Raw genomic sequence first — 226769 nt, 5'->3', positions numbered from 1 at the left:
CTGGTGCGCGACGTCGATGTGTTCCTCTTCGACGAGCCCTTGTCCAATCTCGACGCCAAGCTGCGCTCGGAACTGCGCGTTGAGATCAAGCGACTGCACCAGAAGCTCGCCAATACGATGATCTATGTCACGCACGACCAGATCGAGGCGCTGACGCTGGCAGACCGGATCGCGGTGATGAAGGGCGGGCTGATCCAGCAACTTGATGACCCGCTGACGATCTATAACCGCCCGCGCAACCTGTTCGTCGCGAGCTTCATCGGTTCGCCAGCCATGAATTTCCTGAAAGGCCAGATTGGCGGCAACAGTGCTGGTCCCGTTTTCAAGGCCAATGGTCTCGATATCTCCCTCGCCTCCTACGCCGCGCAACAGCCCCTGCCCTTTGGCCGCGCAGCCATCTTCGGCTTCCGGCCTGAGCATATCGCCATAGGCGACGCACCCGGTCCGACCGGGCGGTCATCTCCCGCGACCGTCGATCTCGACGAGCCGATGGGCGCCGATAGTCTCGTCTGGCTCAAGGTCGCAGGCAAGCCGATTTCGGTCCGCGTCGATTCGGGCCGCCGCTATCAACCCGGAGAGAAGGTGTTCCTGACCTTCAATCCCAACCTCGCTTCCGTCTTCGACGCCGAAAGCGAAATCCGCATCTAGTCCCCGCATGAATCCTGGAGAACCGCAGTGACCGATTTTTCATATCAGCTCTATAGCTCGCGCAGCTTCCCGCCGCTTGAAAAGACCTTTTCCATGCTCAAACGCCATGGTTATGCGCAGGTCGAAGGCTTCGGCGCCGTCTATGCCGATCCGAAAGCAACGCGAGCGGCCCTCGACGCCAACGGCCTTGCCATGCCAACGGGTCACTTCAGTATCGACCTTCTGGAGAACGAGCCGCAGAAGGTGCTCGACATTGCCGGTACGCTGGGCATGAAGGCGATTTTTTGCCCCCACCTTGCGCCGGACCTGCGGCCCGCGGACCGGGAAGGCTGGCTTGCTTTCGGCGAGCGGCTCGAACGCGCCCACGCAACCTACAGCAAAGCAGGCTACGTTTTCGGCTGGCACAACCACGATTTTGAATTCAAGGCGCTCGCCGACGGCAGCTTGCCGCAAGATGCCATCTTCGCGGCCGCGCCAAGTATCGCATGGGAAGCCGACATTGCCTGGATTATCCGTGCCGGCGCCGATCCCGTGCAGTGGATCAAGGATCACGGCGATCGAATTGTCGCGGTTCACGTCAAGGATATTGCGGGGCCGGGCGAAAATGCGAACGAGGACGGCTGGGCCGATGTCGGCCACGGCGCTGTCGACTGGAAAGGATTGATGGGAACCCTGCGCGAGACGCCCGCGCAATACTTCATCATGGAGCACGACAATCCGTCGGATGACGAGAGGTTTGCCCGCCGTTCCATTGCCACCGTCAAGTCGTACTGAGGAAAGCAGCATCATGGCCAGGTCACTTGGTATCGGGATTATCGGCGCCGGCAATATTTCATCGACCTATCTCAATCTCGCACCGCTCTTCAAAGGCATCAAAGTGCAGGCTATCGCCGATATCAATGCGACAGCCGCGCGGCATCGCGCCGGCGAACATGGCATTGAGGCCCGTTCGATGGACGCGCTGCTTGCCAGCGACGACGTCGACATCGTTGTCAATCTCACGGTTCCCGATGCGCATTTTGACGTATCCAAACAAATTCTGAGCGCGGGCAAACACCTTTATTCGGAAAAGCCCCTGACGTTGTCGCTGAAAGACGGACTTGAGCTTCAAAAGCTTGCGGAGAAGAAAAAGCTCAAGGCGGGTTGCGCGCCCGATACTTTCCTCGGCGGAGCGCACCAGTTGGCCCGCAAGCTGGTCGATGATGGCGAGGTCGGTACCATTACCTCAGGCACGGCTCATGTCCTCAGCCATGGCATGGAACATTGGCATCCAAATCCTAATTTCTTCTTCCGACCCGGCGGTGGTCCAATCCTCGATCTCGGTCCCTACTACATCGCCAATCTCGTCAACCTGATTGGACCGGTCAGGCGCGTTGCAGCGCTCACCTCGATGGCTTCGACGACGCGGACGATTTCGAGCCTTCCCCGCAAGGGTGAAGTCATCGACGTGACGACACCGACGACAATCCAGGCTCTGCTGGAATTCGCGAGCGGTGCAACCGTCACCCTGTCTGCAAGCTGGGACGTCTGGGCGCACCATCACCCTAACATGGAGCTCTACGGCACTGATGGGTCGATCTTCCTTCCCGATCCGAATTTCTTTGGCGGCGAGGTCAAGCTGGCGAAGCCGGGCAAGAAGGTCAAACCTGTGAAGGCATGGTCGCATCCGTTCGGTATCGCCAACCAGAAACACGCGGCCGGCATGATGGCCAATTACCGGACTGCTGGTCTCGCTGACATGGCAGCGGCCATCATCGAGGGCCGGGACATCCGGTGCTCGCTCGAACGCGCGCTCCACGGGGTGGATGTGATGGTGTCGATCCTTCGCTCCGGCGAAGAAAAGAAGTTCATCGACATCAGGACAAGCTGCTCGCGGCCGGAGGCACTCGGCATAAAGGACGCCAAATCGCTGTTGAAAAAGCCCTGACGCTAGGCGTCTCGCGCATTGCGGTCATGATCGGGCAGTCCTATTGTCGCCGCCCGATCATAAGTTATGGAAATGCCCCGTGACCGCAAATAGTGCCAACACCGCCCGTATTGCCCGCGTCATCGCAGCCGAGATCAATGCGAGGCCCGAACAGGCAAATGCGGCGATCGAGTTGCTGGATGGCGGCGCTACGGTTCCCTTCATTGCGCGCTATCGCAAGGAGGTAACGGGCGGGCTCGACGACACGCAATTGCGTACGCTCGACGAGCGGCTGCTCTACCTGCGCGAACTTGATGCCCGCCGCGATACGATCATCGAGTCGATCCGAAGCCAGGGCAAGCTCAACGACGAACTCGAAGGCAAGATCGCGGCAGCCGCGACGAAGGCAGAGCTTGAGGACATCTATCTGCCTTACAAACCAAAACGGCGCACACGGGCCGAGATCGCTCGCGAGCGTGGCCTCGGGCCCTTGGCGGAAGCGATCCTCTCCGATCGAGCCTCGGTTCCGCAGCAACTTGCAACGAACTTCATCAATGACGATGTGCCGGATGTGAAGGCAGCGCTCGAGGGAGCGCGCGACATATTGGTCGAGACTTTTTCGGAAAATGCCGATCTGATCGGCCGCCTGCGCAACTACATGCAGGACCGTGCGGTATTGCGCGCCAAGGTAGTCGACGGCAAAGCCGACACGGGTGCGAAATTCGCGGACTATTTCAATCACTTCGAGCGTTGGTCGGCGGTCCCTAGCCACCGGGCGCTCGCCATGCTGCGTGGCCGCAATGAAGAGGTTCTGTCGCTCGAGATCGAAGTGGACGCCGAGGATACGGCTCCGGTCAAGCCGGTTGAACGGATGATCGCAAATGCCTATGCGATCTCCGACAAGGGTGGCGCTGCCGATATCTGGCTGATGGACGTGGTGCGCTGGGCATGGAGAATCCGCTTCTCGCTCAACCTCTCGATCGACCTCATGACGACAATGCGCGAACGGGCCGAAGAGGAGGCTATCCGCGTATTTGCGCGTAACCTGAAGGATCTGCTGCTGGCGGCCCCTGCCGGATCGCGTTCGACAATGGGGCTCGACCCAGGCATCCGCACCGGCGTGAAAGTGGCGGTTGTCGACGGCACCGGGAAACTTCTCGAGACGACGACTGTCTATCCTTTCCCGCCACGCAACGACGTGCGCGGCACCCAGGCCGAGCTTGCGCGATTGATCGTCAGCCACAAGGTGGAACTCGTTGCCATCGGCAACGGAACGGGAAGCCGCGAAACGGAGCGGCTCGTGGCCGACATGCTCGCGGCGATGCCGTCGCCGAAGCCCATGAAGGTCATCGTCAGCGAGGCGGGTGCGTCCGTCTATTCAGCCTCCGCGACCGCCGCGGCCGAATTCCCCGGCCTCGATGTTTCGCTGCGCGGCGCGGTGTCGATTGCTCGCCGCCTGCAGGATCCGCTGGCCGAACTCGTCAAGATCGAACCGAAATCGATCGGCGTTGGCCAATATCAGCACGATGTCGACCAGTACCGTCTTGCGCGTTCGCTCGAGGGTGTCGTCGAAGACGCGGTCAATGCAGTCGGCGTCGACCTCAACACGGCATCGGCGTCGTTGCTCGCTCGCATTTCCGGACTCGGCAACGCGCTTGCCGAAGCGATTATTGCCTATCGCAACGAGGTCGGACCGTTCAAAACGCGGCGTGATCTCCTGAAAGTGGCTCGCCTCGGGCCGCGCGCCTTCGAGCAATGCGCCGGGTTCCTGCGTATCCCGGATGGTACCGAACCTCTCGATGCCTCGGCCGTGCATCCGGAAGCCTATGGAGTCGCCAAGAAAATCGTCAGCGCCTGCGGCCGTGATGTGCGCGCCTTGATGAATGACGGCGCTGCGTTGCGGGCCCTCGATCCGCGCGTTTTCGTCGACGACCGCTTTGGTCTGCCGACCGTGCGCGATATCATTGCCGAACTGGAAAAGCCGGGGCGCGACCCTCGGCCGGAGTTCAAGACGGCATCCTTTGCCGACGGCATCGATGACATCAAGGACCTGAAGCCCGGCATGCTGCTCGAGGGGACCGTAACCAACGTCGCGGCCTTCGGCGCCTTCGTCGATATCGGCGTGCACCAGGACGGCCTTGTCCACCTGTCGCAGCTCGCGGACCGTTTCGTCAAGGACGCGCACGAGGTGGTCAAGGCTGGTGATGTCGTCAAGGTTAGGGTGGTCGATGTTGACGTCAAGCGCAGCCGTATCGGACTGACGATGCGCAAGGATGGCGGTGCGCCGGCGCCGCGCGGGCCAAGACCCAGCGACGCGCCATCGTATAAACCCCGCTCAAACGCGCCTGCGCCAAAGCCGCAGTCCGCGCCGCAGGGCGCATTCGGTGCAGCGCTTGCCGATGCCCTGCGCAAGAAATAGCGTAACGATCATCAATGGTTCGGGAGGACGTCTTGGATATCCGCAAAATTGGCAATACATCGCTCGCCGTCACCGAGTTCGGATTTGGCGGCGCGGCGATTGGCGGTCTCTACCGCGAGTGCACCCGTGAAGCTGCCATGGAAACGTTGCAGGCTGCCTGGGATGCGGGCCTGCGTTATTTCGATACCGCGCCATTCTATGGGTTCGGCCTGTCCGAGCGGCGGACCGGCGATTTCCTGCGCGACAAGCCGCGCGAAGATTACGTGCTCTCGACCAAGGTTGGGCGCCTGCTTCGTCCGGTTCCAGAGGATCAGGTGCCGGATTATTCCTATGTGAATCCCCTGCCCTTCACGGTCGACTACGACTACAGCTATGACGGGATCATGCGCTCGTTCGAGTTCAGCTATGCCCGTCTCGGGTTGAACAGGATAGACATTCTCTACGTTCACGATATTGGCGCGTATACGCATGGCGCCGAGAAGAATGCCGTCTACTTGCGCCAGCTTCTCGATAGCGGCATGCGGGCGCTGGAAGAACTCAAGGCGTCGGGAGCCATTTCCGCTTACGGCCTCGGCGTCAACGAGGTCGGTGTCTGTCTTGACGTGATCGCCCGCAGTCCAATCGACTGCATTTTGCTTGCTGGGCGCTATTCGTTACTCGACCGCTCGGCGGAAGGCGGTCTTCTGGATGCCTGCCGCAAGCAGAACATTTCGTTGGTCATCGGCGGTGTGTTCAACTCCGGCATATTGGCGACCGGTCCGGTTCCGGGCGCAAATTTCGATTATGGCCCGGCATCCGACGACGTGCTGAGCCGGGTTCGTGCAATGCAGGATATTGCGAAAGCCAACGCGATTCCGCTCGCTGCCGCGGCCATTCAATTTCCATTGCGCGAACCCGTTGTCGCCAACGTCCTCATCGGAACGGCGAAACCCTCAAGCCTCACGCGAAATATCGAGCTCCTGTCGGTCAAGGTGCCTGACGCGGCCTATGCCGCATCCGAGCCCTTCACCATACGTTGAGGCATCAGGCGGCAAGCCGCCGATCGTTAACGAGGGCGGCAAGCTTGTTGGCGAGCGCAAGGCTCTCCGCCTGTTCAGCCTTGAACCTGTCTTCAGTGATTTCGAGGATGAGCATCGTATCGGGCAGGAAGGTCAGTTCTGCAAAGATCTCCTCCCACGGAATGTCGCCCCAGCCGATCGGCAGATGCAGATCACCGATGCCGAGTGCTGTCGCCTCCGCCGGATGATAAAACTTCGTCATGGTGTAGGGGCATGCACGTGCAGGTGGCCGGTGACGGGCGCCATGGCCTTGATCTCCGCGCGCCAGTCGAGGCCGAGGCGCGTGCATTCGATATAGGCGTGGCTGAAATCGATAAGCGCACAGACATGCGGGCTGTCAACGGACCTGACCGTTTCTCCAACTTGCGAAGGCGTCTGGCGATATTCGTTGTCGCTTAGGGCGAAGATGTTTTCGAGCGCGATGCGCACGCCATAGTGGCCGGCGACTTCCGCCATCTCGGCGAGCGCGTCGCGCTCCATCGCATCGAGCGCACGGTTGCGGGTGGCCGCTTGCATCTTCGCCTGGCCGGAATGTTGAACCAGCACGCCCGCCTCGATGCGGTTGCATAGTTCAAGCATGGCGCGGACGACGGCTTTCTGCTCGGCGAGGTGCTCCCTGTCCATGAAGTTGGATACGATCTGGCCGTGGACGCTGTAATGCAGATCGAACTGCTTGGTGATTTGCACCAGGCGCTCGGCGCGGCTTGGGATAATACGACCGCCGGCGACGATTTCCTCACCGTAAAGCGAGAGCTCGGCAGCGGTGGCGCCGAGGTCGGCGATTGTACGGATCGACCCTTCAAGCGTGCTGAAATCGCCCCCCTCGCTCGTATAAGTGCAGAAGCCGACGGATGAAATTATGGGGAGGCTCATTTTCAGTTCTCGCGGTTGTAGGGTACTTGCGATGATAGGGCCGCTGCTTGACCGTTTCACGACAATGCTGGCCGCAAAAGCTTTTGCTCGCCGATCAGTGAAGTCAATTGCATTCTCGCAAGGCTCAAAGGAATTGCTGCCATAATCGCATGCTTGGCTTGCGACTCGGAACGATAGCGGAGGCAGGAGGTGAGCATGGCGTATGAGCTTTATTATTGGGATGGTCTGCAGGGACGCGGCGAGTTCATTCGTCTCGCTCTCGAGGAAGCCGCCGCTGACTACATCGATGTGGCACGCCAGTCTGATGGCATGGCGGCCATGATGCGATTTCTCAAAAGCCGGACCGAGCCGCATATCCCTTTCGCGCCGCCATTCCTGAAAGACGGTGACTTGATTGTCTCGCACGTTGCCAACATCCTTCTCTATCTCGGGCCAAAGCTCGGTCTTGCGCCGCAAGATGAATCGTTGCGCTTTGTGGCAAACGGGATGCAACTTACCATCACAGATTTCGTCGCCGAGGTGCATGACACGCACCATCCGCTCTCGACCAACGCGTATTACGAGGACCAGAAGGAGGCGGCCAAGCATCGCTCCGCTGATTTCATCGAGCATCGGATACCCAAGTTCCTCGGCTATTTCGAACGCGTGCTGAAGCAAAATCCAGCCGGAAGTGGGCACGCGGTGGGCGGCAGTCTCACTTATGTCGACCTTTCGCTGTTCCAGGTTTTCGAGGGCCTGCGTTACGCTTTCCCGCGCGCGACGCGAAAGCTTGCCAAAGACTACCCTGCCGTTGCCGCCGTGCACGACATGGTGCAGAAGCGCCCCAACATCAGCCGATATCTTGAATCGGACCGTCGCCTCGATTTCAATGAATCCGGCATATTTCGCCACTATCCCGAACTTGATCAGGACGCATAAGCAGGAAGTACTATACTTTTGCTGGACACGTCGCTCGGGCTGCCTCCATTATCTCTCCTCTTGTCACGATCTTTGGGAGGAATGATCATGGACTATCGCTTAACGATGGCGAGCGCTCTCACGCTCAGCGGGGTACTGGCAGCTGCGGGGACGACCGGCGCCTCGGCCGCTTCGCCCGAGCCCGTGAAGGCCGAGCACGGCATGGTCGTAACCGCACAACATCTCGCTTCCGACGTCGGAGTGGAAGTGCTGAAGAACGGCGGCAATGCCGTCGATGCGGCGGTCGCGGTCGGCTATGCGCTGGCGGTGGTCTATCCGACCGCAGGCAATATTGGCGGTGGTGGCTTCATGACCATCCGTATGAAGGACGGCAAGACGGCATTCCTCGATTTTCGCGAACGCGCACCACTCGCTGCGAAGCGCACGATGTATCTCGATGACAAGGGGAATATTGTGAAAGGGGCAAGCACCGATGGCTATCTCGCCATCGGCGTGCCCGGCTCGGTGATGGGCTTCGAAACGGCCCGTGCCAAATACGGCACCAAGCCGCGTGAAGAATTGATCGGTCCCGCGATTCGCTTTGCCCGTGACGGCTTCGAACTCGATCAGGGTGACGTCGCGTCGCTGCAGGACGGTGCCGAGACCCTTGCCAAGGACAAGACGGCGGCCGCTGTCTTCCTGAAGCCCGACGGAAAGACCTATTCCATCGGCGAAACACTGATCCAGTCTGATCTCGCTGCTACGCTCTCCGCCATTTCCGAAAAGGGCCCTGACGCGTTCTACAAGGGAGCAACCGCGGATGCCATCGTCAAAGCGAGCGAGGCGGGTGGCGGTGTTCTGGCGAAAGCCGATTTCGAGCAGTACAGCGTGCGAGAACTCGAGCCGGTCAAATGCAACTATCGCGGCTATGACATCGTATCCTCGCCTCCGCCAAGCTCGGGCGGGGTAATCATCTGCGAGATACTCAATATTCTCGAAGGATATCCGCTCGGCTATCTCGGCTATGGTTCGGCGGAAACCGTGCATACTATGGTCGAGGCCATGCGCTATGCCTATGTCGACCGCAATACGACACTTGGCGATCCCGACTTTGTCGACAACCCTGTCAGCAAACTGCTGGACAAGAAATATGCCGAGGAAATCCGCGATAAGATCAGCCCGTTCAAGGCCGGTGTCTCGCAGAAGTTGATGCCGAAAGGCTTCGGCGAAAGCAAGGAAACCACGCACTACTCCATCGTCGATGACGAAGGCAATGCCGTTGCCGTCACCTATACGCTCAACGGCTCTTTCGGTGCCGGGGTGATGGCGCCGGGTACGGGTGTTCTGCTCAACAACGAGATGGATGATTTTACCTCGAAGCCGGGTTCGCCCAACCTTTACGGGCTCGTACAAGGCGAAGCCAATGCAATCGAACCGAAGAAGACGCCGCTTTCCTCGATGAGCCCGACCATCGTCTCTAAGGACGGCAAGCCATTCATGGTGATCGGCAGTCCAGGGGGCGCCCGCATCATCACGATCACGCTGGAGGCAATTGTCAACGTCATCGACCACGGCATGAATATTCAGGAGGCGATCGACGCCCCGCGTATCCACCACCAATGGCTGCCGGATCGCGTCTACATGGAGCCTTATGCCCTCTCGTCGGATACGCGCAAGTTGCTGGTGGAGATGGGTCACGATGTCAATATCGACAAGGACTGGACCATCTGGGGTGAGGCCGCCGGTATCCTCGTCGGCGGCGCCAGTCTTTCGCAAATCGAAGAAGGCGGCGGAGCGCGGTATAACGGCGCCATGGATAGCCGCGCTGCTTCCGGAGCGGCTAAGGGTTACTAGGCATCAGCGACGGTTTGCAGGTGCGTCAGATGTTGAAGCCATGCATTCTGCCGTGCAACTGGCCGATCGTCGCCGCATTGGCATTGGCAAAGGCGAAGCGCAGGAATTGATCCTGCCCTTCGCCGAAATACTGTCCGGGAATAGCAAGGATGCCGACCCGCTTTGCGAGATGCTCGGCGACTTCGGTTGATGATCTGCCTTGGAATGGATGGCGCACGAAGGCAAAGTAAGCGCCGATCGCCTCAAGCTTCCACTCGTCGAGCCCGGCCATGACATCGCGCAAGGCCTGCGAGCGCACTTCGATTTCGTGGCGATTGCCGGCCCGCCATTCCGCAAGTGCCGGCAATGCCTGTGCGACCGCACCCTGCGCCGCCCGCGGCGCGCAGATTTGCAGATTGTCCATGATCTTGGCGATTTCCTCGACGACGCGCGGGCTTGCCGTAACGGCGCCAAGACGGTGGCCAGGGATGCAGAACGATTTTGAAAAACTGTAGAGCTGGATCAGGTGGTCCGGCCAATGCTCTTCGCGAAGGAGCGCATGCGGTGCGCCATAGTGCTCCGGAAGAAAGTCGCGGTAGGTTTCGTCGAGGATGAGCCAGATGCCGTTGCGCTTGCACGCGTCGAAGAGGGATTTTAGCCGGTCGGGCGGATAGATCGCGCCGGTCGGGTTGTTTGGGGTCACCAGCGCGAGTGCGCGGACGCCGGGTACGATTGCGTCGATGAGGGCTTCGACCGTCGGCACGAAGCCTTCGCTCGCATGGCACGCGACAAGTTCCGTTTTGATGCCGAGCATCGCCAGCGTCGTCTCGTGATTGAAGTAATAGGGGTTGCTCACCAAAATGGTGTCGCCCGCCGCGGCCACCGCCAAGGCAGCGCACATGAAGGCCTGATTGCAGCCGGAGGTGATATGAATATTCTCGGCCCCAATTCTGGCGCCATAAAGCTCTGCCACATGCGCGGCGTAAGCGTCACGGAGCGCAGGCTCGCCTTCGATCGCGCCGTAATTGGTATAAGCAAGGGATGCGGCTGCCTCGCCGAGCCATTGCAGCATGGCAGGGTGCGGCGGATAGCCGGGAACCGCCTGCGAGAGATCGATCAGCGGCCCAAGGGCGCCGTCATAGGACTTGCCCCAGGACTGCACGGCTGGAATTGGCGGGGGCGAGAGACGCGTTATGAGCAGGTTGAGTGGGGCAACTGGCATGGTCGTTCCTATCGTGTATCAAGTTTGGCCCGCCGCTTCTGCGAGCGCTCGGGGCGTCGCGGGCGGGTTGCCGGAATGGGTAATTCGACCAGTCGCTCCGGCGCGCTCACCTTGCCGCTGCGGCGGCGGATAATCCGGCGGGCTGATGTTTGCGGTTCGGTGATGGTATCTTGCTCCAGCGAAGCGAAGAGCCAATCGATAAACACCTTGACGATCGGGGCGTTGCGAACCTCGTTGCGACAGGCGACATAAAAAGCGTTGTTGGCCGGAACTGTGAGGTCGAAAGGCACGATGAGTTCGCCCTTGGCAATGAGCGTGCTTGCGGTGATCGTATCGCCGAGCGCCACCCCCTGCCCGTAGACCGCGGCCTCGGTCGACAGGCGCGCATCGCTCATGAAATGCTGCGCGCCCCGCGCATGCTCGGTGGCGTCGGCAGCAGCAAGCCAGGTATTCCACTCGCGCCCGTCATCGCCATGCAGGAGAACATGATTGCGCAGATCACGCACGGATCGGAGCGGACGCATGTTGAGGAGTGTCGGGCTCGCTACGGGAAAAAGTTTGAGCGTAGTCCACAGGCGGGACCAGCAGTCGGTCCAGCTCCCATGGCCATAGAGCACGCAGACATCCACGTCCGACGAAAACAGATGATCGGAATCGTTCGACGCGATCAGCGTCAGTCTTATGTCTGGATACTGCTCCGTGAACTGGTTCATACGCGGTATCAACCACAGCGAGAGCAATGCGGGAACGCAGGTCACTGTCAGTTCGCCGCTTGTGGTCGGCCGCTTGATCAGCGCCGTCGTCGCGGCAATATCTTCGAAAGCCTTCGAGACCGTCGGCAAAAGCAGTGCGCCTTGCGAGGTCAATTTCAGCCGCTGCGCACCGCGCTCGAACAACTGGACGTCGAGCATTGTCTCCAATGCTTTGATCTGGTGGCTGATCGCGCCGTGGGTAACGTTCAACTCCCGCGCTGCCGCCGTAACAGACCCATGCCGCGCCGCCGCCTCGAAGGCGCGCAGTGGGTTGAGCGGGGGCAGGCGACCAGGCGTCATAGAACTCCATTAGCGCTCTACCGCAGGAAAGTCATGTGAGATATTTTCACAGGCCATGCTATAACAATGTCAATTGCTTTTCCATCTGGTTTAGATCGATAATGCATTGAAAGAGGCAAAATGCCCGGGGAACACAGACCAGCGGATATCCTGAAATCGACAAAGCGAATCCGCGCCGATCGCCCCGAGCATGAAGACTATGGGACACGATCATGGCATCATGGGACAAGGACAAACTCGACGAACTGCGGGCCAAATATGGTGAAAGCCACGGCGGCGAGCTGTTCGACGCAAAATTCCGCAAAGTCGCGGACAAGATTTTCTCCAAGAGCGGTACGCGTCTTGCACCCTATGCGGGCGTTCCGACCTTTCTGGCCGCGCCGCACATGCCGGTCGACGCAGCAAATCCCGATTTCGGCAATTTGCAGGTGGCCATGGTAGGCGTACCGATGGATCTCGGTGTTACCAACCGCACCGGATCGCGCTTTGGTCCCCGCGCTTTGCGAACAATCGAGCGCATCGGTCCCTATAATCATGTGCTCGAATGCTCGCCGGTCTTTGATCTGCGCGTGGCCGATATCGGCGACGTGCCATTTGCCAGCCGCTACCGCCTCGAACAGAGCCATGTCGATATCGAGCGGCGGATCAACCAGATTGTTGATGCCGGCGTGGTTCCGCTTTCCATCGGCGGCGACCATTCGATTACCCATCCGATCCTTAAGGCAGTCGGCAAGGACCGCCCGGTTGGAATGATCCACATCGATGCCCATTGCGATACGGGTGGCGCCTTCGACCAGACCAAGTTCCATCACGGCGGCCCCTTCCGCAACGCGGTTCTCGATGGTGTGCTCGATCCGAGCCGAACCATCCAGATCGGCATTCGCGGTTCGGCCGAATATCTGTGGGAGTTTTCGTACGAATCCGGCATGACTGTCATTCATGCCGAAGAGGTAAGCGGTCTCGGCATCCAGGCGATTATCGAAAAGGCAAAGGCAATCGTCGGCGATGGACCGACCTACCTGTCCTTCGATGTGGACAGCCTCGATCCAAGTTTCGCGCCGGGAACCGGCACGCCGGAAGTCGGTGGCCTGACGACCCGCGAAGTTCTCGAACTCCTGCGCGGGCTAAAAGGGCTCAACCTTGTCGGCGGCGATGTCGTCGAGGTGGCTCCCCAATACGATGCGACAACCAACACCGCGCATGCCGGCGCACAGGTACTTTTCGAGATCCTGTCGCTCATGGTGTTCAGCCCGTTCGTCCAAGGAAAGCGCTGACGACGACAGTATCGAGAACGAGGCGCCGAGTGGCGCCTCGGCGATTTTGGAAGACCACAACAACAACAATGAAGGGGAATACGATGACAATTCACACCAAGCTGCGATCATCATTTGCGGCGCTGCTGCTCATCGGCAGTGCCGGTTTCGGCCTTGCCACACAAGCGGCCAAGGCTGATGCAGTCGACGACATCACCAAGGCGGGCGTCGTCAACATCGGCGTCTTCGCCGACTTCCCGCCCTTTTCGTCGGCGAGCGCGGACATGTCGCTCAAGGGCTATGACATGGACGTCGCGCAGGCGATTGCAGATGCGCTCAAAGTGAAGCTCAATGCGGTCGCGGTGACTGGACAGAACCGCATTCCCTATCTCACCGAACACCGTGTCGATCTGTTGATGAGCGTCGGCTACAGCAAGGAGCGCGAACAAGTCATTGATTTTGCCGCCGCCTATGCTCCCTACTACATCGCCGTCATCGGTCCGAAGGCGGTCGAGGTGAAAGACAAGGATGGACTTGCCGGCAAGACCATTGCCGTCAACCGCGGCACGCTCGAAGATACGTCGCTGACCGAAGCGGCTCCTGCCTCGGCCGACATCAAGCGCTTCGACAATTACAATGCCGTCATTCAGGCCTTCATCTCGGGCCAGACCGAACTCATGGTTGTCGGCAACGATGTGGGCGCGCAGGTTCTCGCCCGCCAGGAAGCACTGGCACCTGAGCAAAAGTTCCAGCTTTTGACCTCTCCCTCGCACATCGCGCTCAACAAGAAGGAAGATCGCCTGAAGCAGACGATCAATGACACGGTCGCCAAGATGCTCTCGGACGGCAGCCTCAACAAGAGCTCGGAAGCCTGGCTCAAAACGCCGCTCAATCCCGAAAACCTCAAGGATTGACGGTGGGCTACGCGCTCGATTTCGGCTGGCTCTATGGCGCCATTGGCATGATTGCCAGTGGCGCCGCCATGACGATCTTTCTGATCGTCGTGACGTCTGTGGCAGGCGTAACCTTGAGCATCTTCGGGGCGGCCGCCAAGCGCAGCCGTCATGCGATATTGCGCAAGGCAATTGCCGCTTACGTCGAAATCGTGCGCAACACGCCCTTTCTCGTGCAGTTGTTCTTCATCTTCTTTGGCTTGCCGCGGCTCGGCATCCGGCTTGACCCGGTCGTTTCGGCCATGCTCGCCATGACTTTGAACATGACGGCCTATACGACGGAGATCGTCGGCGCGGGCCTTGACGCCGTTCCAAAAGGGCAGCGGGAAGCGGCGGCGGCGCTCGGCCTCCAGCCATGGCTGGTTTTTGTCAAGATCGTCCTGCCGCAGGCGCTGAAAGTCATCTTCCCGGCACTGACCAGCCAGATCATCATCATGATGCTGGAATCCGCTGTGGTGTCGCAGATTGCTGTACGTGAATTGACCTACGAGGCCGACATGCTGCAGGCACGCACTTTCCGCGCGTTCGAAACCTATTTCGTGGTGACGCTGGTTTACCTCGCGATGAGCATCGGTCTGCGCAGACTGCTCTTTGCTGCCGGAAGGCGCGCGATTGCGGGGGGTATGGCATGATCGAGTTCACCTTCTGGGACATATTGCGCAACCTGCTTCTCGCTGCCCGCTGGACCATTCTCCTGTCAGTTGTCGCCTTTATCGGCGGCTCGATTGCGGGCTTAGCTATCTTGCTGCTGCGCATTTCGAAGCGGCGCTGGCTGCGGCGCGCCGCGGAATATTACATCGGCCTCTTCCAGGGAACGCCGCTGCTGATGCAGCTTTTCCTGCTGTTTTTCGGGCTGCCGCTGCTTGGCCTGCGCATCGAGGCATGGACAGCCGCGGTTCTGGGACTGACGCTTTGCGCGAGCGCCTTTCTTGCCGAGATCTGGCGCGGCGGTGTCCAGTCGCTACCGACAGGCCAATGGGACGCGGGTAGCAGTCTCGGCCTGCATTATGTGGCCCAGCTGCGACTGATCATTCTGCCGCAAGCATTCGCCATCACGCGTGCGCCGACTGTCGGGTTTCTCGTGCAGTTGATCAAGAGCACGGCACTGACGTCGATCATCGGGTTCGAGGAACTGGTGCGCACCTCCAATGCGATCAACAACGCGACGTTCGAACCCTTCACCGTCTATGGCCTGGTCGCGCTGATCTATTTTGTTCTGTGCTATCCGCTGACGCGCTATACAAAGACATTGGAGCTTCGCGCTGCTCGCCAACACTGAATGGCAAGCTGCGCATCTAGATAAGAAGAGTGGGAAATCGCCAGTACTGGCTGCAAAAATAAGGAGAATGATGATGAGCAATATTCTGCAAAAAGGTGTCAGTCGCCGCGTGGTGCTCGCCACCGGCGCAATGGCGGCGGGTACCTTGGCGATGCCGTCGATCTTGCGGGCGCAAGACAAGTCGCTGAAGGTCGGCGTCTATGGCGGCTACTTCAAGGACTCGTTCGACAAGAACATTTTTCCCGAGTTCACCAAGGCGACCGGTATCGCCGTTGAGTCTGTTGCCGAGCCGACTGGCGAGGCCTGGCTCGTGCAACTTGAACAGGCGGCGAAGGCCGGCGCGGCACCCGCCGACGTTTCGATGATGTCGCAGGTCGCGATGCTCAAGGGGCAGACCACGAAGCTCTGGACCCCACTCGACATGGCGAAGATCCCGAATTCGAAGAATCTGCTCGACCGTTTCATCAACAAATATCCGGATGGCGGCGTTGCCGGCATCGGCGCGGTTTCCTGGTACATCACGCTCGTGACCAACACGGACGTCTATAAGGAAGCGCCGACGACCTGGGCCGCGTTCTGGGACAAGGCGAACGCGGACAAGCTCGGACTTCTCGCCCTCGTCTCCAACTCGTTCCTGCTGGAAATCACAGCAAAGACGTACTTCGGTGGCACAAACGCGCTCGACACTGAGGAAGGGCTTTTGAAAGCCTTCGACAAGCTCGCCGAAGTTAAACCGAATGTGCGCCTGTGGTACCGCGACGAGGCCCAGTTCGAGCAGTCGCTGAAGTCGGGCGAAATTCCGATGGGCCAGTACTATCACGACGTCACCGGACTTGCTGCGTCCGAAGGACACCCGGTTCGCTCGACCTTCCCCAAGGAAGGCGGCGTTCAGGACTCCGGCTGCTGGGCGCTGTCGCGCGCCTCGAAGAAGGTGGATGAAGCCCATGCCTTCATCGACTATATGAGCCAGCCGGCGATCCAGGCGACCCTTTCACGAAAGGTCGGCACATCCCCGACCGTCAAGCGGGAATTGCTCGATCTCAACGAGAAGGAGTTTGCCGCTGTTTCGTCCGATATCGAGCCGATCATCCCCCGTTACGATCTGTACACCACCAAGTCGGATTGGCTGAACCAGAAGTGGACCGAACTCATCGTCGGCTGAATAGACAAAGGCACCACCCTTCGCCAGAAGGGTGGTGCTTAACAATCGAGATAATGAGGGGCAGATGTCCGGATTGGTATTGAACGATGTCACCAAGCGGTTTGGGACATTCGCCGCGGTCGAGAACGTGCGTCTTTCGGTTCCGCATGGCACGTTCGTGTGCCTGCTCGGGCCTTCAGGTTGCGGCAAGACGACCTTGCTGCGCATGATTGCCGGCCTTGAGGACCCGACCAATGGCGCCATTCTCCTCGACGGGGCCGACATCACGAACGTTCCAACCCATAAGCGCAATCTCGGGATGGTGTTTCAATCGCTCGCGCTTTTCCCGCATCTGACTGTCGGGGAAAACATTGCCTATCCGCTTCGCATCCGCGGCAAGCCGCGCGAGGAACAGACGAAGCGCGTCGATGAATTGCTGTCTCTCATCCATCTGCCTGGTTATGGAGACCGTCCCGTCTCGAAGCTCTCGGGTGGCCAGCGCCAGCGCGTCGCGATCGCACGGGCGCTCGCGCTGTCGCCGCGCCTGTTCCTGCTCGACGAGCCGCTGTCGGCGCTCGACGCCAAGCTGCGTGAGGCGATGCAGGTGGAGCTGCGCCAGTTGCAGCAGAAACTTGGCATCACCACCATTGTCGTTACCCACGACCAGCGCGAAGCCATGACCATGGCCGATACGGTCGTCGTCATGAACGGCGGACACATCAGGCAGGCCGCCTCCCCCGTCGAGATCTATCGCAAACCTGCCGATACGTTCGTCGCCGATTTCATCGGATCAACCAATCTGATCGAGACCGCCGCCGATAGTTCGGGAGCGGCTACGATCTTCGGACACCGTGTGCAAGGTCTGGCCCTGCCGGCGGGCACGCAGCGTGCAACGATATCGGTGCGTCCTGAAGACGTGCATCTGACAGCTCCCGGCAGCGGAGCGATCGACGGTACGGTGACCTTCGTTCGCGATCTCGGCGGCACGATCGAAACCTTCGTCGACGCGGGCGGACAGCAGATCATCGCCGTCTCCACGCCGCGCGAACGGCCCGACGTCGCCGCCGGCCAGAAGGTGGGCATAACGCTTTCGCCGGATGTATGCGTGGTGCTCAAGCAATGAAGCGGGAACGGCCCCAATCCATCGCCGATTACGGCCCGCTATTCTTTCCGGCGGGCATGCTACTCATTTTCTTCGTCGTTCCGTTCGGCACCATGATCACGGTCAGCTTCTTCCAGCGTCAGGAGGGCGGCTTCTATACGCCGGCGTTCGTGCTTTCCAATTATGAGCGGTTCCTGACGCCTTTCTTCGGCGGGGTCCTCAGCTTCTCCCTGATGCTCGCCGTTACCGTCGCCATCTGTTGCGTCGTTCTGGCCCTGCCGTTCACTTATCTGCTCTCGCGGCTTTCGCGTCGTCTACAGGTCTTTTGGCTGGTCGCGCTGCTTTCGATACTGTCTCTTTCAGAGGTCATCATCGGTTTTGCGTGGTCGACGCTCCTGTCGCGGACGGGTGGGCTCAGCAATCTCCTCGTCGCAGTTGGCTTGCTCAACCAGCCTGTCGCCTTGTTCCCGAGTTTCGGCGCCGTGCTCACCGGAATGATCTACCAGGCCTTGCCCTATACGATCCTCGTTCTCTATCCGGCGATCGTGCGCCTTGATCCCACCTTGATGGAAGCAGCACGAACGCTTGGGTCTTCGCCGGTGCGCGCCTTCTTCAATGTGCTTGTGCCTGCGCTGCGCAATACAATCATGGCAACGCTGATCATGGTATTCATCTTTGCGCTTGGCTCCTACCTGCTGCCGCAGATCCTGGGTCGTCCGCAGCACTGGACCCTTTCGGTCCTTATTACCGACCAGGCGATCTACCAGTCGAACATGCCCTTTGCGGCGGCAATGGCCGTGTTCCTCGTTCTCGTGACGCTTGGGCTCGTCGCGCTCACCCTGCTCGTTGGCCGTAAGGGAGAAAAGGCATGACCAGCGCGCTGCGCCGCCTCTATTTCGTGCTGATAGGCCTCTTTCTGGCGATGCCGCTCATCGTTGTTGCCGGAGTATCCGTCAATGCCAAGCAGACGCTTGCATTCCCGCCGCAAGGATTTTCGCTGAGCTGGTATGGCCAGATATTCATCAATCCTGAGTGGCGCAGCGCGCTCGTGGCCTCGGTTATTCTTGCGACCACCTCGGCAGCCCTTGCGGTGCTGATCGCCCTCCCCCTCTCATGGTTCCTGTGGCGGCGCATCGCGCCGTGGGCGAATATTTTCCAGGTTCTTGGAATAGCGCCCTTCACGCTGCCCCCTGTCATTACCGCGCTCGGTTTCCTGACGTTCTGGGCAACCACCGGCTTCTACGGTCAGGCGTGGACCGCGGTCATCGGCCATGCGATCTTCTTCGTCACGCTGCCGCTTGTGACCCTCTCGCTCGGCTTTTCCGCTATCGACCGGTCACTCGTCGAGGCGGCCGCCACGATGGGCGCCGACGACCGGACGATATTCCGCACAGTCGTCCTGCCCCTGATCCGCCCCTACCTGGTATCCGGCTATGCATTCGCGTTCGTCCTGTCGCTGAACGAATATATCGTTGCCTATATGACGGTTGGTTTTACCCTCGAAACGTTGCCGATCAAAATCTTCAACGCCTTGCGCTATGGCTATACGCCGACCATGGCTTCGGTGACGATCCTGTTCGTCGCGACAGCGGCAGTGATTTTCTCGCTGGTGGCCAAATTCGGCGACTTGCCGAAACTGCTGGGCGCCATGGCTTCGGAGGAGAAATGATGCGGATCGCGGCATTGCAGATGCAGTCGGCTCCCGGTGACGTGGACACCAATCTTGCCCGGATCGAACAAGCCGCGCAGGAGGCCGGGCAAGGCGGTGCCGACCTGCTGGTCACACCTGAATTGTGCGTCACCGGCTATGGCGCTGGGGATATAATCAAGAGCCTCGCGGAACCGGCAACCGGCAGCCAGGTCAAAAGGCTTCAGAAGATTTCCACGGAAAGCGGAGTGGCCATTATCGCTGGATTTGCCGAACGCGATGGTGCTCACGTCTTCAACAGCGCGGCATTCGTCAATGGGGATGGCAAGCCCGCCATCTATCGCAAATCGCATCTTTACGGACCCTATGAGCGCAGCCTGTTTAAACCCGGAAACCCCGACAATTGTATCGTCGAGTTGGGACGTCTCAAGTTGGGACTGCTCATCTGCTACGATGTCGAGTTTCCGGAAAATGTCCGCAGGTTGGCGCTCGCCGGCGCAGATGCGGTGCTCGTGCCGACAGCGCTCCCGAGGGGACCGTCGGGCACGTTCATCACCGACCACATGATCCAGGTGCGCGCTTTCGAGAACCAGATTTTCGTCGCCTACGTCAATCATTTTGGGAATGATGGCCGCTTCACATTTGCCGGCCGCTCGCGTATCGCTGCGCCCGATGGCGGTCTGCTTGCGGAAGGCCCGGAGGACGCGGAAAGCATGATGTTTGCGGATATTGACCGCGGCGCGTTTTCAGCATCCATAGCCGACAATACCTACCTTGAAGATTTGGGATCAGCATGACCGACACAATCAAAACTGATGTTCTTGTCATTGGCGCGGGGATCGCCGGTATTGGCGTTGCCGCTGCCCTGGCTTCGACGCATCGCGTAACCGTGATCGAGCGTGAGGATCAACCGGGCTATCATTCCACCGGCCGGTCGGCGGCAATCTTTCTACCCAACTATGGCAATGACGTTATCCGGGGCCTTAATAAGGTGAGTGCCCCGCTGTTCGAAAATCGCGACACGAGCCTCTTCCCGCAGCCGTTGCTTACGCCGCGCGGTTGCCTGACCGTGGCCGATGCGGCGAGCATTGCCGATCTTGAAAACTTTGCGCGCACCAGTGTCGGTGTCGAGATCATTTCTGTCGATCGTGCCGTTGAAATGGTGCCGATACTCAACGCAGACCATATTGCTGCAGCGTGCTATCAGGCCGATGCCTGGGATATCGACGTCAATGCACTGCATCAGGGCTGGTTGCGCAAGGCTGCATCTCTCGGAGTTGAAATCCATACCAGGTCCGAGGTCACCGGGGCGGAGCGCATCGGCGACGAATGGCACGTTCAAGCCGGCGGCAAGACGTTCGTGGCGCAAACGATCGTCAATGCCTCGGGCGCATGGGCAGATCTGACGGCTGCGCTTTTTGGTGCAAGGCCGCTTGGCCTGACGCCGTTGCGCCGCAGCATCGCAGTGCTGCCCGCACCCGAAAACCACGACACCCGCGGTTGGCCCCTGGTGGATGACGTGAACGAAGCCTGGTATATGAAGCCGGACGGCGGACGGATGTTCGTTTCGCCCTGCGATGAAACACCAGTTGATCCGCACGACGCTTTTGCCGATGACATGGTGCTCGCGGAAGGTCTCTACCGTTTCGAACAGGCGGTGACCGTTCCAGTCACGCGCGTCGAGCATAGTTGGGCGGGTTTGCGGACTTTCGCGCCCGACCGCACGCCCGTCGCCGGCTTTGACGCTGACGTCGAAGGTTTTTTCTGGCTTGCCGGACAAGGGGGCTATGGAATTCAGACGTCCCCTGCCCTGTCGGCTTTGGCGGCAGCGCTCATTCGCGGTGACGCGCCCGAAGCCGAACTTGAACCGCTCCTGCCGAAATTGTCGCCGGCGCGGTTTTCCTGATCAGCCGAGAAGCCGCTCCCCGGCAAAAACGCTGGATTGCGTTTTCACCTCGGACTTTATGAAATCGCCCAAGGCGCGGATGCGGGGCGTGCTGACGATATCCTCGTGGCAGATCATCCAATAGTCCCGGTTGAGGTGCAGGTCTTTTGGCAGGACCGGCACCAGCTCGGGATATTTGCATGCGATGAAGTATGGCAGGATGCAGAGCCCGAAGCCCGAACGGGTGGCGCTGAGTTGCGCAAAAATACTCGAGCTTTGATAGGCTGGATGGAGACCAGGCAGGATCTCGCGCATGTAATCGAGGCCCGGCGTGAAGATCATGTCCTCGATATAACCGATAAAGCGATGGTTGGAGAGGTCCGATTGCTCGCCGATTGGCGAATGGCGCGCTAGATAATCGCGCGATCCATAAATGAACAGTCGATAAGGCGTCAGCTTTTCCTGGAAATATGGCCCGGTTCGTGTCGCATGAAGCGTGATCGACAGGTCTGCATCGCGGCGCGACAGCGACACGATCTGCTGGATGGTTACCATTTCAATGGAAAGTCCAGGATAGGACTGCGCCATGCGCGGCATGCGATCGGCCAGGAAGAAGTTGGCAAACCCTTCCAGGATGCTGAGGCGGACAACCCCGGTCAGCGAAACCGTCCCCTCCGAGGCTTCGTTTTGAAAGCGGTCGGCTTCCCGTTCCATGATCTCGGCCGACTCGACAAGTTTTTCTCCGAGCGCCGTCAGCACATAGCCGCGAGGATTGCGTTCGAATAATCGCGCAGACAGCGATTCCTCTAGCCTGTCGATCCGCCGCGAAACCGTCACATGATTGGTGCGCAGACGGCGCGCGGCCGTCGTCAATTGACCGGTGCGGGCGACGGCAAGGAAATATTGGAGATCGTCCCAAGTGAACTGGCGCAAAAACGGCCCTTTATGGTCTGTACATTTTCGTACTTATTCTGTGCAAAAATAGGTGTTTGTGTACCTATTTGTCAATGTTACAGTTTTTTCAAACGCGTGGTTGCCGGTCGGGAGAAACAAGGCAATCATAAGACGAATTTTGTCCGCCCCAACGGGCGGATTGAGGAGGAACCAGAACCAAGGAACGCGGAACAATCCGCGCGTATTCCCTGGGCATTTTCATTGAACCATTCGGCGCGCAGCAGTCCATCACCCGATGATCCTGTGAGCGTACAATCTTTGGGAGGAGTTACGAATGAGACTTTTGGCAATTGCAACAGCAGCTCTGATGGCCGCAACAGTCATTCCCGCGGCTAGCGCCGAGATATCGGACGGCAAGGTCAAGATCGGTATCCTTAACGACCAGTCGGGCGTTTACGCTGATTTTGGCGGCAAGTGGTCGTTCGAGGCCGCAAAGATGGCGGCCGAAGATTTTGGCGGCAAGGTGCTCGACGTACCGATCGAAGTCATTTCCGCAGACCATCAAAACAAGCCTGACATTGCCTCCAATATCGCGCGCCAATGGTATGACACCGAGCAGGTCGATACGATCATGGAGCTGACCACCTCCTCGGTGGCGCTGGCCGTGCAGGGCATCTCCAAGGAAAAGAAGAAAATCGATCTCGTAACCGGGGCAGCGACTGCGGAACTCACAGGCAAGCAATGCTCGCCTTATGGATTCCATTGGGCCTATGATACGCACGCGCTTGCTGTCGGTACTGGTGGCGCCCTCGTGGCGCAGGGCGGCGATACCTGGTTCTTTCTCACCGCCGACTATGCCTTTGGCTATTCGCTGGAAGAACAGACGAGCAAGTTCGTAACGTCAAAGGGCGGCAAGATTGTCGGCTCTGTGCGCCACCCCTTGGCGACGACCGATTACTCGTCCTTCCTTTTGCAGGCACAATCCTCGGGCGCAAAGGTCATCGGTCTTGCCAATGCCGGTCTTGATACGGCCAATGCCATTAAGCAGGCGGCTGAATTCGGCATCGTTTCCGGAGGTCAGCGCCTAGCGGCGCTTCTCTTCACCCTTGCCGAAGTACACGGTCTCGGTCTTGAAGCCGCACAGGGGCTGACGCTGACGGAGAGCTTCTATTGGGACCGCGACGATCAATCGCGTGAGTTCGGCCAGAAATTCTTCAAGCGGACCGGCCGTATGCCAAACATGATCCAGGCCGCGACCTATTCGGGCGTAACGCAATATTTGAAGGCTATTCAGAAGGCTGGCACAGACGACACGGAAAAGGTGGCGGCCGCGATGCATGAAATGCCGGTTGATGACGTCTTTGGCCGAGGCGCAAAGGTCGGACCGAACGGGCGCCTCTTCAGCGACGTCTACCTGATGGAGGTCAAGAAGCCGGATGAGAGCAAGGCGCCCTGGGACTACTACAAGGTACTTGCAACCGTTCCGGGAGCCGAAGCATACATCAAGCCGGAAGAGAGCGGCTGCCCGCTGGTCAAATAACGCATGACCGCAACCCAGACCAATACGGCGGGCGGGAGAGGAACCTCCTCTCCCCTCGCTGACCAACGACAAGGACCGTCGGTTGTCCTGTCGGCGCGTGGCCTGCGTCGCGACTTTGGCGGCTTCATCGCCGTAAACAATGTCGATCTCGACGTTCACCATGCGCGCGTGCACGCGCTGATTGGGCCGAATGGCGCGGGCAAGACGACGGTTTTCAACCTTCTCACCAAATTCTTGCAACCATCGAGCGGGACGATCACGCTGCTTGGCAACGACATAACAAAGACCAACCCTGCCAAGGTCGCGCGCATGGGGCTCGTGCGCTCGTTTCAAATCTCCGCCGTTTTTCCGCATCTGACCGTGCTTGATAATGTCCGCGTCGCGCTGCAACGGCCCAGCGGCCTGTCGACGCAATTCTGGCTGCCGATGACATCGCTCAACCGACTGAACGATAGAGCGCTGGAATTGATAGAGGCCGTCGGCCTTACGGACGCCCGCAACAGCCTGGCAGCGGATCTCTCCTATGGCCGCAAGCGCGTGCTCGAAATTGCCACGACGCTAGCGCTTGACCCCAAGGTCCTCCTGCTCGACGAGCCGATGGCCGGCATGGGGCACGAAGATGTTCATACAGTTTCGGACATTATTCGCGAGGTGGCCAAGGATCGCGCCATCCTAATGGTCGAACATAATCTCAAGGTGGTCGCCGACCTTTGTCATCAGGTAACCGTTCTACAGCGAGGCGAGATTCTGACGTCCGGTGATTATCGCACCGTCAGTCAAGACGAGCGTGTCCGCGTGGCCTATATGGGGACCGAACATGACTAAGCCGCTTCTGGCCGTGCGCGATCTCAATGCCTGGTATGGCGAAGGCCATGCTCTCCATGGCGTCGATCTCGATATCAACGAAGGCGAAACGGTCACGTTGCTTGGGCGCAACGGCGTCGGCAAGACAACGACGCTCCGCTCCATCATGGGTATCATTCGCAAGCGCACCGGCACCATCACGTTCGATGGCAAGGATATGATGCGCGTGCCGCTGCATCGCACCGCCCATGCCGGCATTGGCTTCGTACCGGAAGAGCGCGGCATCTTTGCCACGCTTTCCGTCGAAGAGAATCTGAACCTTCCGCCTGTGGTTGCCAAGGGCGGGATGTCGATCAACGAGATCTATGAACTCTTCCCCAACCTCAAGGAGCGGCGCAACAGCCCCGGCACTAAACTTTCCGGCGGCGAACAGCAAATGCTGGCGATTGCCCGCATCCTGCGGACCGGCGTCAAACTGTTGCTCCTGGACGAGCCGACAGAAGGCCTCGCGCCGGTCATCGTACAGCGCATCGGAGAGGTTCTGGTAACGCTCAAGCAGCGCGGCATGACGATCCTTCTTGTGGAGCAGAATTTTCGTTTTGCCAGCAAGGTGGCCGACCGATTCTACGTGGTCGACCATGGCAGGATCATCGACAACTTCCATGTCAGCGAACTTACCGGCCGTATGTCGATGCTCAACGAAGCTTTGGGAGTCTGACGATGACCATGATATTCGGCGTTCCTCTCCAGGCGTTCCTCGGGCAATTGCTGATCGGACTAATCAATGGCTCTTTTTATGCCATGTTGAGCCTCGGCCTTGCGATCATTTTCGGGCTGCTTCGCGTCATCAATTTCGCTCATGGCGCCCAATATATGCTGGGTGCTTTCATCGGCTACCTGCTCCTGGCCAAGCTTGGCATCGGCTACTGGCCGGCGTTGATCCTTGCGCCCCTGGCCGTCGGCCTCGCGGGGGCCTTCATCGAGCGGGTTGCCCTGTCGCGCCTATATAATCTCGACCATCTCTATGGCCTGTTGTTCACGTTCGGCCTCGCGCTCGTGATCGAAGGCACCTTCCGCTATTATTTTGGTGCCGCCGGACAGCCTTATGCGGTGCCGAATGCCCTGGCTGGCGGCGTCAACCTCGGCTTCATGTTCCTGCCGAAATATCGTGCGTGGGTGGTCATCGCATCGCTCGTCGTCTGTCTCGGCACCTGGCTCCTGATCGAGAAGACCCGCCTTGGCGCGTACTTGCGCGCAGCGACGGAGAATCCGACGCTTGTCCGGGCCTTTGGCATCAATGTGCCTTTGCTGCTCACGTTTACTTATGGCCTTGGGGCCGCACTCGCCGGGCTCGCGGGAATCCTCGCGGCGCCGATCTATCAGGTCAGCCCGCTGATGGGATCGAACATCATCATCATCGTTTTCGCGGTGGTGGTGGTCGGGGGCATGGGGTCGATACTCGGGGCGATCGTGACCGGTTATATGCTTGGCATTTTTGAAGGGTTGACGAAGGTCTTCTATCCCGAAGCATCGAGCATCGTCATCTTCGTCATCATGGCAATCGTGCTGCTTGTGCGCCCTGCGGGGCTGTTCGGTAAGGAAGCGTGAGATGAGCGAAGCTGCCCTATCCGCACCGAAGGCGCGCCTCAACCGGGAAACGGTCCTGATACTGATCGGCGTGGCTCTTTTGGTATTTGCGCCGTTTCATGTCTACCCCGTGTTCCTGATGAAGGTCCTCTGTTTCGCGCTCTTCGCCTGTGCATTCAATTTGCTCCTCGGCTATACCGGCATCCTTTCCTTTGGCCACGCAGCATTTTTTGGCGGCGCGGCCTATTTTACCGCCCACGCGGTCAAGGAATGGGGCTTTTCACCGGAGCTCGGCATTCTCACCGGTGTCGCCGGTGCGACCGCCCTCGGCCTCGTCATCGGCTTTCTTGCAATCCGCCGCCAGGGCATCTACTCGACGATGATTACACTCGCGATGGCGCAGATGTTTGCCTTCTTCTGTTTGCAGGCGTCGTTCACCCACGGCGAAGACGGCATTCAGGGAGTGCCACGAGGGTATCTCTTCGGGTTCATCGATCTCGAACAACCGCTCAACATGTATTTCTTCGTGCTTGGCGTGTTTCTGATTGGGATGTTGATCATCTGGCGCATCATCAATTCGCCCTTCGGCATGATCCTCAAATCCGTCCGCGAAAATGAAAACCGCGCCATATCGCTCGGCTATTCGGTCTCGCGCTACAAGCTCGCCGCCTTTGTTATGTCCGCGGCGTTGACAGGCCTTGCCGGTGGTCTCAAGGCTATTGTCTTCCAGTTCGCAACACTGACGGATGTAAGCTGGCAAATGTCTGGTGAAGTTGTGCTTATGACATTGCTGGGTGGCATTGGTACTCTCGTCGGGCCTATCTTCGGCGCCGCACTCATCGCGACGCTGGAGAACTACCTTGCGACCTCCGAGTTTCCGGTGACGGTCATCACCGGCATCATCTTCATGGTTTGCGTCCTCGTTTTCCGCCGCGGCATCATTGGCGAACTCTATGCCTCGCGCCTCGGCAGGATGCTTGCGAGCAAACCCGAGAACTGATCAGAATGTACGGAACCTATGATTACATCATCGTCGGTGCGGGAACGGCGGGTTGTACGCTCGCCAATCGCCTGTCGGCAGATCGCAACGTTTCGGTTCTACTCCTCGAGGCCGGCGGTAAGGACAATTACCCCTGGATACATATTCCGGTTGGCTACCTTTACTGCATTTCCAACCCCCGGACGGATTGGTGTTTCTCAACTGAAGCAGAACCGGGCCTTAATGGACGGATATTGAACTATCCGCGCGGAAAGGTCCTTGGCGGCTGCTCCTCGATCAACGGCATGATCTACATGCGCGGACAGGCGCGCGATTACGATCTTTGGCGGCAGGACGGGTGCACCGGCTGGGGCTGGGACGACGTGCTGCCCTATTTCAAGAAGTCGGAAGACTATTATCGGGGCGCTGATGAATTCCATGGTGCCGGAGGCGAGTGGCGGGTCGAGGAAGCGCGCCTCCATTGGGATATTCTCGATGCGTTTCGCGACGCCGCTGAGGCGGCGGGCATTCCGCGCACCGACGATTTTAATCGAGGCAACAATGAAGGGTCATCCTATTTCAAGGTGAACCAGAAACGCGGTATCCGGTGGAATACCGCGAAGGCATTTTTGCGCCCTGCCCTCAAGCGGCCGAACCTTACCGTGGCGACCGGCGCGCATGTGCGCAGACTGGTTCTCGATGGGCTCAAAGTCAAAGGCGTCGAGTTCGATCAGGAGGGCGCGGCCAGGGTCGTGGATTGCCGCCGCGAAGTCATTCTCGCCGCGGGCGCGGTAGGCTCCCCGCATATTCTGGAGCTTTCCGGCATCGGACGGGGCGAAACCCTTCAGGCGGCTGGTATCGAGACGGTGCTCAATCGGCGTAGCGTGGGCGAAAACCTGCAGGATCATTTGCAGTTGCGCTGCGCCTACAAGGTGACGGGGATTCCGACACTCAACGAGAAAGCCAACCGCTTGCTCGGCAAAGCTTCGATTGCGCTGGAATATCTGCTGAGACAGTCAGGCCCCATGTCCATGGCGCCAAGCCAGCTTGGCGTGTTCACGCGTTCGGATCCGTCTTTTGACACGCCCAACTTGCAATATCACGTGCAGCCCCTTTCGTTGGAGAAGTTCGGTGAGAACGTACACGCATTTCCGGCTTTCACCGCAAGTGTATGCAATCTCCGCCCCGAAAGCCGAGGGACCGTGCACGTGAAGTCGCCGGACCACCGGATGCAGCCCGCCATTCGGCCCAACTACCTGATGACGCCGGGCGATCGCCATGTGGCTGCCGATTCGATCCGCATCACCCGTAACATCGTGGCGCAGAAACCGTTGCAGCGGTTTCAGCCGGAGGAATTCAAGCCCGGACCCTCCTATCAGACGGAAAACGAATTGATTGACGCTGCCGGTGCGGTCGGCACGACAATCTTCCACCCGGTCGGGACGTGCCGGATGGGCGCGGATGAAGCCTCGGTGGTCGATCCGCAATTGCGGGTCCGTGGCATCAAGGGGCTGCGAGTGGTGGACGCATCGATCATGCCGACAATCACCTCAGGCAATACCAATTCGCCGACAATCATGATTGCGGAAAAGGCTGCGGAAATGATCGTGCGCGGTTAGCGGATCAGAAACGGTACGGTGAAGCTTTGGCGCGATACTGTGACATCGGCGGGAGCGGATGGTACTGGTGATGCCCGGCGTACGGCATCGAGAACGCCCTGGTCGAGCGTCGGATTGCCAGAACTGCCAACGATGCGGGCGGAAACAATATCGCCGTCCCGCGTGACGGTAAAGCTGACGCGAACCGTTCCCTCGCCTGATGTGCGGGCGCTGCGGGTGCGGCGGATAAGGTAAGCTTGGACCCGTGAGCTCCACTTTTCCGCCTGCCGCGCCGACGTTGCGCTCGAAGCTGCTGGCTGCGGCTGCTGCACTGCCTGACGGGGCGTTTCAGCCTCTGTCCTTGCAACCGCCGTCTTCGGTTCCGGCCTGCGGACGGCCTTCTCCTTCTTTGGCGTGTCAGGCTTTTCCGGCTCTGGGCGGACGACGGGTAAAGGCACGTCGACATTGGGAAGTTCCACGACTTCCTCGGCCTTTTCCTGCACCGGTTCGGGCGTCACCTCCTCTACGGGCTCTGCCTTTTCAACCGGCGTTACCTGCTCTTCCGGTTCCGGCTGGACTTCGGGTAGAGCTTCGGGTGATACAGCCTCCTGCTCGACCGCCTCGGGCTCTGTTGGCTCGGGGTCGATTGGTTGCGCGTCCGGTGCAACCGGCTCAGGCACGATCGGCGCAGGCAGTGGCTCCATGTCGATGATGATGGCGTTCGCGATATCGCCTGCGGGTTCAACACTTTGCCGGCTTTGCAAATACCAGGCTCCGCCCGCGTGCAGCGCGACAACGACCAGTCCGGCTGCCGACCAGAGACCAACTTCGCGCCAATCGAGACGCGAGCCCCCTCCCCCGGCGGTGGCAGGACCGTTGGACATCACTGTGCGCTTTCACCTTTGGGAGCCAGAGGTGCGCTTTCAAGTCCCACCAACGCAATCTTGAGGTAACCATGGTCCCGCAGCGCGTTCATCAGGTCCATGAGTGAACCGTAGTCGACCGCCTTATCGGCGCGCAGGAAGATTCGAGTCTCCTTGTTGCCTGTCGTCTTCTGGTCGAGGAACTGGCCGAGGGAGTCACGCGTCATCGTGTCGTTGCCGATGGCTATGGATTTATCGTCCTTCAAAGTCAGATAGACCGGCTGGTCTGGACGAGGCGCCGGCGTCGCCGTCGAGGCCGGCAGGTCGACATTGATGTCTACTGTCGCGAGCGGCGCCGCGACCATGAAGATGATCAGGAGCACCAGCATGACGTCGATGAATGGCGTCACGTTGATTTCGTGGTTTTCCTGAAGTTCGTCGTCGGAGACGTTGTGCCGGATGCCGCCTGCCATGGTCGTGCCGCCTATTCTGCCGCTGCGGCGCGCTTTGATGCTTGTGGGACAAGCGCATAATCGGCGTCGCGGCTGACGAGACGTTCGACGCCGGCCGATGCATCGGCAATCAATTGGCGGTAACCGGTAATCGATCGCGCAAACACGTTATAGATCACAACCGCCGGAATTGCGGCGACAAGGCCGATCGCAGTTGCCAGCAGCGCTTCAGCAATGCCCGGAGCAACGATCGCAAGGTTGGTTGTCTGCGATTCCGAGATGCCGATGAAAGAATTCATGATGCCCCAGACCGTCCCAAACAGGCCGACGAAGGGCGCAGTCGAACCGATCGTGGCGAGAACGCCAGTGCCACGGCTCATGCGCCGGCCGGCCTGCACCTCGATACGGGCAAGGCGCGAGGCAACGCGTTCCTTCAGACCGTCGGCGCCAGCATGTTCTCTCGCATCTGCAGACAGGCGGACTTCCTGGCGAGCGGCATTGACGAGTGCAGCCCCGGGCCCTCCCCTCCCCTCAAGCTCTTTTTCCGCGTCGCTCAATGTAGCTGCGTTGTTGATGATCTGGAGTGCGCGGTGAGCGCGAAGACGCGCGCCTGCAAGTTCGAGTGTCTTGGCGAGCCATACTGTCCAGGTGACAAGTGAAGCAAAGCCAAGTCCGATCATCACACCTTTGACGACCCAGTCGGCCGCCATGAACATGCCCCATGGTGAGAGATTGTGCGGCAAATTCCGCAGCGTGGCCTGCGGGGTTGGAGCCGGCGCATCCATCGGCAGAACCGCGCCTGAAGGCGCAGGTGATATGGTTGGTAGAGGCGTGGTTGGAGCAGGGTTTGTTGTTTCCGGGGCGGGCGCCGATTGCTGCGCTAAGTTGGGCGCGGGAGGGGTTACCGTTTCCTGTCCGTGTGCCGTTCCGCAAACGGTAGCCGCGAATACGAGCGTGGCAAACAATGGACCAACCGGCAACCATTTCAAAAAACATGCCTTCGAGACTTTTTCGGCCTGTGTCTGCTTCATCAGCCGTTCCTTCAACTGTAAGTAGAGAGCGGCTTATTATTTATGAGAAAAATAATCAACTATATTCTGGGGAATATTCGCGCGCTAGATGAGTCCCCATGCGCGGTAGCGCCCGCGGCCGGTCATCTCGCGCACGCCAAGTTCCGCGATGAGATTGAGGGCGCCGCGCTGGGACAGCTTGAGTTCCTTGGCAATCAAAGCCGTCGAAACCATAGGGAGTGAAAGTACAAGATCGATCATCCCCGGGAGGCTGGAGGTGGAGCGGCGGTCTTTCAGTTTGCGCTCCATCTGCATGCGGGCAAGTCCAAGCCGTTCGACATCCTTGAGACCGGTCGTTGAGGAGGTCTGGACTGCCTCCAGAAACGCGAGCAGGCGCGTTGTGCGGTCGCGCGAGCGGCGCCGCTCGCGCGGGACGGAACGCAGACCCGCATTCAAGGCGGCCGTGTGCGATTTTGTCTTGCCGCGCTCGCGCAACATGGCGGCAACGAGCATGGGACCAAGCCAATGCTGGTGCTGTAACGGCTCGATCTGTTCCCACGCATCCCAGGCCACAGCAGCCGCAAGCAGCGGCGGCAGGCCATGCGAACGTTCATACACCTTGAGCCAACGATCCAGTCGCGCATCTTCATCCCAATCGGGATCATAAACGAGTGGGTCGCCGTCCGGGGTCACCGCCGAGGGAGGCGGTTCTGTCCCCTGCCTGGAGGGAGGATTCGGAAAAGCGGAATTTCCGGGCTCTGCGAGAAGCCGCGTCGTGCGGTCCAGCAATGTATCGAGGCGGGCCAGACCGTCCTCGAATTCATTCTCGGCTTCGGTTTTTGCAAGGTCTGTAACCGGCTCCGGGCGATGAACTGGAACGGGCGTGAGCGGGGCCTCGCTAAGTGTGCGTCCACGCAGCGCGGCAATGCCTTTTGCGCTAAGGGCCCAGCCTGGGGCGTTACCCGCGACCTGACGCCGGGAACGCAGAATCGCATGTGCCTTCGTCAGTTCGTGGGTAGGGGTGCGAATATCCATCCGGGCATCGTGAAGCACGAGGTCCTCGGTGTGGACGAGTTCACCAGCGAGCCATAAGGCATTGCATGCTTCGATAAAGTGAGAGCGGGTTATCCAGCCCTCGTTTTCCCGCAGCAGCCCTTCCCGCGTGCGGCGGCCACCACTGGGCTCGCCAAGGTCCCCTTTTCGGCCGAGCCGGTCGTCGAGGCGAGCGAGAGCGTCCTCTGCGGCAACGAGCGGAGCAAGTAAATCCCAGGGTGAAAAATCAGCCGAATCGTAAACCATTGAAAACATGGTAAACGAAAGGTTAAGCGGAAGCTATATGCGCATTCGCTTCCAGCCGCGCGTTGCCGGTTCGCCAATGTTGAAGAGCGTGAATCAACGAGCTGGCGTAAGGCCTAGTCTAGACGCTTTGGCGACGTTAGCCAACCACGACCGTCGCTTTTCCAGGGACACGATTATAAAGATCGATGATGTCCTGGTTGATAAGGCGGACACAGCCAGAGGACATCGACTGTCCAATGGACCACCATTCCGGCGAGCCGTGGATGCGGTATCCGGTATCGACGCCATCCTTGTAGATGTAGAGTGCGCGGGCGCCCAGCGGATTCTGCGGACCGGGCTCCATGCCATTTTCGTATTTCGCAAGTTCGGGTTTGCGGCCGATCATTTCGCGTGGCGGTGTCCACCGCGGCCACATCTTCTTGTATTGAATGTTGGCGCGACCGCTCCACAAGAAGCCGGCCTTGCCAATGCCGACTCCGTAGCGGATGGCGTCACCACCTGGCTGAACCAGATAAAGGTAGCGCTCCTGCAGCCGGACGACGATCGTGCCGGGTTGCTCGCCTGTCGGGTCGACAACAATCTGGCGACGAAACTGCGCCGGAATTTTCTGATAGGGAACAGCCGGAAGTGAGTAAGGTCCTTCCTGCACCGCCGCATACATGACGTCGGGTGCGGTCACGGATTTGTCGACGCTGATTTGCGGGCGGATACCGCTCGTGGGGAGCGGGTCGATATTCATTTCGGGCAGCTCAAAAGTCGTTTGGGTGCAGCCCCCTACACCCGCCAATGCAAGTGAGCCGACGCCAATCAGAATTTGGCGCCTGGAAACAGAGTGCGGTTTAATCTCGGTTGTGAATGCGTCGTTGCTCTGGGACACTGCAGTACTCGCTTACAAGCCGGTGCATATAAGCTCTGACTGTATGGAAATGTGGTTTACAAATAGTGAAGTCGATAGGGTCACTCAACGTGAGCGTCAGTTGACAGCTGTCAACATGATGTCACCGAGGAACGGCGTTGACAGCTGTCAACCCAGTACGTTCCGGTATAGATCTAAGGTCGAATTTTGAAATTTGCTCGGCTGATTTAAGGTTCGCACAATCACTCGTTTTACTTAATTCAATTTCAACATACGGTTGCAGTTTCCCCAACTGCAAATTTCAACACTCAATAAGAGTTATCAAGAATGATGGATGACACGGCCCTGCTCTTTGGTTCCGCGCCCTCCCATTCAGGCCAAATGGATGAACCAACGCCTACGAGCGCAAGCGCGGTCCCGGCCAAAAGTCCTGCGCAGCAGTTCGCTGCCGCGGAGGACTTCATTCGCAACAACCTTCTTCAGCCTATCAATCTGTCCGATATCGCCAGCGCGGCCGGGGTGAACACCCGGTCATTGCAACGCCTGTTTCGCAAGCTGAAGGGGGTAACGCCCATAAAGGTGCTGCTGGATTGCCGTATCGAGGCAGCTCGAAAGATCATCGAGAATGGCGACGCAATGTCGGTCAGGGAGCTCGCCGCCCGCTTTCACTTTGCCAACCCAGGCCGGTTCTCGAAGCTTTACCGCGAGACATTTGATTGCACACCTTCGCAGGATATTCGCCTGTATCGCCCCGTTGATGCGGCTGAGGCGGATTGAACAAGTTAGGGCGCCACCCGGCGCTCGAGCAAGATAGTACCGTGCATGGAAAACACGGGGAGCGCCGCTGGCGGGCAAAGATGCCAGCGGCGCCCTCGGGGTCACAAGGTCGGGAGGTGGACTCTGCCTTGCACAGCCTGATGGTACAGATCCACCTCCAATCAACAATCACCCCGGCGGGGGAAGTGGATAACGGGGAGATCGACAATAAGCGCTTGGCGTCAGAGACCACGCTTGCTGAGATGTCCCTAAGTTGGAGCTAGTCACGTACCGCTCGCGTTCAACGCAGGTTGCGATACCGACTTCGCGTCGTGTGTGGTGACGGAAGTTCTGATGAGCTAGACTATCCCGTAACCGCGCGACGGGCTGCAACAGGGTGGCCAGCCGCACGAGCCAAACTTGGACACGATCCATCCAATTTCCAACCGACTTCCGGAATGTCTATTGCAGTCGTCGGCATGATGGGACACGGAAGGCGGGGAGGGCGTGCGAGATTCCGTTTCTCATGCCTGATGAAGGGTGCGAGGTGGCGCGCTTGGGGAACAAGCGCGGAACCTTCGGGTTTCCGCTTCAACTATCTCCTGATGATCCGGCATCCGGAAGGCCTGGATTCTAATACGAAATCAGGCTGGACGGGCAAATGGCATCAAGGTCGACCGGAAGCTAAATACAAATAAGCTTCAATATCATTTATATAAGTGAACGAATCCGCGCACAAAGCAGCGACATTCCTTATCGCGTCAACCTGCCAGCTGTCGCGGTATCATGCCTATGTCGTCCACGTTGAAAGGCGTGGTTTGATAGATGTCATTGATCCAATTGCCGAAAAGGAGATGGGCAGCGCTGCGCCACCGGTTCGCCGGCCTACATGACGAATCGTCATCGGGAAAGTAATTGCGAGGCAGCGGCATTGAAGGTGCGTTTGCGAGATCGCGGAAATACTCGTCGCCAAGTGAGTTCGTGTCATATTCGAGGTGGTTGAACATGTGGAGCGACCGGCATGAAGGATCATCGACCAGACCTAGCCCCGTCTCCTCCCCCTCAAGCAGCACCTTGAGGCCGCGCCCCTGTGGGATGTCGTCGCGCCGAACCTCCGTCCATCGCGATACCGGCATAAGCACGTCATCGGCGAACCCGCGCAAATATGGCGAAGCGGGCGCGAGGTTGCCGTGGTTGAAGATGCCGAAAGCCTTTGCCGACAGGTCGTGCTTCGGGATGCCGTGAAAATGCCAAAGCGCAGCTTGGGCTGCCCAGCAGATAGTCAGGCAGTGATGGACATGTGACTGCGTCCAATCGAGAATGTGGCGGAGTTCATCCCAATATTGCACGTCTTCGAAGGCTAGATGCTCGACCGGCGCGCCGGTAATTATAAATCCGTCAAACCGCTCGGCACGGACTTGCTCCCAGGCACGGTAGAATGATGCCATGTGCGTCACCGGCGTGTTGCGCGCCACGTAATTGGTTATCCTAACGAGGGTGAGTTCGATCTGCAGCGGCGTTGCGCCGACCAGCCTTGCGATCTGCGTTTCCGTGCTGATCTTGTTGGGCATCAGATTGAGCAATCCGATCCGCAGCGGCCTTATATCCTGACGCACCGCGTCCCGTTCGCGCATGATATTGACGCCTTCGGCTTCGAGCTGGCGGCGTGCGGGCAAATCGTCGGGGATCTTTATCGGCATTATCGCGCGTTCCTGTTGGTTCGCTGGACAGACGCCGGTAGCTAAATCCGTATAATTGCCGGTTCGGCCACATCCTCCCTGACGGAAGTACCACCTTGCCCGGAGCGCAGGTTGGCGTTGGGCGTCAACCCAACTCTTGATGTCGAACCACTTCTAAGCAGACGATCGCAACTTCGCAAGTCTCTTTTGCTACGGCATCCGGCGTTTGCGCAGGTTCTGCCGCCGCCTTTTCAACCGACTCAGCCAGGTAGTGGCTATGCTGTTGGAAAGTCATGTAAATGAAAAGATTCCGAGCGCCAACGAGTATCAATCTGAGCCGCAGCAACAGAATTCAAACAACGACTGTTCATCTGATATTGAACTCGCTTCAAAAACAGCCAAGGGGCAAAATCTCGACCCAACCAACCAAGGGCAGAGAATGCGACAAGGACCTATCCGTTAGGCCTGGTGATGAAGGCCCGTCCGGAGATCGCCGACTATGCGCCAAGCGGTATTGGTACCTGGCGGGAGCCGATAGCGACGGCCGCAGAGGTGCGGGGCTACCTTGGTATTTTGCCCTCGGCTTATGAGGAGTGTGTTTGGCCAGGAAAACACCGCCATTGTCATTGCCTGCATCATCCTTGAGCGGGCACAAGCCATCAACTCAGCTGGGGGCTATCTGCACGTCCTGACCGAAAAGGCGAGGGCAGGGGAGTTTACCGTAGGACCGATGCTGATAGCAGCCCTCAAAGCCAACGGCGTGCGCCCGCAACTGGTGGCGGCGACGTGAAGGATGAGCGCATGAAGACCACTATACGCGGACGAGCCCGAGCTTTCGCGCCCGGTCAGCAGGTGCTTGACCGAGGAGGCGGCCCAGCGCGACGAAACGCGTGACGTGCCTCGTGCATACCTTCGAGCTGTGCGGCGATGTCGCGAAGTGTCAGGTCGGGGTTGGCATTGGCAATGCCTGTGATCAGCATCATAAGCCGGTCTTCCGGTAAGCGGCGAGGGGAGGGGAAGGATCGTGGATCAGCCAGTCCTTCGCTGACCAACCGCCTTACCGACCGGCGCAGGCGATCGATCGACCAATTCTGGCCGTTTTCACGGTTGAGGCTGCGCGTTACGTCTTCCCATGGACTCCGGCCGCATTCGTTACGCGATGGGCAACCAGGATGCCATGGTAGTGGTGAGATCCGCTAGATAAGTTCGCTGTCGCGCTCTCGACACCTTCGCAATGGCTTCCGGCAGTCGCGCACGCAAGCCAGATTGCCGGGGACCTTGCCGCGGGCCTTTGCCGCTTCGATGCCCGCCTTGGTGCGCTCGGAAATCAGGGCACGCTTGAGCTGGGCAACGGCACCCAAGACATGAAGCGAAAACATGCCCTGCGGCGTGGAGGTGTCGATCGGATCGTGCAACGAGCGGAAATGCGCGCCCTTGGCTTCCAGCTGTTCGATAACTTGCAGCAGATGGCTGACGGATCGCGCCAGGCGATCAAGACGTACCACTACCAGCACCTCTCCGGCTATACAGCCGCCAACCGGATCACCGCGCGCAACTTTGCGGACATCCGATCGCCCTTTGTTAGTCTCCAAGGCCGCAAGCTAAATCTGAGCAGACATCGACTATCTGCTCCCGAACCCACATATGCACAGGATCATTGTCGAATGTTTGAGGCCATGCCACCGCACATCAAACGCCCCAAAGTTGAAGGGGCGCGGCGCTATTTGGAATCCATTGAAGAATGGGAGACTATGAACAGTTCGCGATTGCATTGTGAGTATCGCGTCACTCTTCTCCAAGTAAACCGGCCCCAGAAACAATTGATTGATCGTCGCGATCATCCGCCGCTCAGCCCAGTGCGCGGACCTAGGCGAAATCGCGGACGGTACCGTTGACGATGGCGGCGGCCGCGCCCCGGGTTTTCGCTCCGGTGCTCATCAATTCGCCTGGGCAAATGTTCCTGTTTGTGGTCCTTGAAATCGCACAAGCTCGGCCGAGCGCGAATCGCGCGGCCATTCTTGAGGGCGGCAAGTTGCAAGAACTCTTCCGCAGAAATCGCGAACCGGTGCGTCACACGCTCAAACCAGGTGAGTGGCTATTTCGGTTGCTATCGTGTGTGCCAAGCGAGCGGCCAACGTGATGGCGCTTAAAGTCGGATTAGCTTGCCCGGAAGTGGGGAATACGGCGCTGCTGGCAAGAAACAGATTCCTGACCCCGAATACGCGACAATTACGATCGACGATGCCGGCCTTTGGGCTTAGTGCCATTCGGGCGGTTCCAATCTGATGGACGCCATCACCGGCCTGATCCATGACACTCGGTTGACGTTCTTCCGGTGGGCCATGCCAGATCAGTTCTCCTAGTCCGGTTGATTTCATCCAACGGTCAAGGTGATTATGAGTGTCGACAACGGCTTCGGCGTCTTTCGACTGAAAACGCAGGTCAAGAATCACCTTCCTTAAACCGAGCGCATCGCGTTCATTAACAAGGCGAATGCGCGAATCTACGTTGGGAAGATGCTCGGCGTGATAATGCAAAGGGTAACGCCGAGCACCGTTGAGCAGATGCAGACCAGGGAGCCTTCGGCTGGAAAGCGACCTCCCGTATATGAAGCGTGGGAGAAATTTCGCGATCGCCGGCAAGCCGCGAGCGACATTGAGTGCGTGCGCCGCTTTATGCCCACCGTCGCCCACATTAATGCGGCGCAGCGACTCGCTTACCAAAACACGTCCCACCGGTGGTACGGATAGAGTGAGATAGGCTAGCGACAAGACTGCATCTCGATGGCTTGCATCGGCCATGGCGGGAAGCTTTGGCCAGAACGAAATATTGGTCAGGTTTTCCTTTGCCTGAAACTCACCGCTGCCGGTAATCCGCCGGCGCCCGAAAGCACCGTCCGGCCCGCGGAAGAAATCCAATGCTTTGTCGAGTCCAGCATGAGAAAAATGTATATCGGCAACATCGCCGGAAAGATGTCCCATATAGAATCTGCCGAGCGGACCCTCTTCTCCCCCAAAACGTTTTGGTGCTTCCGCTTGTGCAGCCAGTAGGAGACGGGTCGTTTCGACCCCACCGCAAGCAAAGATGTAAGCCTTGGCTTTAAGTAACCCCATCGAGCCATCGCGGCTCCTGACTTTGATTGCTTCTATACCGTCATCATGCGCGAAGCACATATCGGTCACTGTCGCACCGAGGCATGCCGTGATCAAAGGCGATCGCTCGATTTCCTTACGATAGGCCACGCCGAAGCTGACAGGCTGAGCATAGCGCATCAGATTGCCGGTAGAAAAGTTATTGTCCACGAGCTCCAGTCCGCGAACAGGCTGCTGGAATGACTCGCCGCAATTGGCATAACGGCAGGCAATCTTCAGATAATCGGCAAACTCACTGTAGGCTATTGGCCATATCGCGTCTGCAGTAATTGGGCGGTAGGCAAAGTCGATCGGATCAAGTGGAACGCAGCCCGCTCCCCAAAGATTTGATGTCCCGCCAAAACTTCTTTGAACTGAAAGCGTCATGTCGCTGTTGCGTCGGATGTCCGCGCGTTCTGCATCCGACAGCGCCTGTGCGGCGGAATCAGGCTTGAACAGGCCGGACTCGATGAGCGTTATCGATTGCCCGAGCCGCGCAAGTTCCAATGCTGTTACGATTCCTACCGGTCCTGAACCGACCACACAAATATTGTGTACCTTCGACAGAAGGTTGGTTATATCACCGACGAACATGAAATCCCCCAGTTCTGTTCTCGGTCTTCAGTGCGCATTTGAGCCTGAAGGCTCGCTGAGTATAGTTGAACGCGACACCATTGGGCAAATCATCCATTTGGGCAGGTGTGCTAGTCGTGGATTGGCAGAATGCGCCAGGGCTGAACGGTGGCGGCGTCGCCTTATCAAGCACGTTCTTGGTGCAATTCATCGCTGCTGATAACGACACGTTTCCAGGTATCCGCGTTTTCAGATGGAAACACCACTGGCTGATCGCATCACAGCTGATTTGGGAAGCCTCGCCCTAGCAGGATATGGCAGTTACCTTTCGGCGAACCACCGAGGAAGCTCGGTTGACATCAGGATGGGAACCCAAAGCGACGTTGGGTGGCCCGCCGTGGCGGGCCACCCCACATTCAAACTGGCCAGACCGACTGCAACTTTTCTCCCGCAAGAATACGGTTTCGCGCGGCCGCCTCGTTTTTGCCGAGTGCATCGGCGGCATCAGCAACGTCGCGGAGGCGTTCTTTCGGTATTGCAACAACACCATCGATATCGCCAAATATGATATCGCCGGGGCTCACGGTCACCCTTCCGATTTTGACCGGCACCTGAGATTTTTTCGGTTCTTTCTTGCCGGTCACGCCCACGGGGCTCGGCGACGTACCGAACAATGGATAGCCCAGTGCGCGGACCTGGGCGAGATCGCGGACGGTACCGTTGACGATGGTGGCGGCCGCGCCCCGGGTTTTCGCTCCGGTGCTCATCAATTCTCCCGAACAGGATCCATCGGCACAAGAGGCGTCACAGACCAAAATTCCGCCCTTGGGCGTATTGTCAATCGCGTTATGGTAGACGTCCTGGGGCTCTCCCTTGCGATCAGAAGGTTCGAATAGAACGGTTACCGCGGGACCGCACACGACTTCTCCCGAGCCAAGGGCCCCAAGAAGCGAGATCCCGTCGAGGTATCCCCATAGGCCAAGATGCTCCATGCTGTCGTGGACGTCGCCGGAGTACCATTTCTTAAGGCGCTCTATCGAGTCCCAATCCGTGTCCGAATAGTTGAAATCAGGCATTTTCATTTTTCCTTAGCGTTGGCATTTTCGATCGCGACCCGCAGATAAGCTGCACTGTTGTCGATTTGGGCGCGCATTAGCGTTTTCGCACCAGCCTCATCACGGTTGCGGATCATTTCGAAGATATCCGCGTGCTCCGCATAGGCGGCCGCGAGTGATTTGCTTGGTACACGGCTGGTGACGCGGATGACTTCGGTGATGAGGCCGTAGAGATTGTCGTAGAAGACAGACAGGATCGCATTTCCTGTCGAGTGGACGAGAGCCAGATGAAAGGCTGCGTCCGCCTGCGTAAATCCTGCAAAATCCTCCTTGTCGCGAGCGACGCGCATCGCTTCAAGGGCCGCCTCTACCTCGGCATTCACCGGCTGTGCCTTGGCTGTCAGCAGGCCCACCACCTCGGTTTCGATCATGCGGCGTACGACCATCAACTGTAGGAGATATTCCGAGTCGCTGGCGAAGCGTTGCCGAACCGTAACGGCGAGCGTCCCCAGAAACTCAGCGACATCATCCCGGACGACGATGGTGCGTTCACCGTGTCGACGTCTGACGAGTCCCTTGGTCTCAAGGATTTGCATCGCTTCTCGCACAGACCGCGTGGATACACCAAAGTCACGGGCAATTTCACTTTCCGATGGAAGCCGCTCCCCAATCGGCAAGGCGCCCGAAATGATCTGGTCCTCGAGCGCACTCGCGACCGAGGAATGAAGCCTGCTTCGCGGCCTCGCGTCAGGCGGCGCCTGTTCGGTGGATCTCATTTTCGCCCTCTCTTTCAGTCCCACGACCGCAACTGCAATCCACAGGTGGCCGTCGCTCTTCATCACAATCATGTGCTGCAATTTATTCAGCGAACGTGCTTGACTCATACTTATGTCATAAGTCATATGTCAAGAGTTAGTTCAGGGCACGCACGGCAAGTGGCAGTCGCTCTGCAGGTCGCCCGGACGTCAGGGCGGTGTCAAGCAAACGGTACGCCACGATTAGTGCGAGCCGTAACGAACGAGGGAGGAGAATAAAATGATCAAACGTTTGCGACATTTGGTCGGCGGCATCATTGCCCTGGCGGCCGTTTTGGCTGCATCTGCAACAGGTGCAAGCGCACAGACGACGGCGGATATCGCCAAGAAGGGCAGCGTCACCATCGGTGTTCTAACCGGCATCCCGCCTTATGATACGGTAGATGCCAACGGCAACACCGACGGGTTCATCGTCGACCTTGCCAAGGAGGCCGCAGCTGCCCTTGGTGTAAAGCTCGAGATTGTACCGGTGAACAACGCTTCACGGGCTGCAGCGCTTGAGTCCGGCCGCGTGGATTTCCTCATCGCGCAAATGACCGCGACACCGGAACGGGCCAAGACGTTCCTTATGACCAATCCCTACGGCGCCTATGAGATGCGCTTTGTTGCGGCCAAGGATATGAAGCTGACTTCGCTCGACGATCTCAAAGGTAAGCGAGTTTCTGTACCTAAAGGCAGTACACAGGACGTTGCAGTCAGCGGTTACGGTGTCGAAGGTCTTGAAGTCGTTCGATTCGACGACGATGCGCTTGCGATGCAGGCGCTGATCTCCGGTCAGGTCGATGCAACAGCTGCTGTTGCCGCGGTCGCCAACGACATCATTACCAAGCGTAATCTCAGCAATCTCGAAGTGAAGAAAGACGTTCCGCTCTTCACCCTCTATTGGTCGATGGCCACGCGCAAAGATGCGACTGAACTCCACCAGTGGCTGAACAACTTCATCTACTACATCGAAGTGACCGGCAAGCTTGATCAACTGCACAGGAAGTGGATCGGCATTCCTGTCCCCGGTGGCAAGCTTCCGACCTTCTAACACAACGTCGACTTGTGCATGCCCTGTCCCGAGCCGGATCGTCAAGATCCCCGGCTCGGGCACAGCAGGAGACCGTCATGGCATACGAGATGAATTTCACGCCCGTTTTGGCGCGAACGCCGGAATTGATCAGCGGCACCATCGACACTCTAATACTGTCGAGTCAGTCCATCGGCATCGGGCTAACGATCGGACTCGCAGCCGCGTTGCTACGCGTGGATGGCCCGAAGTGGGGCGCCGTTGTCAGCGCCACCTACGTTGAAGCCTTTCGCAATACGCCGCTGCTCGTGCAGCTGTTCCTTCTGTTTTTCGGGTTGCCCTATATGGGAATCCGACTGACTGCCAATGAGGCGGCAATCTTCGCAATTTCCCTTAACCTTGGAGCCTATTCGGCCGAAATCTTTCGAGCAGGCCTGCTCGCCATTCCGAAGACGCAAATCGAGGCGGGTCTCGCGCTGGGCCTCTCGCGCCTTCAGGTCATGCGTTATGTCGTCATTATTCCGGCACTGCGTATTATCTATCCCTCTCTGACCGGACAGCTCACGCTGACTCTGCTTGGCACGTCCATCGCGTCCGCCATCTCGGCGACCGAATTGACCCTGGCAGGCGCAAAGATCGAATCACAGACCTTCCGCAGTCTCGAAACCTTTCTGGTTTTGGCGGCAATCTACATCACCATGACCTTCGTTTTCCGCTTTCTCTATTGGCTGGTCGGGCTGTGGCTGTTCCGTCGCCGCGTCCCCAAGACGGGGTCTGCAGCCGCAACACTCACCCTCCCCCGCGAGGTCGAATCATGATCCAGTCCTTCGGTTGGCAGAGCGTACAATTCCTTTTCCACGGTCTTGTGTGGACCGTGGGCCTCTCCCTGTGCACATTCGTCGGCGGCGGGATCTTCGGCCTGCTCTTTGCTATTGCGCGTTCCCTCGGCCCAAATTGGCTGCGGGCGCTGGTGGCGGGATATATCCAGCTCGTTCAGGCAACTCCGCTGCTGATTGTCGTCTTCCTCTCCTATTACGGATTGAGCTTTCTTGGCTTCTATTTCCCGCCGTTGGCCGCGGCAGCGATCTCGCTGACGATTTACGCCACTGCATTCCTTGCCGATATCTGGCGCGGCTGTATCGAGGCCATTCCACGCACGCAATGGGAAGCAGCCGACGCACTCGCACTCAGCCCGTTCCAACGCCTGCGCTATGTGATCCTGCCACAGGCATTTCAAATCTCGCTCGGTCCCACAGTCGGGTTCATGGTGCAGATCGTGAAGAATACGTCCGTGACCGCTCTGATTGGCTTCGTCGAACTGACACGGGCCGGCCAGCTCCTCAACAACATGACGTTCCAGCCCTTCCACGTCTTCCTGACGGTCGCCGCGATGTACTTCGTCGTTTGCTATCCCCTGTCGTGGTGGAGCGAGAAACTCAAGGAAAGAAAACATGCCGGCACTGCGCATTGAGAATCTCAAAAAATCCTACGGCAACGTTCCTGTCCTCAAAGGCATAAATCTTGCGGTGGAAAACGGCGATGTCGTCGCGGTAATAGGCCGCTCGGGCTCTGGCAAGAGCACCATGCTCCGCTGCATCAACGGGCTTGAGCCGTTCCAGGAAGGCACGATCGAAGTTGTAGGCCACAAGCTCGACCAATCCCGCGCCAACCTGCGTGAATTGCGCAAGGAGGTCGGCATGGTGTTTCAAAGCTATAACCTCTTCCCGCACCTTTCCGTCGCCGAAAACATCACGCTTGCGCCACGGGTCGTCAAAGGGCTGCCACGTGATGAAGGTTCAGCGCTGGTGCGGGAGGTCCTGAGCCGTGTCGGATTGGCAGAGAAGGCAGATGCTTATCCGGACGAATTATCGGGCGGTCAGCAACAGCGCGTTGCCATAGCGCGATCCTTGGCAATGAAGCCAAAGGTAATGCTATTCGACGAGGTGACGTCGGCGCTCGATCCCGAACTGACAGGCGAGGTTCTCAAGACGATCGCTCAGCTCGCTGAAGCCGGCATGACCATGGTTCTGGTCACGCACGAGATGGGGTTCGCCCGCCGCGTCGCCACCCGCACCGTCTTCATGCACCAGGGCACGGTCTGGGAAGAGGGTAAATCGGAAGAAATCTTCACCCATCCAAAAACGCCGGAACTAAAAAACTTCATCGCGCCCGATCTCAAGTGAGCGGCCAAGCCATTACCACCAAGGAGACTGAGAAATTGCCCGGACCAGAGAACACCAAACTAGCCAGCAAGTTGAAAAACGGCGAGCCGACGTTCGGCGCCACTTTTTACACGGGATCGACGGCTGCCATCGAGGCCGCCGGAAACTGGGGGCTCGACTTCGCCTTCATCGACGCCGAACACACGCCGGTCAACGTCGATGCACACATGGAAAAACTGGTGCTTGTCGCGCTGCTCGCGGGAATCGCGCCTCTCGTGCGGGTTCGCGGCACCAATGAATGGGACATTCGCAAGTCGCTCGAATTCGGGGCGACGGGGGTTATCGTGCCGCAAGTTGGAACGGCCGAACAGGCGCGCGCCATCGTGAGGGCCGCTAAATTCCCGCCCTTTGGCCGCCGTGGCGGTGATGCCAGTTGTCGTGCCGCTGGCTTTGCCGGGCCCGGTTTCCAGTGGTCGGCATATATGGAGCACGAGAACGCAACCCGTCTCGTCATTCCAATGGCCGAGAGCTACGAGTTCTTCGACAATATCGACGAGATCCTCGACGTCGAAGGTATCGACGTCATCAACTTCGGACCGGCGGACTATTCGATTTCGCGGCGCATCTCCATCGACTATTCGATGTCGCATCCTGAAATCGAGGAGAAGCTCGCCGAGCTCATCGAAAAATGCCATGCGCGCGGCATCAAGGTGATGGCACCATGCATTCCGCCTGTTGCCGAGAACGTCTCCGCGCTCAAGAAGAAGGGCGTCGACATGATCATCATGGGAAATGACGTCCTGTTCCTCAATGAGGGACTGCGCCGCGCGCGCGAAGCGGTTGATACATCCGCTAAGTCCGCTTGACTACCGAACATTTAAGGACACCAGGAAAAACACCATGAGTGATGCATTTGATATCAGTGGCCGCGTCGCGGTCGTCACGGGCGGTCTCGGTCAGCTAGGCACGCAATTCTCCAAGTCGCTTGCGGAAGCCGGCGCAAAGGTAGCAATCTTCAGCAGACGCCCTTTCAGCGCCGAGAAGCTTGCCGAAAAGTTCCCGGACCTCACAGACCGCATTCGCGTCTACGAAGCAAGCGTGACCGACAAGGCCGCCCTCGAAAAGGCGACCGAACAACTGATCGACGATTGGGGTGTCCCGCACATCCTCGTCAACAATGCCGGAATCGACTCCAAGCCAGATGGCTCGGCGGAGCAGAATGCGCCCTTCGAGGTCTACCCGCAGAAATATTGGGATGAAATTATCGATACCAACCTTACGGGCGTCATGCTGACCAGCCAGGTCGTCGGCAGCAAGATGGCTGAGGTCGGGCGCGGTTCGATCATCAATGTCGGCTCGATTTACGGCATCGTCTCGCCGAACCAAGCTCTCTATGCTTATCGCGAAGAGCGCGACGGCATTCCATTCGTCAAGGCGATCTCCTACGCCGCGTCGAAGTCGGGCCTGGTCAACCTGACGCGCTATCTCGGCACTTATTGGGGAACGAAGAACGTTCGCGTCAACCTCATCTCCTTCGGCGGCGTAAAGACGGCAAGCTTCGATAAGGAATTTGTCGAAGCCTTCCTCGACCGCGTGCCCATGCGCCGGCAGGCCGAGATCAATGAGTACAACGGAGTGATCCGCTTCCTTGCCTCCGATGCCTCGTCCTACATGACCGGCTCGAATGTGGTCGTGGATGGCGGCTTTACTGCCTGGTAGTCGGTGCGGGAACGACACGGGAAAATCGCATGAAAGCATTTTTGGGAATTGACGTCGGGACGGGCAGTGCCCGCGCCGGCGTCTTCGATGCCCGGGGCACGCTGCTCGGAACAGGTATTGCCGCGATCGAAACGCTTCGCCCGCGCCCGAACTTCGCCCAGCAGAGCTCAGCCGGCGTCTGGCGCGCAGTTTGTATGGCGGTGGTTGCGGCGACGGAACGCGCCGGAATCGCCCCTGCCAGCATCGTCGGTATCGGCTTCGACGCCACCTGCTCGCTCGTCGTTGTCGGTGAGACTGGAAAACCGGTAAGCGTCTGCCCCAATTCGACACCGGATAGTGACATCATCCTTTGGATGGACCACCGGGCAATTGGCGATGCCGATGAAATCAATGCAATTGGCGGCGAGGTTCTTGACTATGTCGGCGGACGTATATCTCCGGAAATGCAGATGCCAAAACTTCGGTGGCTCAAGCGCGAACTGCCGGAGAGCTGGAAGATTGCCGCTACGTTTTGGGACCTTCCCGACTGGCTCGTCCACAGGGCAACAGGCACCAGCACCCGGTCCGTCTGCTCGGCTGTGTGCAAGTGGACCTATCTCGGGCACAAGGGGTTCAATGGCGAAGGATGGGATCAAGAATTCTTCACCGCAATTGGCCTTGGCGATCTCGGGGACAGTGATCACCTGGCGATCGGCAACCAATTTGCGCCGGCGGGAACCGCCATTGGACAATTGAGCGAGACTGCAGCGGGGGAACTCGGCCTGCGACCTGGTATCGCCGTTTCGAGCGGCATGATCGACGCCTATGCAGGCGCGCTTGGAACGTTGGGAGTCAGCGCTGCTCGCGGCGCAAGCCTTGCGCTTATTGGCGGCACATCATCATGTCACATTGTAACTTCCGAAGAACCTATCTTCGTCGGCGGCGTATGGGGACCCTATTATTCCGTGCTGCTTCCAGGAGTATGGGCCAGTGAAGGCGGGCAATCCGCCGCCGGCGCGCTGATCGATGCTGTGATCGCTCGCCACGCCGCCAGCGCCACGCTTGGCGACAATAGTAGGCCCGCCGAACAATTGCATCGGCACCTGGCCGCTATGGCGGACGAGACCGCCTTCTTGACGGCGGATAGGCACGTCAACCCCGATTTTCACGGAAACCGTTCGCCCTTGGCGCAAGCGTGGCGAAAAGGCGCGGTGAGCGGGCTCACCCTTGATTCCGATGTTGACGACCTTGCACTCGACTATCTCGCGACCATCCAAGCTCTCGCCTATGGCACACGCCATATCATTGAAGAGATGCAACGCAAGGGGATCGAGGTGTCGAGCCTCGTAGTCAGTGGCGGGCTCGCAAAGAATATACTTTATCTTCGGGAGCATGCCGACGCCACGGGGTGCCGTGTGGTGGTGCCGGCGCAGTCGGAACCAGTGCTGTTGGGTTCTGCCATTCTCGGCGCCGTAGCGGCCGGCGCATTCAATGACATTGCTTCCGCGATGTCAGCCATGAGCGGAGACGGAACGGTTGTCGAACCACGATCCGGAAAGATTCGGCGGTATCACCAGGCAAAATACAAAGTGTTCCGCAGGATGCAGGAAGACTTTGCCGCTTACGCGCAAATCATGTCGGCCGAGCCGCTGAATTAAGAGGAACGATTATGACCAGGATAATGCTTGTCGCCAGCGGTGACCTGCGGGAGAGTGCGAATGTCAAGTGCTGGCCGGCCCAGGCGGCGATGGAGCGGAAACTCACCGAGGTATTGGCCAGTCTAGGCCACGACCTCGTGCGCGCCCATCCGTTCCGAAATGAAAAGGGCCACGGGTTTATCGCCTCACAGCGCGAAGGCATGGACATTTTTGCCACGATCGACCCCGCGGTGCCGCTTATTGTCGCCGAGGCGGTCTGGCAATATTCGCATCACGTGCTCGCCGGCCTCGTCAACCACAGCGGACCAATCTTGACTGTTGCCAACTGGGCCGGGGAATGGCCCGGGCTCGTCGGACTTCTCAATCTGAACGGTTCCCTCACCAAAGCCGGCGTCGCCTACTCGACACTATGGAGCGAGACATTCGACGACACCTTCTTTCGCTCTGGACTAAAGAAGTGGCTCGTAACTGGTAGAATCGAGCATGACACGTCGCATGCCATCGCACTGGACAAGGCCCGCCTGCCCGCCGAGGCAGCGAGGCTTGGCCGGGAGCTTGCAAAATCCATCCGGCGCGACAAGGTCATCCTTGGCGTTTTTGATGAAGGCTGCATGGGTATGTACAATGCAATCATCCCCGACGAGCTCCTGATGCCGCTGGGCTTCTGGAAGGAACGGCTGTCCCAATCGGCGCTCTACCACGCAACGATGCAAGTATCAGAGACCGAAGCGCGTCAAGTGTACAATTGGATGGTCGCAAAGGGCATGACATTCCACCTCGGTGACGATCCGAAAATTGAGCTTACCGAAGCGCAGGTTATCGACCAATGCCGCATGTACATCGCCGTGGTGCGAATAGCCGACGCCTTCGGCTGCGAGGCGGTTGGAATTCAGTATCAGCAGGGGCTGAAGGACCTTCTTCCAGCCTCTGATCTCGTCGAGGGAATGCTCAATAATGATGACCGCCCCGACGTCATCGGCCGCGATGGCAAGCCGATCAAGCCGGGCGAAGCGATCGTCCATTTCAACGAAGTCGATGAGTGCGCAGCACTCGATGGAGTCATGACCAATCGCGTTCATCGCGCGCTTGGCCAGCCGGTGGAAAATACGCTGCACGATATTCGCTGGGGCGACATCGACCGCTCGGGTGGCCGCGATGATTTCATCTGGGTCTTCGAGATTTCGGGAGCGGCGCCTCCGGCACACCACGAGGGCGGCTGGGCAGGATCGGAAAGCTTCCGCCAACCAGCAATGTTCTTTCCTGCCGGAGGCGGCACTCTGCGCGGCGTCGCTAAAGCCGGTGAACTCGTGTGGAGCCGAATCTTTGTGGCAGACGGCACGCTTCATATGGATATTGGTCGCGGCCAGGCCGTAGCGTTGTCAGAAGCTGAGACGGAGCGACGGTCGCGGGCCACCAATCCCGAATGGCCTATCATGCACGCCGTCCTGACAGGCGTTGATCGCGACGCCATGATGGCGCGGCATCAGGCGAACCATGTTCAAGTTGCCTATGGCACCACCGCCGAGGCGGCGGACGCAGCCATGTGGACCAAAGCAGCGCTGGCGGCCGAGTTGGGTATCTCCGTCAATATCTGCGGGTTGAATTAAAGCGCATGCAATCTCGGCGGTCGATGAATCCTTCCTTTCGCTGCGCATTTGTTCCGTTTGAGACACCGTAATGGCGCCGGCATTGCCATGTTCAGAGTAAAAGTCGGCCACTCAAGTTTGTCATAAGGACAGCCGACAATGGGTTTTCCATCCGTCGGTGATGCCACGGCTTCATCCTACCACTGCCCTCGATACTTTGTTATTTGCAACAGAGGGGAGGCGCATGGCTACTAGTACAGTTAAGTGGTTCACTTCTCAGAAGGGCTTCGGCTTCATTCAGCCAGATAGCGGGAGTACAGACGTGATCGTACATATTTCCGGTCGAGCGAGCTCCCACCGGGAGTGCCAATCAATCCCTGTCTGATAGCGTCGCCCCGGACTGGTAGAGCAAGACCGGGCGGATTTCATAGACGGCGGTCGGGTTGGCACGGCGCAAGTCGCGGGCAATGGCGATCGCCCCCTCAATTGCAGGGCACTCAACAACATAGAAGCCAAGCAATTGCTCCTTTGTTTCTGTAAACGGCCCGTCAGTGACGATACCGGCTCCCTTGCCGCGCAATGTGACCGCGCGCCGGGTCGGCCCAAGGCGGGCCGCTGGGCCCAGGCTCTTTTCCTTTACAAGGCGGTCGCCGATTTCCAGAAGTTCGGCCATCAACGATGCGTCCTCCTCTTTCGACCATGATTCGACAATCTCTTCCTCGTGATAGGCCAAGATGGCGTAGAACATGAACTGCGTCCCTCTGTTCAGTCGATGATGACAGGAAAAATCGCGGCGATAATCCCGATTGCTATTTCTGGCGCACGGCGGATCCGACAAGCCACACGATGAGGGATAGCAGTCCGGCTCCGACCGCTGCTCCTCCGAGAAGCTCAACAAGATATCCTGTTGCGGGAACGCTTCGCGCCCTGCCTGTATAGAGTATCCATATGGCCATCAGCAGGCATCCAAGTATAGCGCCCCACATAGCAGATCTCGTTAAACTGAGTTTCCTCATCTTTTCTCCGGAAGGCGTTAGAGGAAGCGGACGTTCGCCTTGGCTATGCTGGACGATCAAACAAGGCATGCCAAATGAGTGGTACGCCAAAATAGATTATCGCGGCCGCAATGAAAACCAAAGCAAAGATAAACCAGGCTCTGACACTGCTCTTCATATGGATTCCCCCGACGTGGTGCATGTTGCCAAGCGGCCGTCAAAATAATGCTACACCATCGCGAGACCAAATCTTTATTCGCTGGGTCCCAATTCTTGGCAATCGATCCAAAATGTATAAATGCAAATTGACCGGCGCGGAACTAAATTTCAGGCAATTGATTCGAAATGAATGACACAAAGGCTGGAAACCTGCGCCTGCTTTTGCGGGCAAGTCACCGCCGAGGCCGAGGGCGAACCGTTCTGGATCTGCTACGATCACGACGATGATTGTCGCCGCGCGATCGGATCACCGCTGACGATCTGGGTGGGTTACAAAACGGCACAATTTCGCTTTACAAATGAGCCACCAAAGACCTTCTCAAGAACGAGTGGGGTAGTGCGCAGCTTCTGCGGTACCTGTGGCACCTCAATCGGGTATGAGGATGAGGGCATAGCCGGCGAGATATATTTGACGATCGGCTTCTTCGATCATCCTGAACATTTCGCCCCCACTGCGCATGCTTATTGGCAGCTGAAGCTTCCCTGGATTGCCTTCGATGATACCTTGCCAAGAATAGATCAGTACTCGCGACCGCGCGACGCGGCCTATGGCACGCCGCGTGATCGGAAGTGAGAGAACACACTCTAGGAAGCGAGTGGGTAGGGCAGGGGGGCTTTTTAGTGGGGGCTGCAAATCAGCGAGTGGCTTACTCCGCGGGACAAAGCTTTTTGATGGCCTGAGGCCTCTTGTTAAGCTTGGCAGATTGCCTGCGCTTCATCATATCGAATGCGATTATGGCGCCCAATACGACGGGGCCGCCTAGAACGATGAAATACCATAGGTATAGCGTCATCGGTTTCCTTCATTTGTGACAGGAGATGGATTTCAGTCGAAAGAAATGTCTTGCCTGTAAGGCCATAGGATTGTGCCCTTTTAGCGTGAGCAAAAGGGGCTCGAAAAAAATGTGGCTAACGGCGACTCTTTCGCGCGTTGACCGAAGCATTGATTCGCTCGCAATCACCGTTGAATTTGATGATCAACTGTTCGGCATCATCCCTGTTGAGGTTAAACGCTTCCATGAGGTGATCGACAGTGTAGGTTTCTCCGATTTTGCCCTGAGGGCGGTTCTTCCATGTAGAAGTCGTCTTATCGTTGGTCATCTGTTTTCCTCGCATGTGAATGGCTGTCTCTTACAAGCGGAATGCCATCTCCGCCTTGAGCATCGCGCCTGGCGTCGGTCAGCATGGCCTCTCTCTCGCTGCGCGATCGGTGGCGCATCGATTTGATCGATTTATTTGAAATCCGAAACTGTCCGCAGGTCGGGCAAAAGAATTCAACGAAATCGCCGTCTCGGGGTAGCACTTCATGAACAGGTTCATCGGAAATAGGGCAATTATAATAGGTTTTTAGCATATATCCTCCGTTGACCAGTATACACCCTCCATCAGCATTCACCTAAGAAACCGCGCCCCTTCGAAAATTACGTGTGATGTTGAATATCCGGCTTTTTCCACCCTTCAAGACGGAAGGAAGTAAACGCTCGCGCCCAGGAACACGATCAGGATCAGGGCAAAAGCGGCAATCCGGAGATACCAGGCTCTATTATTGTTCATGCCGATCGATCATCTCATATGCTGTCGTAAAATGAAAAACAGCCACACTCCGACAATGAGAGCCATCGCAGTCAGGGCATAGAAGAGCGAGCCGCCTGAAAACATATCTGCCGCAATCGTCGTCATTAGACCCGTAAATGATTAATGGTTCAGTGATGGAACGCGGGCCAAACCTGTCTGTTCCATGAGACGCAGGCGATAGAGACAAATGCTGCGGTATCGCCACATTTGCAAGTAATGCATCGTTCGGAAAGAGGTGGCGTATGAGGATGTCACTAGTGAGCGGCAGCGAATACGGGACTATCAACAGCAAATACGATAGTGTTGCACTACGGAATACCCGCGTCGGCCACCAAATGGGAGGCTTCGTACACAGGATAGACCCATAGAATGAGGAATTCGAACGATGCGCAATGCAGTTACAAATTCAAACGACACGTTTTCTAAGAAACTTTCCCGAAGCCGTATCCTGCTGATCGTGGTTCCGCTGATGGTGCTCGCGTCGTGTGCTTCTTCCGAAAAAAAGTGGGTCCATAGCGAGGCTCCGGCGACTCCGGCAGACAATGATATGGTGCAGTGCAAATATCAGGCCGCGAGTGCAACGGCTTCTTTGGCTTCCGATAGTTCTGCCAGACGGAAGGAAGAAGCCAATCTGATCAATAGCTGCATGCAAGCAAAGGGATACAAACAGTAATCAACAATCGGTGTGCAGCTGTTGCCTGGCGCCAAGACCTGCCTTCCGGACTGACATTCATGAAATCAAACATGGCGGGGCGGTCGTGGGTCTATCGGCGTCGGTGGATGAAGGTCCAAAAGGAGTTCCAGTGCTCGGGCGGCAGCAAGTACCTGTCCCTCGGCGCGGGTGCGGCCGACGATTTGTAGTCCGACCGGACGTCCATCTTTGGTGAACCCGCAAGGCAGGCTGAGCGCCGGCGACGCTGTCAGGGAAATTGCGTAGGCTATTGCCAGCCATTCGAAATAATTCGGAAAGGTGTAGCCGGCACATTCCTTCACGTATCTGTCGCTGGCAGGATACGCGGCAACGATCGTGGCCGGACAAAGAAGGAGGTCATAAGTCTCGAAAAAGGCATGCATCCTTCGGTAAATCGCCGCGCGATTGTTTTCCGCTCGTACGATATCTGCCATCGAATAGCTGAGCCCCTTTTCAATATTCCATACGACTTCCGGCTTCATTTTGTCCCGATGCGGTTCCAGAAGCGCGCCGTAACTTATGGCAAAGGCCATGCCGCGCAGGACGCTGAACGTGTCATGGGCCTCCGAGAGATCGGGATGCGCCTCTTCAACATGCGTGCCAATTGCCGCCAAGCTTGCAGCTGCTGCGCGACAGATCGAGGCGACCTCCGGGTCAACGGGCGTAATGCCAAGATCGGCGGAAAAGGCCACCCGCGCCGGCCGCCAGCCGGAGCGCGCTGCGGCAAGGAAACTCTCGGTCCGCGGTAACGACAGAGGGTCAGCAGGGCTATCGCCGGTCATCGCATCCAGCAAAAGCGCTGTGTCTTCGACGTTACGAGCCATAGGACCGTTGACGCTCAGCAGGTCATCGATCTTGAATCGTGCACTGCGAGGAACGCGGCCCGGGCTTGGGCGCAGGCCCACTACGCCGCAGAAGCTTGCGGGATTGCGCAAGCTGCCTCCAAGGTCGGAGCCTTGCGCGACCCAGGCCATGCCAGTGGCAAGAGCAACGGCGGCTCCACCCGAGGAGCCTGCAGCGGACAGGTCGGTATTCCAGGGATTCAATGTTGTCCCGAAGACGTCGTTGAATGTATTGCCACCAGCACCAAATTCTGGGGTGTTCGACTTGGCGTAAACAACACCGCCCTCGGCCTCCAGCCTCTCGACAAGAATGTCGGATTGTTCGGGAACATGGTCTGCAAATATTGTCGAGCCATAGGTGCTGCGAACGCCGGAAACGTCTGTCAGGTCCTTGATCGGCACAGGCAATCCCGCCAAACGACCGCGGCGCCCGAGAGGCTGTTGGAGCAGGCGACGGGCTCGATCGCGGGCGCGATCGAGACAAAGAATAGGAAGTGCGTTGACGACGTTCTCGACGGCGGCAATGCGAACCACAAGTGCATCGAGACAATCGAGCGGCGTTACCTCACCGCCATTTAACAGATCGACCACCTCGCAGGCAGACATGCCCGTTAGACCAATATCGCCTGCCACGACGCTATTCTCCGATGGAACGTGTCCAAGCGAAAACACTATACCAATGTTCGGCGTGATGTGTCTCAAAAATAGGCATGCCGGGATGTCCTGTAGCGGGTCTGGCAGCTTTGCAGCAGGTCGCTTCAATGCGGCGAAGCCCCCGAGTTGAGCATTGTTTCATGGTTGTCGGGGCGTGCCCCGGTGCATTACTGGTTCATCCCACTTGACTCGCTCCGGCAATTTGTTCTCTTTTCGTTCTCATGACAAGGACAATCAAGAATCTGGGGCAGGCGGCCCGCTACGGCATGTTCGTGCGGGTTGGTTGCCGAAAATGTGATAAGGTCGCGACCTTCACGGCGACTGACCTGGCCGCTGTTCTCGGCCATGGCCGCACACTTCCAAGCCTCACCTTCCGGTGTCGGGACTGCAATTCCATAGACTGCGAAGTTATGCCCTACGAAGACGACCGCGATCGCGTCAACAAGAAGCGCGTCATCTGGCGACCGGTGAAGGAATGAAGAATGACACATAAGTTGGGAAGCCATGTAGCCCTACCCATATTGCCCTCAGTTCACGAACTCGACCGGCTATTTCGTCAAACTTGTCTCAGTCGGGTAATTGGCATCCTGCCAGGCTGCAATGCCATCAGCGAAATAAGAAACTCTGGGATATCCCCAAGCCAGGGCTTTGGCCGATGCGAAGGCCGCGTCGACGCAATATTTGGCCTGGCAAGTGAAGATGATGGCATTGCTTGCACCAACCTTTTCGGAAAGTGTCGCCTTTGAAAGGACGTTGGTCGCCGGCAGATTGATGGAACCCGGGATATGCGCATGACTGAATGGCCTTGGACTGCGCACATCAATCAGTTGCGCCCCTTCATCAATTAGCCGCTTGACTGCGGCGGCACCGAGCTTGGGCGCACCGCTGACGGAGTACTCGCCATTCACCCTGTTGACAGCCTTGGCGTAGGTCTCATAGGCAATGTCGGTTCCAGCGCCTTCCGGCACCCCGGCCTTGCGCAATCCTTCGAGCAACCTGTCACGATAGGCAGGATAATAATCGGACATATCGACATACCACTGCCAGGCAATTGCCTGAACAGTTAGCGGTCCGCGGCCGAAAGGTATGGTGATCCCGTTGTATTTGGCCATGTTGAGCTGAACACCACCCAAATTTCCCAAGTGGCCCAGGCCGGACGTCAAGGTAGCGTAGTCATCGGCCACATCCCATTGCAGGGTTATCAGGTATTTCAAGGCATCGACGGCATCCTCATATTTCTCCTGATGGAACAGCGAGATAGCCAAGGCCCTGAGATACTCCGGCGGATATTTCGGATCGAGCCGCATGGCAAGCCGCGCTTCCACTTCCGCTTCGGGCGCCCGACCTGCAGCATTGAGATATCGTGCTTTGCGGATGTGATGTTCGGGGTCGTTGGCGTCGAGCTGAATCGCGCGGTTGATTGCGATGACGGCCTGATCATAGCCGCCATGCGCAGCCAGCACCTCCGATGAAATGGCATAGGCGAGCGCGTTCTGGTAAAGCATCGCCATCGGCAGGCTTTGATCGACGCTGCTCATGGCCTTCCGAAACGCAGAATTACCCGAGTTCCAGCAGGCGACCGCTATCTCCCAATTCGCAGCGGCGACTGCAGCGTGAGCACGACTGTAATAAGGATCGAGGCTGAGGGACTCGTTAAAAAGCGCGATCGATTTGAGCAACTCGACGTCGGTGCCGATACGCAAATGGCCCAAGCCTTCGAGCAACCGATCATATGCTTCGGGGGTGGTTTCCGCCTGTGCCGTTTCAGCAGAAGGCGGGACGTTCACTTGAAGCGATAAGCCAATCTCGCCGACAAGCTTGTTCTGAAGCGCAGAAACCTGCGATATCCTGCCCTCGTAGTGCTTATCCCACACGCGCTGATCGTTTAGCGCGTCTGTGAGCTGTGCTTCAATCCGCACGAAGTCGCCATCACGCCTCAAGTTGCCTTCGAGCACATAGCGTACCCCCATTGTTTCCGCGATATCTTGAAGCTTTGTTGGCCGGCCCTTGTACGTAAAGGACGAGTGCCGAGCGATGACGAAGAGGCCGGGCAATTCTGACAGCTCGGTAATCAGATCCTCCGTTATCCCATCCGCGAAATAGGCCTGCGAGGCCCCGGGGCTGAGATCGTCGAGCGGCATGACAACGATAGAAGGTTCTTTCGGAAGCGGATATTTCATGCGGGCCATCATGGCCGACTCAGCAACCGGTTGGCGCGGCCACAGCCAAAGTGTTGAACCGGCCAAGGAAACCGCGACCAAGACGACTGCCGCTACAATTGCCCACCGGTGCAAGCGCCCTGCTATCGTTGCTTTGGCAATGTCCGTCCCCCGAAGCCTGACGCGATAGGTTCGCACCGGGCGGGCGATGTTTTTCATGTGGCGCTCACCCACAAACTCCACAGGCAGCTCAAGCCTGCCCGGCAACTGGTCATACGCTGTTCCGGAAACGAATAGTCCGCCTGGCTCGCAAAGCTGCTCGAGCCGCGCGGCGACGTTGACCCCATCGCCAAGGAGGTCATCGCCTTCGACCACGACATCTCCAAGATTGATGCCCATCCGAAAGACGATGCGCCTGTCTGCCGCTACGCCGGCTTGGTGAGCGGCAGTTCCTCTTTGTAGCGCGACGGCACAGACGACGGCATCGACAACCGAGCCAAACTCCATGATGGCACCGTCGCCCATAAGCTTGACTATCCTGCCGCGATATTCGGCAAGTAGCGGATCGGTAACTTTGGATCGCAAGTCTCTGATTGCTGCGAGCGTACCGGCCTCGTCCGCTTCAACAAGTCTGGAATAGCCCACAATGTCGACGGCGAGAATTGCAACCAGCCGTCGCTCGGCATGATCCATTCCCATGGCCCCTCTCCAACAAGGTGTAGGCCTGCTATGAGGTTCTTGAGAACCAAACCGCTTCTCGTCTCGTGAATTCTACTCCCGTTTACGTTTATCCGCGAGTAGTACATGCCTCCCGTGCAGACGCGTCCACGGAGCAGTCATTAGCGATGAGTGGAGGCCGCAATTTGCGGCAGCCACGTGACCTAGCCGAAGCCCGACGAATGGTGGTTGCGGCTCGTCAGCAACGGATCGCTCGTGTGGGGAGCACAGCGCTGTGGTGTGGAATTCGTTGAAGCGCGGGCCCTCTGAGGCCAGGCTGTCTGCCGCCGGTGACGGAGTGCTCCCGCCGAACGTGCTGAACTGACCGAACCTCACCCAGAGTTGCCGCTAAGCCGCCATCTCAGCTTTCCTTGACCACCGGGGGCACCTTCCAGCTTCCATTCAGGATTGAGGGAGATGCGTCCTTGGGCCAATACATGCGCAGCATCGGGATGAAAGCTCCTTTGGGCGCCGGTAGCCAGTTAGCCTCCTTGTCCGCGCCAGGCGACTTGTTTTGGAAATAAAGTGTCAACGATCCGTCAGCATTGGGCTTTGGATTGTTGCGTGGGCTGACCGTAAACTTGTTCAGCGGATTGGGTACAAACCACCAGCCCTTGTCGATCTCGTACATGGTGATTGACCAGAAACCGTTTACGGGAGGCGTCTGATCCTTAGGAAAGGTCAAGGTGTAGTTGTTCGCACCGGTCAGCTTTTCACCCTTCGAATCGACTTCGGTGTAGGGATAGACCGCATCAAGCTGCTGATTGGCGGGCCAGCCAAAGGCGGCCACGGTGGCGCGTTTGATGTAGTCATTTGGCCCATATGTGCCGAGCCCCTTTGACACGACCCAGCCGTCTACTATCTCGCCCATTTTTTCCTTGTTGGCCTGGATCGTCTTCAGGGCAGCTTGCGGAATGTCTTTCAACGCCGCCTGTACCGCAGGATCCAGTTTACTCATCTCGAATGGCTTCCCGGGCTCGATGCCGATTTTAGCCATGCTCGCGATGATCGGCGCATCTTCGGCCGCCGGCGGCGCGTCCCCGCCCATCAGCTTTGCCATCAGATTGAAATAACCTTCCGTCCCCATGTCGAGAATGACTTTTTGCGGAGCGTCTTTCATGCTGAAACCCGGCTTAGGGTTCACCTTCGGAGCTTTTGGCTTGTAATTTTTAGTGCCCCACGCGGACAGCGGCGTAATCTTGTATTGCGCCTGCAACGCATTGACGGCCTTGTAATCCGCCTTCGTCCCGTCAGCATAGGTGCGGCCGAGGATGACCATATAGCGGGTCGCCATGGGGAAATGCTTTATTCCTGCCGGTACATCGCCTTTCCAGCCCGGGCCGGTAAACAGATAGTTGGCGGCTTTTCCGTCAGCCGTGCGTTTGCTCGGCGATTGCTCGGAGTCCGACATCCATAAGTCGACTACCTCGAACAAGTAGAAGCGGTCGCCCATGTCCGGATGGCTAAAAACCTGGGGCTCACTCAGATCGAGCCATGTTACGGAATATAGCGTATCCGCATTGGGGGCAGATACGCCGCGATAGTTCGCGGGCGGATAGCGGGGAACATTGATAAATTGTCCCATCGGCCCGGTGAATTCCACAACCTTCGGCACATTGCTCATTTGAACGCGGGTGACCTCGGTCGTGATGAGCGAATAGCCATAGATGTATGCATCCTCGGCAATCTGGCGAGCTTCTTCCGCCGATAGCGTCTGCGCAAATGTGGGATGGTTTATCGCGAGGCTGATTGCGGCAACGCCGCCAGCTAATACAAAGGCCCGTCTGTTGATATACATCTCGATTTCCCTGCAGCGTTGCGTTCCCGTTCAGGTTAGACGGCAGGCAAGACAGGGTGGAAGTACATTACTGTAAATTACAGTTAGATAAGCTTGCGCCGGGCGGCGTATAAATCGCCATGGAAAAACGTGAAAAGCGGAAGTGGGCGGATAATGCGCGGACCGGCTAAGCTCGAAGCGCGAAAAAAGAGCTGCTGCGGCGCGAAGCAGTTAGGTGTTCGAGCTTTCAAAGCATACAGTCGAACTTCGTTTTGCGAAATCAGGAGTCCCGGGTGTCCGTTTTAGAGCGCAACAATGTCAAACTATCCGGCAGCGGGGAACGGTCGATGGTGTTCGCGCACGGCTTTGGCTGCGATCAGAACATGTGGAAGTTGGTGGCGCCAGCCTTCGAAAGCAAGTTTAGAACAATTCTCTTCGACCACGTCGGGGCCGGTGGCTCCGATCTTGGCGCTTACAGCTCCGCGAAATATGCTTCCCTCGAAGGATACGCCGACGACCTTATCGAGATTGGCAAGGAACTCGAACTCAAGGATGCGGTGTTCGTCGGGCATTCCGTCAGTGCGATGATCGGCGTGATTGCCTCGCTCAAGGACCCAGCGATTTTCGACAGCCTGATCCTCGTCGGCCCATCGCCCCGCTACATCGACGACGGTGAATACGTCGGCGGCTTCAGTCGTGCTCAGATCGACGAGTTGCTGGAGTCCCTCGCGGACAATCATCTTGGGTGGTCGGCGGCGATGGCCCCAGCCATTATGGGCAATCCGGACAGACCCGAACTTGGTGAAGAGCTAACCAACAGCTTCTGCAGAACCGACCCTGACATTGCAAAGGAGTTTGCGCGGGTCACTTTCACGTCGGACAATCGCGACGATCTTCAACGTGTCACAGCGCGAACATTGATACTTCAGTGCCGGGAAGACATTATCGCCTCAGAGAATGTAGGCGAATACGTGAAGCAACACATTCCTCAAAGCCAACTGGTTATGTTGAACGCTACGGGGCATTGCCCCAATCTGAGTGCGCCCGGCGAAGTCATTGCGGCCATCAAGGCGTTTGTGTGAGCCGTGCCCGAGGATCCCAATAGCACATTCGCCGAAGATCTTGCGGAGCTGTACGAGAACGCACCGTGCGGATACTTGTCGCTTCGCCCCGACGGCAGAATCTTCAAGTCCAATCTCACCTTCTCGCGTTGGATTGGAGTTTCACAGCTCGACCTTCTCGACAAGAAGTTCAGTGAACTTTTGACGCTTTCCGGACGAATGTTTTACGAAACGCATTTTTCGCCGCTGTTGCGCATGCAAGGTTTCCTTGAAGAGGTCGCTTTCGATTTTGTGACCGGCGACGAGAAGAAACTGCCGGTGCTTGCCAACGCAAAAGAGCGGCGGGATGACGATGGCAACCTGCAATTTACCCGTGTCGTCATCTTCCCGGCTGCTCAACGCCGCCGCTACGAACGCGATTTGGTCGACAAGCGAATCGCCGCTGAAGGTGCCAAAAGCGAAGCGATCTCCGAACGGATGCTGGCGGAGGCAGGTCTGAGCGAGGAACTGGCAATAGCGGAGTTGCGCGAACAGTTCATTGCGGTTTTGGGGCATGATCTTCGCAACCCGCTCGCTTCGATGGAGGGCGGTTCGCGCATGCTCCTGCAAGAAGACCTAAGCCCAAGGGCACAGAGGATCGTTACCCTGATGCAAGGCAGTGTGCAGCGCATGTCGGGCCTGATCGATAACGTGCTCGATTTTGCGCGAGGGAGGCTTGGCAGTGGCTTCGCGCTGCGGCTTGATGCGGACGAACTGCTCGACCCCGTCCTCAAGCAGATTGCAGAAGAGCTCCAATTGGGAACGCCCGGCATTTCCATTGAGACGAACTTCAACATCACCGAAAAAGTTTACTGCGACAGGGACCGTATTGGTCAGATGGTTTCAAACCTTCTCGGCAATGCGATTACCTATGGTGACGCGAGCCGGCCAATCCGGTTTTCAGCAGGCACGAAATCGGGAGTTTTGGAGATAAGCGTCGCCAATAGCGGCGTTCCAATAGCGCAAGAGGCGATGGAACGTCTTTTCCAGCCGTTTTTTCGTGGTGGCGTTCGCGCAAGTCAACAAGGCCTGGGGCTTGGACTATATATCGCATCGGAAATTGCCAAGGCGCATGGTGGCACCCTTGTCGTAACCTCTTCTTCCATCGAAACGAGGTTTACCTTTCAGATGCCGCTACGCCCGACGACAAAATGAAGTGCCAATCTTTCGAGGGCGCTATCATTGTCAACGGTCATCAGTCCATGCATTCATTGGCTATGCGCCCGACCAGAATCGTCAAGAACTCCGCGAATAGAGATTTGAAACTGCTGCGGCGCCTGCTGCGTGCCAAAGATCACATGGACGCGGCGCCGCAGGAGGATTGGCCGATATCCCGGTTGGCAAGCGTCAGCGGCGCCTCGGAGGCTTATTTTGCGCGATCGTTTCGGGACGCCTTCGGCATACCGCCGCATCGTTACCTGCTGACGCGCCGGGTCGAGCGCGCCGCAGCGCTCCTGCGCGATACTGACACGCCCATCATCGAAATCGCGTTGCAGACAGGCTGGAACAGTCTTGGAACTTTTGGCCGCACCTTCCGGGACGTGACCGGTGAAAGTCCAAGCGAACTAAGGCGACGAATGCAGCTCGTTCCCGGAGATCTCGAGGAGGTTCCCCATTGTTTCGTGAGCGCCGCGCAAAGGCCGCACCTCAAAATGGCAGTTTCGGAGAAGCGCCGACGAACGAAAGAGGGTAGGCACGACGGGCGAAAGGGAGATGTCTCATGAAAAATGGTGTTCAAGTTGCCGGCGTCTATGTCCATGACCAGGACGAAGCGCTTCAGTTCTATGTCGAAAAGCTGGGATTTCGGGTGCACACGGATGCGCGCAATGGCGACTATCGCTGGCTGACCGTCCAGCATCCCGACCAGCCGGACTTTCAATTGGGCCTGTTTCGTCCCCAGGCTCCGACCGTCGATGACGCAACGGCTCAGGGCCTGGCTGAAGCCGTGGCCAAGGGTGCGATGCCGCCGCTGGTTCTGGTGGTCGACGATTGCCAGGCTGCATTCGAAGCCATGCGCAAGCGCGGGGTCGAGTTTACCCAAGAACCGATCGATCGATACGGCTCCGTGGATGCAAGCTTCCGCGACCCATCGGGCAATGGCTGGAAGCTGGTCCAGGCTCGATGAGGTTGCCATGTGCCACATTCCATCCTGGATGCTCTTTCAAGGAGGCTCTCATGATCTTGCACTACTGGATACGCCAGAGCCATCGGTGGCTCGGAATTCTGCTGACCCTCACCATTCTGGCGAATTTTGTCTCGATGACGTTCGGTCCAGCGCCGCTCGCGATCGTGTACGCTCCATTGGTGCCGCTGGCTCTGCTTGTGTTCAGCGGCCTGTATATGTTCTTCCAGCGGTAGGCGAGGTTGATCCTGGTGCAAGCGGCAGGTGTGCAGCACGATGGGGGAAAATAATGGTGCGATCGCGAAACCTTTAGCGATCGCGGCAGTTATGCATGTCAATCGTCGAAAGGAATGACAACATGCCAACTGCACCGGAACTGCGGGAAAAATTCTGGAAATCCCTGAAATCCGATATGACCATGATGTTGGGATTGGTGGGCGTTGAAGAGAGCCACACTCGTCCAATGACCGCTCAACTCGAAGGCGATCACGGTCCCATTTACTTCTTCACCTCGACCGAGAATTCGCTCGTACAAAACCTGCAGAGCGAGAGCAGAGCTGTCGCGACGTTCGCGGCGAAAGGTAACGACCTTTTTGCTGCCGTTCACGGCGGGCTCACCGTCTTCAACGATCGGGAAACCATCGACCGGCTATGGAACCGGTTCGTGGCGGCCTGGTTTGAAGGCGGCAAGGACGATCCCAAGTTGACATTATTGCGGTTTGACGCCGAGCGGGCCGAGATATGGCTCAACGAATCCAGTCTGCTAGCGGGCGTCAAAATGCTGCTCGGCGTCGATCCGAAGGAAGATTACAAAGACGATGTCGCCGAGGTCCGTTTGACCTGACCTGGCGTAAATTAAGATTGAAATTGTGGCGCATGCTCCGTTTCCTACGGAGATGCGCCACAGTTTATGGCGCTATTCGAAGAGCTCGCGATTGTCAGCTTCGATCTGTGGCAGGTCGTTAAGAATGCCGTTCAGATGCTCCCTCATGGCGTTGGCTGCAGCTTCGGCGTTTCGGGCGTCGATGGCGGCGACAATTTTCTCATGCTGCTCGATGAGGTTGTTCATAGAGGCTGGGTTACGAAGCTGCAGGTTGCAGACGCGATCCATATGCGCCTTGATGTCTGAAATCGCATTCCAGGCGAGACCACAGCCGGCGCCCTCTGCAATAGCGATGTGGAACTGCTCATCCTCCCGGCGAAACGCATTGTGATCGTGACCGGTCATCGCTATTCGCTGGCGCTCGAGGATGCTGTCAATCTTTCGCCGCGTCCAGGTATCGAAACTCTCGCTGGCCCGCCTGGCGACGGCGACCTCGATCGCCTCGCGCACGAAGCGGGCTTCCATCATCTGACGCGCCGAAATGCGGACCACGATGGTTCCCCGATTAGGGCGGATTTCGACCAGCTTTGATTTTCCAAGGGCAATCAGCGCCTCGCGGACCGGCTGGCGGGAGACGCCGAGACGAGACGCGATCTCCTGTTCGGACAGGCGTGAACCCGGCGCGAGATCGAGGCGGATGATCGCCTCGCGCAAGTCACGTTCCACCTGCGCGGCGGTCGTTTCCCCGGTCTCGATCCTCACGGGCTCGATTTTCAATGTCTCAAGGTTCATTCTTTTCGCCGCCGCCATCTCGTTGACATTTGCATTTAGCCACCATACAGTACCATACAACTTAACGACTGTACAAGCACGGCGGTCGATACGCCGAGCCTAAATGAGGAGCCGGGCTTTAAAATCCGGTCGGTTGATGACGGTACAATCCAATTTCATAACGCCCGACTCTAGTGACCCGCGTTTGCAGAGTAAATCCCGCTACCGGATGCTTGTCGACGGCAAGTCTGTTGATGCGGCCTCGGGCAAGACGATAGATCGGGTGAGCCCGGGCCACTCCGGCGTTGTGGTCGGCACGTGGCCGGATGCCTCTGCCGACGATGTTCGCGCAGCGATTGCGGCCGCCCGCCGGGCCTTCGACACCGGGCCATGGCCGCGCATGTCCGGCGCCGAACGATCGCGCCTGATGTTCAAGACGGCGGAGCTCATTCTCGCCCATGTGGAAGAGATCGCCCTGATCGAAAGCCTGGAGGTTGGCAAGCCGATTGCTCAGGCCCGGGGCGAGATCACCTTCTGTGCTGATCTCTGGTCCTATGCGGCCGGGCAGGCGCGGGCACTGGAAGGGCAGACCCACAATAATATCGGCGACAACCGCCTTGGCCTGGTCCTGCGGGAACCTGTCGGCGTTGTCGGCATCATCACGCCGTGGAACTTCCCCTTTATCATCGCCTCCGAGCGCGTGCCATGGGCCATCGGCGGCGGTTGCACGGTCGTATTGAAACCATCCGAATTTACGTCCGGTACATCGATCCGCATGGCGGAGCTCGCCCGCGAGGCCGGTATTCCCGACGGCGTCTTCAACGTCGTCACCGGCTACGGCGATCCTGCCGGCCAGGTCTTGGCGGAAGATCCCGGCACAGACATGGTCGCCTTCACCGGTTCGGTTCGTGTTGGAACGAAGCTGGGCGAGATCGCGGCCCGCAGCGTCAAGCGCGTTGGCCTTGAACTGGGCGGCAAGGGGCCGCAGATCGTCTTCGCCGATGCCGACCTTGAGGCGGCGGCCGATGGCATCGCCTACGGTGTCTACCACAATGCCGGCCAGTGCTGCATTTCCGGAAGCCGGCTCCTGGTGCAGGAAGGCATCCGCGATGTGCTTCTTGACCGCCTGCTCGATATTTCCCGTAAGGTTACTTTCGGCGATCCCTTGAACGAGCGAACGAAGATCGGCGCCATGATCTCGGAGGCGCATGCCGCCAAGGTGCATTCCTATGTCGAGGCAGGGCAGGCTGACGGTGCCGAATTGTTGCTCGGCGGCGCACGGGTCGGGGAGGGCGCGGGGCTCTATTACGCGCCGACCGTGTTTTCCGGGGTCACCGCCGATATGTCGATTGCCCGCGAGGAAATCTTCGGACCGGTTCTATCGACGCTGACGTTCAAGACAGCTGACGAGGCCGTCGCTCTGGCAAACGCATCGGAGTTCGGCCTGTCGGCAAGCGTCTGGTCCACCAATCTCGAAAACGCGCTGCAGAGCATCCGGCGCATCCGGGCCGGGCGCTGCTGGATCAACAGCGTCATCGACGGCGCGCCTGAGCTGCCGATCGGTGGCTACAAGAAAAGCGGGCTCGGGCGCGAGCTTGGCCGCTACGGTTTTGACGAGTATTCGCAGTTCAAGGGCATTCACGTGACCTTGGGCCGGCCGGATCCTTGGTTCGGGTGAGATTGCTCATCGGAAACTGAGGCAGAGGAGGAAAATCTCGGCTGGCGCGATCTTTGGTCGGAGCTCGCCAGCCGAGACATGGGTCTTTCGACCCCGATTGCACATCCAAAGGGAGGATACGCAAATGAAATTGACCAAACTGAAAACCGCAATGCTTGCGGCGTGCGCAGCTATGGCCTTCACGTCCGCCGCCGTAGCGGCCGATGTCAAGGCCACGATGATTATCTATCTTGATCCGAGTGTCCAGTTCTTTAACCCGGTCGTCAAAGGCGCACAGGATGCCGCGGCACAGTTCGGTGTCGATCTCGACGTGCAATATGCCAATAACGATCCGGTCCGCCAGAACGACCTTATTGAGAGCGCCACGGCCAGCGGCGTCGACGGCATTGCAGTTGCAATTTCCAGTTCGGATGCCTTCGATGCCAGCATTTGCGCCGCCGTCAAGGCCGGCATCATCGTCATCGGTTTCAACAATGACGATCTCGACGGGGCCAAGGGCAATTGCCGCCAAGCCTATGTCGGCATGAATGAATTTGCCTCGGGTTATGAACTTGGCAATCGCATGATCGAGCAGTTTGGCCTCAAGGATGGCGACGTGGTCTTCAATCCGCGCGAGATTCCTGAAGCGAGTTTCGCCGTCGCGCGTGGCGGCGGCATCGAAAAGGCAATGAAGGAAAAAGGCATTAAGGTCGAGACGGTTCGCTCCGGGCTTGATCCGGCCGAAGCCCAGAACATCATCGCGCAGTTCCTGATCGCCAATCCCAATGTCAAGGCGCTGTTCGGCACCGGGTCCGTGACGTCGACGGTCGGCGCGGGCGCCATCAAGGATGCCGGGGTCAAGATTCCCTTCGGCGGCTTCGATCTCGCCGTTGAAATCGTCAACGCAGTCGAATCCGGCGCCATGTTCGCGACGATGGACCAGCAGCCGTACCTGCAGGGCTACTATCCGATCGCCCAGATCGCTTTGGCGAAAAAATACGGTCTGACCCCGACCGATGTCGACACCGGCCAGGGCGCCTTCCTCGATAAGACGCGCATCAGCTCGGTCAAGCCACTGATCGGCAGCTACCGATAAGCGTCACGCCTGAAGACCTTCCGGCCAAAACCGGAAGGTCCCCTCGATCCTTTGAACAGAGTAAAGACAGTGACCTACGCCATGACCGACGTTGCCGTGCCCAAATCGCGCACGAAAAAACAATCGCTGCTGAAGCATATCATGACAATGCCGGCCGGCGCGATTCTCCTGGTTTTCGCGGCCCTGCAGATCGCCTGCATCGCCGGCGCGCTCGCCTTTCCCGACGACTTCCGCTACCTGTCACCGCAGAACCTGACCATCCTGATGAAGGCTATTCCGGTGTTGGGTTGCCTGGCATTGGGCGCCGGCATCCTGATGATTGCTGGCGAGTTCGACCTGTCGATCGGCTCCGTCTATACCTTGACGGCGGTCCTGATGGCGAGCCTGGTCGATGGTGGCCTGAGCGCTTTCATCGCAGCACCGCTCGGCATACTGCTGGGGGTGATGATCGGACTTCTCAACGGCACGATTACGTTGCGCTTTGGCCTGCCGTCTTTCATCGTCACGCTCGGCGGCCTGCTCTTCTGGCGTGGCGCCGTGCTGCTCTATAACGGCGCCGTCCAGGTGCGTTTCGATCCGGAACCAGCCTTTTCGAGCCTCTTTGCAGGCACGCTATTCGGCATCAATGCCGCGTTCATCTGGATCATCCTGTTCGTTGTCAGCTTCTATTTACTGCTGCACCGGCACAAGTTCGGCAACCATGTCTTTGCCACCGGTGGCAATCCCGCCGCTGCAACGGCAATCGGCATCAACACTGACCGTGTCAAGTTGATTGCCTTTGCCATTGCCGGAGGCATGGCGGCGGTTGCCGGCATCATCGCCACGGCGCGCGTGGGCAGCGTCCAGCCGGGGCAGGGCGCCGGGCTTGAGCTTCAGGCGATTGCCGCTTGCGTCATCGGCGGGCTGTCGCTGCGCGGTGGTCGCGGCTCGATTATCGGCATCTTCCTCGGGGTCATGCTGATCCACACGATTACCGATGTGCTTCTGCTCCTCAGGGCCCCTGGCTTCTACCTCGACATGTTTATCGCAACGCTTATCGTGATCGCTGCCGCATTCAACCATCTCATCGAACGCCGGGGGGCCGTATGATGTTTGCACCCCATCTTCTCGAACTGCACAATATCTCCAAGACGTTTGGCACGCTGACGGCGCTGCGGGACCTGAGCTTCCACATCGGCCCAAGCGAAGTCGTCGGGCTTCTGGGCGACAACGGCGCCGGCAAGTCGACCACCGTCAACTTGATTTCGGGGATCCACAAGCCGACCTCCGGCCACTTGAGCGTCGACGGTCGCGAGACGCTGTTCACCTGCCGGTCCGATTCCGCCGATGCCGGCATCGAAACGATCTACCAGAATACCGCGCTGGTGGATTCGCTTTCGATCACCCGCAACATCTTCATGGGACGCGAGCGCACCAATGCCTTTGGCTTCCTGAAGCAGGCAGAGATGCGCGATATCGCCATGGAGGTGCTCGAGAAGGCTGTCCACATCTCGGGTATCGATTCTCCCGATAAGCTGGTGGGTGACCTCTCCGGTGGGCAGAAGCAGGCCGTCGCCATCGCACGCGCCGTTTTTTTCAAACGGCGAGTGCTGCTTCTCGACGAACCGACCTCTGCCTTGTCGGTGCGCGAAACCGAGGCCCTGTTGGCGCAGGTCCTGAAGCTGAAAGCCGAGGGCGTGTCGAGCGTGCTGGTGACGCACAATCTCTACCATGCCTACCAGGTCTGCGATCGCTTTGTAATCATGAGCCATGGTACCAAGGTGTTCGATGTGAACAAGGCAGACACCAGCATCAGCCAACTCACCGAATATGTCGTCCTCACGTGACCCTTTCATCAAAAGCCAAGAGGCAAATGCTGTGACAATTTCTGTAAATGTGCGCCAGGTCGTTGGTCCAGAAGATGCTGCCAGGCGCGACACGAAAGGCCTGCGCGAAGGCTTCCTGATTGAAGGGCTTTTTTCGAAAGGTGAGGTCAATCTTACCTACAGCCATCTCGACCGGATGATTGTCGGGGGTATCGTGCCGCTCGCAGAAGATCTTGTGGTCGACCAGGTAAAGGAAACCGGCACCAGCCAGTTCCTCGAGCGGCGCGAAGTCGCCATCCTCAACATTGGTGGCAAGGGCACGGTCACTGTCGGCGTCGTCGACCATCCGCTTGGCTTTCAGGATGCGCTCTATGTCGGAATGGGACAGGGAAAGCTGTCGTTTCGCAGCGACGACCCGGCCAGTCCCGCCGAATTCTATCTCCTGAGCGCACCTGCACATCGTGCTTGCCCGACCGTGCTGATCACGCCGGAAATGGCCAAGAAGGTGCGCACGGGCTCGGCCGAAGAAGCAAACGCGCGCACGATCAACCAGTATGTGCATCCGGATGTCTGCGAAAGCTGCCAACTCCTGGTTGGCCTCACGGCATTCGAGCCGGGTTCCGTCTGGAACACCATGCCCGCGCATGTGCATGACCGGCGCATGGAGGTCTATCTCTATTTCGGTATGGAAGAGTCGACCCGCATCTTCCATTTCATGGGAGAACCGCATGAAACGCGGCATCTGGTGCTGAAAAACCATGATGCCGTGCTGTCGCCGGGGTGGTCCATCCACTCCGGCGCCGGCACCGGTCGATACTCCTTCATCTGGGCGATGGCTGGCGATAACATGAGCTTCACCGACATGGACAAGATACCGATGGAAAGTCTGAGATGAATCCGTTCGATCTTTCTGGCAGATGCGCCATCGTCACGGGGGCCAACACGGGCATCGGCCAAGCCATTGCCGTCGGTCTCGCTGGTGCCGGCGCCGACATTATCGGCGTTGGCCGCTCGCCGATGCAAGAAACGGCGTCCCTCGTCACAGCCGGTGGCCGGGCGTTTCATCCGCTTCTGGCAGACCTTTCCAAGATGGATGAGGTGCGCGCCGTCATCGGGCGGGCTGCCGCCGTTCGTAACCGCCCGGACATTCTCGTCAACAATGCCGGCATCATCCGCCGGGCTGATACGATCGATTTTACCGAGGAAGACTGGGATGCCGTCATGGACACCAACCTGAAGTCGGCATTCTTCCTCTGCCAGTCCTTTGCCAGGATGGCGATGGCTGAGAAGTTACCGGCCAAGATCATCAACATTGCCTCGCTCCTGTCGTTCCAGGGTGGCATTCGTGTTGCATCCTACACGGCAGCAAAGAGCGGCCTTGCAGGCCTGACTCGGCTGATGGCCAATGAGTGGGCGGCGCATGGCATCAACGTCAATGCAATTGCTCCCGGCTATGTCGAGACCAACAACACGACTGCGCTGCGGGCGGATGCCGCACGCAATGCCGATATCCTGAAACGCATTCCGGCCGGACGCTGGGCTCGGGCGGATGATATGGCCGGAGCGGCCGTCTTTCTCGCATCCCGCGCATCCGACTATGTACATGGCGCGATCCTACCCGTCGATGGCGGATGGCTGGCGCGATAAATGGAGGTATCATTGTCCGATCACTACACATTGCCTGACGGCCTGGTCTGGACGGAAACCTCGCCGGGCAATCGTCGCGCCGTTCTTTCGCATCGTCCCGAAATGATGCTCGTCGCCTTCAGCTTCGACAAAGGCGCGATCGGCGCGCTCCATTCCCATCCGCATACGCAGGTTAGTTATGTGGCCGAGGGTGCCTTCGAGGTGACCGTCGACGGCGTGACCACGGCACTGCCTGCCGGCAGCAGTTTCATCGTTGCCCCCAATCTCGTCCACGGCGTCGTTGCGCTCGAGGATGGATTGCTGATCGATACGTTCACGCCGCGGCGTGACGATTTTCTGTAGCGCGTCCCGCCGTGCCAGACGGCCGGTTCAAACCTGCCTTATATGAACAATGATAACGCGCTTCAGATCTTCAATGTCCTTCGCTTCGAGAGCGTCGATCATCTGGTGATGCTCGCGTGACGACTGTTCGATCCGCGCGCGTGTTTTCCATTGTGACACCGGTGCTGACGACGTCCTTTGCCGGATCTCGGTAACGAGGTTCACCAGTTCACTGTTGCCGCACAGCGCCAGCAGTTCGCGGTGAAAGGTAAGATTGGCCTCGTAGAGCTCGATCATCGTTCCGTTCATGATGAGATCGTCAAAACGGTGTGCGAGGTCGCGAAGTTTTTTCGTCGTCAACTCCGAGGCATTTGCAACGATCTTGTCCGCCACAGCCGTTTCAAGGATGACGCGAATGTCGCTTACTTCATTCGCCTGCTTACCATCCGGTTCGAATACGTGATAACCGCGGTTCGGGACGTGCTCGACAAGCCGCTTCTGCACCAGACGATCGAGTGCACGCCGTACTTCCGGCCTGGTGCTCTGATAGCGCTGCTCGAGGTCGATCTGCTTCAGCCAGACACCCGGCGCCAAAACACCGGCGAGAATGTCGTGCAGGATAGAGTCGGTAACATCGACGGATTTGAGTTGTGATTTTCGCTTGGCTCTTGCTTCACTCATTCGTCTCTCCAAATTCCATCGAATGCGAGCCTTCTAGAGTTAGTGGCCCACCCGCGAGATGTACGCCAGACAAATAATTTTACACAGAGGTTGCGTAAAAAATATTTGCGTCTAAATTGGTGCCAATTTTGGTTACTAACACAAAACGACCAATCGGGAAATCATGAAGAATTCGGCAGAAGTCTGGGAAATCGTCGAAGCCAAGCGCGCAGCGTTTTTTGAACTCAGCGATCGCGTCTGGGAGATGCCCGAAACCAACTACGAAGAGTTTCGCTCGTCGAACGAGCATGCAGACCTCCTCGAACGCGAAGGTTTTCGCGTTACGCGCGGCGTTGCAGGCTTACCGACTGCTGTCATGGGCGAAGCAGGCGAGGACGGCCCGGTCATCGCCATTCTCGGTGAATTCGACGCGCTGCCCGGATTAAGCCAGGTCGCTGGCCTCGCGGAAGAGCAACCTGTCGTGCCGGGCGGCAATGGTCATGGCTGCGGCCACAATCTGCTCGGTTCCGGCTCGATGCTGGCGGCTGCTGCGGTGAAGGACTACCTTGCGCGCAACGGCCTTAAGGGCCGTATCCGCTACTACGGTTGCCCAGCCGAGGAGGGTGGCTCGTCCAAGGGCTTCATGGTGCGCGCCGGCGTCTTCGACGACGTTGACATTGCCATTTCCTGGCATCCTGCTGCGTTTGCCGGTGTTAACAACCCGATCTCGCTTGCCTGCAACGAGATCAATTTTCACTTCAGCGGTCGTGCTTCACATGCGTCCGCAACGCCGCATCTTGGCCGCAGCGCTCTCGATGCCGTGGAATTGATGAATGTTGGTGTTAACTACATGCGCGAACATATGCCGTCGAGCGCCCGCATCCACTACGCCGTTACAGACACGGGCGGTTCCGCCCCGAATGTCGTCCAGGCCCGGGCAACGGTGCGCTATCTGGTGCGGGCCCGCGATCTGCCGGAACTCAACGGCCTTGTGGCGCGGGTCAAGAAGGTTGCCGACGGCGCCGCATTGATGACCGAGACCACGGTTCGCAGCCGCATCATCAGCGGCGACGCCAATCTAGTCGGCAACACCCCGCTCGAATCGCTAATGCATTCGCACCTCGAGCGTCTCGGCCCGCCTGCCTTCGACGAACACGACCATGCCATCGCACGGAAATTTCAGGAGACGTTCTCGCAAGAAGACATTGCATCCTCATACAAGCGGTTTGACGTCACGCCGAAGAAGGGCCAAGCCTTGTGCGACAGCATCTTTCCGCCCGAAAGCGGCGACGGCGCGATTGTCGGCTCAACGGATGTCGGCACGGTAAGCTGGGTCGTTCCGACAGTCCAGATGCGCGGCGCGACCTATGCCATTGGCACGCCGGGGCACTCTTGGCAGCTTGTAGCGCAAGGCAAGCTGCCAGCGGCTCACAAGGGCATGGAACACGCGGCGAAAGTGATGGCGGGCACGGCCATCGACCTCCTCGCCAACCGGGATCTCATTGATGCCGCCAAGGCCGACCATCGCAACCGCCTCGAGGGAAAGCCTTTCGTCAATCCGATTCCCGATGACGTTCAGCCACCCTTGCCGGAGAACACGGATGTTTGAGACGGCCTTGGCACGGGATCGACAGCAGCTGACGGGCCGTATCAGCGAGTTGTCGCAGCGAAAGTCGAGCAAGCTCGATCTTTCGCCGGCACTTCCCGGAAATTGAACGCTCAAGGAACAGATCAAGGAAATGCTCTTCAACCTTTCCCCTGAAGCCGGATCGTAGGCTATGAACCAGCCAAGCTTCCTTGACGTCATCAGCTTTGGACCTGGAGGATGGGGTGCTGCACTCCTCACCGGCGCCGTGATGACGATCCTCATCGCCTTAAGCGGCTTTATGATCGGCTCGGTCATCGGCACATTCGGCGCATGGGCCAAGATTTCCGGTGGCAGGACAATACGGGTGCTCGCCGATGGTTATACGACGGTGCTGCGCGGTATTCCCGACCTTCTCGTGATCTATCTCTTCTATTTCGGGGGCAGCGCGGCCGTGACGGCGATCGGCCGGTTCCTCGGTTCCGAAGGCTTTATCGGCTTTCCCGGCTTCCTTGCTGGTGCGCTTGCGGTCGGGATCACCTCAGGCGCCCAGCAGACGGAAGTCTATCGTGGCGCTTTCAGAGCCGTGCACCGCGGCGAAATCGAAGCAGCCATCGCCTGCGGCATGTCGAGGCCGCTGCGCTTCAGACGCATCATCGCGCCGCTGACCTTGCGCCACGCACTTCCCGGCATGGGCAATGTCTGGCAGGTGGTGTTGAAGGAATCGGCTCTCGTCTCGATCACCGGTGTCGTCGAACTTCTGCGCCAGGCGCAAATCGGTGCGGGCTCAACGGGCATGCCGTTCAATTTTTACATCGTTGCCGGCGGCATTTATCTCATGATCTCCACACTCTCGGGCGCCGTCTTGCAGCGGTCGGAACGGCATTTCTCACGCGGCGTGAGGAGAGGCTGATGGATTGGTCATTTATGATCGAGACCTTCGTCAGCCTCGTCAAGGCTATACCCCTGACGCTCCAGCTTGCGGCGACGGCGATTTTCCTCGGTGCGTTCGTCGCCCTTGCATTGGCGCTGTTCCGGCTTTCGGGCGTCGCCGTATTGGACTGGTTTGCGAGAACCTATGTATTCGTTTTCCGCGGCACGCCGCTTCTCGTTCAGATTTTCCTCATCTACTACGGCCTAAGCCAGTTTCCGGCGGTTCGGCATACGGTGCTCTGGCCAATCTTGCGTGAGCCCTATTGGTGCGCCGTCATCGCGTTGACGCTGAACACAGCCGCCTATGCCAGCGAGATCATTCGCGGCGGGCTCCTGTCCGTTCCGCATGGACAAATCGAGGCCGCCCGCGCCTGCGGCATGCCACGCCTCATGATCTTCCGGCGCATCGTCATGCCGCTGGCAATCAGGCAGGCGCTGCCGGGCTATGGCAATGAAATGATTTCCATGGTCAAGGCGACGTCGCTTGCATCGATCATCACGCTGATGGAAGTCACCGGCGTTGCCGCGAAGATCATCTCCGAGAGCTATCGCGCCATCGAGGTATTTATCGTCGCCGGCCTGATCTACCTCGCCATCAACTTCATGCTGACGCGCCTCGTACAATTCGTCGAGCACCTGCTCAGTCCCCACCTTCGCGCTCCCCGGCTGATGACGCCGGTTCCAGGAGAAGCCAAATGAACGCTCAGTCACATCCGGCCACGCCCTTGGCGCTTCGTGTCAATGACCTGCATAAGAGTTTCGGTGACGCCGAGGTCCTGAAAGGAATCTCCCTTACCGCCAATGAAGGCGAGGTGGTCTCGATTCTCGGTTCCTCGGGTTCCGGCAAGTCCACCCTGCTTCGTTGCATCAACCTGCTTGAGATTCCGGATTCGGGCGAAGTAACCGTTGGCTCGGAGACGATCCGCATGCAGCGCATGCGTGACGGCAAAAGCCGTCCCGCCGATCAGGCCCAGGTCGAGCGCGTGCGCTCACGTCTCGGCATGGTGTTCCAGAGCTTCAATCTCTGGTCGCACAAGACGATCCTCGAAAACGTGATCGAAGCGCCCATCCACGTGCAGAAGCGACCGCGCAAGGAGTGCATCGAAGAAGCCGAGGCATTGCTCGCGAAGGTCGGGATCGCCGACAAGCGCAATCACTATCCCTCGCATCTCTCCGGAGGCCAGCAGCAGCGCGCCGCCATTGCCCGCTCGCTCGCCATGCGCCCGCAGATCATGCTGTTCGATGAACCGACGTCGGCGCTCGATCCCGAACTTGTCGGCGAAGTCCTGCGCGTGATGCGAGGCCTTGCTGAAGAGGGTCGCACCATGCTCGTCGTCACGCATGAAATGGGTTTCGCGCGGGATGTCTCGAACCGCGTCATTTTTCTTCACAAGGGATTGATCGAGGAGGAGGGGACACCGGAACAGGTGTTCGGCAACTCCAAGTCCGATCGTTTCAAACAGTTTATCCAAGGCTGAACCACCAGTCACAAACCAAGGGGAATACCTCGAATGAAAAAACTGACCGTCTTTCTGAAGGCACTGACGCTTTCAGCTCTCGTCCTCGCCTCCGGCGCCCACGCCGAAGAAAAGAAATGGACGCACGTTACTATCGCGACCGAAGGCGCGTTCAAGCCGTACAATTTCACCAATCCCGATGGCACGCTCGACGGCTATGAAATTGAACTCTCGAAATATCTTTGCGACCACATGAAGGTTGAGTGCAAGATCGTCGTTCAGGATTTCGACGGCATGATCCCGGCTCTCAATGCCGGCAAATTCGACGCGATCATCTCGGGCATGTCGGCGACGGCAAAGCGCGAGGAAGTCATCGATTTCAGCCAGTCGTACGGCTCGACCGGGCAGGCATTTGCGACGTTGAAGTCCAGTCCGCTGGCAGGAATGGAGCTCAAGGGCAAGGTATTCTCGCTGGCTTCCAACGAGGCAGGCGCGGTTGAAGCGCTCGAAAAACTGAAGCCGCTTTTGCAGGGCAAGATCATCGGCGTCCAGACCGCATCGACGGGCGCTACCTTCGTCGACAAATATCTCAAGGGCGTCGTCGAGGTGCGTGAATACAAGACCACCGAACAGCATGACCTTGATCTCGCCGCCGGCCGCGTCGATCTGGTGATGGCATCGATGGCGTATCTGACCACCGCTTCCGCCAAACCCGGGAACGAGGAAATGACCGTTGCAGGTCCCCGCTTCCAGGGCGGCTTCCTCGGTAAAGGAAGCTCGGTTGGTCTGCGCAAGAACGAACCTGAACTAAAGGCGCTGTTCAACGAAGCAATCGACGCCGCCAAGGCCGATGGCACTATAAAGTCGCTATCGCAGAAGTGGTTCGGTTTCGACGTCACACCGCTTTAAACACCTGCAAGTCGGCGCCGCGGCGGGTGATGAACCTGGCCGCGGCCGCACATCAACCGAATTCGCGTCGGTTTGCGAGGCAGACCGCTTGCCGTGGCAATTAATCTGCGACCCGCTGGAATGTGACGCCGGTGCTCGGCACTAATCACCGCAAGGCTAATCCTGTGATCCTCGACTTCGTTCCGGAAGACCATGCCACGCTGACAAAACGCGGGTCAGCCAAAAATGCCCTGAGCTCCTCAAATTATGGCGCGACCTTTCGGCGTGCGAACTGCTCGCCATAGCCCCAGGCAGTTGACCTCAAGCCTAGTCACCGCTGTTGAAGCCGACGCTGCCACTGATGCTTTTGTGCTTGCGGTCGGCCGGCAAGCTTGGGGACGACCGCGCCCTTGATGATGACATTTCTCTTATAGTCTCCCGCATGCGTCAGGCCTGATTGCCCAAGAAGGCGTCCACTTCCAACCGGCCGAGCCGCGAGAAAAAACGATTGCAAGAAAATGATTAGGATGCTATTAATTTCCTATGCAAGAAATAGATCAACTCCGCCGCGCCTTTACCACCAGTCTTCTCCAAACGGGACGGCAGTGGCGGCGCATTACCGATCAAGCGTTGATGTCGTCGAACATCTCCGAAGCCTGTGCTGCACCGCTATTGTGGATCGGACGGCTTGGCGGAGGCGTGCGCCAGATCACCCTTGCATCCTATATCGGGATCGAAGGCCCCTCGCTGGTCCGGTTGATTGACCAGCTGGAAGCGGCCGACCTCGTCATCCGCAAGGAAGACAAGAGCGATCGACGCGCGAAGACCCTGTGGCTGACGCGCAAGGGCAAGCAATACGCCTCCAGGCTCGAGGATATCCTCGTCGGTTTGCGCGCCCAGATTCTTGCCGACGTGAGCAAGGAAGATCTCAATGCGGCACTGCGGGTTCTGGCGGCGTTCGACGCTGCAAGCAACTCTCCTGCCGCTGAACCTTCGAGGCGCGAGGTCGAGTTGACGCCGTGATGTTTCCGTCCTGGCGGGATTGGGTATTTTCAGCCAAGGCCTTTCTCGCATCGATGATGGCGCTCTATATCGCCCTGTGGTTCGACCTGCCGCGTCCGTACTGGGCGATGGCGGCTGTCTATGTCGTTGCAAATCCATTGGCCGGGGCAACAAGCTCAAAGGGTCTGTATCGCGCACTCGGCACCATCATCGGCGCCAGCGCTGCGGTGTTTTTCGTGCCGCTCTTTGTGAACGCCCCCGAGCTTCTCGCCCTCGTCGTCGCCCTATGGACCGGCTGCCTCCTCTATATATCCATGCTCGACCGTACGCCGCGCAGTTACGTCTTCATGCTTGCAGGCTATTCACTTCCTTTGATCGCCCTGCCAACCGTTGGAACGCCCGAACTGATTTTCGATACGGCGGTCGCACGTACGGAAGAAATCATCATCGGCATTACCTGCGCCACTCTCGTTGGCCTCCTGATCTTTCCAAGCAGCGTCGGGACCGTTCTCGGTGGCCGCATCACTGATTGGCTGGATGATGCAGCCGACTGGGCCGACGAAATTCTGCGCGGCGAGGGGGCAATACCGGCAACGCCGGCAAGGCGCCAGAAGCTCGCTGCAGATATTGCCGGCCTTGATCTCATCATCAGTCAATTGTCCTTTGACGCCGGCACCCGCGACGTCGCCCGCCATGCGAGAGAATTGCGCGGAAGGCTCATGATGCTGTTGCCGTTGTTCTCGTCACTGGCGGACAGGCTTCATGCTCTGAAGTCGGGCGACCGGCTCCTGCCGCCCAAGCTCGGTGCGTTGCTCCATGAGGTGGCCGATTGGCTGCAATCACCCGGTGCCGGGTCCGCGGACGCTCCGCAACGCTTTGCCAGGACGATCGAGGAGCTTAAATCGGCTGATCGATCAGAGAATTGGGACCACCTGATCCTGTCGAGCGCTCTTGCGCGGCTTTTGGAAATTATCAACCTCTGGCACGATTGCCTTGCATTACGCGAACAGATCGCCCGCGGGCAGTATTCCGGCCGGTGGCGGCCAACATTTCGGCATCGGCAAGTCGTCGGCCGCACCCGCTATTACGATTATGCCATGATGCTGTTTTCATCGGGATCGGTCGTCGTCGCCACGCTCGTCGCAAGCCTAATATGGATCGAAACGGGATGGCAGAGCGGCGCCGGCTTCGTCATGATGACCGCCGTAGCCTGCTCGTTCTTCGCGGCAATGGATCAACCCGCACCATTCATTTTCAAGATGTTCTTGTGGTGCGGCGCCAGCCTCATCGCAGCGTTCGTCTACCAGTTTGCGATCCTGCCGGCGATCAGCGGCTATGAAATGCTCGTCCTCGTCTTCGCGCCGTCGTTCCTTCTCATCGGACTTCTTATTCCACGTCCGCAATTCAACATGCTTGCCATGCTGCTCACGGTAAACACCGCCTCGTTCGTTGCCATGCAGAATCGTTTGACCGTCGACTTCGCCTCGTTCGCCAACGAGGCGATCGCGGCCATGGCGGGTATCGCCTTCGCGCTGGTCTGGACGCAGGTCGCAAGGCCATTTGGCGCCGAGATAGCTGCGCGCCGCCTGGTGCGCGCCGGCTGGTCGGATCTCGCCGAAACCGCGGCTGGTTTGCGGCGAAGCGATCATGAAAAACTTGCCGGAAGAATGCTCGATCGCATGGGCCAGCTTGTTCCCCGGCTGGCTGCGCTGGAGGATCGGTATCTCTCCGAGATCGACGGCTTTGCCGAAGTACGTCTCGGCTTCAACATCGTCGCTATCCAGCGTGCGCGCCGGCATCTCGATGGCGACGGCCAGTCAAGTGTGAATGCAGTCCTTTCCGGTATTGCCGACCTGTTTCGCCAGCGTGTCGTACGCCGCGAAGCGGTCGCGCCCGATGCTCGCCTGCAGGAGCGCATCGATCAGGCACTGAGCCTGCCAGGTCTGCGGCAGACAATGCAGGGCCGCAGCATACTCGATGCGCTTGTCGGCCTGCGCCGTGCCCTTTTCCCTTACGCGCCGTCCCCCAAACCCATGGACGGCGACATCGTCAAAACGTCATCGCCGCAAATGCTGATGGCTGCGGAGTAGAACACATGCTTGGTGATTTCGATATTTACGGCGTCTACATGCCCGGGCTCCTCGGCATGATGTTTCTGACGCTTCTCCTCTCGGCGATGGTCCGCCGCGCACTTGCCTGGGTCGGCATCTATGCCTGGGTCTGGCATCGTGGACTATTCGACGTCGCGCTCTACGTCGTGCTTCTCGGCGCGACAGTCTCACTTACGCAATGGTTAGTATCATGATGAAAAATCTTCAAACAGCTGGCAGGGTAGTTGTCACCCTGGCATTGGTCGTGTGTGCATTGTTCGTGGGTCGCGAACTCTGGAACCACTACATGAACGATCCGTGGACTCGCGACGCGAGGGTGCGCGCGGACGTCGTGGCCGTAGCGCCCGACGTCTCCGGTCTCGTCAGCGACGTTCTCGTCAAGGACAATGATGTCGTCCGGAAGGGCGACATACTGTTCAAGGTCGATGAGCGGCGCTTTGAAATCGCCGTGACCCAGGCCGAAGCGGCGGTCGAAGGCGCAAAGGCAACGCTCGAGCAGGCAAGCCGCGACCGCAAGCGCCGCGAACAGCTCGGTGGTGTCATTTCCGAGCAACAGAAGGAGGCGGCGCAGTCCGCTGAGGCGACTGCCCAAGCGAGCTATCTGCAAGCTACCGCCAGTCTGGAACTCGCCCGCCTCAACCGCGAGCGGTCGCAGATAAAGGCGCCGGTCAACGGTACCATCACCAACCTGTCGCTCCGGCCGGGAAATTATGTGACGACAGGCAGTTCCCAGATGGCGCTGGTGGACACCGATTCAATTCGGGTCGAAGGCTATTTCGAAGAAACCAAGCTGGCCCGTATCCGTGTCGGGGACTCCGTGAAGGTCAGGCTGATGGGCCAATCAGAAGCCATCACCGGCCACGTCGACAGCATCGCCGCAGGCATTGAGGATCGTGAGCGAACGGCAGGTTCGGGTCTTCTCGCCAATATCAATCCAACGTTCAGCTGGGTGCGGCTGGCGCAGCGCATACCGGTGCGGATTGCGTTGGACCAGATCCCGCAAAAGACGCAGCTCGTGGCCGGCATGACGGCGACGGTCACTGTCGCGCCCGACGCCGCTGTCTCGATTGCGCGTCTGCCCGGTGCCGGAGACATCGAGCAGAACTGACGCTCAACGGGTCGGTAGTAGTGGTGCAATCGTTGATGTAGGATGCCGGCATCATCGGTGGTCGGAAAACATGAGGCGTGTTCTATTAGCCTTGGTCGCCTTCAGTGCCCTTTTCTTGGGGGCGGTCATTGTCGTTGTCGGTCAGACCAAGGTTCCCGCCGACGCCATAGCGAATGCCGTCACCCGGTCACCCGACATGCTTGCACAAGCTTGGAAGCTTCCGGCGGCCAAGACATTTGGATTGACGGTCAGCTACCAGTCCAACCCCTCAAAATGCGGTCCCGCCAGTGTCGCCAACGTGTTTCGCTCCCTCGGGGAGGACGAGACCACCGAGACGGCCGTCCTCGAAGGCACCGGCAAATGCTGGACCGGCCTATGCATCATGGGTCTGACGCTCGACGAATTGGCTGGTGTTGCAAAACAGCATACCGATCGGAAAGTCACGGTCATTCGCGACATATCGAGCGAAGAGTTCCGCGAGCACTTGCGACATTCGAATGATCCGGACCGTCGCTACATCATCAACTTTACCAGAGAGAAAATCTTTGGCGCTGGCGCAGGGCACTTCTCACCGATTGGCGGCTATCTCGAGGGGGCCGATATGGTCCTCGTCCTTGACGTGAACGAAAACTACCGGCCGTGGCTCGTTGAACGCGAACGCCTATTCTTGGCAATGGACACATTCGATGGCGACAAGAAACGCGGGTTACTTCTGATCCAGTAGCTTGTCCAAAGCCCGATTGTAACAGTATGTATCCGGTACGCTGCTACTTACACGCGCATGCAAATTGCCCTTTGACGGACACACGGGGTATACGTTCGCCATGCATTGCAGTGGCCGCATTTACCCAATCGGAGAAGTAACAATGTCGGAAGAGGTCAACCGTCGCAATTTCCTCAGTATTGCCGCGGTGACGGCAGTCGCTGTGGAATTTCCACTGATAGGCGCAGCGAACGCGCAGGCCGGCAAGGCAGCGGCTGCAGTCAAGCCGGGGACACATACGAGCTTCGCACCCCTTAAGCAGGTTGACGCCGGGCAGCTCAACGTCGGCTATGCGGAAGCCGGCCCCGCGGACGGCCCGGTGGTGATACTGCTGCACGGCTGGCCGTATGATATCTACAGCTTTGTCGACGTCGCGCCACTTCTTGCCGGAGCGGGTTACCGCGTCGTCATGCCTTATCTTCGCGGTTACGGCACGACCCGGTTTCTCGCGAGCGAGACGATCCGCAACGGCCAGCAGGCGGTCATTGCCACCGACATTGTCGCGCTGATGGATGCATTGAAAATTCAGACCGCGATCATCGCAGGTTATGACTGGGGAGCGCGGACGGCGAACATAGTGGCAGCGCTATGGCCCGAGCGTTGCAAGGCCATGGTTTCGGTGAGCGGCTACCTGATCGGCAGCCAGGAAGCCAACAAGAAGCCCTTGCCGCCAAAGGCGGAACTTGCCTGGTGGTACCAGTTCTATTTTGCCACTGAGCGCGGCCGCCAGGGCTACGACAGCAACCGGCATGACTTCGCAAAGCTAATCTGGCAGCTTGCATCGCCAAAGTGGAACTTTGACGATGCTACCTTCGATCGATCCGCCGAAGCGTTCAACAATCCGGATCATGTCGACATCGTTATCCACAATTACCGCTGGAGGCTTGGCCTTGCGCAGGGCGAACCGCAGTACGACGCGTTGGAAAAAAAGCTTGCCGCGGGCCCGCTAATCAGCGTGCCGACGATCACAATGGAAGGAGACGCGAATGGCGCGCCGCATCCCGAACCGGCATCCTATCGCCAGAAATTTTCCGGCAAGTACGAGCATCGAACGATCACAGGCGGCATAGGCCATAATCTGCCGCAGGAAGCGCCTCAGGCTTTTGCCCAGGCGGTCATCGATGTCGATGGCTTCTGAGGCTCAAGCAGGCAGGGCAACACAAACGAGCAGGTGTGATGGACCACATTGACCACGTTTTGATCGTCGATGATGACCGTGAGATCCGCGAACTGGTCGCGGCCTACCTGACCAGGAACGGCTTGCGCGTCAGCGTCGCGGCAGACGGCCGGCACATGCGCGCTTTCCTTGAAACGAATGCTGTCGATCTCATCGTTCTCGATATCATGATGCCTGGCGACGACGGGCTGGTGCTGTGCCGCGAGTTGCGGGCGGGTAAGCACAAGGCGACGCCGATCCTCATGCTGACAGCGCGAAACGATGAGACCGATCGCATCATCGGGCTTGAAATGGGTGCCGACGACTATCTGGTGAAGCCATTTGCGGCACGCGAATTGCTGGCACGTATCAAGGCCGTGCTGCGGCGAACCCGTATGCTTCCGCCCAACCTCCAGATCACGGAGGCCGGCCAACGCTTACGGTTCGGCGATTGGGAACTCGACACGGTAGGCCGGCATTTGGTCGACAAGACCGGAACCACGGTCACACTCAGCGGCGCCGAGTACCGACTGCTTCGCGTGTTTGTCGATCACCCGCAGCGCGTGCTTAATCGCGACCAACTGCTCAATTTGACGCAAGGCCGCGATGCGGAACTATTCGATCGTTCGATCGACCTGCTTGTCAGCAGGCTGAGGCAGCGACTTTGCGACGATGCGCGTGAACCCGCCTATATCAAGACCGTACGGAGCGAGGGCTACGTTTTCTCGATGCCAGTTGAAATTGCCGAGTTGCGACAATGAGCATTGCGGGGAGCCCGCATCCTTGGCGATGGCCCCGCACGCTTGGCGCACGCCTATTCCTGATACTTCTCGCGGGCTTGATCCTTGCTCATGCGCTGTCCTTCAGTGCCTTATTTCTTGAACGCTATATGGCAACGCGGAACGTCATGTTGAACACGCTCGAAAGCGATGTCGCGACCTCCATTGCCATTCTCGATCGGCTGCCCGCCAATGAACGCGCGAACTGGCTCGACCGCCTTGATCGTGGAACCTATCGCTTCGAACTCGGAACCGGGCTCCCCGGCGTCCCGGACATGAGCAAGCGGGGGGCCGAGATCGCGGCAAAGATAGAAGCTGCCGGTGGTCAGCGCTTTCCCATTCATGTGGAATCCATCCCGGGCGATGCAATGCGCCTGCAGGCCCATCTGACATTGAGCGACGGCGCGCCATTGACGATCGATGTACAACCGGCGGCGATGCCGCTCGCAGATTGGTTGCCGTACGTACTCGTTGCTCAACTGCTCCTGCTCGTTCTTTGCACCTGGTATGCGGTGCGCCAGGCAATCCGCCCACTTGTCGATCTCGCCCATGCAGCCGATACGCTCGACCCTAACAAAAAGGCTCCAAGGCTCAGCGAGTCAGGTCCGAGTGAAGTTGCCTATGCCGCAACTGCCTTCAATGCCATGCGCGACCGGATCGCGCACTATCTCGAGGAACGCGTGCAAATCCTGGCTGCGATCTCCCACGACCTGCAGACCCCGATTACCCGGATGAAGCTTCGTGCTGAGGTCGGCGAGGATTCCGCCGAGAAAGACAAGCTGATCCAGGACCTGACCGAGATCGAGCGGCTTGTCCATGAAGGCGTGGCCTATGCTCGTAGCGCCCACGGCGATGCCGAGAAGTCCTCCCGCATCGACATTACCTCATTTATGGAAAGCCTCGTCTACGACTACCAGGACACAGGTAAGGCCGTAACGATTGAAGGAAAAATCCTTGCCCCGGTGGAGACTCGGCCCCACGCATTGCGGCGGATCTTCACCAACCTCATCGACAATGCGCTGAAATTTGGCGGCAGCGCCGAGGTATATCTTGAAAGTGACAAGAACGGTCAAGTGACCGTCAAGATCATGGACCGTGGCCCCGGCATTCCGGAAGACCATTTGGAGGCGGTGTTGCAGCCGTTCTTCCGGCTTGAGCAGTCACGCAACCGCGGCACGGGGGGCACGGGGCTGGGACTGGCCATCGCCCACCAACTTGCGCTTGCCATTGGTGCATCGCTGCAATTGCGCAATCGTGCCGGTGGCGGCCTTTCAGCGGAAGTCACCATTCGCTGAAGCGTGATATCCCGCGCATTCGTACAATCCGATACAATTCGAGCCCTATAGGACACATCCAGGATACGTCGCTGCCGCTTTATGCGGTCCGTGACTGACCTTCAGTCGTCGCACACACATCGCTTCGAAGGAGATGATGATGACGCTTCTGTTTGTTGCCTACCTCGCGGGCGCGCTGACGATCCTCAGCCCCTGCATCCTGCCCGTACTTCCCTTTGTCTTCGCGCGCGCGGGGCAACCCTTCATCAAGAGTACCTTGCCGATGCTGGTCGGCATGGCAATGACGTTTGCCCTTGTCGCTTCGCTCGCCGCTGTTGGGGGCAGTTGGGCCGTCCAAGCCAATGAATATGGGCGCTACGCGTCACTTGTGCTGTTGGCCGCGTTTGGCCTGACCCTTGTTTCTCCGCGGCTCGCCGCCATCGCCACCACTCCCATTGTAACCTTTGCCAACAGATTGCTGAACGCAACCGGCGGACCCGGGTCCGTTCCGACATTCGGAGGAGCGCTCATCCTTGGCGTTGCAACGGGCCTGCTCTGGGCGCCCTGCGCCGGACCGATTCTCGGCCTGGTTCTGACCGGAGCCGCGCTTCAGGGTGCCAGCGTCCAAACGACCCTGCTTCTTCTCGCCTATGCGGCAGGCGCAGGGACATCGCTTGCACTGGCAGTGCTCGTTGGTGGTCAGGTCTTCGCTGTGATGAAGCGCTCGATAGGCGCCGGCGAATGGCTGCGTCGTGGCCTCGGCATCGCCGTTCTTGCTGGCGTCGCCGCCATCGCGCTCGGCGCAGATACGGGCTATCTGGCTCGGCTCTCGGGGCCGGCCACGGGCAAGGCCGAGCAGGCGCTTCTCGATGCGCTCAAGCCGCGTACTTCACCGCAATCAGCAGCAGACCGTGGCGTTATGCTGGCCGCCAACACCCAACCGGCCTTTCGCAGTGATTTGCCGGTCGAAGGCAAGTTTCCCTCACTGGGTGGCGCTGTCGAATGGCTGAATTCAGCGCCGCTGACCCCAGAGCAATTACGCGGCAAGGTCGTGCTGGTCGATTTCTGGACTTACTCGTGCATCAACTGCATTCATACGGTGCCCTATGTCGTGGAATGGTCCGAGAAGTATAAGGATCAGGGTCTTGTCGTCATTGGCGTGCACGCCCCGGAATATGCCTTTGAGAAGAAGATCGACAACGTCAAGAAGGCGATCGCCGACTTTGGAATCAAGTATCCGGTTGCCGTCGATAACAACTATAAAATCTGGCAGGCTTTCGAGAACAGCTATTGGCCGGCGCACTACTTCATCGATGCCAAGGGGCAGATCCGCTACCACCATTTCGGCGAAGGCGAATACGACACGTCGGAAAAGGTAATTCAGGATCTTCTAGCTGAAGCCAAGGGCGAGCAGGCAGCCAATCAGCCCGTCATGCCCGAGGTCAAGGCAGCCCGTGGCTGACGATCCGAAAGATATCGCCCCCGCCTTGAGGGGCGACATCTTCGTCTATGATCGTACGATATCGCTCCACCTGAGAGGAAAAGCCGTAATGAAATTCGTTATAAAGTGCCTGATCGTCGCGGGAGTGCTAGGTTCGCCTTGCATTTACGATGTGACCTCGCGTGAACCTTCACCGGCAGCCGGTGTCATTGCACTTGGCGGCCCGCTTCTGGCGGCTGGACACGCGCATCCCTATATTCAGGGCATGTGGACCAGCGATCCAGCAGTCCATCCCAAGAAACTGGAGGTAAATTCATGAGCCAAGAACGCGCAATTCTCGCTGGCGGATGCTTCTGGGGCATGCAGGATTTGTTTCGCCGCTATGACGGCGTGATTTCGACACGCGTCGGCTATAGCGGCGGCGACGTTCCGAACGCGACCTACCGCAACCATGGAACCCATGCGGAGGCCATCGAAATCGTCTTTGATCCGGCCCGCATCAGTTATCGGCAGATTCTTGAATTCTTTTTCCAGATTCACGATCCGAGCACCCGCAACCGCCAGGGCAATGATGTTGGCATGAGCTATCGTTCGGCGATTTTCTATACGAACGAGGAGCAGAAGCGCGTTGCGCTCGATACGATTGCAGACGTTGACGCTTCGGGACTGTGGCCCGGCAAAGTTGTCACCGAGGTGGCCCCGGCCAGCGATTTCTGGGAAGCCGAGCCCGAGCATCAGGATTATCTCGAGCGCATCCCGAACGGATATACCTGTCACTTCATCCGGCCCGGCTGGAAGCTTCCCGTCCGTGCTGCGTCGGCCTGAATGGTACAGCGGAGCGCAGGCCTTCTGATCTATCGCTACAGCGACGGAACTCTCGAAGTGCTGCTGGTCCATCCCGGCGGGCCCTATTGGGCTCGCAAGGATGATGGCGCGTGGTCGATACCGAAAGGCCTCATCGACGATAACGAGGATGAGCTGGATGCGGCGCGACGCGAGACCAGGGAAGAGATTGGCTTCGATATAGACGGCACCTTCGCGCCGCTCGGCGAATTCAAGCAGCCGAGCGGCAAGATAATAGTTGCCTGGTCGGTCGAAGCCGATGCGGCGGTGAATGCCGAAACCATTGTCAGCAATACGTTCGAAATGGAGTGGCCGCCCAAATCCGGCTCGATGCAAGCATTTCCCGAGGTCGATCGCGCGGGGTGGTTCCCGTTGCCCGTGGCCGCGCAGAAAATTCTCAAGGGCCAGCGGGCCATCCTCTCAGAGTTCGCAGCAAGGCTGGCTTGACCTTGCGGACTTGATGCATGCGGCCAAGGCATGCATCAATGGGGCCGGGGGCTTACGCCTCTGCACAAGCACAATGGAAAGGACGAGTTCCGATGGTCGAAACCAGATTGCTTACAGATCACCAAGAAATAAAGGATTGGGCCGCAGGTCGTTCCGGTGTGCCCACCATCCGCGATTCCGCCGATTTGATCGGTAGCGACGTTCCAGTCCTCGCGCTTGCCTTTGGCCAGCACGCCTATGAGGACGACGACGATCAGGGCGCTGACCGTCCAGCGGATTTTGGCCGTCCGCGGCTCGTTGAATGGGACGAATGGTTTGCCATCTTTGACGCCGAGGGCCTTGGCTTGGTCGTCGCCGAGGACCTACCCGGCCAGCATGACGAGTTCCACGAGATCATTCGGCGCTAGCGCGACAATCGACGAGATCGATTGCGCCAGAAAATAAGAAGAAAGCGCGGACAAGTAAGGTGAGGCTCGGCTCGAGGAGAAAGGAAGGGTCGACCCGAGCCCCGATGTTGCAGATCGCTAGAAGCGCAACCCCGAAAGCGTGCGCCCGCTGCAGCTTCCCGTCAACTCACGATAATGTAAAAGGTGAGGTCCGGCATTTCGCTCAATGTGACTCACCGAACCTCACATCGAGCGTTGGCCTCTCGACTCACCAACCTTGCTGCACCGCAACAGGCCTGTCAATGGCCCTGCTTGATAGCCATTTGAAGGATTTCATTCCGGCGGCCCCCGGCGCGGCCTCTATTTACGTTACGACGCATCTAAAAAGAGGAGGAGGGAAACGTTTACAAGGGGGAACCTTATCGTCTCTTGCTCCTCCTAAAGCTGATCGCCGGTTTCTTGGGGGCAGTGTGGCGATCAGAAGTCGATCATACGATAGCCTGAGTGATGCAAGAGTGACACGTTGCAGGAATGATACTGCCTCGCCCGGATTTCAGCACAGCTAGCAAGCTATTGCGCTCAATGGTTCCTGATCATATTGAGGAAGATGGACGCAATCTTGTCGAGATGCGCGTCGCCGCCTTCTAGGTAGGCTTGGCGCCCAGCCCCTGCAACGGCATGGAACAGCCGATTTTCGCCAATGGAAAGTGCCTCGATCTCGCGCGCAAGTTCGTTCGGGTCGCGTTCGCTTTGGTCCTTGCGCTTCAAATACTCGGCCAGAAGCCGGCGGCGCCGTTCGGCATCGGTCGTCAGTGCTCCGTAGATCCCCCAGGCAAACCAGGATTCGCCTACGCGCAAGTCTGAATCGCCTATCTGCTCAACAAATTTCGGGGAAAGCTTGGCCTTTTGCGTTTCGACGATTCCATTCGCCACTTCAAAAGCGTCCTGATCAGTCAATTGTTTCTCGGCACTCATTCCGGCCTCCAACTCATGCTGCGGTTTCGAGTGCAAGATAGTGTGCCGGGCCGGCGTTTGACAGGACAAAACCGAAAAAACTGAATGCAACGACCTGCCGGTTGCTCCGAGTGTTTCGCTCCATCCGCAATTCTCCGTATGAGCGTATCCTACAGTAAATTACTCCCAGACTGCCGGTAAGTTCAGTAGTTTTTGGGCCGATGACGCCACATTGGCGCAGTGAGCATGCTTCAATTTCACGCCATCGGCCCTGCACGAAAGCTACTTGGGGAGGGGCCGGCACTACCAGAAACGTCAATCGGGACGAGGGGTAATTTGTGATGAAGAGACTACGCCTCATGAGCGGAGCGGTGGCAATCGTGACGCTTTTCATGGCCGGGATCAGCTCAGCGGATACGATCAGCTACGCCGATGCGGTCAGTGCGCTTGCCAAGGACTGCGGCAAGGATATCAAGAAGCTTTGCAGCGGTCTCAACCTTGGCAACAACCGCATTCAGGACTGCCTGCAGAAAAACGAGGCGAAGGTTTCGCCAACCTGCACCTCCACGCTGACTTCGGTCACTGCCTCGATCAGTCAGCGGCAAGCCGCGCAGACTGGTTTTTTCAAGCTTTGCGAACATGACGCGGCCGAGTTCTGCAAGGGCGTAAAGGGCGAAGGCAATATTCTCGCCTGTCTCTTGAAGACGAAGCGGATCGACAACGGAAAGTGCAACCAGGCGATTACCGATGCGGGATGGCGTTGAACCATGCGCGGCTTAGGGAGACAAAGAATGCTTGCTCATCGACTTCGCGCCGGCCTGGCGCTTGGCCTCTTGCTCGCTGCCGGTCCTGTCGCGGCGCAGCAGCTTACCGACCGCCAGCTCGTTACCAGCTTGAGCCAGGTATCATCCGAGGCACCGGCGATCGATATCGCATTGCTCATGGAAGAAGCGAACGCCAATGTCGGCAAGGGGGTGGCGAACCAGCCGAACTGGAGCCAACTCACTCATCTCGCGCAATTGCTTGTCGAGATCGACTTCGAGAACGATTCCGTCGCGATAGAGCCGCAGTCCTACCGGACGGTAGGACTTATCGCCGATGCGCTGCATCATCCGAACCTCATGTTCTACAAGTTCCTCGTCGTCGGGCACACAAGTTCGACAGGTGATGCCAGGCATAACCTAAAGCTCAGCCAGGAACGGGCAGACGCGATCCGGGAGGCATTGACCACAACTTTTGCCGTTTCGCCCGATCGACTTTATGCTGTGGGCGTGGGCCAGGAAATGCCGGTCGATGCCGCCAATCCGAAGGCAGCGTCAAACCGCCGGGTCCAGCTGATCAACCTTGGCATGGTGAAATAGTGCCAGCGAAGGGGGCTTGTTGCGGCTTGTAGCGCGCATTCTGATCGCAACCATCCTGTCGCTGGTCATTGTGCTGGCGACGGCATGGGCGGCGCTCGCGCTTTGGTACCGCCTGCCGGGGCCCGAATATCTACGCGCGCTTGCGGGGTGCGTCTTCGTCATTCTCGGCATCGTGGCTATCATTGCCCTGTTCACGCGCAGGATGTTTCGCGGCCCTGCCGCCTTTCTGATCGCATTCGCGGCCTTGCTGTTCTGGTGGAGCACGATCCGACCGCCGGCCCAGGCAGATTGGGCACCTGAAGTGTCCCGGCAGGTAACCGGCACGGTGAATGGCAACGTGCTGACGTTGACAAATGTTCGCGAATTCGAATGGCGCGGCAAGACGGATTTCGTCGAACGCTGGTCGACCCGCAGCTACGACCTCAGCAAACTCCAAACCGCTGATCTTTTCATGTCCTATTGGGGCAATCCCAATATTGCGCATGTCATCATGAGTTTTGGTTTCGAGCACGATCAGTATGTTGCATGGTCGATTGAGGTAAAGCGGCGTGTGGGCGGCGCGTTCTCGCCGATAGCTGATCTATTCAAGAGTGATCCTCTCGTCATCATCGCGGCCGACGAGCGCGACGTGATTGGCGTCAGGTCGAACTTTCGCGGCGAGGATGTGCAGATTTATCGCCTGAGGGCGGGACCGGAGGCCGCAAGAGCGCTGCTTCTCGAATACGTTGCCGATGCCAACGCCCTGTCGACGTCACCGGAATTCTATAATTCGATCACGACGAACTGTACGACGACGGTCGTCAAGATGATGCGTGCCGTCGGCGACGTCGTCCCTTTCGACTGGCGGCTGATCGTCAACGGCTATTTGCCTGAATATGCTTACGACCACGGGGCGCTCGACAAAAGCTATTCGCTCGCAGATCTGCGTGCCCGCGCTCATATCGACGAGCGGGCTAATGCCGCCGGCTTGTCGCAGGATTTTTCCCGCCTCATTCGGGTCGGGGTGCCATCGCCGGCGGAAAAGAACGCCAACTGAGCGCGAGGCTGTCAGGTTCGGGGCCCACGTCTGTGGAACGGGATGATGGCCGCACGATCGAGCGCCGCGCCGATCTCGCTTGCAAGGTCGTCCACGAGTTGCAGATACTCGGCATAACGCTCATTGCGCTTTGGCTCCGTCGATTGCTCCCAACGGCACAGTTCCACCTCCGCGTCCGCGAAATCGGCACACAATTCGCGGAACTCATCATCGCGGGCGGCACGTTCCTCTATCGCTTGACCTCGGAAAGGAAATCGCCTTTTCGCAGCCACTACCCCTCTATCCATGTCAAAGAGCTCCCTTTCCGGAGCAAAAGGAGTTTCGAACTTACTATCGTGGACGGGGAGGCATTTGGGGAGTAGGTTACCGTAGCATACAACTAGAAGATGCGGGTGGTTTCTGTTCATCGGGGGATGAAAGAATGCAGGACCAAATGGAGGCCCGGACTGAACAGGCAGCCGGCGCACAACGCGTGCCGCCCGCTCCGGAGGATATCCGCGCCCAATTGGATCGCATGATTGCCAGTCCTGAATTCCCCAATGCAGGACATGCGCATGCCTTTCTTCGCTACGTCGTTGAAGAGACGCTTGCAGGGCGTGCCGAGCGCATCAAGGGCTATTCCATCGCCATTGAGGTTTTCAATCGCGACGAAGGCTTTAACCAGGACGATCCGGTTGTACGGATCGAGGCGGGCCGTCTGCGCCGTACGCTTGAGCGTTATTATCTGATCGCCGGCAAGGATGATCCGGTAAGGATCGATATACCAAAGGGCAAGTACGTCCCGTATTTCTCCTGGAACGAAGCCGGGACGGTGGCAGAGCCTGCCGTTGCTCCCGTCGTGGCTCCTCCGAAATCCCTGTTCGCCCGCCCCGGTAGGCTGGCTGCGTGGATGCTCGCGGCTGCAATTGCAATTGCATTACTCGGTTACTGGACGTTTGACCGCACGGTGTTCGATCCAGGCGTCTCATTCACGTCGGTTCCGAATGAACCGTCGCTCGTCGTCGCGCCCTTTGCCAATCTCGGCGAGAGCTCACAGGCCAACCTTTACGCGCTGGGGCTGACGGAAGAACTGTTGACGGCGCTGCCCCGCTTCAAGGAACTCAAAGTGTTTGGGCGGGAAACATCCGAGGCTTTGCCAACCGGCGTGGACGCGTCGCATATACGCGGCAAGCTCGGGGCACGATACCTGCTGACCGGGGGCGTGCGTATATCCGATGATCGCGTGCGAGTGACTTCCCGGCTTATCGATACAGCGACAAATGCTATTCTTTGGTCAGACACTTATGAGGATGATCTTCGCTCGCGTGGCCTTTTTGCCATCCAGACCGATGTCGCAAACAAGGTCGCGAAAGCCATAGCCCAGCCATACGGCATAATCACGCAAGTCAATACGGCGAATCCGCCGCCAGATGATCTCGACGCGTACGGGTGCACACTTCGCTTCTATGCGTACCGCGCCGAGCTCAGCGTTGAACGCCACGCCAATGTCCGCGCGTGCCTGGAAACAGCTGTTGCGCGTTATTCGACCTATGCAACAGCCTGGGCAATGCTGTCGATCGTCTATCTGGACGAGGATCGATTCGGCTACAATCCTCGATCGAATTCGCAACCCGCACTCCAACGTGCGCTGCAGGCCGCCCGGCGCGCCGTCGAACTCGAGCCTGACAACAGCCGGGCCCTCCAGGCGCTGATGACCGCTCTGTTCTTCAATCAGCAACTGGCGGAATCGATGCGCGTGGGCGAAGAGGCGCTTGCCATCAATCCCAACGATACCGAACTCATGGGTGAATACGGGGTTCGCCTCGCCATGGGCGGCGAATGGAAGCAAGGCGCACAGGTCCTTGACCAGGCACTCGCATTCAATCCCGGCGGTGCCGGCTACTACCACGGCAATCGCGCCCTCGCTGCCTATATGCTCGAAGATTACGATACGGCGCTTATCGAAATCCGTCAGGCGAACCTCGAGAAATTTCCCCTCTTTCATCTGGTTGCTGCCGTCATCTACGCAGAAAAAGGGATGATGGATGAGGCAAAACGAGAAGGCGACACCTTCGTCGCCATGCGCCCGGGGTTCATTCCAAACCTCGTAACCGAACTCAAGCTCCGCAATATTCAACCGAATGATCAGGCCCGCATGATCGCAGGCATTCGCAAGGCAGGGCTGCTGCTGCCGCCCGGCGCAGAAGCAGCGGCGGGCGCGGTGCCGGCGGCTGCGTCTGCTCCATCTCGGTAGGGGCGTGGCGCGGGGGGTAACATACCCGATACTACGAGCTTAATGGCATCACAGCGCATAGTGTTGTTCCTGCCTGCTCAAGCGGGCGAAACAGGGAGGATGCTTCAATGCAGAAGATGGCTCGAAACGTTAAGCGGTTCGCTGCGACAACCCTGTCGGTAGCGGCGGTGGCGCTTTATGCAGTAGCGGCAACATTATCCGCAGCAAGTGCCGACGAGGCGGACGCCAAGAAATTGCTCAAGGCAATGTCCGACTACGTCACGGCGCAAAAGCAGATCTCGTTCAATTACGACACCAATCTCGAGGTCGTCACCAAGGAACACCAGAAACTCCTGCTGGCAAGTTCCGGAACGATCGAACTCGACCGTCCCGACAAGATCCGTGCGACGCGGCATGGCGGATTCGCCAATGTGGAAATGACCTTCGATGGCAAGACGGTGACCCTGTTTGGCAAGGATGCCAATGTATATACGCAAGTGGATTCGCCCGGCAGCATCGATCATCTCATCGACGAACTGCGGGATAAACTGCATCGTCCTGTGCCCGGCGCCGACCTGCTCCTACCAAACGTCTACGATGAACTGATGCGGGATGTCACGAATGTGAAGGACCTCGGGAGCGGCGTAATCGGCGGGACCGAATGCGATCATCTTGCGTTCCGGGCCAAGGAGGTTGACTGGCAGATCTGGATTGCCCAGGGCGACCATCCTTATCCCTGCAGATATGTCATCACGGCGAAAAAGGTAGACCAGGGGCCGCAATACAGCATTCAGATCAGCGACTGGAAGTCGGGGACAGACGTCTCGGCAGCTGACTTCGGATTCAAGAACGCCACGGATGCGAAGCAGGTCGATCTCAAGAAATTGGGCGATATCGACGAACTTCCACAACACTTCGCCGTAGGAGGCAGCAAATGAAAACCTCAAGGAAGTTAAGGATAGTCGTATTGACGGCGATCGTCGGGCTGTTCGTGTTGGAAGCCGGTTTCGAATTGTCGGTCCCGGGCATATCCGGTTTCGTTACGCCCGCCGACGCCAGGATCGGACGTCCACTCACGCCTGTGAGTGTAGCAGGAGTCGCCCGGCGAACTGTTCGCCGCTGTGCCGTCGGCGTGTACTATTGTTAAGGCCATGAGTGGGAGCGGTGCCATCAGATGCAGTTGTGTAAAAAAGTCATGCGTTCTGAACGTCGATATGGGGCGTTCATTCTATTGTTGGCCATTCTCGCTTCAGGTTGTGCGAGCCATCCGAAAAACGTGCTGGCGCCGGTTGCCGAGACCGCGCCAGCAGCAAGCCAGGTCGATATGCTCGTCACGACTACCCGCAAGCGCTCCACCAACCCCGGCGAGATGTTCAGCGGCGAGCGGGGCCTCGCGCCGGCATTTGCTGACATCACGGTTTCGATCCCGCCAAAGACGGTGCGCAAGGAGGGTGAAGTAGCTTGGCCGAAGCGACTTCCTCCCAACCCGGCAACAGATTTTGCGACGCTGAAGACAGATGATTTGACCCTGGATGAAGCCAAACAATGGCTCCGTACGGGGGTAAGAAAATCCCCTGATCGCAGCGTTCTCGTGTTTGTCCATGGGTTTAATAACAGGTTCGAAAGTTCCGTTTTCCGCTTTGCGCAGATCGTAAAGGATTCGGGCGTTCATAGTGCGCCGATACTTGTGACATGGCCCTCGCGCGGAAGCCTTCTCGCCTATGGCTACGATCGGGAAAGTACCAATTACACGCGCAATGCCCTCGAAAACCTGTTCCAGTATCTGGCGCGGGATCCAGAGGTTAAGGAAGTCTCCGTGCTGGCGCATTCGATGGGAAACTGGCTCGCACTCGAGTCTCTCCGCCAGATGGCGATCCGTAATGGCAAGCTGCCTGCGAAATTCACCAATGTGATGCTGGCGGCACCCGATGTCGATGTCGACGTTTTCCGGTCGCAGATTGCGGATATGGGAAGCCAGCATCCCCGCTTCACACTGTTTGTGTCGCGCGATGATCGCGCCTTGGCGCTATCGCGGCGTATCTGGGGGGACATTCCGCGGCTTGGGTCGATCGATCCCGAGCAAGCGCCTTACAAAGCAGAACTCGAGAACAACAAGATCGCCGTCATCGATCTCACCAAGATCAAGGCCGGCGACGATCTCCACCACTCGAAGTTTGCTGAATCACCGGAGATTGTGCAGCTCATCGGCCAGCGCATTTCCGAGGGCCAGACGCTGACCGACAGCAAGACAGGTCTCGGCGATCAGATTCTCGCCGCGACGACGGGAACGGCGGCCGCCGCAGGCGGCGCTGCCGGATTGATATTGGCTGCCCCGGTCGCGGTTGTCGATCAAGCAACGCGAGACAATTACGGGGATCAGCTCAGCGGGACCTTTGGGGTGTCGCAGAACACCACGACGAAGAAAGCGCCTGCCAAGGACTGCAGCGCCGGCCTTGCTTCGACAAGGAAATGCGACTGAGCCCGTCTGGAGCGGGCCGGATAGTGCGATACAGGCTCCTGAACAGATTCCTGTTGATCAGCAAGACGGCCGGCCGTCGCATTGGCAAATATGGGCGCTGGCAAAGGGCTAGGGGGCGGACAGATGCCGCCCCTCAGCGGTCAGGATCAGCTGACGAGCTGCTCGGCCCGCGCTGCAATCCTCTGATAGGCCTTTTCGATCGGATCGCTTACCTTGACGAATGGCGAGGCCCAGATGCGAAGCAGTGCCTTGAGGTGTTCGCGGCCACCCTCGTAACCGACGATCGGTGCAAATGGTGTCATGGCCACAGGCGCTTCGTCGGCATATAGGCGCTTGTAATCCGCGAAATTGGTGAAGTGCTCATAATTGCTTTCCCTGACGAGAAGCGTCTCGGCAGCCAACCCTTCCGCCTGGATCACTTCATGGGTATCCAGTACGATATGGTAGTAGTCGAGCACCTCGCCGCGGCTGGGAGTAGCAGGAGCAATAGTAGCCCCGTTTACGAGGTCTTTCACGCGGATAAGGACGCCATCAATATAGAGCGCATGGTTGGGAGAGAGGTAAAGGTCTTTGTGTGGCGTGCGATCGTCGAGCGCATGACGCGAAACCTTGATTGGAACAACGCTTTCGTGCCAGGATTTTCCGCCGTTTTTGTAGCGTTGATGCCCGACCCATTTGATGGGCACTGCATGGCCCCGCATTGTGACCACCAGATCACCCACCTTGAGTTCCTCGATCACCGCCTCGCCTGTCGGCGTCATGATCGAAGTGCCGCGCAGAAAGCAATTCTGGCCGCTGGAACCGGAGCCTGAACCCGATCCGGAGCCCTTGTTGCCTCCTCTTCTCCAGGTCTTGTGACCCATCGCGTCCGCCGCTGAAGAAGCAACGACTGTAGCTGTGATTGCACCCGCCACGCCAAGGAAATGTCTTCGCGCTCGGTTGTGCGGTGAATTTTGTCTTTTACCTGATGACATCATGCCCCTCCATTTTGTTATTGGTGCGGTTTCTACCGATATTGGCCCAAGATCATCCTACATGAACTGCGGGCGCCAGAAACGCTCATGGTTAGTGCTTGCCAGCTGATGAATTAGGCGTAGCAATTGCTTGAAATATATGCACTTCGAGAGAAATCATACTACTTTGGAAGTAGCGGGGGGGGTTCCCTTGAGGACGACGCGGAAGAAGGGTTGGTGGCGCTAGCCCTCGCCAGCGCTTTCGGAAGAAGCGGCCTCCTTGAACCGCGTCTCGAACTCGCGGCGCAGGCTCCGCCGCGTTTCCGCTGCCCGCAATCGTCTCTTGCCAATCTCAGATTGTGGATCATACGCTGGAATGGCGGTCGGCTTACCTTCTTCATCCACGGCCACCATGGTGAAGTAGCATGAATTGGTGTGCCGGCGGATGCCGCTGCGGATGTCTTCCGCTTCCACCCGAATGCCCACTTCCATTGAGGTTCGGCCCGCGTAATTGATCGAGGCGCGGAACGTTACGAGTTCACCGACAAGGATGGGTTGGCGAAACACCACCTGGTCTACCGATAGAGTCACCGCATATTGCTTGGAAAAGCGCGAGGCACAGGAGAAGGCGACGCGGTCGAGAAGATTGAGAAGCGCGCCGCCGTGGACCTTGCCGCTGAAATTCGCCATGTCCGGTGTCATGAGGACCACCATCTCCACATGACTCGTATCGGTGTGATCGCCCATATTTCCCCATCTCCTTATGGTGGCGTCCATGGGAGGCCACTTGCGCGCGCAAGCCACTATGTAAGAAATGCTTTCGGGCCGCAACGCAGCTTCGCCAGGCGCAAAATGCGTCAGGCGTCCATTTGAAGTGGCGTATGATTGCGCATCGTCCGAGCGGGTTGGGCTTTCGCGCCGGGTTCGCTAAAGCGGCAGTTCCTTCCCGGCCTGCTCGCGCACGATGTATTCGGCGTACCAATCCGGCCAGTTCTCGTCGTGCTTGCCGCCCTCGCGCTTCTCATGTTCTCCATGCGCGGTTGCTGCCCGGCGCAAGGCGGCAGCAAGCTCGGACGAGGAATTGAACAAGGTGTTGTCCGCGTCGACGCGCCCCGGCAGCCGTGCCGTGATTTCCTGCAATAGCCAGCCATTGCCGTCTGGATCGCTGAATGACGCGAACGAACGGTAGGTACCCCGTTCGGGATCAAGGCCGCTGACGCGGACACTGCCAAACAGGTAGGGTTCGTCGGATCCGGTATAGGTGTCGCCGGCATGGTGGAATGTTTCGCTGACCTTGACTCCGTGGCCGATCAACTCGGTGCGCGCTGCCTCGATGTCGGAAACAATGAGATAGAGCCCCTTGACTGAACCTGGAGCTGCAGCAGTGACGTTCTTACCGAAAATGACCGAGCACCCCGAACCCGGCGGCGTGAACTGAATGACGCGAAAGTCGTCGGCAGGGTAATCGGCGTCGAGCCGCCAGCCGAGGCTTGAATAGAATTCCTTCGCCCTGTCGACGTCCGAAACAGGGATGACGACAATCTCCAACTTCATGTCCACGCCTGCATTTGTCATAATTCCCTCCCCGTGTTGGTAGGTATTGCCGTTGAACTTACGCCCGTTTCAGAAGACCAGGATTTGCCGGCATCTTGCGCAGACGCGTCCCGGTTGCGGCATAGATTGCATTGGCGATTGCTGGGACGATTGCCGATGTACCAGTCTCGCCCATCCCTCCGGGTGGTTCCGTGCTCGCCACAATGTGAACCTCGATGGCCGGTGCTTCGTTAATGCGCAGCATCTGGTAGGAGTCGAAATTGGTCTGCTCGACACGCCCATTCTTGAGCGTAATTTCCCCATAGAGTGCTGCCGTCGCTCCGAAGATGATGCCGCTCTGGATTTGAGCCTCGATCGTATTCGGGTTGACGGGGGTGCCGCAATCCATCGCGCAGACGACGCGTCGAAGCTGGACAGTGCCGTCTTTCGCCACTTCGACCTCGGCAACCTGTGCCATGTAGCTGCCGAAGACAAACTGCAGCGAAACCCCGCGTCCGCTTCCCTCGGGGAGCGTGCTTCCCCATCCGGCTTTTTCTGCCGCAAGGTCGAGAACGGCCTTGGCGCGGGGCGACTTGTCGAGAAGCGCCCGCCTGTAAGCAACTGGGTCCTGTTTTGCCGCAGCAGCCAGTTCGTCGACGAAGCTTTCGGTTACGAAAACATTGTGCGAGGGGCCGACACTGCGCCAGAATCCAGTCGGAATGGCCGGAGGCTCCGCCCGCACATATTCGACGTGGAAGTTCGGCAAATCGTAGACGAGATCGATGGCTCCTTCGGTCGAGTCCGGATCGAGCCCATCCTTGAAGCCTGGGGGCAGCCACCGCGCAATCACGGACGATCCGGCGAACCGGTTCTTCCAGGCAATTGGCCTACCCTTGTCGTCGAGCCCAGCTGAAAGGCGATCGAACCAGTAGGGGCGGTATAGGTCGTGCTGGATATCTTCCTCGCGCGTCCATACCACTTTTACCGGACCATCGACTTGCTTGGCGATCTCCACGGCGCGGACCGCGCCATCCGCCTCAAGGCGCCGGCCAAAGCCGCCACCGATCAGGTGGTTGTGAACAATGACCTTCTCCTGCGGCAGACCCGCCGCCTGCGCCGCCATCGCCTGAACCCGCGCGATCGCTTGATTCCCGATCCAGATCTCGCATTCGTCCTTGCGGAAATGCACGGTACAATTCATCGGCTCCATCGGCGCATGTGCGAGGAACGGCAGCTGATAGGTCGCCTCGACCCGCGTGACCGCGCTGCCCATGGCCTTGTCCACGTCGCCGATATTCTGTGCAACGGCACCTGGGCTCATTGTCGCCTTGTCGAGCTCGCGGGCAATATCCTCGGTGGCAAGCGAAGCGTGCTGGCCGTCATCCCATTCGATCTGCAGGGCTTCCATGCCCTTTTTGGCAGCGCCCATATGATCGGCCACGACTGCGACAGCATCGTCAAGCCTCACAACCTGACGCACGCCCTTAACGGCCAGAGCGGCAGCGTCATCAAGGCTCTTCACCCCGCCGCCAAAGACCGGAGACTGCGCAAGCGTTGCGATCTTTACCCCGGGCGGCCGGACATCGATGCCATAAATGGCGGTGCCGTTGACCTTTGTCGGCGTGTCGAGCCGCTTGATTGGCTTGCCTATCAACGTGAAACGATCGGGCGATTTCAGCGCGACATCTTTCGGCACCGGCATGTTCGCTGCCGCGCCGGCCAGTGCTCCATATGTCAGTCGCTTGCCGGTCTCATCGTGTATCACCTCACCGCCCTGCGCGCGGCAAGTACCCGGATCGACACTCCACTCCTTGGCGGCCGCTGCAACCAACATCATGCGCGCGGTTGCACCCGCCTCCCGCATTGGTTTCCATGCACCCCGCATGGCGTTCGAATTACCCGTGGCCTGGACCCCGAGCAGCGGATTTGCATAAAACTGTTCATTCGGGGGCGCATGTTCGAGGTGAATTTTGTCTAGGCTCACTTCAAGTTCTTCAGCTATCAGCATGGGGATCGCCGTATAGGTGCCCTGACCCATTTCGACATAGGGCATCGTCAGGAAAACCTCGCCATTGCCATCGATGCGAATGATGGCGTTTGGCTCGAAGCCTGCGGCTTCGCTCGCCCTCGCTGTGTTTCTTGATGATGGCAGGTGCAGGCTCAGGACAAGTCCACCGCCGATGGCCGCGCTTGCCTGGAGGAAGCTGCGGCGAGAGAGATTTGCCGGCAACAGAGACTGGCGTGAACCCCTTTCGGTCAAGGCGTGATCGATGGTCATGGTCGTCAACCTCCATTTCCGGCCGATTGTGCTGCAAGCTTTATGGCCGCGCGAATGCGAACATAGGTACCGCACCTGCAGATATTGCCGCTCATGGCATCATCGATATCGGCGTCCGTCGGGTTGGGGTTGCCAGCCAGCAACGCCGATGCCGACATGATCTGGCCGGATTGGCAGTAGCCGCACTGGGGGACCTCGTTTTCGAGCCACGCCTTTTGTATTCTGGCGCCTGCTGGCGTCGAGCCGATCGCTTCGATCGTCGTAACCTCGGACTCGCCAAGGCTGTCGACCGTCGTAATGCAGGAGCGTGTGGCGACACCGTCGATCTGAACGGTGCAGGCGCCGCAAAGCGCCATCCCGCAACCGAATTTCGTGCCGGTCATACCCAGCACATCCCGCAGGACCCACAGAAGGGGGGTATCGTCGTCGACATCGACGCTATGGGTATTTCCATTGATTTTGATGGCAACAGCCATGGCGCACTCTCCCGTTTATGAGGATCGGCAGCGCAGTCCGCCGATAATATGCGAACGCTATGATTTTGTTAGTATGGTTAAAGCGAAGGCGATTGAGACGCAGGTACGCGAACTGACCCCATGTAGGGGGACAAAGACCCCTCAGACCGTATGCTCGTAAACGTTCATCTTAGGCCAGACCAGCGAGGTTGACCAGATCTTCGTATGGTGGGGAGCGCACGTGATTTTTGCTGCATCGGCTTCATTGCCGATGCAGATCATGATGGTCGAAAGTTGGACGCGCAATCACAACGCGGAACAGCGGCTCGAACGCTTATCCCGTAAACTGTTCGCTGACATAGTCCCAGTTGACGAGCTTGCTCAAAACTGCAGCAACATGCTCTGGGCGACGATTTTCATAATCGAGATAGTAGGCGTGTTCCCATACATCGATCCCGACGAGGGCTTTCTTGCCACCAGCGAGTGGCGTTCCTGCGTCCTGTAGCCCAACGATTGTAAGCTTGTCGCCATCCTTGACGAGCCAGACCCAACCGGTTCCAAAGATCTTGTCGCCCTCGGCCACCATTTTCTTTTGCATGTCGTCCGGCCCGCCGAAGCTGGTCTTTACCGCATCGAGTAGCGCGCCCTTTGGCGCCGCCGATCCGCCCTTGAATTGTTGCCAATAGAGGTTGTGGTTCCAGGCCTGCGCAGCGTTGTTGAAGATGTCGGTGTCACCTTGTTTCTTCGAACGAACGACGACCTCTTCGAGCGAAAGGTCGGCATAAGGCGTCTTTTCCACCAGCGTGTTCAGCTTCTTGAAATAGCCGGCATGGTGCTTGCCATAGTGGAGCCCGACAGTCCTTGCCGAAATGGCCGGGGCCAGAGCACCTTGGTCATAAGGCAATTCAGGTTGTTTGAACGGTGCAGCGGCCCACGAGCGTCCCGCAGGCGCAAACAACGTCGTCGCGGAAGCTGCGGTCAGTGCGAGTACGCTACGTCGATTGAGTTTCATTTTTGCCTCCTTGGCGCGTCAGCACGCTGGCGCCCGGCATTTCAATACCAGCGGCGTCGCGTATCCTCCGCTGTCATGCGACCGACCAAAACGCCGATGAAAAATCCAAGAATGCCTATTGCGCCGACCGCCGACACCGCTCGTCCCGGGTTTCGCCGCACGGGACCCGCGACAGACTCTGCCTGGCGGCGAACGGTTCGCGCAGCCGTTGTTGCCATGGACGAAGCATAGTCCGCCAAGCCGGAGTCAGCACTTTTGGAGGGTTGTTTGCGTGAAGAAACCTTGCTCTTGGTTGTGTCCTTGCGAGTGGCGGCGCTTCGGGTTTTCGGCTTTGTCTTGCTCTGATCCGCAGCCACTTCGCCGTCCGTGATCGTATTGTCGTCCATTGGGTTTGCCTCCTCGCGTGAATATTGAGCAACGATCCGCGAGAAGGTTGGTTCCGCAATTGACTTCAGGTTGCAACCCCGTGGGGATCGCGCTTTATCGGCCGGGCAAAGGGCACGACGATAAGGGAGACGAGGGTGATCAGCGCAATCATCGCCCAGGCGTCATTGATGGACTGCACCAGCGCAGCCTTCGCAACCAATGGGCTGAATATCAACTCGGCGCCAGCCCCTGCCATGCCGTCCCCGCGCAGTTGGTCAAGCGGAATGCCGACGAACGCCGCGGTCTTCGCATCGCCGATGAGAAGGCCGTTGGCCAACTCCAGTCCGTGTGTGGCGGCACGCGAGTAGATCACCGTATCAATCAGGGCCAGACTCAGGGCACCGCCAAGATTGCGCATCAGATTGAAAAGGCCGCTCGCATCCGGAATGCGGTGATGCGGCAGGTTGCCGAGTGCGAGACGCGTCGGCGGCAAGATGCAGAACATGATCGCAACGCCGCGTATGATTTGCGGCCAGAACATGCCGTCGCCGTCGGTTGCCGGCGTCTGAAAGGCGCTGCATCCAAGACCGATGGCAAAGACAGCATACCCAATGGCGGTCAAGACTCTCGCATCCATGCGCTGCTCCAGAAAAACCGCTATCGGCGCGACGAGGATTTGCGCGACGCCCGTCGCCAACATCATGGTTCCAATTGTAAAGGCGCTGTGGCCACGCACATAGGCCAGGAACAAGGGCATCAGATAAACCGAGCCGAACAGTCCGAAACCCAGAATGAAGCTCAATGCGCAGCCGATCGTAAAATTCAGTTCCTTGAAGTTTCGCAGGTTTACCAAAGGCACCTTGTTGCGCCAGGTGCGCCGGACAAACCCGGCAAGTGTTGCGGCACTTACAACGGCAAGCCCGAGTACGATGCCATCGGTCCAACCGCGCTTAGGGGCTTCCTTGAGACCAATCTCCATGGCGGCGAGGCCAATCGCCATCATCAACAGGGACATGACGTCCAGCGTCCGAATCTCCTGAAACTTCGTCGTTTCGCGCGGCAGCAAAGTAGCCGCGAGGCCCGCTGCGACGATCCCCGGGATGACGTTGATGAGAAACAGCCAATGCCAGGAATATGCCTCGGTGATCCAGCCGCCCACCATCGGCCCGACTGTCGGAGCCATGACTGCGACGACGCCTGCCACTGTTGTGGCGATACCCTGCAGGTTTCCCGGAAACAGGATGAACACCGCCGAAAATATGAGCGGTATAAGCGCGCCGCCGGCAAGACCCTGAAGGATCCGCCAGGCAAGCAACTCAGAGAAATCACCGCTCAAGGCGCATCCAACGGAGGCCAGCGTAAAAAGAATGATGCCGCATACGAAAAGCCAGCGCATCGTCAGCGTTCGCGTGAGAAAGCCGTTCAATGGAATGGCGACCACCTCCGCGATGAGGTAGGCGGTCTGTATCCAGCTCATCTGATCGGGATCGATGTCGAGCGCGTTCTGGATATTTGGCAAGGAGGTCGAGACGATCTGAACGTCGAGGATCGCCATGAACATGCCGATGCACAAAGCGGCAAAGCCGAACCAGGTACTCGCCGTAGCAGCTGCGATAGACCTGGCATGTGTCGACATTAAATGACTCCGAAAGTGCCTTCGCTCCACTGACGGATTGCCGCTATGCAAACTGTTCAGCATCAGGACTACGCCGCCAGTAAGGTGGCAAATCGCACCTATAAGACACTGTTGCAGAGCTTTGTTCCAGCTATCTCTTATCTGGAATGCGTTTGGTGGGCTAATCGCTCTGCGTGCCCGCTGCGTTTTATGGAGACGGGTGCCTCGAATTTGGCGCCATTGCAGAAACGGCAGGGAACCAATATCACGTCACTATTGCTTTTTACCGCGGAACCCGACCAGATGAGTCCTGAAGCCTGTCTCCTAGTCCTCATCGGCGGGTTTGTCGGCGGTATTGCGCGCCTCTATCTGTCGACGCTCGTCGGCAGAAGATTCGATGAATATTTCCCCTGGGGAACGTTCGTCGTGAATGTCAGCGGCGCGCTTATAATCGGGATCGTCGCCGCGCTTGGACGCAACTCCAGCGGTTTTTTTGCCGACCCATTATTCCGCGATTTTGTGGTTGTCGGCCTCTTGGGCGGCTATACGACCGTGTCGTCATTCTGCCTGCAAAGCCTCTACCTTGCCTTCAGCGGTGAAATGCGTCGTGCGGCATTCAATGTCGTCGGCTCGTCTCTCCTGTGCCTCTTCGCCGTGGCTCTCGGTTTTCGTCTTGTTGAATGGTCAGGCAGTTTGCTCGGATGACGGAAAAAACGAAGGTCGGTCGGATGTATCTCGCAGTCGGCTGTGGTGCCGCGATTGGCTCGCTGCTGCGCTTTCTGGCGGGCGTCGTCATCGTCGATGGACTGGGTCAAAGCGTGCTTTGGACCACCACCTTCGTCAATGTCGTCGGCTCGTTCATCATCATGCTATTCGCCACGTCGACCGGTCCCGAGGGACGGTGGCCCGTTGGTGCGATGGGGCGCCTTTTCGTCATGGGCGGGGTTTGTGGGGGCTTCACGACGTTTTCGGCGATGAGCCTCGATTCTTACCTGCTCATGCTTGATGCGAGCATCGTTACTGGCGCGCTCTATCTTGGTGCCGTCGTTTCATTGTCGCTGGCCGCAGCCTGGTGCGGTCATATGCTGGCTGTCCGTATCAACAGGTGATTGCCAGCAGATAACGCGCTCAATTCAGGCGTTGTCCGTTTTGACTGTCAAAGAGGTGAGCTTTGGTGCTCTCCCCCTTCACCGAGATCCGGTCTCCGACATTGACCTCGGCTACGCGCGGAAACTCTACAGTAATGAGTTTTCCAGTTCCGGCGTCCAGATAGCCGAACGTCTGGCTGCCAAGGCGTTCAACGACGACCAACTCGCCGGTAAACCATGCATTATCCGGCTCGCACACCGTCAGGTCTTCGGGCCGGACACCGAAGGTAACAGCTTTCGCCTTCCTGGTGGATCGATCTTGAACCGCAATTGCTGCCCGCCCGGCGGGCAGTTGAACAACCAGGTCTTCGCCGGCGGGTTCTGCAACATCGACGGCGAGTGTATTCATTGTCGGGCTGCCGATGAAGCGGGCGACGAAAAGGCTGGCGGGTTTCCGATAGAGATCGAGCGGCTTGCCGATCTGTTCGACATGACCGGCATTCATGACGACGATGCGATCGGCCAGGGTCATTGCCTCGACCTGGTCGTGGGTGACGTACACAGTCGTCGCCTGCATCTGCCGATGCAACTTGGCGATCTCAAGGCGCATCTCGACGCGCAGCGCCGCATCGAGATTGGACAACGGCTCGTCAAACAGGAATGCTTTCGGGCGACGCACGATCGCACGACCCATGGCAACGCGCTGCCTTTGGCCGCCGGAAAGCTGCGCCGGGCGCCGGGCGAGGTAGTCCTGAAGCTTGAGAATATCCGCGGCGCTCGACACGCGCGTATTGATCTCGCTTGCTCCTTCGCTGCGCATCTTCAGGCCGAATGCCATGTTTTCCTCGACGCTCATGTGCGGATAGAGCGCATAATCCTGGAACACCATGGCGATATCCCGGTCTGAGGGCGGCAGCGCATTGACCACCTTGTCACCTATACGCAGTTCGCCGCCACTGATCTCTTCGAGACCGGCGATCATCCGCAACAGCGTGGACTTACCGCAGCCTGAGGGGCCGACGAGCACGAGAAACTCGCCGCTTGCGATCGTTATGTCGACGCCATGAATTACTGGAACGGTGCCATAGACCTTCTTGATCTTATCGAGGCTGATCGCTGTCATGTGAAAATTCCTCCGTCCCATTATCTCTATTGACGTTCATTATCGATATCAATATCAATAATGATATTTCGCGTCGTCTGCAACAACAAGAAAGGGCTTGCAGTGTCCGACTCCCTGTCCCGCCGCCCGGCTCGCACGCCGCAGAGCCCTTTGGCCGCAAAGGCATCGGTTGCGTTTGCCTCGCTGAAACGGGACATCATGCTTGGCGAACTCAGGGCAGGCGAACCCTTGACTGAACTCGATCTGGCGGCGCGGTTTCAGTGCAGCCAGGGAACCGTACGGGAAGCGCTCCTGCAATTGCAGGAGGAGGGACTTGTACGGCGTCAGGGTCATCGTGGCACGCAGGTCTCCGCCTGCACCGTGGATGAAGCCGTGGAGATGTTTCGCGTCCGCCAGCAGATCGAGTGCAACGGCATGGCCCGGGTGATGCGGCACAAGAGCCGCAGCCTCATACCCGACCTGCAGGACATGGCCGAAGATATGATTGACGCGGCGAAGGCCGACGACGAATTGCAGCTCGCTGCAATAGATCGCGACTTCCATCGCCGCATTTTCCGCGACGCCGACCTGCCTGCGCTCGATCCGATCCTGCACCGCTGCCTTGTCCACAATCACCGCTTCAAGATTTCGCGAAGCATAGGAACGCGCGACCTCATGGCGACTGCCCTGCGTCACCGCGTGATCATCGAAGCGATCGGCGAGGGGGACATGGCGGCGGCAACGCAGACACTGCACCATCACATCGCGACCATCGTCGATTTCGGTCCCACACTGTTCCCGGATGCCGAGCAATGAGCACCTCAAACGAATTTCCGAGTGAACTTTCGGCGGAGATGCGCATGATCATGTCACGCGTCGAAGCGGAACTTGGGCCACTCCCTGATCCGAGCTTGCTTGCACCTGCAGAGGGACGGGCGCAATCCGAGCGCATCAACGAACGTAATAACGTGAACCTTCCGCCGGTCGCCAAAGCAGCGAAAGTCATGGTCGAAGCCAATTCCCACCTTGGCTCGGCAGATTGCAGGATGAAGGTCTTTGTACCGGAAGGTGCGGGCCCCGGCGCAGTGCTCTTCGTCCATGGCGGGGGTTTCGCGTTCTGCAGTCCGCAAACCCATGAGCGATGCGCGCGGGTCCTTGCTATTGAAACAGGGTTGCCTGTGCTGGTACCCGACTATCGCCTTGCCCCTGAACATCCCTATCCGAATGGATTGCATGATGTTGTCGCTTGCCTGCGCGCCGCATTTCCGGCAACGGCGGCAGTCGGCGTCGAAGATGGGCCGCTGCTCGTTTCGGGAGATTCTGCTGGCGCCAATCTCGCGCTTGCCGCCATGATTCACGAATTTAAAGCAGGTCATGCGGTCCCGGCGGGCGCGCTGCTCTTCTACGGAACCTACGCCGCGGATTTCACCACGTCTTCCTATCAGCAGTTTGCCGAGGGTCCGGGACTGACGCGCGGCAAGATGCAGCGCTATTGGAACTGGTACTGCCGTAATGAGGATTTGCGCCGCGGTCCGATGGCATCGCCGCTTCACGCCAGCGACAGCACGCTAAAGGCCCTGCCGCCGCTTTATCTTTTGGCTGCCGGCATCGATCCGCTGCTCTCCGACACCCTGCTTCTCGCCGACAGGCTGAAGTCAGCTGGCCGGGATAGCCCCGTTTCGATCGTGCCGGGCGTCACGCATGGATTTTTGCAGAACACCAATGAATTGGCCGCGGCACGGGAGGCGCTCGCGGCTGCCGGTGAGGCCGCCCGTCGGATGATCCGGAGCAGTCGTTAATTTCGAAGAACAACAGTGGAGGACACAATGAGCATTTTCAAGAAACTCAGCGTCAGCTGCGCATTCGTCGCAGGTCTCGCCATGGGGAGCGCAAACGCCGCCGAGACCGTGCGCTTCTGGTATCACTTCGACAATCCGGAAAATCCTATGTCGGATCTCGTGCAGAAGTTTGAGGCCAAAAACCCCGATATCAAGATCGAGGCCGAAAACGTTCCCTGGAACAGCTATTACGACAATCTCTATACATCGCTCGTCGGGGGTAATGCTCCCGATGCCGGCATGGTCAAGCTCTTCGCCCAGCCGCGGCTTGCTGAAATGGGTGCGCTCGAACCGCTTGGCGAACGTATCAACGCCTGGCCGGGAAAGGCTGACCTTCTCGACAATCTGCTTGAACTCAACAAGGGCCCCGATGGACAGCAGTACTACTTGCCCATCCAGTATGTGGTGCTTTACCTCTACTACCGCGCCGACCTCTTCAAGGAAGCCGGCCTGAACCCGCCGACCACGTGCGAGGAATTCCGCACGGCTGCACAGAAGCTCACAAAGTCCCCCGACACCTATGGATTTGGCCTGCGCGGCGGCAAGGGTGGCTGGGACCAGTGGGGGACGTTCGTGTTCTCGCAGGGTGCTGAACTGAAGCCGGGCGGCTTGACCAAACCGGAAGCTGTGGCGGCCAACCAGTGGCTCATCGATCTCTTCCAGAAGGACAAGGTCATTCCGCCATCCGCGCCGAATGACGGGTTCCAGGAAATTGTCGCGGCTTTCAAGGCCGGCAAGACTGCAATGACCATTCACCACATCGGCTCGTCCAACGATCTCGTCAAGGCGCTGGGTGACAAGGTCTCGGCTGTCCCCGTGCCGAAGTGCGGCGGCAATCAGTGGACGTCCTATGGCGACGAATCGCTGGCCATCTTCTCCGGATCGCAAGTCAAGGATGCCGCGTGGAAGTGGATCTCGTTCCTTGCGGAAGGCGAGAACAACGTGGCCTTCAACAAGGCGACCGGCCAGATGACCGTAACGAAGAGCGGTGCGGAACATTGGACGCTGCATGAACGCCGCTTCGTCGATGCCACTGTGCAGTCGCTCCCGTTCGCGCATGTCCTGCCGCAAAGCACTGCCACTGCCGAATTTGTAAATACCGCCTGGCAAACCTCGATGCAGCAGGCGCTGACGGGGCAGATCACCTCGCAGCAGATGATGGAGCAGCTTGAGACCCTTTTCGCGCAATAGCGCGGAAAGGTTCTCAAGAGGCCGATCGACGAACGCCGGAAAGTAAAGTCATGTCAACGCTTGTATCATCTGCACCAGCAGAGGCCGCACAGCTCCGTCCGCTGCGCAGCAGGCTTATGCCCTATGCCCTGCTGGCGCCAGCCGTGCTGGTGACACTCGTCATCGTGTTCTTTCCAATGGTGCAGGCGCTCGTCACCAGCTTCTATGACCTCGTCTTGTGGAAGCCGAATGCCACCCGTTTCGTCGGATTCGGCAACTATGTGAAGCTGCTGCGTGATCCCGTGTTCTGGACGTCTCTTGGTCACACAGCGATATGGATCGGCCTGACGGTGCCGCTGCAAATGGGCCTTGGCCTCATCGCGGCACTCTTGCTCAACCGTGATTTTCCATGGCGCGGGCTCGCGCGCGCCCTGGTCATCATCCCCTGGGCACTGCCAAGCGTCGTGATCGCCCTGATGTGGCGATGGATTTACGATCCGACGACCGGGGTTCTCAATGACATACTCCTTTACCTGTCGATCATTCACTCGACGGTGCCCTGGCTTGCCGATCCGCAGCTCGCGCTCTACGCCGTGATAGCCACGCTCACCTGGCAAGGCTTCCCGTTCTTCGCGGTCATGATCCTCGCCGGCCTGCAGGGCATTCCGCAAAGCCAGTATGAGGCCGCTTCCATCGATGGGGCGAGCAGCTGGCGTCAGTTCATCCACATCACGCTGCCGGGTATCGCTCCCGTCCTTGCGACCGCCGGGTTGCTGCGCATCATCTGGGTCGCGAATTCCATGGATGTCATCTTCGTGATGACTGGGGGAGGGCCGGGCTATGCGACGCATACGCTGCCGCTCTATGCCTTCATCAAGGCGCGCCAGAATCTCGATTTCGGCTACGGCACTGCCATTGCGGTGACCTTCACCATCCTGCTCGGCGCGATTGTCGCCGTCTATATCGTCCGCACGATGCGGGAGGTGGAACGATGAACAAGCCATCCACTCTGAAGCGGATCCTCACAACCGATATTCCGGTCGTCCTGATCATCCTCCTTGCCATCGGACCCTTTGCCTGGATGATCCTGACCTCGCTGACCCCTACCGCGCAGCTATCGGCTTCTGGCGTTTCACTGTCACCCGCCGGCTGGAGTCTCGACAATTATATACGCCTGCTCGAACAGACCTCGTTCCTAGGTAATATGCTGCACAGCCTGATCATCGCAGGCGGAACGGTGATACTTGGCCTCGTCGTATCGGTTACGGCAGCCTATGCCCTGTCGCGCTTCCGGTTCCCGGGGCGCAAGATCATCATGCTGCAGTTCCTGCTCGTCAACATGTTCCCGATCGTCCTCCTGATCCTGCCGCTGTTCGTACTGTTCCGGAAGATCGGCATCCTCGATACCCATATCGGCTTGATCCTGGCCAATTCCACCGTGGCGATCCCCTTTGCCGTGTGGATGCTTACGAGCTACATCGCCGCAATTCCGCGCAGCCTCGATGAGGCGGCGATGATAGACGGCTGCTCACGACTTCAGGCCCTGCGCCGCGTCGTGCTGCCGCTCGCCATGCCCGGGATTATCTCGACCGGCATCTATATCTTCATCACCGCCTGGAACGAATATCTTTACGCCTTGACCCTCGGCGGCCGAAATGTCCGCCCGGTCACGGTGGCAATCCAGACGCTCATCGGCGAATACCAGATCGAGTGGGGACTACTTGCGGCCGGCGGGGTCGTCGGCGCATTGCCCGCAACCATACTTTTCCTTCTCGTCCAACGCCGGCTTATCGGTGGCCTGACCCAAGGCGCAGTGAAGGGATGAACATGCCAATCAAAAAAGGAACAGCGATGAATCCCATCGGATTGATCTCCATGCAATATGCGCGGCCGTTTACCGCCGAGCACTTCCACCTCTTCAGGCAGATGCGCGAACTCGGCTATGATTTCGTCGAACTTCTGGTGCCGGAACCAGGCGAGATCGATCTTGCCGCCGCACGGCGTGCGCTTGAAGATGCCGGTCTTGGCGTCGTCCTTGCCGCACGGGTCAATCTCCAGCGCAACCTTTCGTCGGACGACAAGGACGCCCATCGTGCCGGAATCGATTATCTGCGCTATACGGCCGATTGCGCAAACGCGCTCGGCGCGACGATCGTCGGCGGACCGTTGACCGGCAATCCCCTTGTCTTCGCCGGTAGGCCGCCTGCGCCCGTCTCCGAGGACGAGCGTTTGAAGCGCAAGGAGCGCTGCGTCGTCGGCCTCAAGGAAGCCGGCGATCACGCCGCCAAGGCCGGCGTCGTTCTCGCCGTGGAACCGCTCAACCGCTTTGAGAGCGACGTTTTGTGTACGACACAACAGGCGAACGAGCTTCTCGATGCGGTTGATCATCCTGCGATCAAGCTGATGCTCGATACGTTCCACATGCATATGGAAGAGGCATCGATTGCCGAGGCGATCCGGCTTGGCGGTGACCGTCTCGTTCATTTCCAGGCGAACGAAAACCACCGCGGCTTTCCGGGGACCGGTTCGACCGATTGGGTCGCTGTCGGTCGCGCATTGCATGAGATCGGCTACAAGGGTCCGGTATCGCTCGAACCGTTCCGGCGCAATGACGACCGTTTCGGCGTACCGTTCGCGCAATGGCGCGCGCCACACGAGGATGAAAGCGAACGGCTCGCGGCCAGCGCTGCATTTATCAGATCCCATCTCACCTTGACGGAATATCGGCGATGACCTTGAAAATCGGCTGGATCGGTTGCGGCATTCACGCAACCCAGATGCTTTTACCCCAACTCGTGCGCCACGACGTTGAAATCGTTGCGCTGTGCGATATCGACGGCAAGCGGCTTGCCGATGCCGGACGACAGTTTGGCGTTTCGCGATTGACCAGCGATGCCGAGGAGCTTATCCGCACGCCGGGTATCGACGCTATCGGCATGGCGGTAGGACCAGATCAGCATTTGCGTTTTGGCAAGCTCGCACTTGAGCGTGGACTTTCCGTCTTCATGGAAAAGCCGCCTTCGGGTACGGCTGAAGGCGCGCGGGAATTGCGCGCGGCGTCGGAGCGATCGGGCAAACCATTGTTCGTCGGCTTCATGAAGCGCTATTCCGTCGGCAACAAGATCGCCCACAACATCATCAAGTCGGGTCGGTTTGGCCCAGTGCTCGGCCTTACCGGCTATTACATGACGGCGCCCGGCTATTTTACCGGCAATGTCGACTATACCGGCTTCTTCCTGCATCACTGCGTGCACTACATGGACCTTGTGTCGTTCTTTGTCTCGCCGGTGCGCACACTATCCGCCCGGAAAGTCGAAAAGACGCCGGGCCGGGTCCTCTTCCACGTCGGCTTCGAATTCGACTGCGGCGCGATCGGCAATATTGCCATGGGTACGATCCAGTCGCGCGGAACGCCGGTCGAGCGCATCGAACTGATGAGCGATCACCAGCGGCTCGAAGTGGACGATGTTATAGAAGTACGGTGGAACCGTAATCCACCCTTCAAGGTGGACGATCCCAACGCCACGCTTGCGGACGATGTCGACACCCTGACCTGGAAGCCGAATTTCACGGCAGCAGCCAATGAGGACCCCAAAGGCTACTACTCTCTGCTTGCTGACGTCGTGCCGGGGCTCGGCGGGGCATCAACGCCGGCGCCGACGATCCATGACGGTGTGATAGCCATGGAACGGCTGGAGGCGCTGCGCCGCGAACTTGAACTCTAGGAGTGGAGCGCAGGATGTTGATCCTGCGCTTTTCTTTCGCCTACTGCCGGCATAGAGGCGCGTCAACGCGTTCGCCCGAAGACGCCACATGCCGTTTGCGCGCTTGCCCTATAAACTAAACTGCAAACAACTGCCGGAGCCAGCCCATCATGCCCTTGCCTTGCGAGGGCAGGAACCTGCGCACGTATCGGGCGGTCGTCCCAGCGCTTACATTGGCGCCGAAATGGCAATAGCAGACCATTCTGTGGAGTTGATGGTCGTTGAGTTCGAAGAAGCGCTTGGCTTCGCCATAGCTATCGTCGGAGAGGCCTGATCCCTGCAGATAGGAATCCTCGAACGCCACCGTCAGAGCAGAACCATCAGCGCGCATCGCATCGCGGGTCCCGGCCGACTGGAACTCGGTCTGATATAGTGTCGTAAGCCGCCGTGCGGGGTTGCGCTCCAGGAGTTCAGCCCAGCGCTCGATACGCTCATTGCGCGACAGAATCTGGCGCGGGTAGTCGGGATCAGTTTTTTCAAGGACCTGCAATTGTTCAAGAGCGAGATGTTTCATTCTGGCCTCCTATATCAACGATAGTTGGTCCGCCCAAAATCCCGGTCTTAGCCCACCAGCCAGCCTGACTCTGTCACGCTTTGAAGTCCAATCACGATCATTATCGGGACCACATTTTTCACGAAGTTGTGCAGACGCCGCGCGGATCGCCGCTCACGGAATCGTATAAACGCTGATCTCATCGGTGATCCCGCGCAGCGTCACGCTCTGCGACATCGGCTTCAGGCCGTGCCGGACAAGCAGGTCGGAGGCGCGGGGATCGTCAAGGACGGAGCCGGTGGCGAATATCTCCCGCGACGTCGCAAGGTGCTGGACGCGCGAGGCGATGTTCACCGTCTGGCCGAAATAGTCCTGCCGCTCGTTGAGGTTCACGGCGATGCACGGTCCTTCGTGGATGCCGATCTTCAACAGGAGATCCTCGCTGCCGCGCTCGCCGTTCAGCTTCAGCATCGCTTCGCGCATCCGCATGGCCGCAAGGACGGCCCGGTCGGGGGTCGGGAAGGTCGCCATCACCGCGTCCCCGATGGTTTTGACGACAGCGCCCGCCTCGGAACTCACAATGTCATTGAGAATGCCGAAATGCATTCGCACGAGGTCAAACGCTGCAAGGTCGCCGACCCTATCGTAGAGTTCGGTCGAGCCGCGCAGATCAGTGAAGAGGAAGGTGAGGCTGGTAATCTTAAGCCTCTGATCCACGTCGATCGTGTCGGTGCGATAAATATCGCGGAATGTCTGGTTGGTGAGCAGCCGCTTTGCGGTAAGGAATGGCCGGCGACGGCCGAGCAAATTATGGAGCGCCTCGTTGGCTATGCAAACGGATGGAAGGACGCGAACGTCGGTGTGATTTTCCAGTGCAATGCGCAACGGGCCAGGGCGGAGGGTAAGCGTTTCGTGGTGGCGATGCGTGCGATCGAAGATGAGCGAGAGGCTCTGACGCTCTTTCGTCGGCTCACCCTTGACGTCGAGAAACTGGGCGGCGTGTGTTACCGGCTCGAAGACGATGACGAAGTCCGCCGGCAATTGCAGGGAGATTACTGCCTTTTCGCCCGGTGGCAGTTCAAGCTCTTCGAGCATGAAACCGTCCACTTTGGCTTCGAAATCGTCCTCGGGCAGTTCAATACCGGAGCCCCAATAGATCTGACGGAAGTATTCGAGCGTGGGCAGCCGATGTGGATCGTGTGCCTCGATATGGCGCACGCGCGGGCTGACTGTGAATGTTACCTCAACCATTTCATCCAGCGTCGGCTCGTAGCCTGCGGCACAGAGTGCGCAGGTATATTCTTCGCTCTGGACCGTCTTCAGCGAGGTATTCGCATCAAGCACCCCGCCGCAGCCCGGACACAAAACGTTCCATGACATCTCGAAGATGCCAAGGTGGGCGGCATGCAGAAAGGCGTTGATCGTTTCCTCTTCATCGAGTCCTTCAGTGGCGGCAAAGGCGAGCGCATTGACGCGACAAAGCTTACGGTCGGGAGCTTCACGTACAAGCCGCTCGATCTTGTCGACGATGTCCGGTTGGACCGACTGGCGCAGCACACCGAACAGTGGCTGGATATCATCCATGGAGCTATTTTATACCTAAACCCGTCGAGGCCAATAGGAGATTCAACTGAAATGTCAGGAGTGATTGGCGCTCAGCCTATCACCTTGCCGGGGTTCATGATGCCGTGCGGATCAAGCGCCTGCTTGACCATGCGCATCAGGCTCAGCTTGACCGGATCGCCTTCGGATATCAGTTCAGGTCGCTTTTCGAGGCCGATACCATGTTCGGCCGAGAAGGATCCCCCCATCTTGCGGAGATTGGCATAGATGATCGCCTTGGCGCGCTCCTTGTCGGGCCAGGCGGTTTCGCCGGCAACGCCGACATGGAGATTGCCGTCGCCAAGATGACCAAAGGCGAACCCGCGAATTTCGCTGCCGAGAGCGGCCATCCCGCCATTGAACTGTTGCAGCCATGTTTCGAGTGCACCGAGCGGCACGGAAATATCGAACCAATGACAATAGGGGCAGTTGCGGTCGATCACGCTGCTGTCTTCGCGAATATTCCAGATTGCGTTCCGCTCTTTCTCGCTTTGAGCAATGATCGCATCGACGACCTGTCCGCGTTCAATTGCGAGGCCGAGTGCCTCCTCCAGCCGCGATCGGGCCGTAGGCTGGTCGGGATCGTCCGTTTCGAGAATGAGGTAGGCTGGCGCTTGCGTAAAGGCGGCAAGCGATGCGGGGCCGAGGCTCTGCGACGCCAGATGGAAGTAGTCGTGTGCCATGAATTCTGCGCGAAGCAAATGGATACCGCGATCACGCTGCAGCGCCTGGAACAGGGTAACGGCATCAGTGGCGGACGGACAGGCGACCAGTGCGGTCGCTGTAAAAGCGTCGGCGGGCGTCAGCTTCACCACCGCCCGCGTAATAACGCCGAGTGTCCCCTCGGCGCCGATGAATAGCTGCTTCAGATCGTAGCCCTCGTTGCATTTGCTGACCTCGCTCATGTCACGCATGATCGAGCCATCAGCCAGCACGACTTCAAGTCCCAAAATACGCTGGCGCATTACACCATGGCGGAAGGCCTCCATGCCGCCGGCATTGGTTGCAATCATGCCGCCAATCGTGGCGCTGCCGCGCGAGGCGATATCGATACCCGTGGACAGGCCTTCCCTTGCGGTGGCCTCCTGCAGTGCATGCAGTGTCACGCCGGCTTCAACGATGGCTGTCGCTGCGGAAGCGGAGAGAGATTCAATGCGGTTCAACCCGGCAAGCGAGAGAATGACCTCGCCCTCACTCGACACTGCACCGCCGGCGAGTCCGGTGCGTCCGCCGTGGGGCACGACGGCTATGCGGTGGTCATTGCAGAAACGGAGAATGTCGGCGACTTGTTGCGTAGTCGCCGGTGTAACCATCAGCCCGGCATCGAGGTTGCGCGCATCGGACCCTGGATGGACAAGGCGCAATGCGTCGGCCTCCTTCACACCATTCGGTCCGACGATCGAACGGAGGTGCCTGGCGATGTCGTCTCTGGTCATTGCTGTTGCGCTGCTCCCCGCCGTTCAATGAAAATGCGGATGCCGAGGATAACGGCCGTCAAGATGATAAGGACGACGGAGATCGCAGCAATAGCAGGATCGATATTGTCGCGCAGTCCCATCCACATCAAGCGGGGCAGGGTTATCGCATTGACGCTGGTGATGAACAGGGTGACGCCGATCTCTTCCCAGGAGAGGACGAACGATAGGAGCGCTGCCGTGGCAATGCCGAACTTTATGTTCGGGATGATGATTTTTAGAGCTCGTGTGGCAAGATTTGCCCCCAGACCCCGTGCGGCAAGATCGATGCGCCTGTCAACCTGATAAAGCGCAACGAGGATGAGAACGACGGCGAAAGGCGTGATCATCACAGCATGTGCGAGCGCTACCCCAAACCAGGTATCGTAGCCGATCCAGTTGTTGACTGAGGAAAGGGCCGTCATCAGGAAGTAGAGCGTCATGGCCGAGACGACCGGGGGGACCACCAGCGGAAGCAGAACGAAGCCAATCATAAGAGCCGAAAATCTCGGCTGGAACATCCAGATGCCGAGACCGAACAGCGTGGCAAGGCTGGTCGCAATGGCGCTCGATAGAATGCCGATGCGCAGGCTCAGCAATATGCTTTGCCCCCACTGCGGGTTGTCGATCAGCGCCTGATAGTGGCGCAGGGACAGCGTGCCGGAGGGCATCGAAAGGAAGCGAGCCGGCGTGAATGAAACCGGCACCACCGCGATCAACGGCATGAGCAGGAATAAAGCAATGGCTGTGGCGAGAATGAGGATGACGGGTCCTGGTCTTGATGATTGCATGGCCTATCCCACCAGATGTGCAGGTTTGATGAAACGCCGCATGAGGGCAAGAAGGACCCCGATGAAAACGACGAGGACGACGCTGATCGCGGCGCCAAGCCCCCAGTCCGGGCTCTGGAAAATGCGCAGGTAAACGAGTTCGGCGACCATTACGCTGCGTCCGCCGCCAAGGATGGCGGGCGTAACGAAGAAACCGAGCGCGAACACGAAAACGATGAGCGCCGCCCCGATCAGCCCACCATAGGTGAGCGGTACGAAGACGGTCCAGAAGATGCGCGTGCGCGATGCGCCCATGCCGCGCGCCGCAAGCAACACGCGCTCGTCGATGCTGCGCATGGCCGATGCAATCGGAAAGACGGCAAAGGGTATCAGGAAATGCGTCATGCCGATGATGACGCCTAGCTCGTTGCGGGCGAGCGCCAACGGTTCGCTAATGATGCCCGCGGACTGCAGCCATGTATTGATCAACCCGCGATTGGAAAGCATCGCCAGCCAACCGAATGCGCGCGTCAACACCGAGATCCAGAAGGGAACGAGAATGCAGAATTCGGCGAGCATCCGCTGGAGCGAACTTCCGCGCACCCAGACATAGGCGATCGCATAGGCCGCAATGAGCGAAGCTGCCGTGACGACGAGGCAGATCCTCAAGGTGCGGATGAACACCGACTGGACGAGGGGATCGGTAAAGACTGCGCGATACTGTCCGATACCGGGCTCGGGGAGGGTAAAGCTCCAGCGTACGACGCCGAAAAACGGCACGGCATAGGCAAGACCGAGAAACAGCAGCAGCGGGGCCAGCAACAGGATCTTTCTGGAGGTGGCGGACTTCCCGATCATTCAACATCCTTCATGGCATAAAAACGAAAACCCGGCGCGGGGGCGTTGAACCCCCGCACCATCGATGTCATGCGGAAATGACTTTGGTGTATTCGTCGAATGCCTTGCCGTAATTTTCGGCATACCATTCCATGTCGAGCGGCACCTGCTTTGCCATATTGGCGGGATCGACGCAGTTGACGCGCTTTTTGTCGGCCGGGATCAGCGCATCCGTCGCGGGATTTGCCGGGCCCTGGCCGAGCATTTCGAACATGACCAGCTGCCGCTCCGGTGCCTGGGCGCTGGCAATGAACTTCATTGCATTATCCTTGCCGCCGGGATTGTTCTTCATGACGCCGAGAGCACCGGGAGAGATCAGGCCCTGATCCCAGATGAACTTGATGTTGCCGCCGGAGTCCTGCTCGAGAAGCTGGGCGCGCGTCGACCAGATCAGCGCCATCGATGCTTCGCCATTCATCAGCACGGACTGGCTCTCGGCACCGCCGCCCCAATAGGCGACGACGTTCTCCTTGAATGCGGCAATCTTGTCGTGCGCGCGCTTCAGGTCGAGCGGGTAAAGTTTTTCCGGGGCGACGCCATCTGCCATGAGTGCGGCTTCCCACATGGCAGAGCCCCACTTGTAGAGTGAACGCTTGCCCGGGAACTTCTTCACATCGAAGAAATCAGCCATGCCAGTTGGTGCCTGGTCGCCGAATTTCGAGGAATCGTAGGCAATGATATAAGAGAAGAAGTAGGTGGAAGCGGCGTGGTCCCAGCCGAAGCCCGGCCGCATCTTGTTCTTGTCGACGATATTGTAGTCTATGGCTTCCAGCATGCCCTGCTTGCCAAGCGAAATTCCCGAGAATGGATCGATGTCGAGAAGATCCCAGCTCGGCTTGCCGCTCTTGAACTGCGCCGTGATGGCGCCTTCGGTCGGTCCCGACCCGTCCATCTTGACCGCGACGCCGCTTTCCTTGGTGAATGGCTGGCCGTAGGCCTTGTCATAGGCCGTCATCGCGTCGCCGCCCCAGTTGACGAGCACCAATTCCTTGGCCTGCGCATAGGAGCCGGTGGAGCGGAGTAGGGCCGGCGCTCCAGCAAGGAACATTGCGGCCATCTGGGTAAAACGCCTGCGGCTGATCTCGCCGCGTTCGACCTTCGCCGCGAGGATTTCGAGGCAGTCTTTTTCAAACTCAGTGTTCATCTTTTTTCCCTCTGGATTGTTATTGTCGCATTCCCGTCGCCGCGCTAACTTCCGCTTGGCAGCAAGAAACCCTGGTTCGTCGGCCACGAGACCCAAACATCCGTTTGCGGCGCGATCGGCGCTATCGCAGCGGTCGGCATCGATACCGCAAGGCTCGTACCCTTGCTTGTCCGCAAATGATATTTGGTCGAAGCGCCGAAATAGGTTGCGCCCTCGACCCGGCAGGTAATCGCGTTGCTGTCGACCGTTGCTGGCTGCGTCGTAATCACCATGTGCTCGGGCCGCACTGCCGCGACGGCGCTGGTCCCATCGAGCCTGGTCGTCTTGTTGAGAATGATCGTGCGATCTTCGAACTGGCCCGCAGCGCGGTCACCGTCGAGCTTGACGGCATCGAGCGGCAGTAGATTGACCTCGCCAAGGAACTCCGCGACGAAGCGGTTGTCCGGCCGTTCATACACATCCTGAGGCCGCCCCACCTGCAGCAGTTCACCATGGTTGAAGATCGCGACCCGGGAGGAAAGGGCAAGCGCCTCCGACTGGTCGTGCGTGACGAAGACGAAAGTTGTTCCTGTCTCCTGGTGCAGCCGCTTGACCTCTTCCTGCATCATTTCGCGCAAGTTCTTGTCGAGAGCCGAGAAAGGTTCGTCGAGCAGAAGGACCGCTGGCTCGAACACGAGTGCCCGGGCGAGGGCTACACGTTGCTGCTGTCCGCCCGAGAGTTTCGCAGGGAGCTTGCGCTCGTGACCAACGAGGCCGACGCGCTCGACCATCTCGCCAACGCGCCGCTTGATCTCGGCGGAGGAGCGTCCCCTTACCTTCAACGGGAAAGCGATATTTTGTTCGACGGTCAGATGCGGAAACAGAGCATAGCCCTGAAAAACCATGCCGTACGACCGATCCTCGGCAGGCACGTCGGTAATGTCCTTGCCATCCATCATCAGGCGGCCGGTTGTGGGCGCGGTGAAACCCGCAAGGATCATCAGGAAAGTGGTTTTGCCGGAACCGGAGGGACCAAGAAGGGTGAGGAATTCGCCGCGGCCAATATCAAGCGAAAGGTTTTTCAGCGCATGGAACGCGCCAAACGTCTTGCCGATCGATACGGCTTTGATCTCGGCGGCCTTCGAGTCGCCCAGTTGCATGCTTTGCGGCATTGATCGACTTTCTTTCCCCATTTTTAAGGCAAGCCTAGGCACAATCCGGCGCGACGACAATTGAATTATATTGCCCTCACACGTGAACAAAATTCACGCCATTCAATTTCGCGTTCATGTCTCCGGTCAGGTATTGCGGGTTTGCGACAGACGCGATTTCAACCATTCCGTAAACGCTGTCTGGGCCGGATGCTCGATTTTGGCATAGTCGGTGACGAGGAAATAGGATTTCGGCGACTTGATGCTGAGGTCGAAGGGCCGGATCAATTGGCCGGCCCGCATTGCCTTTCGGCAGGTCAGTTCGTCGCCCATGGCGATTCCCTGCGCGGTGATCGCGGCAGAAAAGACAAGGTTCATATCCGAGAACACGATACCCCTTTCGGAGTCCGGATTATCGACATTCGCGAGCGCGAGCCAGCGCGTCCAATCCTCGAAATCGTCGAGGTGGAGAAGGGGCGCGCGCAATATGTCCTTGGGTTCGGCAAGGCCCCCAAGATTATTGAGCAAAACCGGACTGCAGAGCGGCGTGAATTCGACCTCGCAGAGCAGTTCCACCGAGCGGTTCGGCCAATTGCCGTCGCCGAAAGCGATGAACAAATCGACGCTTGCATCGGTAACGTCATCGAGTTTGCGGGGGGTGAGGATGCGTAGCGCAATGTCCGGATATTTTTCCTGAAATTCAGCGATGTGGGTGCAAAGCCACAAGGACGCAAAGCCGGCCGTGCAACTGACGCACAGCGAACCGCCGGTGCTCGCCGAGCTTTGCCGGCCGCCAGCATCGTCGATCACGATCAGCGCTTTGCGCACGTCATTGGCATATTTGCGCCCGCGAGGCGTCAGCATCACGCCCTTGCCGTCACGCTGCAGCAGTTGAAAGCCGAGATCGCGTTCGAGCAGACGCAATTGATGACTGACCGCGCTGCGAGTCAGGTGCAATTCCTCCGCGGCCCGCCAGACGCTGCCGTGCCGGGCGAAGCTTTCCAATGCACGCAGCGCCTGGGTCGATGGGATGCGCATGAATAGGCCTTGAAGACAAAGAGGTGAATGGAATTTGCACGTTTTGAAAAAACATATCACTTTTTGTCCCGGCTTCCAGATGATTATCTCCCGCCAGCGGGAGAATGTTCATGGTTACGGCATCAGCGACGACGGCACGAGATTTTGTTGACGGGCGCGCCTCCGACCTTTCCACCTGGACCCGTACCATCTTCGATTTCGGCGAAACGGCATGGCGCGAGTATCAGTCAGCCGACTGGTACGTGAACCGGCTGCGTCAGGAAGGATTCGATGTGGAGGCGGGGTCTGGCGGCATGCCCACCGCTTTCTGCGCCCACTGGACCAACAAGGCCGGGACTAACTCCAGGTCGCCCACGATCGGGATGTATGCCGAGTATGACGCCGTACCCGGCAATTGCCAGGACGCCACCACGCAAAAGCGTCCGCGCCCTGGTCTTGGCGAGCACGCAGGCGGGCATACCGATCCCCATTCGGGCCTTGGAATTTCCGGACTTGGCGGACTTCTTGCAACCAAGGCTGCAATGGAGCGCCACGGCATTGCCGGGACGCTGCGATTTACCGGCGAGCCCGCCGAAAAGGTGCGGGGATCGAAGCCCATCCATGCGGCCAAGGGCTATTATGACGGCCTCGACGGCATGATCTCTTTCCATCCGTTCTACATGCTGCCGATGTGCAATACGGTGCGCTGGGATACGCATTGCGGCGCCGCCTATTCGATGATCTACCGCTTTGTCTGCGATCAGCCGGAACGTTGGGGGCTCAGCGATGGCGCGCCTATCCCCCAGTCGCACTCGGCGGTGCGTGCTCCCGGCGCCAATGATGCGCTGATGCTGATGTACTTCTCCTCCAAAGCGCTCCGCGATTCCATGCTGCCGCATCAGGGCGGCTGGTCGATCAGCGAAGCGATCCTGACCGCCGGGCAGGCCACAGCCGACAACCTTCCCGCTGCTCTCGCCGAAATCCAGTACATGATGCGCGTTCCGACGATCGCGATGGCCGAGCAGATCACCGCTGTGCTTGACCGCAATGCCGAGCATGCGGCGGCCATGTCCGGCTGCCGTGTCGAGCGTCACTGGGTTTGCAAGTCGCGGCCGGGGCTTGCCAATCATGCGATGGCGAATATCACGTGGGAGGCGCTCCAGGCGGTCGGCGCCCCCCGCTGGAGCGATGCCGCAAAGGCTATCGCACGCGAGATACAGGCCAATGTCGGCATCGACCCGATCGCCGAGCCGTTTATCGACGAGTGCGAGCGGCTGATCGCACCGCAGGAGGCCGAGGCGATCTTGCGGCGCGACTTGCCGCCCTCGCAGCTCAATTCGACGTCGGATGATTACACGGACATGACGTGGCACGCGCCGACGGTCCGCTTCTACGTGGCGCGCCCCGCACTGAAAGCACCGAAAGGCTTTGCCTATCCGGGTTGGGTGATGAATGCGCTAGGCGGCATCCCGGAAACGATCGATCCGATGGTCAATTGCGCTGCGAAAACCGTGGCGCTGACGGCCTTGCGGCTTCTCGAGGACGAGAGCGCCAGAACGCAGGCGAAGGACGAATTCATTGAGCGAACGGGCGGAGGCATTGGCGGATCGAAGTGGGTTGCCCCGCTTTGCGATTATGAACCGCCGATTCGTTTCCGTTGGCCGGAATATGTAACAACGGCGCGCGGGCGCGAATGGTGGATACCAACCGCCGCCTAACGAGGAGAATTGTCATGACACGGCACGAACAGGACCTTGCAAGCGAAAGCTTCACTTTGAAACGCCGCAACTCCAACGGCGGGACCAAACCGCTTTCAGGCTGGGGATTTCGCAACGAGACCGATCCGCTAACCGACGTTCTCCTCGGCTCGCCGGCGTTCCTGCGGCACATGGCGACAAGCTCGCTGTCGCGCAAGCATTTGCGTGAAGCGCCGTGCAATATCCAGGCGGCGCAGGCGCAGCACAAGGAACTGGTTTCCGCTTATGAACATTTCGGCGTCAAGATCCATTGGCACGAGCCGGAGCCGGAACTGCCTATGCAGGTCTATTCGCGCGATTCCAGCGTGATGACCCCTTACGGCGCGATCATCACGGCAATGGCCAACTGGTGGCGTCGCGGCGAAAACTATGCGGCGATCCGCACCTATGAACGGCTCGGCATCCCAATCTACGATATGGTGACGGCAGGGACGTTCGAGGGCGGCGATTTCAACGTGATCGAGGAGGGCTGCGTGCTCATCGGCTGCGGCGGCGCACGAACCCAGGAAGAGGGCGCCCGCCAGGTCGAGGAATGGTTCCGCAAGGAAGGCTGGGAAACCCGCCTTGCTTTTATCGACGAATATTACGTCCACATCGACCTTATGGTCGTGCCGATCGCGCCGAAATTGACGGCCGTCTGCCTTGCCTGCACGGAGCCCGGCATCGTCGACTGGCTGAAGGCAAAGGGGCACGAAATCATCGACGTTCCGTTTCAGGATACAATGAACCTCGGCTGCAACTTCATGTCGCTCGGCAACGACCGGGTTATAGCGCCCTCGTCGAGCAAGACGCTCATCGACAAGCTCAAGGCGACGGGATTCGAAGTCGCCTCGGTCGACATGAGTGAAATCTCCAAGACCGGCGGTGGCATCCATTGCATGGCGCAGGCGCTGGTGCGGCAAGCGGCCTGATCAGTAATAGGCGGCGGTCCTGTCGAGAAAATCGTGAAAATGCACGATCACGCCGTTTGCGTCGATGAAGATCACCGCGTAGGCAGGCGGCTCGTGCGTGTTGGCGATGCGGTCTGGCGAAAAATCGAGCGCCGACTGATGGTTGGTGCCGCGCAGGACGCTGACCGGAATGCCGCGCCAGCTTCCCGCGATCGGGCGATGCGCGTGTCCGGCAAAGATGTGCCGGACATCGCCATGCTCGCGCAGCAGCGGATAAAGCGCCTCAGCTTCTATGATGCCCATGCGGTCGAGCAAGGGCATGTGTATCGGAAACGGCGGATGATGCGAGAACAGGAAGACAGGGCGATCTGACGCTTCGTCCAGACGATCGCTAAGCCAGGCAAGCCGCGCCTCGTCAAGTCGTCCTTCCGGCCGGCCGGGAAGCAGCGTATCGAGCAGGATGAGGCGCCCCTCGCGCGTATCTTCGATACCTTGTACGAAACCCCCATGCGTTGCGGCCTTGTCGAAGACACGCAGGAAGTTCTCGCGGTTATCGTGGTTGCCGAGCATCAACCGGTAAGTAGGTACCAGTTCGCTCAAAGCACCCGCCAAAGCCCTGTAGGTGATCTCTTCCCCGGTCTCACTGAGGTCGCCGGTGAATATCACCAGTTCGGCATCGGAATGGTTGCGGTTGATATCCGCGACACATGCCTCGAGCCGGGCCAGAGGGTCGAGGCCGCACAGGGTTTCCCCCGGCGTTACCAGGTGGAGGTCTGTTACCTGCAATATCTTCATCGGATTCGCTCGTGTTCGGACCTGGATTTGGCGGTTGCGTTACGGGTGCTGCCGCGCAGGACAAGTTCGGTTGTGAGCCGGTCGTGTGCCGGCGGACGGTCCGGTTCCGACCCCCGTTGATCGAGAAGCGCTACCGCATGGGCGGCCATCACGGTGGCATCCTGCCGGAAGGTGGTGAGATTGAAAGAGTCCCATTGCGCTTCGGGAATGTCGTCGAAGCCGATCACCGACACATCGCCGGGTATTGTGAGGTTCGTATGATGGGTGATGTAGTCGATAAGCCCGAAAGCAACGAGATCGTTGACGCAGAAAACAGCATCCGGTCGCTTCACGCCGGAGAACAACTGCTGGGCAGCCTCTTGACCGCCGGAATAGTTGGAGTTGCTGCCATTGCCGATCATTACCTCGGCGCCGCGTAGTTCTCCTTCGTGTCGAAATCCGTGCTCGCGTTCGATGGTGGTCGGCGTGCGCGACATCGCACCGGCGAAGCCCAGCCGTTTTGCACCACCGGCTAGGAAAAACCGGGCGGCTTCGCGTCCCGCGCCCTCATTGTCGATGTTGACGTCGTCGGCCCCCGTTTCTGAACGTCCGAGCACAATGAGCGGTTGACCATTGCGGCGGGCAAGATCAACGAAGGATGAGGGCGGGGAACCGGACAGAATGATCGTTGCCTCGGCACGGTAGCCGAACAGCGTCTTCTGGGCGGCAACAAGTTCTTCTTCGGTATTGCCGGTATTGATAACGATCGGAACGCTGCCGCGCTGAATCAATGCCTTGGTAAGGGCCGCAACAAGGTGGGAGCGATAGCCAAGCTCGGGGTTGGTGACGACAAGGCCGACAAGCCGGCTCTTGCGCGCCAGCAGACCGCGGGCGAGGTCATTGACCTGGTAGCCGAGCGCTTCGGCGGCCTCCATGATTTTTTCGCGTTTCTTGGCGGAAACACTGGCCCCAGGCGTAAAGGCGCGCGACACCGCCGAGCGCGAAACGCCGGCATACTTTGCCACCTGCAGCGCACTGACGAACTGCTTGTCATCCTTCGACGTTTTTTTGTCCTTGGATTTCATTTCTAATGTCCGACCTTGGATAGTACGTCCGCCCGCAAGAATCCCTCCACAACCAGCATGAAGCCTATCGACGGCACGAGCAACAGAAGAGCGGTGATGGATGCAATCTGGTAATTGCCCCCGGCGCCCGCCGTATAGAGCAGCAACGGCAGGGTGTTCACATCCGGCGCGCCGACGAAGTAGCTGCCGGTGAATTCGTCGAGCGATTCCAGAAACACGAAGATGGCGCTGGCGAGGAGGCCGGGAGCCGCGAGCGGCAATGTTACATCGCGAAACGCGCGCATAGGGCCGGCGCCGATCGAGCGCGCTGCCTCCTCAAGATCGACGTCAACTGCTGCGAAGGCCGCCGTTGCAATCCATACCGCATAGACCAGCCCATGTGTCACATGGACGAGCACGACGCCGGTTATCGTACCGTTGAGGCCGATCTCATAGAAGAAGCGGGCAATGTTCACATAAACAGGCAGGTTGGGAAACGCCTGCGGTATCAGGAATGCCAACAGGATCAGCCCGCGGAAGGGCAGCTTAAGGCGTGACAGCGCATAGCCCGCCGGGATGGCAAGGACCAGCGATACGAGGACGGTGAGCGATGCGATAAGGATGCTGGTCGCGAGCGAGGACATGGCGTTGCCGCGCGACGAGAATACCCGTTGCCAGAAGCTGAACCCATATTCGAGCGGGAGCATATGCGGGAAATACCATTTTTCGGCGACTGTCCAGAGGACGAGATTGGTAAGGGGGCCGAAGATGATGAAGGCGATGAGGCCGAGAACAACGGCGCGCGGCAGCCACCAGAGATCGAAGCGAGCCGTCATGACCGCTCCTTCACCGAATGACGCAGATAAATGAGGGCAACACCCGCCGTCAGCAACAGTGATATCATCCCGAGCGCATTGGCGACGCCGTAGTCGCCATGGGCATTGATGCGGAAAGCGATATCCGCCGTAAGCATGGTCGGCGACTGGGCGTTTATCATCAAGGGCACCGAAAGCACCGACATCATCGTCACGAATGACAGGATCAGGCCGACGAGCAGTGTGCCGGCAACCTGCGGCAGCACGATTTCTATGAGAATGCGCAAACGCGATGCACCGAGATTGCGCGCCGCCTCGATGGTGCTGCGGTCGAGCGAGGCCATCGCGCCCGCAAGGAGGAGCGTCACGAAGGGCGTCTGCTTCCAGACGAAAGCGATAACGATGCCGCGCCAGTCCAGAAATCCTGTTGTTTGCAGAGGTGTCAATATGCCGAAACTGACCAGGACATTGTTCATCAACCCGTTCTTGGCGAGAAAGGTGCGCATGACCTGGCCGACGACGATGAACGGGATGAACATGGGCCAGCGATAAAGCCAGCGCAGCACCGCCACGGCGCGTGGATTTTCGCCGAGGGTGAGGTAGCCGCCAATGGCAATGGCAATGATGCCGATGAGAGCCGTCGAAATCGCGACGATGACGAGCGTAAAGATCATGTCGCTCGAATAAATATCGAAGGATTTGGCGAAATTATCCAGGCCGAACCGGTCGCCGACCTCGAACGCGCCGATGATGGAGGCCGCGAGCGGGACGATGAAAAACAGTAGGATCATCGCCAGAGCGGGCAGGACGAGCAGGAGGGCTAGAAGACGTTTGGGCATGAACTGGTCCGGATGAGGAGTGGCCGCCGGGGGGTGCCGGCGGCCCAGTTGCTATCAGTTGGCGACGTTCTTCTCATAGGCTTCGAGGATGGCCTTGTTATAAGGCGCGATCGGGAAGGGCTTGCCCTTGCTGGCCAGGTCATCAGGCGTGATATCGACGAAGAGCTTGTCCCAGCTCGCCTTGTCCAGTTCCGGCTGCACGAATTTCGCGTCGATGCCCGGATACCAGTTGAAGCGCTTGACGATGCCATCGGCCTGCACTTTCGGGCTGGTTGCCAGTGCAACGAACTTCTCGGCGAGTTCCGTATTCGGGCTTTTGGCGGGAATAACATAGTGCATGGGCTGGCCCGGCATGCCCGGAGCAGGCAGGATCAGTTTCATTTCCGGCGGAAGCTTGCCGTCCGCTTTCCACGAATAGAACATATCGACCCAGACCGGACCCATGGCGATTTCGCCGCGGCTCAGCATGTCGAGTGTCCCGGCATTGCCAGGCGTGAGCGTCGCGTTGGTGGTAAAATCCTTGAGGCTGGCGAAAGCCTTGTCCCACTTTTTGGTTTCGGCTTCCTCGAAGGGTCCGTTCATCAGCTTTGTCGCATCGCCATCGCCGAAAGCATAGATCCAGCCCATGACGAAGCTGACCCCAGAAGCGCCGCCCTTGATGCCGTTATAGCCGAACTGCTTCGGATTTTCCTTGGCCCAGCTTACGAGCTCCTGATAGCTCTTCGGCGGGTTGGGCACCGTGGCCGGATTGTAGGCAATGGCGGTCTGGCTCGAGAACATGGGCATGACATAGCCATCGACATTGGCGCCGAGCGCAAGCTTCGCCTTTTCGCTCGTCACCATCTCACCGGACGGAATCTTGGATTTGTAGGCTTCAAGGTAGCCGTCGGCGACGAGGGGTCCGGCGAATTTTTCGTGGACGACAGCGACGTCCACATCCCACTTGTCTGCGTTGGCTTTCGCCTGCGCGTCGAAGCGCTCGACGATCTTCTGCGAACCGGCATCGCCTGGGCCCGTTCCGACAACGCGCACCTTCGCGCCGGGATTTTCCTTCTCGAAGAGCGGAGCAAGGTAATCATTCACATAATCGACCATGTTCTGGTCGCCTGCGGTCACGACAGTAAGATCCGCGGCGGCCGCCGGTGTTGTGGCGAGGCCGAGGATGATCGAAGCTTGAAGAAGATGTTTCATTCCGTAACTCCCTGAGCAAGATTTGGTTATCAACTCTATTCCCTGGCGCACTTAGGTAGGGCGCCATAACTCCGTGCGAACGCCATCACGCGTTGAAGATGAAGAGCGAACTCTCCGGCACATGTACCTTCACTGTTTCGCCCTGATCGAAGGGCCGGTCGGCGTCGACGAGAATCTCCTGGTTGCCGAGATGCACGGCATGTCGCCAATGTCCGCCGGGATAGGTGACGCTTGCCACCTGGCCGCGCAACTCGAGGGCGCCAGCTGCGGGCGTCGTCTTCTCGCCGTTGCGGACGAGGCTCGCGGCCTCGGCGCGAAAACGCAGTTCAACCGGCCCGCTTGTGACGTCCCGGCCGCCACGTCCTGTCACGGTCGGTGGGCTCATCGCGCTCTCCATCAGCTCGATATGTTCGCCGCTCACCCTTGCCTGCATTGTCAGAAGGTTTTCGGCGCCCATGAAGGCGGCAACGAAGGGTGAAGCCGGCTTGTTGTAGACGTCTTCGGGCGTTCCCTGCTGTTCGATGCGCCCCGCATTCATGATGACGATGCGATCGGCCATGACCATGGCCTCTTCCCGATCATGGGTGACATGAATGGCGGTGATGCCGAGCCGCTTCTGCAGCGAGCGAATTTCATGGCGCACTGTCAGCCGGATCCGCGCATCGAGGTTTGACAAGGGCTCATCGAGGAGCAGGATTTCCGGATCGATCGCCAGGGCCCGGCCAAGCGCCACGCGCTGGCGTTGGCCGCCTGAAAGCTGGCCGGGTTTGCGACTGCCAAGGCCGCCAAGGCCAAGCAGTACCTGCATTTCGGTCACACGCTTTTCTATCTCACCACGCGAGCGCCCCTGCAGCTTCAGTCCGTAGCCGATGTTCTGCGCGACCGTCATGTGCGGCCACAGGGCGTAGGATTGAAAGACGAGGGCCATGCCGCGTTTGTCCGGGGGCAATTGCGTCACGTCGCGTCCGGCGACCGAGACTGCTCCGGCCGAGGGTTTGGCAAAGCCGGCGATTGTTCTTAAGAGTGTCGTCTTCCCGCAGCCGGACGAGCCGAGGAGCGCTACGAATTCGCCCTTGCCGATCGAAAGGTCAAGATCGGTCAGGACGGTTGTCCCGCCATAGCCCACACTGAGATTCTCTACCTTGAGAAAAGCCTGCCCGTTCATTTTCTTCCCCGTATTGCACAGCTGCGCAATTATTTTCCTTGTACTGTCTTTTTATAACAGTCCCGTGACAAGCGAAAAATTCAGTGAAGCGTTTTTCGCCTGCGGGCAGCCATGACGCGGCAGGTTCGTCCAACCCTTCGCAACCTGCGTTAAATCGTAACAATTGCGTGACCGACAGTTGATGGCTGGCCCGCGCCCCGCGAAAAACCCAATTGCCGCCTATAGGTGGGACGTGAAACGAAGTCGTGCACCTTATGAATATTACAAAACTATAATTTGTAATGGGCTGCCGGAGGGGTAGTTCTGACATGTTCGATAGAGTTCGAGAAAGAGAACACGTCATGAAGCGTATAGGCCTTGTGATCGCAATTCCGGTCATGATCGGCGTCGGCTATTTTCTCGCCTATCCCGAACTCTCGCTTCGTGCCTCTGCACCGGACAAGGGCGCAATGCCGACAGGCTCGCTCTCCGCAAGCGGGGGCAATGCACAGGCGCAGACAAAGAAGCGCAATGCGATCGTGCCACTCGTCGTGGTTGCAGAGGCGAAGAAAGAGGACGTTCCGGTTACGAAAACGGTCGTCGGGTCGATCGAGCCCATTGAGACCGTCGCGGTTCGCCCGCAGATTGATGGCGTCGTCGTCGAAAAGCACGTCATCGATGGCCAGATGATCAAAGCCGGCGACGTGCTTTTCAAACTGGACGATCGAGCGCTCAATGCAACGCTTGCCAAGGACCAGTCCTTGCTTGCGAAGGATGAAGCCAGCCTCGTGTCGGCGAAACTCGATCTTTCGGGCGCGCAGGATCTTGCCAAGCAACGTGTGGGTACGGACCAGCAGGCCTACCAGGCGGATGCCGCGGTAAAGGTAATCGAGGCGACGATCGATATGGACAAGGCGCAAATCGCGGCGGATCAGGTCCAACTTTCTTATACGACGATCAAGGCTCCGATCGACGGCCGCGTCGGGGTCGTCAATACCTCCGTCGGCAATCTGGTACGCACCGCCGATACGACGAACCTTTTGACGATCACCCGCATGGCTCCGCTGCGCGTCGCGTTCACGCTTGCCGAAAGCGATTTGCCGGCGTTGCGGGCGGCGGTGGCCAGTCATCCGGCGTCCGTCCAGATCGAGCTTCCGGGCAGCAATGATGTTATCGCGACCGGGACGCTCAACTTCATCGATTCCAGCGTCGACACCGCATCCGGCACCATTGTCCTCAAGGCCGATATTGCCAATGAGGATGGAGCGCTTTGGCCCGGGCAATATGTGAAAACCGTTGTCGATCTCAGTCTGCAGAAGGACGCGACGACTGTCCCCCTTATCGCCGTGCAGCAGGGCAATAGCGGCTCATTTGTCTTCCTTGTCCATCCCGACAAGAAAGTGGCTATGCAGAACGTGACGCTCGCCAATACCGTCGGCGAAACCGCTGTCATCGCGTCGGGCATCCAGCCTGGCGATCAGGTCGTGGTTGACGGCCAATTGCACCTCCAGGACGGGGCGACTGTGCAGACGACGACGAAGGAGGCGCAAGCAGCCCCCGTGCCAGACCCTGGAAGTGACAACAAGGCGCTGCCCGTCGAGGCCGCCCAATGAACCTTTCGGCACTCTTCATCCGGCGGCCGATTGCGACGATATTATTATCCGTCGCACTCGCAGCTTCGGGGATATTTGCCTATAAGTTCCTGCCGGTTGCGGCGCTGCCGCAGGTCGATTTTCCCATCGTAACGGTTTCGGCGAAACTGCCTGGTGCATCGCCCGATACGATGGCCAACGCGGTCGCAACGCCGCTCATCAAGCAGTTTTCGACGATCCAGGCCATTTCGACGATCAGTTCGACAAGCACGCTCGGCTCGACCCAGATCACGCTCGAATTCGATCTCAACCGCGACATCGACCAGGCCGCAGCCGATGTCGAAGCGGCGATCGCCAGTACGCTCCGCCGCCTGCCGCCGAATATGACGACCCCGCCGAGCTACCGGAAGACCAATCCTGCCGATGCACCGGTGGTTCTCGTTGCGTTGCAGAGCGACACGATGCAGCTCTCGAAGCTCGACGACTACGCCGAAAATGTCATGTCGCCGGCTTTCTCGACAATCAGCGGTGTTGGCGAAGTCCAGGTCCTGGGTACCAAGCAATATGCGGTGCGCGTCGAAGTCGATCCCAATGCGGCAACGGCGCGCGGCATCGGCCTCGACGAATTGACCACCGCGGTGGCGGCGAAGAACTCGATTGCTCCGGTCGGCACCATATCGAGCCCGACGCAGCAGGTGGCGATCCAGGCCAATACCCAGGCGGAAAACGCTGATACTTTCCGTCAGATCATCGTTGCCGCGCCCAACGGAAAGATGGTGCGGCTCGGCGATGTAGCGCGCGTCATCGATTCGGTGGCGACGACCCAGACCGAAAGCCGCTATGACGGCAAGCCGTCGCTGGTGCTGGCCGTGTTCCGGCAGCCCGGCGCCAATACGGTAGACGTGGTGGACCGCGTGCGCGAAATCCTGCCGCAGTTCGAAAAGGATCTCGGCCCATCGGCCAGCATTCATATCGTCAACGATCGTTCGGCATCCATCCGCCAAGCCGTCTCCGATGTGCAGTTCACCCTGCTTCTGACGATTGCCCTTGTTATATTGGTGATCTTCGTCTTCTTGCGCCGGCTCTCCGCTACGCTGATACCGGTCGTTGCGGTTCCCCTGTCGCTCATCGCCACGCTCGGGGCGATGTATGTCCTCGGCTTTTCCATCGACAATATTTCGCTTCTGGGTCTGACACTTTCGGTGGGTCTCGTCGTCGACGACGCCATCGTCATGCTCGAAAACATAACCCGGCATATCGAAGAGGGGATGCCCCCATTCGAAGCGGCGCTGAAGGGCAGCGAGGAGATCGGCTTCACCATTATTTCGATCACCACTTCGCTGGTGGCGGTGTTCATTCCCATCCTTTTGATGGGCGGCGTCGTCGGACGCATATTCAATGAATTCGCGGTCGTCGTCACCGTTGCGATCTGCGCCTCGGCTCTTATATCGCTCACGCTGACGCCGATGCTCTGCAGTCATTTGCGCGGCCACCAGAACGAGACGGAAAAGAAGAAGCCACCCCTGACCGAACGCGTATTCGACGCCGTTCAAGGAGGCTATGGGCGCTTGCTCGACATTTGCCTGCGTGCCCGCCCGGTCATCCTTGTCGTTTTCCTTCTGACCGTTGTCGCCACGGTCTACCTCTTTTCGACGATCAACAAGGGCTTCCTTCCGACCGAAGATATCGGACAATTATCCATCTCGACGGAAGCACGGCAGGACATCTCTTATGATGCGATGGTGGCACTGCAAAAGCAGGTGGCGAGTGCCGTATCCGGCCGTCCCTATGTTGCCCATGTGGTTTCCAGCGTAGGCGGCGGTTTCAACTCCGCAAGCCTCAATCAAGGGCGGCTGTTCGTGGAGCTGAAGCCGAAGTCCGAACGGATGCCGTTGGAAGAACTTCTGCGTGACCTGCGGCAGACGCTGGCAAAAATTCCGGGCATTACCAGCTATCCCGTCGCCGTTCAGAACCTGCGTATCGGCGGCGTATCCTCGAATGCACAGTATCAATATGTACTGCAGAGTGTCAGTTCGACGGATCTCTATCCCTGGTCGCAAAAAATGCTGCTCGCCATGCAGCAGGAGCGGCAGACATTCGTGGATGTGTCGAGCAATCTGCAGAACAATGCCCTACAGGCCAACCTCGTCATCGATCACGACAAGGCACAATTGCTCGGCATCAATTCGGACCAGCTTCGTAATACGCTTTATTACGCGTTCGGCACGAACCAGGCATCGACCATCTTCGCCACAGGCGACAGCTACGAGGTCATCGTCGAGCTTGACCCCGATATTCCGTGGACAGCCGACAAGCTCGACCAGATGCAGATCCGCTCGACCACGACCAACAAGCTCATTCCGCTTTCTGCCTTCGCCCGGGTGGAGCGCACCACGGGTCTCCTTGCAGTCAACCAGCTCGGCCAGCTCCCCGCAGTCACGATCTCGTTCAACCTGCCACAGGGCGTGTCGCTCGGTCAGGCGATACAGGAACTCGACACACTGAAGACCCAGCTCGGCGTGCCAACGACGATAACCTCCACCTTCACGGGAACGGCCCAGGTATTCGAGCAATCACTGGCAAATCAGGGCTTGCTTGTCGGCGCGGCGATTCTGACGATCTATATCGTGCTGGGAATTCTCTACGAGAGCTTCGTTCACCCGCTGACCATCTTGACCGGACTGCCCGCTGCTGCCGCCGGCGCGCTGGCCACTCTCGAGCTCTTCGGCTACGACCTCAGCGTCATCGCCATCATCGGCATCCTGATGCTGATCGGTATCGTCAAGAAAAATGCCATCATGATGATCGACTTCGCGCTGGTCCGGCAAAGGGCGGGCGAAACGTCGCTTGATGCCATCCGCGAAGCGTGCCTTGTCCGTTTCCGGCCTATCATGATGACGACGCTTGCTGCATTGATGGGCACAATTCCAATCGCGATCGGTGCAGGCGCAAGTTCCGAGTTGCGTCAGCCGCTCGGTGTCGCGGTCGTCGGCGGACTCATCGTTTCCCAGATACTTACGCTGTTCATCACGCCGGTGATCTTCCTCTATATGGAAGACCTGTCGCGGCTTCTCGGCAAGGCCGCAAAGCGGCTGTCGCGTAGCGCCCATATTCCCGAGGCCGCAGAGTAACGTCCCCGCAACCTGCTCAAAACATAGGCAAATCGCCGCCCTTACGTGTCGAATTTTTGAGCGTAGGCCGATATATATGTCATCGGCGAAAGGCATCGGGTCGTCGGCGGGCATGAGCCGTTCAAAGGAAACCGGCGATTCCTCGATTTTGCCCGGCGCTCCACACCCATCGCGTCAGTTGGCACACAAATTGCTTTAATGAAATCATCCAGCAAGTCGCGCCCAAATCAACGAGACGCTTGCGGCAGGATCACTAGGCAAATTACGTGTGAGAGAACGCAAAATGACAAAATACAAGCTCGAGTACATCTGGCTCGACGGTCACGAACCGGTACAGAATCTTCGCGGCAAGACGCAGATCAAGGAATTCGCGGAATTCCCCACGCTTGAACAGCTTCCTCTCTGGGGCTTCGATGGCAGCTCCACCAATCAGGCCGAAGGCCGCAGCTCGGATTGCGTGTTGAAGCCGGTTGCCGTTTATCCGGATCCGGAGCGCACGAACGGCGTTCTCGTCATGTGCGAAGTCATGATGCCAGATGGCGTCACACCGCACGTTTCCAATAAGCGCGCAACCGTCCTTGACGATGACGGCGCCTGGTTCGGCTTCGAACAGGAATACTTCTTCTACAAAAACGGTCGTCCGCTCGGTTTCCCGGAAGCCGGTTACCCGGCGCCGCAAGGGCCGTACTATACAGGCGTTGGTTATAGCAATGTCGGCGACGTCGCCCGCAAGATCGTTGAAGAACACCTCGACGTGTGCCTTGCTGCCGGCATCAATCATGAAGGCATCAACGCCGAAGTCGCCAAGGGCCAGTGGGAATTCCAGATTTTCGGAAAGGGCTCCAGGAAGGCTGCCGACGAAGTCTGGCTCGCACGTTACCTGATGCTCCGCCTGACCGAAAAGTATGGAATCGACATCGAATGGCACTGCAAGCCGCTCGGCGATACGGACTGGAACGGCTCGGGCATGCATGCCAACTTCTCGACCACCTACATGCGCGAAGTTGGCGGCAAGGAGTATTTCGAGGACCTGATGGCAGCATTTGAATCGGCGCGCGCCGATCACATCGCCGTCTATGGCCCGGACAACCACATGCGCCTGACGGGCAAGCACGAAACTCAGTCGATCCACACGTTCAGCTACGGCATTGCCGACCGTGGTGCCTCGATCCGCGTTCCGCACAGCTTCGTCAACAGCGGCTACCGCGGTTATCTGGAAGATCGCCGTCCGAATTCCCAGGGCAACCCCTACGAGATCGCTTCGCAGATCCTCAAGACGATCGCTTCGGTTCCGGTTGAAATCGAGCAGCGGCTCGCCGCAGCGGAATAAATCCATTGTCACGGCGCGGCGTTTTGCTGCGCCGTGACATTTCAGATTGTTCGATAGTCCCGAACAGGGTCCGGTCAGACATTGCGCGAAACTGGAGCAAATTAGCTCTGGCGCCCAAAAACCTCACTCGGCAACGCCGCTTCGCGCGTTGACTGAATCGTGATGCGACGAATTAAATCGCATATGGATAGACGCGTGGGTGCGCGCTACGTTAAAACCCAAAGAGGCACTTCCCGGCGATGCGCTGCTCATGCTGGAAAGCGTGCTGTTAAACTTTGGGGGGAACTGACGATGACCATCGAAAGGCCGCAACGCCCGCGCACCCATCCGGCGCGATTTCATCAGTGTCAGTTGGCGATTGAGGACGAGGTGATTGAACTCGTCGGCAGGGCGTGCGACGCCGGCTGGCATCGTGACGAAATCCTTTCAGCCATGATGGAAGTCATCGATGACCTCGCGCTTGCACGTCGTGAGGATGTGGCTATTTCGGTCGAAGTGCGGGTCTCCCGGCTCCTTGGGAGAAGCCAAGGGTAAGTTGGCAGGCCGAGGCCGACCCTCCTGCACTGATCAGCCCATTTTGCTGGTGCGCAATGGCAGGCCGGAGGCAACAACCTTCGAATCCGGGTCATTCACGCCAATCTCAGCCAGTTTCGCAATGATCGCATCCCGGATGGGGCCTCCCTGATCCGTTGGTCCGATAATGATGCGGTCGATTAGTTCGGGCAGCTCGATGCCGGTCAAATGGTTGCCCGGGTCATTCTTCAGCGGCAAGGCGTAGACGGGCTGCGGGATTCGGTCGATAACCTCGTGCGTCTTGAAGAGCCGTTTTGAAGGCCAGAGCAAGGGATTGGTCAGAACGCGCCATTCGCGCTCATCACGCAGGCCCGGATGCTTCCAGCAAGTCACTGCGAAAAGCAGCATCAGGAACACGACTTCCGTGAGCGCACCCTTGCTGAGCTTTGCCAGAAAATCCCGGTTTGAAGCGACACGGTGGGCCACAAGTTTGAACTCGTCGTCAAACTGCTTGTTGGTCCAGTAGGTCACCGGGCCGGGATATGCCTGAAGTGCATCGGTCATTTGTATGAACGGCGCGACGTTCACGACGGCGGCAACGGCGACTTCCTCGTCGTCGAAGGCCCGCCACAGCGATAGCCGGCCGGTCGAGTGCTCTTCGAGATCGTGCTCGGCAACGGACAAGACATAGGTCTCGTTGCGTAATCGCGGCAGCCACAGCTCGAATTTCTTTACCCCGTCCTGCCAGATGCCGGGCATGCAGAATTCGAGCGTCTGCGCAAGTTGTGCGGTGCGGCCGCTATCGTTCAGCCATTCCTGAACCTTTGCGGCCGCGTATTCCGTGTCACCATCGTCATTCATGCACCTTGCATTTCGAAACCAGACTTGCTGCCTGTCGAGAATTCCGAATAGGTTCGCTGCGGTCGTATAGTGCACAAAGCGCGAATGTCGTTTGATCGACGCTCGCCCTTCAAAGGCAGTCGGCATGAAAATGCTGAGCATTTTGACGACTACCGGATCCCATTCTTCCATGACTGTTACCGCATCTCTGGATTGGCGAGTCGCCACTCTGCGCTTGCCATTTGTGATCGGCAATGCCTCGCTTTGCCACGTCCACTTCTACAGGTCCGCGCTTGCGTCAACCTGTTTCCCATGGCGACGATCGACGCAAAATGGAGACGGATTTACTGACCGCAAAAGCGGGCTGTCGCCGTTCCGATCGACTGGAATTTGCCGTTGGCGGTGACGACGCTGGCGCAGACTTGAGTCCGCGCGTTCCACCAGTAAGCCGTATTGTCCTGGAAGCTCACGGAGGCGTAGCCACGTGCCGTCATTTGGCTTGCGGCTGACTTTGCGGGCTTGTTGACGAGATCGGCAAGGTCTGTAGGCGCACCACCACCTCCCGCTGTCGCGGTTGCGGCCATGCCGGGCGGCAGGGTTGATGCGGGAACTGCGTTCGCATCGTCGCCAGTTGTCGACTGACATCCGGCCATTGCAAATGTCGCTAACAGAATGAGTGCACCTGCACCACGCATGTTCGTCTCTCCCCCATAGACTGCTACGCCGAGAGTTTGACATGTCTTGGTTCAAAGTGCACCAGCAGATTGTTGGCAGGCGAGGGGTGCCGCTCAACCTTGGCTATGCCGTAGCGTGATCTCAACCGCCGGTCCATTGCGAACGGTCTGGTACACCACGCAATAGCGTTCGGTGAGCTTCAGCAATTGATCCAGCTTGTCTTGCGGCGCATCGGTGCCCAGATCGAAGACGAGACGGATTTGCTTGAAGCCGACAGGCGCGTCCCTTTCGACACCGAGCGTGCCACGGAAGTCGAGGTCGCCTTCTGCCGCGACACTGCCGGATTTCAAGGGAATTTCAAGAGCCGTGGCCACGGCCTTGAGAGTTACGCCGGCGCAGGCCACGAGGGCTTCAAGCAACATGTCGCCTGAGCAAAGCTCCATGCCGCTGCCGCCAGTGGCCGTGTGCAGCCCCGCGACGGCGAGCGCCCGCCCTGTTTCCACCTTGCAGGCTATGTTCTGGTCGTCGATGCTCCCTTGCGCTTTAAGCGTGATGAAAGCATCCTCGGGGTTTGCGCGGTAGCGATCCTTGATGGGCGCCTGGATTGCGCGCAGTTGAGCAGCATCCATGATTGGTCTCCCTGGTTCGGATGTCTCAACATAGCATAGTTGCGAAAGACGGCAGTGCGGCCGTCTTTCGCCCTTTACTACTGCAGCCTAACTCGCCTTCGGCTTCACGTTCTGGTTCATCCGGAAGAGATTTTGCGGATCGTAGCGGTGTTTGATCGCGGCGAGCCGTTTGTAGTTGCTGCCATAAGCTTCCTCGACACGGTCAACTTCATCGCCGGGCATGAAGTTGATATAGGCCGTTCCAGTCGCATGCGGCCTCATGGCGTCATAGAGGCCACGCGCCCATCCGATACACGCCTTGTCCATTTCCGGTGTTTGCCAGCGCGCATGGACGTTCATAACGAAGTGCGAGTTGCGTTGCGGAAACGCTGTTGCCTCCAGGGGGACGCGGCCAGCGGCTCCGCCAACATGGGCGGTGAAGATCTCACACTCGGGACCCGGAAGATTTCGCACGGCTTCGGTCAAGACTTTGATCGAAGCATCCGACAGTTCGGCAAGGTCGTGGCTCTTCCAATAGTTGCGCGCGCCCGGCGCAAGCAGTGGATCGAAAGCCTGTTGCCAACCGGCAAAGGGCGCCGGGCCGACGACATCGGCGATCGGCTTGCCGATCGAGCGCAGCCGCTTTGTCGCCTGTTCGCCGTCTTGCACAGCGCCGCAATAGCACATGGCGAGTATAAGCACCTCCTTGCCGTGCCATTCGGCGGAAAGAAACGGCAACGGGGGCGCCTGCCGCATGACGGTCCAGCAGGTGAGTTCATCCGGCGCCGTTTCGAGCGCGGCCCGGTATTCCTTGAGGACGGCTTCGGCATCGGCGAAAGGATGCACGACGAGTCCGGCGAGGACGTCGGGTCCGACCTTGTTCAATTGAAACTCGAAGGCGGTAACGATGCCGAAGTTTCCGCCGCCGCCGCGCAGGGCCCAGAAAAGGTCGGGGTGCTCGGCCTCGCTCGCATGCACAAGTTCGCCATCAGCCGTTACGACGTCGGCCGAAAGGAGATTGTCGATCGTCAGGCCGAACTTGCGGGTGATCCAGCCAAAACCGCCGCCGAGTGTCAGCCCGGCAATACCGGTGGTGGAGTTGATGCCGGTGGGAACAGCCAATCCGAAGGCCTGGGTTTCTCGATCGACATCGGCCAATGTGGCGCCCGGTTCGATTCGCGCAAGCTTCGCCGCAGCATCGACCTGCACGGATTTCATCTGCGACAGGTCAATCACCACGCCGCCGTCGCAAACGGCGCTGCCGGCTATGTTGTGCCCGCCGCCGCGGACGGAAACGAGTAAACCGTCACCCCGCGCAAAACGCACCGCATTGACGACGTCGTGTGCATCGGCACAACGAATGATGAGGCCGGGCCTCCGGTCGATCATGCCATTCCAGATCGACCGTGCCTCGTCATAGGAAGCGTGCTTTTCGCCAATAAGGCTCCCGCGCATTTGTGCGGCGAGCGCTTCGACTGCACTGGCACTGATGTTCTTCTTACCGGATTCCAGGGTAGATAAGCCCAAATCGTTCATGATCAGTCCTCCGTTGGGCGGGAAGCGCATTCCTGCCCTTCGATGCGGAGTTTGATCCCCCATCGGCACTACCGCAAGTTCTGGAACTGTACTGGTCGCCCGGTGCTGGCCCCTTGTGCCCGGCGTTCCTTATGAAATCCTTATGCGTTTGCGGCTGACGCCGTCTCGAATTCCTATTTCGTAAAGAGTCATACTCCGCGCCATCAGGAGAGCTCCGGCAATAGTTGCCGGGGCCGTCTCTGATTGAGATTTTATAACCTTATCCATGGGTTGACCGCTTTGATCGGGTCCATGGATAACAAGGAGTATCTGCGATGGATTTGATCTTTCTCGGGGTCGGCGTGGTGCTGATCGTCCTCTCGCTGGCTTATACCAAAGCCTGCGACAGTCTTTGACTGGAGGAGCGCGAGATGACCCTCGACTATATTCTCGGCGGCGCGGTGACCCTCTTCCTGCTCGCCTATCTCACCTACGCCCTCGTTCGCCCAGAGCGCTTCTGAGGCTTGGAAAGCTGAATTCATGACTATCAACGGCTGGATACAGATTCTCGTCTTTTGCGGGATCATCATTGTGCTCGTCAAACCGCTCGGCGGTTATATGACGCGCGTTTTTAGCGGCGAGCGAACACTGCTTTCGCCTGTCCTGGTGCCTATTGAGCGAGGCCTTTACCGCCTCGCCGGCACGAATGAGCGCGAGGAGCAGCACTGGCTGACCTATGCGGTCGCGCTTCTGCTCTTCAATATTGCTGGTTTCGCCCTGCTTTATGCCTTGCAGCGCCTGCAGGGCGTGTTGCCGCTCAACCCTGCCGGCATGGGCGCAACGGAACCGGGGCTCGCTTTCAACACCGCAGTCAGCTTCGTCACAAATACCAATTGGCAGAACTATGGCGGCGAGAGCACGATGTCCTATCTCGTGCAGATGGCCGGCTTTACCGTGCAGAACTTCGTTTCGGCGGCCACCGGCATCGCTATCGCCATCGCGCTTATCCGCGGCTTTGCCCGAGCGTCCGGCAAGACCGTCGGCAATTTCTGGGTCGACATGACGCGCAGCACGCTCTACGTGCTCCTGCCGCTCTGCGTGGTGCTGACGCTGGTTTACGTCTATCTCGGCGTTCCCCAGACCCTTGGGAGCTATATCGACGCGACAACGCTCGAAGGCGCCAAGCAGACGATTGCCGTCGGACCGGTTGCGACGCAGCTTGCCATCAAGATGCTCGGCACCAATGGCGGCGGGTTCTTCAACGTCAATTCCGCGCACCCATTCGAAAACCCCGATGCCATCTCGAACCTCATCCAGATGGTGACCATCTTTGCCATCGGCGCGGCGCTCACCAATGTGTTCGGCCGTATGGTCGGCAATCAGCGGCAGGGCTGGGCGATCTTCGCTGCCATGGGCGTTCTTTTCCTCGCCGGCGTCGTCATTTGCTACTGGGGCGAAGCCGCCGGCAATCCGCTGGTTCACGCGCTCGGCATCGACGGCGGCAACATGGAAGGCAAGGAAGCGCGGTTCGGCATCGCCCTCTCGGCGCTCTTTGCCGTGATAACGACGGCTGCTTCCTGCGGCGCGGTCAATGCGATGCACGACAGCTTCATGGCGATCAGCGGCATGGTGCCGCTCATCAACATGATGCTTGGCGAAGTTGTCATCGGGGGCGTTGGCGCCGGGCTCTACGGCATCCTGCTCTACGTCATAATCGCCGTCTTCATTGCCGGCCTGATGGTGGGACGCACGCCGGAATATCTCGGCAAGAAGATCGAAGCCAAGGAGGTCAAGATGGCGATGCTCGCCGTTCTGTGCCTGCCGCTCGCCATGCTCGGTTTCACCGCCGCCGCCAGCGTCCTGCCTTCGGCCGTCGCCTCGGTCGCAAATGCCGGTCCGCACGGGTTTTCCGAGATCCTTTATGCCTATACCTCGGCGGCCGCCAACAACGGCTCGGCATTCGGCGGTCTCACCGGCAATACGCCCTGGTACAACGTCACGCTTGGCATCGGCATGTGGATCGGCCGCTTCTTTGTCATCATTCCCGCATTGGCGATCGCAGGTTCGCTCGTGACGAAGAAGACGGTTCCTGAATCCGCCGGAACGTTCCCGACGCACAGCCCGCTTTTCGTTGGGCTCCTGGTCGGAGTCATCCTGATCGTCGGAGGTCTCACCTTCTTTCCGGCACTCGCCGTTGGCCCGATCGTCGAACACCTCGCCCTCGGCCTTGGCCAGACGTTCTGATGGAGCCCGCCATGCGTCACGGTTACTTGCAATTCAACCCGCAGACCCGCGCCAAGAAACTGGCGCGGGGTGCTGCCAAGCGCGTGCGCGCCTCGGACATCATTCTCGGCATGACGCTGATGACGATGCTGATCTGGCTCGCTGCATATGCCCTCATTCATCTTCACAGCTGGAGTCTCTCATGAGCCAGTCCAAATCTCCGAGTCTCATCGACTCGTCCATCCTGCTGCCGGCCATAGGCGGCGCCTTCAAGAAGCTCGACCCGCGCAGCCTTGCCCGCAACCCGGTGATGTTCGTTGTTGCCGTCGTCTCGGCTTTGACCACGGTTCTCTTTCTTAAAGATCTTGCATCTGGCAGCGAAAGCCTCGGCTTCACCTTCCAGATCATCCTCTGGCTCTGGTTCACGGTGCTCTTTGCCAATTTTGCCGAGGCCGTCGCGGAAGGGCGCGGCAAGGCGCAGGCGGATTCGCTCCGCAAGGCCCGGACCGAAACCCAGGCCAAGCTACTTTCGAGCGAAAAGGACACCAAGTTCAAATTGGTGCCCGGCACGAGCCTTAAAGTCGGCGATCTCGTCCTCGTCGAGGCCGGCGATATCATACCTTCCGACGGCGAAGTCATCGAGGGGGTCGCCTCGGTGAACGAATCTGCGATCACCGGCGAGTCGGCCCCGGTCATCCGCGAGTCCGGCGGCGACCGTTCCGCCGTCACCGGCGGCACGCAGGTGCTGTCGGACTGGCTGAGGGTGCGCATTACCGCTGCGGCCGGCTCGACCTTTCTCGACCGGATGATCGCGCTTGTCGAAGGCGCCGAACGCCAGAAGACCCCGAACGAGATCGCGCTTAATATCCTTCTTGCCGGGATGACGCTGATCTTTGTCCTCGCAACTGCGACCATACCGAGCTTTGCGTCCTATGCCGGCGGTGCCATTCCGGTGGTGGTGCTTGTCGCGCTGTTCGTGACGCTCATACCAACGACGATCGGCGCGTTGCTTTCTGCTATCGGTATCGCCGGCATGGACCGCCTTGTCCGCTTCAATGTCCTCGCCATGTCGGGGCGTGCTGTCGAAGCGGCAGGCGACGTCGATACGCTGCTTCTGGACAAGACCGGCACCATTACCTTCGGCAACCGGCAGGCAACCGAACTGCTCCCGGTCAAGGGCGTGTCCGAAGAAGAACTTGCCGACGCCGCGCAACTCGCATCGCTTGCAGACGAGACGCCGGAAGGCCGCTCGATCGTCATCCTCGCCAAGGAGAAATACGGTATCCATGCCCGCGACATGCAGACCTTGCACGCCGATTTCGTGCCGTTCACGGCGCAAAGCCGCATGAGCGGCGTCGATATTGACGGCTCCTCGATCCGCAAGGGTGCAGTTGATGCCGTGCTCGCCTATGTCGACCAGTCGACCGTAGCTGCAGTTGCAGCTGTCGGCGGCAATGTGGCGACGATCGTGCCGCGACTTGGCGCCGACGTCGTCCGCGACCTGCAGTCTATCGCCGACCGTATCGCCAAGGCCGGCGGGACCCCGCTTGCCGTCGCGCGCGACGGCAGGCTGCTCGGCATCGTTCACCTCAAGGATATCGTCAAGGGCGGTATCCGCGAGCGTTTTGCCGAATTGCGGCGCATGGGCATCCGTACTGTGATGATCACCGGCGACAACCCGTTGACCGCAGCCGCCATCGCTGCTGAAGCCGGCGTCGATGATTTCCTCGCGCAGGCAACCCCGGAGAACAAGCTGACCCTCATCCGTGATGAACAGGCGAAGGGCAAGCTCGTTGCCATGTGCGGCGACGGCACCAACGATGCTCCGGCTCTGGCGCAGGCGGATGTCGGCGTGGCGATGAACACTGGCACCGTCGCCGCCCGCGAGGCTGGCAACATGGTCGATCTCGACAGCGATCCGACCAAGCTCATCGAGATCGTCGGCATCGGCAAGCAGTTGCTGATGACCCGCGGCGCGCTGACGACGTTTTCGATCGCCAACGACATAGCCAAGTACTTCGCCATTATTCCGGCGATGTTCCTTGCCTTCTATCCGCAACTCGGCGCGCTCAACATCATGGGCCTGCAGACGCCGCAGAGCGCGATCCTTTCGGCGATCATCTTCAATGCGCTGATCATCGTCGCGCTCATCCCGCTGTCGCTGAAGGGCGTCAAATACCGGGCGGTCGGCGCCGCCTCGCTCTTGCGGCGCAATCTTCTCATCTACGGCCTTGGCGGCGTGATCGTTCCCTTCGTTGGCATCAAGGCCATCGACGTGATCATAACCAGCCTCGGCCTCGCATAAGGATCATTCCAATGTTGAAACAACTCAAACCCGCGCTGGTCATGATCGTGGCGCTGACCGTCATCACCGGCCTCATCTACCCGCTCGGCATGACAGGTCTCGCCCAGGCGATCTTCCCGCGTCAGGCCAATGGAAGCCTGATCGAAAAGGGTGGCACTGTCGTCGGCTCCGAATTGATCGGTCAGGCCTTTACCAGCGAGCAATACTTCCACGGCAGGCCGTCGGCGGCCGGCGACGGCTATAACGCTGCCGCTTCCAGCGGCTCCAACCTCGGCCCGACCAATCCGAAGCTGATCGAGCGGATCAAGGCCGATGCTGCAGCGCTCAAGGAAACCAATCCTGATGCGGCAGTACCGATGGATCTGGTGACGACCTCCGGCAGCGGGCTCGACCCTCACATCTCGCCGGAAGCCGCCTATTTCCAGGTGCCGCGTGTCGCCAAGGCACGAGGAATGGACGAGGCCAGCCTGCGCCAGCTGGTGGACCGGCAAGTCGAGGGTCGCGAACTCGGCTTCATGGGGGAACCGGTGGTGAATGTGCTGGCCCTCAACCTCGCGCTCGATGGGGTAAAGGCGCCATAATTGTGATCGTGCCGGAGACTGGCAAATGCTGGTCTCCGGTGCTGCCTCAGGGTTCTCCTCGGTCGCGAGATTGATTTCGGAGAGTTTAAGAAATGCATGACCTTACCTTGATCCTGGCGATTGCGGTGGTCGCCTTCCTGGCCTACCAGGCCGAGGTCGATGATCGGCCACCCGCCGACCAGGAACCCCCGAAACGGGCACGCACAGCCAACTGGAAATTGCGGGTCGGCGCGATTGCCATCGTTGCCCTGCTGTTCGCCGCGATGTTCCTGACCTGAATTCGGCTTCGGCGGTGACGGATGTTCAGAACCACACCTCCGCGACCGTGCGCCCGTCGCGTTCCAGATCCTCGAAACTATGGTGACGCGGGTCAAGTTGCCACCCAATGCGTGTCTGTCATCCCTACTCAAAGATTGCTTGCAATCCATTCAGCCGCGATCTCGCGAATTGGCATACGCTTGGCTCGTTTCGGGACGAGCACATTGTACCGTCCTTCGGGTGTGACAACGAGATCGCCCAGGCGAACGAGCGATCCGTCTTGCAGAAAACCATTCACGAGGACGTTCCATCCAAGCATGATTCCCTGTCCGGCCCGCGCGGCCTGCAAAGCGTCCGCGTAATGATTGAATCGCAGGCTCGGTTTTGGAACATGCGCCTTGATACCAGCACGCGAGAACCAGTCGCCCCAGGAGTACCAGGTTCTTTCGGAGACATCGTTTGCAATGAGGTCGGCGTTCGAATCGTAGAAGTGCGCGGGATTTTCGAGGCGCATTGCATATTCGGGCGAGCAGACAGGAAAAATCGTATCGGGCCTCGAAGCAATCACTTCCGCATCTTCGAATGGCGGAATTCCAAAGCGGATAGCCACATCGACTTCGCCGGATTCAAGTTGAATACGCGCATCCTGCGAAACCACGCGCATCTGTACCGAGGGAAACCGCTGTCGAAATTCACTCAGCCGGGGCAGAAGCCAGAGTGTGGAGAAAGCAAGTGTGGCGCCGATCGTGACTGTCTCGGTGCGATTGCTTGATCTTATAAGGTCGACGCTTTCGCTGATCGCCGAAAAGCTGTTGGCGAGCGACGAAGCCAGCATGAGGCAATTGGGTGTCGGCTCTATGGATCTGTGCTTGCGCACGAACAGCTTGGTTCCAAGGTCCGTTTCGAGCGAGCTTATTTGCCTGCTGACCGCAGACTGCGTCACGCCGAGTTCAGCCGCTGCGAGCGTGATGCTTTTATGCCGGGACGCCGCCTCAAGGGCGACCAATGCATTCAAAGAAGGAACGTTCTTTCGAAAGCCAGCCAAAGGGCACCTGTTGAAACGACACGCCAATCATCAGCCAGTGTCGGCTTTGCATGATATTTTCTCAAGCGAATTATGAGTATTTCTGCCGTTGAAGGTTGTGTTGATCAAGAAGATTATTTTCAAAACCAGGGGAGATCGACCATGCTTCAGACGCGCACTGAAATTTCGACGCTGCTGGACAGCCGTCGCGCGGGATATTCGCTGCCCGCCGAGTTCTATGCCCGTCAGGATATTTTTGAAGCCGACATGGACGTTTTCTTCCGTCGCCATTGGATCTGTGTCGGGCTCGAGTGCGACGTGCCTGAACCGGGCGACGCTCAAGTCATCGATGTCGGACAGACCAGCGTCATTCTTCTGCGCGATGACGACAACGAGATTCAGGTCGTGCACAATGTCTGCAGGCACAGGGGCTCCCGCCTTCTCGACGCGGGATCGACCGTGATTTCAAAACTCGTCTGTCCCTATCACCAGTGGACTTACGAACTGACAGGCGAGCTCATTCACGCCCCGCACATGGGTTCCGATTTTGACCGCTCATGTCACAACCTCAAGCCCGTACACTTCAAATCAATCGGCGGGCTGATTTATGTTTGTCTATCCGACAACCCGCCCGCCGATGTGCAGCGCCTTGCCGACACAATGGAAGAAAGACTGGCGCCCTACGACATCGGCAATGCCAAGGTGGCGTACCAGTCAGAGGTCATCGAACGCGGCAACTGGAAATTGACGATCGAAAACAATCGCGAGTGCTACCATTGCTCGGCCAATCATCCTGAGCTTTGCGTCTCCTTCATCGACCTCGATTTCGGATTTGACCCGGCAAGTTTGAGCGAGGAGGACCGGGCCGAAGCTGAAGTACATCAGGCGCTTTATAAGGAGCGCACCCGTATCTGGGAGGAAGAGGGGCACAAATCGGCGGTCGTTGAAGGCGTTGTGAATTGCACCACGAACTTTCGAACGCAGCGCCTGATCATTGCCGGCGCCGGAGAATCCCAGACACCTGATGCAACTGCGGCTTCAAATGTACTTCTAGGGTCCATGACACGGAAGGATCTGGGGGATACGCATCTATGGGGCCACAATTGCTGGCATCATTTCATGGGCGACCATGCGGTGATCTCGATAATAATTCCGTTGAGCCCCGATACCACGATGGTCAGAACAAAGTGGATCGTTCACAAGGATGCCGTCGAAGGCGTGGATTACGATCTCGAGAAACTGACCAGCGTGTGGGTCGCGACAACTGAACAGGATGCCGAACTAGTCGCCCGGGCGCATTCCGGTGTTCTCGATCCGGCCTACGAACCTGGCCCTTACTCGAGGTTCACCGAACAGCAACTCGATAACTTTGCCACCTGGTATGTCGACCAGATGCGTGAGAACGGATACTGAATATGCTGTCTCCACTATCGTGCAGCCAGGACGGCCTTTACTGGGATCCAGCGCTCAACCAAAGGATGACCTGCGCTGATATCCGCGACGAAACCCATAGTGTAAAGACGTTCACCTTTGTGTGCAGCGAGAGGCGTTACTTCAATTTCAGCGCCGGGCAGTATTTCAGCTTCGAAGTCGAAACCGGTGGGATCGTTGAACGTCGTTGCTACAGCATATCGTCCTCGCCTTTGCGCCCGAGATCAATTTCAATCACCGTGAAGCGCGTCGAAGGCGGCCTCGTCTCGAATTGGCTGCACGACAATCTTGCTCCGGGAATGGAAATTCAGGCGCAAGGTCCGGTGGGCAACTTTAGGGTGCCGACTGAGTCGGAAGGCAAGTATCTGTTCCTGTCCGGCGGCTCCGGCATTACGCCGTTGATGTCGATTGTTCGGGCCTACGACGACGCGCATCTGTTTCCCGACATCGTTTTTCTGCATGCGGGAAGAACGCCGCAGGATTTCATCTTCCACGACGAGCTCGAATTCCGCGCCCGGACGATGCGGAATTTTCGATTGATCCTTCTGCCGGAGAGGATGGGTAGCAAGCCCGGATTTGTAGGTGCCGTTGGCAGACTGTCGAAAGAATATCTCGGTTCCGCCGTGCCGGATCTTGCGGAGCGCTTCACCATGTGCTGCGGACCCGCGCCATTCATGGCGGCCGTCCGCGGAATATTGGGTGGACTTGGCGCAGATCCGACGCGGTACCTCGAGGAAAGCTTCGATCCTGTGCCCGATGACATTGCTGTCGCTGCGGAAAGCGTTGGCGAGGCTATCGTCCCGAAATTCAAGGTGACATTTGCGCGGCAGGCAAAGGCAATCGAGGTTTCTGCAAGCCAATCGATATTGTCCGCGGCAAAGAAATCCGGCGTCCGCCTCCCTTCTTCCTGCGCAAGCGGAATTTGTGGAACGTGCAAGTCCAAGCTGGTCAGCGGCAAGGTCGACATGCAACATGGCGGCGGGATCCGGCAGCGCGAAATTGATGCCGGCATGTTCTTACCATGCTGTTCAAAGCCGCTGACCGACCTTGTCGTGGACCGCTAGCTGCGGCTTGCTTCGCTTGAAGAGGGGTAATGCAATGAGGGGCCGCAACGAAGCTCTCCAGTCGTTCGTCGATGCCGCGTTCACAGCTTTCAACGAGTTTACGCAAGGGCCGGAGTCGCGCCAATCGATCCAGAAGCTATTCTCAGCACTTGATACACCCGGGACGCCGGCTTTGCGCGCGGGAAGCAGGTTGCCCGCTTGCTCCAATCTGGACAGCGCACTTGGCGTCGATGCCGGGCACGCGTCCCTGGCACGGCTTATCGATCGGTTCAGGCAGATCGAGCCTTCTGTCGAATGGCGTCGCCGTTCCAGCAACAAGACTGCGAGCGACAATTTTGTCGATGGCCATGCAAATGCGATGATTCTTGGTCCTGGCGGGCTCGAACAACGCACCGATATCTGGCTCGGCGCTACCTTGCTTGCGCCGAATGTGCGCTACCCGGACCATGACCATTCGCCCGAGGAGGTTTATCTCGTACTTTCGGAGGGTGAGTTCAGGCAGGGCGAGGGTGAGTGGTTTTCGCCCGGAATTGGCGGCTCGTTCTACAATGTACCGAACATCAAGCACGCCATGCGGTCCCTCGACAAACCTCTCTTTGCATTCTGGGCCCTGTGCACGGACAAAGCAGCTTAGTCATCTGCGTCGGGCAGCAAACAAAGTGCGGTGAGCCTTGGCGCACCGCACTTCTGTAGATGTTAGAGGGAAGCTTCGATTTTCTTGGCGGCCTCCGGCGAGACCCACTTGGTCCACATGTCCTTGTTTTCCTTCAGGAAGTGCTTGGCGCCATCTTCGCCAGTCGCCTGATTGTCGGTCATCCAGGCCATGAGCTTGTTGACTGTCTCGTTGCTCCAGGAGCGCTTCTTGAGATAATCCAATACTGCCGGATCAACCTTTTCCGAGAAGGGCTTGGCCAGCAGGGTAACAATTTTGTCAATCGGCCATGCATTCGGCTTGGGGTCCGGGCAATCTGCGACCGTGTTACAGCGCTTCCACTCCGCCGGGTCAGCCGGAGCGCCTGGCTCGAGCTTCACCATCGGGTATTTTCCGAGCAAAGCGGTCGGCGCCCAGTAGTAACCTACCCAACCCTGCTTGCGCTCATAGGCCTTGGCGATGGCGCCATCGAGACCAGCTGCCGAGCCAGTATCAACGAGCCTGAAGCCCGCTTTCTCGGCGTCAAAGGCCTTATAGAGCTGCGTTGTAACGAGTGTGCCGCCCCAACCGGACGGTCCGTTGAAGATTGCCCCCTTTGAAGCGTCCTCGGGATCGGGGAACAGTTCCGGATGTTTCAGCATGTCCGGTATTGTCTTGATATCCGGGTGGGCTTCGGCAAGGTATTTCGGAATCCACCAACCCTGATTGCCGCCATCGGGAAGCGGCGAACCGACGGCCACGATCTTGCCCTCGTCCGTTCCCTTCTTGACGATTTCAGGGAGCAGATCGACCCATGCTTCGGGGGCGATATCTGGCTGACCTTTTTCCGCCATGGACGTGATTGTCGGCACTGTATCACCGATGGTGATATCGGCCTGGCAACCATAGCCTTCGTTGAGGATAATCTTGTCGAGATTTGAAAGCACTTCGGCACTCTGCCAATTCATGCTTGCGATTGTGATGCTGCCGCATTCGGCTGCGTTGGCAAAGGAGGCTCCACCCAGCAGGCCAAAAACCAGGCATGTTGATGCAAGTAGTTTTTTCATTGTCGTTCCCTTTGTGTGCGGACTTCAATTCTGAGCGGGTTGCCGCGAACGCCCGCCCGGCGACTGTCAGGGATTATCTCCCATCCTCACCGATAGCCTGATGCTGTCCAACTTGGCGGGGCGCGCATGTTTGGGATCGATCAATCGTTCGCGCCAATCCTGCCAATCCAATTATCTGCTCGCTTCGCCAGAGTGTCATGCGGGTTTATGGCCATGCCTTGCGAAAAAGCGGTCAAGCTCCCTCTGCTGCGGCACCTGGCCGGTATAAATTGCGATGTACTCGGGAATGCGCTTCATGCGGGTCCCGAGATCTTCTTCGGACTGCATCGAGATGTATCCGATCTGAACCAGGTACGTCGTTCGAGCGCGCACGTCGGCGGTTATTTCCGAATGGCCGAAACGAACGAACATTTGCTTCAGGGCCTCGAGGCGCGTCTGGTCGGCCAATTGCACCTCCGCCAGGATTTCCGGCGATTGCAATGCCCAACTGCGGACGGCGAACTCGAATTTCGCATCGAACAGGGCGAAATTGATCCAGCAGTCGAAGACGTTCAACATCGCTTCAACCAGCGACTCGGCATAGGCCTCGGACTGCTTGACCATATTGCCGGTATTTTTCTCGCGCCACTTTGCTACAAGGGCCGCAAGCAATTCCTCGCGGTCCTTGAAGAACCAGTAGAAACTGGTGCGCGAAAGGCCGAGCTTCTTGGCCAGTGGCAAAATCTTCACGGAGTCGATGCCGGACTCGAGGAGTGAGGCATAGGCTGCGTCCAGCCATCCTTCCTGGGATCCTCGCCAACCGCTGTCGTTTACTGACTGCTCCATGAACTGAATCCTAGCAAAATGACAATTGTCACACAACCAAAATGTACAGCTATGTCGTAAAAATGGACGATGATGTTTCGAATATTGACACATATGTACATTGGGCATAGCGTCTGCGTTGATACATCCAGTTTGGAGACGGCTCATGTCGGACGATCCTCTTCTTCAGCCTTATCAGCTCAAGCATCTGACGCTGCGCAACCGCATCATCGTGACCTCGCACGAGCCGGCCTATCCGGAAGACGGCATGCCCAAGGAGCGGTATCTCGCCTATACGGTTGAGAGAGCAAAAGGGGGTATCGCACTTACCATGACGGCAGGCTCAGCGGCGGTGTCGCGGGACAGTCCTCCGGTGTTCAACAATCTCCTCGCCTACAAGGATGAAATCGTCCCCTGGATCAGGCGCATGAGCGACGCCGTGCATGAAGAGGGCGCAGCGATCATGATCCAGCTGACCCATCTCGGGCGCCGGACGCGCTGGGACAAAGGCGATTGGCTGCCCGTGGTCGCGCCATCGCATCACCGTGAAGCGGCTCACCGCGCCTTTCCGAAGAAATTGGAGGATTGGGACATTGAGCGCATCATAAAGGACTTTGCCGACGCCGCTGAACGCATGAAGGCCGGCGGAATGGACGGGGTGGAACTGGAGGCCTATGGCCATCTTATCGATCAGTTCACTTCGCCGCTCACAAATGAGCTGGATGGTCCCTATGGGGGTTCGCTGGACAATCGGCTCCGCTTTTGTTTCGACGTGTTCAAGGCAATGCGCGAACGGGTTGGTGACGAGTTTATCCTCGGCGTTCGCTACACTGCAGATGAGAGTCTTCCCGGCGGGACAGGAAAGGCCGAGGGCCTCGAAATCTCCAGACGCCTCAAGGAAAGTGGCCTTGTCGACTATCTGAACGTCATACGCGGTCATATCGATACGGACGCCGGCCTGACGGACGTGATCCCTATTCAGGGCATGGCAAACGCGCCGCATCTCGATTTTGCAGGCGAGATTCGCGCTGCCACGAATTTTCCGGTGTTTCACGCGGCGAAGATTCCGGACGTCGCGACCGCCCGTTACGCGATCGCGGCGGGCAAGGTCGACATGGTCGGCATGACGCGAGCTCATATGACCGATCCGCATATCGTGCGAAAGATCATGGAGAAGCGCGAGGACGACATTCGCCCGTGTGTGGGCGCCAACTATTGTCTCGACCGCATCTACCAAGGCGGAATGGCGTTCTGCATCCACAACGCCGCGACCGGGCGTGAGGAGACCATGCCGCATATCGTCAAGCGAGCGGACGTCCGCAAAAAGGTCGTTATTGTCGGAGCGGGTCCTGCTGGTCTTGAAGCCGCGCGCGTGGCCGGCGAGCGTGGCCACGAGGTTGTCGTTCTCGAGGCTGCCGACGATCCGGGCGGCCAAGTCCGGCTGACCGCGCAAAGCGAGCGCCGCCGCGAAATGATCAGCATCATCGACTGGCGAATGAGCCAGTGTGAAAAGCTCGGAGTGATTTTCCGCTTCAACACCTGGGCGGAGGCCGAGACGATAGCGGCCGAAAAACCGGATGTGGTGATCATCGCAACCGGGGGCATGCCGCATACGGAGGTTCTTTCCAGCGGCAATGAACTGGTCGTTTCCGCCTGGGATATCATCGCTGGCGATGCAAAGCCCGGCTCGAACGTGTTGATCTTTGACGATGCCGGCGACCACACAGGTCTCCAGGCCGCTGAGTTCCTGGCCAAGGCAGGTGCGAGAGTAGAAGTCATGACCCCGGACCGCTCCTTTGCGCCGGAAGTCATGGCGATGAACCTCGTGCCTTATATGCGATCGCTTCAGAAGCTCGACGTGACGTTCACCGTGACGTATCGGCTGGAACGGGCCGAGAAGAGCGGCAACCAGATCATCGCTCATATCGGTAGCGACTACGGCGGTGTCGCCAAGCAACGCACCGTTGATCAGATCGTCATAAATCACGGGACCATTCCGCTTGACGAGCTTTATTTTGAATTGAAGCCTGCCTCGAGCAATCTGGGGGAGGTCTCGCACGACCAGCTTCTCGATGGCGAACCGCAGAGCGTAATGCGCAATCCGCAGGGCAATTTCCAATTGTTTCGCATCGGTGATGCAGTAGCAGCGCGAAACACCCACGCCGCGATCTACGACGCTTTGCGTATCGCAAAGGATATCTGAGCTTGTGTTCGGCCAGACGCGCGCCTTGATCCAGGGGCGGCGTTCTCTATCAGCATGCCATTCGGCGAGGTGATAGCGTGCCGGCTATAGGATATTGGCCTTCACTCGGAATGAACTTCACATTTGCGCCCGGTCGGCCCAGAATGTCGGTACTTTGAAATAAGAAGGTGCCGAAAGCCGACACGAAAAGCGCAAGAGGAGGACCCTATGGGTGAGGATCACGTCTACAAGAAGATCGAACTCGTTGGCAGTTCAACGGAGTCTGTCGATTCAGCGATCAAGAACGCCATCGCGCGTGCATCCAAGAGCGTGAGGCAACTCGATTGGTTTGAAGTCGACCAGATCCGTGGCCACATTCAGGATGGCGAGGTGGCCCGCTTTCAGGTCGTCCTCAAAGCAGGCTTCCGATTGGACTGAAGTGCGGCGTTGAGCGAGCGCGGAATGTCACCATCATTTCGCGCAGCCAGGGCGCATTTTCACCGTCGCTGCGCCGGGCGCTCAGTTGTCGAAGTGCGGCAATTGGCATTGGCTTAAAGGGGTTGATGTTCTTTAAAGAAGGAGACACCCATGGCTCAAGACCAGTCCCCGAGCGGCCCCGACCTGACGCAGGGTGTTCCCGTCATTGCCCTCGATGGAGGAAAGCTTCTCGGGCATGTCGGGGAAAAGGACATTCTCGTGGTGCGAACCGGGGATGAAATATTCGCCATCGATGCACAATGCAGCCACTATCATGGTCCGCTCGTCGATGGGCTGGTAGACGGAAGTACCGTTCGCTGCCCGTGGCACCATGCCTGTTTTGACCTGCGCAGCGGGGAAGCCATCCGGGCGCCTGCTTTAAGCCCATTGTCGTGCTGGAAAGTTGAGCAACGAGACGGCAAGCTCTTTGTTCACAGCAAACTGGAAAAGCAAGAAAGGCCCGCAGGACAGGACGTGCCTGCGAGAGTTGTCATCATTGGTGGTGGCGGTGCGGGTTTTGCGGCGGCAGAAATGCTTCGGCGCCAGAATTATCAGGGCAGCATCGTCATGCTGAGCGCCGACACTGCCGCACCGGTCGATAGACCGAATCTGTCGAAGGATTATCTCGCTGGCAGCGCGCCGGAAGACTGGTTGCCGTTGCGATCGGACAAGTACTACAGCAAGGCGGGTATCGACCTTCGTTTGCAAACGGAAGTTGCTGCGATCCACGTTGCCGCAAGGCAGGTAATCACCGCCGATGGCGACAAGGTGCCGTATGATCGGCTGCTCTTGGCCACGGGGGCCGAACCAGTACGCTTGACCATACCCGGCGCCGATCAGCCCAACGTCCATATGCTGCGCACGCTCGACGACAGCCGCGCAATTATTACAGCCACCGGGAGCGCCCGACGCGCCCTCGTTATAGGCGCCAGTTTTATCGGACTCGAGGTTGCTGCGGCGCTCCGGGCACGCGATATCGAGGTCCATGTTGTCGCCCCTTCCAAACGGCCGATGGAACGGGTACTCGGCGCGGAGATGGGCGACTTCATCCGGGCCCTTCATGAAGAGCACGGGGTTATATTCCACCTTGAAGATGCGGTCATCGCAATCGAGGGTTCAAAAGTCCGGCTGAAGAGCGGCGAACTGCATGAGATAGACCTTATCGTCGCCGGCATCGGGGTGCGACCCCGCCTTGCTCTAGCCGAACAGGCCGGCCTCGCCATCGACAACGGCGTTGTGGTCGATACTTATCTCGAGACAACTGTCCCGGGGATTTATGCGGCAGGCGACATCGCGCGCTGGCCCGATCCGCATACCGGTCAAGCCATCCGTGTTGAACATTGGGTGGTAGCGGAACGTCAGGGACAGGTTGCTGCACTCAACATGCTGGGACGGCAGCAAAAGTTCGAAGCCGTGCCTTTCTTCTGGAGCCAGCATTATGACATCCCGATCAACTATGTAGGGCACGCCGAAAGCTGGGACGACGTCGCAATCGATGGCGACATAAGTGCGAAGGACTGCGCAGTTCAATACAAAAGCAACGGACGGGTGCTCGCCACGGTCACAATTTACCGGGACCTGGAGAGTCTGGACGCCGAACTCCGGATGGAGCGTCAAAACGCTTGATGCGGGCCGGTATTTGCCGGTCGCATTTTGGGGAGGTTTCGATGACATCAAGTTTTAACGTGCATGACGCAGCCGGCTATGAGCAGCTTATGGGCCGCTGGAGCCAGAAGCTTGCGCTTCAATTTATCGACTTTGCGGGACTGGCCGATGGGGAAAAGATTCTCGACGTTGGCTGTGGAACCGGCAGCCTGACATTCGCGCTGGCCCGGAACGCCAATCTCAGCGAGATAGCGGCGATTGATTTTTCCGAGGTCTTTGTGGCGGAAGCGAACCGGCGCAATAAAGATCCTCGTATCCATATCCAGCAGGCGGATGCTTGTGCCTTACCCTTCAAGGATGCCGCGTTCGACCGTGCTCTGGCGCTTCTCGTGCTGCACTTCGTACCCGAAACCGCAAAGGCGGTGGCCGAAATGCGCCGCGTGGTGCGTCCGGGGGGCGTCGTTGCAGCGACCGTCTGGGATCACCTCGGCGGCATGCCGGGCATGCGCATGATGATCGATACCGTGGCAGCGCTTAGCGACAGCGGACGCCAGTTGCGCAGCCGCTACTGCTTTCAGCCGATGATGCAGCCCGGTGAACTGAAGCAGACGTTCGTCGAACAGGGGCTTGTGGACGTGACCGAGACAGAGCTCATGATCCGCATGGACTACCGCGACTTCGACGACTACTGGGCGCCGATTGCCGCAGGGGAGGGACCGCTTGGCAAGTATGTCGCAGCCCTGGACAAGGCGGGCCGGGCGCGCACCGATGCCGCAGTGCGCGATGCCTACGAGGCGGGCCGGCCGGATGGCCCGCGTTCCTTTGCAAATGTTGCCTGGGCATGCCGGGGGCAGGTAGCCTGACGTGCGGAGATTCTAGGTCAGGTTTTTGCGACGTCGAAGTTCGGCTTCCGTTGGCTGATCGAACTCGAAGGAACCGGTTCTGACGTCGCCGTCGCGAATGTATTTATTGATCGTCGTCCCGGTTCCGGACGTTTTCGAACTGACGAGTTTCAGTGCAATAGGGGTGGCGCCTGACCCAAACAGCCGCTTGCCCTTGCCAAGTATGAGTGGAAATATCGAAACGTACATTTCGTCGACGAGATCATGCTTGAAGAGTGTTTGCAGGAAGTCGCTCGATCCCTGCGTTAAGAGATCCGGCCCTTCCTCGGCCTTCAGCTTTTTGACCGCGGCGACAACATCCGGACCCAGACTCTGGCTGTTCTGCCACTCAAGCTTGAAATCCGCGTTACGGGTAGCGACGAATTTGGTGATGCGATCGAAGAGTGGCCCGATGGGATCGTCAGCACCTGCATAGGGCCAATGGGCCGCGAAAATGTCGTAGGTCTTGCGCCCGAGCAGGAGATCGAAGGGCTTCGCAAACATTTCGCCCACCGCCTCGCCCATTTTCTCGTCGAAATAGGGGGCAACCCACCCGCCATATTCGAACCCGCCAACAGGGTCCTCCTCGGGCCCGCCCGGCGCCTGCATCACGCCATCGAGACTGACAAAAGCACCGACAATCACTTTTCGCATTCCGCTATCCTTCCCGGAAAATTTCCATCCGCACCAAGGACGCCGGAGTGTGGGCGATGCCGACAGCGGTCGACAAATTATATCAACGCATCATGGCGAGTGCAGCCGGGAAGAAATCCTCGCCGCCGAAATTCCCCGATTTCAGGGCGAGAAGCATGTCGCCCTGTTTGTTGCCGATCGATTTCAGGACCGGAACGCCGGGCGCAATCTCGGGGCCGATCAGAAAGGCGGGAATGGCGAGCCTGTCCACAGCCGCTCCCGATGTCTCACCGCCGGCAATGACGAGACGGCGTACGCCGCGCGCGACAAGTTCGCCAGCAATGGTCGAGGTAGCCGCCTCGATGCCATGACCCGATGCTTCGCGCCCATAGCGCGATTGCAAGCGCGCGACCGTCTCCGGCTCGGCGCTGGCTGCGATAACAATCGGACCTTCATGAATGCGATCGCCTGCCCAGGCAATTGCAGCCGCCACTTCTTCCGGCCCGGCAAGCAGGCGCTCAGGATCGAGCCGCAGCACCGGCATCGATTTCTCGGCGAATGCAAGTTGCTTGAGCGTCATCGCCGAGCAGCTGCCGGCAATGACTGCAGCAAGACCGCCAATATCACCCGCCACTTCTGCTTGGGCATCCTTGGGCTTCGGTAACTGGCCTGAGCGCACCAAGGCGCGTGCCAGGCCTAGGCCAAGGCCGGACGCTCCGGTTGAAACACTGTTCTCCAGTGCGACTTCACCAAGAATCTCAAGATCTCGTTCGAAAACCGCATCGGCGATCGCCATAGTGACGCCCCGGCCGCGTAGTGCCATCAGCTTTTCCCGCACAGCACCCGGACCTTTTGCGACGGTTGGCAGATCGACAAGTCCGACAGGTCCGCGCGATTGCGCTTGCATCACGCGCACGAGATTGGCGTCATGCATCGGATTGAGTGGATGGTCCTTGAGCGGGCTCTCGTTCAGCGGCTGGTGGCCGACAAAAAGATGACCGAGATAGACGGTGCGACGCGTCTCCGGAAAAGCCGGCGTGACCAAGACAGCCGTCTGCATATCCGAGCCGATGAGCGCTTCCGTAACTGGTCCGATATTGCCGGCAGCCGTTGAATCGAACGTCGAGCAGATTTTATAGAGGACATGACGCACGCCGCGCCTGCGCAACCATATATCGGCGGCCGTTGCGGCAGCGATGGCTTCACTCGCCGGGACCGAGCGGATCTTCAATGCGACCACGACGGCATCGACATCAGGGAGATGGAGTGCTGGATCAGGGATTCCGACCGTCTGAACAGTCCGCAGGCCATTCTTCGTCAGCGTGTTGGCAAGGTCCGACGCTCCGGTGTAATCGTCGGCGATGCAACCCAGCACCACCGTCATGGCAGGGTCCTTGCATAGGGTTTGAACCAGCCTAGTCCATCAAGGGTGGCGCCGCGCGGGTTGTACTCGCAGCCGACGAAACCTTGATAGCCCAACCGGTCGATTTCATCGAACAGCCAGGGATAATTCAATTCCTCCCGCTCCGGTTCGTGGCGCGACGGGACGCTGGCGATCTGGATATGGCCGATTATCGCCATCAACTCGCGCAGTGCAACCGTTACGTCGCCATGCATGATCTGGCGGTGGTAAATGTCGAACTGCAGTTTGAGGTTTGGAAGTTCGAGCTCCTTGATGATCGCAACTGCGTTGTTGAAATCGTTGAGGAAATAGCCGGGCATATTGCGCGCATTGATGGGTTCGAGCATCAGATCGATGCCTTTTTCCGCCAGCCGTTCAGCCGTGTAAGTGACGGATTGCCCATAGCGTGATAGCGCTTCGGGGTCGGCCGGATCGGCGATGCCCGCCATCAGATGCAGTTTTTTTGCTCCCGTCGCCGCGGCGTATTCGAGTGCGCGATCGACGCCTGAACGCAACTCGTCGAACCGTCCTGGCAGCGCAGCAATGCCGCGTTCGCCCGCGGCCCAGTCGCCCGGCGGCAGGTTGAACAGCGCCTGTTGCAACCTGTTGCGCTCGAGCCGCTCGGCCAGTGCTTCCGGTGCGGCGTCGTAGGGGAAAAGATATTCAACTGCACTGAAGCCTGCATCCGCTGCCGCATCGAAGCGATCGAGGAACGGCCATTCATTGAACATCATCGTCAGGTTGGCGGCAAATACGGGCATGCTTTTGATCCTGCAGAAATTACTTTGCCGCTGCCGGCAGGGTGGCGCCCGAGAGCCGCGCGTAAAGGCGGGCAAGGGACGAGTCGTCGTCATGGCCCATGCCGGCTCCCGAGGCGGCGAGATACATTTGCAACGCCGCCGCCGCCAACGGTGCCGGATAGCGCTCCGCACGAGCCATATCCTGGATGATACCAAGATCCTTCACGAAAATCTCGATGGCGCTGAGCGGGGTATAATCGCCGGCAAGCACATGCGGGACGCGATTTTCAAACATCCATGAGTTGCCGGCAGATGCCGTGATGACCTCATAGACCTTGCCAAGGTCAAGTCCCTGCTTGGCAGCGAATGTGATGGCCTCGCATGCGGCGGCAATATGAACCCCGGCGAGCAGCTGGTTGATCATTTTGAATGCTGCACCCGTCCCGGCTTCCTCGCCGAGCTCGTAGACCTTTGCGGCCATGGCATCGAGGGCAGGGCGCGCGGCTGCGAAAGCCTTATTCGAGCCGGAGGCCATGATGGTCAGCTCACCCGACGCGGCCTTGCTTGCTCCGCCCGAGATCGGGGCGTCGAGGTAGTGACGGCCGAGCGCTTCGACCTGCCTTGCCAGACCGCGGGCAACGGCCGGGTCCATTGTCGCCGACGAGACGAAAACTGCCCCTGGCCGCATTGCCTGGCCAACGCCTTCCGGCCCGAACAGAACCGACTCGGTTTGCACCGCATTCACCACCACTGAAACGACGATGTCGGCATCCTTTACCGCCTCCGCTAGGGTGCGCGCGCCAAGCCCGCCTTCGGCAACAAAACGTTGAACGGCCGCGGATTCAACGTCGTATCCGGTGACGTCGAGGCCGGCGCGTTTCAGCGATCGCGCCATGCCAAAGCCCATCGAACCGAGGCCGATCACCGCAATCTTCGATGCTGCGCTTGCATTGTCCGGCAGTGATACCATCACGATGCCTCCCTGAGCTCACGTCACGCAGGCACGGTATTGCATTTTGGCAGCGCTGCCAATCGAAATTGGTAGCGCTGCCAAAATATCTTGATTAGTGCTGGAAAGACGGGAGAATGCACCAGTGCGGCGCGCGGCAATGGAACAAGGAAGCATGGAATTCAAGCAGCAGGAAGGTGTAACCCTGGCCGAAGTCGCCAAGGCGGCCGGCGTCGGCGAGAGCACAGTGTCACGTGTCCTGCGTAATCACGGCTCCTTTACCACCAAGACCAGGGACCGTGTCCTGGCGGCGGTCCAGCACCTCGGTTATGTGCCAAACAGGATCGCCGGCACGCTGGCATCGGCAGGCTCGCGGCTCGTGGCGTTCGTTATCCCATCGCTTTCGAACATCGTCTTCACGGATGTGCTGCGCGGCGCGAGTGCTACGCTCGAAGACCATGGCTATCAGGCAGTTTTCGCGGTGACGGACTATGATCCTGAGAAGGAGGAAGCATTGGTCGCCTCAATGCTTGCCTGGCGGCCGACAGCGGTGATGCTGGCGGGCTACGAGCATGCGGACGGCACTGTCAAGATGCTGCGCGCCGCAAAATGCCGCGTCGTCGAGGTGCTGGATATAGACGGTGTCGCGCTTGATCTCGCCGTGGGTTTCTCCAATCACGCGGCCGGGCGGGAAAGCGCCAATTTCATGCTGCAGCGTGGCTATCGGCGTATCGGTTACGTCGGGCATGACCTTAACCGCGACACAAGGGCTAGCAAGCGCTTTGCGAGCTTTTGTGAGACGCTGGGCGCAGGTGGTGCTCCAATCGCCGACCGGCAGATTCATCCCGGGCCATCGTCCGTGGAAAACGGAAGAATAGGGCTGGAACAACTGCTTGCACGAACCCCCGACGTCGATGCCGTTTACTTTTCCAACGATGACATGGCGCTCGGTGGCTACTTCCATTGTCTTTCGCACGGGATAATGGTGCCGGACGACCTTGCGATCCTCGGCTATAATGGGCTCGATATTGGCCGTGCCACCCCGCAGCGGCTTTCGACCCTGCTCACCCCGCGCGTTACAATTGGCCAGGTGGCGGCGCAGTTGGTGGTTGACGACGCGCCGTCGCAGGTCATCGACCTCGGCTTTGAATTGATTGAAGGGGAAACAGCCTGATGTCCAATGCGCGTTTGCGGGAAGATATATGCCGATATGGCAGGTCGCTCTTCGAGCGAGGATTAACTCCGGGTTCCTCGGGGAACATTTCGGTTCGGCTTGATGATGGCGGCTGGCTGGTCACGCCGACCAATGCCTCGCTCGGGTTTCTTGATCCCGCCAGGCTCGCGCACCTCGACGCTGGCGGTCGACACGTTTCGGGCGACAAACCAACCAAGGAGATCCCGCTCCACAGTGCGCTCTACGAAACGCGTGGATCGGCGCGTTCTATCGTCCACCTTCATTCAACGAACGCTGTTGCACTGTCGATGCTTCCCGAGATCGACCCGCGCGCAGCATTGCCGCCGATGACGCCCTATTGTCTCATGCGCGCCGGTCAGATCGCGCTGCTACCCTATTATCGGCCGGGCGATCCGGCCGTTGCCGATGCAATTCGTGGTCTTGCCGGCAAATATGCGTCGGTGCTTCTGTCTAATCATGGCCCCGTCGTCGCCAGCGACACTCTCAAGGCCGCGGTTTTCGCTACCGAGGAACTTGAGGAGGGTGCCAAGCTTTACCTCATGCTGAGGAACCTAAATCCGCGCTACCTGACCCCGGCGCAAGTTAAAGACCTCGTGCGGGAGTTCAAACTTGACTTGCCGATTGTCGACGACCACGGGCACCCGCACGATCCTGACGATTGATTTCCAGGCATGCCGCCTGGCGGTGCGGTTTGCCGCCGCCTCTAGGGATTCTCGCCCGGCAGCAAGAATCGCCCGCGCACAGACTTTCCTTCAACACTCACGGTAGCGGTTTCTCCGGGCGCGGTGCCCGCGCTCCTGGCAGCCGTACATACCTCTACGGTGATCCGATGAAAGCCGTCCCGGCCTGAAGAGATTTTGGGAAGCAGGCCACCGAGTGTGGATGACTCCGCCGCCCAACCGCACTCGTCGAATATGGAGTTGCGCAGCGAGGTGCTGGCGAGATTGGTATCCATGCCGGGTGTCGTGCACGAAGATGCGAAGACAAGCGCGGCGGTCATCACAACGTAGCAGGCAAATCTCATTTCGGCACTCCCGGAATCGAGTTGATGTTTTGCTAACTATCATCTTTATCCGGGAGTTGCGACCTCTGGTGGCAGCCTTGAGTGGCCAATCCCCAGCGGAAAAATCTGGTTGTTACTCTTTCGCAACTCCGGTTGAACGAATGGTTGGATAAGAGGGCGGAAAGATCGCCTCGACCGGCGGATGTCTCCAGGTCCGTTCCGGATAGCGCGCAACCAGACGTTCAAACTGGCGTTGGGCTCGTCCATGCGACGCTTCGAAGTCGAAGCCCGGTATGATGCCATTTTGCATGACCGTCCGCCCATCGATGACGACGGTGTCGACATCGCGGCCGCTTGCCGAAGTCATGAGTCCGGCGATCGGATCCGTTATTTGACCGAGATCCGCCCCAAGGTTGAAGACGACAATGTCGGCCTTAGCCCCCTTGCACAAGCGTCCGAGGTCGCTTCGGCCGAGCGCATCGGCGCCTCCGGTTGTCGCCGCATCGTAAAGATCGGTGGATGCGGGGCGCGCCGTATCGCCGGACATCACGCGTCCGAGCATGAGCCCGACCTGCATGTTGAGTACCATGTCGGGCGGCCAGGTATCTGTGCCCATGCCGATACGCATTCCGGCGCGGCGCAGGTCGGCAAAATTGTCGAGCGCCACCCCATGACGAGCCATCACGATCGGACAATGAACCAGGGTCGCGCCGGACGCTGCGATGATGTCAAGGTCCGCGCGCTCGGCGTTCGTACCATGCGGCAAGAGTACCTTCTCACCAAGGAATCCGATGCTTTGCAGCCAACGCGCCGAGGTTGTGCCGAAGCGCTCGCGCATGGTGTTGACCTCGAATTCCGACTGGCAGCAATGCAGGCGCAGTGGCACGTCAAGGTCGCGAGCGGCGGCCGCCGTCTCGCGCAAAAGGCCTTCGGTCCAGAACTCGATCCGGTCCGGCGCCAGCATCGTGCGCACGAGGCCGTCGTGTCGCCCCTCATGTTCCATGCAGAATTCAATGGCTTGCTGAAGCCCCTCGGCCCCCCGCGCTTCATCGATCTCGACGACGATACTGCCGTCCTCCTCGACAACCGAATGACCGGCCCGGAAAGCGGGCCCGAGATAGACGCGCAAGCCCAATTCGCCGGCGCTGTTGGCCGCAGATGCAAATTCGTCGACCGTCTCGTTCCAGGCGCGATAGAACAGCGAAGCGATCGGCAATGCCGTGGTGATGCCGTTGCGGATGAGTTGCGCAAAGGCATAGCGTTTCTGGAATGCCAGTTCGTCCGGATCGAGCATCTCCACCGGCCCGGCGTTAACGTAGTCGCGCGGCCAAACCCGGCCCTTCTTCCAGCCCGGCTGGTGATCGAGGCCGAGGACGCCGGTGTCGAGGTCGGAAAGCGCATCGAGGTCGATGAAGCCAGGTCCGATGAGCGCCATGCCATAATCGATGCGCCGGCCTACCGGCCCGGTATAGTGCTGGCCCACGAAGATGATCTCGTTCCCGTCATAGACGACCTCACCGTTTTCATAGAGGACGTGCCGCCCGTCGGCGTGACCGACGATCCAGCGCGCCGTCAAGAGCACCGGACCTTCTGAGCCCTGGTTCTTTTCCGGTTCAATCGACATGCGGCAGGTCCTCGCTCAATTGACCGTTGCGCACGAGGATACGACCACCGCGAATGACAGTGCGCTCATGCGGGGTGAGGGCAACGGCCTCAGCCAGCGTTTGAGCCCCAACGAGAACGAGATCGCCGTGACAACCGGGTGCCAGGCCGTAGTCGCGCAGTCCGATGCCGCTCGCGCCGCCAAACGTACAGACCTCCACGGCTGCCTCGAGATCGGTATCTGCGGTCATGCCGTTGCGCTGGGCAAGGTACTTGGCCCGTTCCAGCATGTCGCCGCTGCCCCAGGGTTCCCACGTCCCCTGAATGCCATCAGATCCCGAGGCGACAATCACGCCCGATTGGCGCAGCAGCTTCAGTGGCAGTGCAGGCGCAGAGGGGCTGCCGACGGTCATGACGGCAATCTTTTCCGCAGAGAGCGCATCGATCAGCGTTCCCTGCCGCTTCGCATCGAGCGTGCCGAGACAGTAGGCGTGACTGGCCATCACCCGACCCTGGAGGCCAAGCGCGCGCGTCCGCTCAATGATGAGTTCGAGGCAGAATGCGCCAAGCTCACCCGGCTCATGCAAGTGGATGTCGATCGGTTTGCTGTGACGATCGGCAAGCGCAAAAATTGCATCGAGATGGCGCACCGGATCGCGGTCGATCGATGCCGGATCGATGCCGCCGACGATATCGGCACCGGCCTTGAGCGCCTCTTCCATCAGCGCCAATGTGCCGGGGCGGACCAGCATGCCGCTTTGCGGAAACGCCACGATCTGCACATCGACAAGACCTGCAAAGGCCGCGCGGGTTGCTACGAGGCCCTGGACGTTGGCGATGCCGATCTCGGTGTCGACATCGACGTGGGTGCGAATATGGGTCACGCCGAAGGGCAATGTCTGCACGATCTGGCGTGCGGATTGCCGTCGGGCATCGATGCCCAGCTCACGCTTGGCCCTGCGGTCGGCAAGGATACGGTCGTTGCGTGTCGGGCCTACCTCGTTACGATACCAGTCCATGCCGATCAGCGTCTTGTCGAGGTGCGTGTGGGCTTCAACCAGTCCTGGAAGGGCGATTTGTCCGCCGGCGTCGATTGCATCCGTGCCTTTGGGTGCGGCAGCCTCGACAAAGCGACCGTCGCGGATGAAAAGGTCGGTTGGCGCACCGCCGAGCGGGCGCACGTTGCGAATGATAAGGTCAGTGGTCATCAGTAACTCCAGCTAAATCGAAGGCGGTCACGGTCAGAGCGCAGGCAAGCGCGCGATCATCCGATGAAACGCGGTTTCGGCTCGCTCCAGAATGGCATTCTCATCTTGATCGACCAGTTTGCGTCCACGCATAAGGACGCGTCCACCGACAATCGTCGTATCGACGTCAGCGCCATTGGCGAAGCGGGCAAGCCGCTGCACCGGGTTGACCGGCGGCCACAAATGCGGCTGGCGCATATTCACGAGAATGATATCGGCGCGCTTTCCCACCTCTATCGAACCAATTTCGTTTTCCATCGAGAGTGCGCGCGCGCCTTCGATCGTTCCCATTGCAAGAAGTTGCCTGGGCGGCAGCACCGCATCATCACGCAAGTGACGCGCATGGTAACGATGCGCCTGAAACATGTTGCGGAACATATCGAATGGACGGTCGGGCGCGGCGGCATCGGTGCCTAGCGAAACGGTGACGCCCTGTTCCATCAATTCCGGTGCGGGACAGCGTCCCGATACCGACATGAGCGCGCTTGGATTGTGTGCGACTTTCGCCCCGGTTTGCTTCAAGACCGCGATGTCCGCCTCGGTCAGCTCGATGCAGTGCGCGAGCAGTGAATGTTCGTCGAAGAGATCCAGGCGCGTGGCGTTGGCTGCGATTGAGCCCTCGCGGTGCCCGTCCTGAACCAGCAAAACGCCTTTTTCACGCGCCATGTCGCGCGCATCCGCCGAAATCTTGTATACGGATTCGTCTTCAAGTTCGCTGGCAGTGAACACCGGCAGGGAAATCGCCAGGCGAAGCAAATCGCTGCGTCCGGCCCATGCGTCGATGAGGCGGCCGCAGACTGCCAATTGCTCTGACGGCGATACCGCAATTTCCCGGCCAGTGCCAGCCGCGTAGTCGGTATACACGTGTCGGGACGTTGGCCGGTTCGGGCCAACAGCCAAGATCTCGCGCACGCCCATGTCGGCGACCGCCGCCAGATGGGCCTCCGCAGCCTCAGGGCCTTCCGTGCGCATGATATCTGGACCACCGCCAAAGAGCAGCGCTGCAGTCGTCGTGCCGCATTTTATGCGCTCCAGCGCGGAAAGGCATGCTTCTGCGGTCCAGAATTCCGTATCCACAGCACTCGCATAGATACGGCCCGTGACGTTCATCCACTGTTCCGAATCGTCGCCAAGGCCCTTGGTCAAGGTGTGTCCGGCATGCGCGTGCGTGTCGATCAGGCCGGGCATCACGACCATTCCGCGCGCGTCGATGCGTTCGGCGTCGACATCTACAACCTGTCCATTGCAAACTGATGTAATAATACCGTTCTCGATCAGAACGCTGCCGCCTTCGATGATGCGGCCATCGCCATCCATGGTGACGATGACGCCGTTCTCGATGAGCAATGCATTGGCCATTCTATTTGGCTCCCCAATGTTGAAGTGCATGTCGGTGACATCAAATCAGCGAAAAGTGAAATTGTCACCTTGAAATTGTGTACAATCTGTGTACCATAATAGCGGGAACATGTGTATACAAAATGGGAGATACCCCGTGAAGAAATATCTCAAGACATTATTGGCCGGTCTCGCGCTTGTCGTGCCGATGACCATGCCTTCCGTGGCTCAGACACTGCGGTGGTCGTCCGCCGGCGATGTCATTTCCTACGATCCGAACGCTCAGGTCGACAGCTTTACCCAAAGCGTCCACCACATGGTTTTCGATCCGTTGGTGCGCCGTAACAAGGAGCTGCAACTGGAGCCTGCCCTGGCGACATCCTGGGAAGTCGTTGCTCCTGATCGCTGGCGCTTCAAGTTGCGGCAGGGTGTGAAATTCCACGAAGGCCAGCCCTTCAACGCGGACGACGTCGTCGCGACGATCCAGCGCCAGATCGATCCAGGTGCGCGCAACCGCGAAAATCTTTCGGCCGTCATCGGTGTCGAGAAGGTCGATGACTATACGGTCGATCTTATCCTGAGCGGCCCCTATCCGCTGCTCCTCAACGATTTGGCCGCGATCTACATGATGAGCAAGCCATGGATGGAAGAGCATAACGCGCTGAAGCCCGGCAACACATCCACCGGCGTCACGACATATGCAAACAACCATGCCAATGGCACCGGTCCCTTCAAGCTCGTCACCTACGAGCCGGATTCGAAGTCCGTGTTTGCAGTCAATGAAGAGTGGTGGGACAAGCCGCAACACAATCTGAAGAGCGTCGAATTCCGCCCCATCGCGTCCGACGCGACCCGCGTTGCCGCGCTGCTTTCCGGCGAACTCGACATGATCGCCCCGGTCCCGCTGCAGGACATCGACCGCGTCGCCAACACGCAGGGCTTCAAGGTGGTGGAGAATCCGTCCCTCCGCGTCATTTTCCTCGGCTTCAACTGGAAGAAGGAATTGCACGCCGAACCCGGCAAGCCCAATCCGCTCCTCGACGTCAAGGTTCGCCAGGCGTTGTGGCACGCAGTCGATCTGGCAACGATCCAGAAGCGGCTCATGCGCGGCAAGTCCCGCACGACCGGCATGATGGTGGCGCCGCCCGTCACCGGGTATGACGAAGGCATCGATGCCCCGCTTGCCTACGATATCGACAAGGCCAAGTCGCTTCTTGCCGAAGCCGGATATCCCGATGGCTTCAAGGTTGGCCTGAACTGCTCCAACGACCGTTATATCGCCGACGAGCAGATCTGCCTTGCGATCGCGTCGATGTGGGCGAAGATCGGCGTTCAGGCCGATGTGGGTGTCGAGAGCAAGACCACCTATTTCCCGCGCATGGATAAGGGCGAATTCGACATGTACATGCTCGGCTGGGCGTCGCTTCCGCCGATGGATGGTTACAGCGTCCTGCAGGCCCTGCTTGCCACCACCGACGGCAAGTTCGGTGGCAGCAATTCCAACGGCCTGTCGAACCCGAAAATCGATGAACTGGCTCGCAAGGCATCGACCGAACTCGACCAGGACAAGCGCGTCGCGATGTTGAAGGAAGCCTTCACCATCACCCACGACGAGGTGCTCTATCTGCCGCTGCATCAGCAGCCGGTCGCCTGGGCGATGAGCGACAAGCTCGACATGCCGCAATTCCCGGACGAATATGTTCGCCCGTGGTTCGCACACATGAACTAAACTGGTGGCACGTGCCGCACATGCGGCACGTGCCTCGCCAATTGGAACCGCTGCGCTGGTCCCTTTAGGGCTTAGAGGCGCATCCGCGAAGGGCCGGTGAAGCTGCTTCGCGCTCCATGGAAGGCATGGTCCGATGATCAAAATTGTTTCGATGCGGCTCTTTCAGGCGATCCTCGTTATGGTCGCCGTCACAGCCGTCGCCTTCATCATGTTCCGCTTCGTCGGCGATCCTGTCGCGATGATGGTGCGGGAAGGGGCAAGCCAGGCCGAAAAGGATGCGCTGCGCGCTGCGCTCGGCCTCGACAAACCGATGCTCATTCAGTTCGTCGAGTTTTTCGGCCGTGTCCTGCATGGCGATCTCGGCACCAGCTTCCGCTACCAGCAGCCCGTCGCCGAATTGTTGATGAACAGGCTGCCGGCGACGCTGGAACTCGTGCTGGTCGCGACGGTGATGTCGCTGGCGCTTGGCATTCCGCTCGGCGTCGTCTGCGCGTTGAAGCCCACGGGATTTCTGTCGCGCATCATCCAGTCGGCAACGCTCGTCGGCATTTCGATGCCGACTTTCGTGACAGGCTTGCTTCTCATATTGATCTTCGCCGTCAACCTGCGCTGGCTGCCTTCGTCGGGACGCGGCGAACTGGTCAATCTCGGTGGCTGGCAGACTGGCTTCCTCACCGTTTCGGGTCTGAAATCGCTGATTCTGCCCTCCATCACGCTCGCACTATTCCAGCTGACGCTGATCATGCGCCTCGTCCGCTCGGAAATGATCGACGTCCTTTCGTCCGACTATATCCGCTTCGCCTTTGCCCGCGGCTTGCCGCGCTCGCATATTTACGGTCGGCTCGCTCTGCGCAACGCATTGATGCCCGTCGTGACCGTTACAGGTCTCCAGATTGGGCAATTGATCGCCTTCGCCATCGTCACCGAGACAGTGTTCCAGTGGCCGGGCATGGGCCTACTCTTCACCAATGCGGTCGGCTATCCGGACGTTCCGGTTCTCGCCGCCTACCTCCTCTTCGTCGGCTTCCTGTTCGTCATGATCAACATGGTCGTCGACATTCTCTACACATTCATCGATCCGCGATTGAGGACGAAGTGATGACAACGCGCGCTTTTCTCCAGCACCGACTGCCGCCGATCTCGGTCATCATTGCCGGCCTTGTGCTCGCCACGATGATTGTACTCGTGATTTTCGCTCCGCTGATCGCGCCGATGGATCCGCGCGACGTCTCATCCTATTCGCTCATCGATATGGAAATTCCGCCCTCCTTCATGGACGGCGGCGATCCGCGCTTTCTGCTCGGCACGGACAATCAGGGCCGCGATCTTGTATCGGTTATCCTATTCGGCCTGCGTATTTCCATCATCATCGGCATCGGGGCGGTGCTGCTCGCCGCGATTATCGGGGTCACCCTTGGATTGATCGCGGGCTATTTCGGGGGGATCATCGATACGATCCTGATGCGTGTCGGCGACGTACTCGTCAGTTTTCCGACAATCCTCGTCGCTCTGCTGATCAGCGGTGTCGCCCGCGCACAGTTGAGTGGCGCGACGGTGTCCGAGTGGGCGCCGGTCATCCTTATCTGCGCCATCGCCCTCAATGAGTGGGTCCAGTATGCCCGTACGGTACGTGCCTCGACCATGGTGGAGAACGCGCGCGATTATGTGCGTGCCGCCAAGGTGATCGGACTTCCGTCGCGCCGCATCATGCTGCGTCACATCCTCCCGAATGTGATGAGTTCGGTGATGGTGATTGCGACGATCAACCTGGCTGGCGCCATCCTCACCGAGGCGACGCTGTCATTCCTCGGCGCCGGCATGCCCGCCACCTATCCCTCGCTCGGCACGCTGATCCGCATCGGCAACCAGTTCCTGTTCTCGGGCCTCTGGTGGATTGCGGTCATGCCCGCTGCCGTCCTCGTTGTGCTTGTACTCGCGGTCAATGTGATCGGCGATTACATGCGCGACCGCTTCAACCCCAAACTGATGGCGCACTGATGGACACGCAAATGCCACCTGTACTCGACATTAAGAACCTCAGGGTCGAGTATCCGCTCACCAATGGCGGCACACTCGTCGCCGTCAACGATATCGATCTGACCATCCGCCCCGGCGAAATCCATGCGCTGGTCGGCGAGTCCGGCGCCGGAAAGACGACGGTCGGCAATGCGCTGATGGGTCTTCTGCAGGCGCCAGGCCGCATCGCGGGCGGATCGATTTCCATCGCCGGCAAGCAGATCAACACGCGCACCGGTCGCACCGAAGGCATCGTTCCTGGCCGAGACGTGGGCGCGATCTTCCAAGATCCCATGACCAGCCTCAACCCGCTGTTCACGGTGGAAAGCCAGCTCTGCGAGGGGATGCTTGCCCATTTGAAGATCAGCCGCAAGGAAGCCCGCGCACGGGCGCTCGATCTTCTCAAGGCAGTCGGCATTCCCGAACCGGAACGCCGCCTTGGAAGCTACCCGCATCAGCTCTCCGGCGGCCAGCGGCAGCGCGTCGTCATCGCCACGGCGCTTGCCTGCGATCCGCGATTGATCGTCGCCGACGAGCCGACGACGGCGCTCGACGTTTCGGTGCAAGCGCAAATTCTCAAGCTCATCCGTGATCTTGCCGACGAGCGGCGCGTCGGCGTGCTCCTCGTGACGCACAATATGGGTGTCGTGGCGGAGATTGCCGACCGGGTGACAATCATGCAGAACGGCAGCGTTGTCGAAAGCGGTTCGGCGCGCGGTGTTCTCACGTCGCCCAAGGCACCCTATGCACGCACGCTGATCGCTGCGGTGCCGCCAATCGAACACCGACTGGAGCGACTGCCGGTCCCGAGCGAAGAGACGCCCGCAACACTCAAGGCGCGCGAGGCGGTGCGCGGCAAGACGAGGTCGGCCGTAGAGAGCAAGGATGACGAGCCGGTGCTGGCGGTGCGCGAACTTTGCGTCGAATATGGCCAGCGTTCGTTTCTGCCAAGCCGCAGGACAGCGTTCAAGGCCGTAAAGAGCGTGTCGTTCGACGTCAAGCGCGGCGAGATTTTCGGCCTCGTCGGCGAATCCGGCTGTGGCAAGACGACGGTTGCGAATACTATCGCCGGGCTCGTTGCCCCGACTTCAGGTTCCGTGCATTTCCAGGGAGTTGCCCTGGAGGCCCGCAGGACAAAATCCGTCCGCCAGTCAATGCAGATGGTGTTCCAGGATCCTTATTCGGCTCTCAACCCGCGCATGCGCATCAATGCCGCAATCGCTGAGCCCATTCTGTTCTACGAACTTGCTTCCAACGCTGCCGAGGCCCGTGAAGACGCAGCCATCCTGCTTGAGGCTGTCGGGCTGAGCGGCCAGTCGGGCGAGCGGTTCGCGCATGCATTCTCCGGCGGGCAACGCCAACGCATCGCGATCGCCCGGGCCCTCGGGCCGCAGCCTTCAATGCTGATCTGCGACGAGCCGACCTCGGCACTCGATGTCTCGGTACAGGCGCAGCTTCTTAACCTGTTGAAGGATCTGCGCGATCTTGCCGGCCTTTCCATGCTGTTCATCAGCCATGACCTCGCTGTGATCCGGCAGATGTGCGATCGCGTCGCCGTGATGAAGGGTGGAGAAATCGTCGAACTTGCGGAAACCGAGACGCTGTTCTCATCCCCACAGCACGAATATACGCGTGAGCTTTTGCGCCTCGCGCCCTCGCTCGACCGTATTCTCAAAGCCGAAAATACCGCCGCATAAGGACCAGGCAATGGCAGATATTCTCATAAAGAACGGAACCGTCATCGCCATCGATCCGGAGCGGCGCATCATTGCTGACGGCGCGGTGGCGATCGAGGGCGATCGTATCGTCGCCGTCGGTCCAACCGATATTGTAGCGCGCAATCATCCTGCCCGTGAAGTCATCGACGCGCGCGGCATGGCCATCATGCCGGGACTCGTCGACAGCCATGCCCATGCCGGCCACGGCCTTATCAAGACCCTCGGCGGCGGGCGCAGCGACCTTTGGTACCGCGCCTGCCAGGGCGCCTATACGGTCGGCTCGACCCCGGAATTCTGGCATGCCGAGGCCCAGCTTGCCGCGCTGGAGCGTCTGCGCTTCGGGGTGACGACCGGCGTTTCACTGCTCGGCGGCGGTGATTCCGTCATGCGGACGGACGAAGCAGTCTATGGCGACGCACATATGGAAGGCGTCCTTGGCATCGGTACACGCTCTGTCGTCGCTGTTGGCACCACCCGACCACCTCATCCCCTGACTTATGCGCGCTGGAAGGGCTCTGAACGGACCGATTACCCCGTCTCGTTCGAGCAGCAGTTTGCTACCTGCGAGGAGTTGACCGGGCGCTGGCACGATAGCCATGGAGGACGTCTTCACGTCGCCATGCTCACGCCGACCCTGCATCAGGAAAATCTGGACGCGCCGGGCGCCGATGATGCTGTTTCCCAATCGCGCGCCGTAAAGACTTTCGCCGAGGAACGCGGACTGGTCTTCATGCAGGACGGCCATACCAGGGGGAGCGTGCGTATTGCCAACGAAATCGGGATTCTTGGGCCGCGGACGCTGCTTTCGCACGCAACCGGACTTGACGACGACGAGATCGCGATCTGCGCGCGCACCGATACGCGCATCGTTCACAATCCGAGTGCGATTGCCTCGATCCTCGCCCGCTGCCCGGTGCCCGAGCTCCTGCAGGCTGGTGTGCTCGTTGCAATGGGATCCGACGCAACGGCGCCGGACCGCTCGGCGGATATGTTTCGTCACATGCAGCAATGCATGCATTACCACCGGACGCATTTCCACGACCCGAGCTGGATGCCGCCGGGCAAGGTCCTCGAAATGTGCACGATCGACGGTGCGCGGGCACTTGGTCTCGACCACGAAATCGGTTCGCTCGAGCCCGGCAAGAAGGCCGATATCATCCTCGTAGACCTGCGACGCCCGCATCTTTATCCGGCAAACATGCCAGAGTTCCGCGTCACCTATTTCGCCAATGGCAATGACGTTCACACGGTCCTTGTCGGCGGCCGCGTGTTGTTGCGGGATCGCAATCCCGTCCATGTCGATCAGGATGCCGTTCTCGATGCGGCGCAGCGCGAAACCGAGCGCATGATCGAGCGCCTCGATCTGCACGATCTCGTTCGCACGCCACCAATGTTCTGGGGCCACGCCCGCGACACCGATCTCATCGAATGAGCGGCGTGTCGTCCAACCAATCAACCTTTGAAAGACTTCCGATGAACAGTGTTTCCTTTGATTTCAACACCCTTACGCCGCGTGAACGGTACAAGATCCTGATCGGCACAGTTGTTCCCCGCCCGATCGCACTGGTATCCACCGTCGACCGCGAGGGACACGCCAACGCAGCGCCATTCAGCTTCTTCAATTGCCTTTCGTCGGACCCCGCCATTGTCGCGCTTGGGGTTGAGTATTCGCCGAGCGGGCACTCCAAGGACACGGTACGCAACATTAGGGATACCGGCTGCTTCACGGTCAATGTTGTATCGGGATCGATCATGGACGAGATGAACATCTGCGCCGTGCCCTTTGACGCGAGCGTCGACGAGATCGCCGAGGCAGGCCTGACGATTGCGCCAGGTAAAGCTATCGCCGCTGGCCGTATCGCCGAAGCGCCCGCCGCTTTGGAATGTCGGTTGCATTCATTCCTCAATATCGGTGAAAGCCGTGAAATCGTGCTTGGGGAAGTCGTCTACGCGCATTTCCACGAGAATGCCATCGACGCCGATAAGCTCTACGTAGATGCCACGGTGCTCGATGCGGTCGGCCGCATGGGCGGTCATGGTTATGCGACGACGCGCGATTATTTCGAGCTGAAGACCATGTCGGTGGCCGATTACAAGGCAAAGACCGAGACGACAATCGAGGCGAAGGCCTCCTGATAGAACCGTGCCATTCCCTTTGCCGGGAATGGCATCATTTCACATAGTCGTCCAATATCGACCGGATATCGCGCTGGTGATTGCTTGACGTCAGCAAAGCGCGTTCGGTGACCGCCTCAAGGTGATGATCCATGACGGCAAAAGCCCTCTCGCTATCGCCCTTCTGCAAAGCGGCAACGATTTCAAGATGCTCGTTGACCGCGCAGTCCGAAGAGTGCGGCCGGCCATAGAGGGCGAGAATAAGCGAACAGCGCGACACGAGTTCGTTTACGTAGCGTGCCGTTACGGCATTGCCCGCCATCTCCGCGAGAAGAATGTGGAACTCGCCGGCGAGCCGGATCGAGTCGGGTGAATCCTGGGTGCGGGCGGTTTCCTCGCGCGCGACATGGTCCTTGAGGCGCTTGATCTCTGCCGGTGTGATGCGCTCGACGAGGCGGCGCACCACATCGCGTTCGAGGCTCCGCCGCGTTTCGAAGATATCGTAGGCTTCTTCGAGCGTCGGCTGAGCCACGGTCGCGCCGCGATTTGGCTTCAGGTCGATCAACCCCTCGCCGTGCAGACGCCCAAGCACGCTTCGCACGATGGTGCGGCTGACACCGAAGCGATCGCCGATGACGTCCTCCGGCAATTTGTCGCCGGGGCGCAGGGCGCGCTCGATGATCGCCCGCCGCAAGGCTTCATACATTGTATTGCTGCTTGGGAGACGCTGGCGCTTTTTACCGGTGGTCAAGGTCTGTTCGTTCATGTGCAACCCATCTGTTGATCACCAACTTATATCGTATCAGACGGAATCCGTGAATTGGCAATAGTGTATGCTATTTCGATTTATTTTTGTATACTATTTTTCGCGAGCGGTATATAGTCTTCGTAAAGAGGCCCGGTGCATTCGACCATAAGCAGCGGGAATAGGGGGAGCACACGGTCATGTTCACGGCATCGCCAGGGACAAGCGTAATCTTCATTCGGCGGGCGACGAGCGCAGCTTCCTGCAGGGCTGGCCATGCTTGAGAGCCAGAGTTCGAAACTCCTTATTGTCAATGGTAATACCAACCTGGCCTTGACCGAACGGTTGCGAGATCAGGCGCGCGCCATGCTGCCATCCGAACGCAATGTCACTGCGCTGACCGCACGGTTTGGCGCCGAATATATCAGCGATCGCGAAAGTGCGGCGGTCGCGGCTCATGCCATCATCGATACGGTCAAGGAACATTTGGCAGAGGCCAGCGACAATAGATACGATGCCTGTCTGTTGGCCTGTTTTGGTGAACCCGGCATCGGAGCCGCCAAGGAAGTCTTTGATTTCCCTGTCGTCGGCATGGCGGAAGCCTCCATTGTATCTGCCTTGCAGCTCGGTGAACGCTTTGCGATCGTAACCATCGGCGAGCGCTGGCCGGGAATGCTGCGCGAACTGATGCGCCAGCAGCGGCTGGAAGATCGCTGCTGCGGCATGTACGCCATTCCGGGAAGGGCGCTCGATCTGGCCGCGCGGCCCGCGGAGGCGCGCAGTGCGGTGCGAGTGCTCGTTGACAAGGCAATCCGGGAGCAGGGCGCTGATGTCGTCATCATCGGCGGGGCTGCGCTCGCCGGCATTGCCCAAGATCTGCAGCCGGAATGGGACATCCCGCTCGTCTGTTCATTCCATGCGGGGCTCGTCCAGGCCGAAGCCATGGCCGGCCTACGGCGACCCGCGAAATCGAGAACTCGGAGATTCTGAACGCTGCTGATTTTGGCAACCGGGAAGACCATTCGCCCGGCAAAATCAATGCGTGACAGGATGCAATAAGTGTGATTATCGTATACAAAAATACAAACACGAGGGAACAAAATGAAATCAAAATGGGTTAGGAGTTTTGTATTCGCGTCGCTGGCGGCTCTTGCCGCGATGGGCACCACGTCGGCCTCAGCACAACAGACACTCGACACGGTCAAGAAGCGCGGCAAGCTCATATGCGGCGTTTCGATGAATGTCGCCGGATTTGCCTATGCAGACAGCAAGGGCGTCATGCAGGGCTTCGATGCGGATGTGTGCCGCGCTGTTGCCGCCGCAGTCTTCGGGTCGCCTGACAAGGTCGATTTCGTTCTCACCAACATCAATACGCGCTTTCAGGCGCTTCAGTCAGGCGAGATCGACATCCTCTCGCGCCAGACGACGATGACCTTCTCGCGCGAAGCTTCGCTCGGCCTCGATTTCGGACCGACCGTCTTCTATGACGGACAGGGAATCATGGTTCCGGCCAAGCTTGGCGTGAAGAGCGCCAAGGAATTGAACGATGCAGCAATCTGTATTCTTCCCGGCACGACGACCCTACAGAACCTTGCCGATTTCTTCCGCACCAACAACGGCAAGTTTGAATCCGTCGTCTTCGAAAATCCCGACGAACTGCGCAACACATTCTTCTCCGGGCGTTGCGATGCGCTGAGCAGTGATCGCTCCGATCTCGCATCCATTCGCGCTGTCGCCCAGAACCCGGCCGACTACATCATCCTCCCGGATACGATCTCGAAGGAACCGCTTGCTCCGGCCGTACGGCAGGGCGACGACAATTGGCGCGATATCGTTTCCTTCACCACCTATGGCATCATTGCCGCGGAAGAGAAGGGGATCACCCAAGCCAATATCGACGACAAGACAAAGAGCGAAGACCCTGAGATCCAGCGCATGCTTGGCGTGACCGGGGATCTTGGACCCATGCTCGGCCTCGACAACAAGTGGCTCTACAATGCCATCAAGGGCGTCGGCAATTACGGCGAAATGTTCGAGCGCAATCTTGGCGAAAAAACCGCCCTCGGCCTGACCCGCGGTCCCAATAATCAATGGACCAATGGCGGCCTGCTTTACGCGGCGCCGTTCCGCTGAGCTAAAGCGAGCCGGTGCGGGATAAATCTCCGCATCGGCTCATCCATTTCAATCGGATCTTGCATGCTGGGGGGCTTCGATGCGTGTCGCGCAGGCACCGTTCCGCTTGAATTTCCGCGATAAGCGGACGCGGGGCATTCTTTATCAATGCTTGTGCGTCGCCAGCGTCGTTGCCGCGGGCCTCTATCTCTTCAATAATGTTTCGGAAAACCTTGCACGGCAAAGCATCGCCACGGGCTTTTCCTATCTCTGGCGCGAGGCTGGATTCGTCATCAGCCAATCGCCGATCGACTATCAGCCATCCGACAGCTATGCGAAGGCGCTGCTTGTCGGCATCCTCAACACGATACGCGTCTCTATCCTCGCATCGGTTGCTGCCACGATCATCGGCACTCTGGTCGGGATCGGCCGGCTCTCGTCCAACCCTTTATTCGCCCGTCTGATGCTGCTCTATGTCGAGGCCCTGCGCAACGTCCCGTTGCTGCTGTTGCTGTTTCTCTGCTATGCGGTCATCGTCACCATCCTTCCGCCGGTCCGCGAGGCCTTGCAGCTTCTGCCGTTCGTCTTTCTCAGCAATAGCGGCCTCGCAGTTCCATCCATCGCCTGGAGCAACGATCACACGATGATCGCAGCGGCATTCCTGTTTGGTTGCGGATTGGCCTACCTCTATGCGCGCCACCTTCAGTTGCGGCGTATCGAAAGTGGGACCGACCAGTCCAACTGGCCGCTCATCAGCGCAATAATTGCCATTCCACCGCTTGTCGCCTGGCTCATCCTGCGTCCCGAGCTCGATCTCAGCCTGCCGGAACTCGGCCGCTTTCGCCTCGCTGGTGGTGCGCAGCTAACGCCCGAGTTTGTCGCTCTCTTCGTCGGGCTCGCCCTCAGCGCATCAGCCAACGTTGCCGAGATCGTCCGCAGCGGCATCCTTTCGATCCGCAAGGGCCAGCGTGAAGCCGCGGCCGCGCTCGGGCTCAGACCCTCGCGTATCATGCGGCTGGTCATCTTGCCCCAGGCCCTGCGCGTCATCATTCCACCAATGACGAGCGCCTATCTCAACGTCTTCAAGAACTCGTCGCTGGCGATAGCCATCGGCTATCCCGACGTGGTAATGGTTTCCAACACCACAATGAACCAGACCGGGCAGGCAATAGAGCCGATCGCGCTGTTCATGCTGGTCTATCTCAGCCTGTCGATCACCATCTCGCTGTTCATGAACTGGTACAATGCGCGCGTCGCATTGCGGGAGAGGTGACATGACCGCAGAAGACGTCTCCATCTCCGTTCAGCGCTATCGGCCCTCGCTCTCTCTGAAGAGCAAGCTCAAGCCCTATTTCGGCACGCCGGTCAATGGCGCTATCACCGTCGGCTGCATCCTCGTCATCGCCTGGGCACTGAAGCATGTCATCGCCTGGCTGTTGGTCGATGCTGTCTTTACGGGAGCGCCTGCTGTTTGCCAGCAGCAGGGCGGGGCATGCTGGCCCTTCCTCGTTGCCAAGATTCGCTTCATGCTGTTCGGCTTCTACCCCTTTGAAGAACAGTGGCGGCCGCTTCTTGCCCTGCTGATGTTCTTCGGCACATGCGGCATCGCCATGATCCCGATGTTCTGGGGGCGCCGGCTCCTCGTCCTCGGTGCCGCGGCGTGCATCGTCATTTTCTGGCTTATGCTCGGTGGATTTGGCGGCCTTGTCTATGTGCCGACGTCCAAATGGGGCGGCCTTCCGCTTTCGTTCATGCTGTCCGCCGTCGGTCTCGTCTGTGCCTTCCCGCTCGGCGTGCTGCTGGCGCTTGCGCGCGCGTCAAACCTGCCGGCCATCCGTGTCCTTGCCGTTGTCTTCATTGAGCTCGTCCGCGGCGTCCCGTTGATCAGCATTCTGTTCATGGCTTCGGTCATGCTGCCCCTCTTCCTGCCGACTGGCGTCAACATCGACAATCTGTTGCGGGCGCAGGTCGCAATCATTCTCTTTGCCGCCGCCTATATCGCTGAAGTCGTTCGCGGCGGATTGCAGGCACTGCCCAAGGGGCAGGTCGAGGCTGCCTCGGCAATGGGCCTGCATTACTGGCAGACGATGCGCCTTATCGTTCTCCCGCAAGCCCTGAAGATCGTTATTCCGCCGCTTGTCTCGCTGTTCATCGGCTTTTTCCAGGATACGACGCTCGTGACGATCGTCGGGCTTCTCGATTTCCTCGACACGGTACGCGCAGCGATGCGCGATCCTCAGTGGCAGGGTATTGCCGTGCTCGAAGGTTATGTGTTTGCGGCTTTTGTCTACCTCGTTTTCAGCGCCATCATGGGCGCCTACAGCCGCTTTCTTGAACGGAGATTTAGAGTTGGTCATGACTGAGAAAGTTACTGTCATCCGGGACGCTGCCTGGATTGTCGCCTGGGACGCGGAAACCGATGCTCACGTCTACATGAATGACGGTGACGTAGCTTTCTCTAGCGCGGGGGTTATGCAAGTCGGCGGCCATTACGTCGGTGCGGTAAACGAGGAGATTTCTGGGACGAACCTCATGGTTATGCCCGGCCTCGTCAATATTCATTGCCATTCAGGCGACGAGCCGCTCGCCAAGGGACTGTTCGAGGATGCCGGCACGCCCGCACTCTGGGGCAATGCGCTTTACGAATTTTCGGCCTTGCTCGATGCGGATGAGGACGCGCAGGCCGCGGCGCAGACTGTCATGCTTGGCGATCTGATGCACAGCGGTGTGACGACGATGCTCGACATTGCCGGCGATCATCCGCGCTGGATTTCGACCATGGCGGAGAGCGGCTTGCGCGGATATCTGGCTCCGGGATTTCGCCAGGCGCAGTGGCGCGTCGTCGAAAGCCACCGCCTGGATTTCGACTGGGACGATGCAGCGGGGAACGATCGATTCCGGCAGGCCTTGGCGCTAGTCGACGAAATCAGTGCCCACGAGAGCGGCCGGCTTCAGGGCGTGGTCGCGCCCTCGCAGATCGAGACCTGCCGGCCGGAACTTATGGCCGAAGCCGCCGACGAGGCGCGCCGGCGAGGCGCGCCGATTACCATCCATGCGGCGCAAACCATGACCGAGCATGAGGAACTCTTGCGGCGCCACGGTCGCACCGCAATCCAGCATCTCGATGCAATCGGCATACTCGGTCCCGATCTCATCCTCGGCCATTGCATTTTTGCCGATCACCATTCCTGGACGCGCCAGCGCACCCGCAACGACATTGCCCGCCTGGCCGAGACCGGGACAGCGGTTGCCCACTGCCCGGTAACTTTTGCGCGCAGCGGCATGACGCTTGAAACGATCGGCGCCTATCAACGCGCCGGGGTGACCATCGGGATCGGCACTGACAGCTATCCGTTCAACATGCTCGAAGAGATACGCCAGGCGCTGATCTGCGCGCGCATCGCCGGTCGCAACTTCGCGGAAATCGATACGCAAGGCGTCTTCAATGCGGCAACGATCGGCGGCGCCAAGGCGCTTGGACGGGACGATATTGGCAAGCTTAAGGTCGGAGCCAAGGCCGATCTGGTCCTGATCGACATCGCGACGCCGGGCATGCAGCCTGTGCATGATCCCCTGCGCAACCTTTTGCACTGCGCAGCCGATCGTGCGGTCCGGGATGTCTTTGTCGACGGATCGGCCGTCGTCCGCAATCACGCCGTGGCCAATCTCGACTATGAGGGGGCCGTCCGCGAATTGCAGGACGCGCAAAAGCGGATGATTGCACGAAGCAGTGCAGGCGGGTCGGCGTTTGGCAAAGGTGCAAGGCTCTCGCTTGCCGTCAAATAACGATTTTTATGATATCGACCCGGCATCGCGTGCGCAGAAGCAACTGTGATCCCGTGGTAATGCTTATCGTTTGAGAGATTGGCGCCAGAAACGTCGGGCGCCTGCATCTTTTCGCGATCAGGCGCGTTTGTCTGCCATGTATCAAGCGCGGTCGAGGTTATCATGGCAAGCGGCAAGCTCTCCCGTTACACGTCCAAACGCGACTTCAAGCTCACACAGGAGCCAAGCGGAGGCGGCGAAGTCAATGCGTCGAACAGGCTTCGCTTCATCGTCCAAAAGCACGATGCTTCAAGGCTGCACTACGATCTCCGGCTGGAACTCGACGGCGTTTTCAAATCCTGGGCGGTGACGCGGGGGCCCTCGCTTGATCCAAAGGACAAGCGCCTTGCGGTCGAGGTCGAAGATCATCCGCTCGAATATGGCGACTTCGAAGGCACGATCCCGAAGGGCCAGTATGGCGGTGGAACCGTGTTGCTGTGGGATCGGGGTTATTGGGAACCGGAGGGTACCAAATCCCCTCAGGAGGCGCTTGAGGAGGGCGATCTCAAATTCGCGTTGGATGGCAAGAAACTGCACGGCAGCTTCGTGCTCGTGCGCATGAAGAATGACCGGGACGGCGGCAAGCGCAACAACTGGTTGCTGATCAAGCATCGCGACGACCACTCGGTAGATGGAAACGGTGACGCGATCCTCAAGGAAGCAGCCTCGGTGGCGTCGGGCCGTACCATGGAGGCGATAGCTGCGGGAAAAGGGCGCAAGCCCAAGCCGTTCATGACGGAGGGTTCTGACGCGGCAGCGGACGCAACTTGGGAGAGCAATCGCAACGGCTCCGCAGCGCCGACTAAACGCAAGCGGGGAACGCCTGCCGCCTCAAGTGAAGCGACGATGCCGGACTTCATCCCGCCACAGCTTTGCGAAAGCGTTGCGCGTCCTCCTTCTGAAGCTGGATGGGTGCATGAGATCAAGTTCGATGGCTATCGCATCCAGGCCCGGGTCAAGGACGGAGATGCGACGCTGAGGACCCGCAAGGGTCTTGACTGGACGAAGAAGTACACGGCAATCGCCAAGGCATTCTCGGCATTGCCGGATGTGATTATCGATGGGGAGATATGCGCTCTCGATGATCATGGCGCACCCGACTTTGCCGCGCTGCAGGCGGCACAGGCCGATGGCAAGACCGGCGACCTTGTCTACTTCGCCTTTGATCTGTTGTTCGAAGCCGGTCAGGATTGGCGCGACCGCCCTTTGACCGAACGAAAGGCACGGCTGCAGTCGATCCTCGACGACGCGGGCGGTGACCCGCGGCTCAGATATGTCGACCACTTCGAGACGGGCGGTGACGCGGTACTGAAATCCGCCTGCAAGCTTTCGCTGGAGGGAATTGTGTCGAAGCAGTCCGACGCAACCTACCGTTCGGGGCGAACCGATACGTGGGTTAAAGCGAAGTGTCGCGCCGGCCACGAAGTCGTCATCGGCGGTTGGTCCAAGACCAACGGAAGATTCCGCTCGCTGCTCGTCGGTGTCTTTCGTGAGGACCACTTCATTTATGTCGGCCGCGTCGGCACAGGGTACGGAGCGGCAAAAGTGAAGTCGCTGCTGCCCCGACTCGAGGCACTTCGCGCCGAAAAGTCGCCCTTCACCGGGGGGAACATGGCCAAGAAGGTCGATCCAGATGTCGAATGGGTGAAACCCGAACTCGTGGCGGAGATCGAATTCGAAGGCTGGACTGCCGACGGTCTCGTGCGGCAGGCTTCGTTCAAAGGTATTCGTGAAGACAAACCTGCCCTGGAAGTCGAGGCGGAGAAGCCGGCCAAACCTGAAACCACGGACGTTCCCGATCCCGAGAAACAGGCGCGGAGCATCGGCAAGCGACGTGGAGCGAAGGCCGAAATCATGGGTGTTGTTTTGTCCAATCCAGACAAACCTCTGTGGCCGGACGCCGGCGATAAGAGGCCTGTCACCAAGCTTGATCTTGCCGAGTATTGCCGGGCGGTCGGCCCATGGCTGCTTGATCATATCAAGGGGAGGCCATGTTCGATCATCCGCGCCCCGGACGGCATTGGTGGAGAACAGTTTTTCCAGCGCCATGCAATGCAAGGCGCGTCGAATCTGATCGAATTGGTAACGGTTTCGGGCGATCGAAAACCCTATCTGCAAATCGACCGGGTGGAGGGATTGATCGCCGTCGCCCAGATCGCTGCCCTCGAACTCCATCCATGGAATTGCGCACCTGGAAATCCGGACGTTCCAGGACGGCTGGTATTCGATCTGGATCCCGGCCCCGATGTGCCATTCTCAGTGGTGGTCGCGGCAGCGAAGGAAATGCGGGAACGTCTCGAAGCGCTGGACCTCGTCTGCTTCTGCAAGACCACGGGCGGCAAGGGCCTGCACGTCGTCACGCCACTTGCGACCAGCAAGAAGAGCAAGCTCACCTGGAGCGAGGCAAAGGCATTCGCCCACGATGTCTGCCAGATAATGGCCAATGATCACCCGGACCGCTATCTCGTCAAGATGGCTAAGAAACTGCGCAACGGGCGGATCTTTCTCGATTATTTGCGCAACGATCGCATGGCTACCGCGGTGGCGCCGCTCTCGCCTCGGGCTCGTCCTGGCGCAACTGTATCCATGCCCTTGGCGTGGGGGGACGTAAGGGCTGATCTCGACCCCAAGCGTTTTACCGTGCGAACGGTCCCCGCACTTCTCGAAAAAACCGACGCTTGGGCGGATTATCTCGATGGAGAACGTTCATTGGAAAAGGCCATCAAGCTTCTGGGAAAGTCCGTGAAAGCAGCAGCATGATCGAAGTGGGGAAACGGAAGATTTCACGCTCTGCGTGGGCCCTGCCTCTCGATACGCAGCCGATGGAGGCCCGATCGGCCGAGACCCTGCCTGCCGACGGCGGCTGGCAATATGAACCGAAATGGGATGGATTTCGCTGCCTGGCATTCAAGGACGGAACCGAGGTTGATTTGCGCGCCAAATCCGGGAAGCCGCTGGGGCGCTTCTTTCCGGAGATGGTCGAGTTGCTGGCGGCGCTGCCGGTTCAACGTTTTGTAATCGACGGCGAACTCGTCATCGAGAGCGGCGGCGCGCTCTCCTTTGAAGCCCTGCAAATGCGACTTCATCCTGCGGAAAGCCGTGTCAGAAAGCTCGCGGCTGAAACGCCGTCGAGGCTCGTCGTCTTCGACATGCTGATGAATCCCGACGGCAAGTTAATCATGGATAGTCCGCTTACCGTTCGTAATGCGCAATTGTCCGCCTTTCTGGCGCTCGCGCGCGAAGCCGCACTGACGCAATCGCCGCATACGAGCGATATCGACGAAGCACGTATCTGGCTCGAAAATGGTTATGCGGGAACCGATGGCGTCGTGTGCAAGCGCGTGGATGGCCCATATCTTCCGGGCGAGCGCGCCATGATCAAGGTGAAGCGTCTTAAGTCAGCGGATTGCGTGGTTGGCGGGTTCCGTTACGAACATGACAGCAAGCAAGTCGGGTCTCTTCTTCTTGGCCTCTATAACAGTGACGGCAAGCTCGATCACGTTGGCTATACGTCAACCATTACGGATAAAGAGCGCGGGGAACTGACAGAGAAGCTGGAGGCATTGGTCGGGCCTCCCGGCTTTACCGGCAAGGCTCCAGGTGGGCCGAGCCGCTGGAGCACAGAGCGGAGCGGCGAATGGCAACCGTTGAAGCCGCAACTCGTTGTCGAGGTAAGATTTGATCATATCAGCGGTGATCGGTTTCGCCACGGGACCAAATTGTTGCGGTGGCGTCCCGACAAGAGCCCTCGCCAATGCACGTACGAGCAGCTCCGGTCAGGCGTGCATTAGGCCGGTACCTTCTTGTGGCGAAGGGAAAGCGTATCGGCAATGAAACGCTCCTGGCTCGCCGCAGTGGCGGCGATCAGGTTTTCGTCACGCAAGCCCCCATCGAAAAGGGTCATCACCCGTTTGGCAACCCTGTGGATTTCGTCCAGGCTTGTACTCGGTACATGGAGATCGCGGCACGCGATGCGGTGTGCGTGTTCCATGAGGTTCCAGTCTTCGCGGGAATATATTGCTTTCCTTGCACGTCGCATGAATGCCTCCTCATCGTCGTCAAGTATTAGGCCGAACACTGGACGCGGCGCCGGTGGGTGTCATTCAAATTGTTTAACGGAATCGTCGAAACATGTTTTGCGAAACTGCACGATGATCGCTGGATTATGAGCGAACCGCATTGAATCGGAACAAAAGGTTTCGCGGCGACTTGTAGCTAGATAAGCAACGCAATCTTACCGAGACGGCACTGTCTTCGGATTTTCCAGCCACTCATTGGAAAACGTCAGGCTCGCGATTGAAATGGGATTCCCTTCCTCGTCTCTCACAGTCACGGTGACAATCAGACGCCCCGTGTCGCCGACTTCGTCGCGAGCAATATCGAGCAGGATGCGCGTTGCCTCCTGGGTTACGGCATTGAGCGTCGCCAATTCCACCCCGTGGTCGTCGCGCAGGGGGCCGGCGCCATTGTGCAAGTCAAAGTAATATCGGGACATTTGTGTGTACACGCTGCTGGTTTCGTAAGGATAGTAATCGTTCGTGGGCCAATCAGTTCCGTCATTCGTCACTATTCTGGAAAATTGGATGGAGGTTTTTTTGATTGAATCACTGCTTCTGAATCTTGAAAGTCGCGACATTGTTTCCGAGGAGGAGAAATCGCTTCTTCGATCAATCATCACACGCGGGCGACAATTTGAAATCGATGAAGATCTGGTGCGGGAAGGATCACGGCCGACATATAGCACCTTGATGCTGGAAGGCTTCGCCGCGCGCTATAAGGTGCTCGATGACGGCAGCCGGCAGATTACGTCCCTGCATATTCCCGGCGACTTCGTCGATCTTCACGCATTCCCCCTGAAAATCATGGACCACGGTATTGTCGCCTTGTCCCCGTGCCGTGTCGCCTTCGCCGACCACAACGCTCTCAAGACGGTCACCGAAACTGTCCCGCACCTGACGCGGTTGCTCTGGCTTTCCACCCTGATCGACGGCGCCATCCATCGCGAATGGATCGTCGCGATGGGGCGAAGATCAAAGAAGGCGCATCTTGCTCATCTGATCTGCGAGCTCTACGTCCGCCTGCAGGTCGTGCAACTGACCAACGAACAGAGCTTTCACCTACCGCTGTCGCAGGTCGAGCTTGCCGATGTCGTCGGGATCTCGGTGGTCCATCTCAACAAGACACTGCAGTCGCTGCGCCGCGAAAAGCTCGTGACCTGGATCAATCGGACAGTGACAATTGTCGACTGGGAAGCCTTGAAGGAGTTCGCGGAATTCAACCCGCTTTATCTCAATCTTTCGGTCGAGGCGCGGTAGCGATTACAGATGTCGTATAAGACAGCCGAGATATTTCCGGGATTCACCTTGGAGACGATCGTTCTCAGCGAAGCCACCTTGCGGGTTCGTCACGGGGGTAACGGACCGCCGCTGCTTTTGCTTCACGGGCATCCGCGCACGCACACCACCTGGTACCGGGTTGCTCCTTTGCTCGCGCTTGAGTTTACCGTTGTCTGTCCTGATCTGCGCGGATTTGGCGGTTCGTCCAAGCCTGCGGACCATCCCGATCACGCCGGGTCGTCCAAACGAGCGAAAGCGCGTGACTGCGTCGAGCTAATGCACGGACTGGGGTTCGAAACATTCTCGGTCGCCGGCCACGATCGCGGCAGCTATACGGCTTTTCGCTGTGCGATGGATCATCCGCAGACGATCAGATCTCTATCAATCCTCGATGGAGTTCCAATCATCGAGGCTGTCGAGCGATGCGACGCCAAATTCGCGAAAGCCTGGTGGCACTGGTTTTTCTTCGCTCAGGCAGAGAAGCCTGAACGGGCCATCCTGGCCGATCCGCTCGCATGGTACGGTGGTACGGCCGACAAAATGGGAGAAGCGAACTTCGCGGATTACAGCACAGCCATTCATGATCCGGCGACGGTCCACGGCATGATCGAGGATTACCGTGCCGGCCTTGAGATCGACTGGCGCCACGACGAGGAAGACTGGAGCGCCGGACGGCGCTTGGCCTGTCCGTTGCAGGTTTTATGGTCGGGGCAGGACGATCTCGAGGACCTCTACGGCGATGTTCTTGGCGTCTGGCGGCGGTGGGCAACGGACCTGTCCGGCCACTCCCTGCCTTGCGGGCACCATATGGCGGAGGAGGTGCCCGAGACGTTGGCCAATGCACTTTCGCGTTTTCACAGCCTGTACTGGTAGCCTAAAAGGCGATGAACCTGAGTACAGGGGTTGGAACTTTCGAACCCGCGGGCCGTTACATTTTGCTACAACTTCTGATGGTATAAAGTTTCTGGTCTTGACTGGAGCGTCATGATGACGGTGCAGATTTCTCCGCCCTCGCATTTGGCAACCCATTCGGTTCGCGAGTCGGATTGCGTCGAAGCCATCAGGGCAAGGTTCGAAGAACTGCACGATCCGGGTGAAGATTACATCGATCTCATCAGGGAGGCGATGGCGGCAGGTTGGACCATGCGCGAAGCGCGGCTCGCTCTCAACAAGCTGCTCGGGCTCGACCTCAGGGATCAGGAGCAACACTAGCACTTGTTAATTTCCGGCGCGGTTCAGCACTTCTTCCAGTTCGGCGATCCTGCGCCGTATGACCTCTGCGGCACTGTCACCCGGTACTGAATCACCTTCCGTGGAAATGCCGAAGGTTTGGCTGCCTTCGGCGACGGCGAGATCGTCCTTCAGCCGCGCCAGTTCTTCGCGCAAATCCGCTTTTGTAGGCTCGTTGCTCATGACACCCTCATCTGCTTGGCGACTACTTCCCGTGAACGATTTTCCAGTCGTTGCGTTCCCGGAGTCTCCCACTCTCTAATGCGTGCCCAAAGGTGACGGAACTTCCGTTTCCTCCATGTGTTTCACTGAAACTTACGATGCCAATTGACAATCACTGCAATGACGCAAATTCGAGCAACAGTAGGGAGCAATCTGATGGGTGATCCTGGTCCTCGTCCAAATCCCGATCCGCCAATCCCTGACAGGCCGCCGGTGCCCGCGCCGGGACCCGGACCGGTGCCGCCCATTGTCGAGCCGCCATCTCCCCATCAGCTGCCGGACGAAGTGCCTTTGCCCAATCCTGACGAGGTCCGTGATCCGCCCGCGCATGTTTGGACTAGGCAGAACGAGCCAACGGCGACTTTCATGGTCTCACCTAGGGAACGAATGGTGGTGCGGAGAGTTCATTCTCGACAAAGGAAGTGCGAGGTCCCACATGCCGCTGTTTCGTTTCGTTTTCGATGAAGGTGAGGGGCTTGATGCCATTACACCGATCGCATTTCCTGACCATGAAGCTGCGATCGACGCTGCGCACAAGGCAGCAAGGGAATCGCTCATCGACGCGGTCATTGAAGGCTACGATCCAACGACATGGGTCGTGCGCATCTATAATGAACCGGGCGAACTTTTGAAGACGATTTTCGTGTCTGACCTCCTGCGCACAAAAACCGAATAGCTCTTTATTTGCCGATCCTGGCGAAGAGGGCCCCCTACGAGGCCCTCCATTCTATCCCACACATGGCAGCGTTACTGCGATAGATAAACAACCTTGCGGTCCTTGCGCGATACGATGATCGGCTGCTTGTCGACGTAGACATAGGCGTAGTCCGGGCTATCCGGAATCGGTACCAGCTGAACCTCTTGGGGAACGACGGCTCCAACGGCAACATCGCCATCGATCACAACAGGATCCGAAGGATGGGCGATGACATAGTCGCGCGCTGGCTGTGGAACTTCCACGATGACAGCGTCCTGCGCAAAGGCATAAGTCGAGCCGGCGAGGAGCAATGCGGTGGTTATTGCAACGATGCGTTTCATAAGTTTTGTCTCCTTGTGTGTCCCTGGGCAAGAAACCGGCAATAGGCCCGTTTGGTTCCAGAAGAAGTGACAACCCTCACCGACACAGGCTTTGCTGCCGCGAAAAGTCAGGGCCAGCGAACGGCGCTACAAGAGCCGGCGTGCTCCGCCGCTTAGAAGATTTTTGCCGCGTCGAATGGAACCCGACTTTGCCACGGCCGTTTTCACGCTAGACAGCGGTGGCCGTGTTAACCAGACGCGACGGTAGGGCGGACAGGACAGTTTTTCTGGTTTCCGGTCCTGGCCAACGAAACGGCAGGCGAGCGCATAACCCGTCCGGCCGCCACTGTCACTGAACCTTACGTCCTCCATTTTTCATGGTGGTCGCCGGAACATTGCTCGTATCTGTGAATTGCAGGATAGAGGCAAAGATATCGGTCCCGCGCATGAAGGCATCCACAAAGCGAACTAAGGAACAAGTGCGTAACGCCCGTGCGCGGCAAAAAGCCCGCGGCCGTCGCGCCAAGAAGCCTTCAGAGATTCCGGCGCTCGGATGGAAGGACGTCCTTTACCGGGTGTGGCAGTCACTGTCACAAGACCGCATCATGCTGATAGCGGCAGGTGCAGCGTTTTATTTGCTGCTCGCTCTTTTTCCCGCCTTGACGGCCTTTGTGTCGCTTTATGGCTTTCTTGCTGATCGTGCCTCTGTTGCAGGGAATGTTTCGCTGTTTGCCGGCATCTTGCCCAATGACGCGATAGCTCTGATACGTGCTCAACTCGAGGCACTCGCCGCGCAGGATACGAAGTTGCTTAGCATCGGCTTTCTGTTCGGTTTCGTCATCGCGCTCTGGAGCGCCAATAATGGCGTCAAAGGCATTTTCGAAGCGTTGAACGTCGCCTACGGGCAGAACGAGACCCGCAGCTTCGTCAAGCTGAACCTTGTTTCATTCGTCGTTACTCTGGGTGGAATCTTTTTCGGAATCGTGCTGCTTCTGGCGCTGGGCATCATGCCGAAACTTCTTGACGCGATGGGGCTTGAAGGTTGGAGCGCCGGTTTGCTGAGCCTCGCCCGCTGGCCGGTTATGATGGGCGTTACCGTGGCTGCAATCTCGATCGTCTATCGCTACGGCCCGGACCGGGAATATGCGAAGTGGCGGTGGCTTTCATGGGGTGCCGTATTGTCCGCTGTGATCGGCATCGCCGCCTCTGCAGCGTTCACATCGTATCTTACAAACTTTGCTGATTATAACGCCACCTATGGCGCCTTGGGCGCAGTAGCCGGCCTGATGATGTGGATGTGGATCTCATTGATCATTCTTATTCTCGGCGCAGAACTTAATGCGGAGCTCGAACACCAAACCGCAGTCGACAGTACGACAGGTCCGCCGCAGCCCATGGGCAAGCGGGGCGCAGTCGTTGCCGATACGCTGGGCGAAAGCGTGGCTGAATAATCAGCGCAGAATTTTATTGGTCATCACCCATTTCACTGACCGAGGCCACGCATAATTTGCGCCCATTCGCAGATCGGTGAAGCCCTCCGCAACGGTCTTGCCGCTTTTCGCATCAAGGATGCGAATGAATACGGCATGTTCGGTGCGGTTGACACGGGTGACGACGCCGAGGAGTGCGAGCGATGCGCCGTTCTGGCGAGCGATAGCGGCCTCGCAGCCCCCGCAATAGCGCAGCCCCTTCGCCTCTGCCTCCGCAGGCACCGTAACGCCCACCACAGTATAGCGGCCCGAGCCCGTGAGCATGTCCTTTGCCATTTGTTCTGACTCGGAAAGATAGCGCGTGTCGTGCTCATCGGGCGCAATGATGCCGGCGCCCGCACTCCTGTCTTCAAGTTCAATGGGAAATACTGCGATCGAGGCAGGCGGGTTTTGCTGAGCGCCGGCCGGGGTGCACATCATCAAGCCCAATATCATCAGAAGCAACGGGCGCATGTTAACCCTCCATGCGGCTTTCCTCGCTGGGTAAAGGCCGAGGCGGACAAATCATGCCACGTTGCTGCTAATTCGCAAAGCCGCGGCAGGTTCGGCGGGAAATGATTACATAGGATAGATCAGCATCAGGACGCCGATTGCGATCAGTGCTAAGGCGGGCCAGTTGCGACCCGCGCCGAGGAATCCGAGACCTTGCCGTTTTGGCTCCAGTGTTGGTGCATTTTGATTGTCGGGATGCCTGGGCGGAGAGCTGAGCCGGCGCGAACTGATTGCCACCCACACTGCGTACAGTATGCCGAGGCAAACAAATAACGCGCCAGCTATCTTCATGGTTGAACTCCAAGGACGGCCTAAGTCCAGCCGTTGGTTGGAAACTAGTTCTTGCAGTCCTCGGCCTTGGCCATGGCGGTCGGTTCGCCCTTCTGCTGCGCCTGCACGTCCTGCGCTGAGGTGGCTAAATTCTTGTCACCTGCGCCTTCCGTGCCGGCGAGTGGCATGGTTTGGCCGTCCTTCTGAGCGGTCTGGGGGCTATTATTGGTTGTTGTACCCGTACTGGCCGCACCCTTTTGTATCGTGCTGTTGCCCGAATTTTCCAAGGGAACGTGCGTGCCATCCTTGGCGATGCCCGGCTTTGCATCGGAATTTATCGATCCGGTTGTCGTGGGGCATGCGGCACATGCGATACCGGGGGCAAAAGCCAGTGCGGCAGCGGCGATGATCGGTGCAAGCGCTTTCATTTGATTTCCTCCCTATAGGTTCAATATCGGTAAACCGGGCTATCGCGTTATTGTTCCAGTTGCCTTGGTCGCAAAAGGGCGGTGAACTTTCGCTCACCGCCAACTATGAGCCCCAGAAAGCTCGGCGTAACCGTTGAACCAGGGCGCGCTGACCTGGAAAATCAGCGCACAATGAACGCCCGCTAAAAACGCTCGTTCCGGCTTGGTCCGCAATCGTACCGAATTTGCTGCGCGGCAAATGAGCAAAGACGCTTATTCGCGCGGGGTGCGGTGCCTCTTCTGGCGCTGAATTCTTGATCGCCGATATTGCAGGATATGTCTCGACGGTTTGAAGTGCGACTGAAAGCGGGTTGCATTAGATGCCGTCAGCAGCTCGTTTCTCCCTTCCATACTCGCCCGAAATTTTATCGCGTTCCTGCAACAGATGGCAGAGTCTGTACGTTTTCGGACGTTGTTCGCAATGCTTTCGCAGGCCAATTCCGATAGAGACAGGAGCACGTGATGAGTTTGGCAGCCGGCAACTTCGCCAACCATCTCCTTGCAATGAGCAGGGCTTGCAAGGGCGACGAACTGTTTGCCCATCTCGAAACGGTCGACCTCCCGCTCGGCATGCTCCTCAACGAGCCGAACCGGACGATCCCGTATATCTATTTTCCAGATAGTGGCATTGGATCGGTGATCACTTCCCTGTCCGATGGCCGCGATATCGAGATCGGACTGTTCGGCGCAGACGGGATGTCACATGTCGGCGCAGTGTTGGGCGACGAACTGAGCCCTTACCGCACCGTTGTTCAAGTGGCGGGAAAGGGCAACAGGATCGCTGCGGACCGATTTCGCAGAGCTATCGAGGGCAACAGCGACCTGATGCGATTGTTCCTGAAATACGCGCGCTCCTTCTCCATCCAGACCGGATCGACCGCGCTTGCCAATGGCCGGTCGACGATCGAGGCACGTCTCGCACGATGGCTGCTCATGATGCACGACCGGATCTCAGGCGAATATCTCGGTGTGACCCATGAATTCCTTGCAACGATGCTTGGCGTCAGGCGTCCCAGTGTCACCGATGCGCTGCATATTCTTGAAGGCGAACATCTCGTGATCTCGAGACGCTCGGAAATTGTCATCCGCGACCGCCATGGCCTCGCAGCGATCGCCGATGGTGCCTATGGACTTGCCGAGCGGGAAGCCGAAAGATTGACGGGCTGGCGCGGCAAGCCGCTTTCCCGCTCAGTCTGACCCGACGATTTCCACCGTGAACAGCCGACCCTGAATGGGAATGCGAAGCCGGCAGGGAACGGGGTGAAGCGGACTTATGGGTATATGAAAACGGCCGGGAATTTTCCCAGCCGCTTTCATTAACTGCATCGATTACCGGACCTACCTATTTATTCTTGTGGCTCTGCTCGCCAGCTTTGCCCTGTTGTTCACCGCTCTTGGAGGACCCGGATCCCTGCTGGGAGCCGCGTGAACCTTGTCCCTGTTCCTGCTGCTTGGACGTGCCCTTGCCGCTCTGTGAACTTCCGCTCTTTTGACTATTAGGCATTTGTCTTCTCCGTTTTGTTAACCCCGCATTCAATCAATCCGGCGCGGTGACGAATGTTCCTGCTAATTGAATTGCAGATCGGAACTGTACGGTAGCGGACACAGCGCTTGTATGTGCGGTAGCGAATGGGCCAGTTTCGCAGTGTCAAGAACGTGTTCGTGACTTTGCTAAGAGTGGGTTCGGAAAGGAGCAATTTAACGCGATGGAAGACATCACCACCATGCTCGACGAGAGCTTTTTCCAACGAAGTTCGGAGGAGGTTGCCCGCGCCCTCATTGGCGTTTCTCTGTTTGTCGATGGGGTGGGCGGACCGATCATCGAAACCGAAGCCTATGCTCCAAACGATCCTGCCTCGCACAGTTATCGCGGGCCCGGGATCGCGAACCGGACGATGTTCGGTCCAGCAGGTCGCGCCTACGTCTACCGGTCGTATGGTATCCACTCGTGTCTGAATTTTGTGTGTCTCGAGGCGTCAGCAGTGCTTATCCGGGCAATAGAACCCGTTCGTAACATCGAGATCATGCAGCGCCGCCGCGCCGTCGATGACATAAGGCTATTGTGCTCGGGACCGGGAAAACTTGCCCAGGCGCTTGCTGTAGACAAGTCGTATGACGGCAAATCTCTGTTTGAGCCGCCTTTTTTGCTGGAGGCGGCAACGGATGCCTTCGAGATCAGCATAGGACCACGGATCGGTCTGACCAAGGCCGTCGAAACGCCGTGGCGTTTCGGCGCCCGCGCTTCGCCCTTTCTCAGCAGAAAGTTTCCCCTGAAATAGCCGTTCATGTAAGCCGCGTATATCGTCAGCGTGTTCATGGCCGCGGCAATAATTGTCCCGCGGTACCATCGAAAGATCCGCCGGGGCGCTGCCAGCGTATACATCCAAAACAGGGATCAAACATGCTTAAATACGGACTGGCATATTTCGTCACCGCAGTAATTTTCCTTGCGCTCGACATGTTGTGGCTTGGCACGATGGCGACGAGCTTTTACCGCGCCCGCATCCCAGACATAGTGGCGTCGGATGTGAATTACGCACCGGCCATCCTGTTCTATCTGATCTACGCGGTCGGCATCGTGATCTTCGCCTTAAGCCCGGCCATGGAGACCGGCCGATGGCACACCGCGCTGATTTATGGCGCGCTTTTCGGCTTTTTTGCCTATGCCACCTATGATCTGACCAGCCAGGCGACTTTGAAACAATGGTCGACCGCCCTTACGGTCGTGGATATTGCCTGGGGCACTTTTGCTTCCGGTTTGTCGGCGACCTTGAGCTTTCTGGCGACGAACTGGCTGCTGGCGAGGCTAAGCTAACACATCACTTACTCGCCACGAAGCATTGCGTCTGTTCAGTTGCGGTTGGAATGCGCGCGGACGAAATTTGCCGTATCGTCCAAAGTCGGAGCGACGAAGCGCATGGGCGACCCCATCGCGCCGATGATGCCGAGGTGTCCAACGCCCGGGTAGAGCTTTATATCAACGTTGTTTCCGCCAGCGCTCAACTTCTCGGCAAGCCGCGTGCTGTTTCGCGGAAAGACCGTCGTGTCGCTTTTGCCGTGCAGGAGCAGCGTAGGCGGCTCGTGGCGTCCGGCAAACGCCACGGGTTCGGCCAGCGTCGTCGTTTCGGCGGTGCTGAATATGGCCGCTATCTTTTCGTCCTGCGATGGCAGGAAATCATAGGGTCCGGCAATACCGACAAAACCCCCGAGGTCCCTATTCGGCGTCATGCCCTCCCTCCCGAGCCACGTCTTGTCGAGTGCGAGCATCGCGGCAATGTAAGCGCCGGCGGAGTGGCCGACGACGAACAGCTTTGCCGGATCGCCACCGTATTGGCGTGCATGATCCCTTGCCCAGCGAACGGCCTTGGCGCCGTCGTCAAGAAAGCCTTCATAATGAACCTGGGGGTAAAGCCGATAATCGGGTATCACCGTAACGATCCCCTTGGCGGCCAAAGCCGATCCCACGAATTGATAGGTTTTCTTGTCGCCGTTCTGCCAGCTGCCGCCGTAGAAGAAGACGGCCACCGGGGCGGCATGCGCACCGGCCGGTGCGTAAACATCGAGCGTGCGCCTCGGCCCTTCGCCATAAGCGACGTTCTGCTCGACTCGAGCACCATTGGAAGTAGTGGCCATGTTCAAGATTGTTCCCGGCGAGCACGCCGTCAGGACCATGGCCGCACCAGCGACCGCCGCGATTGCCAAAAAGGGGCTCAAGTGCTCAAAACCCCATGAGGGGTTGGACAAGCCGGCCAACGAGGCTCTTCATCCGCAAGCGGCCATCGACCACAGCGAGACATATACAATCCTCATCAGGACCCGCTGCTGGCTCGTGCTCGAGACTGGCATCGGCAACGATGAGATCGCCGACATGGTAGTCGCCGTCCGCATCATGGAGCGAACCCTTAAGAATGAGCGTGTATTCGGTACCGGCATGGGTATGTTCGGGCAGCAGCATGCCCGGTTTCGAGCGCAGCAGCATGGGGCGGTTGCGGGCGGAGCCACCGCGGCCGATCGAGCTCCAGCGTACGCCGGGCGCAAGGAATTTCCACTTGCCGATATCGTAATGTTCAAGCGGCTGCGGCAGGCGCATCCCCTCTGGCAACTCAGCGAGCCATTTGCCCCGTTCCACCACTTTGGAAGGCGGGCCTGAATCGATCCGCGCGAGCGTCTTCTCCAATGCGTCGGGCGAAAGAGCGCTTTCGGACGCGTCCTCAAGCGCGATCCCGCCAAAGATTTCGAAAGCGCGGACGCGCTCGGCGCTTTCCGGACACATCGTCAGGTGCGCCGCGACCACGAGCGCGGGACCTGGCGCCAGGGTTCCGGCGGCATAGGCCATCAAAAGGTCGTCGGATGGACGGTGGGACATCGTCATTGTTCCTCACCCAGCAGGCCGCGCAAGCGCTGCATGGCCAGCCGCAAGCGGGATTTCACCGTACCAAGTGGCAAACCCAGCACTTTGGCGATTTCACTGTGGGGTTTGTCATCGAAATAATGCAGACGTATGACGTTCAGCTGGTCCGCCGAAAGCAGATCGATCGCAGTGCGGACCCGGTGTTCGCTCTCGGTTCTTAGCACCTCGTCGGAGGGCGAGGCCGGAAGTTCGGGCGCCGGATCTTCAAGCAGATGCTGCGCCGGATAGCGCTCACGGCGTACTGAATCCACGCGCAAATTGCGTGCGATAGTGAATATCCAGGTCGAAGCGGAGGCTTTCGCCGGATCGTACAGCGCCGCCTTGCGCCAGACCATCAGCATGGTTTCCTGTGCAAGTTCCTCCGCCTGCCCGGCGGCCATGCCACCACGCATGAAAAAACCTTTCAGGCGTGGTGCAAAGTAGCCGAAGAGTTCTGCGAATGCCGCCTTGTCGGCCTGTTGCGCTATGGCAACGAGCCGCGCCGACTGCTCCGCCTTTTCCGTCATGATGACGCACCCGCCGGCAGGTGCGCCTTTAGCCCGACGCGCCGACATTGCTCGAAGCTGCCCCCGCCAGAGGGTCTCGAAATTGTAAGAGGCAAACGTACCGACGTCATTCATACCGCTCTATACGCAGGCCCACCGCAATCGGATCATCGCTTCGGGACCAGCGAAACTATCAATGATCCATTCCCGTATCTGCAACGTATTGATTGCAGCACAGGGAGACAACGTCTGATTTCCCTTGGCTGTCGGTGTTTGCAGGATGAGTTCGGGAGAACAGGGTTGAAAATCGCAGTCATAGGGTCCGGTATATCCGGCATGTCGGCCGCATGGCTTCTTTCGCAGAAACACGAAATCACCGTCTACGAACGCGAAACGCGCATTGGCGGGCACAGCAATACCGTGATTGTACCCGGTGAGGGCGGTGTGGCCGTCGATACCGGCTTCATCGTCTACAATGAACAGACCTATCCCAACCTGACCGCGCTGTTTGCCTTGCTCGGCGTTGAAACCGCGGCGTCGGAAATGTCATTCGCCGTCTCGCTCGATAGCGGCAGGCTCGAATATTCCGGAACGGGCTTCAGCGGCCTTTTTGCCCAGCAACGTAACCTCGTCAATCCGCGGTTTTGGCTCATGCTGCGCGACATCTTGCGCTTTTATCGCGAAACTCCAGCCCATGCGGGCAAGCTTGGCCTCATTGCGCTTGGCGATTTCCTCGAACGTGAAGGTTACGGCCGCGCGTTCCGTGACGATCACCTGTTGCCGATGGCATCGGCCATCTGGTCGGCGCCGGCTGCGAGCCTTCTCGACTACCCGGCCGAAGCATTCATCCGCTTCTGCGACAATCATGGATTGCTCAAGCTTGCCAACCGGCCTGTCTGGCGCACGGTCAAGGGCGGAAGCCGCAACTACGTTGAGCGCCTGACGGCGAATTACAGGAACCGCGTCCGCACCGGCTGCGCCGCCGCATCGGTCCGGCGTGCCGGCGATCATGTCACGGTCTCAGATATCCACGGAGTGACCGCCATATTCGATCATGTCGTGATGGCGGGTCATGCCGACGAGACGCTTGCCCTGCTCGCAGACCCGTCGGCACTCGAGCAAAGACTTCTTTCCGCCTTTCGCTACTCGGTTAATCGCGCCGTGCTGCACGAGGATGAAACGCTCATGCCAAAGCGGCGTTCGGTGTGGTCGAGCTGGAATTACCTTGGCGAACGCAAGGAGATGCAGCCCCCAAGTCAACTCTGCGTCAGCTATTGGATGAACAGGCTTCAGCCCCTCGAAACCGATCGCCAGTTCTTCGTTACCCTCAATCCTCGCCATGCGCCGGACCCGTGCAAGGTGCTGCATACCCAGACCTATGCGCATCCACTCTTCGACAGTGAGGCCATGCAGGCGCAGCGCCAGCTCTGGCAGTTGCAAGGGGCTCGCAACACCTGGTTCTGCGGCGCTTATTTCGGCGCGGGCTTCCATGAAGACGGGCTCCAGGCAGGCCTTGCCGTTGCCGAAGATTTGGGTGGCCTACGCCGTCCTTGGACCGTTGCCGATGAATCGGCGCGCATCCATCGCCAGCCATTGGCTAGTCCGGTAGAGGTTGCGGCATGAGCGCGTTTTCCTCGGCGATTTATGCGGGCAAGGTGACCCACAAGCGACTGCGGCCCCGCCAGCACTTCCTGCGCTACCGCATGTTTTACATGCTGTTCGACATTGATGAGATTGACCGGATCGCCCGGGAGCACTGGCTGTTTTCGCGCAACCGCTTCAATCTCTTCAGCTTCTACGACCGCGATCATGGCAGCAAGTCCGAGGTCGCCAATGACGGCTCGCCGCTGCGAAGCTACGTCGAGGATCATCTTCGCGCGGCGGGAGCAGAGCCCGATGGCGGCGCAATCCGCCTAATGTCGATGCCGCGCATCCTCGGCTATGTGTTCAATCCCCTCAGTGTCTATTTCTGCCATGATCGCGCCGGCGCATTGGCCGCATTGATCTATGAGGTGGATAACACGTTTGGCCAGCGTCACAGCTATGTCTTCCCCCTCGACAAAGGCACCGGCAGCGCCGGACCATTGCATCAGGAATGTGCCAAGGCGTTTTATGTCTCGCCCTTCATGGAGATGGCGCTGGGCTACGATTTCACCATCAAGATTCCCGATGACGCCGCCTCGATCGTGATCAATGCCAGCGACCGCGAGGGCCTGATCATCGCCACCGCTTTTGCCGGCAGGCGGAAGGAATTCAGCGACTGGCAACTAGCGAAATTGTGTTTCGCCTATCCCCTGCTGACCCTTAAAGTCATTGCCGGCATACATTGGGAAGCGCTGCGGATATGGTTGAAGGGCGTCGGCCTCAAGCCTCGGCCGCAGACACCCGTTCAGACCAAAACCATCATAGCGCGATCGACCCGGGCAGAATGACTGACGACAACACTGATAAGCCGGCGATCGTGCTCTTTCGTCACGACCTGCGCATCCGCGATAACCGCGCGCTGCTGGCTGCTGCCGGCTCCGGCAAGCCGGTTATCCCGATTTTCCTTTGGGATGAGACGAACGAGGATTCGCGGCCAATCGGCGGCGCGCGGAAGTGGTGGCTGCACCATTCACTGAAAGCGCTGGGCGCTTCGCTCGAAAAACTGGGCGGCCGGCTCATTCTGCGGCGGGGAAACACTGCGGCGATTGTCGACGAAGTACTGGATGACACCGGAGCCGATGCCGTGCTGTGGAACCGTCGTTACGATCGACCCGGCGTTGCCATTGATACGGCACTCAAGGCCGGATTATCAAGCCGGGGAATCGCGGCCGAGAGCTTCGAGGGCCATCTGTTGCACGAGCCATATGCGCTGAAGACAGGCTCCGGTGGGTATTATCGCGTCTATTCGCCGTTCTGGCGCGCGCTGAATGCGCAGCCCGAGCCCCGCGATCCACTGGCCGCGCCGCGAGAACTATTGGCCTGGCCGCACCCGGTAACGACGGACAGTCTCGACGACTGGGCGCTTCTGCCCCATGAGCCCGACTGGGCCAATGGCTTTCTCAGAGACTGGACACCTGGTGAAGAAGGAGCCCATGAGCGGCTTGCGGACTTCCTCGACGGGTCGATCGACCGCTACGTAGCCAAGCGCAATCGTCCTGACATGGAGGCGACATCGCGATTGTCGCCGCATCTTGCCCATGGCGAGATAACACCCTTCCAGATATGGCATGCCTTAAGGGCGCCCGAAGGGCTCGACCATCGATCCGGCGCGGAAAAGTTCCGCGCAGAGGTAGGCTGGCGGGAATTCTCCTGGCATCTGCTTTTCCACAATCCGAAGCTGCATTCGGAAAACTTCAAGCCGGCCTTCGACAATTTCGCATGGGCGGGCGATGCCGGGGGCCAGTTCACCGCCTGGAAGCGCGGGCTGACCGGCTACCCCATCGTCGATGCCGGCATGCGCCAGCTTTGGCAGACGGGATGGATGCACAACCGGGTGCGAATGGTCGTCGCTTCCTTCCTCATCAAGCACCTGCTCGTTGACTGGCGCGAGGGCGAAGCATGGTTCTGGGATACGCTCGTCGATGCGGATCCCGCCAACAATTCTGCGAGCTGGCAATGGGTGGCTGGGTCCGGCGCCGACGCCGCTCCCTATTTCCGCATCTTCAATCCCGTCCTTCAGGGTGAGAAATTCGATCCGAAGGGGGACTATGTTCGAAAATTCGTACCGGAACTGAAGGCGCTTCCTGCAAAATTTGTGCATCAGCCTTGGAATGCGCCCGAAGCCGTTCTGAGAGAGGCGAATGTCAGCCTCGGCGAGACTTATCCGTGGCCCATCGTTGATCATCAAGCCTCCCGCCGCCGAGCACTGGATGCCTATTCCACGGCGATGAGGTAACGATCTGGTGCTGGAGTCGGACGGGTCTCCCAGGCAGGATACAAGTGTGTCCCAAGACGTATCATCGCTGCGTGGAGGGTCTTCACTCTGTTCTCATCGCCCTTGGCCAGAGCCTGCTTGTGTGGATCGAACTTGTCACGGGGTTAGTCCGCGCCTAGTGTTTGCAAGCAAACATTAAGGGCATGGGGCTTCGTGACATCATGGATGCCGCACCAAATACAGCATTTCGCGTGGTCTACACCATTAACGGCGTCATAAGGGTGGCGACTATCGAGCCGTGGGTGACGCTGCTTGATCTGCTACGGGAGGAGTTTGATCTTACGGGCACCAAGAAGGGGTGCGATCATGGCCAATGTGGTGCGTGTACCGTGCTCATTAACGGTATTCGGATCAACAGTTGCCTGGTGCTCGCCGTTAGCCGCAGCGGCTCCGTAGTGACAACAATCGAAGGCATTGGAACTCCCGACCAGCTTCATCCCCTGCAGGCGGCGTTCGTGAAACATGACGCTCTCCAATGCGGATACTGTACACCCGGGCAAATCTGCTCGGCCATCGGATTGATTTCGGAAGGTATCGCGAAGACGCGGGACGAGATACGCGAAGGCATGAGTGGTAATCTCTGTCGCTGTGGTGCCTATATCGGGATCGTGGACGCGATCGAAGAAGTCGTGGCAGCGGCACCCGACGCGAACTCTTTGCCATGAAGCGGTTCACATATGTCCGAGCCGCGTCGATCGATCAGGCGATCGAAAGTCTCTCCGTCCATGCAGACGCAAAACTGTTGGCCGGAGGCACCAACCTCATTGATTTGATGAAGTACGACGTATCGACCCCGACGACCATTATCGACATCAACGACTTGCCGCTCCGTGAGATAAATGAAACCGCCGATGGAGGATTGCGCGTTGGCGCCCTCGTGACAAACTCCGAGGTTGCCATTCACCCGTTTATCGCGCGACATTATCCTTTACTAGCCAGCGCCATCTTCGCCGGCGCGTCGGCCCAGTTGCGCAACGCGGCCACAGTCGGGGGCAACCTCATGCAGAGAACGCGTTGCCCGTATTTTTATGACGTGCTGACTCCTTGCAACAAACGAGCGCCGGGTAGCGGATGTCCGGCTCGAACAGGGCTGAACCGCAACCATGCCATACTTGGCGCGAGCCAACTTTGTGTGGCTACCCACCCGTCCGACATGTGCGTTGCCCTCGCAGCCATCGGAGCGACAATAATCGTTCAAGGCCCCAAGGGAGTACGCTCCATTCCCTTCGCTGACTTTCACCGACTGCCGGGCGACTCGCCTGAGAAAGACACGACGCTTGTCGATGACGAAATCATTCTTGAAATCTTTCTGCCGCCGGTACTCGAGCATCATCGATACAGCTATTTGAAGATCCGCGATCGCCTGTCTTACGCCTTTGCCATCGTCTCGGCCGCGGTGTTAATGACGATAAACGACGAAGCCGCGGTTTCGACGGCCAAAATTGCCTTGGGCGGCGTCGCGCACAAACCGTGGCGGAACACGGCTGCGGAAGCGATGTTGATCGGCCGGCCTGCGTCCCGTGTGAACTTCGACCAGTTCGCATCGATGCTGCTATCAGGCTCCGTTGCATTGTCTGAGAACGACTTCAAGATAGACCTTGCCCATCGGACGGTCGTTCGAGCGCTTGAACAGGCCGCATCACGAACGCCTCAGTCGCAGTTCGACAAGCGTGTCCATTGAGGGATAGATGGATCAAGAGCAGACGGTCACGGGCAAGAGCATTCTCCGAGTTGACGGACCACAGAAGGTTCGGGGCGAGGCCAAATATGCTGCCGAATACAATATTCCCGATCTCCTGCATGCGTACGTCGTGACGGCGTCGATCGCGAAAGGTCGAATACTGTCGATCGATCTTGCTGCAGCAAGACGTTTTCCGGGCGTGGTCGAGGTTCTGTCCCACAAAAATCGCCCATGGTTCTGGCCAGTCTCATTTTTTTATAAGGATGCAGCGGGTCCGCCAGGAAAGCCATTCGTGCCGTTATACGATGACCGCGTGTATTTCAGCGGTCAACCCGTCGCGCTGGTGATCGCTGAAAATTACGAAGCTGCGCGTGATGCGGCCGCTTTGGTAAAGGTGACATACAAAGCCGAGCAGCATACCACCGACCTCGCTGCATCAACGGCGTTCAAACCGCGGAAACGCCGGATCGGTGTCGCCCCTGTCCCTCATCCGACAGGAGACGCCGATCTGGCGTTCGCAGTTGCTCCTCTGAAAATCGAATCGACCTACACCACCTCTCCGGAAAACCATCATCCCATGGAATTGTTTGCAACGACGGTGAAGTGGGGCAAGATCGTCACTGTTTACGACAAGACGCAAAGCCCAAAGAGCGTAGAGCTCTTCCTCAAGGTCGCGTTTCGCTTGATCGGACGCAAAGTGCGGGTTGTTAGCACCTATGTCGGCGGTGCGTTTGGTCTTGGTCTACGACCACAGCAATCGGTCTTTCTGGCGGTGATGGCGGCGAAGGCGCTCAAACGCTCTGTCCGACTGGTTTTGCCGCGCGACCACATGTTTGCGCTCGGGTACCGCGCCAACGCCGTCCAAACCGTATCCCTTGCGGCCGACGAGCAAGGCCGTTTGCAGGCGATCAGGCATCGAGCCGTGGCCGCCACCTCGCAATTTGAGGATGCCCAGGATCCGATGCTGCTATTCTCTGCAAGCCTTTACCGGTGCAACAACATCAAGCTCACCTACGAACTTGCAAAACTCGACACTGTTTCGCCTTGTGACATGCGCGCTCCTGGTGCGGCGACCGGAATGTTTGCGCTGGAATCCGCGATGGACGAACTGGCTTACGTCCTCGATATGGATCCTCTGGCTCTGCGCCTCACAAACTACACGGAACGGGACCAGAGCGAAAATCGACCATTTAGCAGCAAGGCACTACGCGAATGCTATGCTCTGGGAAGCGAGCGCTTTGGCTGGCACAAGCGCAGTCGCGCACCGCGGTCGATGCGCGAGGACAAAGAACTGATCGGTTGGGGCATGGCTACAGGAGCCTGGGAGGCCGCAATGTCACCCGCGCCCGCGCGGGCAAAAGTTATGGTCAGGAGCGACGGGAAGTTCGAGGTGACATCATCCATCACCGACATCGGCACCGGTACCTACACGATCCTAAGTCAAATCGCAGCGGACACGCTTGAAACGACGATGGACCGCGTTGTGATACGGCTTGGAGATTCAGCCTTCCCCTTTAATCCAATTCAGGGCGGCTCATGGACGGCAGCAACGTCTGGCGCTGCCGTCCAGTCCGCTTGTCGCAAGCTCAAGTCGACGATCAGGTCGCGGGCGAAGCATACAGGCGTTCTGGGGCGCGGGCAGGGTGCCGAGCTACTTTCTGCATCCGCTCTCATCGATTTGTTGAAACTGCAGCGCGGCCGCAAACTGAGCGCAACCGCCACGATGTTCAGCTTCCCGTTTGGCAAAAAGTTCTCCAGTGCCACCCATGCGGCAGTGTTCGCCGAGGTCCGGGTCGACGAGGAGCTATCAGTGGTGCGTGTCACCCGGATCGTATGTGCCGTAGCCGCCGGACGCATTCTTAATCCCAACACTGCCCGCAGCCAGATCATCGGCGCAACTGTCATGGGGATTGGGAAGGCGTTGCACGAGGACGCCGCCTACGATCACAACCTCGGACGCTGCATGGCACACGGTTTCGCAGACTATCACATCCCTACCAATGCCGACGTTTATGACATAGACGTCGTGTTCGTCGACGAGACGGATGCCGAGGTTAGCCCACTGGGCGTGAAGGGCGTCGGCGAAATCGGGGTCGTCGCCGTGGCACCTGCCATCGCGAACGCAATCTTCCATGCGACAGGAGAAAGGATGCGACACCTTCCGATTACCATCGATCGTCTGGCACGCGCCGGATCACGATGACCGAAGCGCTGGATGAGGGTCCCTTCTTTCACGGCACAATTGCGGATTTGCGCGTTGGTGATTTGCTCACCGCAGGATACCGGTCGAACTATCGACCTGAAGTGGTGATGAACCATATCTACTTCACTGCCATTGTGGACGGTGCCGGACTTGCCGCGGAGATCGCAGCTGAACTCAGCAATGGCGGCGCAGTCCCGCGTGTTTACGTCGTAGAACCGACCGGGACATTCGAGAACGACCCGAACGTGACCGACAAGAAATTTCCCGGCAACCCCACACGGTCGTATCGCAGCAGCGCACCGCTCAAGGTCATCGACGAAATCACGCATTGGACCAGATTGACGCCCGAAGCACTACAGGAATGGAAAGAACGACTGACCACACTGCGCTCAGACGAACGAGGCGAAATCATCAACTGATCCGAGGGAACGCATCGTGTGCTCATCAAACGATCGGATAGCTAAAACGAGATGATCAGCTCTCCACCCCGAACTGGACAGCCAAATCCGGCACGCCGCTACTTCGAGATTTTCCTGCGATTTTTCTCACACCCGATCCAAGGCCTGCATTCTAAGATCCGCGCTGAAGAGCTGACCTTCCGCTTCCGCAATGTGTCGTCATTCAACTCAACGTCGTAGTAGCGCGCCGGGTCATCGGTAGTAACTATCCCTGTCCACCGGCACATTATGTGTCAGTAATGGTAAAATCAAACGTCTCAAGAATTCGCGGCAACAATGAATTGGTTGTAGCGTGCTCACTAGTTGAGCGTTTTATCGAATCGCTCGGCCCAGTCCTATTGGGACAGGAGTTGGATGATATGGACAGCTAAAATGAGACAATTCTTTGCAGATACGTTTGCCCTTATTGTGTTCTCAACCGTAGCCGGGATAACGGTCGAGTTCTTCATCGTTGGACTGACCCCATCACAGGTATTTCAGGCGCGGCTCGCTGCCATCCCCGTTATTGTTGTCACTGCCCGACCTTACGGGATTTATCGCGATTGGCTGTTCGCCCTGTTTGATGCGCCGACAGGCAACCGAGCTAAAAAGACGGCGGTCGACGTCAGCGCATTCGTTACGTTTCAAGTTCCAATCTACTGCGCAATCCTGGCACTCGCCGGGGCGACTATCATGCAAATTGTCACCGCTGTAGGGTCAGCCATTATCGTTTTGACGGCCTCGGGTCGCCCCTATGGACTCTTTCTTGAGTGGAGCCGGAAACTGTTCGGCGTTTACAAGAATGCCTGAGGCACAGAGTTGCCGGAGCAGTTGTCATTGCTCGACATTTCTCGGAGTGAGTTCCAACAAGGGTACTTATCAAGTGTCAAAGAAGATCAAGGACACAAAAAGGATGCACGCGACGCCTGCGTTAGCCGAAGGCGGTCGCCGAACAATGGGCTGGCGGGCATTCCGCCTGACCTCATCAAAAAACGCTGCGGCACTGCATGCGCAATAACAACTCTTATTGACGTGGGGGAAACGGCCACGGCGTCGAGCCGACGCGATCTTGAATGCATACCAACAATAAACTGTGATTTTATGAACTTTCGATTAGCGGATACTCTGCCTGTGCACCACAAGACCAAGGAGTTGAACGATGAGAACAATCCTCGTATTTGCCGCCGCTTGCGGGCTCACCGTGTCGGCCGCTTCGGCCGAGTGTGTCGGACATACCGCCTCCCTTGACAAAGAGATCACAACGGCAAGTGTTTCGAAGGACCAAACACAGGACCAGACCACTATTCAAACTGATGCTAGATCAGTAAAAAAGGAACCGCCGCAATTCGAGGGCGAGTAGCTGGTGCCCCCCAGGAACAGAGCCTTCGAGAACTCGGTGCTCAAGAAGGATCAGTCCTGGTAAGTGCGTAGATTGCCTAGCTAGTTGTTGCCGGATGTCGGCGTTACACATTGGAGATATTGAGGCACGCGCTTATTGTCCGCTTTGGTTTCTGGAAGCTGAGCTGTTTCCTTGCTCTTAACCCGTGCGTATCGAAGATGCGCCGAGGACGATCGGGCCAAACACCACCGCAAACCAAAGGTACTCCATTCTAGTGTCCTTCAGTGGCAAGATGACGATGCCCACTTTTGGGTGGGCCGATCTCGGGAATGGAGGAGAGAAGGGCGGCGATCAAAACTGGAAGCGTCGTCCACAACAAATCATAGGCGACCATGGGTCAGCGGCCTCTAAGTTCGCTCTCGATCTTCTTCCGACTGCCGCCGTGCTTCTTGATGAGCTCAAGCGCCCGGTCCCTGCTGAGGTCATGCTTCGTCATGAGGTAGTTCACCTCGTAGTCCTCGCTTGCCGATACTGTGGCGCGGTCTCGATTGTCCTGCTTGAATTTGTCATCTGACATTTGGGTTTCTCCCCGGCTGTTGCTGTTGTTTCTCAACAGCCGCAAAGGATTTAGGTTCCCTGTCGCCTTAAGTGGGGATCGGCCACTAACCCGATTGCGCCGCTCATGGCGAGCAGCGCTTTCCTGGGTTCCAGTTGTTGCTTACTTATCGAGATCCTGGGCCATAATCAGATGATGTTCCAAGGCCGGCTCTGTCGTAGCGGCCCACGCCTTAAGGTCGGGATTATCGCCGCCTTCGCCGTAGCGCTTGAATAAGTCAACTGCGTCTTTGTGCGCCGAAACCTGATCGGAGTGATACTGCTTGGTGAAATCCTCACTTTGCAGACCGTTGAGCTTATCAAGCGTGCTTTTCTGCGCTGATGTCATTGCCGTAGGGATTGAGGCCTTGACCTTCCCGCCGTCAACCAATTGCTTCAGCTCCGCCGACGTCTTCTGATGGTCCGCGATCATCTGCTTCGCGAAAACCTTGGTCGGATCGTCAGCCCGTTCCGCGGCGAGCTTGCTCGACTCGATTTCAAACATGTCACTGGTGGCAGCTTCCATAACGAAATCTTCCGTTGTGGGGGCCGCGCCGATCAGAGAGTTGACGCCGGTCTTTTCAGCCGCCGTCTGGGCAAACGTCGACGTTGACATCATTAACAAGGCAACAGTCACTAAAAGCTTGTTCATCTGGGTTCTCCTTTGCACTGAGCGAACAACGCGGGGTAGAGAACACTGTTCCAAGCACGCAAGCCGATGCCAGCGCGCTTCATTGGACAATGCTCGTCGCTGTCGACGTTATTCGTGCTCGGCTTGTTCCTGATCGGATGCGGTCGATTTACCAGGTTAGCGACCGATCCTTACCGGCAGGGTGTGTACCATCGAAGCGAGACTTAAAAATCAGTGCTATTCAGGTGGCGGGATTCACACCATGCCCAGCAACAATTGACTTGCCGGCCAAAGACTGTCCAAAATAGTGTTCAGGTATGGATGAGTACACGTGACTTTTCGACTGTCGTTTGCATATCGGCGGTTCAGTCCAATGCGCGATGGTAATCGTATTATTGGAGAGTCGTCCAAGTCACGTCAGCTTAGAGCCGCTGTTTTGTACCCGCGCTAGTCCCGTCGGAGCTTTTAGAACGTTCCTCAAAACGGTCCGCGCCCTTGGCTAGGTCAGAACCTTTCTGGGCTTCCACCTTCTTTTGATCTTCTGCCGCGCTCTTCCTCAAACCTCGCGCAGCCTTCCTCCCTTTTTCCGTAGGTGCTTGCTCGATACCCATTGCACGTCCTCCGTTTCTCTCCACGCTCAACGAACAGGCTCCAAGTTCGTTCCGTGACCTCCCGGTGCCAAAAATGAGGACTAGCCACGATGTGACAACAAGCCCCACTGCCGCAAAGGCATAGAATAGCCAGCGGCCTGAAACCATCTCGGCAGTAATAGTTATTGTTTGTGCCAGCGTTGATGGGCTGCCAATGGAGAAAGCGGCCAAGCAGATACTTACGGCTATGCCGGTAACTTCACTCGTGCAAAAAGTTTAGCTTAATCTCTATGTCGTTGCCGAGAGAATTCTGAGATTTGCCGCTCAGAGAAATGTGATCGCCCCTAATCTCGCCCACCAGTTCAAGCCCGTTTTCATCGCCTCCAAATACGGATGCAATGGTTTCAGAGGTCATTCCTTTAAATGGGCGGGCCTTAACTTGGGCAGTAATGAAATTTCCAGAAAGCGAGTAGGTCCCAACGTAATAAATCAAAGTGTCTCCACCGTACACGCGACCGTCTCTAAGAACCACCAAGCCAATTCCCTGCATTGAGTGTGTATCAAACTCGGCACGATAGATTCCCTCGCGAAAGTTGTTAGGCATTAGCGTTCCTCCAACGTTCAAATTGTAAAAACGATCTTACCACCGGTGAAGGTAAGTACTGGGAAACTTTCTAGATGGATCTGCGGAAGATTGGTAACGATTGCGATGAGCAGCATACGTTGCAGCGACCGGCGTACAGTTGCACTGCCAAAGCCTGACAGTTCTATTGCAAAGAAGCCGGGTACCCGCAAACCCCCCTGGCGCGCCGATAATCGTAAAATCTAATTACCCGACAAATCGGCTATCACGGGAGGCAGTCCTTATGAAATGATGCGTCACGGATTGCGCTTAACGTATTATCATGAAAATTAGGGAAAACGGTCGTTTGAAGCTGCCGATATAGCAGGATTCGCCCCAAATCGCTCATTTATACTGAAGCATTTGAGATGAATGGATTGCAGCAAGGGGATTAGTGCCAGTCTGCTGTGGCCGCCGTTGGAAATGGCATTACCACATCGAGTCATCTGTTGGTTTCAACGGCGCCATCCGGATAGCAAGTAGTTGCTTGGACTAAAAATTTAGTGCCAATAGAAGCTAGTTAATCACGGGGTCGTCGGTTCGATTCCCTTCAGACCGTAGGTTTCTCCAAAAGGCTACAACTGGGATTATCCCAGAACCGAAGACAGAAACTCACGCGTGCGCGCCTCTTTCGGCGCGCCGAATATCTCCTCCGGCGTTCCCTGTTCGCAGATGCTTCCCTTGTCGAAAAAACAGACGCGGTCGGATACTTCCCGCGCGAAGCGCATTTCATGTGTGACGAGCAGCATGGTCAAGTCGTGCTCGTGCGCCAGGCTGCGAATGACGGAGAGGACTTCCCCAACCAATTGCGGGTCAAGCGCTGACGTCGGTTCATCGAAAAGTAGAACCTGCGGGCGCATCGCAAGCGCACGGGCAATAGCCACGCGCTGTTGCTGCCCGCCGGAAAGCTGCACCGGATAGTGGTCTTTCTTCTCCGCAAGCCCCACCATCTGTAGCAGTTCAATTGCACGCGCTTCCGCTTCCGCCCGCGCCATCCCCAAGACTCGAACCGGCGCTTCGACAATGTTGCGCAGGACGGTCATATGAGGAAAAAGATTGAAGCTCTGGAAGACCATGCCGACGTGATTGCGGATCTGGCGCAGGTGTTTTTCCGAGGCCTGGAACCGGCCTTTGCCGCCCGGCTCGTGGTAAGGCGTGCCGGCAAGTGTCAGCCTGCCTTCCTGGAACGGCTCGAGCGTCATCAGCACGCGCAGAACGGTCGACTTGCCGGAGCCGGACGGGCCGATCAGTGTCACTTTTTCTCCCTTCGCGACGCTGAAATTGAAATTGTCGAGCACAGTCAGAATACCGAAGCGCTTGGTGACGTCGGAAAATTCGATGATGGGCTGATCATTATTATTGGTCATCGCAAGGGTATTCCCGCTTTTGGAAGGGCTTTCTGCAGGCGGTGGAGGCCAGCCGAGCAGATCAACGTCAGGACAAGGAAGATCAGGCCGACAAGCGTCAGGGGCACGAGATATTCAAAAGTGCGTTCGCCGATCATGTTGGCGAGCCCCATCATTTCTAGAACTGTAACCACGGAAAGGACGGGCGTTTCCTTGATCATGGCAACGAGATAATTGCCCATGGCAGGCACGATTCGCGGTATCGCCTGAGGAATGATCACATCGCGATAGGTCTGCATCCGCGTCAGATTGAGGGCGGTTGCCGCTTCCCATTGGCCACGGTGCACCGCCTCTATGCCGCCTCGATAAACCTCAGAGGTATAAGCAGCGTATTGCAGGCCGAGCGCCAGCGCGCCGGTGAGGAAGGCGGGCAGAACGACGCCGAAATCAGGCAGAACGTAATAAAGGAAGAACAGCTGCACCAGCAGCGGCGTGTCCCGCAGGAACTCGACGATGAAAGCGGTCGTCCAGGAGATCACCTTGATGCGGCTGCGGCGCAACAGCGCAAACACCAGGCCAAGCACCAGCGCAATTGCAAAGCCCGCCGCCGCCGCCTGTAACGTGACTGTCAAACCGATAAGGATGATGGGCAGGATCGAGGTTGTATAAGTGATCCAGTTCGTTGTGTCCCATTCGTAGCCGTACATCATAATGGTAAGATCCTCACGAATGGCGGGCGCGGGGGAAGACGTCGCCGCGCCGCACGAAATGCTCGATGATGCGGATAGCGACCATCAGCAAGAGCGACATGCCGAAGTAGCAGACGAGCGTGATCGAATAGATACTGGCGCTATCCAGCGTGATGTTGCGGATCGACTGGGCCGCGAAGGTGAGATCGGCGATCGATATCAGCGACAACAGCGACGAAAGCTTAAGCGTTTCGATGGCGAGATTGCCAAAAGCCGGCATCATCTCGACAACCGCTTGGGGCAGGGAGATGCGAAACAGCGTCTGAAAGCGACCGAAATTCAGTGCACGAGCGGCCTCAAGCTGCTGCGTGGAAACGGCCGAAAGCGCGCCGCGTACGATTTCCGCGCCGTAGCCGCCGGCATGGGCAGCCAGGACCAGAATGCCTGTGGTGATGGGATCGAAGCTCAGGCCGACCAGCGGCAGCGCATAATAGAACCAGAACAGTTGGACGAACAGGGAAGTGCCGCGAAACACCTCCGTATAGCAGAGCGCTATCGCCGACAGGATCGGCCCACCTTCGACACGCAGAATGCCGAAGACAAAAGCAAGCAGGACGCCGATGGCAATGGCGGCCAGCGTAATTGTCATAGTAACGACGGCACCTTGCCACAGCATCGGCAGGTAGGCTGTCCAGTCCATCTGGAAGTCTCCCGGTTATTGCGGATGGCGCCCGACTCTCGACCGAGCGCCTTCTGCCGTTACTTCCCGGCGCAAAGGTCGGCGACGTTCTTTTGCGCGGTTGCGGCGATGCTTTGTTCCGAAAGGCCGTATTTGCCGAGGATTTTCTTATAATCGTCTGTCTCGCGGAAGGCGACCAGGGCAGTGTTGAAGGCGTCACGCAGTTCCTTGTCTTCCGGGCGGAAGGCAAAGCCGCCGTAATTGCGAACCGGTGCTCCCTTGACGACCGGATCCTTGAAGGGAGTGACCTGCTCGACATTGGCCTGGCCTTTGGCGAGCTCCGAAACTGTCAGCTCGGTCGCCGCATAGGCATCGGTCCGGCTTTGCACCGTCGGAATCGCATCCGCGTTGGCCGGAATGAAGACGATCTGCTCGTCCTTGACGCCGACGGCGCGCAGGAAGTCGACATTGTTTGCACCCGAAACGACGGCGACCTTCAGTGACGGATCCTTTGCGATATCCGCATAGGTGGTCAGGCCCTTGGGATTGCCCTTCTTGACCAGCAGTCCTTCGCCGTACGACGAGTTCGGCTCGGTGAAGGCGACCTGCTTGCAGCGCTCTGGCGATATGTTCTGCTCTGCGGCTGCAAAGTCGAAGCGACGGGCCTTAAGACCGGGAATGAGTGTTCCGAAGGGCGTTACGGTCCAGTTGACCTCCTCGATGCCCATGGACTTGAGGACCGCATTGGCGACGTCGGGACCGATTCCGGCCGATGTTCCGTCCGGCTGCATGTAGGAATAGGGCACTTCGTTCGCCGTTGCAGCGCGAATGTAGCCCTGCGACTTGGCTTCCTCGACGGTGAGGGCGCTGGCGGTCGTGACGCTGATGGACAGTGCAATGGCGCCAAGCGCCGCGATTTTCGTCATAGTCATTCGTCATTCTCCTCTGGTTAAAGTTTCGGCGGTCCGTTTTCGGATCTCGCATCGATTGTTCCGGTCAGATGTTCTCCGTGATCGTCGCGATGACGGAAAGGCAATCGCCGACCTTGATGAGGCCGGGCACATGGCGTGCTGCAAGAACGCCATCCATGACGGCGCTGTATTCGACAGGGGCGATGCCGGTCCGGCCCAGCGGGTAGACGCGGGCAACGGTCTCGCCGGATCTGACCGGATCACCGAGATCACGGACAAACGCGATCAATCCGTCGTCCTGCGCGAAAGTGAAGCAATCGTCCGACCGCATATCCAGCCAGCGGGTCGGACGGACATCCGGCTCGCCTTTCAGGATGCCGGCGTGGCGCAGGAGGTTAAGGCTGCCCTTGCGTGCGATCTCTATGGAGCGGGCGGTTGCCGTGCCGGCCCCGCCAAGCTCGGTCGTGACGAAAGTCTTGCCCATTTCCTCGACCGTCGTATCCAGCATTCCAACCGCGTCGATCTCCAGCATCTTCATCGAGAAGGGCGCCGAGAAGGCGGCAACCGCTTCGAAGCAGCGGGCTTCCTGGTCCTTGTCCGGCAGCTCGTGAGCCGCAGCATAGGGCAGAAAGTCGAGCGTCTTTCCACCCGAATGGAAGTCGAGCACGATATCGGCCAGCGGAATGAGATGGCGCGTCACGTAGTCGGCGATCTTCTCCGTCACCGTGCCGTCCGGACGGCCCGGAAAGCTCCGGTTGAGGTTGCCGCGATCGATCGGCGAGGTGCGCGTACCGGCGCGGAAAGCCGGATAGTTGAGCGCCGGGACGATGATCACGCGCCCGCTCACCTGCGACGGATCGAGTGTCTGTGCCAGTTCCAGCAAGGCAGCCGGTCCTTCATATTCGTCGCCATGATTGGCACCGGTTAGCAGCGCAGTCGGGCCTTCCTCGTTGGCAATCACGCAGATCGGAATCATTACCGAACCCCAGGCGCTGTCATCGCGGCTGTAGGGCAGCCGCAGATGACCGTGCTGCACCCCCTTGGCGTCGAAATCGACGGTCGGAGCAATGGGCGAAGGGCGGGACACGCTCATCAGCACGGTCTCAGCCCTTCACGTAGAGCTGGCGCGGCACGTTCGACAGGCATTCGACACCTGTTTCCGTGATCGCGATGCTCTCGGTGATTTCCAGTCCCATGTCTTCCAGCCAGAGGCCTGTCATGAAATGGAAGGTCATGCCGGGCTTCAGTTCCGTACGGTCGCCCGGGCGCAAGCTCATCGTGCGCTCGCCCCAATCCGGCGGATAGGACAGACCGATCGGATAGCCTGTGCGGTTGTCCTTGATGATCCCGTATTTCTTCAGGACGGCAAAGAAAGCGTTAGCGATGTCCTCGCAGGTATTGCCCGGTCTTGCGGCGGAAAGGCCTGCCTCCATGCCTTCGAGCGTCGCCTTCTCCGCGTCGAGAAAGGCCTGTGTAGGCTTTCCCAGGAATACGGTTCGCGACAACGGGCAATGATAGCGTTTGTACGCGCCGGCGATCTCGAAGAACGTGCCTTCGCCCGACTGCATCGGCTTGTCGTCCCAGGTCAGGTGGGGGGCCGAAGCGTCGGCCCCGGAGGGCAGAAGCGGTACGATTGCCGGGTAGTCGCCTCCGAATTCGGATGTGCCGCGAATGCCGGCATCGTAGATTTCGGCGACGAGATCGCATTTGCGCATGCCGGGCTCTACGACATCGACAATGCGCTTGTGCATGAGCTCGACGATCTTGCCCGCCTTGCGCATGTAGTTGATTTCGGTCGGGCTCTTGACGGCGCGCTGCCAGTTGACGAGGCCCGCAGCATCCTTGAAGCGGGCATTCGGCAAATGCTTTTGCAGCGATGCGAAGGCCGCAGCCGAGAAATAATAGTTGTCCATCTCGACGCCGACGGTGAGACCCGACCATTTGCGCTCGTCGATGATCTGCGACAGGAGATCCATCGGATGACGCTCGGTCGACTGCACGTAGTGATCGGGGTAACCGATGATATTGGCGTGGTTCAGATAGGCGGTGCGCTTCGCGCCATTGGCATCCTGCTTGCGGCCGTACCAGATCGGCTCGCCCATCGGCGGGACCAGCACGCATTGATGCACGTAGAAGGACCAGCCGTCATATCCGGTAAGCCAGTGCATGTTGGACGGGTCCGTGACGATCAGAAGATCGATTCCGGCCTTTTCTGCGGCATGACGGGTTTTGGACAGGCGCTCGGCATATTCCTCGCGCGTAAAGCTCAGTGTCACGCTCACACTGCATCTCCCGTGTTGATATGGTTTTCGATGACCTGACCGCTTCCAGCATCTTTCGCGCGGGTGACGGCCAGATTGGCAATGGCGGTGTCCTGCACACCGGTGCCAGTAAGGTCGGCGAGGGTGATGTCATTCGCACCGGTCCTGCCTTGTGCCTTGCCGGCTATGACGGCGCCGAGTTCGGAAAAGGGCTGGTCGGGCTGTGCCGCGCCTGCGATGATCGCATGATGCAATTCGCCGAGAATGCGCGTCTGCGTGATGCGGTCGGCGATATAGGTGGCGCAGGAGAAGACGGCCGGATCGATCTCGTTCTTATGTTCGGCGTCCGATCCCATCGCGGTCAGATGCTGCCCGGGCTCCAGCCAGTCGGCCATCAGGATCGGCTTTTCCGCCGGCGTCGTGGTGACGACGATGTCCGCGCCTCGTACGGCTTCATGCGGATCGGCAATGGCGACGACGTCGATGCCGTGGGCGTGGGAAAATTCGGCCGCGAGCGTTAGCGCTTTCGCGTGATCGCGCGCCCAGATGCGTGCGGACCTGATTTGCCGCACCAGCATCAGCGCCTGAAGTTGCAGTTGCGCCTGCATGCCCGCTCCGAAGATCGTGGCGACGGCAGCGTCCTCGCGCGATAGATGCCGTGCGGCGACCGCTCCGGCCGCAGCCGTTCGAATGTCCGTCAGATAGCCATTGTCGAGAAGAAGGGCTTCGACCAGTCCGGTTCTCACACTGAAGAGGATCATCAGACCATTGAGGCTCGGCAGGCCAAGCCTGGGATTGTCGAAGAAGCCGGGGCTGATCTTGATCGCAAAGCTGTCGAAACCGGGCACATAGGCCGTCTTGACGTCTACCTCGCCACGGAATTCCGGAATGTCCAGACGCAGGATCGGCGGCATCGCGATTGCCTTGGTGGCGAGCGCGGCAAAGGCCTGCTCGATACAGTCGACCGCAGAAATGTCGAGCCTGACAGCCGCGCGAAGATCTCTTTCCGTGAGGATGCTCATCCGGCTCATGCTGCGGTCCCCTCGACGATTTGCCGATGGGTGTCCGGATCGATATTGCCACCCGATACGATGATGACGGTGGGTCCCGAAAGTTTGATCTTCCCGGCGAGGATCGCAGCGACGCCGACCGCTCCGGCACCCTCCACGACTTCGTATTCCTCTCGTGCCATGTGGCGAACGCCAGCGGCGATCTCGGCTTCCGTCAGCAGCACGATGTCATCGAGCAGGTCGCGGCAGAGCGGGAAGGTGATGGTGTTTGTGAGGCCGATGCCGCCGCCGAGGGAATCCGCCAGCGTCTCTTCTTCGCGGATCCCGACCGGTTTGCCGGCTGCGATTGCCGCATACATGGCCGCGCCGCGCTCCATGGAGATAGCGATAACCTGTACCTGTGGTTTCGCGGCTTTGACGGCTACAGCTATGCCGCCGACCAGGCCGCCGCCGGATAGAGGAACGAGCACGGTTGCGAGGTCGGGCAGGTCCTTGACGATTTCCAGGCCGATCGTCCCTTGACCCGCCACTACATCGACATGGTCGAATGGCGGGATTGAAACGAGGCCAAGGCTTCGAACCAGGCGCTCGACTTCCTCCTGCGCATCGTCCTGCGAGACGCCGACGATACGGATCTTGGCACCGAGTGCGCGGATAGCCTCGATCTTGTTCGCAGGAACTCGCGACGACATGCAGATAGTGGCCGACAAGCCGAGTTCCCGAGCGGCATAGGCTACGGCACGGCCGTGATTGCCCGTTGAGGCGGTGACAAGGCCACGTTTCCGCTCGGCATCATCGAGCGACAGGATGGCGTTCATTGCGCCACGCAGCTTGAAGGCCCCGATCGGCTGGCGCGTTTCGAGCTTGAGATAGACAGACTGGTGGGTGCGTTCAGACAGTGTGCCGGAGCGCGCTAGGGGCGTAGGCTCCAACCGACCGGCAATGCGCGCCGCAGCCTGCTCGATATCCGTCGGCGTAACCGGCAGCATCGCTTGGTCGGGAGTTCTGGGCAGGTTGGCGCTCGTCATGATTGTCATGTTGGGAGCGAAGTAAAATCATGTCAATTATTATATTGTCATGATTCAATGATTGTGGAGGATAGCCTCAGCCGATCGAACCTATATCGTAGACGGGCGGCAATTGCTCGAACGCCTGGCGCACCGTCGTTAGCGCCTTGGAGAGGCTCGAATGGCTCATGCGGCCGCCGAGGCAAATGCGGATGCCGCCGCCATGGCCGGGGCCGGCGACGAAGGGCTCGGATGGCGTTACGGCGACATTCTGGTTGGCAAGCGAACGCACCAGTCCGTCTTCCGCCCAGTGCTTCGGCACTTTCAGCCAGGCGCAAGGCGACAGCGGATGGCTGGAAGCGATGTGATCACCCAGAATGTCTGTCGTGATTCCCTGGCGGGTTCGGATTTCGCCGCGCTGGATACCGATCAGCCGCTGGACCGTACCGTTTTCGATCCAACGTGTGGCGATTTCGGCGGTCAGATAGGTGCCGCTCCAGCTCGATACGCGCAAGATGGAGGCCGCACGAATGGAATAGGCGGGGGGCACGACAAGATAGCCAACACGCAACCCGGTCAGCACGGTCTTGGTGAAACTCGTGACGAAGAAGCCGAGATCGGGCAGCATTTCGGCGATCGAGGGCAAGTCCTCGTCGATCATCGGCCGATAGACCTCATCCTCTATGACAAAGATACCGTGACGCTTTGCGATCGTGGCGATTTCATGTCGTCGGGCGGCGCCTGCGACATGACCCGTGGGATTGTTGAGTGTCGGAATCCAGACGAGCGCTCGAACGCCACCTGATGCGCACGCGGCTTCAAGAGCGTCGGGCAGGATACCTTCTTCGTCGGTGGGCAGGCCCTTCAGGCTGAAGCCGAGTATATTGGAGAGGCCGATAATGCCGTGATCGGTGAGATTTTCGCAAAGAACCACATCGCCGGAACGAATGATGCAGGTAAGCGCGAGAAATATGCCGTGGGCCGCACCGTTCGTCACGAGGATGCGTCCGGCATTGGCGGAGACGCCCAGCGTGCGCAGCCAGATCCGTGCGGTCTCGCGATGACGGTCAAGACCTGCGATCGGGCGGCAGGGACGCATGAAGTCGGCGACATTCCCTTCAGCCATCTCGCGAAAGATTTCTCGCGATGCGGTTTCATGCTCATCGAGATAGACACCGCGAATGATGGACAGGTCGAGGACTTCGTTGGAGCTATGATCCAGCATCATTCGACCGGCGCGATCAGTCACGCGCGCCTTCACGAAGGTGCCGCGGCCGATCTCGCCGCTCAGATAGCCGAGCCGTTCCGCCTCCTTGTAGGAAAGGCTGACGGTCTGCACGGAAAGCCCGAGATCGCGCGCCAGGTCGCGATGTGTGGGCATCCGGTCCATCGGCTTGAGAAGGCCGCCATCGATATCGGCGATGATGCGTTCGGTTAGTGCCGCGTGCTTAGTCTCGCCCTTCTGTTTGGCGAGGCTTGGTCGCCACACCACCGGCCTGGTCGCAGGGCTCGGGTCGGTGGCAAGCGGATTGGCTTGGCGGCGCATGAAATTGTCTCGTTTTTAGAGCTATAATTTCATGACATTATGCACGCTTCATCCATAAAGATGAAGCGTTTTGCACGACACGGCGGCAATTGGCTTGGAGATAAGCGCAATTGTCGGGCTTTGGGCTCCGAATATGTGCCGGGAGAGCGAATCCAGCCCGGCACATGCCGGGATCAGATTTTTTCGCCAGCTTGTGCCAGCTCATCCATGACGGATCGGACGGCAGATTCTGCAATGGCGACGATTTCGTCGACTTCGGCTTTTGTGGTGACGAGCGGCGGCGCAAAACCCAGGATGTCGCCATGCGGCATGGCGCGGGCAATCAGGCCACGATTGCGAGCCGCCTTGGAGACGCGTGCGCCGACAGCGAGAGCCGGCGCGAAACGCGTCTTCTTATCGCGATCCGCGACGAATTCGATCGCACCCATCAAGCCCACTCCGCGCACTTCGCCGACGATGGCAAGCTGGGCGAACCTCGCCTTCAACTGCTCCTGGAAGTAGGTGCCGACCGCCCGCGCATTGCCCGGCAGGTCTTCCTTCTCGACGATGTCGAGAACGGCATTTGCTGCCGCTGCACCGATCGGATGGCCGGAATAGGTGTATCCGTGGGAGAAGGTTCCGACGCGATCTGCTCCTTCCTCCATGACCTTGTACACCTTCTCGCCGACGATGGCGGCCGAGAGCGGGAAATAGGCTGAAGTAAGGCCCTTGGCGACTGTGATCAGGTCCGGTTCGATGCCGTAGTGCTGCGAGCCGAACATGGAACCGGTTCGCCCGAAGCCGGTAATGACTTCATCGGCGATCAGCAGGATGTCGTATTTACTGAGGATTTTTTGCACTTCTTCCCAATATCCCTGCGGCGGCGGCGTGATGCCCCCGGTCCCGAGCACGGGCTCGGCGATGAAGGCCCCGATGGTCTCAGGGTCTTCTCGCAGGATCAGGGCCTCGAGTTCTTCGGCACGGCGCTTGGAAAACTCGAGCTCCGTCTCGCCGGCCTCCGCTCCCCAATAATGATGCGGAGCGCCAGTATGGAGGATGCCCGCACGCGGCAAATCCATGTGGTCATGGTAGAAGCTCATGCCGGTCATGGATCCCGAGACGACGCTGCAGCCGTGATAGCCGCGTTCGCGGGAAATGATCTTCTTCTTGTTCGGCTTGCCGCGAAGGTTGCTGTAGTACCAGACGAGCTTTGCCTGGGTCTCATTGGCATCGGAACCGGACATGCCATAGAAGACCTTGCTCATCTTGCCCGGCACCATCTTCACGAGGCGATCGGAAAGGATTGCCAACTCATCCGTCGTGTGCGCGGCGTAGGAATGGTAGTAGGCGAGACGATAGGCCTGGCGCGAAATTGCCTCGGCGACCTCGGTGCGGCCATAGCCGACATTAACACAATAGAGGCCGGCAAAGCCGTCGATCAGCTGATTGCCAAGCGCGTCCTCTATGCGGATGCCCTTGCCGGTCTCGACGATCGTCGGATCGCCCATCTTGCCGCTGGCGAAGTCATTGAGTTTCGTGAAGGGATGCAGGACCGAATTGCGGTCCATCTCTGCAATCCGAGTGACGTCTATGGCCATGACAGGTTCCTTTCAGGCAGAGAGGTTGCCGAAGCAAACATATTTTGATTCGAGATATTCGGAGAGGCCGTGGCGCGAGCCTTCGCGACCGAGTCCGGATTGCTTCCAGCCACCGAAGGGGATGGGCGCGCCGGTGAATTTTGCGGTGTTGACCGCCACCATGCCGTATTCGAGCCGGTCGCTAAGGCGCATCGCGCGGCCGAGATCGTTCGTGTAGACATAGGCCGCCAGCCCCATTTCGGTGGCATTGGCGCGCGCGACTACGTCCCGCTCGTCGTCGAACGGTAGTATCGCGGCGACCGGTCCGAAAGTTTCCTCGCGAGCAATCGTCATGTCGTCGGTCACATCGGCCAGCACGGTCGGTGTGACGAAATTGGCGCCAAGCGGGCTCTCCTGCGCGCCGCAGACAAGGCGCGCGCCGGCAGAAAGCGCCTGCGCGATCTGCTGGCGGCATTTTTCCGCCACCGACCTCCGCGTCATCGGGCCGATATCGGTCCCGTCTTCAAGACCGTGCCCGACATGGAGTTTAGAGGTCGCTTCGGCGAAGGCCTCGACGAAACGATCATAGATCCCGCATTGAACGTAAATCCGGTTGGCGGCGAGGCAATCCTGGCCCGAGGTTGCGAATTTGGCAGCGATACAGCCTTCGACGGCCTGAGCGAGGTCGACATCGTCGAACAGGATGAAGGGGGCGTGCCCGCCGAGCTCCAAGGAGGCTTTCTTGACGGTAGCAGCCGATTGCGCCAGCAGGATGCGCCCGACTTCTGTCGAACCGGTGAAGGAAAAAGCGCGCACCTGCGTATGTTCCAGAAGCCGGCGTGCAAGCGGCTCGGCTTCGCCGGTCAGAACCTGGAATACGCCGGCGGGCATGCCGGCCTCGTCGGCCAGCTTCGCCAGGGCGAGCGCCGAGAGGGGAGTTTCCGGAGCGGGTTTGACGATCATCGCGCAGCCGGCGGCCAAGGCTGCGCCCGCCTTGCGGGTGATCATCGCCGAGGGAAAGTTCCAGGGCGTGATGGCGACGGTCACCCCCAGCGGCTGCATGTGGACCGAAAGCCGGCTAGCGGGCAGATGGCTCGGAATTGTTTCCCCATAGGCGCGCTCGCCCTCGGCGGCAAACCAGTCGAGGAAATTGGCAGCGTAGGAGATCTCGGCAAGCGACTCCGCCAAAGGCTTGCCCTGTTCGGCCGTCATGATGACTGCAAGATCCCGTGCGTTGTCACGCATCAGTTTGCCCCAGGCCCGAAGGACCTGGCCCCGTTCAACGGGAGGTCTGTCCCTCCAGTCGAGAAATGCCTTTCCCGCCGCACCGACGGCGTCATCGGCATCTTCAAGCGAGCAAGCCGCAACATCAACGAGGTGTTCTCCCGTCGCAGGATCGACGACGTCCAGCGTCCTCTCGCGCGCGGCCCAGGTGCCATCCAGAAAGGCCCGACGTTCGATCAGATCAGGTCGTGACAGATTGGTCAAGGCAGCAGCGGCGGTACGGTTCATAGTTGCTCCGGATTGTCTTCATAGGAAGTGTACTCGCGTCTTCGCATCGCATTTCTGCGTTGACTTCCTTTTTGATGCAGAAAATATGCGATTATCGATTTGCTTTCGCCGGAGTTCTGCATGGGTGAACTTGATAGAGCTGACAGGGTACTGCTTGATGCAGTGCAGAAAAACAACCGCATGACGTCGGAAGAGTTGGCGCAGATCGCCAACCTGTCGCCGACCGCATGTCAGCGACGACTGAAACGGCTGCGTGAAGAGGGCGTGATCGAGGCGGACGTGGCGATCGTGTCGCCGAAGGCCGTCGGGCGCGGCATCACCATGATAGTGCTTGTCTCCCTGGAGCGCGAACGGGCGGATATCGTGGACCGGTTCAAGACAGCGATCCGTAAGACCAAGGAAGTCATGATCGGCTACTATGTGACGGGCGACGCAGACTTCATCCTGGTGATCACGGCAAAGGATATGGAGGATTACGAGGCTTTCACGCGGCGGTTCTTCTATGAGAACCACGATATCAAGGGCTTCAAGACCATGGTCGTCATGGATCGAGTGAAGGCTGGCTTTGCTTTTCCGATTGAAAATTGACCATCATATCTAGATTTCCATATTGCATACGGCAGTCTTCGATCGAAGGGAATTTCAGTCTCATAAAGTCTAAATTGTTGAAGACCGAGGCTTCGATCAGGTGCCGTCCATCGAGAAGTGCTCGTCCGACAAGAGAGCCTTAGCCGTGGCTGGCTCAGAAAGGCGACTAGGAACGCGGCGGCGATGTCGCCCGCCAAGAGGCGCTCACGGTTCTTGATGAATACTGTGACGTCCCAACCGCGTGTCCATCGACAAGCCGACGAACCATCGGAACAACACATTGTAGTCCACCTGCTCCATGAACTGACGCTCAGAGCAGATCGTAAAAGGCCCGCAACAACAGGGCACGCAGCAGTTTGTCCGGCGGAATCGACGGGCGACTAATCGCCGAATACATGACCTCGAAATCAGGCGATTGAACTTCCAGCGCCTCGTCTACAATGGCACGGATCGTCTGCAGCGGATCAGGACTCATATTCCTAGACTGGGTCGAACCGTTCAGTGACCTTTCGGGTATGCAGCGGTCTGCAAATCCGCACAACCTGTTTAAACTTCAAGACGACATCGCTGGTTCGATGGCTACGCCGCTGGCTCACCCCTACGGTGTTATTTTTCGAAGCGACGTAGCCCCTCTCACAATAACCTCCGGTGGGTGTCCACGCCCGTACTTGCACCTAGGCTATTGTCGCCAGGCCATATGATATTACAAAATCCACTCTTCGGTCCCGAGTTGGTTGAAGCGGGCTTCGCGCGCTATTGGGGCTGCTTAACTGTCTGGGCACTTCACTCACTGCCTTATCTCGTCGCGGTCCGCTTTCGATACCGTCTCAACTCTCTCCGAAAAGCGGGCTTGACGATCCCGGGAAACGTACGGCTTTGCTGGCCTGGTCTGTAAGTGGGCGCCGTATATTACACGATGCTACACGTATTCGCGTTCACATCGGTCTACACTCCAAGTTGCATGAAACGGGCAAAGCGCCCGCTCGACGGAGGCATAGTGAAGCGGCTGAAGAGACGCTCCTCTGCCTGACGTCAGCCCACTCGCTCGCCCAGACGAATGAACTAGTCACCATAGGCAGGGGAGATACCGCGATGCCGAAACCGGCCAAGATGCTTGAGCAGCGGATAGACCACTTCTTCTCGATGCCCGCGGAACGCGCAGACCGGTGGCGCGATGTTGTTGCCGCAGCGCGCGCATGGTCGGTCGGGCGAGCCGATCAGAACGCGGCCGAAGCTGCCTTTGCAGAGTTAGGCCCCATTGAAGGGTTTCACGCATTCCCAGGCTCTGCGCTCATGGCGAGGCTAAGCGACAGGCTGCGGGGAGGCGATGCTGTTGGCTTTACTGATTTGGTGCGACGCGTTTCGGCCGCGATTGTCACGCGTGACTTCAAGTATGATCCTGCCGAGTGGCGAACGACCGAGGAAGTCGTCGATACGCCGGCTGATGTCCTACCGCCCACGCTCAGACACGGTGACGTAAAGCGCCCCTACTTCGAAATGCTGATTGTTGCGCCGGGTGCCACAACGCAAGCTGCCGATCAAATCGCGCAGTTGCGCAAGCTGCGACGTCCCGAGGACGCGTTTATTTACGAAATTGTCCCGGTAGACAGCTTCGAAGATGCGATCTGCGCTGCGATCATCAATCCGGATATTGCCGCGGTTACGATCTTCGAGGGCTTTAACTACGCTTCGCGACATTCGGCGCCGGTGTTGCGCAGCGTGCTGTCCGGCCTCGGACTGGATGGGGCGCGAGCGGAGGACGCTGATCTGGCGTTGCTCTTGGCAAACTCGTTGAAACGTCTGCGACCAGACCTCGACATTTATCTTCTGTCTGACCGCCAGGTAGAAAATTTGGCGGGCGATGCACGGTCGGCATCCATCCGTCGCGTTCTCTATGCGATCGAAGAACCGTTGGAACTACACCTGTCGGTGCTTGAGGGGATTCAAGACCGTTTCGAGACGCCGTTCTTCGACAACCTCAAGAAATATGCGCGGCGCCCGATAAGTACATTCCATGCGCTTCCGCTCGCTCGAGGAAAGTCAGTTTTCAAGTCTGACTGGATCCGCGATATGGGGGAGTTCTATGGTATCAACCTTTTCCTTGCGGAAAGCAGTGCCACAACGGGCGGACTTGATAGCCTGTTGGAGCCGACAGGCAATATCAAGCGCGCTCAGGAAATGGCCGCGCGGGCTTTTGGCGCGGACCATGCCTTTTTCGTAACCAACGGCACAAGCACGTCGAACAAGATGGTCCACCAGGCGATTGTCGCGCCCGGCGACATCGTCATCCTCGACCGAAACTGCCACAAGTCCCATCACTATGGGCTTGTCCTTGCCGGCGGGCAACCGCTCTACGTTGATGCATTCCCGATGACAGAATACTCGATGTATGGCGCGGTACCCCTCAGGAGCATAAAAAAGGCACTCCTGGATCTGAAGGCCGAAGGCAGGCTTGACCGTGTCAAAATGGTGGACCTCACGAATTGCACCTTTGACGGCCACATCTACAACACGCGTCGGGTCATGGAGGAGTGCCTCGCCATTAAACCGGACCTCGTATTCCTCTGGGATGAGGCGTGGTTCGGCTTCGCGCGGTTCTCACCGGTATTGCGTCCTCGCACCGCAATGGGCGCAGCGGCCGCAATTGAAACATGGATTCACGGTTTGGCCGCGGTTGAGGCCTACGAAAAACAACAGCAGGAACTTGGGTCTGACCCCACCGTCGACGAACTGCTAACGACGCGGTTGCTCCCGGACCCGCGGAAGGTTCGTATTCGCGTTTACCAGACCAACTCGACGCACAAATCCATGTCAGCGCTGCGCCAGGGCTCGATGGTTCTCGTGAAAGACGTCGACTTCTACACAGTTGAGTCGCAGTTTCACGAAGCAATCTTTACGCATGCTTCGACAAGCCCCAACCAGCAACTGATCGGCAGTCTCGACGTAGCGCGGCGGCAAATGGAATTGGAAGGCTACGGCCTCGTGCTCAACGCCATCGAGATCTCGCTTGCTATCCGGCGTGCGGTCAATTCACATCCGATAATCTCGAAATACTTCCATATGCTTGGTGCTGACGGCATGATCCCCGCGCAGTACCGGGAGAGTGGGTTTGTGGATTTTCTGGCGCCGGACACAACCTGGGCCAGCCAGGTGCGCAGCATGCACGACGACGAATTCTGCCTCGATCCTACGCGTATGACGCTTGTCTGTGGAACGGCAGGTTTCGATGGAACCGAGTTCAAGGCGTTGCTGGCCAATGTCTACGACATTCAGCTCAATAAAACGTCGCGCAATTCGGTTCTGCTGCAATCCAATATCAACAATACACGGAGCGATGTGGCGCAGCTCGTTCGCGTGCTCCTGGAGATTTCTAACGGGATCGAGACACGCCTTGCCCGGGGCGGCGATGGCGAAAGAAACGCGCTGGCCGCTCGCGTCAAGTCGCTAATGACGGACGTGCCTGACCTACCGAATTTCAGTCATTTCCATGAAGCGTTTCGACAAGACGCGGGGCGTGCCACACCGGAGGGGGATATGCGCACAGCTTTTTACGGCGCTTATGATGCCACGGGCTGTGAATACATTCCTTTGCATGGAGATGAATGTAATCGTCGCCTTCGCGAGGGGCCGGAAATGGTGTCCGCCAACTTCGTAATTCCCTATCCACCCGGCTTCCCGATCATGGTGCCGGGTCAAGTGATCACAGAGGAGACAATTGAGTTCATGCGCAAACTCGATGTGAAGGAGATTCATGGCTACGAGAAAGCGCGCGGTCTCAAACTGCTAAAGCCGGAGGTCATCTCTACCAAACTGAGGCACTAAGATAAGCGCCTGTGGGCGCGTCTGCTTGCCCACGGCGGGTTCGATCCGAGGTTGGTCGTTGACTCCTTGAGCTTGACAATGGGCAGGAGTAGGGGATGACTTTTTTTGTACAAGCATTGCGCGACAATCCTGAACTGGCAATCTTCCTTGCGCTGGCCATTGGCTTTTTGATTGGACGGGTAAAGCTCGGAAGTTTCAGCCTCGGAATCGTGGTGGGGACGCTCTTGGCGGGGGTGTTGATTGGACAGCTCGATATCAAGATTCCACCGATTGTGAAGGTCATCTTCTTTGATCTTTTTCTGTTTACAACCGGCTACAAGGTCGGACCGCAGTTTTTCCGCGGGCTCAAACAGGACGCAATTCCACAGGTGGCGCTTACCTTGGTCTTATGCGTTGCATGCTTGCTCACTGCATTCGGTTTTGCGACGCTGCTTGGGTACGACGTCGGAACGGCCGCCGGACTGCTTGCAGGAGCATTTTCAGAATCGACGGTGATTGGCACGGCCGGGGAGGCTATTCAGCGCCTGGCTATTCCCGAAGCGGAGAGAGTTAGCCTGCTGAACAATATTCCAGTGGCTTACGCAGTCACATACCTCATTGGAACCGCCAGCCTTGTATGGTTTCTCCCTACAATCGGACCCAAACTGATGGGAGTTAACCTGCGCGACGAAGGGATGCGTATGCAAGGCACCGCATTGGTAGGCTCCGCGCAACTGGAACTTGGCGTGACCTCCGGAGCAAGACTGTTCGATCTGCGTGCTTACCGTGTCACCAATCCAAAACTCGTGAACAAGACGGTGGCAGAACTTGAAGCCTTGCCGCAAGGTTCGCGCGTGTTCATCGCAAGAATCCGACACCACGGAGGCATCGTGGAGGCGCTTCCCAATTCGGTCATCCGCGAGGGTGATGTCGTGGCCGTACTTGCTCGACAGGAAATACACGTGAACAGCGGGAAGATCGTCGGCCCGGAAGTAGACGACAAGCCTCTGCTCGACCTACCGGTCGAAGTGCTGGATGTCGTGGTTACGCGTGGGCTTGCGGTTGGAAAAACGCTTGGAGAACTGGCGCAACTCGAATTCACTCGGAGCGTGTTTCTGCGGAAGCTTACACGGGCCGGACAGGAGATGCCCGTTACTGCAAAGACGACCATCGATGGTGGAGACGTGCTCAGTCTGATCGGCACTAAGCCGGAGGTTGAGAGGGCCGCAAAGGAATTAGGCTATCCAGACCGCCCGACTATGGCGACGGACATGGTTTTTGTTGGGACAGGCATCGTGCTTGGGGGCCTTGTTGGCCTCTTGTCGGTAACCGTTGGCGGTATCCCGTTAACTCTGACTGCAAGCGGAGGTGCGCTGATCATGGGGCTGGTTTTTGGCTGGCTTCGGTCTGTACACCCATTTTTTGGCCGAATCCCGGAGCCGGCGATCTGGATCTTCGACACTGTCGGTCTGTGCATTTTTATCGGTGTAGTTGGCATCAACGCCGGGCCCAGCTTCTTCTCTGGGCTCCAACAAACCGGTTTGAGTCTTGTGATGGTGGGGCTGGTATCGGCGTTGCTGCCGCATACGATAGCGATACTTTTTGGCCGCTATATGCTCAAGATGAACCCCCTTATTGTTCTTGGCGCCTGTGCCGGTGCAGGAACTATCACGGCCGCCCTCCGGGCGATTCAAGATGAATCTCGGAGTAGTATTCCTGCTCTCGGTTATACGGTGCCCTATGCCATTGGTAATATTCTTCTCACTGCGTGGGGGCCCGTGCTCGTCGCATTGATGACGATTGGCGAATGACGAATGTCCACCTCGCCTTTGGTACGATGGACCACCGGGTGTGGCTGAGCGGAGACACTTTGGATGGGCCGACTGATGATATGATTGTGGAATCTGCGCGAAGTGCTCGAACGTATCTTGCTGACTAGTTGGCAGAGAATGGGGGATCGCATGGCTATTCGGAGGCTTTTTCTGATATCGGGTGCAGTACTCGTGACGACGTCGGCCTATGCAGCGGATGCGGTGGTCGTTGCGGAGCCCGAGCCTGTTGAATATGTCCGGGTATGCGATGCCTACGGAGCGGGCTTCTTCTATATCCCGGGAACCGAAACATGCCTCAAGGTCAACGGTTAC

The 226769-nt window shown here is 58.7% G+C and carries 220 protein-coding genes, 6 pseudogenes and 1 riboswitch (1 of these 227 running past the window's edge); of the genes and pseudogenes, 137 read left to right on the top strand and 89 right to left on the bottom strand.

The annotated features are described in order from the left end of the window. The 5 genes from BM074_RS16145 to BM074_RS16125 all read left to right on the top strand — a co-directional run. Window positions 1–648: the 3' portion of an ABC transporter ATP-binding protein gene (locus BM074_RS16145; protein WP_091923335.1), read on the top strand. Its footprint begins 450 nt before the window's first position; 648 of the gene's 1098 nt are visible here — the last part of the coding sequence; its start codon lies off the left edge, out of view; its stop codon occupies window positions 646–648. Between the two features lie 27 nt (window positions 649–675). Next, complete coding sequence (locus tag BM074_RS16140) at window positions 676–1422, top strand: sugar phosphate isomerase/epimerase family protein (protein ID WP_091923333.1); 747 nt, start codon at window positions 676–678, stop codon at window positions 1420–1422. Window positions 1423–1435: 13 nt separating this feature from the next. Then, window positions 1436–2575, top strand: a complete 1140-nt coding sequence (locus BM074_RS16135; RefSeq protein WP_091923331.1) for a Gfo/Idh/MocA family protein — start codon at window positions 1436–1438, stop codon at window positions 2573–2575. A gap of 79 nt (window positions 2576–2654) precedes the next feature. Further along, a complete protein-coding gene (locus tag BM074_RS16130; RefSeq protein ID WP_091923329.1) occupies window positions 2655–4973 on the top strand; it encodes a Tex family protein in 2319 nt (772 codons plus the stop codon). A 32-nt stretch (window positions 4974–5005) separates the two neighbouring features. Further along, window positions 5006–5992 (top strand): aldo/keto reductase, encoded by a 987-nt coding sequence (locus tag BM074_RS16125; protein ID WP_091923327.1) that lies wholly within the window; start codon window positions 5006–5008, stop codon window positions 5990–5992. Between the two features lie 4 nt (window positions 5993–5996). Here the strand turns inward: BM074_RS16125 and BM074_RS16120 are convergent. Next, a pseudogene (locus BM074_RS16120) lies at window positions 5997–6904 on the bottom strand (sugar phosphate isomerase/epimerase). A 195-nt stretch (window positions 6905–7099) separates the two neighbouring features. Here BM074_RS16120 and BM074_RS16115 point away from each other — a divergent pair. Beyond that, window positions 7100–7822 carry a glutathione S-transferase gene (locus BM074_RS16115; protein WP_091923325.1) on the top strand — a complete coding sequence of 241 codons (723 nt, stop codon included), beginning with the start codon at window positions 7100–7102 and terminating at the stop codon, window positions 7820–7822. Between the two features lie 105 nt (window positions 7823–7927). Then, window positions 7928–9655, top strand: a complete 1728-nt coding sequence (gene ggt, locus BM074_RS16110) for a gamma-glutamyltransferase (RefSeq protein ID WP_244532917.1) — start codon at window positions 7928–7930, stop codon at window positions 9653–9655. Between the two features lie 25 nt (window positions 9656–9680). Here ggt and BM074_RS16105 read toward each other — a convergent pair whose 3' ends face one another. Together BM074_RS16105 and gcvA are read right to left on the bottom strand one after the other, a co-directional pair. Continuing rightward, window positions 9681–10856, bottom strand: a complete 1176-nt coding sequence (locus BM074_RS16105; RefSeq protein ID WP_091923322.1) for an aminotransferase — start codon at window positions 10854–10856, stop codon at window positions 9681–9683. Window positions 10857–10864: 8 nt separating this feature from the next. Next, window positions 10865–11908: a transcriptional regulator GcvA gene (gene gcvA, locus BM074_RS16100; protein WP_027232183.1), complete on the bottom strand. Its 1044-nt coding sequence runs from the start codon at window positions 11906–11908 to the stop codon at window positions 10865–10867. Between the two features lie 212 nt (window positions 11909–12120). On the opposite strand from gcvA, the gene speB reads away from it, so the two are divergent. From speB to BM074_RS16050, 10 genes are all read left to right on the top strand, one after another. Next, the gene (gene speB / locus BM074_RS16095; protein WP_091923320.1) at window positions 12121–13182 is read left to right on the top strand and encodes an agmatinase; all 1062 of its coding nucleotides are present in this window, start codon (window positions 12121–12123) and stop codon (window positions 13180–13182) included. Window positions 13183–13265: 83 nt separating this feature from the next. Further along, window positions 13266–14075, top strand: a complete 810-nt coding sequence (locus BM074_RS16090) for a transporter substrate-binding domain-containing protein (protein WP_091923580.1) — start codon at window positions 13266–13268, stop codon at window positions 14073–14075. A gap of 2 nt (window positions 14076–14077) precedes the next feature. Next, a complete protein-coding gene (locus BM074_RS16085) occupies window positions 14078–14746 on the top strand; it encodes an amino acid ABC transporter permease (protein WP_162737231.1) in 669 nt (222 codons plus the stop codon). Then, the gene (locus BM074_RS16080; protein WP_027232179.1) at window positions 14743–15393 is read left to right on the top strand and encodes an amino acid ABC transporter permease; all 651 of its coding nucleotides are present in this window, start codon (window positions 14743–14745) and stop codon (window positions 15391–15393) included. Before BM074_RS16085 ends, BM074_RS16080 begins: the two co-directional genes overlap by 4 nt. 130 nt (window positions 15394–15523) lie before the next feature. Further along, entirely contained in the window at window positions 15524–16555 is a 1032-nt protein-coding gene (locus BM074_RS16075) for an ABC transporter substrate-binding protein (protein WP_244532915.1), read from the top strand. Between the two features lie 64 nt (window positions 16556–16619). Then, a complete protein-coding gene (locus BM074_RS16070) occupies window positions 16620–17657 on the top strand; it encodes an ABC transporter ATP-binding protein (RefSeq protein WP_091923316.1) in 1038 nt (345 codons plus the stop codon). Continuing rightward, window positions 17654–18508 carry an ABC transporter permease gene (locus tag BM074_RS16065; protein ID WP_027232176.1) on the top strand — a complete coding sequence of 285 codons (855 nt, stop codon included), beginning with the start codon at window positions 17654–17656 and terminating at the stop codon, window positions 18506–18508. The genes BM074_RS16070 and BM074_RS16065 overlap by 4 nt, the downstream gene beginning before the upstream one ends. Further along, a complete protein-coding gene (locus tag BM074_RS16060) occupies window positions 18505–19305 on the top strand; it encodes an ABC transporter permease (protein WP_091923314.1) in 801 nt (266 codons plus the stop codon). The genes BM074_RS16065 and BM074_RS16060 overlap by 4 nt, the downstream gene beginning before the upstream one ends. Then, complete coding sequence (locus BM074_RS16055; protein ID WP_091923312.1) at window positions 19302–20081, top strand: carbon-nitrogen hydrolase family protein; 780 nt, start codon at window positions 19302–19304, stop codon at window positions 20079–20081. Before BM074_RS16060 ends, BM074_RS16055 begins: the two co-directional genes overlap by 4 nt. Then, a complete protein-coding gene (locus BM074_RS16050; protein WP_027232173.1) occupies window positions 20078–21190 on the top strand; it encodes an NAD(P)/FAD-dependent oxidoreductase in 1113 nt (370 codons plus the stop codon). Before BM074_RS16055 ends, BM074_RS16050 begins: the two co-directional genes overlap by 4 nt. On the opposite strand, the gene BM074_RS16045 is transcribed toward BM074_RS16050, so the two are convergent. After that, complete coding sequence (locus BM074_RS16045; RefSeq protein WP_091923310.1) at window positions 21191–22102, bottom strand: LysR family transcriptional regulator; 912 nt, start codon at window positions 22100–22102, stop codon at window positions 21191–21193. A 295-nt stretch (window positions 22103–22397) separates the two neighbouring features. On the opposite strand from BM074_RS16045, the gene BM074_RS16040 reads away from it, so the two are divergent. From BM074_RS16040 to BM074_RS16015, 6 genes are read left to right on the top strand one after another with little or no spacing between them, the layout of a single operon-like run. After that, complete coding sequence (locus BM074_RS16040; RefSeq protein WP_091923308.1) at window positions 22398–23603, top strand: ABC transporter substrate-binding protein; 1206 nt, start codon at window positions 22398–22400, stop codon at window positions 23601–23603. Window positions 23604–23606: 3 nt separating this feature from the next. After that, complete coding sequence (locus BM074_RS16035) at window positions 23607–24428, top strand: ABC transporter ATP-binding protein (RefSeq protein ID WP_091923306.1); 822 nt, start codon at window positions 23607–23609, stop codon at window positions 24426–24428. Then, the gene (locus BM074_RS16030; protein ID WP_091923304.1) at window positions 24421–25125 is read left to right on the top strand and encodes an ABC transporter ATP-binding protein; all 705 of its coding nucleotides are present in this window, start codon (window positions 24421–24423) and stop codon (window positions 25123–25125) included. Before BM074_RS16035 ends, BM074_RS16030 begins: the two co-directional genes overlap by 8 nt. Before the next feature lie 2 nt (window positions 25126–25127). Next, on the top strand, window positions 25128–26015 hold the full coding sequence (locus BM074_RS16025) for a branched-chain amino acid ABC transporter permease (RefSeq protein ID WP_027232168.1): 888 nt from the start codon (window positions 25128–25130) through the stop codon (window positions 26013–26015). A 1-nt stretch (window position 26016) separates the two neighbouring features. Next, complete coding sequence (locus BM074_RS16020; RefSeq protein ID WP_091923302.1) at window positions 26017–26994, top strand: branched-chain amino acid ABC transporter permease; 978 nt, start codon at window positions 26017–26019, stop codon at window positions 26992–26994. A gap of 5 nt (window positions 26995–26999) precedes the next feature. Continuing rightward, the gene (locus BM074_RS16015; RefSeq protein WP_091923300.1) at window positions 27000–28592 is read left to right on the top strand and encodes a GMC family oxidoreductase; all 1593 of its coding nucleotides are present in this window, start codon (window positions 27000–27002) and stop codon (window positions 28590–28592) included. Here the strand turns inward: BM074_RS16015 and BM074_RS16010 are convergent. From BM074_RS16010 to BM074_RS15990, 5 genes and pseudogenes are all read right to left on the bottom strand, one after another. After that, complete coding sequence (locus BM074_RS16010) at window positions 28589–29455, bottom strand: TonB family protein (protein ID WP_091923298.1); 867 nt, start codon at window positions 29453–29455, stop codon at window positions 28589–28591. The genes BM074_RS16015 and BM074_RS16010 overlap by 4 nt on opposite strands. After that, the gene (gene exbD, locus BM074_RS16005; protein WP_027232164.1) at window positions 29455–29907 is read right to left on the bottom strand and encodes a TonB system transport protein ExbD; all 453 of its coding nucleotides are present in this window, start codon (window positions 29905–29907) and stop codon (window positions 29455–29457) included. Before exbD ends, BM074_RS16010 begins: the two co-directional genes overlap by 1 nt. 11 nt (window positions 29908–29918) lie before the next feature. Then, window positions 29919–30629 (bottom strand): annotated as a pseudogene (gene exbB / locus BM074_RS16000) (tonB-system energizer ExbB); the annotation flags it as partial. 372 nt (window positions 30630–31001) lie between these two features. Then, entirely contained in the window at window positions 31002–32195 is a 1194-nt protein-coding gene (locus tag BM074_RS15995; protein WP_091923566.1) for an RHE_PE00001 family protein, read from the bottom strand. A 136-nt stretch (window positions 32196–32331) separates the two neighbouring features. Next, window positions 32332–33039, bottom strand: a complete 708-nt coding sequence (locus BM074_RS15990; protein ID WP_175499050.1) for a L,D-transpeptidase — start codon at window positions 33037–33039, stop codon at window positions 32332–32334. 339 nt (window positions 33040–33378) lie between these two features. On the opposite strand from BM074_RS15990, the gene BM074_RS15985 reads away from it, so the two are divergent. Then, window positions 33379–33828 carry a helix-turn-helix transcriptional regulator gene (locus tag BM074_RS15985; protein ID WP_091923292.1) on the top strand — a complete coding sequence of 150 codons (450 nt, stop codon included), beginning with the start codon at window positions 33379–33381 and terminating at the stop codon, window positions 33826–33828. Between the two features lie 740 nt (window positions 33829–34568). Here BM074_RS15985 and metA read toward each other — a convergent pair. Beyond that, a complete protein-coding gene (metA, locus tag BM074_RS15975; RefSeq protein WP_091923290.1) occupies window positions 34569–35507 on the bottom strand; it encodes a homoserine O-succinyltransferase in 939 nt (312 codons plus the stop codon). Between the two features lie 41 nt (window positions 35508–35548). After that, a riboswitch (SAM-I-IV-variant riboswitch) is annotated at window positions 35549–35655 on the bottom strand. Between the two features lie 426 nt (window positions 35656–36081). Here metA and repC point away from each other — a divergent pair. Then, the gene (gene repC, locus BM074_RS23505) at window positions 36082–36276 is read left to right on the top strand and encodes a replication initiation protein RepC (RefSeq protein ID WP_348271669.1); all 195 of its coding nucleotides are present in this window, start codon (window positions 36082–36084) and stop codon (window positions 36274–36276) included. A gap of 56 nt (window positions 36277–36332) precedes the next feature. Here repC and BM074_RS15965 read toward each other — a convergent pair. The 4 genes and pseudogenes from BM074_RS15965 to BM074_RS15940 form a co-directional block, all read right to left on the bottom strand. After that, window positions 36333–37006 (bottom strand): annotated as a pseudogene (locus tag BM074_RS15965) (recombinase family protein); the annotation flags it as partial. Window positions 37007–37564: 558 nt separating this feature from the next. Beyond that, a complete protein-coding gene (locus BM074_RS15950; RefSeq protein WP_027232157.1) occupies window positions 37565–39211 on the bottom strand; it encodes a GMC family oxidoreductase in 1647 nt (548 codons plus the stop codon). A gap of 395 nt (window positions 39212–39606) precedes the next feature. Further along, on the bottom strand, window positions 39607–40266 hold the full coding sequence (locus BM074_RS15945; protein ID WP_175499045.1) for an RraA family protein: 660 nt from the start codon (window positions 40264–40266) through the stop codon (window positions 39607–39609). A 2-nt stretch (window positions 40267–40268) separates the two neighbouring features. After that, window positions 40269–41147: a FadR/GntR family transcriptional regulator gene (locus tag BM074_RS15940; RefSeq protein ID WP_091923282.1), complete on the bottom strand. Its 879-nt coding sequence runs from the start codon at window positions 41145–41147 to the stop codon at window positions 40269–40271. Between the two features lie 133 nt (window positions 41148–41280). Here BM074_RS15940 and BM074_RS15935 point away from each other — a divergent pair, with 133 nt between their 5' ends. The 9 genes and pseudogenes from BM074_RS15935 to BM074_RS15895 all read left to right on the top strand — a co-directional run. Beyond that, a complete protein-coding gene (locus BM074_RS15935; protein WP_091923280.1) occupies window positions 41281–42093 on the top strand; it encodes a transporter substrate-binding domain-containing protein in 813 nt (270 codons plus the stop codon). 77 nt (window positions 42094–42170) lie between these two features. Beyond that, complete coding sequence (locus BM074_RS15930) at window positions 42171–42890, top strand: amino acid ABC transporter permease (RefSeq protein WP_051615044.1); 720 nt, start codon at window positions 42171–42173, stop codon at window positions 42888–42890. After that, window positions 42884–43543, top strand: a complete 660-nt coding sequence (locus tag BM074_RS15925) for an amino acid ABC transporter permease (protein WP_162737237.1) — start codon at window positions 42884–42886, stop codon at window positions 43541–43543. The genes BM074_RS15930 and BM074_RS15925 overlap by 7 nt, the downstream gene beginning before the upstream one ends. Next, window positions 43524–44255 carry an amino acid ABC transporter ATP-binding protein gene (locus BM074_RS15920; protein WP_091923277.1) on the top strand — a complete coding sequence of 244 codons (732 nt, stop codon included), beginning with the start codon at window positions 43524–43526 and terminating at the stop codon, window positions 44253–44255. The genes BM074_RS15925 and BM074_RS15920 overlap by 20 nt, the downstream gene beginning before the upstream one ends. A 35-nt stretch (window positions 44256–44290) precedes the next feature. Next, window positions 44291–45100: an HpcH/HpaI aldolase family protein gene (locus BM074_RS15915; RefSeq protein ID WP_027232152.1), complete on the top strand. Its 810-nt coding sequence runs from the start codon at window positions 44291–44293 to the stop codon at window positions 45098–45100. A gap of 34 nt (window positions 45101–45134) precedes the next feature. Continuing rightward, window positions 45135–45953 (top strand): SDR family oxidoreductase, encoded by an 819-nt coding sequence (locus BM074_RS15910; protein ID WP_091923275.1) that lies wholly within the window; start codon window positions 45135–45137, stop codon window positions 45951–45953. A 29-nt stretch (window positions 45954–45982) separates the two neighbouring features. Further along, complete coding sequence (locus BM074_RS15905) at window positions 45983–47590, top strand: FGGY-family carbohydrate kinase (RefSeq protein ID WP_091923273.1); 1608 nt, start codon at window positions 45983–45985, stop codon at window positions 47588–47590. Between the two features lie 11 nt (window positions 47591–47601). Next, window positions 47602–49197 carry a fucose isomerase gene (locus tag BM074_RS15900; RefSeq protein WP_091923271.1) on the top strand — a complete coding sequence of 532 codons (1596 nt, stop codon included), beginning with the start codon at window positions 47602–47604 and terminating at the stop codon, window positions 49195–49197. A 223-nt stretch (window positions 49198–49420) separates the two neighbouring features. Continuing rightward, a pseudogene (locus BM074_RS15895) lies at window positions 49421–49516 on the top strand (cold shock domain-containing protein); the annotation flags it as partial. A 30-nt stretch (window positions 49517–49546) separates the two neighbouring features. Here BM074_RS15895 and BM074_RS15890 read toward each other — a convergent pair. Continuing rightward, on the bottom strand, window positions 49547–49924 hold the full coding sequence (locus BM074_RS15890) for a YciI family protein (protein ID WP_027232148.1): 378 nt from the start codon (window positions 49922–49924) through the stop codon (window positions 49547–49549). A 596-nt stretch (window positions 49925–50520) separates the two neighbouring features. Here BM074_RS15890 and BM074_RS15885 point away from each other — a divergent pair. Beyond that, window positions 50521–50964, top strand: coding sequence for a GFA family protein (locus tag BM074_RS15885; RefSeq protein ID WP_091923268.1), 444 nt, complete (start codon window positions 50521–50523; stop codon window positions 50962–50964). 335 nt (window positions 50965–51299) lie between these two features. On the opposite strand, the gene BM074_RS15880 is transcribed toward BM074_RS15885, so the two are convergent. Next, a complete protein-coding gene (locus BM074_RS15880; protein WP_027232145.1) occupies window positions 51300–51491 on the bottom strand; it encodes a hypothetical protein in 192 nt (63 codons plus the stop codon). Between the two features lie 859 nt (window positions 51492–52350). Between BM074_RS15880 and BM074_RS15875 the strand changes: the two genes are divergently transcribed. Then, window positions 52351–52638 carry a hypothetical protein gene (locus tag BM074_RS15875; RefSeq protein WP_091923267.1) on the top strand — a complete coding sequence of 96 codons (288 nt, stop codon included), beginning with the start codon at window positions 52351–52353 and terminating at the stop codon, window positions 52636–52638. Window positions 52639–52703: 65 nt separating this feature from the next. Here the strand turns inward: BM074_RS15875 and BM074_RS15870 are convergent, their stop codons facing one another. From BM074_RS15870 to BM074_RS15855, 3 genes are all read right to left on the bottom strand, one after another. Next, a complete protein-coding gene (locus tag BM074_RS15870) occupies window positions 52704–54104 on the bottom strand; it encodes an amidase (RefSeq protein WP_091923265.1) in 1401 nt (466 codons plus the stop codon). 596 nt (window positions 54105–54700) lie between these two features. Continuing rightward, the gene (locus tag BM074_RS15860) at window positions 54701–57004 is read right to left on the bottom strand and encodes a rhodanese-like domain-containing protein (RefSeq protein WP_348271666.1); all 2304 of its coding nucleotides are present in this window, start codon (window positions 57002–57004) and stop codon (window positions 54701–54703) included. Between the two features lie 385 nt (window positions 57005–57389). Continuing rightward, window positions 57390–58826 carry a DUF1254 domain-containing protein gene (locus tag BM074_RS15855; protein WP_027232140.1) on the bottom strand — a complete coding sequence of 479 codons (1437 nt, stop codon included), beginning with the start codon at window positions 58824–58826 and terminating at the stop codon, window positions 57390–57392. Between the two features lie 272 nt (window positions 58827–59098). Here BM074_RS15855 and BM074_RS15850 point away from each other — a divergent pair, with 272 nt between their 5' ends. The 6 genes from BM074_RS15850 (at window position 59099) to BM074_RS15825 (ending at window position 62871) form a co-directional block, all read left to right on the top strand. Then, entirely contained in the window at window positions 59099–59887 is a 789-nt protein-coding gene (locus BM074_RS15850; protein ID WP_091923262.1) for an alpha/beta fold hydrolase, read from the top strand. A 3-nt stretch (window positions 59888–59890) separates the two neighbouring features. Then, window positions 59891–61060, top strand: coding sequence for a PAS domain-containing sensor histidine kinase (locus BM074_RS15845; RefSeq protein ID WP_091923261.1), 1170 nt, complete (start codon window positions 59891–59893; stop codon window positions 61058–61060). Window positions 61061–61164: 104 nt separating this feature from the next. Next, window positions 61165–61629, top strand: a complete 465-nt coding sequence (locus BM074_RS15840) for a helix-turn-helix transcriptional regulator (protein WP_244532891.1) — start codon at window positions 61165–61167, stop codon at window positions 61627–61629. Then, complete coding sequence (locus BM074_RS15835; protein ID WP_091923259.1) at window positions 61626–62030, top strand: VOC family protein; 405 nt, start codon at window positions 61626–61628, stop codon at window positions 62028–62030. The genes BM074_RS15840 and BM074_RS15835 overlap by 4 nt, the downstream gene beginning before the upstream one ends. A 50-nt stretch (window positions 62031–62080) precedes the next feature. After that, window positions 62081–62263 carry a hypothetical protein gene (locus BM074_RS15830; protein ID WP_036814642.1) on the top strand — a complete coding sequence of 61 codons (183 nt, stop codon included), beginning with the start codon at window positions 62081–62083 and terminating at the stop codon, window positions 62261–62263. Between the two features lie 122 nt (window positions 62264–62385). Continuing rightward, window positions 62386–62871 carry a pyridoxamine 5'-phosphate oxidase family protein gene (locus BM074_RS15825; RefSeq protein WP_091923562.1) on the top strand — a complete coding sequence of 162 codons (486 nt, stop codon included), beginning with the start codon at window positions 62386–62388 and terminating at the stop codon, window positions 62869–62871. A 72-nt stretch (window positions 62872–62943) separates the two neighbouring features. On the opposite strand, the gene BM074_RS15820 is transcribed toward BM074_RS15825, so the two are convergent. After that, window positions 62944–63660, bottom strand: a complete 717-nt coding sequence (locus BM074_RS15820) for a GntR family transcriptional regulator (protein WP_091923257.1) — start codon at window positions 63658–63660, stop codon at window positions 62944–62946. A gap of 118 nt (window positions 63661–63778) precedes the next feature. Here BM074_RS15820 and BM074_RS15815 point away from each other — a divergent pair, with 118 nt between their 5' ends. The 7 genes from BM074_RS15815 to BM074_RS15785 all read left to right on the top strand — a co-directional run bounded on the left by BM074_RS15815 (window position 63779) and on the right by BM074_RS15785 (window position 70168). Further along, on the top strand, window positions 63779–65299 hold the full coding sequence (locus BM074_RS15815; protein ID WP_091923255.1) for an aldehyde dehydrogenase family protein: 1521 nt from the start codon (window positions 63779–63781) through the stop codon (window positions 65297–65299). A gap of 124 nt (window positions 65300–65423) precedes the next feature. After that, the gene (locus BM074_RS15810) at window positions 65424–66374 is read left to right on the top strand and encodes a sugar ABC transporter substrate-binding protein (protein ID WP_027232132.1); all 951 of its coding nucleotides are present in this window, start codon (window positions 65424–65426) and stop codon (window positions 66372–66374) included. 69 nt (window positions 66375–66443) lie between these two features. Next, window positions 66444–67463 (top strand): ABC transporter permease, encoded by a 1020-nt coding sequence (locus BM074_RS15805; protein WP_175492406.1) that lies wholly within the window; start codon window positions 66444–66446, stop codon window positions 67461–67463. After that, the gene (locus BM074_RS15800) at window positions 67463–68200 is read left to right on the top strand and encodes an ATP-binding cassette domain-containing protein (protein WP_027232130.1); all 738 of its coding nucleotides are present in this window, start codon (window positions 67463–67465) and stop codon (window positions 68198–68200) included. The genes BM074_RS15805 and BM074_RS15800 overlap by 1 nt, the downstream gene beginning before the upstream one ends. 31 nt (window positions 68201–68231) lie before the next feature. After that, on the top strand, window positions 68232–69074 hold the full coding sequence (gene kduI, locus BM074_RS15795) for a 5-dehydro-4-deoxy-D-glucuronate isomerase (protein ID WP_091923560.1): 843 nt from the start codon (window positions 68232–68234) through the stop codon (window positions 69072–69074). Further along, on the top strand, window positions 69071–69826 hold the full coding sequence (kduD, locus tag BM074_RS15790) for a 2-dehydro-3-deoxy-D-gluconate 5-dehydrogenase KduD (protein ID WP_091923251.1): 756 nt from the start codon (window positions 69071–69073) through the stop codon (window positions 69824–69826). Before kduI ends, kduD begins: the two co-directional genes overlap by 4 nt. A 12-nt stretch (window positions 69827–69838) precedes the next feature. Then, window positions 69839–70168 (top strand): cupin domain-containing protein, encoded by a 330-nt coding sequence (locus BM074_RS15785; RefSeq protein WP_244532885.1) that lies wholly within the window; start codon window positions 69839–69841, stop codon window positions 70166–70168. A 27-nt stretch (window positions 70169–70195) separates the two neighbouring features. Here the strand turns inward: BM074_RS15785 and BM074_RS15780 are convergent, their stop codons facing one another. Continuing rightward, entirely contained in the window at window positions 70196–70828 is a 633-nt protein-coding gene (locus BM074_RS15780) for a GntR family transcriptional regulator (protein WP_091923248.1), read from the bottom strand. Between the two features lie 163 nt (window positions 70829–70991). On the opposite strand from BM074_RS15780, the gene BM074_RS15775 reads away from it, so the two are divergent. From BM074_RS15775 to BM074_RS15690, 18 genes and pseudogenes are all read left to right on the top strand, one after another. Continuing rightward, complete coding sequence (locus tag BM074_RS15775; RefSeq protein ID WP_091923247.1) at window positions 70992–72416, top strand: M20 family metallopeptidase; 1425 nt, start codon at window positions 70992–70994, stop codon at window positions 72414–72416. Between the two features lie 169 nt (window positions 72417–72585). Then, window positions 72586–73305 carry an ABC transporter permease gene (locus BM074_RS15770; protein ID WP_091923245.1) on the top strand — a complete coding sequence of 240 codons (720 nt, stop codon included), beginning with the start codon at window positions 72586–72588 and terminating at the stop codon, window positions 73303–73305. Beyond that, entirely contained in the window at window positions 73305–74024 is a 720-nt protein-coding gene (locus tag BM074_RS15765; protein WP_091923243.1) for an ABC transporter permease, read from the top strand. The genes BM074_RS15770 and BM074_RS15765 overlap by 1 nt, the downstream gene beginning before the upstream one ends. Next, window positions 74021–74803 (top strand): ABC transporter ATP-binding protein, encoded by a 783-nt coding sequence (locus tag BM074_RS15760; RefSeq protein ID WP_091923242.1) that lies wholly within the window; start codon window positions 74021–74023, stop codon window positions 74801–74803. Before BM074_RS15765 ends, BM074_RS15760 begins: the two co-directional genes overlap by 4 nt. Window positions 74804–74836: 33 nt before the next feature. Next, the gene (locus BM074_RS15755) at window positions 74837–75691 is read left to right on the top strand and encodes a transporter substrate-binding domain-containing protein (RefSeq protein WP_091923240.1); all 855 of its coding nucleotides are present in this window, start codon (window positions 74837–74839) and stop codon (window positions 75689–75691) included. 522 nt (window positions 75692–76213) lie between these two features. Beyond that, window positions 76214–76693 (top strand): MarR family winged helix-turn-helix transcriptional regulator, encoded by a 480-nt coding sequence (locus tag BM074_RS15750; protein ID WP_091923239.1) that lies wholly within the window; start codon window positions 76214–76216, stop codon window positions 76691–76693. After that, complete coding sequence (locus tag BM074_RS15745) at window positions 76690–78762, top strand: FUSC family protein (protein WP_091923237.1); 2073 nt, start codon at window positions 76690–76692, stop codon at window positions 78760–78762. The genes BM074_RS15750 and BM074_RS15745 overlap by 4 nt, the downstream gene beginning before the upstream one ends. A gap of 5 nt (window positions 78763–78767) precedes the next feature. After that, complete coding sequence (locus tag BM074_RS15740; protein WP_027232118.1) at window positions 78768–78977, top strand: DUF1656 domain-containing protein; 210 nt, start codon at window positions 78768–78770, stop codon at window positions 78975–78977. After that, window positions 78977–79891 (top strand): efflux RND transporter periplasmic adaptor subunit, encoded by a 915-nt coding sequence (locus BM074_RS15735; protein ID WP_091923558.1) that lies wholly within the window; start codon window positions 78977–78979, stop codon window positions 79889–79891. The genes BM074_RS15740 and BM074_RS15735 overlap by 1 nt, the downstream gene beginning before the upstream one ends. Before the next feature lie 70 nt (window positions 79892–79961). After that, window positions 79962–80615, top strand: a complete 654-nt coding sequence (locus BM074_RS15730; RefSeq protein ID WP_091923235.1) for a phytochelatin synthase family protein — start codon at window positions 79962–79964, stop codon at window positions 80613–80615. Between the two features lie 142 nt (window positions 80616–80757). After that, entirely contained in the window at window positions 80758–81792 is a 1035-nt protein-coding gene (locus BM074_RS15725) for an alpha/beta fold hydrolase (RefSeq protein ID WP_091923233.1), read from the top strand. A 38-nt stretch (window positions 81793–81830) separates the two neighbouring features. Further along, window positions 81831–82571: a response regulator gene (locus BM074_RS15720; RefSeq protein ID WP_091923232.1), complete on the top strand. Its 741-nt coding sequence runs from the start codon at window positions 81831–81833 to the stop codon at window positions 82569–82571. Then, entirely contained in the window at window positions 82568–83884 is a 1317-nt protein-coding gene (locus BM074_RS15715; RefSeq protein WP_091923231.1) for an ATP-binding protein, read from the top strand. Before BM074_RS15720 ends, BM074_RS15715 begins: the two co-directional genes overlap by 4 nt. Before the next feature lie 139 nt (window positions 83885–84023). Continuing rightward, window positions 84024–85322, top strand: a pseudogene (locus BM074_RS15710) (cytochrome c biogenesis protein DipZ); the annotation flags it as partial. Between the two features lie 91 nt (window positions 85323–85413). Then, window positions 85414–85623: a hypothetical protein gene (locus tag BM074_RS15705; RefSeq protein WP_091923227.1), complete on the top strand. Its 210-nt coding sequence runs from the start codon at window positions 85414–85416 to the stop codon at window positions 85621–85623. Beyond that, window positions 85620–86129, top strand: coding sequence for a peptide-methionine (S)-S-oxide reductase MsrA (gene msrA / locus BM074_RS15700; RefSeq protein WP_091923225.1), 510 nt, complete (start codon window positions 85620–85622; stop codon window positions 86127–86129). Before BM074_RS15705 ends, msrA begins: the two co-directional genes overlap by 4 nt. After that, complete coding sequence (locus BM074_RS15695; RefSeq protein ID WP_091923223.1) at window positions 86130–86594, top strand: NUDIX hydrolase; 465 nt, start codon at window positions 86130–86132, stop codon at window positions 86592–86594. A 92-nt stretch (window positions 86595–86686) separates the two neighbouring features. Continuing rightward, window positions 86687–87001: a hypothetical protein gene (locus BM074_RS15690; protein WP_091923220.1), complete on the top strand. Its 315-nt coding sequence runs from the start codon at window positions 86687–86689 to the stop codon at window positions 86999–87001. Window positions 87002–87559: 558 nt separating this feature from the next. On the opposite strand, the gene BM074_RS15685 is transcribed toward BM074_RS15690, so the two are convergent. Then, entirely contained in the window at window positions 87560–87955 is a 396-nt protein-coding gene (locus BM074_RS15685) for a hypothetical protein (RefSeq protein WP_027232110.1), read from the bottom strand. A 338-nt stretch (window positions 87956–88293) separates the two neighbouring features. Here BM074_RS15685 and BM074_RS15680 point away from each other — a divergent pair, with 338 nt between their 5' ends. The 3 genes from BM074_RS15680 to BM074_RS15670 are packed head-to-tail and all read left to right on the top strand — an operon-like array spanning window position 88294 to window position 90331. Further along, window positions 88294–88698 carry a hypothetical protein gene (locus tag BM074_RS15680; protein ID WP_228020112.1) on the top strand — a complete coding sequence of 135 codons (405 nt, stop codon included), beginning with the start codon at window positions 88294–88296 and terminating at the stop codon, window positions 88696–88698. Window positions 88699–88725: 27 nt separating this feature from the next. Then, on the top strand, window positions 88726–89295 hold the full coding sequence (locus BM074_RS15675; RefSeq protein WP_091923219.1) for an OmpA family protein: 570 nt from the start codon (window positions 88726–88728) through the stop codon (window positions 89293–89295). 16 nt (window positions 89296–89311) lie between these two features. Continuing rightward, window positions 89312–90331: an Lnb N-terminal periplasmic domain-containing protein gene (locus BM074_RS15670; protein ID WP_091923217.1), complete on the top strand. Its 1020-nt coding sequence runs from the start codon at window positions 89312–89314 to the stop codon at window positions 90329–90331. Between the two features lie 11 nt (window positions 90332–90342). Here BM074_RS15670 and BM074_RS23500 read toward each other — a convergent pair whose 3' ends face one another. Then, window positions 90343–90498, bottom strand: coding sequence for a hypothetical protein (locus BM074_RS23500; protein WP_348271665.1), 156 nt, complete (start codon window positions 90496–90498; stop codon window positions 90343–90345). A 254-nt stretch (window positions 90499–90752) separates the two neighbouring features. Between BM074_RS23500 and BM074_RS15660 the strand changes: the two genes are divergently transcribed. The 4 genes from BM074_RS15660 (at window position 90753) to BM074_RS15645 (ending at window position 95022) form a co-directional block, all read left to right on the top strand. Then, on the top strand, window positions 90753–92564 hold the full coding sequence (locus BM074_RS15660) for an adenylate cyclase (protein ID WP_244532884.1): 1812 nt from the start codon (window positions 90753–90755) through the stop codon (window positions 92562–92564). A 107-nt stretch (window positions 92565–92671) separates the two neighbouring features. Beyond that, window positions 92672–93481, top strand: a complete 810-nt coding sequence (locus tag BM074_RS15655; RefSeq protein WP_091923215.1) for a DUF2092 domain-containing protein — start codon at window positions 92672–92674, stop codon at window positions 93479–93481. Continuing rightward, window positions 93478–93690: a hypothetical protein gene (locus BM074_RS23330; protein WP_036814631.1), complete on the top strand. Its 213-nt coding sequence runs from the start codon at window positions 93478–93480 to the stop codon at window positions 93688–93690. Before BM074_RS15655 ends, BM074_RS23330 begins: the two co-directional genes overlap by 4 nt. 48 nt (window positions 93691–93738) lie before the next feature. After that, window positions 93739–95022 carry an alpha/beta hydrolase gene (locus BM074_RS15645; protein WP_091923213.1) on the top strand — a complete coding sequence of 428 codons (1284 nt, stop codon included), beginning with the start codon at window positions 93739–93741 and terminating at the stop codon, window positions 95020–95022. 146 nt (window positions 95023–95168) lie between these two features. On the opposite strand, the gene BM074_RS15640 is transcribed toward BM074_RS15645, so the two are convergent. The 8 genes from BM074_RS15640 to BM074_RS15605 all read right to left on the bottom strand — a co-directional run bounded on the left by BM074_RS15640 (window position 95169) and on the right by BM074_RS15605 (window position 103255). Beyond that, a complete protein-coding gene (locus BM074_RS15640; protein WP_091923211.1) occupies window positions 95169–95996 on the bottom strand; it encodes a Hint domain-containing protein in 828 nt (275 codons plus the stop codon). Window positions 95997–96218: 222 nt separating this feature from the next. Then, the gene (locus BM074_RS15635) at window positions 96219–96722 is read right to left on the bottom strand and encodes an acyl-CoA thioesterase (RefSeq protein ID WP_091923209.1); all 504 of its coding nucleotides are present in this window, start codon (window positions 96720–96722) and stop codon (window positions 96219–96221) included. Window positions 96723–96902: 180 nt separating this feature from the next. Then, window positions 96903–97550, bottom strand: coding sequence for a VOC family protein (locus BM074_RS15630; RefSeq protein WP_091923208.1), 648 nt, complete (start codon window positions 97548–97550; stop codon window positions 96903–96905). Between the two features lie 37 nt (window positions 97551–97587). Next, window positions 97588–99786: a xanthine dehydrogenase family protein molybdopterin-binding subunit gene (locus BM074_RS15625; RefSeq protein WP_091923555.1), complete on the bottom strand. Its 2199-nt coding sequence runs from the start codon at window positions 99784–99786 to the stop codon at window positions 97588–97590. A 5-nt stretch (window positions 99787–99791) separates the two neighbouring features. Further along, window positions 99792–100262, bottom strand: a complete 471-nt coding sequence (locus tag BM074_RS15620; RefSeq protein WP_091923206.1) for a (2Fe-2S)-binding protein — start codon at window positions 100260–100262, stop codon at window positions 99792–99794. A gap of 313 nt (window positions 100263–100575) precedes the next feature. After that, a complete protein-coding gene (locus BM074_RS15615) occupies window positions 100576–101253 on the bottom strand; it encodes a superoxide dismutase (protein ID WP_091923204.1) in 678 nt (225 codons plus the stop codon). Between the two features lie 41 nt (window positions 101254–101294). Continuing rightward, on the bottom strand, window positions 101295–101639 hold the full coding sequence (locus BM074_RS15610; RefSeq protein ID WP_091923202.1) for a hypothetical protein: 345 nt from the start codon (window positions 101637–101639) through the stop codon (window positions 101295–101297). A 65-nt stretch (window positions 101640–101704) separates the two neighbouring features. Beyond that, window positions 101705–103255: a DHA2 family efflux MFS transporter permease subunit gene (locus BM074_RS15605; protein WP_091923200.1), complete on the bottom strand. Its 1551-nt coding sequence runs from the start codon at window positions 103253–103255 to the stop codon at window positions 101705–101707. Window positions 103256–103537: 282 nt separating this feature from the next. On the opposite strand from BM074_RS15605, the gene crcB (BM074_RS15600) reads away from it, so the two are divergent. Together crcB (BM074_RS15600) and crcB (BM074_RS15595) are read left to right on the top strand one after the other, a co-directional pair. Then, the gene (gene crcB / locus BM074_RS15600; RefSeq protein ID WP_091923553.1) at window positions 103538–103939 is read left to right on the top strand and encodes a fluoride efflux transporter CrcB; all 402 of its coding nucleotides are present in this window, start codon (window positions 103538–103540) and stop codon (window positions 103937–103939) included. Then, entirely contained in the window at window positions 103936–104343 is a 408-nt protein-coding gene (gene crcB / locus BM074_RS15595) for a fluoride efflux transporter CrcB (protein ID WP_091923199.1), read from the top strand. The genes crcB (BM074_RS15600) and crcB (BM074_RS15595) overlap by 4 nt, the downstream gene beginning before the upstream one ends. A gap of 19 nt (window positions 104344–104362) precedes the next feature. On the opposite strand, the gene ugpC is transcribed toward crcB (BM074_RS15595), so the two are convergent. Beyond that, a complete protein-coding gene (gene ugpC / locus BM074_RS15590; RefSeq protein WP_091923197.1) occupies window positions 104363–105445 on the bottom strand; it encodes an ABC transporter ATP-binding protein in 1083 nt (360 codons plus the stop codon). Between the two features lie 60 nt (window positions 105446–105505). On the opposite strand from ugpC, the gene BM074_RS15585 reads away from it, so the two are divergent. From BM074_RS15585 to BM074_RS15555, 7 genes are read left to right on the top strand one after another with little or no spacing between them, the layout of a single operon-like run. Then, window positions 105506–106240, top strand: a complete 735-nt coding sequence (locus BM074_RS15585) for a GntR family transcriptional regulator (RefSeq protein WP_091923195.1) — start codon at window positions 105506–105508, stop codon at window positions 106238–106240. After that, window positions 106237–107223 (top strand): alpha/beta hydrolase, encoded by a 987-nt coding sequence (locus tag BM074_RS15580; RefSeq protein ID WP_091923194.1) that lies wholly within the window; start codon window positions 106237–106239, stop codon window positions 107221–107223. Before BM074_RS15585 ends, BM074_RS15580 begins: the two co-directional genes overlap by 4 nt. Window positions 107224–107250: 27 nt before the next feature. Further along, window positions 107251–108453, top strand: coding sequence for an ABC transporter substrate-binding protein (locus tag BM074_RS15575; protein ID WP_091923192.1), 1203 nt, complete (start codon window positions 107251–107253; stop codon window positions 108451–108453). A 50-nt stretch (window positions 108454–108503) separates the two neighbouring features. Beyond that, entirely contained in the window at window positions 108504–109427 is a 924-nt protein-coding gene (locus tag BM074_RS15570; protein WP_091923190.1) for a carbohydrate ABC transporter permease, read from the top strand. Then, window positions 109424–110257, top strand: a complete 834-nt coding sequence (locus BM074_RS15565; protein WP_027232089.1) for a carbohydrate ABC transporter permease — start codon at window positions 109424–109426, stop codon at window positions 110255–110257. Before BM074_RS15570 ends, BM074_RS15565 begins: the two co-directional genes overlap by 4 nt. 26 nt (window positions 110258–110283) lie before the next feature. After that, the gene (locus BM074_RS15560) at window positions 110284–111165 is read left to right on the top strand and encodes a sugar phosphate isomerase/epimerase family protein (protein ID WP_091923551.1); all 882 of its coding nucleotides are present in this window, start codon (window positions 110284–110286) and stop codon (window positions 111163–111165) included. Further along, the gene (locus tag BM074_RS15555) at window positions 111162–112157 is read left to right on the top strand and encodes a Gfo/Idh/MocA family protein (protein WP_091923188.1); all 996 of its coding nucleotides are present in this window, start codon (window positions 111162–111164) and stop codon (window positions 112155–112157) included. The genes BM074_RS15560 and BM074_RS15555 overlap by 4 nt, the downstream gene beginning before the upstream one ends. Before the next feature lie 115 nt (window positions 112158–112272). Here BM074_RS15555 and BM074_RS15550 read toward each other — a convergent pair whose 3' ends face one another. From BM074_RS15550 to BM074_RS15515, 8 genes are all read right to left on the bottom strand, one after another. After that, window positions 112273–112710 carry a hypothetical protein gene (locus tag BM074_RS15550; RefSeq protein WP_091923187.1) on the bottom strand — a complete coding sequence of 146 codons (438 nt, stop codon included), beginning with the start codon at window positions 112708–112710 and terminating at the stop codon, window positions 112273–112275. 153 nt (window positions 112711–112863) lie between these two features. Next, entirely contained in the window at window positions 112864–114273 is a 1410-nt protein-coding gene (locus BM074_RS15545; RefSeq protein WP_027232085.1) for an adenylate/guanylate cyclase domain-containing protein, read from the bottom strand. 71 nt (window positions 114274–114344) lie between these two features. Next, entirely contained in the window at window positions 114345–115727 is a 1383-nt protein-coding gene (locus tag BM074_RS15540) for an FAD-binding oxidoreductase (RefSeq protein ID WP_091923185.1), read from the bottom strand. Further along, complete coding sequence (locus BM074_RS15535) at window positions 115724–116536, bottom strand: ABC transporter permease (RefSeq protein WP_091923183.1); 813 nt, start codon at window positions 116534–116536, stop codon at window positions 115724–115726. The genes BM074_RS15540 and BM074_RS15535 overlap by 4 nt, the downstream gene beginning before the upstream one ends. A 3-nt stretch (window positions 116537–116539) precedes the next feature. Continuing rightward, on the bottom strand, window positions 116540–117373 hold the full coding sequence (locus tag BM074_RS15530; protein WP_027232082.1) for an ABC transporter permease: 834 nt from the start codon (window positions 117371–117373) through the stop codon (window positions 116540–116542). Between the two features lie 67 nt (window positions 117374–117440). Continuing rightward, window positions 117441–118556 (bottom strand): ABC transporter substrate-binding protein, encoded by a 1116-nt coding sequence (locus BM074_RS15525; protein ID WP_027232081.1) that lies wholly within the window; start codon window positions 118554–118556, stop codon window positions 117441–117443. Between the two features lie 44 nt (window positions 118557–118600). Continuing rightward, a complete protein-coding gene (locus BM074_RS15520; RefSeq protein ID WP_091923181.1) occupies window positions 118601–119707 on the bottom strand; it encodes an ABC transporter ATP-binding protein in 1107 nt (368 codons plus the stop codon). Window positions 119708–119833: 126 nt separating this feature from the next. Further along, window positions 119834–120724, bottom strand: coding sequence for a LysR substrate-binding domain-containing protein (locus BM074_RS15515; protein ID WP_027232079.1), 891 nt, complete (start codon window positions 120722–120724; stop codon window positions 119834–119836). Between the two features lie 110 nt (window positions 120725–120834). Here BM074_RS15515 and BM074_RS15510 point away from each other — a divergent pair, with 110 nt between their 5' ends. After that, complete coding sequence (locus tag BM074_RS15510) at window positions 120835–122421, top strand: zinc-binding metallopeptidase family protein (protein WP_091923179.1); 1587 nt, start codon at window positions 120835–120837, stop codon at window positions 122419–122421. A 14-nt stretch (window positions 122422–122435) separates the two neighbouring features. Next, complete coding sequence (locus tag BM074_RS15505; protein WP_091923177.1) at window positions 122436–123371, top strand: dimethylarginine dimethylaminohydrolase family protein; 936 nt, start codon at window positions 122436–122438, stop codon at window positions 123369–123371. On the opposite strand, the gene BM074_RS15500 is transcribed toward BM074_RS15505, so the two are convergent. The 6 genes from BM074_RS15500 to BM074_RS15475 form a co-directional block, all read right to left on the bottom strand. Beyond that, the gene (locus tag BM074_RS15500; protein WP_091923175.1) at window positions 123372–124145 is read right to left on the bottom strand and encodes a phosphodiesterase; all 774 of its coding nucleotides are present in this window, start codon (window positions 124143–124145) and stop codon (window positions 123372–123374) included. Further along, window positions 124142–125209, bottom strand: coding sequence for a LacI family DNA-binding transcriptional regulator (locus BM074_RS15495; protein WP_091923173.1), 1068 nt, complete (start codon window positions 125207–125209; stop codon window positions 124142–124144). Before BM074_RS15495 ends, BM074_RS15500 begins: the two co-directional genes overlap by 4 nt. A gap of 2 nt (window positions 125210–125211) precedes the next feature. Next, the gene (locus BM074_RS15490) at window positions 125212–126024 is read right to left on the bottom strand and encodes an ABC transporter permease (RefSeq protein ID WP_091923172.1); all 813 of its coding nucleotides are present in this window, start codon (window positions 126022–126024) and stop codon (window positions 125212–125214) included. Continuing rightward, a complete protein-coding gene (locus BM074_RS15485; protein ID WP_091923170.1) occupies window positions 126021–126842 on the bottom strand; it encodes an ABC transporter permease in 822 nt (273 codons plus the stop codon). The genes BM074_RS15490 and BM074_RS15485 overlap by 4 nt, the downstream gene beginning before the upstream one ends. Window positions 126843–126896: 54 nt before the next feature. Then, entirely contained in the window at window positions 126897–128033 is a 1137-nt protein-coding gene (locus BM074_RS15480; protein WP_091923168.1) for an ABC transporter substrate-binding protein, read from the bottom strand. An 85-nt stretch (window positions 128034–128118) separates the two neighbouring features. Further along, window positions 128119–129198 (bottom strand): ABC transporter ATP-binding protein, encoded by a 1080-nt coding sequence (locus tag BM074_RS15475; RefSeq protein ID WP_091923167.1) that lies wholly within the window; start codon window positions 129196–129198, stop codon window positions 128119–128121. Between the two features lie 341 nt (window positions 129199–129539). On the opposite strand from BM074_RS15475, the gene BM074_RS15470 reads away from it, so the two are divergent. The 4 genes from BM074_RS15470 to BM074_RS15455 all read left to right on the top strand — a co-directional run bounded on the left by BM074_RS15470 (window position 129540) and on the right by BM074_RS15455 (window position 135764). Continuing rightward, entirely contained in the window at window positions 129540–130790 is a 1251-nt protein-coding gene (locus BM074_RS15470; RefSeq protein WP_175499043.1) for an efflux RND transporter periplasmic adaptor subunit, read from the top strand. Further along, window positions 130787–133900: an efflux RND transporter permease subunit gene (locus BM074_RS15465; RefSeq protein WP_091923164.1), complete on the top strand. Its 3114-nt coding sequence runs from the start codon at window positions 130787–130789 to the stop codon at window positions 133898–133900. Before BM074_RS15470 ends, BM074_RS15465 begins: the two co-directional genes overlap by 4 nt. Window positions 133901–134183: 283 nt before the next feature. Continuing rightward, the gene (locus tag BM074_RS15460; protein ID WP_091923162.1) at window positions 134184–135230 is read left to right on the top strand and encodes a glutamine synthetase beta-grasp domain-containing protein; all 1047 of its coding nucleotides are present in this window, start codon (window positions 134184–134186) and stop codon (window positions 135228–135230) included. Between the two features lie 291 nt (window positions 135231–135521). Continuing rightward, window positions 135522–135764, top strand: a complete 243-nt coding sequence (locus BM074_RS15455) for a hypothetical protein (RefSeq protein WP_036814624.1) — start codon at window positions 135522–135524, stop codon at window positions 135762–135764. 33 nt (window positions 135765–135797) lie between these two features. Here the strand turns inward: BM074_RS15455 and BM074_RS15450 are convergent, their stop codons facing one another. The 4 genes from BM074_RS15450 to BM074_RS15435 all read right to left on the bottom strand — a co-directional run bounded on the left by BM074_RS15450 (window position 135798) and on the right by BM074_RS15435 (window position 139402). Further along, on the bottom strand, window positions 135798–136604 hold the full coding sequence (locus BM074_RS15450; RefSeq protein WP_139217683.1) for a hypothetical protein: 807 nt from the start codon (window positions 136602–136604) through the stop codon (window positions 135798–135800). Window positions 136605–136927: 323 nt separating this feature from the next. Next, complete coding sequence (locus tag BM074_RS15445; RefSeq protein ID WP_027232069.1) at window positions 136928–137278, bottom strand: hypothetical protein; 351 nt, start codon at window positions 137276–137278, stop codon at window positions 136928–136930. 93 nt (window positions 137279–137371) lie between these two features. Beyond that, entirely contained in the window at window positions 137372–137887 is a 516-nt protein-coding gene (locus BM074_RS15440) for an OsmC family protein (RefSeq protein WP_091923160.1), read from the bottom strand. A gap of 87 nt (window positions 137888–137974) precedes the next feature. Continuing rightward, window positions 137975–139402 (bottom strand): FAD-binding oxidoreductase, encoded by a 1428-nt coding sequence (locus tag BM074_RS15435; protein WP_091923158.1) that lies wholly within the window; start codon window positions 139400–139402, stop codon window positions 137975–137977. A gap of 410 nt (window positions 139403–139812) precedes the next feature. On the opposite strand from BM074_RS15435, the gene BM074_RS15430 reads away from it, so the two are divergent. The 6 genes from BM074_RS15430 to BM074_RS15405 all read left to right on the top strand — a co-directional run bounded on the left by BM074_RS15430 (window position 139813) and on the right by BM074_RS15405 (window position 144768). Beyond that, on the top strand, window positions 139813–139902 hold the full coding sequence (locus BM074_RS15430; RefSeq protein WP_081815899.1) for a K(+)-transporting ATPase subunit F: 90 nt from the start codon (window positions 139813–139815) through the stop codon (window positions 139900–139902). Between the two features lie 19 nt (window positions 139903–139921). Further along, window positions 139922–141625: a potassium-transporting ATPase subunit KdpA gene (gene kdpA / locus BM074_RS15425; RefSeq protein ID WP_091923156.1), complete on the top strand. Its 1704-nt coding sequence runs from the start codon at window positions 139922–139924 to the stop codon at window positions 141623–141625. Window positions 141626–141636: 11 nt separating this feature from the next. Then, a complete protein-coding gene (locus BM074_RS23065; RefSeq protein ID WP_153669709.1) occupies window positions 141637–141810 on the top strand; it encodes a hypothetical protein in 174 nt (57 codons plus the stop codon). Then, complete coding sequence (gene kdpB / locus BM074_RS15415; RefSeq protein ID WP_091923154.1) at window positions 141807–143909, top strand: potassium-transporting ATPase subunit KdpB; 2103 nt, start codon at window positions 141807–141809, stop codon at window positions 143907–143909. The genes BM074_RS23065 and kdpB overlap by 4 nt, the downstream gene beginning before the upstream one ends. Window positions 143910–143920: 11 nt before the next feature. Further along, window positions 143921–144490: a potassium-transporting ATPase subunit KdpC gene (gene kdpC, locus BM074_RS15410; protein ID WP_091923153.1), complete on the top strand. Its 570-nt coding sequence runs from the start codon at window positions 143921–143923 to the stop codon at window positions 144488–144490. Window positions 144491–144582: 92 nt separating this feature from the next. After that, a complete protein-coding gene (locus BM074_RS15405) occupies window positions 144583–144768 on the top strand; it encodes a hypothetical protein (RefSeq protein ID WP_091923151.1) in 186 nt (61 codons plus the stop codon). Between the two features lie 128 nt (window positions 144769–144896). On the opposite strand, the gene BM074_RS15400 is transcribed toward BM074_RS15405, so the two are convergent. Beyond that, window positions 144897–145793, bottom strand: coding sequence for a LysR substrate-binding domain-containing protein (locus tag BM074_RS15400; protein WP_091923149.1), 897 nt, complete (start codon window positions 145791–145793; stop codon window positions 144897–144899). A 141-nt stretch (window positions 145794–145934) separates the two neighbouring features. On the opposite strand from BM074_RS15400, the gene BM074_RS15395 reads away from it, so the two are divergent. From BM074_RS15395 to BM074_RS15385, 3 genes are read left to right on the top strand one after another with little or no spacing between them, the layout of a single operon-like run. Next, a complete protein-coding gene (locus BM074_RS15395; protein WP_027232059.1) occupies window positions 145935–147185 on the top strand; it encodes an aromatic ring-hydroxylating oxygenase subunit alpha in 1251 nt (416 codons plus the stop codon). Window positions 147186–147187: 2 nt separating this feature from the next. Beyond that, entirely contained in the window at window positions 147188–148267 is a 1080-nt protein-coding gene (locus BM074_RS15390; RefSeq protein WP_091923147.1) for an FAD-binding oxidoreductase, read from the top strand. Between the two features lie 34 nt (window positions 148268–148301). After that, window positions 148302–148901: a dimethylsulfoniopropionate lyase gene (locus BM074_RS15385; RefSeq protein ID WP_091923145.1), complete on the top strand. Its 600-nt coding sequence runs from the start codon at window positions 148302–148304 to the stop codon at window positions 148899–148901. A 62-nt stretch (window positions 148902–148963) separates the two neighbouring features. Here BM074_RS15385 and BM074_RS15380 read toward each other — a convergent pair whose 3' ends face one another. After that, the gene (locus BM074_RS15380) at window positions 148964–149965 is read right to left on the bottom strand and encodes an ABC transporter substrate-binding protein (protein WP_027232056.1); all 1002 of its coding nucleotides are present in this window, start codon (window positions 149963–149965) and stop codon (window positions 148964–148966) included. A gap of 195 nt (window positions 149966–150160) precedes the next feature. Then, window positions 150161–150790, bottom strand: coding sequence for a TetR/AcrR family transcriptional regulator (locus tag BM074_RS15375; protein ID WP_091923143.1), 630 nt, complete (start codon window positions 150788–150790; stop codon window positions 150161–150163). A 145-nt stretch (window positions 150791–150935) separates the two neighbouring features. Between BM074_RS15375 and BM074_RS15370 the strand changes: the two genes are divergently transcribed. The 4 genes from BM074_RS15370 (at window position 150936) to BM074_RS15355 (ending at window position 155896) form a co-directional block, all read left to right on the top strand. After that, window positions 150936–152972, top strand: coding sequence for an NADH:flavin oxidoreductase (locus tag BM074_RS15370; RefSeq protein ID WP_091923141.1), 2037 nt, complete (start codon window positions 150936–150938; stop codon window positions 152970–152972). A gap of 207 nt (window positions 152973–153179) precedes the next feature. After that, window positions 153180–153389 carry a dodecin gene (locus BM074_RS15365; RefSeq protein WP_027232053.1) on the top strand — a complete coding sequence of 70 codons (210 nt, stop codon included), beginning with the start codon at window positions 153180–153182 and terminating at the stop codon, window positions 153387–153389. Between the two features lie 150 nt (window positions 153390–153539). Beyond that, entirely contained in the window at window positions 153540–155054 is a 1515-nt protein-coding gene (locus BM074_RS15360; protein WP_091923139.1) for an FAD-dependent oxidoreductase, read from the top strand. Between the two features lie 41 nt (window positions 155055–155095). Next, window positions 155096–155896 carry a class I SAM-dependent methyltransferase gene (locus BM074_RS15355; RefSeq protein WP_027232051.1) on the top strand — a complete coding sequence of 267 codons (801 nt, stop codon included), beginning with the start codon at window positions 155096–155098 and terminating at the stop codon, window positions 155894–155896. 12 nt (window positions 155897–155908) lie between these two features. Here BM074_RS15355 and BM074_RS15350 read toward each other — a convergent pair whose 3' ends face one another. The 4 genes from BM074_RS15350 to ltnD form a co-directional block, all read right to left on the bottom strand. Further along, window positions 155909–156568: a dihydrofolate reductase family protein gene (locus tag BM074_RS15350; RefSeq protein ID WP_091923137.1), complete on the bottom strand. Its 660-nt coding sequence runs from the start codon at window positions 156566–156568 to the stop codon at window positions 155909–155911. Window positions 156569–156650: 82 nt separating this feature from the next. Further along, window positions 156651–157931 (bottom strand): 3-oxo-tetronate kinase, encoded by a 1281-nt coding sequence (otnK, locus tag BM074_RS15345; protein WP_091923134.1) that lies wholly within the window; start codon window positions 157929–157931, stop codon window positions 156651–156653. Continuing rightward, window positions 157928–158710 (bottom strand): 2-oxo-tetronate isomerase, encoded by a 783-nt coding sequence (gene otnI / locus BM074_RS15340; protein ID WP_091923132.1) that lies wholly within the window; start codon window positions 158708–158710, stop codon window positions 157928–157930. The genes otnK and otnI overlap by 4 nt, the downstream gene beginning before the upstream one ends. 19 nt (window positions 158711–158729) lie before the next feature. After that, window positions 158730–159659, bottom strand: coding sequence for an L-threonate dehydrogenase (ltnD, locus tag BM074_RS15335; protein ID WP_091923130.1), 930 nt, complete (start codon window positions 159657–159659; stop codon window positions 158730–158732). 154 nt (window positions 159660–159813) lie between these two features. Between ltnD and BM074_RS15330 the strand changes: the two genes are divergently transcribed. Beyond that, on the top strand, window positions 159814–160812 hold the full coding sequence (locus BM074_RS15330) for a LacI family DNA-binding transcriptional regulator (protein WP_091923549.1): 999 nt from the start codon (window positions 159814–159816) through the stop codon (window positions 160810–160812). Then, window positions 160812–161495: a 3-oxo-tetronate 4-phosphate decarboxylase gene (locus tag BM074_RS15325; RefSeq protein WP_091923128.1), complete on the top strand. Its 684-nt coding sequence runs from the start codon at window positions 160812–160814 to the stop codon at window positions 161493–161495. Before BM074_RS15330 ends, BM074_RS15325 begins: the two co-directional genes overlap by 1 nt. A gap of 41 nt (window positions 161496–161536) precedes the next feature. Here the strand turns inward: BM074_RS15325 and BM074_RS15320 are convergent, their stop codons facing one another. From BM074_RS15320 to BM074_RS15305, 4 genes are all read right to left on the bottom strand, one after another. Further along, window positions 161537–161857 (bottom strand): hypothetical protein, encoded by a 321-nt coding sequence (locus tag BM074_RS15320; protein ID WP_027232044.1) that lies wholly within the window; start codon window positions 161855–161857, stop codon window positions 161537–161539. Between the two features lie 112 nt (window positions 161858–161969). Then, a complete protein-coding gene (locus BM074_RS15315) occupies window positions 161970–163460 on the bottom strand; it encodes an amidohydrolase family protein (protein ID WP_091923126.1) in 1491 nt (496 codons plus the stop codon). Beyond that, window positions 163450–164646: an amidohydrolase family protein gene (locus BM074_RS15310; RefSeq protein WP_091923124.1), complete on the bottom strand. Its 1197-nt coding sequence runs from the start codon at window positions 164644–164646 to the stop codon at window positions 163450–163452. The genes BM074_RS15315 and BM074_RS15310 overlap by 11 nt, the downstream gene beginning before the upstream one ends. A gap of 33 nt (window positions 164647–164679) precedes the next feature. Further along, window positions 164680–166044: an amidohydrolase family protein gene (locus BM074_RS15305; RefSeq protein WP_091923122.1), complete on the bottom strand. Its 1365-nt coding sequence runs from the start codon at window positions 166042–166044 to the stop codon at window positions 164680–164682. A 136-nt stretch (window positions 166045–166180) separates the two neighbouring features. Here BM074_RS15305 and BM074_RS15300 point away from each other — a divergent pair, with 136 nt between their 5' ends. From BM074_RS15300 to BM074_RS15275, 6 genes are all read left to right on the top strand, one after another. Continuing rightward, window positions 166181–167752: an ABC transporter substrate-binding protein gene (locus tag BM074_RS15300; protein ID WP_091923120.1), complete on the top strand. Its 1572-nt coding sequence runs from the start codon at window positions 166181–166183 to the stop codon at window positions 167750–167752. A 133-nt stretch (window positions 167753–167885) separates the two neighbouring features. Further along, window positions 167886–168851, top strand: a complete 966-nt coding sequence (locus tag BM074_RS15295) for an ABC transporter permease (RefSeq protein WP_091923118.1) — start codon at window positions 167886–167888, stop codon at window positions 168849–168851. Next, a complete protein-coding gene (locus BM074_RS15290) occupies window positions 168851–169750 on the top strand; it encodes an ABC transporter permease (RefSeq protein ID WP_091923117.1) in 900 nt (299 codons plus the stop codon). The genes BM074_RS15295 and BM074_RS15290 overlap by 1 nt, the downstream gene beginning before the upstream one ends. An 11-nt stretch (window positions 169751–169761) precedes the next feature. After that, a complete protein-coding gene (locus BM074_RS15285) occupies window positions 169762–171465 on the top strand; it encodes a dipeptide ABC transporter ATP-binding protein (RefSeq protein WP_244532880.1) in 1704 nt (567 codons plus the stop codon). Window positions 171466–171475: 10 nt separating this feature from the next. Further along, window positions 171476–172918, top strand: coding sequence for an amidohydrolase family protein (locus tag BM074_RS15280; protein WP_091923114.1), 1443 nt, complete (start codon window positions 171476–171478; stop codon window positions 172916–172918). 41 nt (window positions 172919–172959) lie between these two features. Further along, window positions 172960–173622, top strand: a complete 663-nt coding sequence (locus BM074_RS15275; RefSeq protein WP_091923112.1) for a flavin reductase family protein — start codon at window positions 172960–172962, stop codon at window positions 173620–173622. Between the two features lie 34 nt (window positions 173623–173656). On the opposite strand, the gene BM074_RS15270 is transcribed toward BM074_RS15275, so the two are convergent. After that, window positions 173657–174367, bottom strand: coding sequence for a GntR family transcriptional regulator (locus tag BM074_RS15270; RefSeq protein ID WP_081815898.1), 711 nt, complete (start codon window positions 174365–174367; stop codon window positions 173657–173659). Window positions 174368–174622: 255 nt separating this feature from the next. Here BM074_RS15270 and BM074_RS15265 point away from each other — a divergent pair, with 255 nt between their 5' ends. The 7 genes from BM074_RS15265 to BM074_RS15235 all read left to right on the top strand — a co-directional run bounded on the left by BM074_RS15265 (window position 174623) and on the right by BM074_RS15235 (window position 184074). Beyond that, window positions 174623–175336, top strand: a complete 714-nt coding sequence (locus BM074_RS15265) for an aspartate/glutamate racemase family protein (protein WP_091923110.1) — start codon at window positions 174623–174625, stop codon at window positions 175334–175336. 111 nt (window positions 175337–175447) lie between these two features. Continuing rightward, window positions 175448–176479 carry an amino acid ABC transporter substrate-binding protein gene (locus tag BM074_RS15260; RefSeq protein ID WP_091923108.1) on the top strand — a complete coding sequence of 344 codons (1032 nt, stop codon included), beginning with the start codon at window positions 175448–175450 and terminating at the stop codon, window positions 176477–176479. Between the two features lie 79 nt (window positions 176480–176558). Further along, window positions 176559–177731: an amino acid ABC transporter permease gene (locus tag BM074_RS15255; RefSeq protein ID WP_091923106.1), complete on the top strand. Its 1173-nt coding sequence runs from the start codon at window positions 176559–176561 to the stop codon at window positions 177729–177731. A gap of 1 nt (window position 177732) precedes the next feature. Continuing rightward, window positions 177733–178821: an amino acid ABC transporter permease gene (locus tag BM074_RS15250; protein ID WP_210186484.1), complete on the top strand. Its 1089-nt coding sequence runs from the start codon at window positions 177733–177735 to the stop codon at window positions 178819–178821. After that, window positions 178814–180244: an amidohydrolase family protein gene (locus BM074_RS15245; protein ID WP_091923104.1), complete on the top strand. Its 1431-nt coding sequence runs from the start codon at window positions 178814–178816 to the stop codon at window positions 180242–180244. The genes BM074_RS15250 and BM074_RS15245 overlap by 8 nt, the downstream gene beginning before the upstream one ends. Before the next feature lie 162 nt (window positions 180245–180406). After that, on the top strand, window positions 180407–183043 hold the full coding sequence (gene ligD, locus BM074_RS15240; protein ID WP_091923547.1) for a DNA ligase D: 2637 nt from the start codon (window positions 180407–180409) through the stop codon (window positions 183041–183043). Further along, entirely contained in the window at window positions 183040–184074 is a 1035-nt protein-coding gene (locus tag BM074_RS15235) for an ATP-dependent DNA ligase (protein ID WP_091923102.1), read from the top strand. The genes ligD and BM074_RS15235 overlap by 4 nt, the downstream gene beginning before the upstream one ends. On the opposite strand, the gene BM074_RS15230 is transcribed toward BM074_RS15235, so the two are convergent. Further along, complete coding sequence (locus tag BM074_RS15230) at window positions 184071–184322, bottom strand: hypothetical protein (protein WP_139217681.1); 252 nt, start codon at window positions 184320–184322, stop codon at window positions 184071–184073. The two genes, BM074_RS15235 and BM074_RS15230, sit on opposite strands and share 4 nt — an antisense overlap. A gap of 195 nt (window positions 184323–184517) precedes the next feature. Next, entirely contained in the window at window positions 184518–184778 is a 261-nt protein-coding gene (locus tag BM074_RS15225) for a DUF6894 family protein (protein WP_027232026.1), read from the bottom strand. 100 nt (window positions 184779–184878) lie between these two features. Between BM074_RS15225 and BM074_RS15220 the strand changes: the two genes are divergently transcribed. From BM074_RS15220 to BM074_RS15210, 3 genes are all read left to right on the top strand, one after another. Further along, window positions 184879–185598: a Crp/Fnr family transcriptional regulator gene (locus tag BM074_RS15220; protein WP_091923545.1), complete on the top strand. Its 720-nt coding sequence runs from the start codon at window positions 184879–184881 to the stop codon at window positions 185596–185598. Window positions 185599–185607: 9 nt separating this feature from the next. After that, window positions 185608–186492 (top strand): alpha/beta fold hydrolase, encoded by an 885-nt coding sequence (locus tag BM074_RS15215; RefSeq protein WP_091923101.1) that lies wholly within the window; start codon window positions 185608–185610, stop codon window positions 186490–186492. Between the two features lie 114 nt (window positions 186493–186606). Continuing rightward, window positions 186607–186831, top strand: a complete 225-nt coding sequence (locus tag BM074_RS15210) for a hypothetical protein (RefSeq protein ID WP_091923099.1) — start codon at window positions 186607–186609, stop codon at window positions 186829–186831. 6 nt (window positions 186832–186837) lie between these two features. Here the strand turns inward: BM074_RS15210 and BM074_RS15205 are convergent, their stop codons facing one another. Beyond that, a complete protein-coding gene (locus BM074_RS15205; RefSeq protein ID WP_091923098.1) occupies window positions 186838–187032 on the bottom strand; it encodes a hypothetical protein in 195 nt (64 codons plus the stop codon). Between the two features lie 475 nt (window positions 187033–187507). Here BM074_RS15205 and BM074_RS15195 point away from each other — a divergent pair, with 475 nt between their 5' ends. Further along, window positions 187508–187747 carry a DUF6894 family protein gene (locus tag BM074_RS15195; RefSeq protein WP_051615032.1) on the top strand — a complete coding sequence of 80 codons (240 nt, stop codon included), beginning with the start codon at window positions 187508–187510 and terminating at the stop codon, window positions 187745–187747. Window positions 187748–187818: 71 nt separating this feature from the next. On the opposite strand, the gene BM074_RS15190 is transcribed toward BM074_RS15195, so the two are convergent. Next, entirely contained in the window at window positions 187819–188109 is a 291-nt protein-coding gene (locus BM074_RS15190) for a DUF1236 domain-containing protein (RefSeq protein WP_091923095.1), read from the bottom strand. A 425-nt stretch (window positions 188110–188534) separates the two neighbouring features. On the opposite strand from BM074_RS15190, the gene BM074_RS15185 reads away from it, so the two are divergent. Beyond that, complete coding sequence (locus BM074_RS15185; protein ID WP_091923094.1) at window positions 188535–189539, top strand: YihY/virulence factor BrkB family protein; 1005 nt, start codon at window positions 188535–188537, stop codon at window positions 189537–189539. Here BM074_RS15185 and BM074_RS15180 read toward each other — a convergent pair whose 3' ends face one another. From BM074_RS15180 to BM074_RS15170, 3 genes are all read right to left on the bottom strand, one after another. Further along, on the bottom strand, window positions 189540–190031 hold the full coding sequence (locus BM074_RS15180) for a DUF2380 domain-containing protein (RefSeq protein WP_091923092.1): 492 nt from the start codon (window positions 190029–190031) through the stop codon (window positions 189540–189542). 105 nt (window positions 190032–190136) lie between these two features. Further along, window positions 190137–190361 carry a hypothetical protein gene (locus BM074_RS23325; RefSeq protein WP_091923090.1) on the bottom strand — a complete coding sequence of 75 codons (225 nt, stop codon included), beginning with the start codon at window positions 190359–190361 and terminating at the stop codon, window positions 190137–190139. A 44-nt stretch (window positions 190362–190405) separates the two neighbouring features. Continuing rightward, the gene (locus tag BM074_RS15170) at window positions 190406–190768 is read right to left on the bottom strand and encodes a hypothetical protein (RefSeq protein WP_091923088.1); all 363 of its coding nucleotides are present in this window, start codon (window positions 190766–190768) and stop codon (window positions 190406–190408) included. 501 nt (window positions 190769–191269) lie between these two features. Here BM074_RS15170 and BM074_RS15165 point away from each other — a divergent pair. After that, entirely contained in the window at window positions 191270–192004 is a 735-nt protein-coding gene (locus BM074_RS15165) for a Crp/Fnr family transcriptional regulator (RefSeq protein WP_091923087.1), read from the top strand. A 145-nt stretch (window positions 192005–192149) separates the two neighbouring features. Here the strand turns inward: BM074_RS15165 and BM074_RS23060 are convergent, their stop codons facing one another. Continuing rightward, a complete protein-coding gene (locus BM074_RS23060) occupies window positions 192150–192311 on the bottom strand; it encodes a hypothetical protein (RefSeq protein ID WP_172982671.1) in 162 nt (53 codons plus the stop codon). A gap of 202 nt (window positions 192312–192513) precedes the next feature. Here BM074_RS23060 and BM074_RS15160 point away from each other — a divergent pair, with 202 nt between their 5' ends. Then, window positions 192514–193086, top strand: coding sequence for a DNA-3-methyladenine glycosylase (locus tag BM074_RS15160; protein WP_244532878.1), 573 nt, complete (start codon window positions 192514–192516; stop codon window positions 193084–193086). A gap of 122 nt (window positions 193087–193208) precedes the next feature. Next, a complete protein-coding gene (locus BM074_RS15155) occupies window positions 193209–193622 on the top strand; it encodes a DUF2177 family protein (protein WP_027232016.1) in 414 nt (137 codons plus the stop codon). A gap of 35 nt (window positions 193623–193657) precedes the next feature. Here BM074_RS15155 and BM074_RS15150 read toward each other — a convergent pair whose 3' ends face one another. From BM074_RS15150 to BM074_RS15140, 3 genes are all read right to left on the bottom strand, one after another. Next, the gene (locus BM074_RS15150; protein ID WP_051615025.1) at window positions 193658–194440 is read right to left on the bottom strand and encodes an alpha/beta hydrolase; all 783 of its coding nucleotides are present in this window, start codon (window positions 194438–194440) and stop codon (window positions 193658–193660) included. Window positions 194441–194525: 85 nt separating this feature from the next. Then, window positions 194526–195173, bottom strand: a complete 648-nt coding sequence (locus BM074_RS15145) for a ChrR family anti-sigma-E factor (protein ID WP_175499041.1) — start codon at window positions 195171–195173, stop codon at window positions 194526–194528. Between the two features lie 2 nt (window positions 195174–195175). Then, entirely contained in the window at window positions 195176–195724 is a 549-nt protein-coding gene (locus BM074_RS15140; protein ID WP_036814688.1) for a sigma-70 family RNA polymerase sigma factor, read from the bottom strand. 279 nt (window positions 195725–196003) lie between these two features. Between BM074_RS15140 and BM074_RS15135 the strand changes: the two genes are divergently transcribed. From BM074_RS15135 to alaE, 8 genes are all read left to right on the top strand, one after another. After that, complete coding sequence (locus tag BM074_RS15135) at window positions 196004–197326, top strand: NAD(P)/FAD-dependent oxidoreductase (RefSeq protein ID WP_091923083.1); 1323 nt, start codon at window positions 196004–196006, stop codon at window positions 197324–197326. Further along, complete coding sequence (locus BM074_RS15130) at window positions 197323–198135, top strand: DUF1365 domain-containing protein (protein WP_091923082.1); 813 nt, start codon at window positions 197323–197325, stop codon at window positions 198133–198135. Before BM074_RS15135 ends, BM074_RS15130 begins: the two co-directional genes overlap by 4 nt. Next, entirely contained in the window at window positions 198132–199583 is a 1452-nt protein-coding gene (locus BM074_RS15125; RefSeq protein WP_091923080.1) for a cryptochrome/photolyase family protein, read from the top strand. Before BM074_RS15130 ends, BM074_RS15125 begins: the two co-directional genes overlap by 4 nt. Before the next feature lie 182 nt (window positions 199584–199765). Beyond that, window positions 199766–200287, top strand: a complete 522-nt coding sequence (locus BM074_RS15120) for a (2Fe-2S)-binding protein (protein ID WP_244532876.1) — start codon at window positions 199766–199768, stop codon at window positions 200285–200287. Beyond that, window positions 200284–201303, top strand: a complete 1020-nt coding sequence (locus BM074_RS15115; protein WP_091923079.1) for an FAD binding domain-containing protein — start codon at window positions 200284–200286, stop codon at window positions 201301–201303. Before BM074_RS15120 ends, BM074_RS15115 begins: the two co-directional genes overlap by 4 nt. Before the next feature lie 7 nt (window positions 201304–201310). Continuing rightward, window positions 201311–203506, top strand: a complete 2196-nt coding sequence (locus BM074_RS15110) for a xanthine dehydrogenase family protein molybdopterin-binding subunit (protein WP_091923077.1) — start codon at window positions 201311–201313, stop codon at window positions 203504–203506. Further along, entirely contained in the window at window positions 203503–203925 is a 423-nt protein-coding gene (gene arr, locus BM074_RS15105; RefSeq protein WP_091923075.1) for an NAD(+)--rifampin ADP-ribosyltransferase, read from the top strand. Before BM074_RS15110 ends, arr begins: the two co-directional genes overlap by 4 nt. A 411-nt stretch (window positions 203926–204336) precedes the next feature. After that, window positions 204337–204753, top strand: coding sequence for an L-alanine exporter AlaE (gene alaE, locus BM074_RS15100; RefSeq protein ID WP_175499039.1), 417 nt, complete (start codon window positions 204337–204339; stop codon window positions 204751–204753). Between the two features lie 926 nt (window positions 204754–205679). Here alaE and BM074_RS15090 read toward each other — a convergent pair. The 15 genes from BM074_RS15090 to BM074_RS15020 all read right to left on the bottom strand — a co-directional run bounded on the left by BM074_RS15090 (window position 205680) and on the right by BM074_RS15020 (window position 220236). Further along, on the bottom strand, window positions 205680–205859 hold the full coding sequence (locus BM074_RS15090; RefSeq protein ID WP_091923071.1) for a DUF3606 domain-containing protein: 180 nt from the start codon (window positions 205857–205859) through the stop codon (window positions 205680–205682). A 141-nt stretch (window positions 205860–206000) separates the two neighbouring features. After that, complete coding sequence (locus BM074_RS15085) at window positions 206001–206528, bottom strand: DUF4142 domain-containing protein (RefSeq protein WP_091923069.1); 528 nt, start codon at window positions 206526–206528, stop codon at window positions 206001–206003. A gap of 401 nt (window positions 206529–206929) precedes the next feature. Next, window positions 206930–207118: a hypothetical protein gene (locus BM074_RS23320; protein ID WP_091923067.1), complete on the bottom strand. Its 189-nt coding sequence runs from the start codon at window positions 207116–207118 to the stop codon at window positions 206930–206932. 238 nt (window positions 207119–207356) lie between these two features. Beyond that, the gene (locus tag BM074_RS15075) at window positions 207357–207701 is read right to left on the bottom strand and encodes a GrlR family regulatory protein (RefSeq protein WP_091923065.1); all 345 of its coding nucleotides are present in this window, start codon (window positions 207699–207701) and stop codon (window positions 207357–207359) included. Window positions 207702–208306: 605 nt separating this feature from the next. Then, window positions 208307–209086: an ectoine/hydroxyectoine ABC transporter ATP-binding protein EhuA gene (ehuA, locus tag BM074_RS15070; protein WP_027232345.1), complete on the bottom strand. Its 780-nt coding sequence runs from the start codon at window positions 209084–209086 to the stop codon at window positions 208307–208309. Continuing rightward, window positions 209083–209775, bottom strand: coding sequence for an ectoine/hydroxyectoine ABC transporter permease subunit EhuD (gene ehuD / locus BM074_RS15065; protein WP_027232344.1), 693 nt, complete (start codon window positions 209773–209775; stop codon window positions 209083–209085). The genes ehuA and ehuD overlap by 4 nt, the downstream gene beginning before the upstream one ends. A gap of 13 nt (window positions 209776–209788) precedes the next feature. Then, window positions 209789–210454 carry an ectoine/hydroxyectoine ABC transporter permease subunit EhuC gene (gene ehuC / locus BM074_RS15060; RefSeq protein WP_027232343.1) on the bottom strand — a complete coding sequence of 222 codons (666 nt, stop codon included), beginning with the start codon at window positions 210452–210454 and terminating at the stop codon, window positions 209789–209791. Between the two features lie 59 nt (window positions 210455–210513). Continuing rightward, window positions 210514–211365, bottom strand: a complete 852-nt coding sequence (ehuB, locus tag BM074_RS15055; protein ID WP_091923063.1) for an ectoine/hydroxyectoine ABC transporter substrate-binding protein EhuB — start codon at window positions 211363–211365, stop codon at window positions 210514–210516. A gap of 64 nt (window positions 211366–211429) precedes the next feature. After that, window positions 211430–212443 carry a N(2)-acetyl-L-2,4-diaminobutanoate deacetylase DoeB gene (gene doeB / locus BM074_RS15050; protein ID WP_027232341.1) on the bottom strand — a complete coding sequence of 338 codons (1014 nt, stop codon included), beginning with the start codon at window positions 212441–212443 and terminating at the stop codon, window positions 211430–211432. Window positions 212444–212447: 4 nt separating this feature from the next. Beyond that, window positions 212448–213626, bottom strand: a complete 1179-nt coding sequence (gene doeA, locus BM074_RS15045) for an ectoine hydrolase DoeA (protein WP_091923060.1) — start codon at window positions 213624–213626, stop codon at window positions 212448–212450. Then, on the bottom strand, window positions 213623–214636 hold the full coding sequence (gene eutC / locus BM074_RS15040) for an ectoine utilization protein EutC (protein WP_091923058.1): 1014 nt from the start codon (window positions 214634–214636) through the stop codon (window positions 213623–213625). The genes doeA and eutC overlap by 4 nt, the downstream gene beginning before the upstream one ends. After that, window positions 214633–215652, bottom strand: a complete 1020-nt coding sequence (gene eutB, locus BM074_RS15035; RefSeq protein ID WP_091923056.1) for a hydroxyectoine utilization dehydratase EutB — start codon at window positions 215650–215652, stop codon at window positions 214633–214635. The genes eutC and eutB overlap by 4 nt, the downstream gene beginning before the upstream one ends. A gap of 67 nt (window positions 215653–215719) precedes the next feature. Then, complete coding sequence (locus BM074_RS15030; protein ID WP_091923055.1) at window positions 215720–217168, bottom strand: MocR-like ectoine utilization transcription factor EhuR; 1449 nt, start codon at window positions 217166–217168, stop codon at window positions 215720–215722. Window positions 217169–217341: 173 nt separating this feature from the next. Next, the gene (locus BM074_RS15025) at window positions 217342–218745 is read right to left on the bottom strand and encodes an aspartate aminotransferase family protein (RefSeq protein ID WP_091923053.1); all 1404 of its coding nucleotides are present in this window, start codon (window positions 218743–218745) and stop codon (window positions 217342–217344) included. Between the two features lie 12 nt (window positions 218746–218757). Next, window positions 218758–220236 carry an NAD-dependent succinate-semialdehyde dehydrogenase gene (locus BM074_RS15020; protein ID WP_091923052.1) on the bottom strand — a complete coding sequence of 493 codons (1479 nt, stop codon included), beginning with the start codon at window positions 220234–220236 and terminating at the stop codon, window positions 218758–218760. Window positions 220237–220356: 120 nt separating this feature from the next. On the opposite strand from BM074_RS15020, the gene BM074_RS15015 reads away from it, so the two are divergent. Then, entirely contained in the window at window positions 220357–220824 is a 468-nt protein-coding gene (locus tag BM074_RS15015; protein WP_091923050.1) for an Lrp/AsnC family transcriptional regulator, read from the top strand. A 99-nt stretch (window positions 220825–220923) separates the two neighbouring features. On the opposite strand, the pseudogene BM074_RS15010 reads toward BM074_RS15015, so the two are convergent. Continuing rightward, window positions 220924–221341 (bottom strand): annotated as a pseudogene (locus BM074_RS15010) (transposase); the annotation flags it as partial. A gap of 575 nt (window positions 221342–221916) precedes the next feature. Between BM074_RS15010 and BM074_RS15005 the strand changes: the two are divergent. The 3 genes from BM074_RS15005 to BM074_RS14995 form a co-directional block, all read left to right on the top strand. Further along, window positions 221917–224646 (top strand): decarboxylase, encoded by a 2730-nt coding sequence (locus BM074_RS15005; RefSeq protein ID WP_091923049.1) that lies wholly within the window; start codon window positions 221917–221919, stop codon window positions 224644–224646. Between the two features lie 95 nt (window positions 224647–224741). Further along, window positions 224742–226436, top strand: coding sequence for an aspartate-alanine antiporter (aspT, locus tag BM074_RS15000; RefSeq protein ID WP_091923047.1), 1695 nt, complete (start codon window positions 224742–224744; stop codon window positions 226434–226436). Between the two features lie 150 nt (window positions 226437–226586). Then, window positions 226587–226769: porin (locus tag BM074_RS14995; protein ID WP_175499037.1), on the top strand; the 183-nt coding region annotated here is incomplete at its 3' end.

The sequence above is a fragment of the Phyllobacterium sp. CL33Tsu genome (assembly GCF_900113985.1).
Classification (GTDB): domain Bacteria; phylum Pseudomonadota; class Alphaproteobacteria; order Rhizobiales; family Rhizobiaceae; genus Phyllobacterium; species Phyllobacterium pellucidum.
The sequence above is the reverse complement of the archived record's forward strand: the minus strand, read 5'-3'. Positions and strand labels throughout refer to the sequence as shown.

What these genes read in the sequence shown, in the direction of transcription:
- BM074_RS15405 (WP_091923151.1), top strand. Translation starts at nt 144,583, where the DNA reads ATGCATGACCTTACCTTGATCCTGGCGATTGCGGTGGTCGCCTTCCTG.
- BM074_RS15855 (WP_027232140.1), bottom strand. Translation starts at nt 58,826, where the DNA reads ATGTATATCAACAGACGGGCCTTTGTATTAGCTGGCGGCGTTGCCGCA.
- BM074_RS15685 (WP_027232110.1), bottom strand. Translation starts at nt 87,955, where the DNA reads ATGAGTGCCGAGAAACAATTGACTGATCAGGACGCTTTTGAAGTGGCG.
- BM074_RS15180 (WP_091923092.1), bottom strand. Translation starts at nt 190,031, where the DNA reads ATGCGCCCGTTGCTTCTGATGATATTGGGCTTGATGATGTGCACCCCG.
- BM074_RS15465 (WP_091923164.1), top strand. Translation starts at nt 130,787, where the DNA reads ATGAACCTTTCGGCACTCTTCATCCGGCGGCCGATTGCGACGATATTA.
- BM074_RS15880 (WP_027232145.1), bottom strand. Translation starts at nt 51,491, where the DNA reads ATGACCAACGATAAGACGACTTCTACATGGAAGAACCGCCCTCAGGGC.
- BM074_RS15250 (WP_210186484.1), top strand. Translation starts at nt 177,733, where the DNA reads ATGACCGCAGAAGACGTCTCCATCTCCGTTCAGCGCTATCGGCCCTCG.
- BM074_RS15495 (WP_091923173.1), bottom strand. Translation starts at nt 125,209, where the DNA reads ATGAAATCCAAGGACAAAAAAACGTCGAAGGATGACAAGCAGTTCGTC.
- BM074_RS16075 (WP_244532915.1), top strand. Translation starts at nt 15,524, where the DNA reads ATGGCGGCGGGTACCTTGGCGATGCCGTCGATCTTGCGGGCGCAAGAC.
- BM074_RS15610 (WP_091923202.1), bottom strand. Translation starts at nt 101,639, where the DNA reads ATGGACGACAATACGATCACGGACGGCGAAGTGGCTGCGGATCAGAGC.
- BM074_RS15195 (WP_051615032.1), top strand. Translation starts at nt 187,508, where the DNA reads ATGCCGCTGTTTCGTTTCGTTTTCGATGAAGGTGAGGGGCTTGATGCC.
- BM074_RS16050 (WP_027232173.1), top strand. Translation starts at nt 20,078, where the DNA reads ATGACCGACACAATCAAAACTGATGTTCTTGTCATTGGCGCGGGGATC.
- BM074_RS15705 (WP_091923227.1), top strand. Translation starts at nt 85,414, where the DNA reads ATGAAATTCGTTATAAAGTGCCTGATCGTCGCGGGAGTGCTAGGTTCG.
- BM074_RS15260 (WP_091923108.1), top strand. Translation starts at nt 175,448, where the DNA reads ATGAAATCAAAATGGGTTAGGAGTTTTGTATTCGCGTCGCTGGCGGCT.
- BM074_RS15945 (WP_175499045.1), bottom strand. Translation starts at nt 40,266, where the DNA reads ATGCCTGATTTCAACTATTCGGACACGGATTGGGACTCGATAGAGCGC.
- BM074_RS23325 (WP_091923090.1), bottom strand. Translation starts at nt 190,361, where the DNA reads ATGAAGATAGCTGGCGCGTTATTTGTTTGCCTCGGCATACTGTACGCA.
- BM074_RS15255 (WP_091923106.1), top strand. Translation starts at nt 176,559, where the DNA reads ATGCGTGTCGCGCAGGCACCGTTCCGCTTGAATTTCCGCGATAAGCGG.
- BM074_RS16070 (WP_091923316.1), top strand. Translation starts at nt 16,620, where the DNA reads ATGTCCGGATTGGTATTGAACGATGTCACCAAGCGGTTTGGGACATTC.
- aspT (WP_091923047.1), top strand. Translation starts at nt 224,742, where the DNA reads ATGACTTTTTTTGTACAAGCATTGCGCGACAATCCTGAACTGGCAATC.
- BM074_RS15385 (WP_091923145.1), top strand. Translation starts at nt 148,302, where the DNA reads ATGAGGGGCCGCAACGAAGCTCTCCAGTCGTTCGTCGATGCCGCGTTC.
- BM074_RS15630 (WP_091923208.1), bottom strand. Translation starts at nt 97,550, where the DNA reads ATGACAAATGCAGGCGTGGACATGAAGTTGGAGATTGTCGTCATCCCT.
- BM074_RS15235 (WP_091923102.1), top strand. Translation starts at nt 183,040, where the DNA reads ATGATCGAAGTGGGGAAACGGAAGATTTCACGCTCTGCGTGGGCCCTG.
- BM074_RS15560 (WP_091923551.1), top strand. Translation starts at nt 110,284, where the DNA reads ATGAATCCCATCGGATTGATCTCCATGCAATATGCGCGGCCGTTTACC.
- BM074_RS16015 (WP_091923300.1), top strand. Translation starts at nt 27,000, where the DNA reads ATGTACGGAACCTATGATTACATCATCGTCGGTGCGGGAACGGCGGGT.
- BM074_RS15885 (WP_091923268.1), top strand. Translation starts at nt 50,521, where the DNA reads ATGACACAAAGGCTGGAAACCTGCGCCTGCTTTTGCGGGCAAGTCACC.
- BM074_RS15910 (WP_091923275.1), top strand. Translation starts at nt 45,135, where the DNA reads ATGAGTGATGCATTTGATATCAGTGGCCGCGTCGCGGTCGTCACGGGC.
- BM074_RS15860 (WP_348271666.1), bottom strand. Translation starts at nt 57,004, where the DNA reads ATGGATCATGCCGAGCGACGGCTGGTTGCAATTCTCGCCGTCGACATT.
- BM074_RS15575 (WP_091923192.1), top strand. Translation starts at nt 107,251, where the DNA reads ATGAGCATTTTCAAGAAACTCAGCGTCAGCTGCGCATTCGTCGCAGGT.
- BM074_RS15655 (WP_091923215.1), top strand. Translation starts at nt 92,672, where the DNA reads ATGCAGAAGATGGCTCGAAACGTTAAGCGGTTCGCTGCGACAACCCTG.
- BM074_RS15545 (WP_027232085.1), bottom strand. Translation starts at nt 114,273, where the DNA reads ATGGATGATATCCAGCCACTGTTCGGTGTGCTGCGCCAGTCGGTCCAA.
- BM074_RS15005 (WP_091923049.1), top strand. Translation starts at nt 221,917, where the DNA reads ATGCCGAAACCGGCCAAGATGCTTGAGCAGCGGATAGACCACTTCTTC.
- BM074_RS15230 (WP_139217681.1), bottom strand. Translation starts at nt 184,322, where the DNA reads ATGCGACGTGCAAGGAAAGCAATATATTCCCGCGAAGACTGGAACCTC.
- BM074_RS15695 (WP_091923223.1), top strand. Translation starts at nt 86,130, where the DNA reads ATGGTACAGCGGAGCGCAGGCCTTCTGATCTATCGCTACAGCGACGGA.
- BM074_RS15680 (WP_228020112.1), top strand. Translation starts at nt 88,294, where the DNA reads ATGAGCGGAGCGGTGGCAATCGTGACGCTTTTCATGGCCGGGATCAGC.
- BM074_RS15675 (WP_091923219.1), top strand. Translation starts at nt 88,726, where the DNA reads ATGCTTGCTCATCGACTTCGCGCCGGCCTGGCGCTTGGCCTCTTGCTC.
- msrA (WP_091923225.1), top strand. Translation starts at nt 85,620, where the DNA reads ATGAGCCAAGAACGCGCAATTCTCGCTGGCGGATGCTTCTGGGGCATG.
- BM074_RS15835 (WP_091923259.1), top strand. Translation starts at nt 61,626, where the DNA reads ATGAAAAATGGTGTTCAAGTTGCCGGCGTCTATGTCCATGACCAGGAC.
- BM074_RS15360 (WP_091923139.1), top strand. Translation starts at nt 153,540, where the DNA reads ATGGCTCAAGACCAGTCCCCGAGCGGCCCCGACCTGACGCAGGGTGTT.
- BM074_RS15760 (WP_091923242.1), top strand. Translation starts at nt 74,021, where the DNA reads ATGAACGCTCAGTCACATCCGGCCACGCCCTTGGCGCTTCGTGTCAAT.
- BM074_RS15190 (WP_091923095.1), bottom strand. Translation starts at nt 188,109, where the DNA reads ATGAAACGCATCGTTGCAATAACCACCGCATTGCTCCTCGCCGGCTCG.
- BM074_RS15875 (WP_091923267.1), top strand. Translation starts at nt 52,351, where the DNA reads ATGCGCAATGCAGTTACAAATTCAAACGACACGTTTTCTAAGAAACTT.
- BM074_RS15520 (WP_091923181.1), bottom strand. Translation starts at nt 119,707, where the DNA reads ATGCCGCAAAGCATGCAACTGGGCGACTCGAAGGCCGCCGAGATCAAA.
- BM074_RS15430 (WP_081815899.1), top strand. Translation starts at nt 139,813, where the DNA reads ATGACCCTCGACTATATTCTCGGCGGCGCGGTGACCCTCTTCCTGCTC.
- BM074_RS15720 (WP_091923232.1), top strand. Translation starts at nt 81,831, where the DNA reads ATGGACCACATTGACCACGTTTTGATCGTCGATGATGACCGTGAGATC.
- BM074_RS15645 (WP_091923213.1), top strand. Translation starts at nt 93,739, where the DNA reads ATGCGTTCTGAACGTCGATATGGGGCGTTCATTCTATTGTTGGCCATT.
- BM074_RS15075 (WP_091923065.1), bottom strand. Translation starts at nt 207,701, where the DNA reads ATGCCTAACAACTTTCGCGAGGGAATCTATCGTGCCGAGTTTGATACA.
- BM074_RS15375 (WP_091923143.1), bottom strand. Translation starts at nt 150,790, where the DNA reads ATGGAGCAGTCAGTAAACGACAGCGGTTGGCGAGGATCCCAGGAAGGA.
- BM074_RS15540 (WP_091923185.1), bottom strand. Translation starts at nt 115,727, where the DNA reads ATGACCAGAGACGACATCGCCAGGCACCTCCGTTCGATCGTCGGACCG.
- BM074_RS16030 (WP_091923304.1), top strand. Translation starts at nt 24,421, where the DNA reads ATGACTAAGCCGCTTCTGGCCGTGCGCGATCTCAATGCCTGGTATGGC.
- BM074_RS15690 (WP_091923220.1), top strand. Translation starts at nt 86,687, where the DNA reads ATGGTCGAAACCAGATTGCTTACAGATCACCAAGAAATAAAGGATTGG.
- arr (WP_091923075.1), top strand. Translation starts at nt 203,503, where the DNA reads ATGACCGAAGCGCTGGATGAGGGTCCCTTCTTTCACGGCACAATTGCG.
- ugpC (WP_091923197.1), bottom strand. Translation starts at nt 105,445, where the DNA reads ATGACAGCGATCAGCCTCGATAAGATCAAGAAGGTCTATGGCACCGTT.
- kdpA (WP_091923156.1), top strand. Translation starts at nt 139,922, where the DNA reads ATGACTATCAACGGCTGGATACAGATTCTCGTCTTTTGCGGGATCATC.
- BM074_RS15625 (WP_091923555.1), bottom strand. Translation starts at nt 99,786, where the DNA reads ATGACCATCGATCACGCCTTGACCGAAAGGGGTTCACGCCAGTCTCTG.
- BM074_RS15535 (WP_091923183.1), bottom strand. Translation starts at nt 116,536, where the DNA reads ATGCAATCATCAAGACCAGGACCCGTCATCCTCATTCTCGCCACAGCC.
- speB (WP_091923320.1), top strand. Translation starts at nt 12,121, where the DNA reads ATGGCATCATGGGACAAGGACAAACTCGACGAACTGCGGGCCAAATAT.
- BM074_RS15390 (WP_091923147.1), top strand. Translation starts at nt 147,188, where the DNA reads ATGCTGTCTCCACTATCGTGCAGCCAGGACGGCCTTTACTGGGATCCA.
- BM074_RS15315 (WP_091923126.1), bottom strand. Translation starts at nt 163,460, where the DNA reads ATGTCGATTGAACCGGAAAAGAACCAGGGCTCAGAAGGTCCGGTGCTC.
- BM074_RS15585 (WP_091923195.1), top strand. Translation starts at nt 105,506, where the DNA reads ATGATATTTCGCGTCGTCTGCAACAACAAGAAAGGGCTTGCAGTGTCC.
- BM074_RS15455 (WP_036814624.1), top strand. Translation starts at nt 135,522, where the DNA reads ATGACCATCGAAAGGCCGCAACGCCCGCGCACCCATCCGGCGCGATTT.
- BM074_RS15125 (WP_091923080.1), top strand. Translation starts at nt 198,132, where the DNA reads ATGACTGACGACAACACTGATAAGCCGGCGATCGTGCTCTTTCGTCAC.
- BM074_RS15775 (WP_091923247.1), top strand. Translation starts at nt 70,992, where the DNA reads ATGAAGAATTCGGCAGAAGTCTGGGAAATCGTCGAAGCCAAGCGCGCA.
- exbD (WP_027232164.1), bottom strand. Translation starts at nt 29,907, where the DNA reads ATGGCAGGCGGCATCCGGCACAACGTCTCCGACGACGAACTTCAGGAA.
- BM074_RS15605 (WP_091923200.1), bottom strand. Translation starts at nt 103,255, where the DNA reads ATGTCGACACATGCCAGGTCTATCGCAGCTGCTACGGCGAGTACCTGG.
- BM074_RS15555 (WP_091923188.1), top strand. Translation starts at nt 111,162, where the DNA reads ATGACCTTGAAAATCGGCTGGATCGGTTGCGGCATTCACGCAACCCAG.
- BM074_RS15355 (WP_027232051.1), top strand. Translation starts at nt 155,096, where the DNA reads ATGACATCAAGTTTTAACGTGCATGACGCAGCCGGCTATGAGCAGCTT.
- otnK (WP_091923134.1), bottom strand. Translation starts at nt 157,931, where the DNA reads ATGACGGTGGTGCTGGGTTGCATCGCCGACGATTACACCGGAGCGTCG.
- eutC (WP_091923058.1), bottom strand. Translation starts at nt 214,636, where the DNA reads ATGAGCCGGATGAGCATCCTCACGGAAAGAGATCTTCGCGCGGCTGTC.
- ggt (WP_244532917.1), top strand. Translation starts at nt 7,928, where the DNA reads ATGGCGAGCGCTCTCACGCTCAGCGGGGTACTGGCAGCTGCGGGGACG.
- BM074_RS15280 (WP_091923114.1), top strand. Translation starts at nt 171,476, where the DNA reads ATGGCAGATATTCTCATAAAGAACGGAACCGTCATCGCCATCGATCCG.
- BM074_RS15305 (WP_091923122.1), bottom strand. Translation starts at nt 166,044, where the DNA reads ATGGCCAATGCATTGCTCATCGAGAACGGCGTCATCGTCACCATGGAT.
- BM074_RS15165 (WP_091923087.1), top strand. Translation starts at nt 191,270, where the DNA reads ATGAGTTTGGCAGCCGGCAACTTCGCCAACCATCTCCTTGCAATGAGC.
- ehuD (WP_027232344.1), bottom strand. Translation starts at nt 209,775, where the DNA reads ATGATGTACGGCTACGAATGGGACACAACGAACTGGATCACTTATACA.
- BM074_RS15530 (WP_027232082.1), bottom strand. Translation starts at nt 117,373, where the DNA reads ATGATCGGGAAGTCCGCCACCTCCAGAAAGATCCTGTTGCTGGCCCCG.
- BM074_RS15490 (WP_091923172.1), bottom strand. Translation starts at nt 126,024, where the DNA reads ATGACGGCTCGCTTCGATCTCTGGTGGCTGCCGCGCGCCGTTGTTCTC.
- BM074_RS16080 (WP_027232179.1), top strand. Translation starts at nt 14,743, where the DNA reads ATGATCGAGTTCACCTTCTGGGACATATTGCGCAACCTGCTTCTCGCT.
- BM074_RS15620 (WP_091923206.1), bottom strand. Translation starts at nt 100,262, where the DNA reads ATGGCTGTTGCCATCAAAATCAATGGAAATACCCATAGCGTCGATGTC.
- BM074_RS15580 (WP_091923194.1), top strand. Translation starts at nt 106,237, where the DNA reads ATGAGCACCTCAAACGAATTTCCGAGTGAACTTTCGGCGGAGATGCGC.
- ligD (WP_091923547.1), top strand. Translation starts at nt 180,407, where the DNA reads ATGGCAAGCGGCAAGCTCTCCCGTTACACGTCCAAACGCGACTTCAAG.
- BM074_RS15485 (WP_091923170.1), bottom strand. Translation starts at nt 126,842, where the DNA reads ATGCCCAAACGTCTTCTAGCCCTCCTGCTCGTCCTGCCCGCTCTGGCG.
- BM074_RS15730 (WP_091923235.1), top strand. Translation starts at nt 79,962, where the DNA reads ATGAGGCGTGTTCTATTAGCCTTGGTCGCCTTCAGTGCCCTTTTCTTG.
- BM074_RS15510 (WP_091923179.1), top strand. Translation starts at nt 120,835, where the DNA reads ATGGTTACGGCATCAGCGACGACGGCACGAGATTTTGTTGACGGGCGC.
- BM074_RS15090 (WP_091923071.1), bottom strand. Translation starts at nt 205,859, where the DNA reads ATGTCAGATGACAAATTCAAGCAGGACAATCGAGACCGCGCCACAGTA.
- BM074_RS15950 (WP_027232157.1), bottom strand. Translation starts at nt 39,211, where the DNA reads ATGTTCGTCGGTGATATAACCAACCTTCTGTCGAAGGTACACAATATT.
- BM074_RS23060 (WP_172982671.1), bottom strand. Translation starts at nt 192,311, where the DNA reads ATGCCTAATAGTCAAAAGAGCGGAAGTTCACAGAGCGGCAAGGGCACG.
- BM074_RS15475 (WP_091923167.1), bottom strand. Translation starts at nt 129,198, where the DNA reads ATGAACGGGCAGGCTTTTCTCAAGGTAGAGAATCTCAGTGTGGGCTAT.
- ltnD (WP_091923130.1), bottom strand. Translation starts at nt 159,659, where the DNA reads ATGGTATCACTGCCGGACAATGCAAGCGCAGCATCGAAGATTGCGGTG.
- BM074_RS15380 (WP_027232056.1), bottom strand. Translation starts at nt 149,965, where the DNA reads ATGAAAAAACTACTTGCATCAACATGCCTGGTTTTTGGCCTGCTGGGT.
- BM074_RS15160 (WP_244532878.1), top strand. Translation starts at nt 192,514, where the DNA reads ATGGAAGACATCACCACCATGCTCGACGAGAGCTTTTTCCAACGAAGT.
- BM074_RS15030 (WP_091923055.1), bottom strand. Translation starts at nt 217,168, where the DNA reads ATGCGCCGCCAAGCCAATCCGCTTGCCACCGACCCGAGCCCTGCGACC.
- BM074_RS15395 (WP_027232059.1), top strand. Translation starts at nt 145,935, where the DNA reads ATGCTTCAGACGCGCACTGAAATTTCGACGCTGCTGGACAGCCGTCGC.
- BM074_RS16035 (WP_091923306.1), top strand. Translation starts at nt 23,607, where the DNA reads ATGACCGCAACCCAGACCAATACGGCGGGCGGGAGAGGAACCTCCTCT.
- BM074_RS16135 (WP_091923331.1), top strand. Translation starts at nt 1,436, where the DNA reads ATGGCCAGGTCACTTGGTATCGGGATTATCGGCGCCGGCAATATTTCA.
- BM074_RS15635 (WP_091923209.1), bottom strand. Translation starts at nt 96,722, where the DNA reads ATGGGCGATCACACCGATACGAGTCATGTGGAGATGGTGGTCCTCATG.
- BM074_RS15735 (WP_091923558.1), top strand. Translation starts at nt 78,977, where the DNA reads ATGAAAAATCTTCAAACAGCTGGCAGGGTAGTTGTCACCCTGGCATTG.
- BM074_RS15450 (WP_139217683.1), bottom strand. Translation starts at nt 136,604, where the DNA reads ATGAATGACGATGGTGACACGGAATACGCGGCCGCAAAGGTTCAGGAA.
- BM074_RS15290 (WP_091923117.1), top strand. Translation starts at nt 168,851, where the DNA reads ATGACAACGCGCGCTTTTCTCCAGCACCGACTGCCGCCGATCTCGGTC.
- BM074_RS15015 (WP_091923050.1), top strand. Translation starts at nt 220,357, where the DNA reads ATGGGTGAACTTGATAGAGCTGACAGGGTACTGCTTGATGCAGTGCAG.
- BM074_RS15110 (WP_091923077.1), top strand. Translation starts at nt 201,311, where the DNA reads ATGGATCAAGAGCAGACGGTCACGGGCAAGAGCATTCTCCGAGTTGAC.
- BM074_RS15525 (WP_027232081.1), bottom strand. Translation starts at nt 118,556, where the DNA reads ATGAACACTGAGTTTGAAAAAGACTGCCTCGAAATCCTCGCGGCGAAG.
- BM074_RS15365 (WP_027232053.1), top strand. Translation starts at nt 153,180, where the DNA reads ATGGGTGAGGATCACGTCTACAAGAAGATCGAACTCGTTGGCAGTTCA.
- BM074_RS15270 (WP_081815898.1), bottom strand. Translation starts at nt 174,367, where the DNA reads ATGAACGAACAGACCTTGACCACCGGTAAAAAGCGCCAGCGTCTCCCA.
- BM074_RS15505 (WP_091923177.1), top strand. Translation starts at nt 122,436, where the DNA reads ATGACACGGCACGAACAGGACCTTGCAAGCGAAAGCTTCACTTTGAAA.
- BM074_RS15985 (WP_091923292.1), top strand. Translation starts at nt 33,379, where the DNA reads ATGATGGATGACACGGCCCTGCTCTTTGGTTCCGCGCCCTCCCATTCA.
- metA (WP_091923290.1), bottom strand. Translation starts at nt 35,507, where the DNA reads ATGCCGATAAAGATCCCCGACGATTTGCCCGCACGCCGCCAGCTCGAA.
- BM074_RS16055 (WP_091923312.1), top strand. Translation starts at nt 19,302, where the DNA reads ATGATGCGGATCGCGGCATTGCAGATGCAGTCGGCTCCCGGTGACGTG.
- BM074_RS16065 (WP_027232176.1), top strand. Translation starts at nt 17,654, where the DNA reads ATGAAGCGGGAACGGCCCCAATCCATCGCCGATTACGGCCCGCTATTC.
- BM074_RS15750 (WP_091923239.1), top strand. Translation starts at nt 76,214, where the DNA reads ATGCAAGAAATAGATCAACTCCGCCGCGCCTTTACCACCAGTCTTCTC.
- BM074_RS16020 (WP_091923302.1), top strand. Translation starts at nt 26,017, where the DNA reads ATGAGCGAAGCTGCCCTATCCGCACCGAAGGCGCGCCTCAACCGGGAA.
- BM074_RS15810 (WP_027232132.1), top strand. Translation starts at nt 65,424, where the DNA reads ATGAAATTGACCAAACTGAAAACCGCAATGCTTGCGGCGTGCGCAGCT.
- BM074_RS15155 (WP_027232016.1), top strand. Translation starts at nt 193,209, where the DNA reads ATGCTTAAATACGGACTGGCATATTTCGTCACCGCAGTAATTTTCCTT.
- BM074_RS15085 (WP_091923069.1), bottom strand. Translation starts at nt 206,528, where the DNA reads ATGAACAAGCTTTTAGTGACTGTTGCCTTGTTAATGATGTCAACGTCG.
- BM074_RS15660 (WP_244532884.1), top strand. Translation starts at nt 90,753, where the DNA reads ATGCAGGACCAAATGGAGGCCCGGACTGAACAGGCAGCCGGCGCACAA.
- BM074_RS15120 (WP_244532876.1), top strand. Translation starts at nt 199,766, where the DNA reads ATGGGGCTTCGTGACATCATGGATGCCGCACCAAATACAGCATTTCGC.
- alaE (WP_175499039.1), top strand. Translation starts at nt 204,337, where the DNA reads ATGAGACAATTCTTTGCAGATACGTTTGCCCTTATTGTGTTCTCAACC.
- BM074_RS15890 (WP_027232148.1), bottom strand. Translation starts at nt 49,924, where the DNA reads ATGTTCTACGCCATCTTGGCCTATCACGAGGAAGAGATTGTCGAATCA.
- kdpB (WP_091923154.1), top strand. Translation starts at nt 141,807, where the DNA reads ATGAGCCAGTCCAAATCTCCGAGTCTCATCGACTCGTCCATCCTGCTG.
- BM074_RS15285 (WP_244532880.1), top strand. Translation starts at nt 169,762, where the DNA reads ATGCCACCTGTACTCGACATTAAGAACCTCAGGGTCGAGTATCCGCTC.
- BM074_RS15370 (WP_091923141.1), top strand. Translation starts at nt 150,936, where the DNA reads ATGTCGGACGATCCTCTTCTTCAGCCTTATCAGCTCAAGCATCTGACG.
- BM074_RS15765 (WP_091923243.1), top strand. Translation starts at nt 73,305, where the DNA reads ATGGATTGGTCATTTATGATCGAGACCTTCGTCAGCCTCGTCAAGGCT.
- BM074_RS23320 (WP_091923067.1), bottom strand. Translation starts at nt 207,118, where the DNA reads ATGGGTATCGAGCAAGCACCTACGGAAAAAGGGAGGAAGGCTGCGCGA.
- gcvA (WP_027232183.1), bottom strand. Translation starts at nt 11,908, where the DNA reads ATGACGCCTGGTCGCCTGCCCCCGCTCAACCCACTGCGCGCCTTCGAG.
- BM074_RS15020 (WP_091923052.1), bottom strand. Translation starts at nt 220,236, where the DNA reads ATGAACCGTACCGCCGCTGCTGCCTTGACCAATCTGTCACGACCTGAT.
- BM074_RS15310 (WP_091923124.1), bottom strand. Translation starts at nt 164,646, where the DNA reads ATGACCACTGACCTTATCATTCGCAACGTGCGCCCGCTCGGCGGTGCG.
- kdpC (WP_091923153.1), top strand. Translation starts at nt 143,921, where the DNA reads ATGTTGAAACAACTCAAACCCGCGCTGGTCATGATCGTGGCGCTGACC.
- BM074_RS15800 (WP_027232130.1), top strand. Translation starts at nt 67,463, where the DNA reads ATGTTTGCACCCCATCTTCTCGAACTGCACAATATCTCCAAGACGTTT.
- ehuC (WP_027232343.1), bottom strand. Translation starts at nt 210,454, where the DNA reads ATGGACTGGACAGCCTACCTGCCGATGCTGTGGCAAGGTGCCGTCGTT.
- BM074_RS15715 (WP_091923231.1), top strand. Translation starts at nt 82,568, where the DNA reads ATGAGCATTGCGGGGAGCCCGCATCCTTGGCGATGGCCCCGCACGCTT.
- BM074_RS15025 (WP_091923053.1), bottom strand. Translation starts at nt 218,745, where the DNA reads ATGGCCATAGACGTCACTCGGATTGCAGAGATGGACCGCAATTCGGTC.
- BM074_RS15170 (WP_091923088.1), bottom strand. Translation starts at nt 190,768, where the DNA reads ATGAAAGCGCTTGCACCGATCATCGCCGCTGCCGCACTGGCTTTTGCC.
- BM074_RS16010 (WP_091923298.1), bottom strand. Translation starts at nt 29,455, where the DNA reads ATGTCCAACGGTCCTGCCACCGCCGGGGGAGGGGGCTCGCGTCTCGAT.
- BM074_RS15550 (WP_091923187.1), bottom strand. Translation starts at nt 112,710, where the DNA reads ATGAAACATCTCGCTCTTGAACAATTGCAGGTCCTTGAAAAAACTGAT.
- BM074_RS15225 (WP_027232026.1), bottom strand. Translation starts at nt 184,778, where the DNA reads ATGTCCCGATATTACTTTGACTTGCACAATGGCGCCGGCCCCCTGCGC.
- BM074_RS15640 (WP_091923211.1), bottom strand. Translation starts at nt 95,996, where the DNA reads ATGTCATCAGGTAAAAGACAAAATTCACCGCACAACCGAGCGCGAAGA.
- crcB (WP_091923553.1), top strand. Translation starts at nt 103,538, where the DNA reads ATGAGTCCTGAAGCCTGTCTCCTAGTCCTCATCGGCGGGTTTGTCGGC.
- BM074_RS15920 (WP_091923277.1), top strand. Translation starts at nt 43,524, where the DNA reads ATGCCGGCACTGCGCATTGAGAATCTCAAAAAATCCTACGGCAACGTT.
- ehuB (WP_091923063.1), bottom strand. Translation starts at nt 211,365, where the DNA reads ATGACTATGACGAAAATCGCGGCGCTTGGCGCCATTGCACTGTCCATC.
- BM074_RS15470 (WP_175499043.1), top strand. Translation starts at nt 129,540, where the DNA reads ATGAAGCGTATAGGCCTTGTGATCGCAATTCCGGTCATGATCGGCGTC.
- BM074_RS15900 (WP_091923271.1), top strand. Translation starts at nt 47,602, where the DNA reads ATGACCAGGATAATGCTTGTCGCCAGCGGTGACCTGCGGGAGAGTGCG.
- BM074_RS16090 (WP_091923580.1), top strand. Translation starts at nt 13,266, where the DNA reads ATGACAATTCACACCAAGCTGCGATCATCATTTGCGGCGCTGCTGCTC.
- BM074_RS15500 (WP_091923175.1), bottom strand. Translation starts at nt 124,145, where the DNA reads ATGAAGATATTGCAGGTAACAGACCTCCACCTGGTAACGCCGGGGGAA.
- otnI (WP_091923132.1), bottom strand. Translation starts at nt 158,710, where the DNA reads ATGCCCGTATTTGCCGCCAACCTGACGATGATGTTCAATGAATGGCCG.
- BM074_RS15210 (WP_091923099.1), top strand. Translation starts at nt 186,607, where the DNA reads ATGACGGTGCAGATTTCTCCGCCCTCGCATTTGGCAACCCATTCGGTT.
- BM074_RS15440 (WP_091923160.1), bottom strand. Translation starts at nt 137,887, where the DNA reads ATGGATGCTGCTCAACTGCGCGCAATCCAGGCGCCCATCAAGGATCGC.
- BM074_RS15435 (WP_091923158.1), bottom strand. Translation starts at nt 139,402, where the DNA reads ATGAACGATTTGGGCTTATCTACCCTGGAATCCGGTAAGAAGAACATC.
- eutB (WP_091923056.1), bottom strand. Translation starts at nt 215,652, where the DNA reads ATGACAATCATGACGAGCGCCAACCTGCCCAGAACTCCCGACCAAGCG.
- BM074_RS15205 (WP_091923098.1), bottom strand. Translation starts at nt 187,032, where the DNA reads ATGAGCAACGAGCCTACAAAAGCGGATTTGCGCGAAGAACTGGCGCGG.
- BM074_RS15615 (WP_091923204.1), bottom strand. Translation starts at nt 101,253, where the DNA reads ATGAAACTCAATCGACGTAGCGTACTCGCACTGACCGCAGCTTCCGCG.
- BM074_RS23330 (WP_036814631.1), top strand. Translation starts at nt 93,478, where the DNA reads ATGAAAACCTCAAGGAAGTTAAGGATAGTCGTATTGACGGCGATCGTC.
- BM074_RS15480 (WP_091923168.1), bottom strand. Translation starts at nt 128,033, where the DNA reads ATGAAACATCTTCTTCAAGCTTCGATCATCCTCGGCCTCGCCACAACA.
- BM074_RS15320 (WP_027232044.1), bottom strand. Translation starts at nt 161,857, where the DNA reads ATGAGATTTGCCTGCTACGTTGTGATGACCGCCGCGCTTGTCTTCGCA.
- BM074_RS16040 (WP_091923308.1), top strand. Translation starts at nt 22,398, where the DNA reads ATGAGACTTTTGGCAATTGCAACAGCAGCTCTGATGGCCGCAACAGTC.
- BM074_RS15330 (WP_091923549.1), top strand. Translation starts at nt 159,814, where the DNA reads ATGGAATTCAAGCAGCAGGAAGGTGTAACCCTGGCCGAAGTCGCCAAG.
- BM074_RS16115 (WP_091923325.1), top strand. Translation starts at nt 7,100, where the DNA reads ATGGCGTATGAGCTTTATTATTGGGATGGTCTGCAGGGACGCGGCGAG.
- BM074_RS15995 (WP_091923566.1), bottom strand. Translation starts at nt 32,195, where the DNA reads ATGGTTTACGATTCGGCTGATTTTTCACCCTGGGATTTACTTGCTCCG.
- BM074_RS15930 (WP_051615044.1), top strand. Translation starts at nt 42,171, where the DNA reads ATGGCATACGAGATGAATTTCACGCCCGTTTTGGCGCGAACGCCGGAA.
- BM074_RS15725 (WP_091923233.1), top strand. Translation starts at nt 80,758, where the DNA reads ATGTCGGAAGAGGTCAACCGTCGCAATTTCCTCAGTATTGCCGCGGTG.
- BM074_RS15935 (WP_091923280.1), top strand. Translation starts at nt 41,281, where the DNA reads ATGATCAAACGTTTGCGACATTTGGTCGGCGGCATCATTGCCCTGGCG.
- BM074_RS15565 (WP_027232089.1), top strand. Translation starts at nt 109,424, where the DNA reads ATGAACAAGCCATCCACTCTGAAGCGGATCCTCACAACCGATATTCCG.
- BM074_RS15755 (WP_091923240.1), top strand. Translation starts at nt 74,837, where the DNA reads ATGAAAAAACTGACCGTCTTTCTGAAGGCACTGACGCTTTCAGCTCTC.
- BM074_RS15740 (WP_027232118.1), top strand. Translation starts at nt 78,768, where the DNA reads ATGCTTGGTGATTTCGATATTTACGGCGTCTACATGCCCGGGCTCCTC.
- BM074_RS15145 (WP_175499041.1), bottom strand. Translation starts at nt 195,173, where the DNA reads ATGTCCCACCGTCCATCCGACGACCTTTTGATGGCCTATGCCGCCGGA.
- BM074_RS15870 (WP_091923265.1), bottom strand. Translation starts at nt 54,104, where the DNA reads ATGTCTGCCTGCGAGGTGGTCGATCTGTTAAATGGCGGTGAGGTAACG.
- BM074_RS15130 (WP_091923082.1), top strand. Translation starts at nt 197,323, where the DNA reads ATGAGCGCGTTTTCCTCGGCGATTTATGCGGGCAAGGTGACCCACAAG.
- BM074_RS15295 (WP_091923118.1), top strand. Translation starts at nt 167,886, where the DNA reads ATGATCAAAATTGTTTCGATGCGGCTCTTTCAGGCGATCCTCGTTATG.
- BM074_RS15325 (WP_091923128.1), top strand. Translation starts at nt 160,812, where the DNA reads ATGTCCAATGCGCGTTTGCGGGAAGATATATGCCGATATGGCAGGTCG.
- BM074_RS16060 (WP_091923314.1), top strand. Translation starts at nt 18,505, where the DNA reads ATGACCAGCGCGCTGCGCCGCCTCTATTTCGTGCTGATAGGCCTCTTT.
- BM074_RS15275 (WP_091923112.1), top strand. Translation starts at nt 172,960, where the DNA reads ATGAACAGTGTTTCCTTTGATTTCAACACCCTTACGCCGCGTGAACGG.
- BM074_RS15830 (WP_036814642.1), top strand. Translation starts at nt 62,081, where the DNA reads ATGATCTTGCACTACTGGATACGCCAGAGCCATCGGTGGCTCGGAATT.
- BM074_RS15445 (WP_027232069.1), bottom strand. Translation starts at nt 137,278, where the DNA reads ATGCGTGGTGCAGGTGCACTCATTCTGTTAGCGACATTTGCAATGGCC.
- BM074_RS15825 (WP_091923562.1), top strand. Translation starts at nt 62,386, where the DNA reads ATGCCAACTGCACCGGAACTGCGGGAAAAATTCTGGAAATCCCTGAAA.
- crcB (WP_091923199.1), top strand. Translation starts at nt 103,936, where the DNA reads ATGACGGAAAAAACGAAGGTCGGTCGGATGTATCTCGCAGTCGGCTGT.
- ehuA (WP_027232345.1), bottom strand. Translation starts at nt 209,086, where the DNA reads ATGACCAATAATAATGATCAGCCCATCATCGAATTTTCCGACGTCACC.
- BM074_RS15140 (WP_036814688.1), bottom strand. Translation starts at nt 195,724, where the DNA reads ATGACGGAAAAGGCGGAGCAGTCGGCGCGGCTCGTTGCCATAGCGCAA.
- BM074_RS15815 (WP_091923255.1), top strand. Translation starts at nt 63,779, where the DNA reads ATGACGGTACAATCCAATTTCATAACGCCCGACTCTAGTGACCCGCGT.
- BM074_RS15570 (WP_091923190.1), top strand. Translation starts at nt 108,504, where the DNA reads ATGTCAACGCTTGTATCATCTGCACCAGCAGAGGCCGCACAGCTCCGT.
- BM074_RS15185 (WP_091923094.1), top strand. Translation starts at nt 188,535, where the DNA reads ATGAAGGCATCCACAAAGCGAACTAAGGAACAAGTGCGTAACGCCCGT.
- BM074_RS15940 (WP_091923282.1), bottom strand. Translation starts at nt 41,147, where the DNA reads ATGACTTATGACATAAGTATGAGTCAAGCACGTTCGCTGAATAAATTG.
- BM074_RS15245 (WP_091923104.1), top strand. Translation starts at nt 178,814, where the DNA reads ATGACTGAGAAAGTTACTGTCATCCGGGACGCTGCCTGGATTGTCGCC.
- BM074_RS16025 (WP_027232168.1), top strand. Translation starts at nt 25,128, where the DNA reads ATGACCATGATATTCGGCGTTCCTCTCCAGGCGTTCCTCGGGCAATTG.
- BM074_RS15780 (WP_091923248.1), bottom strand. Translation starts at nt 70,828, where the DNA reads ATGAGTGAAGCAAGAGCCAAGCGAAAATCACAACTCAAATCCGTCGAT.
- BM074_RS15350 (WP_091923137.1), bottom strand. Translation starts at nt 156,568, where the DNA reads ATGCGAAAAGTGATTGTCGGTGCTTTTGTCAGTCTCGATGGCGTGATG.
- BM074_RS15265 (WP_091923110.1), top strand. Translation starts at nt 174,623, where the DNA reads ATGCTTGAGAGCCAGAGTTCGAAACTCCTTATTGTCAATGGTAATACC.
- BM074_RS15460 (WP_091923162.1), top strand. Translation starts at nt 134,184, where the DNA reads ATGACAAAATACAAGCTCGAGTACATCTGGCTCGACGGTCACGAACCG.
- BM074_RS15820 (WP_091923257.1), bottom strand. Translation starts at nt 63,660, where the DNA reads ATGGCGGCGGCGAAAAGAATGAACCTTGAGACATTGAAAATCGAGCCC.
- BM074_RS15905 (WP_091923273.1), top strand. Translation starts at nt 45,983, where the DNA reads ATGAAAGCATTTTTGGGAATTGACGTCGGGACGGGCAGTGCCCGCGCC.
- BM074_RS15150 (WP_051615025.1), bottom strand. Translation starts at nt 194,440, where the DNA reads ATGGCCACTACTTCCAATGGTGCTCGAGTCGAGCAGAACGTCGCTTAT.
- BM074_RS16105 (WP_091923322.1), bottom strand. Translation starts at nt 10,856, where the DNA reads ATGCCAGTTGCCCCACTCAACCTGCTCATAACGCGTCTCTCGCCCCCG.
- BM074_RS15515 (WP_027232079.1), bottom strand. Translation starts at nt 120,724, where the DNA reads ATGCGCATCCCATCGACCCAGGCGCTGCGTGCATTGGAAAGCTTCGCC.
- BM074_RS23065 (WP_153669709.1), top strand. Translation starts at nt 141,637, where the DNA reads ATGCGTCACGGTTACTTGCAATTCAACCCGCAGACCCGCGCCAAGAAA.
- BM074_RS15115 (WP_091923079.1), top strand. Translation starts at nt 200,284, where the DNA reads ATGAAGCGGTTCACATATGTCCGAGCCGCGTCGATCGATCAGGCGATC.
- BM074_RS15770 (WP_091923245.1), top strand. Translation starts at nt 72,586, where the DNA reads ATGAACCAGCCAAGCTTCCTTGACGTCATCAGCTTTGGACCTGGAGGA.
- kduD (WP_091923251.1), top strand. Translation starts at nt 69,071, where the DNA reads ATGAATCCGTTCGATCTTTCTGGCAGATGCGCCATCGTCACGGGGGCC.
- BM074_RS15215 (WP_091923101.1), top strand. Translation starts at nt 185,608, where the DNA reads ATGTCGTATAAGACAGCCGAGATATTTCCGGGATTCACCTTGGAGACG.